The following is a 230,686-nucleotide window of genomic DNA, read 5'->3' on the forward strand; positions in this document are numbered from 1 at the left end:
GCTGGTCGCCCAGCGCGCCGAGAACGCCTTCGTCGGTGTGCCGTGCGGAGTCATGGACCAGCTGGCGTCGGCCTGTTGCACCGAGGGCCATGCCCTCTTCCTCGACACCTGGAACCTCGTCCGTCGTCAGGTGCCTTTCGATCCGGCCGCACAGGGGCTGTCTTTGCTGGTGGTCGACACCCGGGTGAAACACGCCCTCGGTGACGGCGCGTACGCGAGACGGCGCGCCGGGTGCGAGGTGGGAGCGCGAGCGCTGGGGGTGCGCACGCTGCGTGAGGTCCACACGGCGCAACTGGCCGACGCGCTGGGGCTCCTGAGCGACCACGCGGTGGCCGCAGCGACGGCACCGCAGGGGATGACGCCGACCGTGGACATCCCGGCCGAGGACGTCCGGCGGTACGTCCACCACGTCGTCACCGACAACGCCCGTGTGAAGAGAATCGTTGCCCTCCTCGACGCCGGCGACCTCCCGGCCATCGGTCCGGTCCTCACCGAGGGCCACGCCTCGTTGCGGGACGGTCTGCGCGTCTCCTGCGAGGAGTTGGACCTGGCGGTCTCCACAGCGAACGCGGCCGGCGCGTTGGGCGCCCGGATGACCGGGGGCGGCTTCGGCGGCTCGGCCGTCGTCCTGGTCGAGCAGGCAGCGGCCGACACGGTCGGGACGGCGGTCACGGAGGCGTTCGCCGCGGCCGGACACACCGCGCCGAGGATCTTCCCCGCAGTCCCGTCGGAAGGGGCTCGGCGCATCGGGTGAACGGTGCTCTTGCCGTGGGCGGCGCCGTGGTGTCCCGCGAGGTCGCCTCGAGCCCTTCCCGAACCCGTTGACTAATGGTGAATTTTGTTTGATTCTGTGGGAAGTGAATCCTGGACGGAGTTGAGGACGTGAAGAAGACGACGACGAAGCTGGCGGACGGCCGCGAGCTGATCTATTACGACGCCGACGAGTCGGCTGTGCGTGAGGCCGTGGACCGCAGGGCGCTGGATCCCACGGTCAGCCGTTCGGAGCTCCGTTACGATCCGGTGCTCGAGGAGTGGGTCGTCGTCGCCGCCCACCGCCAGGGCCGCATCTACCACCCCCCGGCCGACGAGTGCCCCCTGTGCCCCTCTCTCGACGGGCGCGACAGTGAGATCCCCGCCGCCGACTACCAGGTCGTCGTCTTCGAGAACCGATTCCCCGCCCTGACAGCCTCCGCTGCCGTGCCACACCCGGTGGGAAAAGCAGGCGGCAGCGACCACACCGGCCTGGTGTCCTACCTGGAACGCCCCGGCACCGGCCGCTGTGAGGTCGTCTGCTTCACCCCTCACCACGACAGTTCATTCGCCGACCTCACAGAGACCGAAGCTCGCCTGGTCCTGGAGGTCTGGGCGGAGCGAACCGCGGAGCTTTCCTCGATACCGGGCGTGGAGCAGGTCTTCTGCTTCGAGAACCGGGGTGCGGAGATCGGCGTCACCCTCGCCCACCCGCACGGCCAGATCTACGGTTACCCCTTCACCACTCCGCGCACCGAGCGGATGCTGCTGTCCGCCGCCGCTCACCGCCGCCGCACCGGCCGCAATCTCTTCGATGACCTGCTCGCCACCGAGTTGGCCCTTCACGAGGAAGCCCGCACCAGGGGCGACGACTCCACGGACCGGGTGGTGATTGCGGGCAGGCACTGGACGGCCTTCGTCCCCTACGCCGCCCGCTGGCCGTTTGAGGTGCACCTCTACCCCAACCGACGGGTCGCCGACCTCACGGCGCTCACCGGGGACGAACGAGCCGAGTTCCCGCGGATCTACCTCGACCTGCTACGGCGCTTCGACCGTCTGTTCGTCGAGGACGGCTACACCGGGCCCATCCCACCCACGCCGTACGTCGCGGCATGGCACCAGGCGCCCGTTCGGCACGCGGAAGCCGGCGAACTTGCCCTGCACCTCGAGTTGTTCACCATCCGGCGCACGGCGGGGAAGCTCAAGTTCCTGGCCGGCAGCGAGTCGGGCATGAACGTATTCGTCAACGACATATCGCCCGAAAAGGCCGCACGGCGTCTGCGAGAGCCGGCGCCGTGACGCACGGCCACTGACCGCCGCACATCACCGGCCCACGTCATCACATCCACCGGACGTGGGCCGGTCTGCTCATCTCCTCGGCTGCCACCGGCCAGGCCCAGCATGCGCCTCGCCTTCACCGACCCGGCTTCCTGCGGACCTCACCGCAATGACAGCCTTCGCATTGACTGGCGCTCGGTGAGTTTTACGTATAACCTCACCCGCTAACCACTGCCACCGGAAGGCTCCATGAGACGCGTCGCCCTGGTCACCCTCGTCGTGGACGAATACGACGAGGCGATCCGCTTCTACACCGAGGCCCTCGGCTTCCGCCTGGCCGTGGACGAGCCCCGCCCCGACGGCTCCCGCTGGGTCGTCGTCGAACCGGGCCCGGACGCGGCCGGCACCGGACTGCTGCTCGCCCGCGCCAAGCACGGGGACCAGCGGGCCCGGGTCGGTGACCAGACCGGCGGACGCGTCGGGTTCTTCCTGCACACCGACGACTTCGCCCGCGACCACGCCCGGATGACCGCCGCCGGCGTGACCTTCCTGGAAGAGCCGCGCCACGAGCCGTACGGCAGCGTCGCCGTCTTCCAGGATCTCTACGGCAACCGCTGGGACCTGCTCCAGCCCACCGGCTGAGCCACCTGCCGCCGCACCTTCGTACCGCCGCCTCGACACCTCCCGCTCAAGGAAAGACCAGCCATGACCGCTACGCGCGTAGACGCCGATGTGATCCGCCGCCTCCCCAAGGCCGTCCTGCACGACCACCTCGATGGCGGCCTGCGCCCCGCCACCGTCGTCGAGCTTGCGGCCGCCGTCGGCCACACGCTGCCCACCACCGACCCCGACGAGCTCGCCGCCTGGTACTACGAGGCCGCCAACTCCGGCGACCTGGTGCGCTACATCGCCACCTTCGAGCACACCCTCGCCGTGATGCAGAACCGCGAGGGCCTGCTGCGCGTCGCCGAGGAGTACGTCCTCGACCTCGCCGCCGACGGCGTCGTCTATGCCGAGGTGCGCTACGCCCCGGAGCTGAACACCCGCGGCGGGCTCACGCTGAGCGAGGTCGTGGAGACGGTCCAGGAGGGTCTCGCCGCCGGTATGGCCAAGGCGTCCGCCGCCGGCACCCCTGTCCGGGTCGGCACGCTGCTCTGCGGCATGCGGATGTTCGACCGCGTCGGCGAGGCCGCCGACCTCGCCGTCGTCTACCGGGACGCCGGCGTCGTGGGCTTCGACATCGCCGGAGCCGAGGACGGCTTCCCGCCCGCCGACCACCTCGCCGCCTTCGAGCACCTGCGCCGCGAGAGCGTGCCGTTCACCATCCACGCCGGTGAGGCCCACGGCCTGCCCAGCATCCACCAGGCCCTCCAGGTGTGCGGCGCCCAGCGCATCGGCCACGGCGTCCGCATCACCGAGGACATCGTGGACGGCAAGCTCGGCCGCCTCGCCGGCTGGATCCGCGACCGCCGCATCGCCCTGGAGATGTGCCCGACCTCCAACCTCCAGACCGGCTGCGCCACCTCGATCGCCGAGCACCCCATCACCGCCCTGAAGGACCTGGGCTTCCGGGTCACCCTCAACACCGACAACCGGCTGGTGTCCGGCACGACCATGACCCGCGAGATGTCCTTGCTGGTCGAGGAGGCCGACTGGACCGTGGAGGACCTGCGCACGGTCACCGTGAACGCGCTCAAGAGCGCGTTCATCCCGTTCGACGAGCGGAACGCCCTGATCCAGGACGTGATCCTGCCGGGGTACGCGGCCGCGCTCTGAAGCAGCCCCCGCAAGCAGGCGTCCTGTCCGACGTGCCGGAGATCGTCGGACAGGACGCTGACCAGCCGCTGACATGGTCGTCCCGGACCCGGGTCAGAGGCCGGACGAGCCAGGCGACGGAGTTGGCTCCGGGAGCCGGGTGGGCGGGCAGCTCGGCCGGTCCGAGGCCGCCGGGGGCGGCGCGGACTTCTTCGCGGACACGGCCGAAGCCGTCGACGGGGGCGTCCCGTCCGTGCGTACATCCGCCATCGCGCAGTCCTGGGCGTCGAGCAGCGTGATCAGCGCGCGGGCCGCCGGACTGACGGCGGTCTCCGGTGGCAGCAGCACGACCGTCTCGTACGCCGCCTCGCCTGTGCCGCTCAGCGGCAGGGCCGCCAGCTTGGGCCGCTTGTGCCGGAAGTGGCGGGGTACGACGGCGATCCCGAGGTCCTCCTCGACCAGGTCCAGCAGGCTGTGCACGTCGTTCACCTCCAGCGCGACCGTGCGGCGCACCCCGGCCGCGGCGAAGGCGGCGTCGGTGCTGCGGCGCGTGCCCCAGTCGGGGTGGAAGTCGACGAAGACCTCGCCGGCGAGGTCGGCGAGCGCGAACGCGGCCCCCGGTGCGGCGAGGGGGTGCCGCGGATGGCACAGCAGGGTCATCGGCTCGCTCGTCAGCGGCGCCGGGCGCAGCCGGTCCGGGTCGTCCTGGGTCCGGTAGGCGAACGCCAGGTCCAGCCGTCCGGCCGCGACCTCCTCGGCCAGCGCGGCCGTACCGGCCTGTCGCAGCCGGATCTCCACGTCCGGGTGCCGTCGCCGGAACGCGGCCAAGATCCCGGCCACATGCACTCCGGCGACGCACTGCTCGGTGCCCAGCGCCAGCGTCCCGCGCAGCACTCCCTGCACCTCGGCCACCGCCTCGTGCGCCGCTCTGACCTGCGCGAGGATCCGCTCCGCCGCGGCGAGAAGCGCCCGCCCCGCCTCGGTCAGCGTCACCCGCCGGGTGGTGCGCACGAACAGCGGCGCGCGCAGTTCCCGCTCGAGGGCGCGGATCGAGGCCGACAGGCCGGACTGGGACACCATCAGACGCTCGGCGGCCCGGGTGAAGTGCTGGTCCTCGGCGACCGCGACGAAGTGCTGGAGGTGGCGCAGTTCCATGACTGAGAAGCATAGGCACTGAATCCCATCGGATTCTCCTGTTGGACCACTGCACCGGGCCCGGGGAAAAGTAGGAGCCGTAGATCCGACAGCCCGTGTGCCAACCCCCAGGAGTCGTGTTGTACACCGCACATCCCGACCGCTACGCCGACATGCCCTACCGGCGGGCCGGTCGCAGCGGACTGAAGCTCCCCGCGCTGTCGCTCGGGCTGTGGCACAACTTCGGTCCCGACCGGCCGGCCGCGACCCAGCGCGCCATCCTGCGACGCGCCTTCGACCTCGGCGTCACCCACTTCGACCTGGCCAACAACTACGGCCCGCCGCCCGGCGCCGCCGAGTCCGCGCTCGGCGAGGCGCTGCGGGCGGATTTCGCGCCGTACCGCGACGAGCTGGTGATCTCCACCAAGGCCGGGTATCTGATGTGGCCGGGTCCGTACGGCGAGTGGGGCTCCCGGAAGTGCCTGCTGTCGTCGCTCGACCAGAGCCTGAAGCGCATGGGCCTGGAGTACGTCGACGTCTTCTACTCCCACCGCCCCGACCCGGAGACTCCCCTGGAGGAGACGATGGGCGCCCTGCACTCCGCGGTCCAGCAGGGCAAGGCGCTCTACGTCGGCATCTCCAACTACTCGGCGCAGCAGACCCGTGACGCCGCCCGCATCCTTTCCGAGCTGGGCACTCCGCTCCTCATCCACCAGCCCCGCTACTCGATGCTCGACCGCCGCCCCGAGGACGAGGGCCTGCTCGACGCGCTCGACGAACTCCAGGTCGGCTCCATCGCCTACTCGCCACTGGAACAGGGCCTGCTCACCACCCGCTACCTGGACGGCATCCCGGAGGACTCACGGGCGGCGGGCGACAGCCCGTTCCTCGGCTCCGACGCCGTCACCGGCGAACTCGTCGCCAGACTGCGCGCCCTCGACGCCATCGCCAAGTCCCGCGGCCAGAGCCTCGCTCAGCTGGCCCTGGCCTGGGTCCTGCGCGCCGGCCGGGTGACGTCGGCTCTGGTCGGCGCGAGCAGCCCGCAGCAGCTGGAGGACAGCGTCGCGGCCACCCGCGACCTGGACTTCGACCCCGAGGAACTGGCCCGGATCGACGCCGTCGTCAGGGGTTGAGCCTGAGCCTTCTCCCGGAACCAGTGGCTGGAGGAGCTCTCGCCCCTGGGCGATCATGGTGCCTGCGGGGCCAGTTCGCGCAGGACGGCCGAGGCGAGTGCCGCGTCGAGTGCGCCGACGCCGGTCAGGTCCGCGACGGTGATCGCGTCGTCCGGCCGCTCGACGGGCTTTTCGAGCAGGAGGCCGGCAGGTACGTCGCTGGTATCGGCGGTGGCTCCGGCGCGCACGGCGTGGCCGAAGTCCCCGTGGTCCAGGCACTGCTGGTGGTCGTCCGTGGAGATCAGCGCCGCGCGGGCGAAGAGCGCCGGCGGTAGTTCGTTCTTGTGCGGCATGTCGGTGCCGATGCCCGTCACATGCGCGCCCTGGCGGACGTGACCGGCGTGCAGGACCGGGGCCGTGGCCGGTGTGGTGGTGATGACCATGTCGGCTGCGGCTGCTTCGTCTGCAGGGGCGGGCCGGGCGTGATGGCCGAGCGCGCGGAACTCCTCGCACAGCGACCGGGTCCTGTCCTGGTTCCGGCCGTGGACGAGCACGGTGTCGATGGGGCGGAGCCCGGCCAGCCATGCGACCTGGAGACGTGCCTGTTCTCCGGTGCCGAACACGGCCAGGGTGGCGGCGTCGGGTCGGGACATCGCGTGGGTGACCAGCGCACCGGCCGCGGCGGTGCGCCAGGCGGTGAGAAGGCCCTGGTCGTCGAGTATCGCGCGGATCTGACCGGTGCCGGCGCTGACGACGCAGACCAGGCCGTGGTTGGTGGGCAAGCCGGCGGCGGGGTTGCGGTAGAAGCCGGTGGCGATCTTGACGGTGAAGTCGGGTGTGCCGGTGACCCAGCCGGCCTTGACGTGGCAGTCGCCGTCGTCGTCGGGGAACTCCAGGTGCACGGGTGGCGGGACCCTGGTGCGGCCGTGGGCGTGGGCGATGAGCGCGTCGCGGACGGCGGTGAGGACCAGCTCCGGGGTGGCGACGCGGGTGATCTCGGCGGTGGTGAGGACCGGCGGAGTCATCGTCCTGCTCGCAGCCACTGGGCGAAGGCGGCGAGGCCGGCTTCGGCGTCGGCGCGGCCGATGCCGACACGGAACCGGTCGGTGGGGGTGGGGGTGAGGTCGGAGTGATAGGTGCTGGCGGGCAGCAGCAGGACGCCGGCGTCCTCGACCAGACGGGCGCAGAACTCCTCCACTCCTTCTGGACCGAGGTAGCGGGGGTAGGCGACGCAGCCGCCGTCCGGGGCCCGCCATTCGAACGTGTCAGCGAATTCGGCGAAGAACTCCTCGAAGAGCGGAAGATTCCGTGCGATGAGCGACCGGTTGCGGTCCAGGATGGTGCCGCGGGCCTTGAGTGCGATGCGAGCCAGGACCTCGCTGGGGGCAGAGTTGCAGATGGTGGTGTAGTGCTTGGCGCGCTCCAGCCTGGACAGCAGGGCGCGGTCGCGGCAGGTGATCCAGCCGATCCGCAGGCCCGGCAGGCCGAGCGACTTGGAGGTGACGTTCAGCGACAGTGCGCGCTCGGACAGGTCGGCGGCCTGCGGCAGGATCCTTGCCGGATCGCGCTCCAGGCCGCGGTAGACCTCGTCGCTGAACAGGTGGATGCCGCGCTCGTCGCACAGCCTCGCCAGCTCGGCGAAGTCGGCGACGCTGATGACCTTGCCGGTGGGGTTGTTGGGGAAGTTCACCGACACGAGGCGGGTGTTGGGGCGGATCGCCGCCTTCACCTGGTCGAGGTCCAGCGCCCAGTCCCGGCCGGGGTCGAGGGCGACGCCGGTCACCTCGCACAGCGCCAGCGGAACGGTCTCGGCCGCCTGGTAGTTCGGGGTCACCACCACCGCGTGGTCCCCGGCGTCCAGCAGGACGTTCATCGCCAGGTACAACGCTTCCTCGGCGCCGGCGAAGCAGATGACGTCGTCCGCGTCCACCCGCTCGTACATCCCGGCGATCACCTCGCGCAGGGCCGGGTCACCGAAGGTCTTGGTGTAGCCCAGGGAGAGGTTCTCAAAGGCGGCGCGGTCCCGGTCGTCGGCCAGCGCGAGCAGTTCACCGAGGGTCATGGTCTGGACGTCGGAGGCGGTCAAGTGGTGGCGGGCGGTGAACTCCCATCGGGAGAAGTAGGTTTCCAGGCGGAAGTCGGGTAGCCGGGTCATGGATTCCTTGCCTTCGATGTGGCGGCTTGCCGTGTGGTGGTTTTTCATCTGCCGGCGGTCGCGGGATAGCAGCGCAGATGGACGGCGCTCATGTCCGGTGACGATGCCGCCGGAGCTCCGGCGGCGCCGACCGATCGGGACGGGCGGACGACTGTCGCCAGACGGTCGGCGGGCGCGGCAAGCTCGGGAGGATCACGGCGCATGCTCCTTACTGCTGGGCGCTGCGCGCGATGTTCTGCGTTCGGCCAGCAGGCCGTAGAGGGTCGAGCGGGAGATCTGCAGGGCGCGCGCGACGACCGGCGTGGCCCGGCGCACCGCGAAGACTCCGGCGTCTTCCAGTCGCGCGAGCACGGCCAGGCGGTCGGCCCGGGTCAGCCGCTCGACCGGCCGACCGCACTCGCGGACGTAGGCGCCGACGATGTGCTGGATCTGCTCGTTCCAGTCCTGCTCGAAGAGCGGCTCGGGGCGGGCGACGGCCGGGGCGCCGAACGCGGTGAGTACGGCCGCGGCCTGTTCCAGAGGCGTCCGGTCGAGGTTGACGCACAGCACCGCGGTAGCGCGGCCGTCCGCCTCACGCAGTACCGCACTGACCGACGACAGGCGCCTGCCGTCGGCGAGCTGCTTCTCGTAGGGCCCGAACACGTCCTGGACCGAGGGGTCCAGCGCGCCGAGTTCGCCGAGCAGGGACGGGTCGCCCGGAGCGCGGGCGCTCATCGGATTCCAGATCGCCAGGACCCGGTCGGTGTCCGGGTCGTGCAGTACCACCTCGGCGTACGGGCCGAGCAGCAGCGCCACGGCCTGCCCCACTGGGGCCCACATCCGCACCCGAGGATCCATGCTCTTTTCCACAGCCTCCATGACTGGACCATACGTCCAGACTGGACAAGACGTCCAGGGCCGAGTCGGGGCAGCTCTGAGTGTCGTTACCGAAGCGCAGGGTGCTGATCATGTCCGTACCTCCACTCCGCACGGATCCGCCGCAGGGCGCCACCGGCAGCAAGGTCGCCTTCCGATGTGCGCCTGGGCCGATGACAACACCGCCGTCTCCGTGGGCCAGGTCGAGGTGACGCTGACGCCGAGAAGCCCCGAGTCGGTCGACCTCGACGCGGTCGGCGATGTGCGAAGCCAAGGGCGACCGGGTCACCACCATCACAAGGTCGTGGCCTCGGGCCAGGCACCACGGGCGGCCAGGTCGAGGATCAGTGCGGCAATGTTCCATGCATCGTCCTCGCCGCAGTGGTGACGCCCTTCCAGCGGCAGTCCGGCAATGCCCAGCGCCCGGGCCATTCCAGGGCGTTTCCGCAAGCCATGGGCCTGGGTGAAGACTGCCTTGGCGTTTACGTGGCGGCGTCCAAATGGATATGCGGTATTGGCGACCTGGCACTGCCGGGTGAACTGGTGACGATCGTAATCACCCCAACTCGCCCACGGACGTGCCCCCGCCCGGTGCTCCGCGGCCAGCACGCGGCATGCATCGGCAAAGCCCATGCCCTCATCAACCTCGGCCTGAGTCAGACCGGTCAGCTCAGTACAAAAGGGGCTCACGACAGACCGCACGGGCCGCACGAGAATGCGATGCCGTCCGAGGCGCTCACGTCTGCCGAGGTCGACGACCGTCAGCCCGATCTCGATGATCTCGCTTACCGCACCACGCGGTGGCTCGCCCTCCCAGCACGTTGCCTCAACATCAATGACATTCAGTAGTACGTCAGCGTTTTCCATGCCGGGAGAGTAAGAACGCGAGCACCTGCCCGCCACCCAGTTTCCTGGGCCGACTTGGCGCATGCAGTCGCAGGGCTCCAATCCGGCTATTCACCCTTCAATACACCGGGGATGACGAGTACCACCGGGACTCACGCTCTGCCTGAGGTCGCCATTGGGGAAACAGCCGACGCTCAGCGGCCCCAGCGAACACTCCCCGCACGTCGAACCCGCAGGACGCAGCCCGGCAGAATGACGGCCATGAACGAGAACCGGAACACCAGTGCGACAGTCGCCGAGTCCAGGCCGCCGCTGACGGCCGACCTCACCGGTGCCGAGCTGCTGCGCTGGTACTGGACGCTCAACGAGCTCACGGGTCTCGCCCGCACCATGGGCGTCGCGCGGAACGGCGGCAAGGCGGCGCTCACGGCCCGGCTCGCCGCGGCGCTGGACGGTCTGCCGCTGCCGGCTGCCCCGGCCCGCCGCCGCCCGGCGACCGCGCAGTTGGCCGAGCCCGTCAACGGCGACACCGTGATCCCGGCCGGCCAGCGGTGCAGCCAGGTCCTGCGGAGGTACTTCGCCGAGGCGATCGGCCCCGGCTTCCACTTCGACGCCTTCATGCGCGACTTCATCGCTCAGAATCCCGGCCGGACCCTGGCGGACGCGGTTGCCCACTGGCACGCCACACGCCCGGACGCGGCCCGGCCCCGAGAGATCGAGGCGCAGTTCGAGTTCAACCGCTTCACCAGCGCCTGGCACCGCCAGAACCCGGCCGGCACCCGCGCCCAGGCTCTCGAAGCCTGGTACGCCCACCGCGCACTCCCCAAACCCACCAGCGGCGGCTGACGGCACGCGCTCGGCCAGGACGACCCGCCAACACCCCGCGCACCGCCGGAAGGTGTACGCCCCCCCGCATGCCCTGCGCCCGGATGCGCCGGCGCACTCCACATCGTCCGCCTACCGGTGTAACCGTGACCCGGCCGGACCGTTGAGCCGGTTATGGATGCCTCTCGTTCGCGCGGGCGAGCCATCGTCCGCGCTCTCACGTCACTCTTGCTCCTCACCATGACCGTGCTGGCCGGTCCTCCGGCCGCCGCCGACGGCCATCCGGCGCCGGCGGCGGATCCCGCGGCGATCCGCGACTGGAACGCCATCGCCACCGACACCATCAGCACCAACCTCGGAGCCACCCGCCCGTCAGGGCAAGCCGTCATCTGGCACGGGTTCGTCTCGGCTGCCGTCTACAACGCCGTGGTCGGCATCCAAGGCCGCTACGCCCCGTACCTATGGCATGCGCGCGGACCCTCCACCGCGTCACCCGAGGCGGCAGCGGTGACCGCCGCACACCACGTACTGGTCGACTTCTTCCCCGACTCCCGAGCCCCGCTCGACGCCGCGTACGCCGATTCACTCGCCAAGATCCCCGACGGCAGGGCGAAGAGACAGGGCGTGGCCTTCGGGGCACGGGCCGCGGCCCACCTCATCGAGCTGCGCGAAGGAGACGGCCGCTTCGCGCCGGTGGAGTTCACCGCGACACCGGCGCCGGGCGTCTGGCGGCCCACCCCGCCCGCCCACCTCCCCTTCATCGACACCTGGCTCGGCGAGCTCCGCCCCATGGTGCTCACATCCCCGCACCAGTTCCGCCCCGGCACTCCGCCCGCCCTTTCCTCGACCCGCTACGCCGACGACGTCAACGAGGTGAAGGCCATGGGGGCGAGGAGCGGATCGCCCCGCACCGCGCTGCAGACCGAGACCGCGCTGTTCTTCGGCGGCAGTCTCGTGGTGCAGCTCCAGGAGGCGTTCCGTGACCACACCGCGCGTCACCGCCTCGGCATCGCGGAGACGGCACGGCTGTTCGCCGCGGCGAACGCGTCCGCGACCGACGCCGTGGTCACCGCCTGGGACTCCAAACTCCGCTACGGAACCTGGCGTCCCATCAGTGCCGTTCGACTGGCCGACACCGACGGCAACCCGGCGACCGAGGCCGACCCCCTCTGGCAGCCACTGCTCGTCACACCGCCGCACCCTGACTATGTCAGCGGCCATGCCGCCGTCGCCGGAGCCGTGGCCCAGACCCTGACCGGACTCCTCGGGACCCCGCGCATCGACCTCACCCTCTCCTCCGAGGCCACCGGCACATCACGGCACTACGCGTACGCCGACCGGTTCAACGAGGACATGATCAACGCACGGGTGTGGGCCGGGATCCACACACGCACTGCCGACACCGCCGGATGCCAGGCCGGCGATCGCATCGGCCACTGGACGGTCACCCACCACTTCCGACCGCTGCGCCCGCAACACCCGCGTGTCCCCCCGCCGTTCCAGCCGACCTGCCCACCCGGCGACGGGCACTGACCAGGCCGGAACGACCTACTCGGTGCGGGCGGTCACCCGGTCCGCGAGACCGACACCCATGCCCGTACCAGCGGGCGCGGCCGGTACACCCAGGCCGTCCGTGCCCGCTCCCGTCTCCCCTGCCCCGGTGGTTCACGCGGATGGGCGGAGGGGCAGCACACCAACGATCTGTCCTTGGATAAGGTGCCGCTCGTATGGGCTACCAGGCGGGGGACGAAAGTGATGAGTGGTCAGCAACCAGACCAGGGCGGCAGTATCTTCCAGCCGCTCGCGGGCGACGACCCGACCGCGCTCGCCGGATACCGGCTGGCTGCCAAGCTCGGAGCGGGCGGCATGGGCAAGGTGTACCTGTCGTACACGCCTGGCGGACGCCCCGTGGCCATCAAGGTGATCCGCCCCGAGTTCGCGGAGGATGCCGAGTTCCGCCGCCGGTTCGCCCAGGAGGTGAGGTCGGCCTACCGCGTACAGGGCCTGTTCACCGCGCCCGTCATCGACGCCGACACCGACGGCGCGCAGCCCTGGCTGGCCACCGCGTACGTGCCGGGCCCGTCCCTCGCCGATGCGGTGGCCATGCACGGCGCGCTGCCGGTCGAGACCGTGCTGCTGCTGATCGCCGGCATGGCGGAGGCTCTGCATGTCATCCACGGTGCGGGCATCGTGCACCGCGACCTCAAGCCGTCCAATGTGCTGCTCGCCTCCGACGGGCCGCGCGTCATCGACTTCGGTATCGCCCGCGCCGCTGACGCGACCTCACTCACCGGCAGCGGGGTCACCGTCGGCACTCCGTCGTTCATGGCCCCAGAGCAAGCTGCTGGGCGCCGGGTGACCCCGGCCACCGACATCTTCGCGCTCGGACAGGTCGCGGCGTACGCGGCGACGGGATCCCCTGCCTTCGGCGAGGGCACCTCGCACGGTGTGCTCTACCGGATCGTCCACGAGGAGCCTGACCTCACCGGAGTACCGGAGCGGCTGAAGGAGCTGGTCACCCGCTGCCTCGCCAAAGACCCCGAGGCCAGGCCGTCGCTCGGTGAAATCATCGCGATCTGCCAGGCCGCGAACGCGGAGACGGTGCTGCGCCGCGCAGAGGACTGGCTCCCGGGACCGATCACCGCCGACATCACGGTGCGGGCAGCAGCCCCCGTCCCGGTCCAGCCCCCTTCGCCTCCTGTGACGACGCAGCCTTCGGCGACGCCTCCTTCCGCGGCCTACTCCCCCACCATGCCCGCCGGCCCGACCAGCCCGCCCCCGGGGTACGGCCCGCCTGGTACGCACCAGCCGCCCCAGCCTCAGCCCCCTCGGGGACCTGCCCCGGCGCACGTCCACGCTCAGCCCTATGCCCCAACGCAGGGCCCGGGCCGCGCGCCGATGTTCCCGGGTCAGCAGCCCGGGCCCCCCGTGCCACAGCCCGTCAGGAGTGCGAGCGGGCGAAGACTGGTCATCACCCTTGCCGCCGCGTTGGTCTTCGGTATCGCGGCTGCGGGCACGACATACGCGCTGCTCAAAAGCGATGACGGGCAGCAGGCCCGCGGGAGCGGCACGTCGCATGGAACGCAGCCGAGCGGCAGCACGAACGGGGCCGTCCCGAAGCCCGGCACCAAAGCCAAGGCCAAACCTGTCACTTACCAGGGCATCAATCTCACCGCCGGCTACCACCTCACCCTCGGGGACGACGTCGTCCGGCCCCAGGATGGCGAGGACGGCGGGTATGAACTGTCCTACGACACCGGCGGGTACCTCGACGCGGAGAGTTCGGGAGGCAGTCTGGTGCTGCTGGACCCGGGCCAGGAGGGATCGCTCGAGGCCTGTCGTGCGGACACGCGGTTCACGCAGAACGTCTATGTGGACAAGCTCGCGAAGGGGCGGCAGGTCTGCGTCACCACGGGGACGGGACACATGGGTCTCGTGACGGTCAAGGGCTTCTCGGCCGAGAATTCGCCGAGCACCTACATGACGGTGGACCTGACCGTCTGGCGTAACGCCGTGGCCTCCGGCTCGGGGAGCTGAGTCTTCGCACAAGCGACCTCGTCGCGGTGTTCGGGCGGCCCGGACGGTGCGAGCCACGGCGGGTGCCGCTGCGCGCTCCGACGCATCTCGGTGAAGGACCCGAGCGGCGGTGTTGCACGGGCTCCGCGAGAGGTTCATAGTCCGAGACATGGACGCGCGTGAGGCGGCGCTCCAGCGGGCGCACGATCATGCCATCCGCTGGCTGGCGAGTCTGGCCGATCGGCGGGTCCCGCCCCGCGCCCAGGTCGACGAGGTCGTGCGCGCGCTCGGCGCCGAACTGCCGGAAGGCCCGAGTCCGCCCGCGGACGTCGTCGAGTTGCTGGCCACCGCCTGCGAGCCCGGCCTCACCGCCTCGCCCGGCGGTCGTTTCTACGGCTTCGTGATCGGGGGGAGCGAGCCGGCCGCGCTGGCCGTCGACTGGCTGGTGAGCGCGTGGGACCAGAACTGCGTCATGCGGGCGGTCACGCCGGCGCACACCGCGGTGGAGGATATCGCCGGTGCATGGCTCCTGGAGCTGCTCGGACTGCCTCCGGGCAGCGCCGTCGGCTTCACCACGGGCGCCACCATGGCGAACTTCACCTGTCTCGCCGCCGCACGCGACACCGTACTGCGGCGCGCGGGCTGGAACGTCGCCCGCGATGGGCTCACGGGTGGCCCCGGGGTACGGGTGCTGGCCGGTGCGTCCCGCCATATGTCCGTCGACCTCGCCCTTCGCTACCTGGGGCTGGGCCAACCGCAACTGGTGGAGACCGACGACCAAGGGCGCATCGTCCCGAGCGCCTTGGCGCATGCCCTGCGCAACGGCACGCCACGGCCGACCATCGTCGCCCTGCAGGCCGGGGAGATCCACACCGGGGCCTTCGATTCTTTCGGGGAAACGATCGGGGCCGCTCACGCCGCGGACGCATGGGTGCATATCGACGGCGCCTTCGGCCTGTGGGCCGCCGCGTCTCCCGCGTACGCCCGTCTGACAGCAGACTGCGGGCAGGCCGATTCCTGGGCCACGGACGCCCACAAGACCCTCAATGTGCCCTACGACTGCGGTATCGCGGTCGTACGGGACGCCGCGGCCCTGCGCGCGGCGATGGGGCAGCACGGCGACTACCTCATCCACCACGAAGAGGGCGACTCCTTCGACAAGGTGCCCGAACTCTCCCGCCGGGGCCGGGCCTTCACCGTCTGGGCGGTGCTCCGTTCACTCGGGAGATCCGGAGTCGCCGCTCTCGTCGAGCGCCTGTGCCACCACGCCTCCGCGTTCGCCGCGGGCATCGCGGAGATCGACGGCGCGCACGTACTCAACGACGTGGTCTACACCCAGGTCTGCGCCACCTTCGGCGACGACGCGCGGACGGACCGGGTGCTCGAGCGGCTGCTCGCGGACGGCACGGTCTGGATCAGCGGCTCCACCTGGCACGATCGCCGCGTAATGCGCATCTCCGTGAGCAACTGGTGCACGACGGATGACGACGTGGCCCGGGCGCTCGACGCGATCCGCAGAGCGGCCGGGGCCTTGTGACGAGCGGCTGATCCCGGACGCCGGTGCCGGACCGAAGTGCGTCCCGCACGTCAAGCGCGGTCGAGGCCGTCACCTCGTGCGCACCGCGGTGATGGTGAACCGTTCGACCTCGGCGATGTGTCCTCCGGTGGAGGCGACGACCGTGAGCACCGGGTCCCGGGCGCCGGAGAAGGGCAGCGTCACGTGCCAGGGCTGCTTGTCGCCGCCCGCCGACGTGCAGCACGGTGAGGTGCCCAGCGGCGCGGCCGACGACGGCTGGCGCACCTGAACGCGGATGCTCTCGTCCACTCCGGAGATCCGTCCGCCTGTCTCCAACGGCGAGCGCACGCGCGATCCGTACGCGGGAGTGGTGAGAGAGAACGTCGTGTCGTCGGTGCCCACGACCTCCCACGGGGCATTCCGGCCGTCGCCGTACCGCACGAGGTGGATCACCGCGGCGGTACCGCCTTCGGACCCCGTCCGTGCGACGCCGACGCGGGCGTGCCGACCGCTTACGGTGCGCGAGGTGATCCGGTCGATCTCCTTGAAGTCGAGGTACTCACGCGTGAAGGACAGCGCGGTCCGGGCCGGGTCGAGGTGCCAGGGCTGGTGGCCGCCGGAGCTGTAGGCACGCTCCCACGCCTGAGCTTGGGCGAGCGTGGTGAACGGCCACACGGGCTGGAGGCTCCAGGAGCCCAGCGGTGGTGTGCCGCTGGGAGTGGAAGCGGTCGGGGCCCGCGTGGCCGACGAGGGGGCAGGCGACGACGGCGAGGGGGTGGACGAGGTGCCCCTCGGCTCGACCGTTGCCGACGCTGCGGGAGGCGAGCTCGATGTACGCGCGGACCCGCCGGAACCGCTGCAGGCGGTGAGTATCAGGCCGGCCACGGTGGCTGCGGCGAGGAGTCGGAATGGGAGCCGGATGTTCATGGGTGCCCCAGGGGAGGTGAAACCGACCGCCGATCGGCGTGTCCGGCCATCGTCCCACCAGTCCGGCCCTCGTCACAGAGGCAGCGACGTGGTTCGCCGGATCAGTTGCACAACCGATCGGGCGTACGATCACGTGGCCTCCTCGTCATCTCCGGAAGTGACTGACGGGTTCGCGGACCCGGTGCCGGGCTCGAGCAGTCGGGTACGGAAGAGGTCGAGCACCTGGTCCAGCGCCGTGCGAGTCGGCTGGCCCGGTTCATCGATGAGGTGCTCGGTGAGAACGGAATGCGGCGGCATGACGGCGCCGGGATTCGCCGCGGTGTCGTCGAGTTCGACGACCGTGAAGGCTTCGCCGAGTTCACGGCGCAGAAAGGCGAACCGGTCGCGGGGTACGAGTCTGTCTCCGCGGAACCGCAGCCCCATCACCTCGAGGCCGTCGCGCTCGCAACGCCCTCGGACGGTGGCGAGGTCCTGGGCGGAAATGTCGATGCCGCAGGCTCGGCTCCCGGTGATGGCCAGCGGCAGCGACGGCTGGGCCAGGACGGGGGCGAGAAGGCGGTCGTCGACGGCCATGGCCAGGGCGAATCCTCCGGTGAGGCACATTCCCACGGCCCCGACCCCGGGGCCGCCGCAGCGCTGGTGCTCCTGTGCCGCCAGCGCACGCAGCCACGTCACGATGCGTGAGCTCCTCCCCGTGGCGAGCAGGGTGAACTCACGGCTCACGCACACCCGCCAGAACGTCCTGGCCGTATAGGTGCCGGCCTTCAGCGGCCCGTGGGCGTCGGGATGGGGGTCGCGTCCGGGTGTACCGAACAGCACCGGGAGCACGGCGGTGCAGCCGATCGCGGCCACTCGTTCGGCGAACTCCAGCACTTTGGGGGTGATGCCGGGGACTTCCGCCATCACGATCACGGCGGGCCCTTCGCCTCGCCGCAGGATCTGGCGGGTGACGCCCTCGTAGGTGAACGTGCAGCGGTCGAAGCCGTTCAGGTCGTGGTCGGCCATGGTCATCCCCGCCCTGACCGGGTGCTGCTCGCCGGTGTCATCGCTGCTCCTGGGTGTCGAAGTGGTGCGGTGGGATGTGGCGTTCGTGGCTGCCGGTCCGCGGCACCGGCATGTTCTCACCCTCCTTCTGCCGCCGTGTGCCGGTCACCGCGATGTTCCCCGCCCTCCGTCGCGCCCTCACCTCCTCGCAGATCGGATGCCAGGCGGTCCCTGCAGGACTCCGGTGGTGATCGCCTTCGTACGGCCCCACGTACACCGGTCCGTTCCGGTGAGGCAAAATCTCGGGAGATGGAAGGCCTGACGGCAGGTGACAGTCCGGGCAGGGCCATGGAGCGCAGGGGGACCGAGAATGGCCGAACCGGTGGTGCGGGGGTTGGCGGCAGGCCGTTATCAGCTGAGCGAGCTGATCGGGCGCGGGGCCATGGGCGCGGTCTGGGCGGCACAGGACGTGAAGTTGGGACGCGCGGTCGCGGTCAAGGAGATCCGGGCGCGCGTCGACCTCGATCCCGAGGAGTGGCGGCGGCGGGCGGAGCGGGCACTGCGGGAGGCCAGGGCCGCGGCACTGGTCCAGCACCGGAACGTCATCGAGGTTCATGATGTCGTGATGGACGAGGACCGGCCATGGATCATCATGGAACTGGTCTCGGGGCGTTCCCTGGCCGAGGAGCTGGCCAGCGGCTGTATGGCGGTCGGCGATGCGGCTCGGATCGCGCGCGAGGCGCTGGACGGGCTGATCGCGGCCCATGCGACCGGTGTGGTGCACCGGGATGTGAAACCGTCCAATCTTCTGCTGGCCCGGCCGGACGGCCGTACCGTTCTGACCGATTTCGGCATCGCCTCGATGGCCGGCGCCGGAACCCTGACCGTGCCGGGTGGGGTCGTCGGCACACTCGACTACCTGTCGCCGGAACGCGCCCAGGGTCTGAGAGCCGTACCGGCATGTGACCTGTGGTCCCTGGGGGCAACCCTCTATGAAATGGTCGAGGGACGCTCTCCGTTCCACCGCAACAACGAGTTCGCAACCCTTCGGGCCGTGCTCGACGGCACCTACGACCCGCCGCGGAACGCCGGTCCTCTCGGCGAAGTCATCGACGGCCTGCTCACCAAGGACCCGTCACAGCGGATGACCGCATCGACAGCCCGGTCCCTGCTGATTGCCGTCGAGCGCCCCGACGTGCCACACCCGCACGGATTCATGCCCCACCCAGAGGGGCAGACCCACGCCGCCGAATCCGCTCCTGGGCCGAACGACCGGCAGCGATCCCCGTTCGGAACCAGATCCGCCTCGGAGGAACGCCACCGCACCGCTCATCCGGTGGGCGGGCATGGACCCGTCCGGCCCGAGGAGGCGGGCCCGGCGCAGGTTTCCGGTCGCTCCACCCGCCGCTGGCTCACGCGTTCCCTGATCGTCACGACGGTTGCCGCTCTGGCGGCCGTGGGCCTCTACGCCGTACCTCCTCTGCTGGCCCACCAGTCCCCGAGCACCGGGGCCTCACCGGCGGCACCGGGGCCGGAATCACCGACGGCCGCCCGCCCCGGATTCCGCGCGATCAGCGATCCTGCCGGATTCACCCTGGAGATCGGCAAGGACTGGACCGGACCGTACGCAGACAACCGCCGCATCTACTACTACTCGGCGGACCGAACGTTCCGGATCGGCGTCCACATGGATCCGCCCGACGGTAACGGTGACCCCTATGCAGAACTCCTGGCACAGGACAACCATGGCACCGGCACCTCCGCGGCCGGCGCCTATCCGAAGTACCGGCCCGTTCGCCTGGAGCGGACCGAGCACAACGGCGCAACTGCCGCCATCTGGGAGTTCACCTGGTACGACGCCGGCTCCGGCATCCGCCATCGCTCGATCGACCTGCGGTACACCAAGAGCGGGCGGACCTACGACTTCTGGGTCGCCGGCCCCGACAGCGCAGTCCCCACCATCCGAAAGACCTTCGAGGCGGCAAGGGACAGTTTCTCCCCCACGCGGACGAAGCAGGGATAGCCGAGCGGGCCGTTCACGGGCACGTGAACCACGGCGCGCGGCCGGGCCATGCCCGCCCCCGAAGCCGGTGCCGGCGAAAGGCGGTGGACGCGGCCTCACCCCATGGCGGCCGACGGCGGTCGACGTCCCGTTGTCGGGCGGGGTCAGGAACGCCCCGGATGCGCGGACCGGTCGGGCGAGTGCTGTGGCCGGATAGGTTTGCCGGGAAGCTCGCGACGTCCTGCGCGGTGTATCGCAAGGCGGAGAATCGGCCTTGTACTGGATGTACTCGGGTGAGTCGACAACGCAGCGAGACGCCGTGCAGGGCGCCGCGAGCCGGTGAACCTATCCGGCCACAGCGCTAGGCTTCGCTCAGCATGGACACGGCGGGGGCGGAGCACATGACGGCTGAGACGACACAGCGGTGGGAGTCGGCCCTCGATTCGGTCGTGGTGTACGCGCAAGGCGCGGTCTGCCGCCGGCTGGCCCGGGGCAGCGTGCCGCCGGATGGCCGGGTGCGGGTGACGGGGCTGCCCCGGTCGCTGGATCCGAGCTCGTTGCGGGCCCGGGTCCTGGGTATCCCCCGTGCGCGCGTGACCGAGGCCCGGGTGGAGGTCGAGGCCGAGCCGCTCGGCACCGGCACGTCCGACGAGTTGCAGGGCGAGGTCGAGAGGCTGCGCGACGAGCACGCGGCGGCGCAGGAGCGACGGGACCGCCAGCTGGGCCTCATCGAGGAGGTCAGGGCGTTGCACCCGGTCCCCCCGGCCCGCAGGCGCGAGGACCCGCACCGCCGCACTCCCGTGGACGCGTGGCTGGAGCTCGGCGCCTTCGTCGAGGAACGGCTGGCGGGACTACACACCCGCCTCGTCGAGCTGGAGGAGACGCTGCGCCGTGTCGAGCACGAGCTCGCCCTCGCCGCGGACCGGCTCGCCCGCGCCTCCACCGACGCACCATCAGCGCATGTGCAGACCATGGTCTCTGCGGTCCTGACCCTCGACGGCGCCGGTGACGCGGAGGCCGAGCTGGAGCTGGAGTACGGGGTGCCGGGCGCCGTATGGGTGCCGGCCTACCGTCTCACCCACCGTCAGGGCGACGGCAGCGGTCGTTTGGTGCTGCGCGCTTCGGTCGCCCAGCGCACGGGCGAGGACTGGACCGCCGTGCGCCTCGCCCTGGCCACCGCGGACCTGCGGCGCCGCACCGATCTGCCAAGACTCCGCTCGCTTCGGATCGGACGTCGTCAGCCGGTCCCCGCGCCTTCCGGGTGGCGCGAGCCCCCGGCCGGGCTCGCCGATCTCTTCGCCGGGTACGACGCGGCAGGCCCTCGCCCTGACATGACCGCCGCACCCGCGGCTGCCGGTGCCGCGTCCGTGACTGCCGTGGGCGGCAGCGCGCCAGGTCCCGTTCCGCCACCGCCACCGCCACCGGCGCCGCAGGGCTACGGCGTGCCGGCCGCTCCGCTCCCGGTGCCCGGCGGCGCGGAGGGCGCCTCCCCGGAGGTCTTCTTCGGCGCTGTGCCCGACCTCGCGCAACCGGTCCGGTCGCGACCGGGCGACAGGGGCCGTCCCGGCAGCCGGTCCTTCGCGGTGCCCGCCGCCATGGCACACCCGGCTCCTGCGCCGGCTGCGCCCCCACCTCCTCCGGCACCGGCGGCAGGTCCACCGAAGCCGACCGGGGCCGAACTCGACTACGCCGCCCTCGTCCTGCGGGGCCCCGACGAGCCGGGCGGTCGCAGGGGCCTGCTGTTTCCCGACTCCTCCTTCGACCCGGTGGCGGACGAGTACCGCCGCCGCGCCGAAGCCGTGGCCGCGCTGCCGCTTCCCGGCCACGCCGTGCGGCCCCGCGAGTCGGCGGGTTCCTTCGACCACCGCTTCGATGCCGCCGCCCGCGCCGATATTCCGTCGGACGGTACCTGGCACACCGTCACCGTCGCCGAGATCCCGGTCGGTCTGCGCACCGAGTATCTCTGCGTGCCGTCCGTGGAGCAGACCGTGTACGCGACGCTGCTGGTCTCCAACGCCACCGACCAGGCTCTGCTGGCCGGCCCGGTGGAGGTCACCGTCGACGACGAGTTCCTGCTGACCGCCGCACTGCCCACGCTCGCCCCCGGCGGTGTGTGCCGGGTGGGGCTCGGGCAGGCCGAGGGCATCCGGGTCACCCGCCGTACGAACCTGCACGAGTCGACCGCGGGGCTGCGCAACCACACCACCGTGCTCGACCACAGTGTCCACGTGGAGCTGGCCAACCGGCTCACGAGGCCTGTCACCGTCGAGGTCCGCGAGCGGGTGCCGGTCTCCTCCGAACCGGACGTCCGGATCGAGGAGCGGGGCGACTGGACGACACCGGAGGACGGCGCGGGCCCTGAACACCATGCCCTGGGCACCCGCGTTTGGCGGGTGGACCTGCCCGCCGGTGGCACCGCCGCTCTCCACGGCGGCTACGAGATCCGCATACCGGCCGGCAAGGCCCTGGTCGGCGGCAACCGGAGGAGCTGACACGCCATGTCCACAGCGCCCACAGCCGCTGAGCCGATCCCCCTCCCCGTCACCGCCGTCACCTGTCTGGAGGACCGCGCCCACATCGAGCGGGCCACCGTGCTCGACCTGAAGGCCGGTGTCCAGCGGCTGCGTCTCGGGCCGGTCGGTGCGCTGGCCGTCGACCGCACGCTCCATGCCGAGCTGACCGCCGATCACCCGGCCACCGTGCTCGACGTGCGGATCGTCCGAAGTTGGAAGCCGCGCGGGCCTCAGCCGCCCACCGACGAAGACCCCGCGCTGCGCCACCGCGTGCACACCCTCGAAGAGGAGCGGCTCGCCCTGGAGCAGCGGCGCGACCGTCTACGGGCCCGCCTTGGCCTGCTCGGTCTCGTCGCTGCAGATCTGCTGCGGGAGATCGGCGAAGGCGCCGGCTCCGGGGAGACCGATGGGCCCCGCTGGGCCCGCGAACTGGACCGGGTGGACGGCGAGCGCGATGCGTACGGCGAGGAGCTCCGCACCGTGAACGCCCGGCTGGCCGCTGTCGCGGTCGAGCTCGGCGAGGCCCGACGGGCCCTGGACTTCTCCGGGACGGAACCCGCCGAGCTGGTCGGCCACATCGAACTGACCGTGGAGGCCGCGGTCGCCGGACCGGTCGGGCTGCGCCTGGTCCACCTCACCCCGTGTGCGCTGTGGCGGCCAAGCTACCGGGCCGTGCTCGACGGGGACTCGCTGACGCTGGAGACCGACGCGATGGTCTGGCAGCGCACCGGAGAGGACTGGTCGGACGTACGGCTTACGTTGTCGACCGCACGGTCCACGCTGGCCACCGATCCACCGCGGCTGAGCGAGGACCGGCTGACGCTCAAGGACCGCTCCGCCGCAGAGCGCCGGACGGTCGACGTCGAGCTGCGCGAGGAGGAGATCGGGGACCTCGGCCCGGCCCCGGTGCTCGGTCTGCCAGGGGTGGACGACGGCGGTGAGGCGCGGGTGCTGAACTCGCCGGCGCCGGTGTCCGTGGCCGGAGACGGACGCGCCCACCGCGTGCCGCTCTCCGCTTTCACCACGGCGGCGAGGAACGAGTACGCCTGCTCACCCGAGCTGTCCCCGCTGGTCACCCAGGTGGTGCGGTTCGACAACCAGTCCGGCCACGCGCTGCTCGCCGGGCCCGTCGACCTGGTCCGCGGCAGCGGATTCAGCGGCCGCGGCGCGCTGGACTTCACCGCCCCGGGCGCCCCCGTGGAGCTCGCCTTCGGCAGCTGCGACGACTACCGCGTGGTCCGGGATGCCGAGGAGTCCCGCGACTCCGCCGGAATCACCCAGCGGACCACGGTCACCCGCTCGGTCCGGCTGCACGTGTCCAGGTTCTCTGCCCCCGGTGACCACGGCGAACAGGTGGTCGTCCTCCGGGAGCGGATCCCGGTCTCCGAGGTCTCGGCCGTGGAGATACGCCTGCGTGGGGAAGCCTGCTCCCCCGCGCCCGACATGGTCGACGACGAAGGCATCGCCCGCTGGGACGTCACCCTGCCGCCCGGCGGCCGCCGCACGGTCGCCCTGGTCTACGAGTTGTCGGCGAGCGCCAAGGTGACCGGGCTCTGAACTCGGTTCACCGCACGCTTACTTCGATGGCCCGGCTTCGGTGCCCGGCTCCGCGAGGTCGCCGAAGCAGCCGAAGCCGTGGAGCCGGGCTCGACACCATGACCGTGTCGAACCCAGCTCAGCCGAAAGAACCCGGTGTGAGCGATCAGACGGGACAGCCGGTCCCGGTCGCGGGGTTGAGGCAGGTGTTGGTGCCGGGGCCACCGTCGTTCACGTTGGTGCCGGGACCGCCATCGAGCCTGTCGTCGCCTTCGCCGCCGGAGAGGTCGTCGTTGGCTTCGCCTCCGAAGAGGTCGTCGTCGCCGGCCTCGCCGGAGATATTGTCGTTGCCGGTGTTACCGAAGAGGTCGTCGTTGCCACTGCCGCCGACCAGGGTGTCGTCGCCTTCACCGCCGAACATGTCGTCGTTTCCGGCGCGGCCGAAGAGGGTGTCGTCGTCGTCACCGCCGTTGAGGCTGTCGTGGCCGTAGCCACCGTCGAGGTCGTCGTCACCGGCCCCGCCGTTGAGGCTGTCGTGGCCGCTGTCGCCGTTGAGGTCATCACGGCCGAGACCGCCGTCGAGACTGTCACAACCTTCACCGCCGGAGAGGGTGTCGACGCCATCGCCGCCGGAGAGGGCGTCGTCGCCCCTCTCACCGGAGAGGCTGTCGTTACCGGTGCCGCCGTCCAGGGTGTCGCGGCCGTAGCCGCCGAAGACGGAGTCGCTGCCGGCACTGCCGGAGAGGGTGTCGTTGCCGCGGTCGCCGCAGATGATGTCGTTGCCACCGATGCCGTCGACACGGTCGTTCCCGGCCAGCGCCACGATGACGTCATTGCCGGGAGTGCCCACGATGATGTCGTCGTGCTTCGTACCGACGATCGTCGCGGGGACGCCCGCGCAGGTGGGGGTGCCCGCCGTGGCGGCCGGGTGGGCGGCGGGGACACCGGCGGATGCCGGGCCGGCGGTGGTGATGAACCCCGCAGTCGCGAAGACGAGCAAAGGCAGCACGCCGCAGACACGGCGGGCCCTGCAACGCGCAGCGGCGGCGGTCGGCTCGGAGCCCCCACCGTGAGCATCCCGACCGGCGCGAGCATCCCGGTTGGGCCGGCGAACAAACGGATCCAGTTCCATCGACGTGCACCTTCCGAAGCTGAACAACACTCAACCCGTACAGCAAGCCACGTCCCGCTCCCTCCCGCCCGGCCCACGACCCCGGCCTCGCACCCTCACCTGCGCCTCTCCGCAGGTCAGGCCCGGGCACATCATGAGAGAACCACTCCCACGGCCGTCGCCCACTCAGTCCGCGCCACCCCTGCCCCCTCGGGGCGAGCCGCGGCCGGCCGCCGTTGTACCCGCACGGCGCCGGACACATCGAAGGTGGTATCTCCCGTGCCGCCGAGACCGGAAACGGTGTCGGCGGTGCCGCTCCCCTGTCCGCGACCGCCGGAGCGGCGGTCGCGGCTTCGGCCTGGCCGTCACACACCGACCAGGGCACTCGGCGGCAGGGGCTCGATGACCGTGACCAGCACTTCCGGCCCCGGATCGGTGTTCACCGTGCCCATGCCGTGCCGGTGACGGCCTGACACTGCTCACACTCAAGTAGCTGTGAACGCAGGCGAATTAGCGCGCACTGAAGAACTTCCGTTCACGAACTTGTTCAGGGATCCGTCAGTTGTCTTCACCTGGTGGTCGCCCAAGCGTTTGACGCTCACCCAGGCGATCCGCTGCGAATCGCCCCCATCGCAGGGACACTTCCTTGGAGTTGGAAAGCACGTGCGTGCATCACCCCCCGCGGCCCAGCCCGGAACAGGCACACCCACCGCGAACAACCTCGATCCCAGCGATGACGTCGGCAACCTCGACGTACTGGCCGCTGTGGAGGCCCAAGCCCGCCGAACCCCCGGCGCACCGGCCGTAGTCGATGCCCATGGCACAACCTCCTACGGCGAACTCCTCTCATCCGTGACAACGTTGGCTCACTCACTCGCCGCACAAGGCGTCCGCCCGGGAGACCTCGTGGGTCTGTGTCTGCCGCGGGGCCGGGAGGCGGTGACGGCGATGCTGGCGACACTGCGCACCGGTGCCGGATACGTCCCCCTCGACCCCGGATACCCGGCCGCCCGGCTCGCGATGATGGCCGAAGAGACCCGGCCCCGGCTCGTCTTGGTCCCCGCCACCGGATCGGACAGCCCCGCACCGGCTCTGCCATCGGGCACTCCCGTACTCGCCATGGACACGGTGAGCACCACCGACAGCCAACACCGTCACACCGAAGCCCCACTGCCGGACGCCGCCGCCGTGCCGGACGACCCGGCGTACGTCATCTTCACCTCCGGGTCCACGGGAAGGCCGAAGGGCGTCGTCGTGCCACACCGGGCCCTTGCGCACTTCTGCCGGGTGTCGCGCGAGCACTACGGCTTCACCGCCGCCGACAGGGTCCTGCAGTTCGCCTCGATCGGCTTCGACACGAGCGTCGAGGAGATCTTCCCCGCGCTGACCTCAGGGGCCGCGGTCGTCGTCCGTGACGACGACATGATCAGCACGCCGGACGGCTTCCTGGACCGCTGCGCCGCTCTGGGCATCACCGTGCTCGACCTGCCGACCGCCTACTGGCACGAGGTCGTCACGGCGATCGCGCGCGGCGAGGCGGCCGTTCCGGCGACGGTGCACACGGTGATCATCGGTGGTGAAGGGGCCCACGCGAGTGCGGTCGCCGTGTGGCAGGAGCACGTCGGCAGCACGGTACGGCTGCTCAACACCTACGGCCCGACCGAAACCACCGTCGTCGCCACAACGGCGGATCTGACCACGTGGCAGGGCGGCGGTGCGGTCCCGATCGGCGTGCCCCTGCCGGGCGTCGTCGTCCGGGTCGCGACGCAGGACGGCCGCGACGCGGCGCCCGGCGAGCCCGGCGAGCTGCGCATCGCCGGGCCGGGAGTGGCCACGGGCTATCTCCGGCGATCGGACCTGACCGAGGAGAGGTTCCCCGAGGGCCCGGGCGGACGGCGCGAGTACCGCACCGGCGACCGGGTGCGACAACTGCCCGACGGAACCTTGGAGTTCCTGGGCCGACTGGACCAGCAGGTGAAGATCCGCGGCTTCCGGGTGGAACCGGGCGAGGTCGAGACCGCACTGCGGGCACTGCCCGGCGTCATCGACGCCGTCGTCCTGGTCGGCACCGAAGCGGGAGCGCCCCGTCTCACAGCGCACCTCGTGACCGCCGACGAGGCCCCCGGCACCGATGCCATACGGCGCGACCTGGCCGCACGGCTCCCGCACTACCTTGTGCCGGCCGTCTTCCGCGTCCACACCGCCTTCCCGTTGACACCGCAGGGCAAGGTCGACCGAACGGCACTCGCGGCCACGCAGCCGGCCTTCGCGCGCCGCACCGCCGCGGCACCACGGGATGTCGCGCGCCGCACCGCCGCCGCACCACAGGACGCCTCTCCCGAGTCTCGCGTGGCCGGGATATGGCAGGAGGTACTCGGAACCGCCGACGTCGGCCCCGAGGACGACTTCTTCGCCCTCGGTGGGGACTCCCTCAGCGCCGTCCGCATGCTCGGCCGGCTGCGGCAGGCCTACGGAGCCGACCTCAGCCTGAGCGCGCTGTACGCGGCGCCGACCCTCACCGATGTGACCGAAGCCGTACGCACGTGCGTGGCCGGTCCGCCACGCGACACCGACGTGAGTGCGGGTGTACCGGCCGAGGAGGGCCTGCGGGAGCTGCCGCTCACCGCGCTGCAGCGCGACTTCTGGATGGCGGAGCTGGTCAGCACCGACCTGCCGGTGCACACGCTCGGCATCCGCTACCGGTGGTCGGTCCCCGTCCGCACCGAGTTGCTGACGGCGTGCCTGGCCGAACTCGCCCGGCGGCACCCCGCGCTCACCGCCCGCTTCCCGTACGCCGGCGACGAGCCGGTGATGGTCGTGGACGCGTCCGGCGCCGTCCCGCTCCACGAGGTCGACCTGCGGGACGCGACCGACGAGTCGGGCGCTGCGCGCGCGGCGCAGGAGCGCCGCAGGATCGTCTGCGAGCGCATCGACCTGGCCCGCGGGCCGCTGGCCCGTGCGGTACTGCTGCGGACGGCCGACGGTGACGAACTGTTTCTCGCCGTCCACCACCTGGTGTTCGACGGCTGGTCCGCGGGGGTGGTCGGAAACGAACTGGCCGAGATCTACCGGGACTTGTCCCGCGGGCTCCAGCCGCGCCAACCGGCCCCCGACCGGCTCGCGCGCATCGCCCGGGACCGGACCGCGGCGGCCGGTGACCCGGCGCTCGCCGCCTACTGGCAGGGCCGCTTCGGCGACGCGGAACTGGATCCGGAGCTCCCCGCGGACCGGCCACGCTCCGCGATCGCGAACCATCGCGCGGGCCGGGTGACCCGCCGGCTCGACCCGGCGACACTCACACTGCTCGAGACCTGCGCGCGGGAGCAGCGGGCCAGCCTCTTCGCAGTCCTCCTGACCGGGGTCCAGGTGGTCCTGGGACGGTACACGGGGCAACGCGATGTGACCGTCCTCGCCCCGGTGGCGGGGCGCTCCGATCCTGCGCTGGACTCCGTCGTCGCCTCCGTACTGGACATCCTGCCGCTGCGCGGGGACCTGACCGGTGCTCCCACCTTCGGCGCGCTGCTGAGCCGCACACGGGACGCGGTCCTGCGCGACCTCGAACACCAAGGGCTCGCGCCGGCCGACATCGCCTCTGCCGTCAGAGGCTCCGGCGCGGGACGTCCGGCCCCGCTCAGCCGGGTGAGCGTCACCGTCCACAACACCATGGCACCGCGCGACCCCCTGGTGCGGTACGCAGGTGACGAGGCACCGGCCGCGATCATGGCCGACCTGGCTCTGGGGCTCGACTTCCCCGTGGACGGTCCGGTGCTGAACGCCGACTACGCGGCCGAACTGTTCGACGCCGAACGCGTCGAAGCCCTGGTGGACCATCTGTTGCACCTGCTGCGCGCCGCCGCCGCGGATCCGGACACCGAGGTGGACCGGCTGCCCCTGCTCGGACCCGCCGAACGCCGCACCATCCTGCACACCTGGAACGACAGCGCGGCCGGTATCACCCCCGCCCTCAGCGTCCAGGAGCTGTTCGAACGGTGTGTGGCGGAGCGGCCGGACGCCCCCGCCCTCACCTCGGGTACCCGTACGGTCACCTACGACTGGCTCAATCGCAGGGCGAACCGGCTCGCCCATCTGCTGCGTCAGCGGGGAGTGCGGCCGGGTGAGCGTGTGGCGATCTGTCTCGACCGGGAGATCGACCTGTTCGCAGCCATGTGGGGCGTGCTCAAGGCGGGCGGCGCCTATGTGCCGCTCGACCCGGCCTATCCGCAGGAGCGGCTGCGCTACATGCTCGACGACAGCCGCCCCGTTGCCCTGGTCACCCGGCTCGACCTGTCCTGCGCCGCCGACCTCTCACGGCACACACCGGTGCTCGCGCTCGACCGGGACGCCGCCCTCCTCGACTGCGCCGCGGACGACGATCCGGTACCGGCGGGAAGTCCGGACGACGCGGCGTACGTGATCTACACCTCGGGTTCCACCGGACGCCCCAAAGGCGTGGTGGTCACCCATCGCAATCTCGTGCACGCCGTGAGCATGTGGCAGCGCTCCTACAGCCTCGATGCGGACTGGACGTACCAGCAGGCCGCCAGTTTCTCCTTCGACATGTTCGTCGGCGAGACGCTGCGCGCGCTGTGCACCGGCGGCCGGCTCGTCGTCGTCCCCCGCGAGAGGCTCCTCGACCCGGCAGGCCTGTACAGGCTGATGTGCGAGGAGAAGGTCCAGTGCACCGAACTGGTGCCGGCTGTACTGCGCGCTCTGCTGGCTCATGTGGAACAGACCGGGCAGCGGCTGGAGTTCGTCCGGCTGCTGATCGGCGGTGGTGAGAAGTGGCAGGTGCACGAGTACCAGCGGGCACGACGACTGGTCGGTGCCGAAAACCGTGTCGTCAACGCGTACGGTGTCACCGAAGTCACCGTTGACAACGTGTACTTCGACGGCGACGTCGACGACCTGCCCGCCGACGCCCCGCTGCCCATCGGGCGGCCGTTCCCCAACAACCGCGTGTACGTGCTCGACGCCCATGGCAATCCCGTGCCACCGGGTGTGGTGGGCGAACTGTACCTGGGCGGTGCCGGTGTCTCGCCGGGCTACCACGAGCGGCCGGAGCTGACCGCGAAGCGGTTTGTCCCCGACCCGTACGCCGACGACGGCACCGGCACCGGCACCGGGGCGCGTATGTACCGGACCGGGGACAGCGCACGCTTCCGCCGCGACGGCACGGTGGACTTCCTCGGCCGCCTCGACGACCAGGTCAAGGTGAACGGTTACCGGGTGGAGCTCGGCGAGGTGGAGGCGGCGCTCGGCGCGCTGCCGGGGGCGGCGGGGTGCGCGGCCGCGGTGCACACCCTGCCGTCCGGTGCGGCGCAGCTCGTGGGATACCTCGTCCACGGCCCGGAGGCGGCGCTCACCGAGACGGATGTCCGTGACGCCCTGGCGGCGACCCTGCCCACGCACATGGTCCCGGCGCGGGTGGTGTTCCTGCCCCGGCTGCCGCTCACCCCCAACGGCAAGCTCGACCGGCGTGCCCTGCCCGCCCCGCCCGACGCCGGCGACGCTCCGTCGCGCACGGCACCGCGCAGCGCGGCAGAACGGCGCATCGCCGCCATCTGGGCGGCGGCTCTCGGGCTCGGGGAATCCGCGATCGGGATCGACGACAGCTTCTTCTCCCTCGGTGGCGACTCGTTCGCCGCGCTGCGTGTCGCCCGGCGGATCGACCCCGGCCTCGCACTGGTGGAGCTGTACCGCGCCCCGACGGTTCGCGCCCTCGCCGCGCTTGTCACGGAGCGGGCCGAGGGCAGGGAGGAGGAACCGCCGCACCTGCTGCACCGGCTGAGCCGTGGCGAGGCCAACCCGCAGGCGGGCGGTGTCACGGTCGTCGCGGTGCCCTTCTCCGGCGGCAGCGCCGTCGCGTACCAGCCGCTTGCGGACCGGCTTCCGGCGCACTGGGGCCTGTACGCGGTCGAGTTGCCGGGACACGACATGGGCAGGCCGGACGATCCGCTGGTGCCGGGCGTGGAGGTGGCGGCCCGGGTCGTCGGTGAACTCGGCTCGGTGCGGGGGCCCGTACTGCTGTACGGGCACTGTCTGGGAACGGCCGTCACACTGGAGATCGCACGCCAGGCGGAGGCCGCCGGGATCGAACTGGCCGGGGTCGGCCTGGGCGCCGGTTTCCCCACGGCACGGCTGCCCGGACGGTTCTTCGACTGGCTGCACCGGCTGCTGCCGACCGACCGGCTCACTTCCGACCGGGAGTACCTGGCGTATCTGCGCGCGAGGGGAGGCTTCACCGACCTGGAGAGCGCGGAACAGGAGCAGTTCGTGCTGCGGAACGTGCGGCACGACGCCCGCGACGCCGAGGAGTACTACACGGCGGCCTACCAGGACTCCGGGGCCGGCAGGCTGCGGGCCCCCGTCCTGAGTGTGGTGGGTTCCCGGGACCGGGTCACCGAGCTGTACCAGGAGCGCTACCGCGAGTGGGAGCACTTCGCGGACGACGTCTCGTTGGCGGTACTCCCCAGGGCGGGCCACTTCTTCGTCAAGTCGCACGCCGGCCCCCTGGCCCAGGCGCTGGTGGAGCACGCCGAACGGTGGCAGGCGCCTCCATCCGGTCCGGCGAGCGTCACGGTCGAAGCGGGCGGTACGCCGGCAGACGGTGTGCCCGTGCAGGCCCCGCCCGTCGACGAGCCCCGAGCGGCCGGGGCAGTGGCCGGCACCGGCCCGAACGCGGCCCCGAAGCCGGTGTCGCGCGCACCGGGCACCGCGCCGAGCCTGTCCCGGTTCGCGATGGTGGCTCTCGGCCAGTTCCTGTCGATGTTCGGAAGCAGCCTGAGCACGCTCGTCCTGAGTATCTGGGTCTATCAACGCACCGGTTCCGTCACCGACTTCGCCGTCGTCAACGCGGTGGGCATGCTTCCCGGCATTCTCGCCGGACCGCTGGCCGGTGCCGTGGCGGACCGCTGGAACCGCCGGGCCGTCATGCTGACGAGCGATGCGGTGGCGGGTGCGGCGATGGGTCTGCTCGCGCTGCTGGCCCTCGTCCGCGGACTGGAGATGTGGCAGGTGTATCTGGCCGTGTCGGTCACCTCGGTCGCCGGCGCGTTCCAACGGCCCGCGTATCTCGCCGCGGTGGCCCAGTTGGTGCCCAAGCCTTACCTCGGGCACGCCGGCGGCATCAGCCAACTCGGCGTCGGAGTGGGCACGGTGTTCGCGCCCATGCTGGGCGCTGGCCTGATCGGTGTGATCGGCATCTCCGGTGTGATCGTGATCGATGTGTGCAGCTTCGCGGCGGGCGTCGCGACGCTGCTGGCCGTCCGCTTCCCCGACACCCTCTTCCGCCGCCGCGACGAGTCGTTCGGCAAGGAGATCACCGGCGGCTGGCGCTACATCACGCGCCGGCCCGGCCTCCGCGCGGCACTGCGTTACTTCGTCATCGACCATGCCTTCTACACACTCGGCTTCGCCGTCATCACCCCGATGCTGCTCATCGAGCAGTCACCGGCCGTACTGGGCGGCGCGCTCGGCGCGGCCGGGATCGGCGGTCTGTGCGGCAGCCTGGTGATGGGCCTGTGGGGCGGCACACCCCGCCGGGCACACGGCATGATCGTCTCCATGGCCGTGGCCAGCCTCGCGATGGCGATGGTCGGCCTTGCCAGCCCGCCGCTGATCGTGGCCGGGATGTTCCTGCTGGCCTTCGGTGAGTCACTGGCGGACGGCCACTGGATCGCCCTGGTCCAGACGAAGGTAGGCCTCGAGCTCCAGGGCCGGGTCCTGGCCATCTTCATGACACTGATGATGCTGACGATGCCCCTCGGCTATCTGGTCGTCGGCCCGCTCGCCGAGCACTACGTCCAGCCGCTGCTGGAAGCCGACGGGGCCCTCGCGGACACGGTGGGCCGGGTACTCGGCACGGGTCCCGGACGGGGTCTCGCCCTGCTCGTCGTCGTCAGCGGGCTGCTCCAGCTGGGCTGGGCGGCCCGCGGCTGGGCCGACCACCGCCTGCGTCACCTGGAGGACGGCCTGCCCGACGCCGTCCCGCCTGCCGAGATCGGTGACCTCGACGACCTGCAGGGGCACGCCGACGCCCAGCTGGTGACGACCGCCCGCGCCACCTGACCGCTCCCACGCGGCCCCCTGACGCCCCCCACTCACCACCCGACACACCCCCACGCACCGCCTGACCACTCCTACACGACCATCCGGCACCTCACGCGCCGGCCGGCCCGGCACCGACCCTGCCGGGTCGACCGGCCGAGCCCTCCTCTCACCTGAAGGAACCGCCATGCTCACCCCCGCCCAGCCGACCGCCGAGGCGCCGTCCGACGCCTTCGGCACACCCCTCATCGACATCTCCGCCCTGGTACCCGGCGCCCGGGTGCTGGTCAAGGACGAAACGCGCTACGCCTCAGGAAGCCACAAGGAACCCGCCGCCCGCGCCGTCGTGGCACGCGCGGTCGCCGACGGCCATCGTCACATCACCATCGCGACGTGCGGCAACTACGGCCGGGCCATGGCCACGGCCTGCCAGGTCGCAGACGTGGAGTGCACCGTGGTACTGCCCACCGGCTGGAGCGACGGCGGCTCGGCGATGCGCGCCTCCGGAGCGAAGGTCCATCTCGTGGACGGGGCGTACGAGGACGCCGTGGACGAGTCCCGGCGGCTCGCCGCCACCGGGGAATGCGTCGACGGCAACGTCGACGGACCGTACGCCGAAGCCGTCTTCGAAGGACACGGGGTGGTCGTCGCCGCTCTCCGGGAGGCACTGACCGAGCCCCCCGCCGTGCTGTGGCTGCCCGTCGGCAATGGCACCACAGCCATCGCCGTCCGGCGCCGGCTGGAACAGCACGGCTGGAGCACGGTGATCAACGGCGTCGGCTCCGCCGGCAACAACCCCATGGTGACCTGCTGGCCGGGCCCGTACCGTCCCCTGGCCCCGGAAGCCGTCTCCACCACCGACCACAACCAGCCCCTGGTCAACTGGCATGCCCTGCAAGGCGACGAGGCCTTGACGGCGATCGCGGCCACCGGCGGCACCGTCATCGGCGTGGACGACCAGGAACTCTGCCGCGCCCGTGACGCACTCGCCGCGTACGGTGCCACGCCCACCGCCGCAGGCGCCGTCGCCCTGGCCGGGCTGCTGCGGACCGCCGGCGCAGAAGGCCTGGCCCCCGGTGTCCACGTGGTGGTGCTCAGTGGCCGCTGAAGGACTCATCCCCCCGCACACATCGCGGGCAGTCCCTGCCCCAACTCCTCGCCCGTCGCCGCCGTCCCCCCAGGACACCACGACCACCGGCCAGGAGAGCCGGCTCTTCACCCGGCTCAGAGTCACACGCGCCGACGAACTGGTCTTCATCGCCAAACTGGCCGTGCTGGGGGCCCTCACCGCCGCCGGCGCGACCCTCGCCCTGCAGCCGTCACCGTGGGCGGCAGGCGCCGGAATCGTGCTGCTCGCCGCCATGTACACCCACGCCGTGGAACTGCAGCACCAGTGCCTGCACCACTCCGCCTTCCGGCGCACCCTGCCGCACCGGCTTGTCGGCGTACCCCTGGGGATGCCGCTGCTCGTCGTCTACAGCCACTACCGGGTCCGCCACCTGCAACACCACCGCTACCTGGGCACCCCGCAGGACAGCGAGTTCTTCGGCTTCGACACACGCAAACCCCTGACCTTCGCCGTGCTGCTCCGCGGGCTGCTCGACTACCCTCGGCTCGGCTCGGTCGTCCTGGACACCATCCGCGCCGCCGCAGGACGCTGGTCGTACGCGTACGGCCACCTGGCGCCCGCGATGCGACGGCGCATCGTCACCGAACACATCCTCCTGGGCACCTTCGTCGCCACCGCGGCCGCCCTGACAGTCCTCGGCCACGGCACGTACGTGCTCCGGCTCTGGCTCCTGCCCCTGGCCCTCGCCGTCCCTCTCCACTTCCTCGTCGAACTACCCGAGCACCTTCTGTGCGACACCGAAACGACCGACGTCCTCCGCAACACAAGGTCGATCACCGGCAGTTGGCTGACCACATGGTTCACCAACGGAAACAACCTGCACGTCGAACACCACGCCGCCATGACCGTCCCTCTCAACCGTCTCGGGGAACGCCACACCGCGACACGCGCCCACGCCAAACACATCGAGCACAGCTACGCGGACTTCTACCGCCTCCTGTGGCAGACCCTCAGAGTCCCGCCCGCAACCCGCCCCGAGCACACACCATGACAACGGACCGGGCGAGAAACCGGCACGAGAACCAGCAACCGCACCACGCCACTGTGCTGTGTCGGGCCTGTCCGGGCGATCTTTGAGGACCGGCCCGGGGGCGAATGCCGAGCCCTCGGGTCTCCGCGCCCGGAGACCCGAGGGCCAACGACGCATTCCCGCACCCGGGCCGACGGGGCCGTGGCATGGCCGAGGTCCCGGACCTGATCGGCTCGGCCATGGCGCCGATCACTCTCCCGACCGGGCCTGCCAGGTGTCCACGGCCGGATGCCGACGTCCGTCGTAGGCTGGATCCCGCGCGTGAGGAAGAGGAGGCTGAGGTGGCCGAGACGACACTGGCCGAGGTGATGGCAGAGCTGGCCGGGCTCGAGGATCCGAAGGCACGCAAGGTGAACGAGAAGCACGGTGACAATCACGGTGTGAACCTCGGCAAGCTGCGCGCGCTCGCGAAGCGGCTGAAGACGCAGCAGGAACTCGCGTGCCGGCTCTGGGAGACGGATGACACCGCGGCGAGACTGCTGGCGATCCTGATCTGCCGGCCGAAGGCGTTCGAGCGTGACGAGTTGGACGTCATGTTGCGCGGGGCCCGCAAACCCAAGGTGCACGACTGGCTCGTGAACTACGTGGTGAAGAAGAACCCGCACTCCGAAGAACTGCGGGTCGCCTGGTCTGCCGATCCGGATCCGGTGGTCGCGAGTGCCGGCTGGGCGCTGACCACCGAACGCGTGGCGAAGAAGCCCGGAGGCCTCGACCTCTCAGGACTGCTGGATGTCATCGAGGCGCAGATGCAGGAGGCCCCGGATCGCCTGCAGTGGGCGATGAACCACTGCCTGGCCCAGATCGGGATCGAGCACGCCGGGCATCGCACCCGTGCGATCGACATCGGCGAGCGCCTGGAGGTGCTCAAGGACTACCCGACTTCCCCGGGCTGTACATCTCCGTTCGCCCCCATCTGGATCACCGAGATGGTGCGCCGGCAGCACGACAAGACGGTGGGTTGAGGCGGTGGCCCGGTCGCGGGCATGGCGATGGCCGAGCGGTTGGTGCCGGTCCCAGGGCTGTTCGGCGTCTCAGGTCGCGTTCAGTCGGCGAGAAGAGCGGACAGCTGCGGTGAGTACGCCGAGTGGAGCACGAGGGCGGCACCGCCCACCACGGCGGCGTCCGTGCCGAGGGGGGACGCCTTGACCTCGACCAGCCGGATGCTGCGGGACAGTGGTCTGGTTGCCAGCGCCGAGGCGACGACGTCGACGTAGCGCGACTCCACGTGCTGGATGCCGTGACCGCCGAGCACGATGAGGTCCACGTCGATGAAATTGGCGATGCTGACCGCGACCGAGGCGACGTGTTCCGCGGCCTCGTCGACGACAGCCGCGGCGATCGGGTCGCCGGCCGCTGCGGCCAGCCGGATCGCCGCATGGTCGACCGAAGCCGGATCCCGGTCGAACGCTTGCGACAGCTCACTCTCGCCCGGGGACCCGTCGGCGAGCCGGCGATGCACCTCGGCCACGATCGCCGTGGGATTGACCAACCGCTCCAGGCAGCCCCGGTTGCCGCAATAGCATTCCGGCCCGTCGGGCAGCACCGACGCGTGGCCGAACTCTCCCGCGTTCAGCGAACCACCTCTGTACACCTGGTGGTTGAGGATCAGACCGCCGCCGATGCCGGTGCCGAAGAAGACGTACGCGAAGTTCGCCACGCCCTTGCCCGCGCCGGACCAGCGTTCGCCGACCGCGGCGGCCGTGGCGTCGTTGTCCAGCGTCACCGGCAGCTGGGTGGCCTCGCTCAGCATTCTCTGCAGGGGCACCCTGGTCCAGTGCGCGAGCTGGGGCGGAGCGACGATGATGCCGAGCTCCTGGTCGATCGGCCCCGGGGTGGCGAGGCCCAGGCCGAGAACCTTGTCGCGCGGGACATCCGCTTCGTCCAGCACTTCGGCGACCAGCTCGGCCATGGCCGTCACCACATGTGACGGGTCGATGCCGGCCGGGGTGGGGCGTTTCCTGACGACCAGAGGGCGTCCGCTCAGGTCGACCACGGAGCAGGTCAGCTCGACCGGGTCGAAGTGCAGTCCGACCGCACTGCCCGCCTCCGCGTTGAGCCGCAGCGTGGTGCGGGGCTTTCCGCCGCTGGCGATCCGGGTCGCCCCGTCCTCGCGGACGATGCCCTCGTCCAGCAGACGGCGCACGATGCCGGAGACCGTCTGTGGGGTGAGGCCGGTCAGCTGGGCGATCTCCACCCGGCTGATGCCCTCTGCCAGCTGGATCTGGTCGAGGACCACCGCTCGGTTGTACCGCCCCACCTTGGGGAGGTTCGTTCCTGCCTGCCGCACGTACCGGTCCTCTCGTTGGCCCCGGACAAACATAGTGCCAGACCCATTGACTTAGTAAAACAAATGGATTTAATCTCCCGGTCACAAGTCGTAACCCCCCGGACACCAGGCACCGCGCAGTGCCATCGGAGGCAAGCTGATGTCCACGAAACCCCGCATCCCCGAACGCTCGGTCTCGAGCGCCGGGCGAGGCCTGAGCAGTGCGGAGGCCTGCCCATGACCGAGGCCCCGACCCTGCTGGAGATGCGGTCGATCACCAAGACCTTCCCCGGCGTCACCGCACTCGCCGACGTCAACCTGGCCGTCCGCGAGGGCGAGATCCACGCGATCTGCGGGGAGAACGGCGCCGGCAAGTCCACCCTGATGAAGGTGCTGAGCGGCGTTCACCCGCACGGCAGCTACTCGGGCGAGATCGTCTACCGCGGCGAGCAGATGCGGTTCCATGACATCCGGGCCAGCGAACAGGCCGGGATCGTCATCATCCACCAGGAGCTCGCGCTGGTGCCGGGCATGTCGATCGCGGAGAACATCTTCCTCGGCAATGAACCCCGCAGACGGGGCGGGATCGACTGGAAGGCCTCCCGGCGCCGGACGCTGGAGCTGATGGCGCAGGTCGGGCTCCGGGAGGATCCCGACACGCTGATCAAGGACATCGGCGTCGGCAAGCAGCAACTCGTGGAAGTCGCCAAGGCGTTCGCGAAGGACGTGAAGCTGCTCATCCTCGACGAGCCGACCGCGGCCCTCAACGAGGACGACTCCCGGCATCTGCTCGACCTGCTGCGCGGCTTCCGGGAGCGAGGCGTGACCTCGATCATCATCTCGCACAAGCTGGGCGAGATCGAGGCGGTCGCCGACAGCATCACGATCCTGCGCGACGGCCGCACCATCGAGACTCTCGACGTCAAGGCGGACGGCGTCAACGAGGACCGCATCGTGCGTGGCATGGTCGGCCGAGAGCTCAGCAGTCGGTTCCCGGACCACACACCCGACATCGGCGAAGTCTTCTTCGAGGTCCGTGACTGGACGGTGCGGCACCCGAGTTCCGACGAACGGCTCGTGTGCAAGGGGTCGACCTTCCATGTCCGGCGCGGCGAGATCGTCGGTTTCGCCGGGCTCATGGGCGCCGGGCGCACCGAACTCGCGATGAGTCTGTTCGGGCGTTCCTACGGCACCTACCTGTCCGGCCGAGTCTTCAAGGACGGCGAGGAGATCGAGCTGACATCGGTGGCGGACGCCATCCGCCACGGCCTCGCCTACGTCAGCGAGGACCGCAAGTCGATCGGCCTCAACCTGCTGGACGACATCAAGACCTCGATGGTGGCCGCCAAACTGTCGAAGATCGCCAAGCGCGGTGTCATCGATCCGGTGCGTGAGCACCGCGTCGCCGAGGAATACCGAGCGAGCCTGAGGATCAAGACACCCAGCGTCGACGAGGGGGTCGTCAAGCTCTCCGGCGGCAACCAGCAGAAGGTCGTCCTGGCGAAGTGGATGTTCACCGACCCGGACCTGCTGATCCTCGACGAGCCGACCCGCGGCATCGACGTGGGTGCCAAGTACGAGATCTACGGGATCATCCAGCGGCTCGTGAGCCAGGGCAAGGGCGTCATCGTCATCTCCTCGGAGCTGCCCGAACTCATCGGCCTGTGCGACCGCATCTACACGACGTTCGAAGGCGCCATCACCGGCGAGGTCCCGCGCCGCGACGCCGACCCCGAAGCACTGATGAAGCAGATGACCGCGATGAAGAAGAGCCCGACCTCATGAGCCGAATCAAAGACCTGCAAAAGAACCTCTTCGGAGGCACGACCTCCAACGCCCGCCAGTTCGGCATGATCTTCACCCTCGTGGCGATCGTCCTGCTGTTCCAGATCTGGACCGGGGGGCTGACCCTGACCTCCGGCAACCTCATCGCGGTCGTCAGCCAGTACTCCTACATCCTGATTCTCGCGATCGGCATGCTCATGGTGATCGTCGCCGGGCACATCGATCTCTCGGTCGGCTCGGTCGCGGCATTCACCGGCATCGTGGTCGCCAAGGCGATGGAGGCGTACTCGCTCCCCTGGCCCCTCGGCATCGCACTCGGTCTCGTCGTCGGCGCGTTGATCGGCGCCTGGCAGGGCTTCTGGGTCGCCTATGTGGGAGTGCCCGCGTTCATCGTCACCCTGGCCGGGATGATGCTGTTCCGCGGCGGCAACCAGTACATCGGCAACGCCGACACGGTGCCGGTCCCCGAGAACTTCCGCGAGATCGGGGCGGGCTTCCTGCCCGAGGTCGGGCCGAGCACCGGATACAACAACCTGACCCTGCTGCTCGGACTGGCGGCCTGCGCGGGCATGGTGTGGCGCGAGTGGAAGGCGCAGCAGACCCGCCGCGAGATGCACGCCGACGTGGCTCCCCTGTGGGTCACGGGCATCCGTCTCGCGGTGATGCTGGGAGTGATCGTCTTCGCGACGCTGCGCTTCGCGGGCGGCCGCATCGGCACCAGCCTGCCGATCTCCGGCATCATCCTGATCGTCCTGGTGCTCGCGTACTCGTACTACACCCGCAACACCATCGGCGGCCGGCACATCTACGCCGTCGGCGGCAACGCCCGCGCGGCCGAACTGTCCGGTGTGAAGCTGAGGCGGGTCAACTTCGTCGTCATGATGAACATGTCCGTACTGGCCGCCCTGGCCGGCATGATCTTCGTGGCGCGGTCCGCGGCTTCCGGCCCGCAGGATGGTCTGAGCTGGGAGCTCGATGCCATCGCGGCCGTCTTCATCGGCGGCGCGGCGGTTTCCGGCGGCCTCGGCACCATCAGCGGCTCGATCGTCGGTGGCCTGGTCATGGCCCTGCTCAACAACGGCCTGCAGTTGGAGGGCGTCGGCTCCGACATGGTCCAGATCATCAAGGGTCTGGTCCTCCTCGCCGCCGTCGCTTTCGACGTCTACAACAAGCGCCAGGGCCGCTTCTCGATCATCGGGTCGCTCATGCGTCCCTTCCGTCGGGAGGAACCGCCCGGCCCGGCCGGCCCGGCTTCCGACCCCGACAAAACGCTGGTCGCACGCTGACCGCACCACCTACTCGCGGGTCCGCGCCCGCGGAACGCCACACCTGGCAACAGCAACCTGCACGAAGGGCTCACATCACCATGCGCACAATCATCACCAGAGGCATCGCCGCGGTCGGCGCCGCCGCACTGCTCATCATGGGCACGGCTTGCTCCAACGAACGCGAAGGCGCCGCCGGTAAGGGCGGCGACGGCAAGGGCTTCGCGCAGGACTCCCTCATCGGTGTCGCGCTGCCGGCGAAGACCTCGGAGAACTGGGTGCTCGCCGGCGCCCTCTTCCGGGACGGACTGAAGGACTCCGGTTTCAAGGCCGACGTGCAGTACGCGGGCCCCTCGACCACCGTCGCGGACCAGCAGGCGCAGATCTCCGCCATGGTCACCAAGGGCGCCAAGGTGATCGTCGTCGGCGCCACCGACGCCTCGCAGCTCGCGACGCAGGTGGCACAGGCCAAGCAGGCCGGCGCGGTGGTCATCGCCTACGACCGCCTCATCACCAACACGGCCGACGTCGACTACTACATCGCCTTCGACAACTTCAAGGTCGGCCAGTTGCAGGGGCAGGCTCTCATCGACGGCATGAAGGCCAAGAAGCCGAAGGGCCCGTGGACGGTCGAGCTGTTCTCCGGCTCGCCGGACGACAACAACTCGAAGGTCTTCTTCGACGGCGCGATGACTGTCCTCAAGCCTCTGATCGACAAGGGCGACATCGTTGTCGGCTCGGGTCAGAAGGACATCAAGCAGACGGCGATCCAGGGCTGGAAGGCCGAGAACGCCCAGCAGCGCATGGACTCCCTGCTGACCTCCACCTACAACGGCGCCAAGACGCTCGACGGTGTCCTGTCACCCAACGACACCCTCGCCCGCGCGATCCTCACCTCCGTGAAGGGCGCCGGCAAGCCGCTCCCGGTCGTCACCGGTCAGGACTCCGAAGTCGAGTCGGTGAAGTCGATCATGCAGGGGGAGCAGTACTCCACCATCAACAAGGACACCCGGAAGCTCGTCGCCGAGACCATCAACATGGTCAAGTCCCTGCAGAAGGGCGACAAGCCGCAGATCAACGACACCAAGTCGTACAACAACGGCTCCAAGGTCGTCCCGGCCTACCTCCTCCCGCCGGTCATCGTGACCAAGCAGAACGCGGCCGAGGCCTACGCCAACGACCCCAAGCTGTCCCTGCTCACCAAGTAACACACCGAACCCCAGCGTCGCGCGCCCCTGGCGGTGTCCCGGGGCGCGCGACGACACGGAACGCCACGTGTTCGGGCAGGAGACGACGTTGCCGACTCGGGGTGCGGTGACGCCTGCCGGCAAGAAGTCCGGAGAGAAGAAATGGATGGCCTCGTGTACGGAGCACTCGACATCGGTGGTACCAAGATCGCCGGAGGGCTCGTCGACGCCGACGGCCGCCTGGTGGCCCGGTCGCAGTGCGCCACACCGGCCCACGGCACAGCCGAGGAGATGATGGCCGCGGTCTCCGCGGTCCTGGACGACCTGGCCGTACACCCGGGGTGGAAGTCGCTCTCCTGCCTGGGCATCGGCAGCGCGGGCCCGGTCGACACCGCGGCCGGGACGGTCAGCCCGGTCAATATCCCGGCCTGGCGCCATGCCTTCCCCCTGGTCGACCGGGTACGCGCGCATCCCCGCGTCCCACGCGGCATCGAGCCCGTTGTGGTGGGGGACGCCGTCGCGATGGCCGCCGGCGAACACTGGACGGGCGCCGCCAGAGGAGTGGACAACGCCCTGGGCATGGTGGTCTCCACCGGCATCGGCGGCGGCTTGATCCTGGGCGGGGCGCTGTATGCCGGCCCGTCGGGCAACGCCGGGCACATCGGCCATCTCACGGTCGACCATGCCGGGGGGCCCGAGTGCCCGTGCGGGGCGCGTGGCTGTGTGGAGCGGTTCGCCAGCGGCACCGCCATCGCCGCCCATGCGGTGGAATCCGGCTGGGTGCCGCCCGCCGGCGTCGAACCGACGGCCGCAGCGGTTGCGGACGCCGCCCGCGCCGGTGATCCGCGAGCCGCTGCGGCGTACGACCGTGCCGGACAGGCCCTGGCTGCCGCGATCGCCGCCACGGCGGCCCTCGTCGAACTCGACCTGGTCGTCGTCGGCGGTGGTGTCGCCCAGGCCGGCGCGACACTGCTCGCGCCCCTCCGGCGCCACCTTGCCGATTACGCCGTCCTCGACTTCACCCGCAACCTGCCCGTCGTGCCCGCCAAGCTCGCGACGGACGCGGGACTCATCGGGGCGGCCGCCGTAGCCGGGCTGTCGCACTCGGGGCGCGGAACGCTCCGGATGCCCGCTGCCCACCCGTAACCCGACCGGAGCCAAGACCCCGTGGACCTCCTCACCACCACCATCCAGCCCTACGCCTGGGGCTCCACCACCGCCCTCGCGGAGCTGATGGGCACACCGCCCACCGGTGAACCCCAGGCCGAACTGTGGCTGGGAGCCCACCCCGCCGCCCCGTCCTACGTCGACCGGGGACAAGGGCCACTCGCACTGGACAAGCTGCTCGCCGCCAGCCCGATGACGGAACTGGGACCCGCCCTCGCGCGCCGGTTCGGTCCGCGGCTGCCATTCCTGCTGAAGGTGCTGGCCGTCGACGCCCCCCTGTCGGTCCAGGTCCATCCCGACCTCGCCCAGGCCGCCGCCGGCTTCGCGCGGGAGAACACCCTGGGGATCCCGCGCGACGCTCCGCATCGCACGTACCGCGACGACCAGCACAAGCCCGAGATGATCGTGGCTCTGACCAGGTTCCGGGCCCTGTGCGGCTTCCGGTCTTCCGAGCGGTGCGCGGACCTTCTGGAACTGCTCGATGTCCCCGACCTGATGCCGTATGCCGCGGTGCTTCACGCCCCCCCGGGAGAGGCCGCCGTCCGAGAGGTCTTCACCGCGTTCCTGACACCGCCGGCCGGTCTTCTCACCGCCGTCACCGAGGCCGTCCGGCGCGCGTCCGCGAGCGGCGGACCGTACGGGGCGGACCTCGCCGCGTACACAGCCATCACCTACGCCCACCCGGACGATCCCGGCCTGCTGCCCGCCCTGATGCTGAATCATGTGGAGCTGGAACCCGGGCAGGCGCTGTTCCTCGGCGCCGGCGTCGCGCACGCCTATCTGTCCGGCCTCGGCGTGGAGATCATGGCGAGTTCGGACAACGTCCTGCGCTGCGGGCTGACATCGAAGCATGTGGATGCGGCCGAGCTGCTGAAGATCGTCCGTTTCACCTCGCCCCCGGTACGGGCCATCGCCGCGCAGTGGGACGCGGCGACCGGGGAGCACGTGTACCCGGCCCCTGTCGACGACTTCAGGCTCTCGCGGTTCGACCTCGCACGAGGCGACGCACCGCGCGCGCTCACGGCCGACGCGCCCCAGATCGTGTTGTGCATCCGCGGTGCGGCGACCGTCGCCTCTCAAGAGCGCTCAGTGGGACTCGGTCCCGGCCGCGCCGTGTACGCTCCCGCAGGCGACACGCTCCGGCTCAGCGGAGAAGGAACGGTGTTCCGCGCTACGGCCGGACTCGCTCACACAACCCTTTGAGGACCCGGCTCACCCCCGCTGCGTCGCCGAGCGAACAACGGCCACGGAGCGGGGCTTTGCTCATCGCACACTCGATTGGGTGTCCGGTTCGAGCGCACCTTCGCCCGCACGCGGTGCAGTCCGGGAGCACGGTCCGCGCACAGCGACTGCCGGCACCGGTCTGAAGCGCTCGCTTTCGCGAGCTGAACGGCCTCGCCGGCGGCAGTAGCAGCGTGGGCGGCGGTGAGCCGCTGTCGTCGGCCGTACACGAATACCTTCGGGCACGCGACCGCGCCTGCGCGTGCGGGAATCTACGCGCCCAGGTACGTGTCTTTGGGCGCATGCCGGCCGCCGAGCCGCGTAGATGTGACCCTGAGCTGGGAGAACACAGTGTGTTCAGGTCGCTGACGGCCGCCGCCGAGACGGGCGGAACCCAGCTGCCGCGTCATCACACAACGGCTGCGGAGTATTCCGGCAAACTCCGGCTGCCGAGTCATTGACACCCGTTCGCCCCACCCGGACACTCATGCCACCCTTACCAGTGAATATCAGTTCACCAGGCGAACATCTCTCATCTCTTCTCTCTCCAGGGATCGACATGACTTCCTCCGGTGCACCACCTCGCTCTTTCCGCACGGTCTTCCCGGTGCTCGCTCTGTGCTGGCTTGCCGTGTTCTTCGATGGCATGGATGTGAACATCTACGGTGCGGTGATGCCGCACATCCTCAACGACCGCGGCTTCGGCATGACTCCGGCCGCCGCGGGGTCGATCGGCAGTTGGACCACGTTCGGCATGCTGATCGGCGCGCTGACGGCGGGGAATCTGACCGACTGGCTCGGGCGCAGGCCGCTGCTGGCCGGAAGCGTGCTGGTGTTCTCGCTGGGTTCTGCGTTGTGTGCGCTGGCGCAGGATCCGACGATGCTCGGCGCGGGGCGGTTCGTGGCGGGTCTGGGTCTGGGCGGGCTGATGCCGTTGTGCCTGGCCATGGTGATGGAGTTCGCCCCTCGCGGGCGGGCCGCTCTGGCCACGGGGCTGCTGATGACCTCCTACCACGCCGGCGGTATGGCGGCGACGGCGCTGGGGCTGACCGTGGCTCCCGCGGCGGGCTGGCGCTGGGTGTTCTGGGCGGGCGTACTGCCTGCCATGATCGCCGTCCCCCTGCTGCTGAAGCTTCTGCCGGAGTCGCCCGGTGTGCTGTTCGCGCGGGGTGAGCCCGATCGGGCCCTTGCCGTTGCGAACCGTTACGGACTGCCCCAGCCCACCGTGTCCGCAGCTCCGGCGGCGGGTGCGAAGGGACGGCTGGCCGCGGTGAAGGGGCTGTTCAGCCCCGGGACTCGGGGAGCGACGCCGCTGTTGTGGCTGGCCAGCTTCTGCGGACTGCTGCTGGTGTACGGGATGAGCACCTGGCTGCCGCAGATGATGCGCACGGCCGGCTACGGCCTGACCTCCTCCATCAGCTTCCTGCTCGTGATCAACGCGGGCGGCATCGTCGGCATGCTGATCGCCGGCCGCACCGCCGACCGGTTCGGCCCGGTACGGGTCTCGGCGATCTGGTTCGTGCTCACCGCCATCGGCGCCCTGCTGCTCGGCTCGCACCTGCCGCTGGCCGTGACGTACGCGGTGGTCGCGGTCACCGGAGTATGGCTGTTCAGCGCCCAGGTCATGGTCTACGCCGCCACCAACACCATCTACCCGGACAGTGAACGCGCCACCGGGCTGGGCTGGGTCACCGGCATCGGCCGCACCGGCGCCGTCGTCGGCCCCTGGCTCGGCGGAATCCTCGCCACCAGCGGCAACCAGGACTGGGGCTTCACCGCCTTCGCCCTCGCCGGACTCCTCGGCGCCACCGCCATCGCCCTCGTCCCGCTCACCACCCGCCGGAGCGCCCTCACTCCCGCCGAAGCCCAAGCCTGACCCATCCACAACCCACCCACCGGCCGGACACTGTGTCATCCGGCACCTGCGGAAGGCGAGTTCAGGAGCCAGTGGCGATTTTCAGGTAACGCCCGGCGATGTGAAGGTCGTTCTCGATGCGGGCGGCGGCCGTGCGCAGTGCGGGGAGCAGGTCCTCCCGGCACTGCGCGAGGCTGCGTCGGCTGGTGTGCGTGGAGATGTTGACGGCTGCGACCACCCGTCCGTTGCGGTCGCGGACCGGGACGGCGATCGAGCGCAGCCCCTCCTCGAGCTCCTCGTCGACCAGGGCGTATCCGTCGTCCGCGATGGCTTCGAGGAGTTGGAGCAGGTGGGTCGGGTCCGTGATGGTGCGGCTGGTCAGGGGGGTTCGGTCGGCCCGTTCCAGTGCGGCGGCGCGTTCGGCGGGCGGCAGGTCACCGAGGAGGACGCGTCCCATGGAGGTGGCGAAGGCGGGGAACCTGCTGCCGATGGTGATGTTGACGCTCATGATGCGGCGGGTGGCGACCCGGGCGGTGTACTGGATGTCGTCGCCCGTGAGCACGGCGAGGGAGGCGGAGTCGTCCACTTCGACGGCCAGGTCGGCCAGGTGGGGTTCGGCGATCCACGACAGGGGGGAGCACGACAGCGGCGCGAAGCCGAGGTCGAGCACACGGGGTGTGAGGCTGAAGCTGCGCCCGTGCGTGGCGACATAGCCCAGGTGCTCCAGGGTGAGCAGGGCCCGCCGGGCAGTGGCCCGGGCCAGGCCGGTCGTTTCGGCGATGGCGGTCAGCGGCAGCTCGGCGCGCCCGGGGCCGAAGGCGGTCAGGACGGTCAGTCCCCGTGCCAGCGCCTCCACGAACTCTCTTCCGAGCTCCTGTTTGGATGCCGCCGTCCATGCCGCCAGCCCGGCGGCGCCCGGGAGTGCCTCTTCCTGTTCCACAGACGGGGCGTGGCGCAGGTCGTGCTCCATGAGGGCCACGGTCTCGCGCAGCAGGGGCAGTGCGGTCTCGCGCAGCGAGGTGGCAGTGTGGCGGCTGGTGTGGCTGACCACGCTGACGCCGCAGATCTGTCGCCCTTCGGTGTCGCGGACCGGCATGACGAGGGCGATCAGGCCTGGCTCGATCATCTGGTCGTCGACCGCCCATCCCTGCGCGCGGGCGGCGGCGGAGGACTCGACGAGAGAGTCGGCGGGGCGGCCCGGCGGCACGGCCGGGAAGAGGAGGTTCTCGGGGTCCTTGGCCCACCGTGTGCGCCAGTGGGCCCAATCGTCGTCGGTCCAGTCGGCGGCGAACATCCGGCCGTGGGCGGTCCGTTCGGCGGGGAGCAGGTCGCCGATGCGGAAGGTGAGGGACATCGCGCGGCGGCGGGTTGCCTGGTGGACGAACCGGATGCCGTCGCGGTCGGGTACGGCGATGGACACCGACTCGTCAAGAGTGCCGGCGAGCCGGTCGGCATGCGGGCCGAGCAGTTCGGGCAGCCGGATGGCGCCGAGGTAGGCATTGCCGAGCTCCATCAGGCGGGGTGTGAGTGCGATGTCGCGGCCGATGGGGCGGACGTATCCCCTGCGTATCAGCGTGGCGGCGACCCGGTCCACGGTGGAGCGGGCGAGGCCCGTGTGGCGGGAGAGAACGCCGAGACTCTGACGGCCGTCGGCTTCGGTGAGTTCGCGCAGCACGGTGATGCCGCGGATCAGCGGCCCCACGGCTTCCGCAGGGGCGGGGTGGTCGGTGGTGGACATGGCAGCTCAGCTCTCGGTGGCAGGTCTCGGGCAAACCGTACTGGCCGATCGGGCGGAGTGGGCGTTGACAGACGCCGCGCACAGGCGCACACTCTCGGCACTTCAGATTATGAACAATAATTCGCTGTGCGAACAAGCGTAGAGGGTTGTCATGGACAAAGTCCGGCAGACCGCCGCCGACGCCATCGGCGACATCACCGACGGATCATCACTGGCCGTAGGCGGATTCGGCCTCAGCGGCGTGCCGAACGTGCTGATCCAGGCGCTGCACGAGCGCGGATCCGGCCGGCTGAGTGTGGTGTCGAACAACTGCGGGACCGACGGGAGCGGACTCGGCGTCCTGCTGGCCGCCGGGCGGATCGCGCGAGTCACCGGCTCGTACATCGGGGACAACCGGGAGTTCGCCCGGCAGTACCTGGGCGGCGAGCTGGAGGTGGAGCTGATCCCGCAGGGCACACTCGCCGAGCGGTTGCGCGCCGGAGGCACGGGCATTCCCGCGTTCTTCGCCCTCGCCGGCGTCGGCACCCCGGTTGCCGACGGCGGCCTGCCCTGGCGCCATGACCCGGACGGCAGCGTGACCGTGGCCTCCGCCCCGAAGGAAGTCCGCGACTTCAACGGCCGCAGCTACATCCTGGAGCACGCCATCACCACCGACTTCGCACTCGTCCACGCGGCGAAAGGCGACCGGCACGGCAACCTCGTCTTCAACAAGGCCGCCCGCAACTTCAATCCACTGGCCGCGATGGCCGGCCGGGTCACCGTCGCCGAGGTGGAGGAACTGGTCGAGCCGGGCGCACTGGGTCCCGATGAGATCCACCTGCCGGGCATCTTCGTCCAGCGGGTCGTTGCCCTCTCCCCCGCCGAGGCAGCCGACAAGCACATCGAGAAACGAACGGTGTCCGTCCCCGCGGCCCGAGAGGAGGCACGAGCCTGATGGCCTGGACCCGCACCGAGATGGCGGCCCGCGCGGCGGCCGAGCTCACCGACGGCTCCTACGTCAACCTCGGCATCGGACTGCCCACCCTGATCCCCGGCTTCCTGCCCGAAGGCGTGGACGTCGTGCTGCATTCGGAGAACGGGCTGCTGGGCGTGGGCCCCTACCCGTACGAGAGCGACGTCGATCCCGACCTGATCAATGCCGGCAAGGAGACCGTGACGGTGATGCCCGGGGCGTCGTTCTTCGACTCCTCGCTGTCCTTCGGCATGATCCGCGGAGGCCACATCGACACGGCGGTCCTCGGCGCCATGCAGGTCTCCGCCCGAGGTGACCTGGCCAACTGGATGGTCCCCGGAAAGCTCGTCAAGGGCATGGGCGGCGCGATGGACCTCGTCCACGGTGCCCGCAGGGTCATCGTCCTGATGGAGCACACCGCCAGGGACGGCTCACCGAAGCTGGTCGCCGAGTGCAGTCTGCCGCTCACCGGCACCGCGTGCGTCCACCGCGTCATCACCGACCTCGGCGTTCTCGACATCACGCCCGGCGGGCTCGCCCTGATCGAGACCGCCCCCGGCGTCAGCCCCGACGAGGTGCGGGCCAGAACGGCCGCCCCCGTCCGCACCGCACTGCCCACCGCCCGCCGAGCAGCCGCGCAGTCGGCGGGTGGGCGCGCGGAATCCGACGCGTCCCGAAGCCCGGCCCATCTACAGGAGCAACTCCCATGACCGAGCGCCTCAGCGACGTCTATGTCGTCGACTCCGTCCGCACGCCCGTCGGCAAGTACGGCGGAGCCCTGTCCGCCGTCCGGCCCGACGACCTCGCCGCCGGTGTCCTGCGGGCGCTGCTCGACCGCACGCCGCAGCTCGACCCGGCCCGGATCGACGACGTGTTCCTCGGCAATGCCAACGGCGCGGGCGAGGAGAACCGCAATGTGGCCCGTATGGCCGGGCTGCTCGCCGGAATGCCGGTCACGGTCCCCGGCGTGACGGTCAACCGGCTCTGCGGCTCCGGGATGGAGGCCGTCATCCAGGCGTACCGGGCGATCGCCGTCGGGGACGCCACCATCGCCATCGCAGGCGGCGTGGAGTCGATGAGCCGTGCCCCCTGGGTGCTGCCCAAGCCCGCACGGGCCTTTCCCACCGGCCATCAGGAGCTCCATTCCACGACCCTGGGCTGGCGGATGGTCAACCCGAAGATGCCCGGGAAGTGGACGGTCACTCTCGGCGAAGGCGCGGAACTGGTCGCCTGCCGCCACGGCATCACCCGCGAGGCCCAGGACGCCTTCGCGCTAGGCAGCCATCGCAAGGCCTCGCGCGCCTGGCAGGACGGACTGTTCGACAGCGAGATCGTCCCCGTCGACGGCGTGGACCTGACCCGCGACGAACCCATCCGCGACACCACCTCCCTTGCGGCCCTCGCCACACTGCCCCCGGTCTTCCGGCAGGCGGGTTCGGTGACTGCCGGCAACTCCTCGCCGCTCAGCGACGGCGCGGCCGCTCTGCTGCTCACCGACGCCGCCGGTCTGGCGGCCACCGGCCGTGAACCGCTCGCCCGCATCAGCGCCTGCGCCGTCACCGGCGTCGAACCGCAGTACTTCGGGACCGGACCCGTCGAGGCCGTCCGCCGGGCCCTGGCCAAGGCCGGCCGGGGCTTCGCTTCCCTGACCGGGGTCGAACTGAACGAGGCCTTCGCCGCCCAGGCCCTGGCCTGCTTGCGCGCGTGGCCCGGCCTCGACCCGGATGTGGTCAACCCGCGCGGCGGCGCGATCGCCATGGGGCACCCGCTCGGTGCGTCCGGCGCCCGCATCACCGGCGGTATCGCCCACCAACTCGCCGCAGCGGGCTCCGGTACCGCTGTCGCCTCCCTGTGCATCGGCGTCGGCCAGGGCCTGGCGATCGTCCTCGAAAGGTAGGCCCACATGCCTCTCACCCAGCACGACATCTCCGCAGAGATCGACCAACGGGCCAGGGCCCACGCCGACGACGGCCGGACCGCCCACCATCCGGCCCGCGGCTACGCCCCCTACCGCAGCAGCCTGCTGCGCCACCCCCACCAGCCGCTCGTCACCGTCCCCGATCCGGAAGCGGCAGAGCTCTGCGGTCCCGCCTTCGGCGTCACCGATGTCACCGAGCTGGACGCGGATCTGACCCGTCAGCACACCGGCGAGCCGCTCGGCGAGCGGATCACCGTCACCGGCCGGATCCTCGACAGAGGCGGACGTCCCGTACGCGGACAGCTGGTCGAGATCTGGCAGGCCAACGCCTCCGGCCGATACGCGCACCAGCGCGATGCCCATCCCGCCCCGCTCGACCCCCACTTCACCGGCGTGGGCCGCTGCCTCACCGGCGACCAGGGCGGTTACGCCTTCACCACCGTCAAGCCGGGCGCCTACCCCTGGCGCAACCACCACAACGCCTGGCGGCCCGCCCACATCCACTTCTCACTCTTCGGCACCGCCTTCACCCAGCGGCTGATCACCCAGATGTACTTCCCGGGCGATCCGCTCTTCCCCTACGACCCCATCCTGCAGTCCGTCACCGACCCCGCCGCACGTGCCCGCCTGGTCGCCGCCTACGACCACGACCTCTCCGTCCCGGAGTGGTCGCTCGGCTACCACTGGGACATCGTCCTCGACGGTCCCACCGCCACCTGGACGGAGGAGGGACGCTGATGCACCCGACACCTTCACAGACCATAGGGCCGTTCTACGGCTACGCTCTTCCCTTCCCCGGCGGCGGCGAGATCGCCCCGGCCAACGGTCCCGGGGCGATCACCGTTCACGGATATGTGTACGACGGCGCGGGTGCGCCGGTCCCCGATGCCCTGCTCGAGTTCTGGCAGCCAGGACAGGCACGGACCGGCAGGGCCGGCTCGATGCGCCGTGATCCGGTCACCGGCGGGTTCGCCGGCCGTGACGGGGTCACGTTCACCGGCTTCGGCCGCGTCCCCACCGATGCCGACGGGCACTGGGTGATCCGTACGCTCAGGCCCGACGGCGTGCCCTACCTGTCCGTCTGCGTGTTCGCCCGCGGGCTGCTGCACCACCTCTACACCCGCGCCTACCTCGACGCTGCCGGCAGCGACCCGATGCTCGCCGGCCTCGCCCCCGACCGGCGTGCGACGCTCCTCGCGGCCCAGGAGGCCCCGGCCACCTACCGCTTCGACATCCGGCTGCAGGGCCCGAAGGAGACGGTCTTCCTTGATTTCCCCTGACACTCCCGCGACGTCCCCTGACGCTCCCGCCCGTACGGCTCACACGTACCCCGACCATGCCGTCGCCGACGTCGGCCTGCTCGCACCGGTCCGGGTCGCATCCGAGGCCGAAGCAGCCACCGGCGACCGCGCCTTCCTGCAGGCCATGCTGGACGCGGAGGCCGCCCTGACCCGGGCCCACGCCAGGCTCGGCGACACACCCGCATGGGCGGCCACGGCCGTGACGGCCGCAGCGGACGCCCGCCACTTCGACGTGCGGGACATCGCCGTCCGCGCCCGCTCCGGCGGCAACCCGGTCATTCCCCTCATCGCCGACCTGAGAGCCGCTGTGCCCGCCGACGCGGCGCCGTACGTGCACCGCGGTGCGACCAGCCAGGACATCATGGACACCGCCACCATGCTGGTGGTGGCCCGTACCCTGCCGCTGCTGACCACCGACCTGCGGCGCACGGCCGACACACTCGGGCACCTCGCCGACCGCCACCGGACCACCCCCATGCCGGGGCGCACCCTCACCCAGCACGCCGTGCCGACCACCTTCGGGCTCAAAGCGGCCGGCTGGCGCCATCTGGTCCTGGACGCCGTCGATCGGCTCTGCAGTCTGCGGCCGCCCGCCCAGCTCGGCGGAGCAGCCGGCACCCTGGCGGCCTTCGAGGCACCGGCCGGGATGCGCGGGATCGGGCCCGAACTGATGGTTTCCTACGCCTGGGAACTCGGCCTGGCCGAGCCCGCACTGCCCTGGCACACCCTGCGCACCCCGGTCGCCGACCTGGCGAGTGCGCTCGCCTTCACCACCGGCGCCGTGGGAAAGCTGGCGGCGGACGTCCTGGTGCTTGCCCGTACGGAGATCGGCGAACTGGCCGAGGGCAGCACAGGAGAGTCCTCGGCCATGCCGCACAAGAGCAACCCCGTGCGGGCCGCGCTGATCGCCGCCGCCGCGCGGCAGGCGCCTGCTCTCGCTTCCGTGCTCCAGGCATCGCTGACCGCCGAGGACGAGCGGCCGGCCGGTGCCTGGCACGCCGAATGGCAGATCCTTCGCGACCTGCTGCGCATCGCCGGAGGGGCGGCCCGCGAGACATTCGAACTCGTCGACGGCCTCACGGTCTTCGCCGACCGGATGCTCGCCAATCTGCACCTCACGAAGGGCCTGGTCGTCAGCGAACGCCTCGCCGCCGAACTCGGCACACTGCTCGGTCGCGGACCTGCCTCTCAACTCCTCACCCGTGCCTCCCACCGGGCCGCCGACGAGGGACGGAGCCTTCAGGCCGTGCTGGAGGAGGAACCCGCTCTGGCCGGCCACCTCGACCGGATACGCCAACTCACCGACCCCACCACCTACCTGGGCGCGGCAGCCGCTCTGGTCGACCGCGCCCTGGAACGCACACCCGGGTCAACACACTAGGAACCGCCCATGAACGACCACCTGCTGCAGCACCGCATCGACGGCAGCCCCGACAGCCCGGTGCTGATCCTCGGGCCGTCCCTCGGCACCTCGCTCGCCATCTGGGACGCTCAACTTCCCGCTCTCGCACGGGACTTCCGCGTGATCCGCTGGGACCTGCCCGGGCACGGGGGCTCAACCGCCGAGCTCGTACGGCCGGGCGCAACCGTCGGCGATCTGGCAGACCTGGTGTGTGCCCTGGCCGATCACCTCGGCGCGGAGCGGTTCGCCTACGCAGGCGTGTCGCTCGGCGGGGCGGTCGGCACCCATCTCGCCGTCCACCGCCCCGAACGGGTCACCACCCTGGCACTGGTCTGCTCCTCGGCCCACTTCGGCGAGCCCGCCACCTGGAGGGAGCGCGCCGCAGTCGTGCGTGACAGGGGCACCGAAGCCCTCGCCCGAACGGCGCCCGGTCGCTGGTTCACCCCCTCGTTCACCGGTACGGCCATCGCTGCCGCTCTGGTCGCCGATCTCCGCACCACCGACCCCGCCGGCTACGCGGCGTGCTGCGACGCACTCGCGGGATACGACCTGCGTGCCGCGCTGCCCCGGATCACCACCCCGACACTGGTGATCGCGGGGCGCGACGACCCGGCCACCCCGCCCGCCCACGCACGCGCGCTGACCGACGGCATCCCCGGCTCCACCCTGCTGGAACTGGCCGCCGCCTCCCACCTCGCTCTCGTCGAGCAGGCGCAAGCCGTCCTCACCGCCCTGCAAGAGCACTTCGCCGCTCCCACACCATGTGACGGCGACCGCCGCGCAGCGGGTACGAGCGTGCGACGCGCGGTCTTCGGCGACGACCATGTCGACCGCGCCCTCGCGCGCACCAACCGCTTCACTGCCGTCTTCCAGGACTTCATCACGCGCTACGCCTGGGGCGAGATCTGGACCCGACCAGGACTGGACCGCCGCACCCGCAGCTGCATCACCCTCACCGCCCTGGTCGCAGGCGGCCACCACGAGAAACTCGCCCTGCACATACGGGCGGCACTACGCAACGGCCTCACACCCGAGGAGATTCAGGAGGTGCTCCTGCAGAGCGCGGTCTACTGCGGAGTCCCCGCCGCCAATGCCGCGTTCGCCATCGCGGACCCTCTCATCGACAAGGGCCCGTGATACTCAGCGCCGCAGCGAGCTCGTCGCTGCCGACGACAGGAATGGCCGCCCCGCCGAGTACGGCGCGCTTCCCTGTCACCACCGCGGTTGAGGACGTGGTCGCCGAAACAAGGGGAGCGGCACGAAGAGTCCGAGGATGATGCGGCCACAAGCGTGTCTTTCGCGCGTCGATATTGCTCGGCAATCAAGGCTGCCTAAACGAGGCCGATAAGGAATCACGGAATCACCGTGATATTTTCCCTTCTGCCATCCGGCACGCAGCCGGACGCATCCGCTCGCATACCGCGCCCATCCTTCCCAAAATGATTGAAAAACCAGGGTGGTGACAGTAATTCAGCTGAGCTTGGGGTGCGCGGTAGTCATTTCGTGCTGCTACGGTTGCAGCGTCGGCAAACCCGCCCGGTCCCTGGCGTACACGTGCTGCGCCAAGGACTGTCCCGTGGCTATTTGACGTCACGCCGGCCGCCGTTGCTCTCCCAATTCGAGGACGCTGAATGGCATCACGGAAGCATCGTTCACGTCGGCGCAGATCTCTGTTGACCTCGCTGCTCACACTGGCCCTGGTTCCCAGCACGGCATTGATTCTGCTGTGGGCCGCCAATGCGTACCGATCACTCACCGAGGGTTTGGATCTGCGTAGCCAAGCAGAGTTGGGGCGTTCGCTGGACCCCAAGTTGGACACTCTGCGGTGGAATCTTGAGAGGGAGTTGCGTATGAGCGTTGCCTGGGTGGCCGATCCGGCTGCCTCGGACGGTGCTCTCAAGAATCAGCGGAGCATGACCGACGGATCCCTCACGGCAGTCGGTGATCTGGAGCAGCAACTCGCCGAAGCTCCGGAGAACGTACGAGCCGCGAAAATGCCGCTGGCTGCCGTGCTCAGGGAGTTCCCGCTGCAGCAGCTTCGTACGCAGATCGATCAGCGGTCCGTCGACGCGTCCCAGGTCGTGGCTGGTTTCACCACGGTCACCAACACACAGGTCACTGCCGCGTTCAAGGCCCGTCAGGTGCCTCAGGGGTCACTGGTCTCCAAGGCTCAGCCGCTGTCGATGCTCACCGTCGCCTCGCAGGCACTGCATCTCGAGGACACCGTGATGTCCCAGGCCCTGCCGACCGGCACCATGACCGAGCAGCAGCGAGTGGCGTTCATGACGCCGTTGGGCCTGCAGCGGTCCATGCTCGCCGATCTTGCCCGTATCCAGTCGCCCGCGGAACAGTCCACGCTGGCACGGATCACCGGCGGTGCCGCGTGGAACAGGCTGGCGGCTCTGGAGAACGCCGTCATCACCGCTCCCTCGGATACGCGAGACGGCATGAGGCTGCCCCGGTCCGCGGCCGACCAGTGGCGACGGGACCTTGATCAGCTGGAGGGGGACCTGGAGGACCTCATCCGTGTCAGGACCCAGACGCTCCTCGCGGCGCAGGAAGACACCGCTGCCTCCATGCTGTACCGCGACGGACTGCTGACCCTCGCCGGGCTGGTCGCTGTGATCACCTCGGTAACGCTCTCCTGGCGTGTGGCGCAATCCCTGTTGCGCCGTATGGCAGGGCTTCACGCTGCAACCCTGGAGCTGGCACACACGCGGCTGCCGGCCATCGTCGAGCGGCTCAACCGCGGTGAGACCGTCGACGTCGAGGCGGAAGCACTCGATCTGGACTACGGCACCGATCAGGTCGGCGAAGTCGCCAAGGCGTTCAATGCCGTTCAGCGCAGCGGAATCCGCACCGCGGTGGCACTCGCCGACACCCGCCGCGGCCTGCAGCAAGCGATTCTGGTCAGCGCCCGCCGCAGTCAGAACCTGGTCAACAGCCAGCTCGCTCTCCTGGACGAGCTCGAGCGCAAGTACTCCGATCCGGAGATCCTCACCGACCTGTACCAGGTTGATTCCCAGACCAGTCAGCTCCGCCGGTACGAGACGAACCTGCTGATCATCGGCGGTGGCTGGCCGGGGCGCCGGGAGAATGAGCCCGTATCCCTCGTCGACGTGCTGCGCAGTGCCGCGGGTGACGTGCCCCAATACCAGCGGATCACCATCAGCGCCGACGACAGCGTCAGCCTGATCGGCCCGGCCGTCGGCGGCGTCGTGCATCTGCTGACCGAGCTGATGGCGAATGCCACGACCTTCTCGCCACTCGACTGCCCGGTGCACGTCAGAGTCGGCACGGTGGTCAAGGGCGTGGCCGTCGAAGTGGAGGACCGCGGGCTCGGCATGACCGAGACGGAATGCGCGGTCGCCAACCTCACACTGACCCAGCCGCCGCTGTTCGATGTCCTTGCCCTCGGGGACGACGCCCGGCTGGGTCTGCTCGTCGTCGCCCGCCTCGCAGGACGTCTGGGCATCACGGTCACCCTGCGGCCGTCCGCCTTCGGCGGGGTCTCCGCCGTGGTCCTGATTCCCGAGGCGTTGCTGATGCGTGACACGCCGGTCCACGGCTCGGGGCAGGGTGAGCAGCCCAGGGACCCTGCTGCCGCAGACCCTCCCGGGATCCCGTCAGAGCAGGCCGCCGCTGTGGGTGGGCGGCACACCACCGCTCCTGCCGCGGCCTTCTCGCCGCCGCCGGCCGGGCATATGAGCGGCAGGGACGGTGGGGGCGGAGGACTGCCGCCTCTGCCGGAACGCACTCCCCAGGCCAGCTTGGCCCAGGAGCTACGTCACGAGTCGAAGGTCCCGCCGAGGCCGGCCCCCGGCCCCACCGCGGCGAAGCACGCCGCGCACACCCTGTCCGCGTTCCAGCGCGGCACCGCACGTGCCCGTTCGGCACACAACCGACGTGACCACCGCTGATCCAGCCCGTCCCCTCACACCGCACGCCCGGAGAACCCTCTGCCATGGCCAAGCACTCCCCCGCCCCTTCCCGCGCCTCCCTGGATCTGCTGCTGGCCGGACTGGTCGATCAGATCTCCGATGCCCGCCATGCCCTCGTCGTTTCCCAGGACGGGCTGGTGGTCAGTAAGTCCACCTCGCTCACCGGTCCGGATGCGGAACGGCTGGCAGCCACTGCATCAGGCCTGATGAGCCTGGCCCGCGGGGTGAGCGCCCATTTCGACGGCGGCGCAGTGGTCCAGACACTGATCGAGATGCAGCAGGGCTACCTTCTGCTCACCTCAGCAGGTCTCGGCGCCTGTCTGGCCGTCCTGTGCACGTCCACAGCGGATGTCGGTGTGGTCGCGTTCGAGATGAATCTGCTCGTCACCAGGATCGGCAAGCACCTCGGCGCGCCACCCCGCCACCCCGTGGCCTCCACGGATCCGTCCGGCGGTGCACACACCGCATGAGGCGTCACCCCACCACGCCGGACCACCATCCGCCCCGGGCAGGCACAGCGCGATCCTCCTCCAGGCCAGCCAGGTCAGCCTGGTGAGCCGGCACGGCCGCCTGGTGCGGCTCTTCGCCCTCACCGGAGGCCGTACCCAGCCCAGCCATGACGCCTTCACGCTGATCGCCCAAGTGACGGCAGTGGAAACACCACCGCCCGCTCCGCATTTCCCACTGCAGCCCGAGCACCTGCGCATCCTTCGTGTGTGCTCCCGGCCCACCCCCGTCGTGGAGATCGCAGCCCGTGTCGATCTTCCCGTCTCCGTCATCTCGGTCATGCTCGGCGACCTGCTGGAGGCCGGAAGGATCACCACACAGCCGCCCGTCCAAGCGGGCCAACAGCAGGACACCAGCCCGGACATCGCACTGCTGAAGAGAGTGAGGGAAGGCCTTGCCAGGCTCTGACGCCGCCCCGGACGTTGTCAAAATCCTCATCTCCGGAGGCCTCGGCACCGGCAAAACCACCACCGTCACCTCGGTCAGCGAGATCGAACCGCTGCGCACCGAGGAAGCGCTCACCTCACCGAGTTCGGATGTGGATGATCTCGCTGGTCTGGACGCCAAGACGACCACCACGGTGGCCCTCGACTTCGGGCGCATCACCCTCACGCCGGACCTGGTCCTGTACCTCTTCGGCACTCCGGGCCAGCAGCGCTTCTGGTTCATGTGGAACGACCTGGCGATCGGAGCCCTCGGTGGCGTTGTCCTCGTCGACACCCGACGGCTGGAAACCAGCTTCGCCGCGATCGACTTCTTCGAGAACCGCGGCATCCCCTTCATCGTCGCCGTCAACTGCTTCCACGGCCACCAGCCCTACCGTGCCGACCAGATCCGCGCCGCTCTGCGCCTGCAGCCCACCACCCACCTGCGCCTGTTCGACGCTCGCGACCCGGCCTCGTGCCGCGACGTCCTCATAGCCCTGGTGGACCAGGCCATCACTTCCGCCGGCGCCACCACCGCGGCGGGCCGGCCCGGGTACACCGCCGGCCATGACTTCTGACCTGCTGCGCCTGCCGGATCACTGCCGAATGTCGGGGAGCTGGACCGCCTTGGGGAATTGACGGCGTCCGGTGATGCCCAGTTTGCGGTACGAGCTGGTGAGATGGTTCTCCACGGTGCGCTGGGTGATGAACAGCGTCTGCGCGATCTCACGGTTGGTCAGGCCCTGTACGGCCAGGGCCGCGACGCGGCGTTCGCTTTCCGTCAGCGCCTGGATGCCGACCGCGTCCCGGGCACGAGGCCGGCCCCCGAACGCGCGCAGCCTGTCCATGATCCGGTTGCTCAGTGCCCTCGCACCGCAGTGCTCGGCGATTTGCAGTGCGCGGCGCGCCAGCTCGCGTGCGAGGCGGGTATGCCCTGTCTCGAACCGCAGGGTGGCCAGATCGACGAGCGATCGCGCCTGCTCCAGGGAGGCACCGGCCTCTTCCAGCAGCCCGACCGACTCTTCCAGCAGATGCTGACCCCGTCCTCCACGCACCGTGAGGCCGACGGCTCGCAGAGCAATGCCCACGACTCCCGGTGCGCCGAAGCCACGAGCCTGGTCGAGCTCTTCCTCGGCGAGGCGTTGCGCGGGGGCGTGGTCGCCCATGGCCAGGTGGACGAGGGCGGCTTGAGAGCGCCAGGCCAGCACCGCGGGATTGTCCAGTCGCCAGGCGATCTGGCGGCGTCCGCACTCGAGGAGATCCGCCAGGGCGTCGTCGAGGTGGCCGTGTACGAGGAAGAGCCTTGCGCGTGCTTCGAGGAGGTGGGTGCCCTGCCAGATTCTGTCCAGGCGGGATTCGTCCGGCAGGGCCAGCAGTGGTGCGGCCTCGTCGGCCTTGCCGCACTCGACCAGGGCTTTGACCAGGGGGGCCGTGACGAGGGCCAGCCGGTTGTCGCCACGCCAGGAGGCCAGAAGATCCAGGCCGGCGCGGCCGGTGTCGACCGCCGTGTGCAGGTCACCGGTGCGCCAGGCGTTCTCGGTGCTGTTCACCGCCGCCCAGATCCGGGCCGACGATTCGCCTTCCTGCCAGGCATGACCGGCCAGGCGCTCGAGGTACGCGTCTGCTTCCTTGGTCTGGCCGCACCAGACCAGCATCTGCACGGCCAGCCCGGCAACCTCGGTCATCACCGGAGGAAGGTCCCCCTCCAGCGCCTGACGGGCCTCGGCCGTGACGTCGGCAGCATCCGCTTCCTGCCCGAATCCGAGGCTCGCGCGAAGAGCAGCTGCCCCACGCCGGACCACGTCGTCATCCCGGTACTGTCCCTCGAACTCGGCGACAGCCCGCGACAGATGAGGCCGCTTCACCCGGTCGTCCGCATCGATCAGCAGTCGCTGCAGATGCAGATACCCAGCCTGACGAGTCGCCCCGGCCGCGACCAGGGCATGCGCTTCCCGCTCCAGGACTTCCACGGCCTGGCATCCGCGGCGACAACGGTTCAGAGCATCGGCAAGAGCAGTCACCATCCGAAACCGCTGCGGGAGGTTCTGCTGGTCGAGGAGGCTGAGGGACTCGATGAGGTGGCGCACCGCGACCGCCGGGTGGGAACCGGTCTCGATCTCGCCCAGTTCCGCCAGAACCGCGGCCCGGTCGTCCCCGGACAGCGGCTCTTGCAAAGCCCGCCGGAGATAGTCGGCCGCCACACCCGACTCCGACCGCCCGGTGGCCGCACGAGCAGCGGCCCGCAGCACACTCACCACCCACGGCTCCCCCGTCGGCTCAGCAGCCAGCAGATGCCGTGACGTCTCCTCCGGTGGAGCATCCGCGTCGTGCAATCCACGCGCGACCCTGTAGTGCGGGCACGAACGCTCACACGGCTCAAGCATGATAAGGACAGGCCCCCGCAATCCGACGGTCATCGTGTCTGTTCCGCGCGTCCCATGCCGGCACTGCACGACACGCACGCTTTCCTGACCGCCCCGTGAACGAACCATTCCTTCGAGAGGCGGACCAGCCAGCCCATCCACCATCACTCCCCGTCCCCGCAACCGAACAGGGGAGAAGTACGTGTGTCACTACCCGAGCCGGACACGAGACGCGACCAGGCACCAACAAGCAGTGACCGCAACACGAACGCGACGCTTCGCGAACAGGGCCATGCGGTTCCCCGAGCAGCGAACGCGGGGTGGCACCGGATCCGCAGCGCTGCCCTGACCGATCGCGCGCAGCGAGATCAGGGCAGCGAGCGAGGCACCTGCCGGTGCGCCCGACTTCACGGCGGTCGGTGCCGTGAGCCGAGCGCACCGGCAGAGCGACGTCAGTCTGCGGCCCTGCGCAGGCCGACTACCTGCAGTGCGGCGAAGACCGCGACGGCGATGCCGATGAAGCCGACATACAAGGCTCCCAAGTCGGTGATGGGAAACCATCCGGCCGTCGCGATCGCCAGGCAGCCCACCGCCCAGATGACGTTGAGCACCACCGCGCTCACGGCGATCCAACGGATCGTCTGAGGCTGGGTGCCGGCATACCACAGGGCGGCAGCGTAGACCGCCAGGAATCCGCCCTGGGCCCAGTGCAGCCACGCCGGCAGGCCCAGCAACTCGTCCATCGGCCGAGCGCCCAGGAGACTGAGCAGCGCGACGGCACCGGACACCGACCCGTCCAGCTTGAGAGCAAACCGCAGCAAGGACTCGTCGGTTTCGTGTGCGGTGCCGGCCGTACCTGTCCGCGTTACATGCATGGGATCGCCTCTCCTGTCGTGTGGGTGTCGTTGCGGCGTGCAGGACGAAGGGCGTATGAGCCCATCCGCATCTGCGCCCCCGTGCCCGTCACGCCGTGCGTGAGGGGGACTGGGCTGCGGAAACGAGCGCCTCGGCAACCCGTTCCGGATGGGACACCAGCACCGCATGGCTCGCCGGGACGCCCGTGGTGGTCGCCTTGATGCGCTCGGCCATCCACCGTTGCGCCGCAGGCAGCAGCGCCCGGTCGTCCTCGGCGATCACGTACCACGAGGGAATACTCGCCCAGGCCGGCTCGCCCGAGCGCGCCTCGAAGCAGGCCGGAGCAGCCGGCTTCTGAACACTGGCCAGCACCGCGGCCCGGGACGGGTCAAGGTCCCCGGCGAACACCGGCCCGTACTGCTCGGCGTCAACCCACAACCGGCCCTGGGCGTCCTCGCGCAGCGCCTCGCCGACGGCGGACGGGAAGCGCGAGAGGATGTCGTTGCCGTTCTCACCCTTGTCCGGGGCGAACGCCGCCACATAAACGAGAGCGGACACATTCGCCGCCCCCTGAGCCGCGTTGGTGATGACCGCGCCACCGTAGGACCACCCGGCCAGAACCACCGGCCCCGGCAAGCGGTCGACCAGCTGGCGGGTGCAGGCCACGTCGTCCTCCACCGACGTCAAAGGCAGCTGCACGGCGTGAACCCGGTGCCCCTCGGCGTGCAGCCTCGGGATCACCTCGCTCCAGCTCGAGCCATCAGCCCACAGGCCGTGAACCAGCACAATATCTGCCACTACTCTCAAACCCCTGTACTCGATGCGGGAGTCCAACCGGCTGTCGATCGCCGGCTGGTGTACGTTCCAGAGCCCAAGCCTCGCCCACCAGAAGTCCTTCCGGATCACGGCAAGCCCGTGAAACTACCCGTCCGCGCATCCCAACTTCGGGGAGCACATCCGAGGTCCGCCCGCGCGGTGCGCAGGTTCCCCGTCACTTGAGGAGCACGAAGACGCAGGCAGTCGTCACACCGAGCGCGGTTCCGCACGTGATCTGGGGAAGGGTGTGGGCTTTCAGGGTGAGCCGGGCCCATCCGACGATGAGGACCAGTACGGACACTGCGGGAAGCAGCGTCCAGCCGTGGGACGCCACAAGGATGACGGCCGTGCTGCCGACGACGGCGCAGTGTGCGGAGATCTGCCACCACACGGTGACCGCGAGGGTACTGATCAGGCCCACGAGCACGGTGATGACCAGTGCGGACATCTCGCGAGGCGCATCCAGAGCGTGGAAGAGCGCAACGGCGGCGACGTCCGGGGCCAGGCCGGCCACAAGCAGGGCGATGCGTTGTCTGCGTACACGCACATGCCGGTCGGTGATCCTTCCGTTGCGCATGCCGATCTGAAGGAGCGTGAGGGGGACGATGCAAAGGAACACGGCGAGCAGGCCCCAGCCAAGTCCGGCAGGACTCTGTGTGCTGTGCCATCCGACGAGGAGCAGCAACGCGATACCGACATGGGCCGGGTCCAGAACGTCCGTGATCAGCAGGGCCGCCTTCAGGCGCGGAGTTGCTCGGTCGTAAGAGGGCGGCGCGGGTGGGGTGAAGGCACTCACGCGGGTCTCCGGCTGCCGCGGCGAACGCGGAATCCCCCGCGGATGGATGCGCACGCGCCGGCAAGCTTCACGCAACTGCCCTCTCACTCAGGCAATTCCCCCTTCTTGGACCCGCAGAAGGCCGGACGCGGCAGTGTTCAGCAGGAGCGTCCGGGCCCTTCGGCGTGCAACGGCATGACCAGCACGGCCAGTAGGTGGGATCGGCCGCTCGCCCACCGTGGAGGAAGGTACGGTGGGCGAGCCGAGGGGGACCGTGTCAATCGCCTTCCTGGCGAGCAGCAAGACTGCCGAATCGGACGCTTTGGCGGATCACGGAATCCCCGTGAGGATTGCCCCATGTCGGGTTCGTGCCGCGGCTCTTCGAGGGCGGTACGACACCAGGGCGTTGAGGGCCGCACTCAGAGGCGCCGAACTGGTCTTCTACGCCCTGCCGGTCGTGCGGGTGGAACTACCCGGCGCCGCGGTCGTGCCGCCGGCTTTCGCTGCGAACCATGCTGCGGCGTCCGGGTGGAGGCGGTGGCGGGGGGCGTTTCCTGCCACCGGATCGTGGTAGGCCGCGTACGCCTCGGCGAACCACTCACCCTGGGCCGAGAACTGGTAGGGCGAGACGAGATGCTCACGGGCCGCTGCCAGGTAGCTGCACCAGTCACCGTATTGGTCGACTTGGTAGATGCGTCCGTCACGCGTGAGGCGGGAGGCTCCGCCGTCAGGCAGCATCCAGGGCTGGGCAGTGGCGAACCAAAGGTCCTTGACCAGTTGCCGCAGGCCGTTTCGGCCGATGCTCTGTGCCACCGCGGGCCAGTCCCGGGTGAAGTCACCGGCCAGGTCGTTCAGCGTCACGCGACCGTCGGGGTCAGGCTCGATACGCCTGGCCAGCCAGTCGCAGACGACCTCCTCGGTGATCCCGTGGGGTGCGAGGAAGGCGCGGGCGACCGCAACGCACCCGTATGGGGCCAGGTGAGTGAGCCAGCCCCCGAACTCGGGCTTGCCGGCCTCGAACAGAAACCATCGGTGGCGCTCGTCGACGCTATGGCCGATCTCGTGACGTAGTGTCCAGCCGAGCAGGCTCCCGTGGGCAAGAGCACCGCCCATCACTTGGCGGCGGCTGTGCGAGTGGCCCACGACCGAGCACCGTTGTCCGGCAGTCAGGCCCTGGAGGCCGCTGGCAGCGCCGAGGTCCATGAGGCGGCGTTGCCAGCCGGAGCCCTTCTGGAGCCGGGTGTACAGCCAGGCGGGGATGCCGGCAGGGTGCTGGACGTGGACCTGGCTGGTGTCGGGGTCGTAGAGACTGACCATGCCGCCTTGCCCTCCACCGCGCACGATGCCCCGCAAGGCACCGCTGTCGTTGTCGAGGTCGTTCTCAGGGAGCCCGCTCAGTACCTTGTCCAGCTTGTTGAGTTCGGAGTGGCTGAAGTGCTCGCCACCGTCGTCGCCGGGACCGAGAGTGATGCCGAACCTGGCGCTCAGTTCGCGCTCCCTGCGCTCGACGCCCCTGTTCCACAGCAGTCCGGGGAGCCCCTGGCCACCGGTACCGAAGCGGTCGGTACGAGGGCGCGATGTCGAGTGCTTCACGGTGGTATTCGGAGAGGAACGTTGCAGGTGTTCGTGTTCCAAGTTCAGGCGCCTTGTCTGTGAGGAGCCGTCGAAGTGACGGCCCCGGCGTTTCAGGATGCGTCCGGCGCCTCCGAGCCTTATGGCTGCCACCGCGTGAGACGGTGAGGCACACCGGATGACTCGGGGCCCCGGCGGGGCGGAACAGCTGACGGCTCGCCCCTGAGCGCACTCCTTACGTCCCCTCCGGCGTGCCGACACCCGAGCCAACGTCCGTCGGCTGCTTCACGAGCGCCGCAGGCAGCGCGTATGTGACAGCAACGCGGAAGATCCTTCCGAATTCCGGGATGTTTTCGACCACACCGTCGGAGTTCCAGCCCCGCTGGTCCAGGACGAGCTCCTTGTCCGCTTGACCTCGGGCCCACTTGGACCACGCGCGTGACTTCTTGCTGTACTTGATCGAGATCTGCAGCTCGGCATCCGTGATGTACTCGGCAGTGCCGGCCGGGTACTTGATGTTGTTGCTGCGACCGAACCCCTTGGTGCTGGAGATGTTCTTCGTTGTTTCATTCTTGTACGCGACAGCAAGGTTGGTGGTCGCACCGGGCATATGGCCTCCCACCAGCCCGGCCGTGTACGTGGGTCCGGTCACCTTGGACCGGCTGTCGGCCAGGCTTCCCGTGCCCTCCCAAGTGCGCTCCATCGATGCATCGGTCGTCGTCTTCAGTTGCGCATCACCAATCGGCGTGATGGCGACACCGACATCGCACGAGTACCGCCAGAAGGTACTACTCCCTTCACATCGGGACACGCGATAGGCGCCCATTCCGATGAAGCTCTTACCCTTGTCCTCAAGCATCTCCGGGGAGAGTTCGTACTGCAGGATGCGTCGGGTGGCCGGCTTTTGAAGCCCCTCCGGCAAGGCGCTCAGGACGACGTCGGCAAGGTTGGGCGTCACATCCACATGGAGCACTTGAGCTCCTGCCGGCAAACCGCCCCTCATACCCTCGGCAGTGATCTGCGCTGTCTTCCTGAGTATGGCGAGGCGTTCTCCGTGATGCTTCTTCCGAATATCGGCCTGGATGCCTCCCTGCCTCGTCCACTTGTCCAGGCCCGCCTCCTGCTGCGTACTGAAGGCGGCGGTGGATTGCGGATTCGGATGGTGGGCGACATCCCTCCTCTTCTTCACCGGACTTCTACCCGGAGCGTTTCGGCGCAGGTACTGAGCCTCGGTCATATGTGATCCTCCACCTCTGTCGAGACCTGTCGCCGCCCCTGTGGGCCCACCGCTTTCATGAGGCGGTCGGCAGGCGAGACGCACTCTGCGTGCAGTACAGGACGTGGACAGCCACAGCCACCTGCAACAGGTTCCGCCGGAAGTCACGGAGCGAGCTGCTGCCCAGGATGTCGCGGGTGTACTCAAGCGCGACGGTTGCCTTCTGCTGGTCCGAGCGGCCGGCGAACTCGCTGTCCGCGCCGCCGCGGAGGCGCAGGAGGACTCCGTCCTTGGCGCTCAGTTCCTTGAATCCGCCGAGCAATGCCGACGCCTGCGGATCGAGGGTGCCGCCGCATCGTTGCAGTACCTCGTCCGCGGCAATGGTCATCCGCCGTATGTACTTGGCGCTCTGGTAGAACGCCTTTCCCGGATCGTTCCCGTAGTGCTGGAGGTCTTTCAGCGTGTCGCCGACCTGTTCGTTGAAGGACTGGACGTAGTCGGAGAGCACGAGGTCCGATCGGCCGAGTATCCCGGCCTGCTGGCGGTACACCACGTCGAAGACGGCCCCTGAAGAGTGGTAGGCCTCCATCGCGTAGAGCAGTGCCTGGGAGTTCAGCTCGCCGATGCTTGCCTGGGAGCGCCAGGTGCCCTGGCTTTGGGGTGACGGTCCGTTTTCGAGGAAGGAGCGTTCGGTGTTCTGGGCGCCGCGGGTGTGCATGGCGTACAGGAGGTTGCGGGCCCGCATCACGGCGTTCTCGTCCCGGTGTTCCATCGCATTGACGAAGTCCTCGTCGGTCCGGGTGCCTCTCGGCGCATGCCCTTCGGAAGTGAGGATCCGTGTCACACTGCGGAGGTAGTTGCCGTACAGGGCGTCGGCGGCATTGAGCGTGGCACGTGCCCGCATGGCCTGCGTGAACCGGATCCCCGGCGTGCGTGCTCCCGCAGGTGATGGGGTCATGATGCGTTCGACGATCTGGGTGACGTGGTTCTGCCACTCCCGGGCGTCCATGAACCTGCGGATCTTCGACAACGATGCTGCCTCCTGGGCGTGTTGCCACTGCCGGTCGCCTTCGGTCGGCGAAGCGTCGGGGGTGTGCCGCCCGGCCGCCGGCGGATCGGTCGCCGCGTACACGTTGGTGTCGAAGACGATCCCGGATTCCTTCCCCCAGCTGTGGCGGAATACGGTGTTGAACTCCTTCATGGCCGCCCATGTCCCGCGTCCGCCGGTCAGGCTGACGTCGTAGTCGGAGGTCTCGTTCTGGCTTCCGACCGCATGCTTGGAGGCGCCTGGATACGCGCTGAGGATGGAGTCCAGGAGCGCGTTGACGAAGGCTTCGCGGAACTGGGTCAGTTTCAGCATGGGGCGTCCCGGCCGGCCGGCATAGGCCTTCTTGGCGGCCACCCAGTCGGAGTCCGCGCGTTGCAGCATGTCCACGGCCTCGCGGTGGGCGCCCTGCTGCTTCCAGTACTCCAACTGTGCGATGTCATGGGGCGACGGAGACCGGCCGGGGGAGGCGGAGACGGTCGGGGGCCGCGGGACGGCGGAGGTGGTGTTCTTCGCCTTCTCGGTGGGCTTGGTGTGAGCCGTTGTCAAAGGAATGGTGTTCCTCCTTCCTGGGGTGAGGCCGTGTGCTCGGGGCGACGTGGTGGTCAGGGGTCGCTGAAGAGCCGGCCCAGCTTGCGGTATTCGACTTCGATTCCCTTGAGCAGGTCCTTCATGGAAAGGTCCCTGTCCTGAGCGGCCGCGGCGAAGGCGGCGGTCTCGACGGCGGACCGGATACTGCCGCCGGCGAGGTTGAAGCGGGCGGCAAGATGGTCGATGTCCCCGGTGTCCGCGTGATCCGGTCCGAGGAACTTCCGCCAGAGCCTGGCACGGACATCCGCTTCCGGGCTGGGGAATTCGATGACCTCGTCGAAACGGCGTGTGAAGGCGCTGTCCATGTTGGAGCGCAGGTTCGTGGTCAGGACCGCGAGGCCGTCGAAGGACTCGAGGCGCTGCAGCAGATAGGCGCTCTGCATGTTCGCGTAGCGGTCGTTGGCGTCGCGTACGGCGCCTCGCTTGGCGAACATCGAGTCGGCTTCGTCGAAGAGGATGACGGCGCTGAGCGACTCGGCGGCGGAGAAGACCTTTTCCAGGTTCTTCTCGGTTTCGCCGATGTATTTCGATACCAGCATCGGCAGGCTGACGATGTAGAGGTCCATGCCCAGTTCGGCGGCGACGGCTTCGGCGGCCATGGTCTTTCCCGTGCCGGACTCGCCCGCGAACAGGGCGGTCGCGCCCCAGCCGCGTCCGCCGCCGCGGCGCAGGTTCCGTTCCCCGAGCACCCGCGACCGGTGCCTGATCCGGAAGGTCAGTGCCTCCAGCCGTTCGCGTACCAGGGGTGCCAGCACGAGGTCGTCCCAGGCGATGTCCGGCCGGATGTGTCGGGCCAGACGCCCCAGGTCCCTGAGGGCGCTGCTGCGGGAGATCTGCCGGGCTTGCTCGAAGGGGAGGGTGCGCGCCTCGAATGCGGCGTGGCGCCGTGCCCGGTCGAGGGCGGCGGCCGCTGTCGTGCAGAGTCGTTCTCGCGCTGGAGGGTGCATGTCGGACCGGTGCGTCTTGGATGGCCTCGGGATGCTTGTGAGATCCAGGCAGGCCACCGGTGTCGCGCCCCAGGCTTCGGCGTCGAAGGTGCCACTGCCGTAGAGGACGGTTGTCAGCGACGCCCGGGTCAGATGTGTGATCAGGGTGCGCAGGGTGACGGCTTCCCGTGCGTCCGGTTCGATGAAGACGGGGACGACGACGGCCGCGTGCAGCAGCCGTGCCTCCCTCACCACCGAGTCGGTGAAGTCGTCCGGAGCATGTTCCAGGCCCTCCGGGTTCAGTATGAGTGACGTGTGGCCTGTTTCTCGGAGGGCAGCGCAGACGGCGGGGAGTGTGAGCCCGCTGATGCCGTCCTGGATGTACACGGTCCTCTCACCCGCGGTGGCCTTCGCGTCGTCGGCGAGGCAGTCCCGGAGCGCGGTGAGGGCGGCAGGCTCGGCCTGGTCCGCCATGGTGCCGAGCACCTGCAGGTGGGGGCTGAAGGCGTGGGCCACCACATGGTCGCGATCTGCGAGGAGGTGGTCCAGGACTCGGTCCGGTACCCGCAGCAGGCGGTCGGGCCAGGTGGCGTCGGGGTTCTCGTACTCCATCAGTCCGCCGGTCAGCAGGGGCGAGTTCACCCGAAGCAGGCCACGCGACGCGCCCGTGGCCAGCGGGATGCCCAGGACGTCCAGGGCCAGGGCGGTGGTGGGCCGTGAGGAGTTGGCGCCGCTCATCATCCGGTACGCGGCGCCGCAGACCGTGTCGAGTTCGGGCAGCACGGCGCAGACGAGCAGATCGGCGTCCACCGGGCTCAGCCTGAACCCCTTGGCCAAGCGGGCCAGCGGGTCCTTGTCGCCGTACGACTGGGGGTCCCAGCTGCCCGTGGGGGCCCCGGCGTACCCCAGGGGATCCGGGGGGCCGTCGTCCTCGCCGGCGGTGCGCTGGGTGTAGAGCGACCGCAGACGGTCCTCGATGACGGCGAGGCGGCTTTCCAGGAGGCCGGTGCGGCCTGGGGTGCCACTGCCGCGGTTCGGGTCGGGGGGAGTCATGTGATTTCCTCGACGCTGCGGCGGCGTGCGGATGATCCGGCCGGTGATTCCCTTGGTGTTGTGTCTGCTGCCGATGCGGCAGGGGCCTCGGCGGTCCCCGTGGTGTCCGTCATCTGCCGTGTCCTCAGGCGCATGCCCTTGACCGGAGGCGGCCCCTTCTCCTTGGCGGGCCCGCCGAGGGCAACCGTGACCATGAGATCGAGTACGGGCCGGGCGGCGATCCCGAGGGTGGACCACAACCGGGACGTTGCCGATTGGTCCGTGTCGCCTGCCTCGCGCAGGGCCAGTGACAGTCGTCTGCCGCCGATGCCTTCTTCGGCGTCGTGCGCAACCAGTTCTTCGGTGCGGACGCACCATTCGAGGAGGCTGCCGAGCAGGCGGTGCTCGTCCTGGACGGAATGCGCCCAGACGCTGACCATGTAGGTGAGCCGGAAGTAGCGTGGCGGGCTGGCGTAGGCGACGACGCTTCCCTGTTCGTCGATGACGCTGACGCCGCCCGACTGGCTCCGGGAGGTGTCCTCCTCGATGCCGTACAGGAAGAGATTGACGCAGGGGCCGGAGCGTCGTGCGGCCCAGTCGGTGTCGGGTGTGTCGAAGGACAGTTGGATGTCGGCGGCCTTCAGCGGGCCGCGTACCAGCTCCGTCTTGAGGGTCTGGTCGACCTGGTGCACAAGGCTCACCGGGCGCCCTCCCGGGGTGTGCCGCCCGCGGAGGGGGCCAGTTCTTCGGGGATGAGCTCGCCGGTCACCAGTGCCGTGGCCGTGCAGGTTCCGGTGTCGGAGGGCGGCAGGGGCGTCGGTGAAGCCGACGTCGGCGAGGGGGATGGCGAAGCCGAGGGGAGAGCTGCGGGCGGGGAGCTGGTGGTGTCCTCACACTGCACGGTGATCCGCACGGTGTGTCCCTGGCGCACGGTGACGGGAATCTTGGGGGTGATGTCTTTGGCCTGGCTCAGGGCGACGCTTCCCAGGGGCTTGTCATCGGCGCTCAGCAACAGCGTGCCGGTGCCCGCGGCCGTGATCTGCACGGTCGTCAGGTTCAACCGGTAGCCCTTGGCCACCGTGTAGGTGCTGTCCTTGCTGCCGCGGTCGGTCTGCACGAACAGGGGGTGCTGGAGCTGCCGCTTCTTCGGCGCCTTGGCCGCCTCGGCTTTCTTCTGCTCGTCCTGCGCCTTCTTCTCCTTTTGCTGCTGGGCCTTGGCCTCGTCGGCCTTGACCTGCTCCAGTTGGCCGGCGCCCTTCGCCGTCTGCATGGGCTGGCCACGGCTCCCGCCCCCGAGCGGGGACATCCACAAGGCCGCACCGGCGACCAGGAGTGCCACCAGCACCATCGCCACCTTCAAGCCTCCCGGCGTCAGGACGGGGCGCCGGCGATGGGTGAAAACCCTCTCGCGGACCTCGTCGCCGTCCCACTCGGCGGTGACCTTGACGTTCCAGTTCTCTGCCTGGCCTACCGCGACCGGCCGTGCGCAGCGCAGCACGACGCCGATGCGCGCTCGCTCGTCGACTCCGAGCACCACGCGGGAACGGCGCATCCGCGAGCGCAGTGGTGCCTTCTCGTCCTGCGCGGCAGAGCGCAGCCTCACGGCGACCACGGTGTTTCCCGTGTTGCGGAGGGTGATGAGGTTGCTGCCGAAGAGCCTCCCGCCCGTCTGCGGCCGGGCCAGTTCCGCTTCCACGTCGCGAAACGGTCCGATGTCGAACGCGGACTCGGGGACGGCGACGAGGGACGGGTCGTGCACGGAGGCGACGCGTACCGCGAAGACCAGGGGCCCGGGCAGAAGGTCGCTGCTGCGGGGCACGGAGAGGGGGATCTTGATCTTCTCGTGCATGCCCGGGTAAACAGGCAGCTGTCCGAGTGCCCGCTCACCCCACTCGCCCGGCGGGCCCAGCAACGTCAGATCGTAGGCGTCCACGACGCGGCCCTCGTTCCAGACGTGGAGATCGACGCTCACCGTGGTGCCGGGCACCACGGTTGCCTCAGGTACGGTCAGCTCGGCTCGCAGCGTCATGTCCCCTGCCTTGTGAAGAACTGCACTTCCGCCAGCGCGACCGGGGTGCCGGGCTGGAGGCCGGTGTGGACCCGGCTGATCTCGAGGCGCACGCTGACGACGTCGTCCACGCCCCACCGGAAGTCCTGCGGACCGGGCCGGTCGGCAATTCCGAGTTGCTTGCGCGCGGACGTGCCGTCGGCCTTGACCGCGATTGCGGTGATCCGGGTGGGCCGCCCCACGGCGAGGTACTGCTTGGGGTTCTTGGCGGCTCCGTTGGTGATGACGAGCCCGGTCAGACGGAACGGCTGCGGGAAGCCGGCCGTCAAAGACACGCCGACCGCGTCCTTTCCCCGCTGCGCCGGGGCCCAGGCACGGTTGTCCACTCCGTCGACCGACTTGCTCGCCTGATAGCCCTTCGCCTCGCTGGTTGCCTTCACCGTGCCCGGCACCACGGCCACTTGGCGGGCGAACCGGTCCTGCACCGCCGGGATCACCGAACGCACCGCTTCGGGCGACCATCCAACGGCAAGGCCGAGGGCGAAGCACAACGGCAGCGACGCGGCTGGGATGAGCAGCCACCGGCGGTCCAGATGCCAGGGCCGGGGGCGCTCGTCCCACTGCCGGCGCAGCCGCTGCCACCCGGTGGGGTGCGGCGGTTGGGGTTCGGGCCGCAGCTCGGCGCCGCAGGACCTGCAGTAGTGACGCGCCTGGTCGTTGTCAGCGCCGCACTCGGGGCAAGGCATCGTCCGCGGTGCTCGTGCGTGCCGCGGTGCGTGGTCCGTCGCCCTTGCGTACGGCGCCGGGGCGAGGTGCGACAGGTCGGACGCCGCGGCACCGGCATGGGTCCCCGCGGCATCCACGTCGGGTGGCTTCGCCTGGTTGCCGGCGGCGGCCGGCCTTGCCGAGCCGAGGGCCTCGGTGGCGGGCAGGGGATGCTCCGGCGACGGCAACGACGCTGCCGGTTGCTGCCACGACGGCTGCGGGGATGCCTCTGCTGCCCCCGCGGCGCCGTAGCCGGAACTGCCGGTGGTGCTTGAGAGCGGCGGCTGTTCGTGGACCACGGCACGCGCGCCGGTGTCGTCCCAACCCAGATAGGCACCGCACGAGACGCAGAACATCTCTCCGCTGCAGGCGGGTGTCCCGCAGGTGGCGCACAGTTCCCGACCGCCGTGCCTGATGTGTCCCGCGCCGCCGTTTCCGTATGCGCTCGTCACTCAGACCACATCCTCGCCGACGGGTGCCACGGACACCCGGACCTGACCGGTGACGTGCGCGGGGAGCCAGTCCCGTACCAGCGCTTCGATGTCCTTGGTACGGCCGGCGCAGCGGGCGGCAGCTGCGGGAGACAGACCCACTCGCACGTCAGCCCACGGCTGGGCCGCGCCGTCGTTCGCCGCCGGACAGTCCTGGGGCCGGGGGCCGCACCACGTACCCCCGGACTCGGTGATCTCCACGGTGGCGTCCAGTACGTCACGGGCCAGGAGTTCAAGACCGGCCGGTGTTCCGCGCAGGCCGTGCAGCCGGCGTCCCAGCAGGAGGGCGTTGCGGCGCCCACCGGTGCCGATGGCATCGGGCAGATCCGTACCGGTCCACCGCAGAATCCATGTCAGGAAGTCCATGGGTGCGGTCCGCGGGCCGAAGTACGCCTCGAGACAGTCCAGGGTCTCCATCAGCGGGCTGAGCGTGTCGTCGAAGCCTGCGAGGAAGCGGTCGGCGAAGTCGCCTGCCCGGTAGCTCTCGGGCAGCAGGGCCCGCAGCGACCGGCCGCCGGGGACCAGTGGCGGCAGCGCAGCGGCGCTCCTGTCCCCGGCTGCCGGCCGGTGGTGGCTGTCACCTGGTGTCCTCATGGCGTTTCCCCCTTTCGTGCTTGGTGGTCATCAGGCTCCAGGTCCTGTCCGCCCGGACAGGACCTAGCGAGGCTTGGTCACGGCCACCTGGTGCTGGTACGGCAGGAAGAGCGTTGTCGGCCCTGCTGTGACCTGCTGGTCGACCTGGGTGCGTGCTCCGGTGGCCAGGTCGGCGGCGTACAGCTCCACTTTGGTCACCGCGTCCACGCCGGCGCAGCGCGCCGCCACGGCGTAGACGTCGCTGGTCCGCAGAGCGCGCCCCATCGGCCAGCCCTCGTGCCGGCCGTCATCGGACGGCAGCGGGCTGAGGAACGTGTACAACGACCGCAGCACGTCGTCGCGTACGGCTGCCCGGTCCGCCCCCGGTGCGGGCTCGACCTCGGCGACCACCGTCACGCCCTCATAGGCGGGGCCGCTGACGGCCACCCGGGTGCCGATCGGCCGCGCCGCATCGAGGGCGCCGGCCACCGCGTCGAGCATGGCCGGGGAGGGCACCCACTCCTGCCAGCTCTCGCCGGCTTGCCGGTCGGGCCGCTGGGGGACGACAAGGACGCGCACCAGTGGTGCGCCGCTCTCCTCGGTCTCCGTGACGCATTCGACACGGCCCGCCTGTCGGCAAGCGGCTCGTGCGATCGCCTCGTAGTCCCGTGCGGTCACGGCTCTCTCCTGGGTGCGCAGCCACTGTGCGGCGCGTTGCCGGACCGCGGTCACCGTCTCGGCGTCGACTCCGCCAACGGCACCGGTGCGGTTCTCCACCCGGCCGATCAGCGCGATGGGGGTGCGCAGGACCGTCAGTGTGTGGGCGGCGACGTTGCCGGCCCGTCCGCCGCCCCTGCGGTAACCGGCGGCGGTGATGCGCGTGCCGATGGCCGGCACGGCGCCGTACTGGCGCACGGTGCCATCCGGTTCCCGTACGGCCGGGCCGAACCGCACCTCACCGGTGACGTCGTCCACCGTCACGTGCCGGTCCGTCGGGCCGGAGTCGGCGAACGCCGCCACCGGGGTCCAGTCCTGGCGGCCGTCGCGTCCCTCGGTGGTCACCTTGCTCAGCGAGCCTGCGACGACAGGGGCGTCTGCCAGGACGAACCGCTGTCCCGGTGTGCCGTCCGAGACGCCCAGTTCCTCGCCCTTGACGATCTCGCCGTGCACGGCGCTGGTCGTGCCGCCCACGGTGAACGCCTCCACCCCGTGGACTTGGGGCGAGGAGAGGTACTCGGGCTGTCCGGGTGCGGGCTCGACAACGCGGCAGCGCAGCCAGGCGGCGCGGCGCCGGCCGATCAGTGACGGCGCGTGGCCCTCCGGAACGAGCAGCACGACTTCTCCGGGCCGGTTCAGACCACCGGTGGAATCCCGGTCGATCTCGCACGGGACCCAGCTTTCGCCGCACCACGCCTCCCACACCAGCGGCGGACGGCGGGGATCGACGCCGATACCCTCCAGGGAGCAGTCGATGCGCAGCGCCAGCGCGCATCGCGGAACGGCCTCGGTGAGCCCGATCAGGAGACTGTCTCCCGGTGTGGGGCGCGGTGAGAAGCAGGTGATGCCCTCCCCGGCCTGGAAGCGCTCGGTGACCAGCACCGTGGCGTGCCCGGCCTCGGCCATGCCGATGTGTTTGAACGCGGTGGGCACGATGTCCAGGGCGCGGTCGACGGTGAAGATCGAGGCGGGCGCGTACCCGGTTCGTGGCGTGGCGACCTGTGCGTCCGCCGGCACACGGACGGTGGCCTCCAGGGCCGCCGAGAGCCAGAAGGTGAGCGTGGTCCGTGCCGCCTGAGCGGGCAGCAGTTTCACACCGAGCAGGTCCAGGAAGTCCAGGTGGATCTTGTCGGGTATCTGGTTGAGGCGGTAGCTGAGCTGGTCGACCATGTGCGCGAACGCCTCGATGAGGGCGACTCCGGGGTCGGAGACGTTGTGGTCCGTCCATTCGGGGCAGCGGCGCTGGATGAACCGTTTGGCGTCGTCGACCAGATCCTGGAAGCGGCGGTCGTCGAGGTTCGGGCTAGGCAGTGGCATCGTGGTGGTCTTCTCGCGGAACGTGGGCCGAGCCGGCAACAACCAGGCCGCCGGGGGGTGATGCGGCCGGGTCGGCCGGTGTCCCGTCCCGGTCGTGGGGAGGGATCACATAGAACGGGTGGACGAGGTTGCGGCGGCTGTTGGAGCTCGCCAGGTGGTAGCGGACATGGATGTGGAGGACGTCCTGCTCGTCCGCGCTCTGGACGACGTCGACGTCGTCCACGACGATCCGCGGTTCCCAGCGGTCCAGCGCCCGTCGCACCTCCCCGGCGATGGCGCCGCTCGCGGAGGCGTCGAAGGAACCGAAGACCTGGTCACGTACGGCGCAGCCGAACTCCGGCCGCATGGGCCGCTCACCGGGCTCGGTGCCCAGGATGAGGCGGATGGACTGCTCGATCTCGGGCCAGCCCTCGGCCATCGCCACTCCCCCGGACGGGCTGGTGCCCATCGGCCATGCCCAGCCCCTGCCGATGAAGAGTTCCGACACCTCAGCCGCCGATGAGCACGGTGGGCGCTCCGCCCACGACGGCCGCCCCGCACGGCAGTTTGTCACCGAGCCGGGCTGCCGGCATGCCGCCGATGAGGACGGTCTTGCCGGGTGCCGGGACGGGGATCAGCGGCATGGGGGGCAGGGGCGGTATGTGTGCGGGGAACTGGCAGGTGGCGAGCGAAGCGGCGACCGCGGCGGGCTGACCGCCGATCAGAACGGTGGGGACCAGAGGCGGCCCCGTGATGGCCCCGGTGCCGACGGGAACCGGGACGGGAGTGGGGTTGGGGATATGCGAGGTGGCGTCGCCGATCCGTGCCGCGCAGGGCATGGTCACCACTGTCCTCTCGTTGTTGTGGCCGGTGCCGCACTCGCTGTCGTGGCGGCTTTCGGACCGCCCTGGCGTCTCGGGCGGCGGGTCGTTGTGGTGGAGCCGGTTCAGTTGATCTTGACCAGTGCTGCGGAGACCTCGGCCAGCGGGCCGCCCTGGACCTTGACCGCAGCGGTTGCGGAGACTTTCACGTCCGTGCCGGACACCTCGACCTGCCGGCCGGAGAGTTTGATCTGGCTTCCGCTGAGTTCGACGGCCCCGGAACCGGCGTCCATCGTGATCCCGTTGCCCTTCACTTCCACGGAGCGTTGCGCCTCGATGACGACCGTGCCGTCGCTGTGGACGGCGACCCGCGTGCCGTGCTGGTCCAGATCGATGCGGAATTTGTCGTCACCGGTGGCCAGCAGCACACCCAGCGGGCCCTGGTCGGCGTCCAGAAGTTCCAGCCGGTGGCCCTTCTTCGACACGAAGGAACGGCGGTTCGTGGTGCCCTTGGTCTTGTCGAGCAGGTCGACCTGGTGCGGGCTCGGTGTGTCCACTCCGTTGTAGAGGCCGCCGATCACATACGGGCGGTCCAGGTTTCCCTGCTCGAAGCCGACCAGCACCTCGTCGCCCACCTCCGGGAGGACGACCCCGCCGCCCTTGCTGCCTCCCAGCTGAACGGTGCGCGCCCAAGTGCCGACGTAGTCGTCCGACAGCCACGGATAGCGCAGTCTGACGCGTCCCTGGTCCTTGGGATCTTTGATGTCGACCACCTCGGCGGACACCAGCCCCGGCATCCGATGAGCGAGCCCGTCCGCGTCTCCGGGCCCGCCGGGCGAGGGGTGTTCCCCGCCCTCGCGCACCGCGACCTCTGTCGTATAGCCACTGTCGGGGTGGTACTCGTGCCGTACCGACATCACGGTGTACCGGCCCGCGTAGCTGTCTCCGAGGCCGCTGAGGGTGACCGCCGAGCGCAGGCGCAGGCGGGGCTCTCCCCGCACCACGGCATGCAGATCGGTCAGGCCGGCCGCGACCTCCTGGGCCATGGCGTCGGCCACCAGCTCGGTCTCGTGCTGGCTGGCCCGCGGTACCGAGACCAGCCGCAGCGGCTCACCTGACACGGCGTCGGCCGGGGCCTTCCAGCGCACGTCCCGGGTCGGGGTGGTCTGCGCCTTCCGCTCGGCGACCAGTTTCTGCTTGCGCTCGGGGTCCCAGCCCCTCACCTCGACACCGGTGACCTGCTCCCGCAGCGACGCACCGGCGCGTACCTGCACCAGGTTCCGGCCGTACTCCAGGACGAACGGGCTCTGGCCGGCCCGCGCCCGGCCCGCGGGGGCCCCGGAGACCGTGGCCGGCTGACAGAAGTGCAGGGCACCCGCGCGCACGAAGACGTCGAAGCCGTTCCGGCGCGCCAGGTGGGTGAGGAAGTCCCAGTCGGAGATACCGGGTTGGGTGAGGAACTCGTACACCAGCTGTGTGCGGTCCACCTGGCCGACCTTCAGCCCGGCCTTGCGCGCCAACGATGCGGCGATCTCCCCGGCGGACATCTGGTGGTAGCCGGCGACCCTGCGCCCCCGCTTGAGCCGGTGCGCCAGATCCTCGGCCTGTACGACGCTGAACGTGCCCGCCTCGCCTGCCCGCACCTCGCAACCGGTGATCTCTCCCTCGAACAGGTCGGTCGTCCCACGTGGGTCCCGGGCCACCAGCTTCAGCGGCGCACCGAGACGGAATCCGGCCGTGGTCGGCAGCTCACATCGCGGGTCGCGGAATCCCAGCTCGGACAAGGCAGAGTTCCGGCCCGACTCCTCCACGACGGCCCAGGCCAGGGCAAGACCCCAGGGACGGGGCAATGACCGCCCGCCGATCCGGACGTCAAGTCCGGCGGTATGCCGCTCCACGACTTCCCTCTTCACTGTGCGAGTCGTTCGGTGTTGTGGCAGCCCCTGCTCGACTGGAGGGGCCGGGTGTCGGGGTGAGCCGGCGTACCCGGTCCACGCCGTCCACCGGGTCAGGCGCCGTCCCGCCCCGGCAGCAGCACCTGCGTGCCGGGGCGCAACCGCCATGGATCGTGTACGTCGTTCAGCTCGGCGATGTCCCGCCAAGCCGCCGCTGTGCCCAGCTCCTGGTAGGCGACGGACTGCAGTGAGTCGCCGGCGACGAGCGTGCGGGCACGCCGCGACGACGGCGATCCGGAGGTGGGATTCTGTCCCTTCGTCACGCCGCCGATCTCCTCCAGTGTGATCTCGCATTCCGCTCGCTGCGGGCTGCCCTGCGAGGAGAACCGGGTGTAGGTCGCCTGTACCTTGCGCAGATACGCGAGGAAGGACACCGAGGCGAAATCACCCCAGCGGAACCTGACCCAGGGCGGCGACGGCCGGTCCGCATCGATGCTGTCCTCCGTGGGCAGACAGCACTCCAGCAGCGTGGAGACCCGTGCGTCGACCGACCGGCCGCGCTGGTCCTCGCCATCCAGCAGCACCGTCATCGCCAGCACGCGTGGCAGACTCCCGGTGAACTCCGGCGCCCCGGCCCGTGGTGCGGAGCGCGCGTTGTGACGCGTCCACGCGGCTCCCTTGGCCAGTGCCAGTTCAGCGGGGTTGAACTGGAGCTGGATCTCATCGACCCGCCCGCCGGGATCGGTGCCCCCGTTCCCCGGTGGTGCATACACCTCCAGCGACGCCCGCACCATCTTGTCCAGACCCTCACCAGCCACACCGTCCTCCTTCCCCGGTCCACCTGCATGGCGGCAGGCTGGGCAGCGGAACCCGACGGTGCCCCGGACCTACCGCACTGCGCCGGCTCATGTCGTCCCCGCCTTGAAGAAGCCGTGGTGGACGATCTCCAGCACCTCCGTGGCGGCCATCGGCGCCGCCACATCGAAACTCGGCCCGCGCCACGAGATGGGCACCACGTTCAGCAGGTCCCACTTGGCCAGCACCGTGCCGGTCGCCGACAGCGACGCGATCTGCCCCGTGCGCTGCCGGAAATCCCTGACCACGTCCATGACCCACTGGCTCGTCTTCTCCGCATCGGCGGTCAGCGGACGGCTCAGCACCAGGGGCGGGAACACCACGCGCTTGGGCAGATACCACGTCGAATCGTTGCGGCCCCCTTCGGCGTACTGCTCCACCTCGACCGTGCACGACAGGCCCGTGCACCCGGTGAACACCCCCAACTCGACGCCGTCGATGGCCAGCCGGAACCGATGGGTCGTCCCCGGGTCGACCGTGCTAGCCGGCATGCGTGCCCCCTTCTTCGCGCTGTGCCACTTCCTGGTGGGGAAACGCGTGAGAATCCCCCGGCAACCTGCGCAGCCGCGGCTCGGGCCAACTGCCCCACCGGCCCTGCGGGCCCCGTACCGGAAGGCGGTTTTCTCCCGGCTGCGGCTCCTTCGGCACAAGCCCGACGACGCTGCCGAACCACCCCGCGGACATCGGTACCTGGGCGCAGGCGGCCTGAACGTCGACACTGATACGAGGCGCACGCGCCGCGATGGTCGTGACTCCGCCCGCATGTCCCGCTCGTGCACCACCATCAGCGTCATGCTGCCGTTGGAGGTGTGCAGCAGGCTGCGGCGATGCGGCAGGCGACGTCGCCTCCACACGCACCGGATCCGCGCGCAGGTCCGGCTCCACACCGGCCGTCCGGGCAGCCGATGCCACCGCGGGGGGAAGCAGGCCGGCCGACCACGCGAGGCTCGGGCCGATGGGCTGCAGTGCCGGAAGCACGCTCGGCAGGGCGGGAGCCGTACGCGACCCGCTCCGAACCGTGGGCCCGTGCCACCTGGGCACGTCGGCGACATCCGGACGTCGCACTGGCGTCGGGTGCCGGCCCTGGACCGGCCCGGTGCGCAGCACGTCATGCCGCGCGACCGGTACGTTCGCGGCCCGATGCCTCACAGCCGTCTCGCCCCCTGCAGCATCAGGAGCGGTGGGGTCGACGCGTATCGCAGCCTTCGCTGCCTGCTCAGAGGGCGGCACGGCATCGGCTGGGAAAGCAAGTCCTCCCTCGTCACCGGCCGGTACCACCGCCGCTTTTCCCCTGCCCGTGTCACCACCCCAAGACTCGGCGCTCTGGACCGGCCGTTCGCCCGTCCTTGGCTGCCGCACGGGGTCAGCCTGCCCGACGTGCTGCACGGGTAGTGCCGGGGGTGCCGGTGGCGCCGACCGGGCGGGCCGGTCGGGCGTCGAGCTCGTTTCCCGGACCGTCCGGGACCGTGACGAGGCGCTTGTGTGCGCCGTGTCGCCCGCTGTCGTCCGCCCGTCGAGGTGGTCCCGCCCTTGGGGCTGCGCAGGCTTCGCCGGGCCGGATACGCCCGGCTGCCTGTCTGCGTCAGGGGTGTGATGGACGGCGGAGAGCGGCGGCTCATGCCGGGTGGCCGGTGCGTGGCCGGCACGCAGAGGTGTCTGTGCTTGGGCAGCAGGACCAGGGGGCTTCTGACGGATCTCCGTGGAGGAAGGAGCGGCGTCCGGTGCGTGCTCTCGGCATTCCGGCTGGAAGCCCTCGTACTGGACGTACTTGGGCTTTCGGCCGGAACGGCGAGAGTGCGTGCCGGGCGTCGCGACGCCGCGGAAGTCCGTCAGAAGCCCCCTAGTCGCCGTGGCGGCGGCGTCCGGGTGGCCCAGGGGATGGTTCCCTGCGGGTGCACGGCGGACCAGCTGCGCAATCGCCCGACGCCACCGACTGACTCGTGTACGGATGGCACGCACGTCGTCGGCAACGGCCTCGTTGGCCACGGCTCCGTGCCTCGCGCCGAAGACCGTGCCGTCAGACGCGCCAGGCCCCCTCCCTTGGGTGGCCGCACCGGCACGGGCCTCGTGTGCGACCGCTCGCGTCTCCTGCCCGAGTGCCAGGGCATCCGCGGGTGCGGTGTCGCCGGCCCAGACCAGCGGCGCCGCCCGACGGTGCCCGGACTCCCCGGTCCACATGCCGGTCATCGACCGGAACATCAGGGGCATCGTCGGGTTGACCAGCAAACGGTGGCTCCGGCTCAGGCGGCAGTCGCGCCAGGAGGCCAGGGAGGCGGTGGTGCGCTGCGGGTGCGTCACCGTGCGCAGCTGGGTGACGCACACGGTGGCGATGGGCCGGACGACGGTGGGGATCCGCAGCTCGACCTGTGGGAGGTGTGGGTCCTCTTCGCCCACGTGCACGGTCTTCTCCGCAAGCGCGCCGGACACCGCCGTCCCTACGGCGCCGCCCTGCTTCTTGCCTCTGCGGAGCATGCGAGAGCCCACGTTGCTAACCCCTGCCTGACACATGGTGATTGATGGTTCTGATCTGACGGATGAAACGCCCGCGCTCGGCGTGCTCGAGATCGAGGATTTCGCTCAGCGGCCAGTGGAGGTGGTAGGCGATGTACGCGATCTCCGCATACAGATCGTCGATCGCGTACACCGTCATTCCCCCAGGCGGCTGCCCATGTCCACCTCGAACTCGTGGCTGCACTGCGGACATGCCGTCATCGCCAGCGTTGTGCCATCGGTGTTGATCTTCTCGTAGAACCTCTGGAGAAAGGCGAGGTCAGCCGCGAACATCTGCTCGACGATGCCGGCGTGCACATCGGTCAGGGTCCCCAGCCTCACAATGAGCCGGCCCAGCAGCACCACCGAAAGGTAGGCCGCGTTCTCCTGCACCCGCAGGTCCTTCAGCGGGATGAGCTCGTCACGGGCGGTCGCCAGACGCATCACACCCTCGCGGTGGACGTTGCCCTCCTCATCCACATAGCCCCGCGGCAGGGTGAAAGGGAACTCCGTACGATGGGCAGGCGGAGCAGGACCGGGCGAGATCGGTGACGGCGATGTGCCCACTTCCCCGGAGAGCGAGTTCGGCGCCGGCGGGGTGAGCGACTCCGTGACGCGTCCGCGCCTCACGCGTCCTCGACCTTCAGCTCTTCGAACTCGATGGTCACGCTCTCATCCACCGCGTTGGTCTGGCCGGCGACCAGGTCGCCGCTCTGCCAGGAACTCACCCACGCGCGCTCGAGCGTGATACGCCGAACTGTCTGACCGGTGTTGTCCTTCATCTCGATGGTCACGTTCTTACGTGCCTCGCCCACATTCCCCTCGGTGTGGGTCTTCTTGATCCACTCGTTCAGGGCCTTGCTCTTGTCCATTCCGCGCGTGATCGTGACGGTCCCGGGGGACTTCGCCCCCGGCTGCTTGCGCGTGTAGACGACGCCCTTGTCGGTCACATGCTGGCTGGTGATGACGTCTTGCTGCATACCGAGCCCGCTGACGCTCTTCAGCTGCTCCAGCTGCACTCCGTCGATCTGGATACCGAAGGCATGAACGACGAAGTTGTCCTGTGCATCTGCCACTGCTGGTCCTCAATCTGTGTCTGGGCGCGTCACGAGGGAGGCACCCGTTTGGTTGTTGTCCCGTCGCACCATGCGGTGGAGCGCTTGTCCGTGTCCGCGCAGCCGGCTGCCGCAGGCCACCGGACCTCCGCAGGTCCAGGGCCTGTCCGGGCGACAGGACCTAGGCGGCAGCTCCGGCCCCGCCGGGCGACTCCTGAGAGATCCGGAAGACGACGAACTCGGCCGGCTTGACCGGTGCCACACCGATCTCGCAGACGACCTGACCGGAATCGATGACGTCCGGCGGGTTGGTCTCGGCGTCGCACTTCACATAGAACGCCTCGTCCGGAGTGGCCCCGAACAGCGCGCCCTGGCGCCACTCCCCCACGAGGAAGGCCGCCACGTTCCTGCGGATCGTCGCCCACAGCCGTTCGTCGTTGGGCTCGAACACCACCCACTGGGAACCCTGGAAGATCGACTCCTCCAGGTAGTTGAAGAGCCGGCGCACATTCAGGTAGCGCCAGGTGGCATCGCTGGAGAGCGTACGCGCGCCCCAGACCCGGATACCGCGCCCCGGGAAGCTGCGAATGCAGTTGATGCCCACCGGGTTCAGCCTTTCCTGTTCCCCCCGGGTGATCTGCATGCCCAGGTCGAGGGCCCCGCGCAGCACCTCGTTGGCCGGTGCCTTGTGCACCCCTCGGGCCTCGTCGTTGCGTGCCCACAGGCCCGCCACATGCCCCGACGGAGGCATCAGGAGCGTCGAGCCGTCCGACGGGTTGGCCACTTTGATCCACGGGTAGTACAGGGCCCCGAACTTGGAGTCGAACCCGCTCTGGTTCTGTCGCCAGTCATAGACGGCAGCCGGGTCCATGTCGGGCAGCGGATCGATGATGGCCATGCGATTGGCCATGCCCTCACAGTGATTGATCATCGCCAACTGCACGGCCTTGACCTGTTCGCGGGAAAGGTCCCCCCGCGCATAGGCGGTCATCAGGTCGGGCGCGGCCACCATGGTCACCTCGTCGATCGCCTCGAGCCCCGAAAGGCCCGAGCGGCGACCCACATCACCCACATAGCGAGCGACCGTCGCGCCCGCGGCACCCGCTTCGTCGCCGTCGGGCGCACCGTCGGCCGCGGCCGCGGTCAGCACCAGCGCCTGCTTGTCCGGTAGTGCCAGAGCCGTCCCCGCGTGAGGGGCCGCCTCCACGAACAACAGCTTCGAGCGCTCCTTGACCTGCGTCACCACATAGCGGTCCGATGACGGGTCGGTCGAGACGCTGAACGACTCGACCACCGACCCGGCGACCTTCACCGACAGCTTGTAGGAGCCGTCACCGTCCTTGCTGCTCCCGGCATCGCCCTGCCTGGCGGTGTCGCCGTCTTCGGCGTCCCTGGCCGCCTTGGCTCCCTGAGGCCGGCGCACCTTCGATGCCGTGTCACCCGCCGGTGCGGCGGCCCGCTCCACCTCCACCGTCACATCCCGGTCCCCGGCCGAAGGCAGCGCCGCCACATGGAAGCTCCCCAGCTCCTGCCGACGAGCCCCGGCAACAGCCCCCGCGGCTGCCTCGTCACCCGTCCGACCGGCCCCGCCTGCACCTCCCACGCGTACGACGTAACACGTACCGCCGCCGTTCGCGAAGTACCCGTACACGGAATGACCCAGATAGCAGCCATCCGCGAAGTCACCGAAGACGCTCGTGTACTGACTCCAGTTGCTGACCCGCACCGGCTGGTTCAACGGACCCTGGTCCGCGAAGCCGACGAACGCGGCAACCGCCGTACCCACGCCCTCGACAGGACGCGACCCGCTTTCCATCTCCTCCAAGTACACACCTGGGGACAAGTAATTGGGCACCCACCACTCCTTACAACAAGCTCCGTTGCCATGACACAGCCACCCGGCTCAGCCGCGGCCTCCCCCGCCGTCCCGCCGGCGCACGATTCATGGTGGTCGTCCGGAGGCCGCGGCGTTGCCCCCACACTGCCGAACAGAACACACCCGGTGATCACGGAACCTCCGTGAGATCAACGCCCAGGCTCACGCGCGAAGTTGGCTACGAGGTCCTCACGACGACAGCCACCGAAGCCGACCACAAGGCCGGGTGCCGCACTCACCCCGCTTCGGCTCGTGAAGCGGGTCCGTCAGGGGGCCGCTGCCGCCTGGAATGCGGTGCGGCCAGGGCCAGACCGGCCAAAGGCGAGAGCCCGATCAAATTCCGCCATTCACGCGAGACGGATTGTGTACCATCGCACGTCCCGGAAGTCGATGTGCCCGCTCTCGTTCCCTGGGAACGATGCGACCGGAATTTCAGATCCGACGCGATTCGGCCAGACAGACTCGTAACTCCGAGGCCCCTCCCCTGCATTCCGGCGTATTGCCTTCCCGGCGACTCCACGACATCACGCCGTCATGGATGACCTCAATTTTCCGCCATCACATACAGCGACCCCTCATCGACGGCGAGTGGTGATCGTCACAGCCTCGCAGTGCGAGACCACCCGGAGCAGTGCGATAGCCTCGTCACGTAGCGCACCGATCACCCAAGTCCCATGCGGCCGAACCGATTCCAGCCAACCGATCCAGAGTGTTCCGTTGGCTTCATCGCATGAGTAGACGACGCGCATTGACGTCTTCCGATGTCATGCCCGCCTATTGTCGCGGCGGTGCGCCGAGCGATCGAAAGACCATCAGGAGAGGTTTGTGTATAACAGTCGCTTAGAGGCCATCGGGGCATACTTACCCTCGACGGTCATGAGTACCCCGGAGCTCCTCACTCGTATCGAGAAAGCGCCTGAGTTCGACCTCTTCAAAATAACGGGGATGGCCGAGCGTCGTGTCGCGGACGACACCACCGACGCTCCCGAGGACTGTCTTGCCATGGCCGTCGCGGCGGCTGTCGGCTGTCTCGGCCACTCGCGGTACACCGCCGACGAGATCGACGTCGTGATCTCCTGCTCCATCACTCGCACGACCGATGGCCGACGCCACCAGTTCGAGCCGTCGTTCGCTCATCGCATCGCCAAGGAGCTGGGCGCGGGCAGCGCCGTGCACTTCGACGTGTCCAATGCCTGTGCGGGCATGATGACGGGTGTCTATCTGCTGGACCGGATGATCCGCTCGGGTGAGGTGCGCAACGGTCTGGTGGTCAGCGGGGAGCACATCACCCCCATCGCCTTCACCGCCGCGCGCGAGATGGAGGACAGCAGGGGGCCCCAGTTCGCCTCCCTTTCCGTCGGTGACTCCGCCGTCGCCGTGATCGTCGACCGCGCCACCGACGACGCCGACGTCATTCACGACATCGAGTTGATGACCTGCTCGGAGTACTCGCACCTGTGCCTCGGCATGCCCAGCGACGAGACCGGCGATCTGGCCATGTACACCAACAACAAAGAGATGCACGCCGAGGACCGTCTGTCGCTGTGGCCGACGTTCCACCGCGACAAACTGGCCGCCGACGGCCGCCGGTTCGCGGACGAGGGGTACGACTTCGTCATCCAGCACCAGGTCGGCAGCCGCTTCATCGACTTCATGAACCACGTGGGCGAGAGCATCTTCGAAGCGCCGATGCCCCAGTCCCTCTCGGTCGTCGAGAAGTTCGCCAACACTGCGACCACGTCGCACTACCTGGTCCTGCACCAGGCACTGACGGAACGTCGGGTACCCAAGGGATCGAAGATCCTCCTGGTCCCCGCCGCCTCGGGCGTGGTGACCGGCTTCCTGTCCGCGACCGTTTCCTCCCTGGAGGTATGACATGGCCACCGTCATCACTTCCGCCGCGCTGAGCCCGGCCGACGATTCCGGCAGCGCCATCGGGTACGCGGCGTCCGCCGGCACCGCGTGCGTGCGGCAAGCGGGCCTCACGCCATCGGACGTCGACGTTCTGATCAACGTCGGTGTCTACCGTGACTCCAACGTCTCCGAACCGTCCGTCGCCGCGCTCATCCAGAAGCGCATCGGGATCAACCTGGACTACCTGCACGCCACCGACAGGCATGCCGCGTTCTCCTTCGACCTGATGAACGGCTCCTGCGGTGTGCTGAACGCCGTTCAGGCCGCCGGTTCGCTGCTCGCAACCGGCAGCGCCCGCCGGGTGCTGGTGGTCTCGGCCGACACCCACCCCTCGATGGACCCCGCGAGGGCGGGCACCGCCGCATTCCCGTACGCGAGCACGGGCGCGGCCATGCTGCTCGAACACAGTGAAGACGCCCGCGGCTTCGGCCGGGTGCACCACCGGTCACTGCCCGGCACGCACGGCGTCAACGGTTATCTACCGCTGCGCGAAGTCGGTTCCGAGGGCCGGAACACCATCACCGTCGACCGCGACGACCGGGTACTGGAGCGCATGCTCGGCCTCGCCGTCGACTCGGTGACCGGCACCCTGGCAGCCGAGTTCGGCGCGGACGCGGCCGATGTGCCGGTGGTCCTGGAGAAAACGCTGCTGATCACCTCTCAGCCGACGCCCGATTTCGCCCCACGCCTCGCCAAGAGCCTGGGCCTCGCATCCGATGCCGCCGTGACCGTCGAAGGTCTCGACGGCGACCCGCACACCTCGGCACTCACGTACGGCTACCGGCAGGCCCTGGACTCGGGCCGGCTCACGGGCCATGACCGGATCCTCTTCCTCTCCGTCGGCGCGGGCCTCAGCTCGGCAGCCTCGCTCTACCGGCTGAACGGTGAACCCGAGGGAGCGGCCCGCTGATGTCCACCACCACGACCGGACCGCTGCAGGCTGCGTCCCTGCCCGAACTGCTCGCCCGGCACGCCGCCCGCACGCCGGACAAAGCAGCCGTCATCCATCCGGCCGCCCGATCGGCCCCGGAGGGCCCTCCCGGCTACGCCTCGCTCACCTACGCCGAATTCGCCGCCCGGGTCACCGCATGCGCCGCCGGCCTCAGGGCCCGCGGCGTCTGCCGCGGGACTCGTACGGCCCTGCTGGTCACCCCCGGGGCCGAGCTGCTCACCCTGGTCTTCGCGCTGATGCACATCGGCGCGGTACCGGTGGTGGTGGACCCCGGAATGGGGCTGGGCCGCATGCTGGACTGCATCCGCCGGGTGGGTGTCCAGGCCTTCATCGGCGTACCGTCCGCGCACGTCCTGCGGCGACTGCGTCCCGGTGCCTTCGCCGGGGTGAAGACCCTGATCACGGTGCGGCCGAACGGCAAGGGACTCGACGAGCTCACGGCCCTCGACGCGGGCGCTGCCGGGATACCCGCATCGGATTCCCGGCCGGACGACCTCGCGCTGATCGGCTACACCACCGGCAGCACGGGCCCGGCCAAGCCGGTCGAGATCACGGTCGGCATGCTGCGGGGGATGGCGAACGGCGTCGAGGCGGGCCACTTCACCACCGACATCGCCGGCACGCTGGTCACCATGCCGCTCATGGGTGTGTTCGATCTCGCGGCGGGCCGCACCGTGGTGGTGCCGAAGATGAACATGGGCCGGGTCGGCGCGGCCGATCCCGCACTGCTCACCGACGCGATCCGGCGCTTCGACGTGAACGCCATGTTCGCCTCCCCGGCCCTGCTGGGCCCGCTCTCGGTCCATCTGGCGGAGACCGGGGCCGGGGTACCGTCCCTGCGCCTGATCGTCTCGGGCGGCGCTCCGGTGAACCCGGAACTGATGAGTGCCCTGCGTGCCGTATTACCGGACGACGCACGGGTGTTCAGCACCTACGGGGCGACCGAGGCGTTGCCGATGGCACTGGTCGAGAGCAGGGAGGCACTGGCCGGACCCGCCGACGGCGCCGCCGAGGGCCTGGGCGTGTGCGTGGGAAAGCCCGCACCCGGCATATCGGTCCGCACCATCGCGGTCGGGGACGAACCCATTGCCCACTGGCGGCCCGAACTGCCGGTGGCCGACGGCGAGATCGGCGAGATCGTGGTCAGTGGACCGGCGGTCAGCCCGCGCTACTTCCGGTCGCCCCAGGCCGACGCGGAACACAAGATCCAGGATGGCGGGCGTCGCTGGCATCGCACCGGCGACGTCGGGTGGATCGACGGCAAGGGACGTATCTGGTTCTGTGGACGCAAGAGCCACCGCGTCGGTGCGGTGGGCGGCGACTTGCACACGGTCCGCTGCGAAGGCGTCTTCAACGCTCATCCACGGGTGCGACGCACGGCGCTCGTGGGCTTCGGCCCGCGCGGCGAGCAGAGGCCCGTGCTGTGCGTGGAGCTCGCACCGGGCACCACGCCGGGTGACTGGCCCCGGATCGAAGGCGAGCTGCGCACCCTGGGCGCGGGCAGCCCCGTGACCAAGGCCATCGAGGACTTCCTGCCGCACCCCCGTTTCCCCGTGGACATCCGCCACAACGCCAAGATCCGTCGTGAGCTGCTGGCAGGCTGGGCCGAGGGCCGGCTCACCGGCAGTCGGCGACCCACCACCACCGACCTGGCGCTGCGCACCGTGCCCCTGCTGGGGTGGGCGTACCTCGCCGCCTGGCCGCTGCTGCCCTGGGAGCATCCGGCGCTGACCGCCCTGTGGTGGGTGGACGCGTTCCTGAGCATCGTCGTCCATGCGCTTCAGATACCGTCCGCGCTGCGTGCGGAGCAGGAACTCGCCACCGGGCGCGGCGCCTGGGCGACGGCCGCTCTGACGATGCTGTTCGGCGCGACGTGGTGGCGCCGGCGGGCCGGCAAGTCGCGGGAGGCCGCCGCGTGAAGGCACTGGTGACCGGTGCGTCGGGATTCCTGGGAAGCCACATCGTCGACGCCTGTTTACGGGCCGGGGACGACGTGCGGGTCCTCGTCCGCCCGGAGAGCGATCTGACTTACTTGAGCACCGTCCCGGGCATCGAGTTCGCCTACGGGGATCTGCGCGACGGCGCCTCGCTGCGCCGGGCCACGGAGGGCGTCGACGTTGTACACCACAGCGCGGCCCGGGTGACGGACCGCGGTACCCGGGCCCAGTTCCGGGACGAGAACGTCGCGGGCACCGACCGCCTCCTGTCGGCGGCCCGGAGCGCCGGGGTGCGGCGCTTCGTGTTCATCAGCAGCCCGAGCGCGCTGATGGGCGTACGCGGCGGCGACCAACTCGACATCGACGAGAGCGAGCCGTTCCCCGCACGCCACCTCAATCTCTACTCGGAGACCAAGGCCGCCGCGGAACGCATGGTCCTGGCCGCCGACCGCACGGACTTCAGCACCGTCGCACTGCGCCCGCGCGCCGTGTGGGGCCCGCGTGACCACTCCGGTTTCATGCCGCGGCTGATCGCGAAGATGATGACGGGACGTCTGCCCGATCTCTCCGGTGGCAGGCCGGTGTACGCCTCACTGTGCTACTGCGAGAACGCCGCCGATGCCTGTGTGCGGGCGGCGCGTGCCGACGGTGTCGGTGGCCGCGCGTATTTCATCGCCGACGAGAAGCCGGTGGAGATCTGGAGCACACTCGCCCTCCTCGCCGAGCGATTCGGCGGAACACCGCCGACCAGGCAGGTCTCCGGCACCTTGCTGCGGGCGTTCGCCTTCACCGCGGACCTGATCTGGAAACTGCCCCTGCTGGCCGGGAACTCCTCGCCACCGCTCTCCCGGTACACACTCGCGCTGCTGACCCGTTCGGCAACGTACGACACATCGGCGGCCCGGCGGGATCTGACCCCGCCGACGGTCGACCACGACGCGGGCATGGCCCGGCTGGAAGCCTGGGTCGACAGCATCGGCGGCGTCGACGAGTTCATCAGGAAGGTGAAGTAGTCATGGCCGCGCAGCATGTCGCCTCAGGCACGGGCAGCGGACGTCTCGGCGGGAGCACGTTCCGCCGGCCCGTCTCCGCGACCGAGTGGTCCTATCTGGCCGCCACCCGCCTGGGGGAACTTCTGGTGATGCAGCTCGTCGTCGAGGGCACGGGCACGATCGACGCACTGGCCCTGAGCAGGGCCGTTGCCGAGGCCTCGGTGTCCTGCCCCGGCTCGCGGCTGGTGCGCCGCGGCAGGACGTGGGTCGACAGCGGACGTCCCGCGCGGGTCGTGGTCGCCGACGGAAGGGACTTCGACCGCACCGCACTCACGGGTCCGTCCGAGCTCACCGGCCAGCTGGCCGATGCGGAACACCGCCCCAGCTGCGAAGTGCTGCTGCTGACCGGAGAACCGGACACTGTGATCTTCCGGGCCTCCCACGCCGTGATGGACCTCAAGGGCCTGGCGATGTGGGCGACGGACGTGTTCCGCGCCCTGCGCGGTGAACCGCTGCACGGCGCCGCGGACCCGCTGGCCGACTACGCCCTGCTGGACATGGTGGGCCGTACCGGGCAGCGGCCCCGTCTCGGACTTGACCAGCGCTCGCCGCTGGCCGGCCGGCCGGGGAGCGCGTCGGTGTGGCGGCGGCGTACGGTCGCCGGTCGCCACTCTGCGCTGGCGGCCAAGGTGGCGGCAGCGGTCGCCGAGGCCGTACCGGGTCCAGGAGCACGGATCATGGTCCCGGTGGATCTGCGGCGCCATGTCTGCGGTGTGTCGTCGACGGCCAATCTGACCTTGCCGGTCTTCCTCGACGTCCCGGCGGGGCAGCGCGCGGACCACGTCCACCGGCGGTTGCTCGGCGCGCTGGCTTCCAGGCGAGAGCTGGCGGCGGGTGCGGAAGCCGCCCTGGCCCGCCTTCCGTTGCCCGTAGCCGCGGCCCTGGTCGGCGCCTCCCGAGCCGCCACGTCGGCATCACACCGGTACCTGGCATCGGCCATCGTGTCGAACGCCGGCCGACTGGACCCGGCGGAGCTCAGCGCAGGGGACTTCACCGCGACGAGCGTGTACGTGCTGCCGGTGCATGCGCCTCTGGTGCCGGTCGGCATCACACTGCTGGAACTGCCCGAGCACATCGAGCTCGTGGTTTCCGCCCGAGGTACCGCAGACGTCGGTGAGCGCTGCGATGCCTTGCTGGACCGCGTCGAGTCCGCGCTGGACACCACCGCACCGGCCTCCTCGTACGCCCGCTCCGGGGCAACGGCCTCATGCGTCGTGCCCACCGCAACGGCCTCGTCCGGGCCGTCCCCCGCACCACCGCGGGAGCCCGGAGCGGCCGAGCTGCTCCTCGCACCCGGTCCGGGCGGGCTCCCTTCGCTGGACACCACCGTGGTACAGCTCTTCCGGGCGCAGGTGGCCCGCCGCCCGGACGCACCAGCCGTGTTCGGTGACGGCACGCCGTGGTCGTACGCCGATCTCGACCGCCGCTCCGACGCGGTCGCTGCCGCACTGCTCTCCCACAGCGTCCGGCGTGGCGAGGTCGTCGGTGTCCTCGCGGACCGCTCCGCACCGGGCCTCGCCGGAGTGTGGGGCGTCCTGAAGGCGGGGGCGGCCTTCCTGCCCATCGACGTGCGCAATCCCGCACGCCGGGTCAGTGAGGTGCTGCGCGACGCGCAGGCCCGCTTCTGTCTCGTGGACACCGCCTCGCGCGCGTCCGCGGCACAAGGCGGAGCCACGACGATTCTCCTCGAGGACGTCGCAGGCGACGGCGTGTCCGTCGACGCACCGTGCCGGGAGGCTCTCTCCGTCGCCGCTCCCTGCCCGGACGACTTGGCGTACGTCATCTACACATCCGGCTCCACGGGCAAGCCCAAGGGCGTGCAGATCGAGCACCGCAGCCTGGTCAACCTCGTCGGATGGATGTCCCCGTTCATGCGGTGCGACGAGGAAACCCGAGCCGCGTACTCCTTCTCCCCCGGCTTCGACCTCTCGATCATGCAGATCTTCCCGCCCCTGCTGCACGGCGGCGCGGTGGTGCCTGTGCCCGGCGAGCTCGACCACGTCAAACTGCGGGAGATGCTCTCCGGACGGCAGGCCAACACCCTGGGGCTGACGCCGACCCATCTCGCTCTCACCGAGCGCCTCGGCATTCGCGCTGCGGGCATCCGCGCCCTCCAGGTGGGCGGTGAGAACCTCACCGCGGCCGGCAGCCGCCGCGCACGCGCCTCGTTCGGATCCGACTGCCTGATCGTCAATATCTACGGACCCACCGAGGCGACGGTCGCCTGCACCGTCGCCGTCGTCGAGGACGGCATCGAGCGCACGTCCACACCGATCGGAGTGCCGGTGCACCGCACATCGGTAGCCGTGCTGGACGAACGAGGGCACGAGGTTCCGGACGGCGAGCCGGGCGAACTCCATGTGACCGGGGTCCAGCTGGCCCGTGGCTACCTCGGCCGCCCCGATCTCACCGCCGACCGTTTCGTCTACCTCCCGGACGGGCGGCGCGCCTACCGTACGGGCGACCTGGTACTCCGCCTGCCCGACGGGCAGTTGGAGTACACAGGCCGGATCGACTCCCAGGTGAAGATCCGCGGGCACCGGGTCGAGCCGGGCGAGGTCGAAGCGGCGCTCACCGCCCTGCCGGGCATCGCGCAGGCTGCGGTGGTCGCACGCCCCCGGCACGACACCGGCGCGCAGGCGCTGTGCGCCTTCGTGGTGGTGGATACGAAGGAGATGCGGGCATTCGACGAGGCAGCCGTACGCACGGACCTCTCGCGGTCGTTGCCCTCGTACCTGCTGCCCACGGTGGTACGCGCGGTCGCCACTCTGCCGGAGACCACCAGCGGCAAGACCGACCGCAACGCACTGCCCAATCCTTTCGATGAGACGTCAGCTCAGCGGCAGTTCCCGGCCCTTCGGGAGAGCGCGGTCGTCGCGGAGGCGTCAAACGTTCCAGGAGAGCCGGTCACAGGGCCACCGGTTCCCGGGCCCGGGGGCGACCCCGGCCCGGATGTCGTGGAGGTGACAGCCGGGATCTGGGCCCGCATCCTGCGGTGCGACGCCACGGAACTTGACGCTTCGTCCGACTTCCACGCTCTGGGCGGTGATTCACTCGCCGTCCTGGAGATGCTGACCGCATTGGGCGAGCAGCTGCTGGGGCCGGAGTCGGAGCAGGAGTTCCTTTCCCGGCTCGGGTCACTCAGCGACGATCTCACCCTCGGCCGGGTCGTCGCGGCCGTCGAGGCGTGGCGGCGTGCGTCATGATCTTCGTCGGAGAGGGTGCGCTCCTGTGGCGCGCCGTACGGCACACGCTCGACAGCAACCTGCCGGTGGACCTGGTCTGCGGGCCTTCGGCCGGCCGGTCCGGCGTTCCCTTTCTTCAGGCAGCGGACATCAACTCCGTGGCCGCCGAGTTGGTTGCCGCCAGCACCGACGGCATCGTCTGGTCGCTGAACAACCGAATGATCTTTCGCAGCCCCGTGCTCTCCAGCGGGTTGCGCGTCCTGAACGTCCACCACGGCCCTCTCCCTGCCTACCGGGGGCTGCCGGAAGTGGCCCTCATCTACGCGATGCTGCACGGTGAGCGGGAGTTCGCCGCAACACTCCACCAGGTGGACGAGGGTATCGACACCGGTCCCACGCTCGCCGCCGACCACTATCCGATCGGCCCGGACGAGCCGTTCCACGTGGTTCTGCGCCACGGAATGGATGCCTGCAACCGGCTGTTCGAGCGCTGTCTGCCCCTCGTGGCCGCCGACCCCGACTGGGCGGGAGAGCCCACCCGTCCCTCCACCGGCCGCGGCCGGTACTTCGGCCGCAAGGCACTGGCCCACCTGCCTCAGCACCGCGGCCACCCGGACTTCGCCCGGGCCACGAACCTCGGGTTCCTCGCCGACTACCTACCGGAACTCAAGGCGGCCCTGCGATGAAGCGGCCTGTCGCCCCGTACTGCGCGTGGGGACCAACGCTTGTCAAGCTTGTTCATGAGTCGGCCGATACCTGTTTCCTGGGGAACGCTCGGGAGCCCATGGCTTCGACGCAATGGCAAAGGATCCTTCTCGGGGCGGGCCTTTGCCGAGGCCGACGGCTGCGGCTGCGGCTGCGGCTGCTTTCAAACGCAGAGTGTCTGGCGTCGCGTGGTGGTACCGCGTGTGGACGCGCCGCGTGTGGCAGTGGCTTTCTGCGCAGACTTGGCGGTGGCGACGCGATCATAGGCCTGCGTGTCGCTCTCGTCGGTGATCCACTCCACGCTGTTCCACCATGAGGTCCGAAGGGCGTCGTTGACGCGCCCCAAGACGTCCTGGGGACGGTTGACCCGCTCGCCTCTGTCATCGAGGTACTGCCACATGGATCTGAACAACCGGGCAGGACCGGTGAATTCCGAGACGTCACGCAACAGCGCCGACAGCTCGCGATCCCCGGCTTTCGTGCTGATCTGCCGGATCGCCAGATCGAGGACATGATTTCCGGGCGGGGCGATGAGCAACTGGTTGCCGAAGTCGCCTTGACGCGCACAGACGTCCAGCGCCAACGCCATCGCCTGTCCGGAAGAACAACGGAGCGGGTCGATCCCTCCCGCGACGAGTTTCTTCGACACCATCGCGCGATCACGCAGCAGTGGTCCGGGGACCGGCAGATCGTGGACGGACATCGAGGGCGCCTGAGCCGGCAGGGCGACGTCTCCGCCGCCCAGGTCCACGTCGAGGTAGACGCCGCCTTCTCGCAGGAGGATCGAATACCGGGCGATATCGGAGGCCGCGTTGAACTTGCGTGACTGCTCCCGGGTTCCGTCCCAGACCGCTTGGACGCGGGGATCGATTGTCTGCCGAATGTCGGCGAACTCCACGCCCATCTGGGCAAGGAAGGATCCCCGGCTCATAGGCCACGGGGTGTCCGAATCTGTCCACACCTTCATTCGCCATCCAGCATCCTGGGCGACCCTTGCCCAGGTCAGGAGGTTCTGGACAGCGTGCGCCGAGGGGGGATTGCCGATCCATACGAAGTGCAATGTCTTCGGTATGCCTACGGCCTCGTCGCGCGCGCCCTTCGCCGCCGCCGTCGATTCGGCCGGCGTATCCGACACCGCGAAGGTCGTAGCCATCGCTCCGGGAAATATCATATCCGGCACCATTCTGTCTCAGCGGGCTTTGAGGACTGCTGCCACCACCGGCCCGGCGGTGTCCGCGCCGTGTCCGCCGGACTGGACCACCGCACCTGCCGCGAGATCGTCGGCGAAAGCCGCGAACCAGCTGTTGGGAGTCTGCTGCCCGTCCACTTCCGCGGTCCCGGTCTTCGCCCCCTTGTCCCCACCGACACCGGCCATCGCCGCAGCACCCGTGCCCGACGTCGCAGTGACCCGCATCAAGTCCCGCAACTGGCCCCCCACACGATCCGACAACCGCCCCGTCGCGGTAGCCAGATCACGGTCATCCAACCCACGCGGCACGATCACCGGCTGTTTGAAGCTGCCGCTCTTCGCAGTCGCCGCGACCGAAGCAATGTTGAGCGCGTTCATCTGGACCGTGCCCTGACCGATGTACTGAGCCGCCGCGTCACTGCCGCTCGCCGCCGGCACACTCCCATCGGCAGTCGCCACACCCGCCCGCCAGTTCAGACCGATACCGAACGTGTCACGCGCGAACCTCGCCAGTGCCGCGTCATCACCCACCTCGTCGATCTTCTTCACGAACGCGGTGTTGCACGACCTCGCGAAACTCTGCGTAAACGTGCCATCAGGAATCTCAAAGCCGTCCTGATTACGGAAAGTCCGGCCCATATAGACCGCTTCCTTGGGACACTCCGCCCCGCGATCGGCGGCCACCAATCCCTTGTCCAGCAACAACGCCGCCGTCACGATCTTCATCGTCGAACCCGGCGCCTGCTTACCGAGCAACGCCGCATTGAAACCATCCTTACGGTTGTTCGCGACCGCACGAATCTCACCCGTACTCGGCTTGATCGCCACGACCGACGCCTCGCTGTAACGCTTCACCGCCGCCTCGGCAGCAGCCTGAACACGCGCATCCAGCGTGGTCTTCAGCTCAGTCAACTCACCCTCGGAAACAGTCACGAGCGTCTTGTCGGGCGTCCCACCCCCTGAACTCGCCACCAGCTCGACCCCCGGTTTGGCGCCGGTCTTCCCCCCGTATCTCTGACGCAGCTCATCAAGAACCGGCCCCAACGACGGAAACTCCTCCCTCGTCAGCTCACGCCCGTTGCGGTCGACCGCCTTGATCGACGCCGTCACGGCAGGCCCCGTCCTCAGCTGACCACTCTTACCGAGCTGCGGATGAATCACCGACCGCTTCCAGTCCACAAGCGGCCGACCCGTCGTCTTCCCCCGCACCACCGTCAGCTCAGAGCGATACGTCCACGACTTACGCAGCCCCTCATACGACACCACCCCACTGACCGTGAACGGCACCCTCACACCAACCGTCCGCCCCTGCGTCACCTTCACACCCGACACATGCGCACGCGTACGAAACGCCGCAATGACAGGCTCCGCGTCCGCCGCATTGTTCGTCAGCCGCGCCGCCACCGAAGACCGACCCCCCGCCCACGCCGCCAGAAAGCCATCCGCAGTCGCACGAACCTCCTCCGCACTCGGCACCCCAGACCCAACATCATCCGCACCACCAACACCCAGCACGCTGTACGCGCCGTACCCCACACCCGCGACGACTACGGCGAAAACGCCACCAACGACAGCGACCTTCACACCCCCGTGAACACCTCGCCGAGCACGCCGTCGAGTCGGCGGGCCTATGACGGAAACACGACTCATCCGGGATACTCCTCAACGTGTGGGCCTGAACAACCGAACGAATCACCTCAGCCACACGGTCCGGCCTTGGAAAACGGCACGGCATGGCATGGCCCGCCGGCACTGACAACCGTCCAGTTCAATCACCAAGTCTGCGGCCCGCAACGGAAGAACGGATCACGGAAACCCCGTGAATCCCCACCGATTTCCTCGTCCATCATTCGTCAACGTGCATGGCGCCGAAGGACGGCTGACAAATGAGTCACGGCTACAACGTCATCTCCCGTATAGGAGTACCTATACGGGAGATGACTCAAGAGCGGGACCGATTCCCTTTCTCCAGGTCGTACCGCGTCCACGCCAACTACTTGGTGTTGCGGGCCAGTTCGAGGGCGTAGCGTGGGTGCCAGTCTCCGGCTTTGGGTCCGCCTTTGCAGTCGCCGTCTGATTCTCCCGGCGGTTTGATCCAGAGGTAGGCGGTGACGAGGGGGTCGCCGGTTTTGGTGGTGGGTGGTTCGCCGAGTGCGCGGCCTGGGGGGTTGCACCAGTTTTCTTTGGGGTCGCCTTGGGTGTAGGGGCCGTTGCCGTTGCGGCTGGTGTCGATGACGAAGGGTTTGTTTCCGACTTTCGCGGAGAGTTTCCTGCCGAAGTCCTTGCTGGCCGCGGTGGTCTGGAAGTTGGAGACGTTGACGGCGAAGCCGTCGGCTTGGGCGATGCCTGCCCACTGGAGTGGTTCGAACAGGGAGTCCGGGTGTGACCAGCCGGCGTTGCCCGCGTCGAGGTACACCTGGGTGGCGGGTTGCTTCTTGAGGCGGGCGATGGCGCCCTTCAGCAGGTCGTAGCGCTCTTCGTGGTACTGGTCCGGGGTGCAGCCGTCCACGAGGTGCAGCAGTGCGTCGGGTTCCAGGATCACCGTGGCGCGCCGGTCGCCGATGCCTTGGCGACCTTGTCGACCCATGTGCGGTAGGCGTTCCCGTCGGCGGCGCCGCCCTTGGAGTACTGGCCGCAGTCGCGGTGCGGGATGTTGTAGAGCACCAGCAGGGCGTCACGGTCGGCCTTCTGCGCCGCTTCCGTAAGCCCCTTGGCCTCCGCCTCGGGCTTGTCGGGGCCGATCCACTCGCCCACCGGCTGCCCGGCGATCTTCTGGATCAGCGCGGCCTTCTTCTGGTCGCCGCCTTCGCGGTACGCGGCGACCTGCCGCGCCGCCTTGCCGTCGGGATTGACCCAGAACGGGTCCGTGCCCTTGGGCTGCTGGGCAACCGGCGGCCGGTCGTCCCCACCATCGTCGGAGGACGAACACCCCGACAGCAGCAGCGCGACTCCCACGACGGCCGCCCCCCAGCGGACCCGCCCGGCGAAACTGCCGTACATCCACTCCCCCTTGGTGCATGGTGCATAGTGGCCAGACCACACATCCGGCGCCATCAGCCGGCGGTCCTGTTCAAGCCGACGATCTGCAGGATGCCGAAGACAGAGACCGCGAAACCGAAGGCGCAGGTGTACAAGGCCCCGAGATAGGTCAGCGGGACGGATCCCGCCAACAGCAGCGCCAGGCATCCCACGGCCCGGACGCTGCTCACGGCCACGGCGGTGAGCACGAACCGCTCGGCAACCTTCTGCCGGGTCGCCGCGTACCACAAGGCGGCCGAATAGGCTGCGAGGAAGCCGCCCTGCGCCCAGTGCAGCCAGGCCGGCAACCCCAGCATCCCGTCCAGGGTCCGCGCCCACAGCAGACTCCCCAAGGCCATCGCTCCGGATACCGATCCGTCCAGGGTCAGAGCAAACCGCAGCAGAAGCGCCTTCTCATGCGCGGTGCCGGTGGCACCCCTTCGCGTTCCGGGCATGTCACGCTTGTCCGCCTGCACCTATGGCCTTTCGCGTCTGTCCGCGCAGCCATATACGCCTGCAGCATTGCGGCGGACATATCGGTTACTTCGGACCTGAGCCGGACCCGGCAGCGGAAACAATCACCTCGGCAACCCGCTCCGCCTGGGAGAGCAGCACCGCGTGGCTCGCGTGCACCGAGGTGGTGATGGCGCCGATACGCTCGGCCATCCACCGCTGGGCCTCGGGCAGTAGGGCCCGGTCGTCCTCGGCCACCACGTACCAGGACGGGATGGTGGCCCAGGCCGGCTCGCCCGAGCGCGCCTCGAAGCATTCCGGCGCAGCCGGCTTCTGCACACTGCCCAGCACCGCCGCGCGGGAGGGATGCAGATCCGCGGCGAACACGGCACCGTACTGGTCGGGATCGACCCAGAGCCGGCCCTGTCCGTCCTGGCGCAGCGCCTCGCCGACCGCGGACGGGTAGCGGGTGAGGATGTCGTTGCCGCTCTCGCCCTTGTCCGGGGCGAACGCGGCCACATAGACCAGAGCGGAGACGTTCGGCGCGTCCTCGGCCGCGTTGGTGATGACCGCACCGCCGTAGGACCACCCGGCCAGCACCACCTGCCCGGGCAGCCGGTGCACCAGCTGGCGGACCAGGGTGACGTCATCCTGCACCGACGTCAACGGCAGCTGCACCGCGTGCACCCGGTGCCCGGAGGACTGGAGCCGGGGGATCACCTCGCTCCAGCTCGAACCGTCCGCCCACAGCCCGTGAACCAGCACAATATCCGTCACGCTCATCCAATCCCTGAACTCGTCGCGGCCCGGCCGACCACCCAGGCCGGCCGGTGCGGACTTTCCGGAAACCAAGACTGGCCAACGGAGACACCCCGGCGGATCACGGCAACACCGTGAACATCTCCCGTGATCCGTGCCGTCAGCGGCTGCGCGGTCGGCCCTCGCGGGCTTCGGGACGTGGCTGCGGGACACACAGGGCGTGACCGCGGCAGGCAGGCCGTTCAGCAGAGGGTCCGGCCCGGCGCCGTTGATCGTTCCGGGAACGACACACGCCCGATACGCGTCGCGTCGTGTGACGGCCCGGCCGGACGGGCCGTCAACACGAAGACGCACCCTTCGTGCCCTCGTTTCTTAGCGGCACGTTAGATCTGGCGGCCCGGTCTTGCCTGGGCGGGGTGGTCCTTCCGATCCTCAAGGCCACGTCACTGCCTCTCCTACCAGGGACTTGTCCAAGGGAGCCGTTATGCCATCGTCAGCTGTCCTGTCGCAGACGCCACCGGGCGACGAGCGCGCGAAGCGCCGCCTGGCTCTGGTCGGCGGGTCGCTCGGCAACCTCGTCGAGTGGTACGACTGGTTCGTCTACGCCACCTTCTCGATCTATTTCGCCGACTCGTTCTTCCCCGGCAGCAATCCGACGACGCAGCTGATGAACACCGCCGGGATCTTCGCCGTCGGATTCCTGATGCGTCCGGTCGGCGGCTGGATCCTCGGACGTGCCGCGGACCGGCACGGACGCAAGAGCGCCCTCACGCTGACCGTCGCGATGATGTCGTTGGCTGCCCTGCTGATCGCCGTGGCCCCGACCTACGGCCAGGCAGGCTATGCCGGCGCGCTGGTGCTGGTGGTGGCGCGGCTGCTGCAGGGGATGAGTATCGGCGGTGAGTACGCGGCGAGCGCCACGTATCTGACCGAGGCCTCGGCCCCCGGTCGGCGGGGCCTCGGGTCGTCGATGCAGTACGTGTCGATGACGTGTGGCCAGCTGCTGGGTCTGGGCGCTCTCATCACGCTGCAGCACACCCTGACCACCGCCCAGCTGGAGAGCTGGGGCTGGCGGGTCCCGTTCGTGCTGGGGGCCTTGTTCGCGGTGGTGGTGTTCTGGCTGCGGCGTCGTCTCCAGGAGACCGAGGCGTTCACCGAGGAATCCTCCGGCAGCGGCCAGGACGACCAGGGCCGCGGAACGCTGAAGGTGCTGTGGCAGCACCGCCGTCAGGCCGGGCTGGTCATGGCGCTCACGCTGGGCGGCACGGTCGCCTATTACACCTACACCACCTACCTGACCAAGTACCTGATCGGCAGTGCCGGCATGGAGAAGACCACGGCGACCCTGGTCAGCTTCACCTCTCTGACCGTCTTCGCCGTGCTGCAGCCCTTCGCGGGGGCGCTGTCGGACCGGATCGGCCGCCGTCCACTGCTGATCACGTTCGCGGTCGGCTGCACCGTGGGCACCTATCCCCTGATGACCGCGCTGCGGTCGGCGTCGTCGTTCTGGCCGGCTCTCGGGCTGTCGCTGATCGCGCTGGTGATCGTCACCGGGTACACATCGATCAACGCGGCGGTGAAGGCGGAGCTGTTCCCCACCCGGGTCCGCGCCCTGGGCGTGGCGCTGCCGTACGCGATCGCCAATGCGCTCTTCGGCGGCACCGCGGAGTATGTGGCCCTGTGGTTCAAGGACGGCGGCCACGAGACGATGTTCTTCTGGTACGTGTCCGGCTGCGCCCTGATCTCCCTGGTCACCTACATTCTCATGCCGGACACCCGCAATGCAGCCCTCAGCAAGGCCGAGATGGACCGGACCGGGGAGGCGGCGGACACCGCGGCACCCGCGGCGGTGCGCTGAGCGGCATCAGCCCCCCAGGGGGGTGACGGGGGGCGGTGCAGCCGTATGCGTCACAGACAGGTATTTTCCCCCTTCCGTACACGGGTGGCGCGGGGTATGCAGAAGGCACCGCCCCGGATGGCAGAAGAGAGGGGGAGGCCGGCATGCATGCGCTTCTGGTCGAGGACGACGACCGTATGGCCCACGCCCTGGGCACCGCCCTCGCCCAGCGGGGACACACCGTCCGCCGGGTCAGCCGCGCCCTCGACGCCCTGCAGCACGCACGGCAGGCCCAGTTCGTCCTGCTCGACCTGGGCCTGCCGGATCTCGACGGGATCGAGCTCCTGCGCCGGATGCGGACCATCTGCTCCGCTCCCCTCATCGTGGTCACCGCCCGCTGCGAGGAGCGCAGCATCGTCCAGGGCCTGCGGGCCGGTGCCGACGACTACGTGGTCAAGCCGTTCCGGATGAGCGAGCTGATGGCCCGCATCGACGCCGTACGCCGCCGCACCGCCCCCGTGTCCGGTGTGCACCCGTCCACCGCTGGGCGGGTGCACACCGGTGACGTCGACATCGACACGGTCAGCCGCACCGTCACCGTGGCGGGAGCCGAGGTACGGCTCACCCGCCGGGAGTTCGACGTGCTGGCCCACCTGGCCGCACGGCCCGGCGAGGTGCACTCCCGCGAGGTGATCCTCGATCGCCTCTGGGGGGACGTGCTGCTGGCCGCTTCCCGCTCCCTGGACGTGCATGTGGCGGGCATCAGGGCCAAGACGGGGAGGCCCCAGCTGATCCGCACCGTTCGCGGATTCGGCTACCAGCTCGGCACCGCGAGCCTGGACGGCTCGCAGTGAGGCGACGACTACTCGCCGTCCTGATGGTCCTCATGGCAGCGGCGGTACTCCTGCTGTCCGTTCCTCTGGCCGAGGCATACGCCAGGGGCCGGACCGAGCATCTGCTGCTGCAGCGGCGCTCCGACGCGAGCCGCTTCGCCGACCTGGCCGACCGGGCCCGCAGCGCTGCCGACCGGCGGGAGCTGTCCGCCGAGATCAGCCGTTACGCAGCCCTCTACGGTGCTCAGGTGCTGATCGTGGACACGAGGGGGCACACCGTCGCGCACGCCGGGACGGGCGCAAAGCCGGTGGCGGCTTCCATCGGGAAGGCCGCTTCCCTCGAGGCGGAAGCCGCAGGCCAGGCCCTGACCGGCCGGCCCACCGCGACGCTGCCGACGATCCGGCCGTGGGGACCGCCCCTCGTCGTGCTGGCCGAACCGGTAGGACGGGACGAGCGAGTCAGCGGGGCGGTCCTGCTCACGGTCCCCACCACCGCCGCGCGGCAGGACATCACGGTCCGCTGGACGCTCATCAGCGCCGGCGCCTTCACCGCATTCACCACGGCCGCCCTCGTCGCCGCCGGGGTCACCCGCTGGCTGATGCGCCCCGTACGCGACCTGGACCAGGCCGTGGAATCACTGGCCGCAGGACATCTGAAAGCGCGAGCCGGCGCGGAGACCGGACCGCCGGAACTACGTCGCCTCAGACAGCACTTCAACCACATGGCCGAAGCGGTCACCGACTCCCTCGACCGCCAGCGGGCCTTCGTCGCCGACGCCTCCCACCAACTGCGCAACCCGCTGGCCACCCTGGTGCTCCAGCTGGAGAACATCGAACCCCACCTCCACCCGGGGCCCGGCCGGGCCGAGCACTCCCGCGCCCTTGACGAAGCCGAACGCCTGGGAGACCTCCTCGACGGTCTGCTCACACTGGCCCGGGTGGAGCGGGCCGCCCCTCCCCTGACCCACCAGGACGTCTCGGTGGTGGTACGTGAACGGATGGCCGCCTGGGAGCCGGTGCTGCGTACCAAGGGCCTGGACCTGGAAGGCGACGTCGTCGACCACCTGCACGCCGGCGCACTGCCCGACGCCGCGGGCCGGATCCTGGACGCCCTGCTCGACAACGCCGCCAAATTCGTGCCGTCCGGCGGCCGCATCGTGATCCATGCATACGGTGACGGCGAAAGTGTGATCGTGCGGGTCGCCGACAACGGCCCCGGCCCACCCGAGGACCAGTTGCCCACCCTGCTGCGGCGTTTCGTCCGCGGCACCGAGCACCAGAACATTCCCGGCAGCGGACTGGGACTGGCCATCGCCGACGAGATCGCACGCCTCAGCGGAGGCCGGCTCACCGTCGGCCTCAACGCACCGCACGGACTGACCGTGGAACTGCGTCTGCCCGCCGCGCAGACGCCCGCGTAGCCGCTGCCGACGGGCAGCGCTCCTCCCCCTCAGCCGTACACGGACCGGTAGTACGCGACCGCGCCCGGATGAAGCGGCACGCCCTGCGTGAAGATCGCGAACCGGGGCTCCAGCCGCGCTCCCGCCGTCACCCCCCGCAATACGGTGCGCCACCGGTCGAACACCACCTGCAGCAGGTCACGCACCACGTCCTGCGGCACATCCGGCCGTGCCGTCAGATAGTTGCCGACACCGATGGAACCCACCGGCTCCCGCAGCCCGTACACCCCGGCAGGCAGTGTGACCGCCGTGTACACGGAGCCGTACTGCTCACGCAGCGCGGCCACCAGGCCGTCCAGCGGCAGAAGCCGCAACGGCATACTCCGCGCGAGCTCCGACAGTGCAGGCGTCGGCACACCTCCCGACCACAGGAGCGCGTCGATCGTGCCGGCGCGCAGGGCCTGAACCGACTCGGTGAGGTCGAGCCGGAGCTCGCGCACCGACTTCCCGCCCGTCAGCCCAGCCGCCCGCAGCAGCCGCCCCGCCAGCACCTGCACCCCAGACCCGGCCCCACCTGCGGCCACCCTCCGCCCGGCGAGCCCGGCGAGCGACCGCACCGGACCGTGCGCCGGAACCACCAGATGCGTGTAGTTCACATAGACCCGGGCGAGTGCCGTCACGGCAACCGGGCGGGAGAACTCTCCCCGTCCGTGTGCTGCGTCCTCGGCCACATCGGCCATCGACAACGCCAGCTCCACCGACCCGTCCCCGAGCCGGGACAGATTGTCCACACTCGCCGACGTGCCCACGGCGACGACGTCCAGCCCGCGGCCGCTCCCCGTGGCGGCCTCGGACAGCGCCTTGCCGAAGGCGCGGTACGGCCCGCCCTGCGGCCCGGTCGCCAACCGCAGCCGCCGCACGGGCCCGGGATCCTCGGAGCATCCGGCCAGAGCGGCCGCGGCCCCGCCAAGCCCCCACGCCAGCACGTCCCGGCGGCACAGACGGAACGGCTCCTGCCCGGCCCGGGCGGCCAGTGCCCGCGCGCCGGAAGAGCGAGGCTGCTTCCCGCCCGCCTCGCAGCTTCCCCAAGCGGGCACATCTGCGCTGGTCACAGCCGTAGTGTAACGACTCGCTTCCGAGCACCCCCGCGGTCCTGAGCGGCCGCCCGCCATCAGCCGCGGGGGCTGAGCGTCGCAGGCGTACTCAGGGCGCAGCGAAGAAGGCGCTCATGCCGTCGACGTCCGACAGGTAGCTGTCGATGGCGGTGATCCGACCGTGACGCGTGGTCAGCACGGTGGCGAGGTGTTCGTCGAGCTTGCGTCCGTCGGGGGCGGTCGCCGTGTTGCGAAGTGAGAGGGCGGCGCCGTGTGCGCCGACGAGCACGTGCAGCAACTCGGTGTTCAGTCCCTGGCCCGCGATGTGCCGGGCTCGGTGCACGACCGCGTCCGCACCGTGGAGGGTGCCCGAGATGGTGCCGTTCCCGGGCATGGTCCAGGTGATGTCGTCGGCCAGAACACCGCGGAGCATGTCCCAGTCCCGGGCCTTGAATGCGGCGAGGAAGCGTTCGGCGATGGCGGGTTCGGCACTGTTCATGGACACGGGTCCCTCGTCTCGACGGCTGTGGTGATTTCACATCGAGCGTATGTGGTCAGCCACGGCAGCACACGCTGTCAGCCTGGTGCTCTCACTACCCCGCAGTGGCGAACGCGGCGAAGGAACAGCACAACACGCGACCGGTTCGCTCCCGCATGCGCCGGACGACAGCTCGTCAAGTGGGTTGGATTTGCCTTCATCTGGCGCTGAGGACCGTCACGGGCCCAAGGGAGGGTTGGTCGCCCTTCTCCCGGCTCAGCCGGTTGCTCTTAGGTCCATCCACCAGGGGCTTCAGCGCGCTGTGTGGCCTCCGACGGCCGGACCAGCGGAGTGGTTGGACATTTTTCTGACACGATCCACATATTTGTTCTCTAGCGTTCCCCACCATGACTCGCGTGACGAAGAGTTTCCCTGTTTTCCCTCGCATACGTTCCCGACTCGGCGCCGCCGGGCTCGCGCTCGCCGCTGCTGTCGCCCTGATGACGGTCAGCCCTGCCGGACAGGCCGAGGCCGCCGACACGATCGGCGTCGTCGAGTACAACCTGGGTGACACCGCATTCACCGACGCGCCGGAGTGGGAGGGCTCGGCCGAGATCCGGGCTGTGATCCACTACCCGCGCACGATCAACCGCAAGCTGCCCGTGATCGTGCTGCTGCACGGTCAGCAACTCTCCTGCCACTCCGCCGACGAAAAGGACTGGGAGAGCTGGCCGTGCCCGGGCGGCGTCGCCCCCTACCCCAGCAACCGGGGCTACGACTACCTCGCCAACGCGCTGGCCCGGGACGGCTTCGTGGTGGTGTCGCCAAGCGCGAACGGCATCAACCATTACATGGGCGTTGCCCCGCAGCGCGCCCGCCTGGTCAACCGGCACCTGGAGCTGCTGAAGCAGTTCACCACGACCGGTGGCGGACCGCTCGCCGGTCACTTCACCGACGCGCGGACCGGTCGACCGACGACCGTCGACCTGAAGAACCGTCTCGATCTGAGTCGCGTCGGAACGATGGGCCATTCCGTGGGCGGGGAAGGCGTCATGTACCAGGCTGCCGATGCCAACCGAAAGGAGCTGCCGGCCGGCGTACGGATCCGCGGCGTGCTCTCACTCGCGTCACCCGGACCGAGTGGCTTCTACGACACGCTGGTGACGAAGACACCCCTCGCGGTGATCTCCGCCGGATGCTGGAAGCTGGGTGGCGAGAAGTACTTCGAGGACGCCCGCAAACACTCGGGGACAAAGGGCTTTCGGCTGCGCGTGGTGAAGGGGAACCACAACTACTACAACACCGAGTGGACCGTTGGGCCGGGACCGGCAGACGGTGACGACACCACATGCCCGAACACGGCCGGCCGGCCGAGCGCGAAGCAGCAACAGGGCCTTGCGGTCACCTATCTGCGCGCGTTCTACGCCTACACGCTGAAGAACGACCAGTCTGCCCTTCCGGTTCTGACTGGCGCCAAGAAGTTCCAGGGCATCGATACGGAAGCGAAGAGTTTCTAGTCCTGTGACCGGATAGGTTCACCGGCTCGTTGACCACCGGGGGAAGAAGAGCCGGCTTGTAGACCGTTACAGCAATACCGCCGACACGCACGACGGCCCTCGGGTTGTTGTCCGGGGTGTTGCGAAGCAGTGCCGGCCCGCGAGGATCTCGCGGGCCGGCTGCGGTGGACGTGTGCGAGCGGCTCCAGGGCCGTTCGACCGTTTCCGTTGGGGAATCGCGGACCGATCAGGCCGCCATGCCGTCCTGGGGGGTGTCGGGGATCCACGAGCCGTGGACGCCGGCGGTCACCCGTCGGGGCAGGTGGACGGTGGCGACCTGGTTCAGGCCAGAGGCGTCCAGGACCAGCAGCCGTGAAGCGTCCTGCTTGAGGTCGGAGACGACGGTCAGGAGGTAGCCGTCGTCCTCGCTGGTGGCCCCGTCCGCCGGGACGAACACCGCCTCGCTGGGCAGACGGGCGTCACCGACCTGATGGATACGCCGGGCGCCGGTGGTGCGGTCGTACTTGACGACACCGTAACCGCCGAAACCCTTCTCGTCGGGGAAGGAGATGGCGTACTGGTAGCGGTTCTCGGCACCCAGATAGTCCTCGTTGAGCGTCGGGAACTCCACCGCGAGATCATCGATGATCTGCTCGTCCACGCAGCCGGCAGCCATGTCGATGACCCAGCGGCGGGTGTAGGAGCGGGTGTTGGGCTCGGTACCGCGCCCGGGGGCGCCGACCCACCAGTTCCACGAGAGGCGGAAGCCTTCACGGTCCACGGTGGGGCCTTCCAGGACGATGCGGCCCTGGCCGTCCTCGTAGGCGTTGGACACGTGCAGCATGTTGCCCGGCTCGATGGAGAACCAGCGGACCTGGCCCGCACCGTCCTCCCCTCGCGGCATGACACCGATACGGGCGGGCTGTTCATCGCTCCAGCCGTAGGGGATGCCGGAGTGCTCGGTCGGGTCGAACGTGACATTGCCCTCGATGAAGACCACGTGGCGGCGGGTGAGAGCGAAGTCGTGCTTGAGGGAAGCGGACGCGTCCGGGACCTCGGCACTGTGGACGATCTCGCCCTTGGCATCGGCGACGTAGTACGTCAGGAACGGCGGGAACGGCGAGGAGCTGAAGAAGTGCAGCTCCCCCGTCACCGGGTCCTCCTTGGGATGCGCGGTCATCGCGTTGCGCATCTTGCCGCCGAAGTCGTACGCGCCGACCGTCTCCAGCTCAGGAGTGAGCTCGAAGGGAAGATTCGCCTCACACAGAGCCAGCAGACGCCCCGCGTGCTCGATGATGTGGGTGCCGGCGACGCTGGCCGTCAGGTCCGGACCCCTCTCGGTCATGTACGGGGCACCCTCGAGTGCCGGGGTGTGCACCCAGCGGTTGCGGTACCACTCCGCCCGCCCCTCACGCAGCCGGATCCCGTGCACCATCCCACTGCCCTTGAACCAGTGCGTCGGAGTGACACCAGGCTTCGGATTGTGGCCATTGCGAAGCAGTCGACCGGTCAGCTCCGGAGGCAGCGTGCCCTCCACCGTGAGCTCGGTTGCCGTGATCTCATCCGCGACAGGGGTGTAGTGACCGGTCAGGTACGGCTTGTCGGCAGTCATTACAGAAAACTCCTTCGGTAGATGTGACGGTAGATCAGGCAGCCTTTTCGGCATGGTTCTTGAGTTGGGTGAGCCAGCTCTCCAGTGAGTCGTGGAGGGCCGTGCCGAGCTGGTCGGTCGCGGCGTCGACCGGGGCACCGCTCCAGGACTCCTCGGTGCTGACGGTGACTTGGTCACCGTTCTGCTCGAAGGTCCAAACGTGGATCCCGATGATGCCGTCGACCGTGCCACCCCACACGATCCGCTCGCCGGGGACGAGTTCGTCCACGGTGGAGGTGATCTCAAGGCCATGGGTCCGCCAGCTGAAGGAGCTGCCGGGCACCAGCGGCCCGTCGAGCTCGGTCCGGTCGATGTCCGTGTTCCAGGCGGGCCAGGCCGCGACGTCGGTGTGCAGGTCCCACACTGTCGTGAGCGGGGCGTCGATCACGGTGCTCAGGCGGACGATGACAGGGGCGGTCTCGTCGATGGTGCCCATTGTTGTGTTCCCTCTCATGAAGGCGTTGTAGGTGGTGCGGCTGATTCGGTTCAGCCGGATCAGGAGGCTTGGGACGTTTGCAGGTCTGCAGTGGAGCGGATGGAGGTGGTTTTCGGGCCGGCGGAGCGGGCGAGGAAGAGCGCGAGGAGCGCGGTGGCACCCATGACCGCGGCGGACACCGTGAAGGCGGTGCGGTAGCCGGCGGTGAGCGCTTCCAGGTGCGGCTGGTGGGCTGCGGCGTGTGTGGTGACGGAACCGGCCAGGGTCGCAAGGGCGGCGAGGCCGATGGCGCCTCCGACCTGGCGGGTGGTGTTCACCAGGCCGCCGGCCAGACCCGCGTCCTGCGGCGGGACGCCGTCCACGGCGAGTGCGGTGAGTTGGACGAAGGCGGAACTCAGGCCGAGGCCGATCAGGATGCTCGGGCCGAGGACGTGGCCGAGGAAGCTTCCGTCGGTGCTGATGCGTGACAACCACAGCATGCCGGCGGCGGTGGTGAACAGGGCCGTGGTCACGGTGGCGGTGGCGCCGATACGCCGGGCGAGACGCGGTGCCACCGAGGCGCCGAGCATATTGGCCGCCGCCAGCGGAAGCTGACTGACTCCGGTGGCCAACGGGCCCATTCCGAGGACTTGTTGCTGGTAGAGGGGCAGGAAGAAGAACAGGGCGATCCACACGGAACCCAGCAGCGCCATCAGCACGTTGCCCGCCGCGACCCGGCCGGTGGTGAACAGCCTCGGTGGCATCAGCGCGTTGGGCCGGCGACGCTCGATCACGACGAAGGCTCCGAGCAGTACGACGGCTCCCAAGAGGGCGCCGAGTACCCCGGCATCCGTCCATCCGGTGCCGCGCGCGGTGGTCAGTCCCCACACCAGGCAGGTCAGAGCGAGGGTGACGGTAACGGTGCCCAGCAGGTCGAACCGCCCGGCATCGCGGCCGCTCGCACGTGGCACGAGAGCCACCACGGCCACGAGGACCAGCACCGTCCCGATCGCGACGGAGTGGAAGATCCAGGGCCAGCCCCACGCCTGGGTGAGAACACCGCCCAGCAGGACGCCGCCCGCTCCTCCCGCGCCGGAGACCGCACCCCACACCCCGAGCGCTCTGCCGCGCCCGGGACCGGACGGGAACAGGCCCATCGCCAGGGCGAGCGCGGCCGGGGCTATGGCGGCGGCGCCGAGGCCCTGGGCGGCGCGGGCGGCGATCAGGACGTTCGAGGAGACGGCCAGTCCGGCTGCCAGCGAGGACACCGCGAACAGCGAGAGTCCGGCGATCAGCACCCGGCGGCGACCGAGCAGGTCGGCCGCCCGCCCGCCGGTCAGCAGCAGCGCGCCGAACGCCAGGCCGTAGGAGTTGACCACCCAGGTGGTTCCGCCGTCCGAGAGCCCGACGCCGGCACGGATCTGCGGCAGCGCCACGTTCACTATCGAGGTGGCGAGCATGACGGTGAACTGGGCCGCGGCAAGCGCCGCGAGGACAACTCCCGGCCGGGGGGCGGGCGACGCCATGTCCGTCCGCGTGCGGTGGAGGTTCATGGCGCACAGCCTCATGCGGGGCGGTGTCCACTATCCAGGCCCCACGGGGGCGAGGGCTGTCCAGTCCTGTCCGCACCTGTCCACCCGGACCGGCCGGAGCCGCCGTCGCGGTGTTACCGCGGGCCGTGCACCTCCTGCTGCCACAGGGCCTCGCACAGCAGGTCCAGGCCCTGACGCAGGTGGCGGCGGTAGGTGCCGTACGGAAGGCCGAGGCGGCGGGCGGCGGCTTCCTGGGTGGGCGCACCTGAGAAGTGGCCCGCGTTCAGGGCATCGCGGGCCCGCACCCCGCGCGGGTCCTGGGCGAGAGCGTCGACGGTCTGGCGCAGCAGGGTACGCAACTCATCGACGGGGTCACCGAAGTCGGCCGCGAGACGGGCGCGCATCAGGGCACAGGCGGCAAAGGCGTCGGCATCGCGCCAATGCGTCAGCGCTTCACGCACCGCCTGGTCGAACGCGGTGCGCGAGATGGGCGACGGCCCGGCCTCGGCAGGCACGTCGTTCGCCGACAGGAAACGGCGAAGCCAGGACTCGAAGGGAACCTGTCGCCAGTCGACGCAGAACAGTCCGTAGCCATGCTCACCGACTCGCGGTCGCGCACCCGTGTCGGTGAGCGTGCCCCGGACGCGCTCGGCCCAGGTCTCGGCGTCCTGGAACACGGCGAACCCGTAGGCCCGGCCACGGGCACGGACCGACTCCGCATGGGCCCGGGAACTGCTCAGGTCGATGACCCGGGAAGGGACCTGGTACCGCCCGGGGTAGACCGAGAAGCGGCTGATGCCGATGTGTTCGCCGGGGCTCACCGGCGCGGTGGCGTTGGTGTGCTCCCATGCTGCGGCGACGATGGGATCGGTGGCCAGGTCCTCGGGGTCGGGAGGGGCCTGCAGAGCGAGCCGGGCCGTGAACGCCACGATCCGGCCCGTGCTCACGAGCCGGTAGACGCTGAAGGCCTGCGGCTGGCGCTGCGCCCAGTAGCGGACCAGTTCCGCGGAGGCCGCCCCCTCGGTCTCCTCTGCCATGCGCAGCACGACATCGATGTCGTCCGGGTGCAGAGGACGGTCGTGCACCTCGTCTTCGCGGGACCAGGTGCGTAGCCGAGCGAGGGTCTTTCCTTCGCGGTACAGATAGAAGAGTTCGTCGGTGACGGTCCACATCCGCTCCTCGGGTGCCTCGCGCAGTAGGCGGAGGTACTCCTCCGACAGGCGCTGGCGCATCGTCTCGAAGGCGTTGGGTGCTCGCCAGCGCAGGTCGGCGGCCAGTGTCTCGCGTGCCGCGTCGTGCGGGTGCAGCCCCCGGTGCGTGGACTCCATGAAGGGCAGGTCCCTCAGCCAGGAGAAGAGCAGATGGGTGTCCTCATCGGGCAGCACCGCGGTGAGCAGTTCCTCGGACGTCGAGTGGGCCTGTGCCGCCACCTCGAGGGCGCGGCGGTGGGCCGCCGTGGGCACCTCACCGATCAGCCCCGCGAGCAGGGTCCGAAGGACGTCCGCCGAAGGGGCCCAGATCTCCTCCCTACTGCAGCCCGTCGATCCCGCCGCGGCGGCGAGGGACAGGGCGAGCGGATTGCCTCCGGCGAAGCCGAGTACCCGGTCCCGTAGTTCGGGCCGGATCCGCGCCGCGACCAGCAGGCTCCTGGCCTGTTCGTCGGAGAACGGTTCCAGTTCGGTCACATGCAGGAGCCCCGACCAGGCGGGGTCGGCGGACCACTGCGGCTGCGGCGCCCGCCGGCCGGCCAGGACGACCAGGGTGTCGTCCGCGGCGCGGGGCAGGAAGTGGTGCCACAGCCAGCTCTCCAGCCACTGGCAGTGCTCGAACGAGTCCACGAACAGGACCGTGCCGGGAACGTCCAGGAACGGACCGGCCGCGTGCTCGAAGTCGGCCGGGTCCCGGCTGACGAACCTGCCGTCGAGCTCGACGAGCAGCCGACCCGCCGCACGGGCCTGGTCCGCCAGGCACCGCAGCAGCGTCGACTTCCCTATGCCGCCAGGACCGAACACGTAGAACGCGAAAGGCGCCTGCGGATCACCGGCCAACGCCTCCCCGAAGCGCCCGAGCTCCTCGTCGCGGCCGATGAAGGCCCGCACTCTCGCACTGCTCAGTCTCTCCCCTACAGACGCCATGGCGTCTCCCCTGCCCCTTGTTCCAGCACCGGACGGTTGTGCCCGGCGACTCCCACCGGGCCTCGCTGTGGCAGACACCGGCGCGAGACACGTGTGGCAATGGTCCAGCCCCCTCGTACGCTGCCCCGCTCCGTCCCGGATCGAGGCCGTGCACCCGCACCAGTGTGAAGTGTTGTTGCATCCGGTACCTACGGCCATTCGCCTGGATAGGTTCACCGGCTCGCGGCGCACTGCACGGCACTCCCCCGGCTTCCGCTGGGAGGTAACCCCACGGCCGCCGGCCTGCCCTGTGGAGGCCGGCGGCGAGGGACGAACGTCAGCCCTGGCCGGTGCCGCCTTCGTGAGCGCCTTCGTGGACGGGGGTGAAGTCCAGCGACAGGGAGACGGGGCCACGGGTGTACAGGCCCGCCTCCCGGTAGCGGAAGCCGGGGCTGTAACGGACCCGGTCGAGCAGAGGGAAGAGCATCGCGGCGACGGTCTCGAGCTCGGTGCGTGCGAAGGCCGCACCGACACACTGGTGGAGTCCGGTACCGAAGGACAGGTGCTGGGCGGCGGCGGTGAAGGAACGGGCGGTGCCCAGGTCCGGGCGGTGGATGTCGAAGGTGTCCGGGGCGGTGAAGGCGTCGGGGTCGCGGTTGGCCGCGCCGATCATGCAGAAAACGATGGCGCCTGCCGGGACCCTGGTGCCGGCGAACACGGCGTTCTCGTGCGTCTGACGAGGGATGAGCTGGACCGGCGGGGTGTAGCGCAGGGTCTCCGCGATCGCGGCGGGCAGCAGGCTCGGGTCCTGGCGCACCTGCGCCATCTGCTCGGGGTGGTCGATCAGGTGCTTGAAGAGCAGGGCGAGAGTCTTGTCCGCGGGCTCGGTGGCTGCGGCCAGAACATTGATGATCAGTGCGGTGACATCGCGGTTGCTCATGGCGATGCCGTCGAACTCGGCGGTGCACAGCTTCGATATCAGGTCCTCGCCCGGGTGGCTGCGCCGCTGCTCGATGATGGGGACGAGGTAGGCCTCCAACTGCTCGGCGCAGTCAAGGCAGTGCTGCCGGCGTTCGGGGGTAAGGGTGATGGCGGTGATGAACTCGGCGACCCCGCTGTGCCAGGCGGCCACCTGCTGCCAGTCCTTTCTGTCCAGGCCGAGGACATCCAGCGCCACATACACGGCGAGCGGTTTGCCGAAGTCGTTGACGAGATCCACCCTGCCCTGGGGGAGGAACGGCGCCATCAGCTCGGCGGCATTGGTGTGGATGGCTCTTATCTGGTCCTGCAGGGCCTGCCCGGTGAAGCTCCGGACAACGATCTTCCGCTTGGCGGTGTGCTCGGCCCCGGTCATCTGGGCCAGCACTCGCCCGCGCATCACCGGCTCGGCGCGCGCCTGCAGCATCTCGGTGGTGAACGCCTCATGGTCGGTCAGTACCCGCTTCACATCCTGATAGCGGGAGATGAAGTAGCTGTCGATCGCCGGCTCGTAGTGCACCGGAGCCTGCTCCCTCAGCTGTGGGAAACAGCGGTAGGGGGCAGCGGCGAAGTCCTCGGACAGGATGCTGAAGTTGTCCATGGGCATGGCTGGGACCTCTCAAGGCATGGGGAAAGAGCAAGGGCGGGGGCAGGGCGGAACGGAGCGTCCGCGCCTCGGCGAAAATGCGGCAGTCCTGATCGGAACCAGTCGCCTGGGAGAACCGGTCGGCGACGATCTGCTCGCGGGTTCAGAGGCTGCCTGCGGGCAAGGATCGACTCGGCGACGTCCGGGAACGCCGGTACCGCAGGGAACAGGGGCAGCTCGGGCGGTAACTAGGGCCTGTGCGAGCAGCCGAGAGGTACGGCCGGAAGCGCCCGTAATCCGGACTGGGCGGCGCACGTCACGCCGTGTGACACGCCTCGTTGGCATCCCATGTCCGACTGTCCTCTCAGAACCATGGTCAACATTGTGACAGCGGCAGTGTGTACCGGGCGTAGGTGGTGGGAGGCACCAGCCTCCGAGACCCGTTGGGACCTCCCGGCGGCGCGAAGTGTCAACGCCGCCCCGCACAGGAAGCGTCTCCGGGTCGACCGCTCCGTCACACCTTCCGCAAGGAAGACCTGACGGGGTCCATCATGCCGTGCGGATCCGATGAACCATGCCGGAGGGAGCCTCCGTAGTCACCGGAGAGCCGGCGTAACGCGCCCGGCTTTCTAGCGTCCGGCGGCCGCGGCACCCCAGCGGACGTGCGGGCGATGCGAGACCGGAGCGATTCGCTCCAGACAACGAGGAAACCCCATATGTTGCATGCCATGGAGGGCTCCGCCGAGAAGCGGATTGCCGTCACAGTCCACGCGCCGGACCCGATCTCACTGACGGGCTTAACAACCCAGCTCGCCCAGTACCGGGAGGTGTCGCTCGTCGAGGACCGAGAGGAGCACCGCGGAGCCGTGGTCGTCTTCGTCGCCGAGACGATAGAAGAGTCGACGATCACGACGTTGCGCCGTCTCGTCCGGATCGACGAGGCACGGGTCGTGCTCGTGGCGAGCCTGATCCGCGAGGCCGACCTGCTCGATATCGTCGGATGCGGCGTCGGAACCATCCTCTGGCGGCGAGATGCCACCCCTCACCGGTTATTCCGGGCCGTCGTCGCGGCCTCGCGGCACGAGGGGGATCTGCCGCCCGATCTGCTCTCCCGGCTGCTCAGCCAGGTCGGGCAGTTACAGCGCAGCGTCGGTGACGGGCAGCCCGGCACGCTGGCGGGACTGGCGCCACGCGAGGTGGCCGTCATCCGTCTGATCGCCGAGGGACTGGACACCGGGGAGATCGCCGACAAACTCTCGTATTCCGAACGCACGGTCAAGAACGTGCTGCACGGGATGACCACCCGGCTCCATCTGCGCAACCGTGCCCACGCCGTTGCGTATGCGATGCGCGAGGGACACATCTGACGCGAGCTGTCGCCGTGCCTCCGGCTCCCCGGAGCCTGAGGCACGGCGGGTGCGGACCGGGGCGCGGCGCCGCGACATCCGGTCTCAGCTGCGGATCCGGGTACGTACCGGCAGGTGGGTCCAGCCGGCGACGAAATTCGATGCAAGCCGCCGGGGGAGCCCTGCGGGCTCGAACTCCTCCACAAGCGACAGGACTTCCTCGAAGAAGACCCGCAGGGTGAGACGGGCTACGGTGGCGCCCAGGCAATAGTGGTGGCCGAGTCCGAAGGCCAGATGACGGTTGTCGGTCCGTTCGATGTCAAAACGGTACGGCTCGGAGAACACCCTCTCGTCCCGGTTCGCCGAGCCGACCCAGACGGCCACCGCGTCGCCCTTGCGCACCCGGCCTCCGCTCAGTTCGACATCCCGTACCGCGTGCCTCAGAAAGCTGCCGGCCGAGCTGGCCCAGCGCAGCCCTTCCTCGACCAGGCCCGGGATCAGCCGGGGGTTGTCGGCGGCGGCGCGGTACTGGTCCGGGTTCTCCATCAGGGCGAGGACGGTCCCGGCTGCGGTGTGCGGGGTGGTGGCGTTGGCCCCGAGGAGCACGCTGTAGCAGTTGACCACGACCTCCTCGCGGCTGAGCGGGGACTCCCCCGCGGTCATGGTCATGAGATGCCTGATGACGTCCTCACCCGGAGTGCCGGAGCGCGTGCGGACCTCCCGGGCGAAGTATTCGAAGAGCCCGTGATGGCCCGTGAGCAACGCTTCCCTGCCGTGCAGCGGGGCCCAGCACGGGTCTTCGGGCGCGGCCGCCATACCGGTCAGGCGCACGAGCCGCGGCCAGTCCTGCTCCGGTATGTCCATGAGGGCGCCGGCGGCCGCCATGGGCAGTGTCATCACCTGCTGGGCGAGGTCCCAGACGGCTCCTTCCCGGGCAGGGGTGAGCGCCGTACGCACCGCGTGCCGGATCCGTTCCTCGGTCCGGGCGACGGCTCCCTTCGCGAACAGGCGGTTCAGGGGGCGCCGCAGTTCGTCGTGGCGCGGTGGATCGGTGGCGACCAGCATCCTGCCGGCCGCCGCGTCCCCCTGTCCGAGCTGGGCGAGGAGACTACCCCGCTCGGAGGTGAAGTCGCGGTGGTCGCCGAGCACTCGGCAGGCGTCCTGGTAGCGGGTGACGGACCGGAACGACCGCCCGTCGGGCAGCACCTGGCGGTGCAGTGGGGCGCGGGCGCGCAGGGCGGCCCAGACCAGGTGCGGATCGCCGGTCGCGTGGAAGGCCGGATCGAAGAGGTCCAGTTGGTCCAGATCGACGTGTTCGAGGTCCGCGGTCGCCGGCGCTGCGGTGGTGGTCACGGGGGCATCGCTCCTTTCCCGGACGGTCAGTGGGGAGCATCCGGCCGGGAGGGGGCCGCTCCCCGGCCCTTGGGCAGCCAGGGCGGACGGCGCTCCTCGTAGGCGCTGATCGCGGCGTCGAGTCGCAGGGTGAGGTCGAGCAGGTCGTAACCGCCCACGAGCCTGTCGTGGGCGGCGTCGTCCAGGAAGAACGGCTCCGTGGTGATTCCCGCAGCGGCGCAGTGCACCGTGCGCTCGACCACGTTCACCGTGATCTCGGCCTCGGCGTCCTCGGTCGTCGCGCGCATCAGTGCCTCCGCGACGTCCGGAGCCACCTCGGCCGGGACCAGCCCGGCGTTGGGCATGTTGTTGCGGAAGATGTCGGCGAACCGGGAGGAGATGACGGCACCGAAGCCGTACTCGGCGAGGGCCCAGGGGGCGTGCTCACGTGACGAGCCGCAGCCGAAGTTCGGGCCGCCGACGAGAATGGTGGCGCCCCGCCGTTCGGGCTGGTTCAGGACGAACGCCGGGTCCTTGCGCCACTCCTCGAACAGCCCGTCCGCGTAACCGGTGCGGCTGGTCTGCTTCAGCCATATGGCGGGGATGATCTGGTCCGTGTCCACGTCGGCCCGGGGCAGCGGTACGGCCCGGCCGGTCAGTGTGCTCAGCGGTCGCATGCGGACCTCACCCTTGTGACGAGTCGGAGTAGGAAGCGGAGGCGGCCAGGTCGCCGGCGCCGGCGAGGTGGCCGAGCACCGCGGTGGCGGCGGCGGTCTCCGGGGAGACGAGGTGAGTTCGCGCGCCCGCGCCCTGGCGCCCCTCGAAGTTCCGGTTGGAGGTGGAGGCACTGCGCATCCCCGCGGGCACGGTGTCACCGTTGATGCCCACACACATGGAGCAGCCCGGGGATCGCCATTCGAAGCCGGCGTCGGTGAACACCCGGTCCAGGCCTTCCTCCTCGGCCTGCCGTTTGATCTGTGCCGAACCCGGTACGACCAGGGCCCGCACCGACGGTGCGACCTTGCGCCCGCGCAGTACGCGGGCCGCCGCCCGCAGATCCTCCAACCGGCTGTTGGTGCAGGAGCCGATGAACACGATGTCGATGCCGATGTCCCTGAGGGCGGTACCGGGTGTCAGATCCATGTAGCGCAGCGATCGTTCCGTCGAGTGGCGCTCGGCCTCGTCGTGGAAGTCGCACGGATCGGGGACGCGCCCGTCGATCGAGACGGTCTGGCCGGGGTTGGTGCCCCAGCTCACCTGGGGACCGATGTCCGATGCGTCGATCACCGCCTCGCGGTCGAAGGCGGCCCCGTCGTCGCTGCGCAGGGTCCGCCAGTCGTCGAGCGCGTGCTCCCACAGAGCGCCGCGCGGGGAGCGTTCCCGTCCTTCGAGATAGCGGTACGTGGTGTCGTCCGGGGCGATCAGTCCCGTGCGGGCTCCGGCCTCGACGGCCATGTTGCACACCGTCATCCGTCCCTCCATGGTGAGGGAGCGGACGGCCTCGCCGCGGAACTCGATGATGCTGCCGGTTCCCGCCCGGGTGCCGATCCGCGCGATGACCGCGAGTACGAGGTCCTTCGCGGTGACACCGGTACGCAGGGTCCCGTGGACCGTCACCGCCATGTTCCGCGGCTTGGCCGCGCGCAGCGTCTGGGTGGCCAGCACGTGCTCGACCTCGCTGGTGCCGATACCGAAGGCGATGGCTCCGAACGCACCGTGGGTGGCGGTGTGGCTGTCGCCGCAGACGATGGTCATCCCGGGCTGGGTGAGCCCCATCTGTGGACCGATGACGTGCACGATGCCCTGTCCCGGGGAGTTCATCGGGTGCAGTTCGATGCCGGCTTCACGGCAGTTGTCCATCTGGACCTGGAGTTGGCGTGCGCCCCGCAGGTCCCCGGCCGGCAGGTTGCCACCGGTGGTCGGGACGTCGTGGTCGGCGGTGGCGACCGCGAGGTCGGGGCGGCGGACGGAGCGCCCGGCCATTCGCAGCCCCTCGAACGCCTGGGGTGAGCTCACCTCGTGCAGCAGGTGCATGTCGATGTAGATGAGGTCGGACTCCCCGCGGTCGACGACATGCCGTTCCCAGATCTTGTCGGCCAGCGTGGTGGGGTGGTTCATGAGGGTTCCTCGGGGGTCTCGGGCGGGCCGGCTGTCTCGGGCGGCCGGGGGATCCGGGCGGTGCCGGTGTACGGGGCTGTCGCCGGGCTGCCGGGCAAGACGGGGGCGTCGGCCGCCATCGGTGCCGGGCCGGGTGTCCGGTCCAGCCCCAGTCGGGACACGAGGCCCTTGCGGTCGAGTTTCCCGTTGGGACCGAGGGGCAACGCGGTCACATGCACATACCGGTCGGGCAGCATGTGCTCGGGCAGCGCGCGCCGCGCGGTGGCCACCAGCTCTTTCCGGCGAAGCCTCAGGCCCGTGTAGGCGACCACCAGTTCCCGCTCGCCGTCCTCGGCGGCCAGGGCGAACGCCGCGGCGTCGTGCACACCGGAGTGCCGGCGCAGCACCGCCTCGACCTCCCCCGGTTCGATGCGGTGTCCACGGATCTTGACCTGGTCGTCGATCCTGCCGAGGTGCACCAGATCGGGGCCACGCCGACCGACCAAGTCGCCTGTGCGGTACCAGAGTTCGTCAGTGATGGGGCCGCTTGCGGGGACGCTGCGCATGCCGTGCTCGTCGACGGCGGCGAACTTGTCCCGGTTGTCCCGGGAGTCCAGGTAGCCGTGGAAGCGCTGCGGTCCCCGTACGAGGAGTTCACCCTCGTCCGACTCCCGTCCGTGCTCGTCGACCACCAGCGCCTCGAGACCCGGATTCGCTGCCCCGATGGGCACCGTTCCGTTCGCCGTCCCCGGCCACTGCTCCACCTCGGTCGGCAACTGATGGCTCAGGGAGGTGACCGTCAGCTCGGTGGGTCCGTAGAGATTGCCGACGACGCCGTTCGGTGCGGCGGCCCGCCATGCTCGGGCCTGATCGAGCGTCAGCTGTTCACCGGCGAAGAGACTGTGGCGCAGCGTGGGCATCGAGCCGGGTCGCAGCCGTCCGAGCCGCCGGGCGAAGCCGATCACCGACGGTACGGAGAACCAGTGGGTGAGCGCGTTCCGGGAGACGAACGCAGCCGGGTCGAGCAGGTCCTCCTTGCGTGGGACCACGAGGGTGGCACCGGACCCCCAGGCGACGAAGAGGTCGAAGACCGAGGGGTCGAAGGTGAGGTCGAAGGTCTGCGAGAGGCGGCTGCCGGGCCCGGCGCCGTACCGCTCGATGCACTGCGTCACATACGGGACGACATTGCCGTGGCGGATCGGCACTCCCTTGGGGCGGCCCGTGGATCCGGAGGTGAACAGGATGTAGGCCTGCGTGTGCGGGTCCGCGGGCGGTTCCGCGGGTTGCGGTACGGGCCCTTCGAGGACTCCGCGGGCAGCCGTTCCCGAGAGGTCGAGGACTTGCGGCGGGGTGTCTTCCGGACCGGCCTCCTCCTGGAGTGCGGCGGCGACGGGAGCCCCTGCGTCGTCCACCACGACCACGCCGGCACCGGCGGACGCGCACACCGATGCCGCACGCGACGCCGACTGGTGGCAGCTCAGCGGCAGAACGGTCACACCGAGCTGCTGGGCCGCCAGATAGACGGCGTAGGCGACGGGGCTGCGGGATGCGATCAGGGCGACCCTGCCGGGCGACCCGCCGCCCGCCGCGGTCAGCAGAGCCGAGCCGGCACGGCGGGCCGCCCGGTCGAGTTCGCGGTACGTGAGCCGGAGCCCCGCCACCTCGAGCGCGATGTGATCGGGATACCGCGCGACGGTGGCGGCGAACAACTGGGCGAGGGTTCGTGTCGGTGTCATCTCACGATCCGTCCGTTCCGGCCCCGGTCCGCACACTGGTCTCCCCGTCGGGCGCTTCGGCGGCAGCCGCCCGCTCGCGGTCGAGGGACGCCTGGATGCCCGAGAGCGGAAGCGCGGCGGACATGGACAGCACCGCGGCTCCCGCGATGACCGCCTGGACGGATCCCAGAGCGCCGAGCGAGTCGGTGAGCGCGGCGACAGCGGCGCCCCCGGTGAAGGCGCCGATGGGCACGATCCCCCACGCCAGGGTCCGGTACGCCGCGTGCATGGCGCTCTGTTCCTCGTCCCGCACACGCACCTGTCGTACGGACATAGAGTTGACGTTGTAGAGCGCCTGGAAGAATCCGGCGAAGGCACCCGATGCCGAGAGAACGAGCATCGCGGGCAGCGTCGGAGCCAGCAGCACACCGATGACACAGACCGGCTCGGCGACGGCGGTCCACGTCCTGACCCGGCCGGCTCCGACGCGGTCCGTGACGCGCGAGGCGATGAGGGCGCCGGCGACCGCCCCGAAGGCGGCCACCGACTGGGCGGCGCCGAAGGCGGCGACCGACATGTGCAGGCCCTGGTAGGCGAGGAGCGGATAGACGGTGAAGTAGATGGAACCGCCGGCATTCGCCATCAGGGTGCCCAGGGCACACCGGACCAGCACAGGGTCCTTGCGGATCACCCGCACCCCGAGCCCCAGCCGGGGCCACAGACGTTCCCCTCTGCTCGTACGGCCTCCGAAGGGCCGCATCGCGGTGAGTGTGCCCGCGGAGAACAGGAAGGTGCACGCGTCGATCAGCAGCGACCAGCTGCCCAGTGCGTGGTAGATGCCGCCCGCCAGGGCCGGTCCCGAGACCTCGCTGACGGTTCGGCTGGTCTCCAGCCGGGAGTTGGCGCGAACGACATCGCGCGTTTCGACCACGGCCGGGAGCGCCGCCGAACTCGCGATGTTGAAGAAGACCGTCGCCGCGCTGGCGATGACGACGCACACCATGAGCACCGCGAGCGACAGCCGGCCGAACCACACGGCGAACGGGATGGCGGCCAGGGCCACGACGCGTACGAGGTCGCAGAAGATGAGCAGTCTGCGCCGGTCCCAGCGGTCGGTCAGCGCCCCGGCGAGCAGGCCGAGCACGGGGGTCGCCGCGTACTGCGCGGTGGTGATCAGGCCGACCTCGAAAGCGGAGGCGCCGAGGGTGTAGACGGCGAGGGTGGGCAGGGCGACGACGGTGACACGGTCGCCGAGCAGACTGACCGAGGAACCCGCCCAGAGCAGTTGGAACTGCCGTCCCAGCGGTCGCCGGGCTGTGGGCTCCCTCGTCCTGGTGAGGAGATTCACGTCGCGGCAGCCTCGCGGATCACGGGCGGGATCTTGTTGGTGCGTTCGATTCTGGTCAGCTCCGGGACGTTCTCGACGCGGACGACCGAGGGATCCTGGCGCGCGATGACACCCAGGTCGTAGTTGTCCCGCAGGACGCGGTCGAGGACCGGGGCGGGGTCGGCGTCGCCGGTGTACCGGACGACAACGGTGCGCAGCGCACCGGCCTCCTCCTCGGAGGGGACGAGCACCAGCTGGGCATGGTCCACCCCGGTCTGCCGGGTGGTGGTCTCCAGCAGGTCACCCACCGAGAACAGGGCTCCGGCGAGCTTGAACGTGTCGTCGGCGCGGGAGGCGACACGCAGTCCGCGGGGCGCTCCGCAGCGACAGTCGGCGGCTACCAGACGGTCACCGAGGCGGTAGCGGACGGTGGGCACGGTCCAGCCTTCGCCGACGCGCGTCAGCACCGCTCCCTTGTCGTCGAGTTCGAGGACCTGATCGGGCAGCAGGTGGAGGACGGGGAGGTCGCACCCGGGACCGTTGGTGGCGATGATGTAGGTCTCCACCGATCCGTAGTTGCCCCAGAACTCGGCGTCGGGGAAGGCGGTGCGCACCGTCTTCGCCTTGTTCTCCGTCCAGCTCTCGGCAAGCCAGATGATCTTCTTGACCGGCAGGGTGAGCCCGGCGTCGAGCGCTCCGCTCGCGAAGTCGGCGAGGGCCGTGGGCGTGCCGGTGATGGCGTCGACGCCGATGTCGGCGAAGGTGTCGATCCAGTCGGGGGCCTCGTCGCGCGCGACGGGGCCGAAGGGGACGACCGAAGCGCCGCTGCGCTCGGCGAGACCTTCGATGTAGTAGTGCGATCCCCACATACGCCCGGGGGTGAACAGGTTGAGCAGGACGGATCCGGGGGCCAGCGGTCGCCACTGTGTGAGGACGTCGTCCAGACCCTGGTGGTGGGGCACAAAGGTGATCTTCGGCTTGCCCGTGGTGCCACCGCTGGACAGCACGATCCCGCCGCCTTCGGTGCGCGCCTGGTGTCTGCTGGCCGCGAGGATGTCCGCGGGTCCCGAGACGGCGAGCGACTCCAGGCCGTCCGCCGTGGGGGGCACCGCGGGGCCGCCCCGCTCCGCCCATCGCTCGGCGGACTTCAGCACGGCGTCCCAGGCAACGTTTCCGATGTTCATGGTGTGAGCTCTTTCTCGCCGGACGGGGGGTTCTTCCGGATCCGGTCGAGCAGAATCCGGTCGTGCCGTTCGGCGTAGTGGGAGTACCGCTTGCCCACGAACTCGAACACGTCCTCGTCGAGTCCGTCCTTGCGGCCGATGGCGCCGTCGATCTCCAGCTCCGAGAGCCACAGACCTCCGCCGGCCGTCTCCAGCAGGTCCACGCAGAAATAGCTGAGGCCGAGCTTCCCGTGGACGGCGTCCACGATGGCCTGAGCGCCCTCGGGCGGGGACTCCCGGCGTGCGAGCCGGCCGCCGCGGGAGACGTTGCACGCGTGCGCATCCTGTTGCGGCAGACGGTCGAGGACGTACTCGATGACGCCGTCGAGCGCGTACACCCGGACGTCGGAGACGACGTCGGGTATGGCCGGCTGGATGAGCAGCGCGGTTCTGCTGCCGGACGCGAGGCTGAGCACCGAGTCGAGGGTGGGCCGGTCCGTGCAGCGCACACAGCCCAGTCCGCAGCCCCAGGACAGGGGTTTGACGAAGACCGGGAACCAGTCGTCGGGCACCAGGCTGTGGTAGTCGAGGTGGCCCAGATCCCGGTCGGCGGTGAGCCGCACCGAGGGGATCACGGGCACATCGAGGCCGGAGAAGACCCGCTGGGTCGCGAACTTGTCGTTGAGGAGGATGCCGGCGTCGTGCGGGATGGCGGACCAGAAGCCCAGGGCCTCCAGCGAACGGACCGTCGACAGGCACGGCCACAGGTCGAGTTCGTGATGCGGCATGGTCGTGACGTCGCAGAGCACGATGTCCCGCTCGGGCTCCATACGCTCGCCGTCGAGGAAGGCGTCGTCGTCCCGCATCACGATGCGTTCGGGTGCCACGACGACGAAGTCCATGCCGACGCGCCGCGCGGCTTCCTGGTAGTCGCCCCAGTAGACGGTCTCGTGCCGGACGCCGAGCTGCGAGCTGCGATCGGGGAAGATGTTGACCAGGCGCTTCATACGGCGACCTGCTTTCCGGAGACGAAACGGGTCACCACGGCGCTGAACCTCTCGGGCTCCTCGACGAACGGCAGGTGTCCGCTGTTCTCGAAGACCTCGAGCTCCGATCCCGGCGGCGCCGTGTCGGCCAGCCAGTTGCCGACGAGTGTGGGCTGGACCTGGCTCCGGGCGCCGTGGATGAAGAGTGCGGGTACGGGCAGTTCGGCGATCTGGGACCGCCAGTCCTGGCCGAGGACGGACACCAGCAGCGATTGAAGGGCCCCCGTGGAGCACCCCGCCGACTCGTCGACGAGATCCGCCAGCAGTTCGGGCCTCGGCTGCGAGCCGGAGGCGAAACAACTGCGGACGAGGTAATCGCTGAAGGCGTGCGGATCGGCCCACAGGTCGCGCTGCATCTGCAGGGCGCCTTCGGTGTCGAGTGCTCCGAAGGCCGCGTGCTCCCAGTCCGGGGCGAGCAGCAGACGGGGGCTCATCTCGACGGAGACCAGTGCTTTGACCGCCTTCGCGCCGTACTGGTGCAGATAGGCGTAGGCGACAGCGGCGCCGAGTGACCAGCCGACGAGCGTGACCTCGCGCAGTTCCAGGTGCTCGATCAGCTCGTGGACGTCCTTGGCCGCGGTCGCGACCGAGGCTCCCTGAGGGGCTTGTCTCGACCGCCCGTGGCCCCGCAGGTCGAAGGTGACCACCTGGTGGTCGCGGGCGAGGGCGGGCACGACGTCGTCGAAGAAGCGGGAGGTGGCGGCCCATCCGTGGACCATCAGCAGCGCCGGGCCCGTTCCGGTGGTCCGGTAGTGGATACGTGCCCCGTCCTCGGTGCACAGCTCGGGCATCTCAGTCCTCCTGTGGGTGTGTCCCCGCCAGGGCGGGTGCGGTTCGGCCCGAAGGCTGCGGCGACGGCGCCCACCGCCGTCTGATCAGGGGTTTGTCGGCTTTGCCGACCACGGTGCGGGGGATGTCGTCGACGGCGATGACGGTGCCGGTGAGGGCGTCCTCGCGCAGCAGCGCCTCCACCTCGGCCGCCGCTCGCGCCGGGGAGGTGCCGGGCCGGGGCCGCAGCACGACGAGGACGTCCGCCCGGTAGTCGCCGGGGTGCAGCGCAAGGCTGACGGACTCGGCGACCGGGCAGCTCTCGGCGATGCGCGCGTCGAGGGTGGGTGCGGCGACGGGTCCCGAGGAGCCGGCCAGCATGTCGGTGACCCGGCCGAGGATGCGGTACGAGCCGTCGGTGCAGCGCAGCGCGACGTCACCGGTCCAGAACTCACCGCCCCTGAACGTGCTCGCGTTGGCCTCGTCGTCGTCGAGGTAGCCCTCGCTGGTGCAGTCGGATTCCAGTACCAGCGTTCCCAGACCGGCCGGCGCGTCGGCCGTCAGTGGGGCGAGCCGGGTCCCGACGCCCTCGACCGGGTACATGCCGTGGTCGCTCTGCACGACGTCGCGCATATTGCCGAGGCCCAGGCCGAACTCCGTGGATCCGTAGATCTGGCGGATGTGGACGCCCAGCACCTCCGCACTGTCCCTGAGGAGGGCCGGGCTTACGTACGCTCCCCCGCACAGGGGGCGGCGCAGCACGGAGAGGTCGGTGCCCGGTGCCGTGCGGGCTGCCTCGACGAGCTGTTCGTAGTGGCTGGGAAGAGCGCTCATCACGGTGGCACGGTGCCGCTCCAGCTGCCTGATGAGTACGCCGGCGGGAGCGGCCGGGTCGGCCAGCACCAGCTTCGCCCCGCTGATCAGCGCGGCGAACACATGCAGGTCGGTCGCGTGCGCCACGTCGAGGGTGTGGCGGCAGAAGAAGACGTCGCTGTCGGCGATCCCGATGTCGGCGACCCAGCGCCGGCGCTCCCGTACGAACGGCTGCTGCCGCCAGCTCACCAGCTTGGGCAGTTTGGTGGAACCCGAGGTCCACAGCATCCGGAAGGCGTGCGCCGGCGGGCCGTTCCGCTCGGCCTCCGCCCGCTCGAGCGCTCCGGGGTCGCCGCTCTCCAGTTCGGCGAGTTCGGCGTGCGGCAGGCTTCCGGTGTCGCCGTTCGGGTGGCGTGGACCGACCCAGAGCACGGGTCCGGCCATGGTCAGGGCTCGCTTCACCGCCGCGGCGTCGAAGCCGGCCATGACGGGCACGTAGCACGCGTCGAGGGCGGCGACGGCGAGGATGAAGGCGACATGGCCGGTGCCGTTGGGCAGTCCGGAACAGGCCACCACGTCTCCTGGCCGGACACCGCGCTCGTACAGCCCGCCCGCGATGCGCCGGCACTGCTCGACCAGCTCCCGGTAGGTGCGCCGCTCACCCGCGGTGGTCTCGACCGCGCAGGCATCGGGCCGCTCGGCCGCGACGGACCGGATCGCTTCGTACAGCGCCATCGGTCAGGCGGTCCAGCCGGCGTACGTGGCGAAGCGCCAGTCCTTGGCCAGGCAGTCGACCCGGGGGAATCCGGCGGCCTCCAGCCAGCCCAACTGGCTCTGCAGGTCGGCGCAGATGTCGAACTTCATCCGCTCCCGGCCGGCGGCCCACTCCTCCTCTGGCGCCTTCTCCCGGTGGACGTGCGCCTCGTGCTGCTGGTCGTACATCTCCTCCAGCGGCGTGTCGGCGCCCAGCACCTGCTCGACGTTGACGAAGATGCCACCCGGCCGCAGCACGTCGCGGATGCGGGCGAACAGCCGCTGCTTCTCCTCGTGTTCGAGGTGGTGGATGGCCAGGCCCGACACGACCGCGTCGAAGGGGCCTTCCGGCAACGGATCCACGAGGTCGCCGACCTGCACCGTCAGGTGCTGCTCCGAGGCGAACCTGCTGCGCGCCTGGGAGAGCATGAGCTCCGATCGGTCCACCAACGTCAGTTCGGCGTCCGGGAGTTCACTCAGAATGCGCGCGCTGAGAAGTCCGGTGCCCGCGCCGAGGTCGAGCACCCGGGGCCGCGGACCGGTGCTCATCGCGACCGCTCGCACCGCGGAGTCGTACAGCAGGTCGAACGAGGGGATCAGCTGCCGCCTGAGGGAGTCGAACGTCGTCGGATCCCAGAGGTCGTTGCCCTCGATGACGAATTTCTGGCTCATGGCTTCTCTTCTTCCATTCGGCGGCGGGCCGTTGAGCGGCCGGCCGGGTCCGCGGCCGGGCGGATCGTGACCGCGGGACTGACGGCGCCCTCCACCATCACGGGGGCAGGCGCCTTCGCGTAGGCCCAAGGGGTCCCGGCCGCGGGCACGTCTGGGCATCCGGATGGGCATCCGTGGCTGCCCCTTCGGGGCGGGGCGCCGCCCGGGAACCGGTCCGGTCGCCGCCGGTGGCGGCCACCCGGGGACGTCGTCACGGTCACGGCGTGGGCGTCCGATCGGGCACCGACTCGGGTGCGGGGGGTGCCCCACCGGCTCCTGACCGGGTCCGGCCGCGTGCCTAGCGTTCCCCCGTGAGAGCCGGATCCGGCTTTGCCAGGGCAGTGCAGGCCACGGTCGGAGTCCGGCGATGTCTCATACAGCGGCAATTCGCGTTCCACACAGGCGAGGAGCACACGTGACCCATCAGCAGAACGCGCCGGTCGTCGGCCGAGCCGAGCGTCCGAAGCCCCCTGGCGCGGCGCACTGGAACACGCAGCGCCCCAGCCCCATGCCCTTCCACCGCTACCGCCCCTTCTTCGAGCAGGTCGAGCGGATCGAACTGCCCGACCGCACCTGGCCGCAGACGGTGGTCGAGCGGGCTCCCCTGTGGTGCCCGGTCGACCTGAGGGACGGCAACCAGGCCCTGTCCGAGCCGATGTCCCCCGAGCGCAAACGCCGTATGTTCGATCTGCTGGTGCGTATGGGCTACAAGGAGATCGAAGTCGGTTTCCCCACGGCCAGCCAGGCGGACCTGGACTTCATCCGCTCCATCATCGAAGAGGACGCGATACCCGACGACGTACGCATCCAGGTCCTCTCGCCCTGCCGTCCCGAGCTCATCGACCGTACGTTCCAGTCGGTCGTCGGGGCGTCGAAGGTGACGATGCACATCTACAACCCGACCTCCGAGCTGCAGCGCCGGGTCGTGTTCCGGCAGAGTCGCGAAGAGGTCAGGAAACTCGCCACGTCCTCGGCCGAGCGGGTCGCCCTGCGGGCCGCGGAGTTACCCGACGTCGACTTCCGGCTGCAGTACTCGCCCGAGTCCTACACCGGCACCGAACTGTCCTTCGCGGCCGAGGTGTGCAACGCGGTCATGGACGTCTGGCAGCCCACCACGGACCGGCCGGCCACCGTGTGCCTGCCCGCCACCGTGGAGATGGCCACTCCCGGTGTGTATGCCGACTCCATCGAGTGGATGAGCCGGAATCTCTCCCGCCGCGAGGCGGTGATCCTCTCCCTGCACCCGCACAACGACCGGGGCACCGCGGTGGCCGCCGCCGAGCTCGGCCTCCAGGCCGGTGCCGACCGTGTCGAAGGCTGCCTGTTCGGCAACGGGGAGCGCACCGGGAACGTCTGCCTGGTGACGCTGGGGATGAACCTGTTCAGCAGCGGTGTGGATCCGCAGATCGACTTCTCCGACATCGACGAGGTACGCAGGACCCACGAGGCGTGCACCGGCCTGTCCGTCCACGAGCGGCACCCCTACGCGGGCGACCTGGTCTTCACCGCCTTCTCCGGCGGTCACCAGGACGCCATCAACAAGGGCCTGGACGCCCTGGCCACGGACGCGGAGCGGTCCGGTACCGCCGTGCGCGACACGCGGTGGCAGGTGCCGTATCTGCCCATCGACCCGCGCGACGTGGGCCGCACGTACCAGGCGATCGTGCGGCTGAACTCCCAGTCGGGCAAGGGCGGTGTGGCCTATGTGATGCGGGCCGAGCACTCCCTGGCCCTCCCGCCCGGCCTGCAGCGTGACTTCTCGCAGCTGGTGCAGGCGTACACGGACGCCGACGGCGGCGAGGTGGAACCGGGGCAGTTGCTGCGGCTCTTCACCGAGGCGTACCTGTCTGCGTCCGGCCCCCTGGAACTGCTCGGCCACGCACGCACCACGGACAGCGGCACGGGCGCCGCGTACCACTTCACCACGCGCGTCGACGGCAACGACAAGGATCTCACCGGGCAGGGCGCCACCCGTCTGGACGCGTTCGCCGATGCCCTAACGGACATAGGTGTGCGGCTGCGGGTCGTGAACCCGGCCGAGCACCCCCTGCCGCATCCCGGCGGTGTCAGGACCGCCGTCTATCTGGAGGCGGATGTCACCACCGAAACGGACGGGCGGGAACGCACCGTCCGCGTCTGGGGCGCCGGCATCGCCCGCGACGAAGCCACGGCCACCCTCGAAGCAGCGGTCTCGGCGGTCAACCGCGCCCACCGCCGCTGAAAGGAAGCCCGTGCACAGCAGCATCACCGCCGCGTACCTCGCGGGGTACGAGGAGGCCTCGCGTGATACCGGCGGCGCCGGTGTCCTTCCTCTCACCGGTGCCCAGCGCCGCTTCCTCCTCGTCCAGCGGCTCGACCCGCGGGGGCGGCCCGATGTGGTGCCCCTGTTCTACGCGTTCCCCCGCGGGGTGGTCGACGTGACGCGGCTGCGCGGCGCGGCCGAGTACGTCAGTGCCGCCCACCCGGTGCTGCGCAGCGGACCGCTCACCGTGCGGGGCGTCCCCGTACGGGCCCTTCGGGATCCCGGGGCGACCGTACGACGCATCGTCCCGGATCCCGGTGAGGACGCCGCCGCGGCGCTGAGCCGCACTCTGTTCGGCTGGGAGGCCGAAGGCCCGCCGCTGCGGCTGTTCCTCGTCGCGGACGGCGAGAGGGACGTCCTCGCGCTGGCCCTGGAACACGCGGCGTGCGACGAGCAGTCACTGGGCAGCGTCGTCCACGACCTCACCGTGGCCTACCGCGAGCGCCTCGGCGCGAACGACGTCGGTGAGCGGCGGCGCACACAGGACACCGAGGCGTACCGTGAGTCCGTTCACGCCCAGCTGGTCGCGGAGGTCAGGGCCTCCTCACCGGCCATGCTGGCGCACTGGGCCGGACGGCTGCGCGGGATACGTCCCCGGCTCCCGGCCGACCGCGCACCGGCCCGCGCCGGAGGCTACGGCGTCCTGCGGAGCGAGGTGCCGGTGGGCACCGGCGCCCGGAGCGGAGCCTTCCCCGCACTGCTCTCGGCGGTCTCCGACGCCGCGGGCCTCCTGTACGGCGGCACGGGAACGGACCCTGTACTCGGCTACCCCTGGGGCGGACGGCCCGCGGCGGCGTCCTCCGTCGTCGGCTCGTTCCTGAACACCGTCGTATTCCCCGTGCCGGCCACCGGCGGGCCCGACCAGGTGACCGAGACCTGGTGGGACGACCTCGACCACGCCGACACGCCGTTCGACGAGGTCGTACGCCAGGCCCGTACGGTCGGCACGCCCTGGTCGGGGGAGCTCGACGGCACGCTGGTTCTCGAGGATCTGAGCCGGCGCCCGCCGCTCGAGCTGGGCGGAGCCGCCGGGCACGAGGTGCATGTGGACGGCCGTCCCCCGCGCGCGCCCTTCGCGGTCTCCGCCTCCTACGGCACCGGGCTTCTGCTGGTCCGTCTGGTCTGGGACCGCTCGGTCTTCGACGGCGCGGCAGCGGAGCCGGCCTTCGACCGTCTGGTCGCGGTGCTCGGGGAGCGGCTGGCCGGCGCGCCGGCCGCCGCCGGGACTCCCGCCTCCTCCCCCACTCGCTGAACGCGCCGGGGACACCGGTCCCCGCACCGCGCCCCGCCCCACTCACCGCACGTCTGCCCCTGGTGAAAGGAACCCGATGTTCGACCTCTCCGCGTCCCAGGAGATCGTCTGGCTGCATGAGGAGGTACAACCCGGCAGCCGGGCCTACAACTTCACCGCTTACGCCGACCTGCGCGGAGCCCTGGACACCCGGGCGCTGCACGACAGTCTCGAGGACGTGCTGGCCCGCCACCCCGGCCTGCGCCTGGAACTCGTCCCCGTGGAGGGCGGGATCCCGCGTCAGCGCGTGCGCGAGGACTGCGCACTGCGCTGGCGCGAGGCCGATCTGTCAGAGGATGCCGACCCGGACGGTTCCTTCCGTGAGCTGCTGCGCGCGGAGGCCGAGGAACCCCTGGACACCCAGCGGGCACCGCTGCTCAGATTCACGCTGGTCCGCTTCTCCGACCGGCACCATCGGCTGATCCACGTCGAACACCACCTCGTCCACGACGGCCGCTCGTTCTCCGTCTTCCTCACCGACCTGTTCGACTCGTACATCGCGAGGACGCGCGGGGAGGTGCCGCCCCGTACCCAGGCGAGATCGTACGAGGAGCACGCGCGTTCCCTGGCCGGCCGGGAAGGCGCCGCCGGTGGTACGAGCGGGCTCGACCACTGGCAGCGCACCTTGCGGGGGGCGTCGTTCGACCTGCCCCTGCCGGGTCTGGCCCGTGCGGGCGGGGTCCGCCGGCACCACGGGAACCAGCTGCGCCAGGCCATCGATCCCGAGCTCGCCGAGCGGATACGCCAGTGCGCCCGTCGTCACGGCCACACGGTCTTCTCCACTCTCCTCGGTCTCTTCGCGGAACTGCTGCGCCGTCACAGCGGGCGCACGGACATGGTCATCGGCACCGCGGTCGGCAATCGTCCCGCAGGCTTCGAGAAGACCGTCGGCATGTTCGTCAACACCCTCCCGCTGCGGATCCGGCTCGCGCCCGAGGACAGTGCGCGCGAGGCGGTCGACGAGGTGACGGACATGCTCCTCCGCGCGCTCCCCCACCAGCACGTCCCGGTCCAGACGATCACGCGTTCCCTGGGGCTGCACACCGACGGCGCGGAGAATCCCCTGTTCGACGTGATGTTCAGCGCACACGACGCGCCGGTCCCCGACATCGACGTGCCGGACCTGGAAGTGGCACTGCACGAGGGATACAACAGCGGTACCACGCGCTTCGACCTCGACCTGGTGCTGCTCCCGGACGACCGGCGGGTGGTCGGGCACCGCGAGGGCCCGGCCGGCATGATCCTGCTGTGGGACTACGACACCGACCTCTTCTCCCGCGAAACCGCCGAGCTGCTCTCGGAGAGATACCTCGCCCTGGTACGGGCCTACGTGGACACACCCGGCACTCCGCTGGCCGCGCTGGCGTCCGCGGCCGCACCGCCCGCCCGGCATGAGCCGACCGCACCGGAGGAGGCTCTCGGGCCGGATCCTTCGCGCGTACTGGATCCCTTGTCCTGGCAGCAGTCCGGCCGTCCCGCCCTCGTCGCCCCGGACGCAACGCTCACCCACGGGGACCTCGACCAGCGGGTGACGGAGCTGTGCGGGCGGCTGCGTGACGCCGGTGTCAGGCCCGGCCAACCGGTCGCGGTGGTGCTGCCCCGCGGCACGGACAACGTCGTCGCCCTGCTGGCCTGTCTGCGCGCCGGTGCGGTGTACTGCCCGCTGTCGCCGGACGACCCAGCCGGCCGGCTGGAGCTCCTGCTGCGCAACCTGGCCCCGGCGCTGGTCCTCACCAGTCGCACGAGCGCTCCCTCCGTGCCGGTCCAGGGGCTTCCGCTCGCCCTGCTGGACGGGCCCGGCTTCCCCCCGGCAGCGCCGTCGCCGAGCGTCCCGGAAGCCGCGTACGTCATCCACACCTCCGGCTCCACCGGCGTGCCCAAGCCGGTCGTGGTGAGCCGGTCCGCGCTGGCCCACCATGTCACCGCGGTGGCCGCACGGTACGAACTGGCCCCGCACGACCGGGTGCTGCTCTTCGCCCAGCCGTCCTTCGACGTCGCGCTGGAGGAGGTGCTCCCGTCCCTGTACGCCGGCGCCTGCCTGGTGGTCCCGAACCGGAGGGTTCCCACCGGCACCGAACTCGCCGCGGTGCTCAGCGCCCGCCGCGTCACCGTTGTCAACCTGCCCACCAGCTATGTCCTCGGCTGCCGGGAGGATCTCGCCGAAGCCGTCGGGGACGGCCGCTGGCAGCCACGGCTCATCGTGCTCGGCGGTGAACGCCTCCCGGCCAGGGCGCTGCGTGAGTTGTGCTCCGCCGCGGACGTCACGCTCCTCAACGCCTACGGCGTCACCGAAGCCGCCATCACCTCGGTCGTGCACCGTGTGAGCCCCGACGACACGGTGGACGAGAACGCCGAGATCCCGCTGGGCGTCGAACTGCCCGGTGTACGCGTCCACGTCCTCGACACGGGGCTGCGGCCGCTGCCCGCCGGCGCGGTCGGGGAGCTGGCGATCGCGGGCTCCGGGCTCGCGGAGGGCTATCTCGGTGCCGCGGAGGCCACCACCGCCCGCTTCGTCACCGCGCCCACCGGCCCGGATGCGGCGGATGCCGGTGGTGAACGGGTCTACCTCACCGGTGACATGGGATACCGGGACCGGGCAGGTCGCCTGTGGTTCCTCGGACGCCGCGACAACCAGGTCAAGCTGCGCGGATACCGGATCGAACTGGAGGAGATCGAGGCCGCGGCCTCCGCCGAACTGGACGGCCGCCCGTGCGCGGTCGTACGGGACGACACCGCGGCGGGCGGGCCGCGACTGGTCGGCTTCGTGGAAGCTCCTCGCGTGGACCAGGCGGCACTGCACGAGGCGCTGGCACGGCGGCTGCCCGCCGCCCTCAATCCGGGCCTGTGGGCCGCGGTCGACACCATGCCCGTGCTCCAGGGCGGCAAACCGGACCGCAGGGAACTCGGCAGGCGGGCCGCGGAGCTCTCCCAGGTCCCCGGGAACGACCACGTCGACGAGGCCGCCGTGGCCGACCCGGCCGTGGCGCTGCTGGCCGAAGGCTGGCGCACGGTCCTCGGCCACGACGGCTTCTCTTCCCGGTCCCACTTCTTCCAGGTGGGCGGCCACTCGCTGCTCGCCGCGCAGCTCGCCGCCTGGCTGGAGCCGCACCTGGGCGCGCGTCCCCCGCTGCGCACCCTGCTGCGGCACCCGGTCCTCGCGGACCAGGCCCGCGCGCTGGCGGAGGCCGCCGTATGACCGCGCCCTCCACCGTCCTCGAGGACGACCACAGGGAACTGGTGTCCGCCTTCAGGGACTTCGTCCGCAGGGAGCTCGTCCCCCTCGCCGGAGAGCTCCCGGACGAGGCCGGCGCCGTCCCGGACGACCTGCGGACCTATGTCCGCCGCCGCTCGGCCGGACTCGGCTTCTACGCGGGGGACTACCCCGAGAGCGCGGGCGGCTCCGGGGTGCCGCTGAGCGCCGTCGTCCAGCTGCACCACGCCGCCGGGCGCAGCGGGTGCCCGCTCGCCCCGTACGCCCTCGCGGGCTCCGACGGCCCGAGTCCGATCCTGCTGCACGGCACCGGCGCCCAGATCGAGTCGTATCTGGCGCCCCTGGTACGCGGTGAGGCGTTGCGCTGTCTGGCGATGACCGAACCCCACGCGGGTTCGGACGCCTTCGACCTGCGGACCGTTGCCGAGCGCAGCGCCGACGGCTGGGAGCTCACCGGGCGCAAGACCTTCGTCAGCAACGCCGACCGGGCGGACTTCGCGCTCGTCGTCGCGGAGGTCCACGACCCGGACGGCGCGGGCGGGCCGGCGGGTGGAGGGGCGACCGGGGATGGGGCGACCGTTTTCGTGGTGCCCATGGACACGGTCGGGCTGTCCATCGGCCAGCGCTACGAAGGCATGTCGGGCGAGCCGCTGTTCGAACTCGTCCTGGACCGGGCGCGGTTGCCGGCCGACGCGGTGGTGGGCGGCCCGGACGGCATCGGCATGGCCATGGAACTGGCGTTGCGGAGCCTGTCCCGCGGCCGGCTGATCGTCGCCGCCCAGTGCAACGGCATCGCCGAGTACGCGTTGGAGGAGGCCGTCGCGTACGCACGGGAGCGGCGCGCCTTCGGCGGGCCGATCGGCTCCCGCCAGCACATCCAGGAGCACCTGGTGAGCAGCCGCGCGGAGGTGGAGGCGTCCAAGCTGGTCACGCTGGCCTGCGCCCGGCTCCTGGATTCGGGTACGGATGCCCCCGAGAACGCCGCGATGGCGAAACTGACCGCCTCCGAGACGGCCGTGCGGGTCGTGGACCGCGCGCTGCGGGTGCACGGCGCGAGCGGCTGGGTGCGCGGGCACCCACTGGAGCATCTGTACCGGTACGTCCGGATGATGACGATCATCGAGGGGACGTCGGAGATCCAGAAGGTGACGATGGCCCAGGCCATGGGTCTGGGGCGGGTCCAGTCATGACGGAAAGCGGAGTGACCATGATCGAGAGCACAGCCCACGGCAGCCCTACGGCCGTGAAGCCTGCGGAGCCGGCCGGGAGCGGCGGAACACCGGCCGGGGGGCTCAGTGTCATCCGCGGCGTCGTCCCCGGCGCCCGACCGGACGACGTCCTCAGCCGGTTCGAGTGCTGGGTGCGTGAGCAGCCGGATGCCGTCGCCGTCGACGACCGCGGACGGAAGTGGACCTACGCCCAACTCGACGCCTCGGCGGCGGAGATCGCCGGGACACTGGCGGGGAAGGTGGGTCCCGGCGACCTCGTGGGCGTCTGCCTGGACCGGTCGGCCGAGGCCGTCGCCACCGCCGTCGCGGCCGCGCGGATCGGTGCCGTCCATCTGCCGCTGGGGCCACGGCCGGGAGCCGGGCGGCTGGCCGTCGCCATGCGTGACGCACACATCGCCTGCCTGGTCGCACGGCGGGAGGATCCGAACCTTCCCGCCGAGCTCCCGACGGGCATGCCGGTGGGGCTGTCCGGGGAGATGGTGGCCCACTTCACCGACCGTGCGCCGGGCGCCCGGCGCGCCCCCGACGGCAGCTTCTACGCCGTCCTCACTTCGGGGTCGACAGGCACACCCAAGGCCGTCGCGGTCGGCCGGGACTCCCTGGGCAACCTCGTCGACTGGTACGGCGCGCTGATGGAACTGGGACCCGGCGCACGTCAGAGCCTTCTGGTGGGCGTCGGCTTCGACCCCCACGTCATGGAGATCTGGTCGGCGCTCGCGTCCGGCGCGGCCCTGTGCGTCGCCCCCGAGTCCGCGCGCCGCGACCCGGCCGCGCTGGCCTCCTGGTGGTGCGATGCGGGCGTCACCGCCATCACCCTGCCCACTCCCCTGGCCGAACTGCTCTTCGCCCGCCCGTGGCCCGAGGCGTCCCCGCTGCGTCATCTCCTCGTGGGCGGAGACCGGTTGCGCCGCCGGCCGTCCTCGGACGTCAGTGCCCGTGTGCACAACGCGTACGGCCCGGCCGAAGCCACCGTCATCACCACCACACACCTCATGCCCCGCCCCGCGCCCGGCGGGCAGGCACCGTCACAGCCGCCTCCCATCGGGGGGCCGGTGAACGGCGCGGTCCTGTGCGTGGCGGACGAGGAGGGACGGCTCCTGCCACGCGGTGAAGCGGGAGAACTCCTGATCGGCGGGCGTGGCCTCGCCATCGGCTATCTCGACGAAGCGCTCACCCGTGCGCGGTTCGTGGACCCGCCGCAGGGTGTGGAGGGGGTGGATCGCGTCTACCGCAGCGGGGACCGCGTGGTGATGCGCGACGACGGTGTGCTGGAGTTCGTCGGCCGCATCGACGACCAGGTCAAGCTCGGCGGGGTGCGAATCGAACCCGCCGAGGTCGAGGGGGCGTTGGAGCGGCATCCCGACGTGGAGCGTGCCGTGGTCGTCCTCCACCGGACCGCGGCGGGCCTGGACCGGCTGGTCGCCTTCGTCCGGCCGGCACCGGGACGGTCACCCGACGGCGATGCGCTGCTGGAGTCCGTGCGGGACCGGTTGCCGGAAGGCACCACGCCCGCGGCGGTCCGCGTCATCGGCGAATTCCCTCTGGACGGCAACGACAAGGTCGACCGGCGTGCCCTGCTGGCGGCCGAGACGGCCCGCTCGCAGTGGCTGCCCGACCGGACCGGGTCCGGCGCGGTCGACGGCCCCGACGGTGCGGGGTACTCCGACACCGAAGTCACACTGCTGGAGCTGTGCCGGGAAATCCTCGGCGAGCCCGAACTCGGCCTCGCCGACACCTTCGTGGCATCCGGCGGCAACTCCCTCGCGGCGGCCCGGCTGCTGGCCCGGATCGAGGACGCGTACGGCATCCGGCTGCAGGCCGCGGATGTCCTCGTGGAACGCGACCTGCGCGGCCTCGCCGCCATCGTGGACGCCCGCCGCACGACCCTGAGCAAGGACGTCTGACATGAATGTCTCTCTTTCCTCCGTGGCAATCCCCGAGGCAGAGCCGGTGGACGTCCCATCGGGCGGTGTCCTCCAGCTGGTGCTGGGACACGCCGCCCGTACCCCGGAGGCGCTCGCCCTCCGCGCGGGCGCGACGTCGTGGACGTACGGGCAGCTGGTGGCCTCGGCCGGTGCGCTGGCTGACCGGCTGCGCGCCCGCGGTTGCCGGCCCGGAGACGCCGTCGGCCTCCTGCTCCCCCGGTCGGCCTGGACCGTCGTCGCGCAGCTGGCCGTCTGGTGGGCCGGGTGTCACTACGTCCCCGTCGATCCCGACCAGCCGGCTGCCCGCACGGCCTCCGTACTCGCCGACGCGGGGACCGTGCTCACGGTCGGCGACCGGGAGTCGCTGGCCTCGGCCGGTCTGACGGAGCGGTCCGTCGTCGTCGAGGGCACCGGCCCCTGCACCGCCGCACCCGATCCGTGTGCCGCGCCGGTGCAGTCGCCCGCTGGGCCGGACGTCCCCGACGCCCTGGCGTGCGTGATGTACACCTCGGGTTCCAGTGGCCGTCCCAAGGGCGTGATGGTGCCCCACCAGGCGATCGCGGGGCTCGTGGCCGCACCGGAGTACGCCACCGTCGAACCGCGTGACCGGGTGCTCTTCCAGTCGGCTCCCCATTTCGACGCCGCCACCTTCGAGGTCTGGGCGCCGCTGGCCCGCGGCGCCGCCGTGGTCGTCACCGAGGAAATCCGGCCTTCCCTCGAAGATCTGGCGAGGGTCGTGGAACGCCACGGGGTGACCGTGGCCTACTTCACCGCCGGGCTCTTCCATCAGCTCGCCGCGCTGGGCTCACGCGTGTTCGATGTGCTGCGGACCGTCGTCGTCGGCGGTGACGTCCTCTCGCCGGGGCACGCGGAAAGCGTGCTGCGCCAGGCGCCCTGGCTGGAACTGGTCAACGGGTACGGCCCCACGGAAACCACTACCTTCGCCACCGCGCACCGGGTGATCCCGGCCGACTGCCGTGGCCCCCTGCCGATCGGTCTGCCGGTCAACGGTGCCACCACCCAGGTGCTGGACGAGCTCGGCCGGCCGGTCCCGCCCGGTACACGGGGAGAGCTGTGGGTCGGCGGACCGCGGCTCGCGCTCGGATATCTCGGCCTGCCCGCCCTCACCTCGGAGCGGTTCACCGTGTGTCCGCCGTACGGCCGGATGTACCGGACGGGTGACGTGGTGTCGGCCGGCCCGGACGGCGCGCTGGCCTTCCACGGCCGTGCCGACGACCAGGTCAAGGTGAGGGGTTTCCGCGTCGAGCCGCGCGAGGTGGAGGAGAACCTCTGCGGGCATCCGGCGGTGGGCACTGCGGCCGTCGTCGCCCGGCGGGTCCGGGACGGGGAACCCCGGCTGGTGGCATATGTGACAGCGGCGGAAGGCGCTCAGCGGGTGGACGAGGCGGAACTCCGCGCCCATCTGGAGGCGAGGCTCCCCGCGTATATGCTGCCCGACGCCTGGGAACTGCTGGACGAACTCCCGCTCGGCAGCACCGGCAAGGTCGACCGGCAGGCCCTGGCCACCCGGAGCGTGCCGGCGGAAGACGGTCACGAACCGGGGCCGGACGGTGGGAACGCCCGCGAGGACGGTCCCTGCTCCCGGGCCGCTGCCCTCGGCGCGGCAGCGGATTGCGGCCTCGGCACCCCCGGACTCACACCCGTGGAGTCGGTCGTCGCCCAGCTGTGGAGCACCGCTCTGGGAGTGGAAGTGACCAGCCCCGATGACCACTTCCTCGCCTGCGGAGGGCATTCCCTCCTGGCCCTGGGAATCGTCGAGAACCTGCGGGAGGACCTCGATGTCGAGATCGGTCTCATCGACTTCTTCCGGAATCCGACCGTCGCGGGACAGGCCGCCCTCGTCGAACGCGCCCTGCGCCGGGCCGAAGAGGGTCCCGCCGGCACGACGGTGACGGGCGGCAGCCGATGAACGCACCACACGACGACGCGGCCGGATCCGGCCAGGAGGCCCTGCTGCGCCGCGCCCGGCACCGTGCGTCCACCCGGCGCACCGAAGCGTCCACGCGCTCCGGGGCACCCTCACTCGCCCCGCCGCCGCACGGCGGGGAATGCTTGCCGGTGTCCGAGGCGCAGCGCCGGATGTGGATGATGGACCGTCTCAGGCCGGGCGGTGCGGAGTACGCCGTGCCGTTCGCCACCAGGCTGTGGGGGGCTCTCGACGAACGGGCGCTGCGCCAGGCGCTCACCGCCGTCGTCAACCGTCATGACGTGCTGCGGACCAGTTATCCGGACCGGGACGGGGAGCCTTACCAGGTGGTGGGTCCGCACATCGACGAACTGCCCCTGCGCACGGTCGATCTCACGGACGCAGCGGACGGCGAGGACATGGCGAAGTGGGTGATGACGGCGGAGGCGGCGGCCCCGTTCGACCTCGCCTCGGGGCCGGTACTGAGGGCCCTGCTCATACGCCACACACCGGGCGACACCACCGTCGTCCTGACGTTTCATCACATCGTGGTCGACGGTGCTTCATGGTCCGTACTCGCAGCGGAACTGAGCACGCTCTACAACGCCTTCCGTGCCGGTGAGCCCTCCCCACTCCAACCGCCCGCACAGTACGCCGACTTCGTCCGCCGAGAGCAGGCCGCCCGTGAGAGCTGGAGGGCGAGTCTGGCTTACTGGTCGAAGCGGCTGGCCGGCGCCCGGCCGTTGGCGCTGCCCGCGGCGCCAACGAGCCGGGCCGCCGGCAGCGGGCGTGCTCCCAGGACCCTCTCCGCCGTGCTCGCGGCGCAGACGGTGACCGGTCTCAAGGAGGTCGGCCTGCGTCACGACAGCACTTTGTTCACGGTGGTTCTCGCCGGCGCCTTCGCGGCGCTCCACGAGGTCACCGGCGAGTCGGACCTGATGATCGGTTGTGCCAGCGCGCAGCACGACCTCGGCCGCGGCCGTTCCCTGGTGGGCCTGCGTATGAACACACTGCCGGTACGTGCCGAGGTGGTGGCCCACCGTTCCTTCCCGGCACTGCTGGAGCAGGTACGCGCGTCCCTGCTCGAGGCCCAGGAACACCGCGACGTCCCGTTCAACCTGATCGTCGACGCACTGGGCGCGAAGGGGCGCGGAACGGGCGGTACGGCGCTGGTGACGACGTTGGTGGACCTCGTACGGCCACCCGGCGTCCTGCGGCTCGCGGGCACCGCTTCACAGGCCGTGGAGGTGAGCTCCGGCGGGGCGAAGTTCCCCTGCGTGCTTGCCGTGGAGGAGGGCCCCCGGGCCCGGTGCCAAGTCCGGTACGACACCTCACTGGTGGACGGGCGGGTCGCCCGGCTCCTGCTGGACGCGTTCGTCCGCGTCCTGGTCACGGTCTCGTCCGGAGAGCCCGGCGGGCCGCTCGTCCCGGCGCAGCTCCCGCACGGCACTCTGCCGGATCCTCCACCGCCGTCGGCACACGCGGCCGTGCCCGTCGCCGCCGCGGCCGCGACCGGACGCACGCGGGGAACGGGAACCCTTCCCGTTGTCCTCGCCGCGTTCGACCACCTGCTGGACGAAGCCACGGACCCGGACGACGACTTCTTCGAACTCGGCGGCGGCTCCCTTCTCGCGGTACGGATCACCGAGCGGCTTCGCGACCGGCTCAAGGTGCCGCTCACCGGCTTCGAGGTGATGGAGCGGCGCACGCCCCGTGGGCTCGCCGCGCTGCTCGACGAGCGCGGGGAGACGGCCCGTTCGGCCGGACCCCGTCCGTACCGGTCCCGAGAAGCCGCCCCCGGCACCGTGCTGGTGACCGGCGGCACCGGGGCGGTCGGCAGTTTCGTGGTGACGGAGCTGCTCGCTCGCGGCCGCGCCGTGCGCCTCCTCGTGCGTCCCGAGTCCGCTCATCTCGTCGGACACGACGGTGTGGACGTCGTCGAGGGCGACCTCCGCGACCCGGGCAGCCTGCGCGAGGCGGTCCAGGGGGTGCACAGTGTGATCCACTCGGCCTGTACCTTCACCGACCACCGGACGGATGTCTCGGCGATGCGCGCCCTGCTCGCGCACCCGCTGCCCGGGGCGTTCGTCTTCGTCAGCAGCACCGACGCTTACGGACGCCCCGCGACGGCGGAGATACCGGAAGGAGCCGCGTCCGCCGGGCCGCTGACAGCGTACGGGCGGGCGAAGGCCGAGTGTGAGGAGCTCCTCCTCTCCGGGCGGGGCCATGGACGAGCCGCCGGTGGTTCGAGTGTCATCCGCTCCCCGTTCGTATGGGGCGGGCACCCCCGGCTGTACGAACAGCTGCGCTGGGGAACCGTGGGGAGCCTCTACCAGGCTGCCCTCGCCAACGCGCCGATCGTGCTCCCTGCGGACGCCACCGCGGAGAAGCGCTGGTACGGCACGCCATGGGTACACGGCGCGACGCTGGCCCGCACCTTGGCCGACTGCGCCGAGAAACCCACCGGGACGGTGCACAACGCGGTCGACGGGCACGTCGGCTGGCCCGAGCTCGCAGCCGAACTGATCCGTCTGACGGGCAGCACGAGCGAGCTCCGCTCCTCCTCGGCCGCGCCCGCGGACCTGCTACGGCCCTGGCGCTACCCATCCGGGCCCACGAGCCCCCACAGGGGACGCCAGGGGAACGGTGACTGGCGCACGGCACTCGCCGCCACCGTCGCACAGGGCACGGACACCTGACGTACGACCGATGGGACCGGCCTCGGGCGTGCCCGGGCAGCCCTCAGGCATGACGAGCGGGCCGGCCGGCGGTGTGACCGCCGGCCGGCCCCATGGGTCGGATCCTGACGCGCGTTGCCCGCGGCTCGTCCTGTCGGTCGGGGATGCAGGTGATTGCGGCGTGTCTGCGACGGTCGGGCATCCGTGCGGTGTCACGGTGGGACGAAAAGGGCATCGCGAGGACTCGCTGCCCTGCGCGCACCGGGAGGTCCTTCGTGAAGAGCTTGGTCTCGGCCGTGTCTGCGGCTCTGTCAGCTGCCGTCCTGTTCGGGGCAACCGTCCCCGCTCAAGCGCTGGACGCCCCCTTGCCTGCCCCGGCGAACAGCGAGGGACTGCGACAGTCGTACTACCCGAACGTCGACTGGATCGTGTGCGAGATCAACAAGGAACGCGCCGCCCACGGCCTGTCCAGCCTCCGGGTCTCCGACCGGGCCAGCGCGGTCGGACGTGCGCATGCCAGGGACATGGCGGCGATGGGGCGGCTGACCTCGGTCGGCAGCGACGGCCGCGACCTTCGGACACGGATGTCCCAGGCGGGCCTGTTCTCCGGCCTCATCGCCGAGTTCATGGCGTCCGGCTACGACCACGATGGCTACTTCGCGGACAGGGTGACGGACCCCGACCCCAAGAACGCGCTCTACAAAGTCCTGATGAAGAAGGACATCGTGGCCATCGGCATCGGATACGACCGCCGCTACTGGGACGTCGATCTGCTTGGTTCCCACCGCAAGCTGCTGACCAGGACGCCCACCGGTTGCCACCTCAACGCACCCGCGGCACGGGTGGCGTCCCCGCGGGCCGTCTCACAGCAGCCGGCGCAGTGGAGCGGTCCGGTGCTCGCACGGGACGCTCAGTAGCGACTGAGGGACGACTGACGCGACGCGCCCTTCGGGGATGGCATCCCTGACAAGGCATCCCTGACAAAGACATGGCGTCGCGTTCGTGCCACAGCCCGCTCCGGCGGTGGTGGCGCCCCTCGGAGCTTCTGCACACATCGCCGACGCACTGCCCGGACCACCGGAGTGGCAGTGCGTCGGCGCGTCCCGTGTAGGGCGTGGAGGAATCCGACCACCCGTCCAACTGCCCCGGTTTCCCACTGTGTAAGGTCGTCGCCCGGCCGACTCACTCCGGCCGTCCTGCATCCATGGCCGGTCCCCGCTGACCGCGCCGAGGTCACGGAGGTGGCGAGGCTCTGATGCCTGACTGGACCTATCACCCACTACGCGGTGCGGCGGCTTCGCTGCTGGGAACGCGACGATCTCAGCGAGCCGCGCTGCGGACGCTGGCCCTCATCGGCTCCCTTCCCGGCGGCAGACATGTGATCGCCAAGATGATCGGTCCCGGCCACCCATTGCCCGGACCCACCGGCTCCCACACCGCCGCTTCCGTGACCGCACGGCTGGGCGTGGTCGTGCCACCGGCGGTGGCGTGGGACGCGGTGCGTGCCTTGCCTCCGCTGGGGGCGGGTCTGATCGAAGTAGGGCCCGTCTCCCTGGCCGACGTGCCCAGGGTGCGCCAGGCGGCCGCCGGCCGGCGGGTACCGGTGACGGTGCGCGCCGAGGGGCCGGACGCCCCGGCGGTTGTGGAGGCACTGTCGCCGCACGTCGACTCCATATGTACCGGGCCGGATCCCACCGTGGTGCGGGCGACTTCGGTGGCCGGCGCCGTCGACGCGCTCGCGGATCCGGAGTCCGTGGTCCTGGCCACGCCCGCGGTGCTGGTGCGGGAGGGCCCTGGATGGTTCACGCGGGTGACCGAGGCGGCGGCCCCACCGCATCCTCCGGCGGGTGGACTGGGCGAGGTCGGGCTCGATCCACGGCGCTGGCCGTCGTGGTGGTGGGGGGTGCTGGTCGGTGTGGGAATGATCTGCGCGGGTCTGGGTGCCGCTGCGATCACACTCGGGCCGGTGCTGCTGTGGTACGACCGTGACTACCTCGGGATGTCGGTGCACGAGTTGCATGCCACCAATCACCACTTGGTGCACTTCCTGCAACACGACAGGATCACCATGGCCGGCACCATGCTGACCATGGGCATTCTCTACATCGGTCTCGCAGTGGGCGGGATCCGTCGCGGGTGGCCCTGGGCCCGGGTGGCCTTCCTGGCCTCCGGATGGATCGGCTTCCCCACACTTCTCTACTTCCTGGGCTTCGGCTTCCTCGAGCCCCTGCACACGGCTGTCACCCTCGCTCTCTTCCCGATGTTCCTGGTCGCCACCCGGCGTGCGGGCGTCACCCCACCCCGCTGGACCGTGCTCCCCCAAGGGGCCGAGCGCGAACGCCGCCGGGCCCTCGTCGGCCAACTGCTCATGATCGTCACCGGAGCCGGCATCTTCGTCGGCGGAGCGGTGGTGTCGGCGGTCGGCCTCACGAGTGTCTTCGTACCCACCGACCTGGACTTCCTGAACACGGTGCCGGACGCCGTCCGGTCGGCCAACCCACGGCTGATGCCGTTCGTCGCGCACGACCGGGCAGGCTTCGGCGGTGCCCTCATGGCCGCGGCGGCTGCGATCGTTCTGCTCGCCGCGTGGGGCTGGCGCCGGGGTGAGTCCTGGATCTGGTGGACACTGGCCGCTTGTGCGACCACCGGCTTCCTGCCGGCCATCGTCGTCCACGGCATCATCGGCTACACCGACTTCGGCCATCTGGCACCCGTGTACTTCGGCGTTCTCTGCACCGCCGTGTCCCTGGCACTTTCCCGGTCGTACCTGTGCACACGGCCGGAGCGGCAGCATCAGCCGGCGGGCCCTGTCCGGCCGGACAGGGCCCGCGTCGAGGCGTAGCGCGGCCTTCCCGGTCCGGGCTTGGGTACGCCGTACTCCCGGTGGTGAGTAGGCGTACTCAGGCCTGAGGGTGCTCCCTGGCAGACGATGAAGATCGCACTCGTCGAGACCGGAGACACACCATGCTCAGCCGCCTCGCCAGCGTCCTGGTACCCGCCGTCGGGAGCCTCACGGTGACCACCGACGCGGACACCGACGTCGCACCCGGCAGTATCATCGCCGCCAATCACACCTCGCTCGCAGACCCCGCGGTCGTCCTGGCCGCACTGCACCGCCTCGGCATCCGGCCGGCCGTAATGGCGACCGCCGGCCTGTGGCGCATTCCTGTGCTCGGCCGCTCACTCTCGCGTACGGGCTGCATCCCCGTGCACCGAGGAGACCGGCGCGCGGCCCAGGCGCTCGACCTGGCCCAGGAGGCCCTGGCCGGTGGCCGGATCGTCCTCATCTACGCCGAGGGCGGTGTCCCCGACCGTCGTGACGCTGCGGAACACGCGCCCGGCCCGTTCCGCAGCGGCTTGTCCCGGCTGGCCGAGCGGACGGGGGCCGCGGTGATTCCACTCGGACAGGCGGGCGCGCGGCGGATCACCTCCGGCAATCCGGGCAAGCAAATCGCCGGGCTGGCCACGGCACCGCTCCGCCGTCCCCGCCTGCACGTTCATGTGGGGACTCCGCTGACGCTGACCGGTGACCGCGCCGCACGGACCCTGCAGGCCCGCACCGCGGTCACGGCCGCGTGGCGGACAGCTGCCGCCCACCTGGACGAGCCCGCCGCGCACGCTGCCTGAAGGTGATGCGTGCGGCCGATGACGGTGCCCCCGTGACCCGCGTTCGATCCGGACGGTGCAGAAGTCACCCGCCATCAGGACGATCGCGCCTGCCCAGGTGAGCGCGCAGCGCCTCGACGAGTGCTCCGAGGCAGAACGCCTGAGCCACCGCGCAGACGATCAGCCCGCCGACGATGAGCCAGGCCGGGGCCCCTTCCGTCCCCCACACCGCATCCTCGGCCGCCACCGCGATCAAGGAGGCGGGGAGAGTGAGGAAGAAGGGCCACACCCAGATGAACCCGGGATCGGAGTCGAAGACCGTGACGGCTGCGGCCACCACCACGGAAACGCCGACGAGCCCGAGGTAGATCGCCGAAGCGGGGTTGGTGAAGCCGAGACGGGCAATGGTACGCGCGTTCATTGGTTCTCCGCTGAAGACGTGGCATGCAGGGTCTGCGTGCGCCCTGTTGTCAGCGGTGCGGCGGGAATGCCGCGGCCGTGTTGCCGCACCGCAGGCCGTTCGCCGTGACGGGAGCGCCCTCTGCGACGTTGCGGTCGTACGTGACGTGCTTGACCACGGCGGACTCGGAGCCGACCGCGATGCCGAAGACGGCATCGGTCCGCGGGTCGGCCTGCAGGCGCGCGCCGGGCAGCGCAGCGGCCAGGGTGGCGGCGTCCGCTTCTCGCCCCGCCGGGTAGGTGACGACAGGAGTACCTGCGGGCCGGGAGACCGGCGCCGTCGCGGACGTGTCCGTCACAACGAATCCGTTGCGCCGAAGCGCCCCGGCCACGGTCGCGTCGTCGACGCGTACGTGAATTCCGGCCGGGTTGGTTTCGGCACGTGTTTCGGGGACGGGGAGGATACGCGTGTCGCCCATGAGGGGACGGTCGGCGCTCAGCGCCTCCCACAGTGCCCGGGAGCGGGCTCCGTGCCAGACGAGCGTGGAGCCGACGCCGGGCACCCGGTGGTCGAACAGGGAGATCGGGACGGTGGTGAATTCCGTCTGTTCAGGTGACAACCGGCCCAGCGCCCAACCGATCCGCACGAGGTCGACGAGACCCGTGTGTTCGTCCGTGCGTACGGACTTGAGCAGTTCTCGGGCCGTGCCCGCGGCACTCACGGGATCGGCCAGAGCCCCCCGGACCGTCAGGTCGTGCAGCATGTCGGCGAGCAGCCGCTGCTGGCGGCGGACGCGGCCGAGGTCTCCTGGACGGTTGATGTGCCGGGCCCGGGCGTAACGCAGTGCTCCGTTCCCGTCGGCGCGATGGGTTCCCACGGGGAGATCGAGACCCGAATTCTCGTCCTTGAGCAGCTTGTCGGTGCATACCGTCGCGCCGCCCAGGTTGTTGACCGCCTGCTCGAAGCCGGTGAAACCGGTCTCGAGGTAGTGGTCGATACGCAGCCCGGTGACCTTCTCCACGGTGCGCACGGTGAGAGGCCCCCTGCCGATCTTGAACGCGCCGTTGATCTTGCCCTTGGGAGCCGGGGCGGTCGACCCTGCCGGCGCGGCGTACTGCACATAGCTGTCCCGGGGGATGGACACGATGCCGGCACGACGCTGGTCCTCGGAGAGGTGCACGAGCATCATCACGTCCGTGCATTCGCATCCTTTGCCACCGACGTGAAGGCGCCGCTTCTCCGCAGCCGACAGACCGGAACGGCTGTCGATGCCCACGATCAGGATGTTCGTGCCGCGACCGGCCGGCCGGGCCGCGGGTTTCACCGCGGAGTCCGCATCTGCGGCGAGCCAGGGCCAGGCAGCCAGGGAGGACACAAGGGCCAGGCCGGCGGTGAGTCGGCGCATCGCACACCCCCGGAAGAAGGGACGGGGAACACATGTGACCGTAATGGGGAGCGCAGTCCTGGCGGTGTTACGGAGCGTTTGGCACGCCGTCCTGACCGTAGTACTCACCCACGTTGTCCAACGCCGGCCGGGTCAGGCCGGCGGGCCCTTGTGCGAACGCTCGAAGGACGTTCGCCGTCACGATGCGAGTGAAGTCACCGGCACGACCGTCCAGTCCGTGGTTCACGCCAGGCCGTGCCGGCCCGGTCGCCTTCAGCGCTTCGACCCAGCGCAGGGTGCCGGTGGCGAAGAGACCCGCACCGCTTCTCAGCGTGCAGTAGGTCATGTCGGCATGCGAGGGCCGCCCTTTGCACACAACAGGTGAGTGCGCCAGGATCTCGAGCGGCCGAGGTGTCGGTTGTGCCGGATTCACCCGGTCGAACTCGACACCGACCAGGTGCGGGAAGGAATCGCCCGGCTTCGCACCGGTGCCCTCCAGAAGCCAGTGGTCGGGGTGGGAGACCACGAGTGGCGCATCCACCGGGTAGCCGTCGTACAGCACCCCGAGCAGGGAACTCTCCGGATCGGGCATGGGCTTGCGGCGGTAGTCGTTGGTCGGCGGCAGCCCTCGCTTGAAACCGGGATCACTCGCGTAGTCCTCTTTGTGGCAGACCACGATCCGGTCGGCGCCCACGTCGGACGAATCGAACCGAATGCGGCGGTAACAGCAGTTGGCACCGAGGACAGCCAGATTCATCCCGTCGTCCCGTGCCGACGTCACGTGCTCTCTCTGCTCAGGAGACCAGTACTCGTCATGGCCCAGAGACAGCATGGCCACGGCGCCGTCGAGGAGGTGCGGCTCCCGGGCGACGTCCACTCCGGTGGTATAGGCGAGCGGTAGGCCCAGACGTTCTGCCAGTGCGACGAGCGGCGCCTCGAAGACGGGATACTGACCGGCGCCGTACCCGTTGGCGTAGGGCCGGTCGAAGGACACCGCGAGCGAGCGGGACCTCTTCTTGCCGTCGGTGCCCTTGTAGAGGTCGAGGCCACCCCACCGGTTGTACGCCTGCCAGGTGGCGACCGAACCGACCACCACCATCCTGCCTGCCGCCGCAGGAGACCGGACGGTCAACGGCACATAGCGCTGCCCTGCCCCTTCTCCGGCGTCGAGGCGCAGCAGATAACAGCCCTCCGGCCACCCCGAAGTGTCCACCTCGGCGGTCCGCTGCCAGTCGCAGTACACCGTCCTCGTCCCGGTTGTGGTGGCCGGAGCAGACTGGGCTCGGCCCGGAAGCCTCCCCGAGCGCCACACCAGACGACCCATCGCTCCGCCGTACCAGCCCATCCTGTAGGCCGAGACGGTGTAGAACGCAGCGGTCGTCGAGACGCGCAGAGCCAAGGATTCCCCCGCGCGCACACTGACACGATCGGCGAATCCCTCGATGGCACGAGTGGGGCCCGGATGGACGATACGCCAGTCGGAATCTCCCGGCCGAAGGTTCTCGGCCCGCACATCGAACGCGCACTGCCGCGGTGCGTCGTCGGAAAGCCCGGACGAGATCCCGCAGTCCCCAACGGTTCGCGCCGCAGCCGAAACGTGCCCCGGCCAATGGCCTTTCGAGACGAAGGCGGCAGCAGCAAGCCCCAATACCCACCGGCGCTCCGGGTACTGCGGGCCTGCCGCCCCGGACCTCCCACCACCCCGAGCCATCGCGCTCCTCCGCCTCTAGGGGCCTTCTGACGGATCTCCGCGGCGTCGCGACGCCCGGCCCTCACTCTCGCCGCACCTTCCTCCACGGAGATCCATCAGAAATCCCCTGGCCGTGCACGCTCCTTTCTAATCCAGCAGCCCCCTCATGCCCGGCACACCGCCCGCCTCGGCGCGCCACTCACCTCCCCGGCCCCCAGCTGTCGCCCGCCCGGTCGGTGTGCTCCGTGGGCTCCGCCCAGGCGCATGCCAGTGAGCCGCCGATCAGACCGGCGAACAAACCGAGGAAGAGCCCCCCGAAATTGGCCAGGGGGAAGGACACGAGCGACAGAAGCAGCGCGGCGATTCCTGCGAATCCACGCGTCTGCGGGCGCACCCACATGCTGACGCCCAGGGTCAGGAGGAGGACCCCGGTGATCAGGGCGCCCGCGCCCGCCGTCGTGGACAGCGCCAGGGGGATACCCGAAAGGCTCAGCCTCACATAGGGGAAGTACATGATGGGCAGGCCGGCCGCGATGGTGAACAAGCCGGCCCAGAACGGGCGGTGGCCCCGCCAGGCCCTGAAGCGGTGCCTGGCGCTCGCGACATCGGGCAGCCTGCGAAGGCCCCGGCCCCGGACGTACCCCGGGGCCGGCGCCGCCGGGAAGCGGGACGAACGGGAGGCGTCGTCTTCGTGTCCGGCGTTTCCCGATCCGGAGGTCAGAAGCATTCGTGGCTGCCTTGCTCGAGCCGCAGGCTCAGATCGGGGACGCTCAGCGTGGCTGCGGTCACCGCGACGGCGGTCGCGCGTACATCGGTCAGCTGGGCGGTCTCGGCCTGCTGGGCAATACCGTCGGGGTCGAAGAACCGTGATCGTCTGTCGCCCGGGTTGATCGGTCCCTTGCTCACCGCGCCCGCGGCCACGCCGATGTCGATGCCCTTGAAGTTCGCCTGTCCGACGTCCAGGGCCTTCGCGTCGATGTACATGTCCTTCGCTTCGACCCGGCGCCGCTCGCCGCCTGTCAGCCTGAGTGTGTACGGGCCGAGGACGGGGATGGGCACCACCACGGACTGGCACAGTCCGCTGATCTCGGCGTGCCGGAATCCGGTGACCGTCACCGGCACAGCGGTGCCCTCCCTGGTCACGTCGACCATGCCGTAGATGCTCAGCCCTCGGACCTCCAGTGTGTCCGCGCGTACCTGGAACGTTCTGCCAGAAATCAGGAACGAGGCGGCCAGCGCTCCTTGTGCCATCCCGACGCCCAGCGCCGCGGCGGCGGTCACGGAGGAGAGGAGCACCAAGGCGAAGCGCTTCCAGCGGGTCCTGCCGATGCCGTACGACATGACCTCTCCTCGGGCCGTGGAACAGCGCTGCCGGTGGCGGACGGGAAGAAAACGTGTCCCTCTCCGGTACTGGATCCCAGGCTTCCCGATCTTGCGGGCTACAGCACGTTCGCAGGGCAGACGGGTGAAGGGCGACGCCGGTCGCCCGGGCGTACCTCGAGGCAGGGTTACGCCCCCGGCCTCTGCCCGCCCCGGATCGGGACGCCGAGTCCGACGGGCTCACCCGAACGGACGGCGCGGCGCCTCCTTCGGCATGCAGCGCGTCGGTTACCGGCCGAACGCGTCCGCGGGGGAGCAAACCGACGGCCCGCACGCTACCCTCCGCGCATGATTGACATGAGCATGTTGCACCTTGGGTTCGTAGGCCGCTCGAGGTCGCGGGGCCGCACACGCAGTCTTCACCCGTCCGGCTCGCGGACCGCTCGCGCCACGCTCCTGCGAAGAGCCGGCCGACACGCCCTCGTATGCCTCCTTCTGCTGGTACTCCTGAACACGGCGACCACTTCGACCGCCTCGGCCGCGGACGGGACCGCCCCCACCGTCTCCACGAACACGCCCTCGTCCGGCGCCGCAGCTGCCCGCTGGGGCGATCGCCGGCTCGACGAGGTGTCCTTCCTGACCACCCACAACGCCTTCACCAACTATGAGGACGCGCGCTGGAGTTCGGTGAACCAGGCCGAGTCGGTGCGCGCCCAGCTCGACAACGCTGTTCGCGGCCTCAGCCTGGACACACACTGGTACGAACGCAGCACCTGGCTGTGCATCATCAGCTTCGGCAGCGACTGCTACCCGAGCGACGTGTACCTGTGCCACGGCGACTGCAAGACTTTCGCCGGTGCCACGTACGCCCTGCCGCGACAGTCCTTCCACGGCACGATGCAGACCGTGGTGGACTTCCTGGCCTCCCATCCCCAGGAAGTCGTGACCGTCTTCCTGGAGGACTACGTCAGCGCAGAGCAGCTGCGACAGTCGCTCGCCCGCGTCGGAGGACTGTCCCAGCTGCTGTTCCGGCCGGACCAGTGGGAGGTACGCCGGCACGGATGGCCGAAGGTGGCCGATCTCGTCACCGCCGGCAAGCGCCTGGTGATCTTCTCCGACCGGTCCGACCGCGAGCACCTCGGCGTCATGTACGACAAGTCCTGGACGGTGAGCAACTACTGGAGCCTCGGAGACCTTGGCAACGACCTCGCATGCGTCAGCCGCTGGTCCGACGTGCCCTTGGACCGGCAGGAACCCGGGTTCCGGCGTCTGTTCACCATGAGCCACCACCGCAACGTACCCACCGTCCTCACGGCGGCCCTGGACAACGGCACCAAGCTGAGGAACCGCATCGCCGACCAGTGCCGGAGCGCGTCCGGGGGCCGCAGTCCGAACTTCGTCTCCGTCGACTTCCACCGTCTGTCGGACGGCAGCGGCCACACCCCTGCCTCGATCGTCGCGGAGCTCAACACCGGCCCCGTGCTGCGCCCGGATACCAAGGGCGCGCCGGCGGCCAGGACGGCAACCGGGGGCGCTCGTTAGGAACGACGGGAACCGCCGACGATGACCGACACCCTGGCTGCGGTGTCGGCGACGGCGCGCAGAACGGTCGTGCCGGCGAGTACCAGCACGGAGAGCGGCGGACCCACCCATCGCGTCAGCCCCGACTGCAGGTCGGGGTTCACTTCGATCGTCACGCTGATGTACCTGCTGTGCAGCGTGGTGCCCTTCGGCGCCCGGGCCGTGCTGTCCTCTCCGCGCTGCAGTGCCGCGCGGTATCTGTCCTTGCGCTCCTTCATACCGCTTCCTGACGCTTGATGAGTTCTTCGGCGAGGTCCATGTACGCCGAGCCTTTCGCACGGACCGGGCTTCCGAACGACTGGGCGTACAGATCGAGGCGTGCGATCTGGGTGTCCAGCACCACGAAGCCCCACTCGGTGAGCGCCTCACGAGCGTCGGCATCGGGACCGGTACGGGTGGCATCAGGACGATTGGTGCGATTCAGCACGACGACGGCCCGGGCCCGCTCGGCGCGCAGGGACTGCACATCGTCCATCTCGGACCTGATGGGCGCCATCCGGTCCAGTTCGATGGGCGCGGGGGTCACGGGGATGATCCACTCGCTCGCGTATCTCATGATGCTGCGGGCGATGCGGGGATGGTCCTCCAGCTGCGGAGCGTCGAGCACCACGGCCTGCCTGCTGCCGAGGAAGTCGTTCACACGACGGTGCACATCTCCGACCGGAAGGGCGATGACGGGAAACGGAAAGCCGCCCGCCAGCTCGCTCCAGCGCAGCGCGGAAGAGGCTGGATCGCCGTCTACCAGGAGTGGCGAGTAGCCCGACTCATGAAGGGCATGCGCCAGCCACACAGCGCTGGTCGTCTTGCCGACTCCGGGCTTGAGGTTCACAAAAGCACAGCTCAGCGGCACGGCAGCACCTTAACCAGGCGGATCTCCTGCCGCGGTCCGACGCGAGCACGAAGCTGCTGCCGTTCACCCGCAAGCAGTCAGAAGCGTCATACGGGAGGCGGCGAGCGCCCGCCGGCCCCTTCGGGGCCCTTCCGCCGTCCCTCATGCCCCGCGGCCGGTTGAACCGTTCTCGCGCGACTCCGCGAGATAGGCGCGCGCGAGCGTTCCGGCGCGGTCGAACCAGTCGGCGATGACGGCGACCTCGTCCGGCGTGTAACCGGCGAACAGCTCTACGAGCCGCACGTAGTACGGCTCGTAGAGGGCCCGCACGCGCTCGGCGGCAGCCGGTACGGCGACCACGCGCACCCGGCGCCGGTCGGCGGGGTCCGGGCGCCGTGTCACGAACCCGCCGCGCTCCAGACGGTTGAGGATGCCGGTCACCGCCCCCGAGGTGACATGAGCCCGGTCGGCCAGGTCGCCGGCGGTCACGGGAGCATCACCGGCCTCGAGCACGTACGCGAAGCAGACGAGGTCCGTGGCGCTCAGGCCGAGACTCCGGGCGAACTCCTGCTGGCCGACCATGCTCGTCGCGATGAGGTGGTCCATCGCGCTGATGGCGTCCGCCGGTGTGGCGGCGGGTCGGGGCCTACCCTCCATTGAATTTCCCTTAGTGCGTAAGATAAATTCCTTACTTGCTAAGACACCATATCCGGCCACGGTCGGGTGGCCACAGGACGCCCAGGCCAGGCCGGGGCGAAAGGGGGCAGGCACATGAGCGGACACCAGTACGACGAGGGCCACACCATCGCGGGATGGACGGGATGCCTCATCGCCACGGCGGGCGCCGCCGTCGCAGGCGTGGGTATCTGCGGCTGGCGCCCCGGGATCGGGCTGGGCCTCGGCGTGATGGCATCGGCGCTGCTGGTCACGTGGGCCCTGCATCTCGCGGGATGGGGCAAGCGGCCCGGGCCGCGCCCCGCGGACCAGTGGGGGATGCGAGTGCGGGACCGGGCGGCACGCGCCGGGCACACGAACTGCGTCGGGTGCCGGCTTGCGGGACGTCAGGGCGTTGCCCCGAGCCCGGAAGCGACGCCGGAGCGCGTGGCCCCCGCACGGCGTACCGGCACTCCGGCCGATCTGTCGTCCTGACGGTCGACTGCCGGGGGCCGGGCGTGCATCTTCGGTCCTCCGGGCTTCCGGGCTTCCGGGCCTTCGCCTGGTGGAACGGTCCTCTCACGGGGCTCGTCCCGTCGCCGTACCCTGCGGCCCCTGGGCCCGGGGTACGCGTCGGGCGCGATGTCGGCGTTTCGGCCAACCCGGGCCACCAGGCCCCCTGTTGTGGAGCAAGGGTCGGTGCTGTGACCGAGGATCGTAGTTGGCGGGTGATGCTCCCTGCGGCGCAGGTCGTCAGCAGCGAGAGGGAGCTGGTTGGCGGATCTTGAGGGCGATAGTTGGCGGCCCAGGGTGTGCGTTGATCACGGTGTGTGAGTGACGGTTGTGATCAGCTGCCTGGCGTGGTCTTCGAGGGCCCTGCAAAGGCCGGCGGAGGGGATGGGTTGTTCTTGCGATTCCCAGCGCCGGAGAAGGGTCAAGTGCGGCAAATCGTCGGTTCGTGTTCGGTCGTCGGGCCGCATTGGCGGCTGGAAGACTGGTGCGAGGGTGAACTCGCTGCCGGTGACGTAGCTCCAGACGAAGGCGGATGCGCACTCTCGGGTGCGTTCTGTCGGCTTGGGACCTCTGCCTCGACGGTGAAGGCGGCAGGGCTCGTCCCAGGTCCTGTCGTCGATGGACCAGCGGGAGAACTGCATGCGGCGGGCCCGGTAGTCGATGCTCTCCTCGCCGCTGACGTGCTCGGCCAGGCGTTTCAGCGTGGCCGGTAGGTCCCGGTCCTTGAGGTCTTGATAGGGGTTCAGTGGTTTGACCCGCAGTCGGCCCCGGGTGGTCCAGGACGTTGGGATTCCGAGGAAGGCTGCCGCTTCCAGGAAGTTCATGTCGCTGATCGCTTGGACCAGGTGGACCGGGAGAATGCGGCGGAGTCGTCGGCGGCTGGTGAGGGCCTGCTCGGAGTCCTCCAGGGTGGCGGCAAGCAACCAGGAGCTGGGAAGGGACTGCGGAATGTGCTCGGGAGCGATCCCGAAGTCTGTGAGGGGGTGGGTCGGGGCGAAGAGTTTCTGGGTGGTGTTCGCCTTGGAGGCCCGCGGTGTCGGGGCTCCCTGACGGATCCAGTCGGCAGAGAGTCTGTGCCGGTAGACCTGGTCGATCCGGCGCCGGAGCGAGGGAGAAACCTCGTGAGCGAGCATGGGCCAGGTCCTGCCCCAGCGGAGATCGTCGCGGGTGGGAAGATTCCGTAGCAGCTGGGGCAGGGCGCTGCGCGGTCCGGAAGAATCCTGCGCGAGCAGGTGATCGACGCGCTGACCAGCGAGAAGGTGATGACCTTTGCCGACAAGGGGTACCAAGGCGCCCGCGGAAGCGTCCGCACGCTGACCCGCCTCGGCACCGTCCACCTCGGCCCCCGTTCAAACGACGTCGCTTCAGGCCCAAGCTGTCCCGGCGGCAGAAGGCCGTCAACCGCGCCCACGCGAAGATCCACGCTCGCGGCGAACGGGCCATCGCTACCCTCAAAACCTGGAGAATCCTGGTCAAGCTGCGCTGCTGCCCGCGCCGAGCCACCGCAATCGTGCAGGCCATCCTCGTCCTGCACCACGTCGAGTCACCGCGTTACGAAGGATGAAACGGCTCACTGGATGCCGGCTCGTCTGCGATCGATGCGCCGGCGCGGTCGCCGGTGCCCGGCAGGTCCTTGGCGAGCCGGCCTGCGAGTGCGCTCACCGGGCATCGACCGGGTGAGGACGCCGAGTGTGAGCAGAGCGAGCGCCGGCAGCACGGCGACGATGATTCCCATCGGCAAGGCGTCGGTGGCGCCACCCGCGCCGGCCAGCGGAGCAAGTGCCCCGCCGATCATGAACTGGCTGAAGCCGAGCAGCGCGGCGGCCGACCCGGCGTGTCCGCCGTGGTCGGCCAGGGCCTGAGCCGCGGCGTTCGGCATGACGAGGCCCACGCTGGAGACCAGGACGAACAGGCCGATCAGGAGCGCGGGCAGGGGTGCCCGTGTCAGCACCGCGGCCAGAACCGTGGTGCCACCGGCTGTCGCGCCCAGCAGACCGGCGAGCAGCAGCACGCGGGCGCCGGCCCGGGCCACCAGCCGGCCGCTGATCTGGGCGGCCGCAATGAGTCCGGCGGCGTTGACGGCGAACACGGCGCTGTACTGCTGCGGTGACAGGCCGTGGATTTCCTGCAGGACGAACGGCGAGCCGGAGATGTAGGCGAACATCGCCGCGAAGACCAGGCCGTTGGCCAGGACGTACCCGGTGAAGACCCGGTCGCTGAGCAGCTGCCCGACGACAGCCAGCAGCGGCTGGCGTGACGCGGAGGGCCGGGTCTCCGGCAGTCCTGCGGCGGAGGCCGCCAGCATCACGGCGCCGAGTACGGCCAGGCCCACGAAGATTCCAGGCCAGGCCGTGACGCGCAGTAGCTGGCCGCCGAGGACCGGCGCGAACACCGGCGCCAGGCCGGTGATCAAGGTCAGTGCGGAGAAGAGACGTGCGGTGCGGGTTCCGGAGGTGCGGTCGCGGACCATGGCGTTGGCGATGACGATGCCGAACGCCCCGCCGATGCCCTGGACCAGGCGTAGGCCGACGAAGGTCCGGACGTCGGGCGCCACCGCGCAGAGCGCGCTGGCGATCGTGTAGAGGGCGAGGCCCGCCAGCAACGGACGCCGCCGGCCGTAGGTGTCGCTCAGCGGCCCGGCGATCAGCTGCCCGATGGCCAGCCCGGCCAGGCAGGCGGTGATGGTGAGCTGGGTGGCCGCGGCGCTGGCGCGCAGGTCGCCGGCGAGGTCCGGCAGTCCGGGCAGGTAGCCGTCGATGGACAGTGGTCCCAGGGCCACGAGCGCTGCGAGCAGGACGATGAATCGGGTTTGCCGGCCGGCGGCGTCGTTGCTCATGGCTCAGTACGCCACGGTGATGCGGCGGCGGATCGCGGTGCCGTTCTCGATCGTGTCGGCCAAGGCGATCGCGTAGTCGGCGTACGAGATGCGGCTGTTGCCGTCGTCGTCGGTGAGCAGGGTGTCCCCGGCGCTGCGGTAGGCACCGGTCCGCTCGCCCGCTCTGATGACTGCGGCGGGCGACACGTACGTCCAGTCGAGGTCGTGCACGCCGCGGTAGAGGTCGAGCGCTTCGGACTGGGCCTCGGCGTTGGCCTTCCACAGCGCGGGGAAGTCCGGGTCGTCCATGACCCGGGCGCCGGTCGGCGTGCGTAGGCTACCGGCACCGCCGATGGTGACCAGGCGGGTGACACCGGCTCGGCGGAGTCCGTCGATCAGCGCACGGGCGGCACCGACGATCGTGGCGCGGTCGTTCTCCTGGCCGATCCGGGGGCCGACGGCCGACAGTACGGCGTCGTGGGAGGCGGCGAGGCCGGCGACCGCGGCGGCGTCTGTGACGTCACCGGTGGTCACGGTCAGGGCCTTGTGCTCGAGTCCGTCGATGTGGCCGGCTCGGGTGACCGCGGTGACGGTGTGGCCGCGACGCAGTAGTTCCTCGGTGGCGGGCCGGCCGATGTTACCGCTGGCACCGAACAGGACGATCTTCATGTGTTGCTCCTTGTTTCTGATGGTCAGAGGACGGGCTGGCCGTCGGCGATGATGGCCGCGGTGATGCCGCGCTCGTCGGCGGCGTGCTGGAAGCGCTGCTCGATGTCGGGTTGTTCGGTGTAGAACGGCGGGTTGTGGAACAGGCCGTAGTGCATGGCGCAGACGGTGCCGGCGCCGAGTGCGACGGCGGCCTCGACGCCCTGCTCGGGGGTCATGGTCGCCGGGACGTTGGCCGCGTAGCCCTCGAAGTGGGCGATGACACCGTTGACCGGGACGAACGCGACGTCGAACGGGCCGTGGTCGCGGGCGATCTGCCACCAGCTGCCGTGCCACTGGGTGTCGCCGCAGTGGATGACCCGCCGGCCGGCGCCTTCGACGACCCAGGCGACCTGGTCACAGTCGTTGCCGCGCCAGTCCAGCGAGGTCACCGGGGTGACGGTCAGCTCTCCGATGCGGCGTGACTGGCCCAGGTCCTGGGCGACGGGGGTGATGCCCACCTCGTGCAGCGCCGCCGCGCTCGGGGTGTGGCAGCCGATCGTGCCGGTGGCCGCGATCCGGGCGATCAGGTCGTGGTCGTAGTGGTCGGGGTGCAGGTGGGTGATGAGGGCGTGGGTGCCGGGCGGGGTATCGACCGGGTCGACCGGCCGGTGCGGCGGCCCCATCACCGGCGCCAGCGGAGCGACGTTCTCGAGCGGGTCGATCAGCAGGCGGGTGTCGCCGAGACGGATCTCGACGCCGGCCCAGGCCAGCCGACGCACGGAAAGGGTGGGGGTCATGGGCAGCGACGCTAGACCGACGTTGTTGAGAAAGTCAACAAGAGAGTTTTGAATCTCAACCCACGATGTAGGGTGGTGGCATGCGCACCTACGGGCAGTACTGCGGCATCGCGAAAGCACTGGACACCATCGGCGACCGATGGACCCTGCTGATCGTCCGCGAACTGCTCGCCCTGGGTCCTTGCCGACACACCGACCTGCGCAACGGGCTGCCCGGGATCGCCAGCAACCTGCTGGTCGACCGGCTCCGCGAACTCGAGGAAGCCGGCCTGATCCACCGCGAGGCCGCCCCGCCGCCGGTGGCCACCACCCTGTTCTCCCTCACCGAGCGTGGCCGCGCGCTGGAGCCGGTGCTGCAGGAACTGAGCCGGTGGGGCGTGCCGCTGTTGCGTGAGCCGGGCGGCAACGACACCTTCCGCACCCACTGGCTGGACATGCCCGCCCGGGCACTGACCGACCACCGCCCCGACCAGCCGGCAATCGCCCTGCAACTGCACGCCGACGGCAACGAAGACCTGGTCATCGAAGTCAAGGACGGCTCGGTGCACACACACGCCGGCCGGGTCGACCACCCCACCGCGTCACTGACCGGACCGCCGCACCTGCTGGCTGCGACCCTGCTCGGCGACCTCGATCTGAGCGCCGCAGCACAGCAAGGCCTGCGGCTCAGCGGCGAACACGAGGCAGTAATGCGCATCCTGCCCCGCTGAACGACCGACCGCTCGCGGGCCTGCGACCTCAAGCCCTACCGAGTCTGCGCCGGTCTCAAAAACGGTCCATTCTGAGAAGAAGTCCGGCTCGCGGCCCGAAGCCGCCGATCCGGAGCGGTTTCGTTCTCAAAACCCGTTCTCACGCAAGCGTGTCGCGTCGGGGTTCTGAGAAATGTTTGTGCGAGCACACGGACGCCCTCGCTGTCCTCAACGCGCTCGCCCACGCCAGTCGGCGTCCACCGCGGCGACGGGAGCCCTCGAGCCGAAGGTGCAGAGGGTGGCGACGGAGCGGTATCTGTCTCTGGTCGCCCGGGTGGAGCTGTCGGCGATCGAGGACGACGAGTTCCACCGGCTGCTGGACTCCGCGGGTTACGGAGCCGACTCCGCACGGCGGATGGTGAAGTACTGCACCGCGGTTCTCAATTCCCTGATCTCGCTGGTCGCCGCGGCGGGTGTGCTCACTGTGCTGCACCCGGCCCTGCTGCCACTGCTGGTGGCGATGACGCTGCCGAGCGCGTGGAGTTCGCTGACGATCGCGAAGATGCGGTACATCAGCTTCCATCAGTTCGTGCAGCATGCCCGTGCCGGTCAGCTCCTGGGCCGGCTGCTCATCGACCAGCAGGCCGCCGGCGAGGTCCGCGTGCACGATGTCGGTCCGTTCCTCCTCACGCATTTCCGCGGCATGGCCGAGACCAGCGAGCGGGAGGCCACGCGCCTCGCGCGCGAGGCGGCGCGCAAGGGGTTGATCGCGGACGGCGCGACCGGACTCGCCACTGTGGTCACCTACGGGGTCCTGGGCTTGCTGCTCTGGAGCGGGAACATGGAACTGGCGGTGGCCGGCACGGCGGTGCTCGCCATCCGCACCGGCACCTCGAGTCTCAACCAGCTCGTGCTGCAGATCACCGATCTGCACCAGGAGGCGCTCTTCGTCTCCGACTTCGAGAAGCTGTGCGACGAAGCCTCCGCCCGCGCGATGCCCGTCACCGGCCTCGACCTGCCCGGGAACGTCGAGGAGATCCGTTTGGAGAACGTCACCTTCACCTACCCCGGCAGCGACTGCGAGCCGTCGCTGTGCGAAGTCGATGTCACCGTTCCGACCGGCAAGATCGTCGCCCTGGTCGGGAGTGACGGCAGCGGCAAGAGCACACTGGTGAAACTGCTGTGCGGGCTCTACCGACCGGACGACGGCCGGGTGCTGTGGGGCGGCGTCGACACCAGGGACGCGGACCGGGCGCAGCTCTTCTCCAGAGTCGCGATGGTGGCCCAGGACTTCTACCGTTGGCCGTTCACCGCACGCGTCAACATCGGCATCGGCCGTACGGACCGGCCGATGAACGACACCGCGATCGAGGCGGCCGCCGCCTACGCGGGTGCCGACGAGGTCCTGGCCAAACTCCCGAGGGGCCTGTCGACCCTGCCGGCCCGCGGGTACAAGGGCGGGCACCAGATCTCAGGCGGTCAGTGGCAGAGGATCGGGATCGCCCGGGCCCGCTTCCGCGGCGCGGAAGTGCTGATCGTGGACGAACCCACCAGCGCCCTGGACGCGGTCGCGGAGCAGCGCGTGTTCGACCAGATCCGCCGGCTCGCCGGCCAAGGGCAGACGATCATCCTGATCACCCATCGGCTGCACTCCGTCCGGCACGCCGACCTGATCTACGTGCTGGACCAGGGCCGTGTCGCCGAGTCCGGCACCTTCGACGAGCTCATGGACCCGGTCACCGGAACCGGCGCCTTCCGAGACGCCTACCTCCTGCAGTCCCGCGCCTACGAGCACTCCATCCCGACTCAGGCTCAGAGGCGGCAGCCTCGTGCGGCCACCGCATCCCAGGACCTGGCCCCGTGACGTGGACCCGTGACGTGGACCCGTGACCGGCGAGGCGTCACCGGCTGCTGCCGCCGGTTACGCCGACGCCCGACCTCTGCAGAGCACGAGGTGCTGACATGCCGACCTCACCTTCCCCATACACGACAGGGTCACCGCCCAAGGGCAAGGGATCACTGCTCCTGCAAGCTGACGGAGCAGGACACGGCGCCCTTGTCGTTCGGCTTGTTCTGGCTGTCCTTGAGCTCACCGTCGACGTAGATGCGGCATTCGGTACCGGGCTTTGCGTGCTGGACCGCGACTTCGCTGAAGCCGAATCCGACGTTCTGCGAGATCGTCCAGGGCAACTCCGCACCCGTGGCCGTCTGTCCGTCGTTGTCACCGGAGAAGCTGTACCCGACGTCGGCTTGCCCCGTCCCGGTCACCTCCAACTTGACGTCCCAGTGCTGGCCGAAGATGCCGCAGCCGGTGAGAGTTGTAGCGGCGAGCAGCGACATGCCGCTCGCCAGCAGTGCCGGGCGGGACACGCGGCGCAGGAAGGGGAGGTGGGAAGCAGCGGAATTCACGAGGGCTCCAGAGGATCAGTGTGCTTGCGCCGACCATTCTGGACGGCCGGCCCTGCCCGGCTCAGCCGTCGAAAGGCGGAATTCCCGCAGACGGCCTCCACCGAAAGTACGCACTGCTTTCCCTGCTCCGCTCCTCCTGATCAACGACATCTATCCTCTTCGCCATGCCGCACCCGCTCCTGTCCCTCACTTCCCCCAAGCTCGCCGTCGGCCTGATCGCTGCCCTGCTCATAGTGATCGATGCAGGCGTGGTCAGCACCACTGGTCTCGGACTCGCCATCGTGACCTGCGAGGTGCTGGTCTGCTGCGCGGCCGCCGCAGCACTGCGCGCTCTTCGCACCGGTCGCCATTGGACGGCCTGTGGCCTGGCCGTGGGTGTATCCGCCTGCTCGTTGCTGGTGACCTCGATGGTGGAAGAGTCCGTACTGCAGCGGACCCCCGGCTGGGCCGAGGTGGCAGGACTACTGCTGTTGCTGTGTGTGACCTGCCGGTATTCCCGCCGGCTGCCGCTGCTGCTCGCCGCGGCTGCGCTGTTCGCCGCGACGGTGCGGCTCGCCGCGCGGGCACCCGGGCTCTCGGACGTGCCACTGCTCAGCCCACTGGACGGTCTCTTCACGCTGCTGCCCTGCGCTTTCGCCCTGCTGGGCATCTATCTGCGTGGCGAAGACCACCGCCGGCATTCCACAGCCGATCAGGTGCGACAGGCCGAACGGCTGGACCTGGCACGCGACCTGCACGACGACGTCGCCCACCACGTCACGGCCATCATCGTGCACGCCCAGGCAGGCGAATGCATCGCGGAGCGCAATGCCGTCACCGCCCGGCAGCTGTTCTCCGACATCGAACGGACCGGCCAGGAAGGGCTCGTGGCCATGAGCCGCATGGTGCGGCTGCTGCGCGACTCGGGCGCCCGTGAACAGGCCGCCCCTGTCACACCGGTCCTGACCAAGATCGACGACTTGGTACAACGTGCCGACACACCGGAGCAGCGGACGTGGCTGACCGTCTCCGAGGAGGTGGACAGCACCACCTGGTCCCCGCAACTGGCCAAATCGGTCGAAAGGCTGGTGCAGGAGGGGCTGACCAACGTCCGCAAGCACGCCCGCGGGGCCACCTCCGTGCATGTCCTGCTGGAGAGCAGAACGGACCGCGTTGTCGTACGCGTACGGAACAACGCCAACGCCGGCCAACGGGCACGCCCCCGCTTCCGGCCCAGTGGCTTCGGCCTGGTCGGGCTGACCGAACGGCTCACCGAACTGGGTGGTGAGCTCAGCTGCGGCCCCATGCCCGAGGGCGGATGGGAACTGTCCGCCTCAATACCCCTCACATAGCCTGGCGGCAGTCGCCGTCACGTACGGGACGTGCCTGTGCCAACCTTGAGCCCCGGCACCCGCCTGTCGCCCGGACGCGTACATCGACCCAAGGAGCAACCACCCGTGACTGTCACCGTCGTGATCGCCGACGACCAGGAGATGGTACGGACCGGATTCCGGCTGATCCTGGAGAGCCATGAAGGCATATCCGTGGTCGGTGAGGCGTCCAACGGTGTCGAAGCCGTCGAGACGGTGCGGCGACTCGCCCCCGACGTGTGCCTCATGGACATCCGCATGCCAGGCCTCGACGGTCTCGAGGCGACGAGACTGCTACGGACCGGCCCCGGCGCCGCGGCGTCCGCCACGAAGATCGTCATCGTCACGACGTTCGACCTGGACGAGTACGCCTACCAGGCGCTGCGCGCCGGGGCCAATGGCTTCATCGTCAAGAACTCCGGCCCCCAGCTGCTGCTGGAAGCCGTGCACGCGGCCGCGCAGGGAGAATCGCTCATCTCACCGTCCACCACGGTACGGCTCATGAAACATCTCAACCGGCTCCCGGCTCGGCGGAACACGGAACAGATCCAGCGCCTCACACCGCAGGAGTTGAAAGTCACCACCCTGGTCGCACGCGGGCGCACCAACCACGAGATCGCCTCCGAGCTGACCCTCGCGGTGAGTACCGTCAAGAGCCACCTGAGCCGGATCCAGGAGAAGCTCCCGGCACGCAACCGTGTGGAGATCGCGGCCTGGGCCTGGGAGCACGGCGTCGTCTCCTGAACCCAGCGACCTGCGCCTGCCGGTGCTTTGTCACCGGGCTTTCAGGCTGGTGTCGGCGGGGTGGGGTCGTCACCTGCGCGCGGCGTGTGGTCATCGCGAACGGATCCCTGAGGGCTGTCCGGTAGGCACTCAAAGCCGTAACGTCTCGATCGCCGAACTGGCAGAGAACGTAAGGATCGTGCTCCGAAATCAGGCGAGGTGCCGTCGAGTGTTCGGTGCCGGTGCGGTCTGCGCACTTCGATCCGGTCAGTTTGGGGCAATTGCCCTTCGCGCATGCCCGTCCTACGGCATCCTCGGACCCGTGAACGCGCATCAGCGCGCGCCCGCCGTGGGCATCCGACGGCGACGACCGTGACGGCAACCGATGAGCCGACCGCGTTCTTCCCGGGACAAGGGCGAAGGAGAGACAGTGGGGTGGAGGGTCGAGGAGTACGGGGACTCCCACGAGGGCATCGTGGGAGCCGTCCTGGCCGACGGCAGCGAGCCCAAGGCCGTGTACCTGGACATCGGCAGCGGCGGTGGCGGGCACAGGACGAGCGAGTGGTGGGCGTACGACGGTCTGCTGCAGCGGCCGAAAGCTACCGCCTGCCGCGCAGCGTGTGCCTGTGGGTGGCGTGGCCAGAGCTACCCGATCGACTGGGACCAGTTGTCCGGTTCCGGTGACGAACCGGACGACCTCGACATCTCAGGTCCGTACGAGGACTGGAGCGACCACATCCGTACCGTGGAGCACCGGACCGTGCCGCTGCCCCCGGAACTGACCGAGACGATGGAGCGACTTGAGGACCAGCTGTCCGTGCTCGTCGACCAGGCCCCGGTGGCCGCGCTGAAAGCCGCGGCCGCGCTGGAACGCCTCTCCCATCACATCGGCCGTGATGCCGCACACGCCGTACACGTCGACGAGCCGTCGTGGGAGACGGTCGGGAAGGCGCTCGGGCTCAGTCCGGACAAGGCCCGCTCACTGCTGACCGGCTACCTCCTGCGCGGTTGACCGGTCCACACCCCGAGGCAAGGCAATCCGGGATGCCACGCTCCCGCGTACGGGGGCAACTCGATGCCGCTCGCGGGGACAGACCGGTGGTGGCGGTGACTCCGCTCCACCGGTCCCGGCACAGTGGCCTCCGCACAGTGGTCTCCGCGGAGGCGGGTGTGCGGGAGCGCGCGAACGATGGCCGGGAAGCCCCCGAGAGACACCGCCGAGTCACATGTGGAGAGGCGCCTGTGGCTTAAGATGATCCGCCTGCCGCAACGCGGGCGCGGGGGGTGGGGACAGGGGGACGAGTTGGTGGACGCTCTTCGGCCTGGGGACCCGGCGGAGATCGGGGGGTACCGTCTGCTGGCACGGCTGGGGGCGGGCGGCATGGGCGAGGTGTTCCTGGCCCGTACGGCTTCGGGCCGGCCGCTGGCGGTGAAGACCGTGCATCCCGAAGTGAGCTGCGTACCGGGGTTCGCCGACCGGTTCGCACGGGAGATCCGCACCAGTGACCGGGTCCGCTCCCCGTGGACGGTCTCGGTCGTGGACTTCAGCCGGCCCGGTCACTCGCCACAGTGGTTCGCGACCGAGTACATCGCCGCGCCGTCGCTCGGCGACTGGGTGCAACGTCACGGGCCGCTGCCGGAAGCGGCCTTGCGCTGCCTGGCCCGGGAGCTGGCGACGGCGCTGGTCGCCGTGGGCGAGGCAGGCGTAGTCCATCGTGACCTCAAGCCCGGCAACATCCTGCTGGGCCTCGAACGGCCTTTCCTCATCGACTTCGGCATCGCCCGCGCCGTCCACGACCCGCGCCACACGCAGACGGGGGCGGTCATCGGCACTCCCGGCTATCTTGCTCCCGAGCAGGCGACGGGTTCCGTGGCCGCAGCGCCCGCGGACGTGTTCGCGCTGGGGGCGGTCCTGGTGTACGCGGCCACCGGACGCAACCCTTTCACCGCACCCGGCGAGGAGCTCCAACTGCCGACGATCCTCTACCGGATCGTCCACGACGAGCCCGTACTCGACGGCATGCCGGAATCGCTCGCGCCCTTGGTCAGGGAGTGCTTGGCCAAGGCTCCGGACCGGCGCCCCACCGCCGACGACGTGCGTGCGGCCATCGGTGACTTCGACGGGGAGAAGTGGGAAGCGACGGTGCCCTCGGCTCTGGTGGCCGACATCGGCAGCCGGGAGGCCGAGCTGCGTCAACTGCTCGCCGTACCTCTGCCATCGGCCGCCCTGCCGTGGAACGCGGCAGGGCCTGACCCGACTGCCCCGCTCCGGTCGCCGGCCGTGTCTGCTCCGGGTGGGACGCCGGCGCCGCCTCCTGCCGGCGCGACGCCCTTCGCGCCGTCGGCGCCGCCGCGCAGATGGTGGAGGGCCAGTGGCCCCCTCGTGATCGCCGCGGTGGCCGGTGCGGCCGTCCTCACCACGGCGGCTGTCGCTGCGCTGGTCCGCCTCCCCTGGGGCGACGGCGGGGATACCACCGAACGGTCCACCCCTTCGTCGACGACCTCGTCTTCCTCGACGTCGCTGCCCGCTGCCTGGGTCGGCACATGGACGGGCGTGGGCCCGGGAACGCCGGACGCGGACGGCATCAGCCAGGCGAGGACCCGGGAGTTCTCCGTCACGGTCACCCTTCACGCCGGGGTTGTGGGCGACCTCGTCGGACGGCAGGTCAGCGAGCTCAGGGACATCGACACCGGTCGGGATCTCGGCTGCACCGAGGCCCTGGAGCTACGGCAGGTCCGCGGGGACACCATGATCTTCGCCGCGGTCACCAGTCGCCCCACCGACCGCTCGTCCCCCCTCAGCTGTCGTCAGGGCAACGTCTACATGGTCACGAAGACGCAGGCGGACCGGCTTGCCCTCGAGTCGGAGGGAGCACAGTCGGCCGGTGCTCCTTCGTTTCTGACCCGCCGCCGGTGAACCGCACTGACGGGTCGCCCGCAGATGGGAAAACACTGCTCCGGCCCTCACCGGCCCGGTGTGGGAAAACGCGGTCAGAGCGGCGGCAGCATCTCCATGAGGGAGGAGATCTCCTGCTCGGTCCACACTGTCTTGCCCTCGCGTGCGTGCCGTGTGCCCCACCGTGCCGTGAGCTGGGCGACGAGCAGCAGTCCCCGGCCGCCCTCGTCGGTGCTGCGGGCACGACGCAGGTGCGGGGAGGTGCTGCTGGGGTCGGAGACCTCGCAGATGAGCCGGGGGTGGAGATGGATGAGCCGCAGGATCACGGGGCCACCGGCATAGCGGTAGGCGTTGGTGACGAGTTCGCTGACGATCAGTTCCGTCGTGAAGGCCATCTCGTCCAGGCCCCACTCGATGAGCTGCCGTTCGGTCAGACCGCGGGCACGGGAGGCCGCGGTGGGCTCCGCCGGCAGTGTCCAGGTGGCGACGTTTTCCGCTGCCAGCGTGCGCGTCCGGGCCAGGAGGAGGGCCACATCGTCGGCGGGCCGCTCGGGAAGCAGGGCATCGACGACGTTCTGGGAGACTTCCTCCAGCGGGCGGGGCGGACCGCCGAGTGCGGCGCACAGCCCTGACAGGCCGACGTCCACGTCACGCTCGGGGCCTTCGATCAGCCCGTTCGTGTACAGGGCCATCGTGGTGTTCTCGGGGAGCTGCAGATCGACCGACTCGAACGGCAGCCCTCCCAGTCCCAGCGGCGGACCGGCGGGGATTTCGGGAAGGGATGTGTTCCCCTCCGGTGTGACCAGCACCGGCGGGGGGTGGCCGGCGCGGGCCAGCGTGCAGAGCCGGGACACCGGGTTGTAGACGGCGTAGAGGCAGGTGGCGCCGACGATCTGTTCGCCCGGGGAGCTCTCGTCGCCTGACGACTCCTGTTCACCGGCCAGCCGGGTCACGAGATCGTCGAGATGGGAGAGCACCTCGTCGGGCTCGAGGTCGAGATCGGCCAGTGTGTGGACGGCCGTACGCAGTCGCCCCATCGTGGCCGCGGCGTTGATGCCGTGGCCGACCACGTCGCCCACAACGAGGGCTACCCGCGCGCCGGAGAGCGGGATCACGTCGAACCAGTCTCCCCCGACCCCTGCCGCGCCTCCCGCGGGCAGATACCGGTAGGCGACGGCGACCGCGGGGTGCTGCGGGAACTCGCGGGGCAGCAGTCGGCGTTGCAGCGCCAGCGCCGTGCGCCGCTGCTGTGTGTAGCGGCGGGCGTTGTCGATGGAGAGGGCGGCGCGTGCGGCGAACTCGCTGGCCAGTGTGAGGTCGTCTTCCTCGAACGGCTCCGGAACCGCGTACCGCCACAGACACAGCAGCCCCAGGACCAGGCCGCGGGCGGTCAGCGGGACGACCATCAGGGAGTGGACACCCAGCTTGCAGGCGTGGTCTGCCTGTTCCTCGGTCAGGCCGGACCCGGGTGCCTCGGGATCGAAGTCGGTCACCAGGACGGGGCGCTGGGTGTTCAGGCTCCTGGCCTGCGGCGCGTCCGGCGCGAAGATCCTGCGCGTACCGACCGGGTACAGCACCAGATGGGGGGACGGTGCGATCGACTTGAGCGCCGCTCTGACCAGGGGCCCCTCTCTCTCGGGGAGCAGTTCTTCGCCCAGGCCGACGGCCTGGAGGAGGTCGACGGTCACGCAGTCGGCCAGCCCGGGGACCGCCACGTCCACCAACTCCTGTGCCGTGGTCTCCACGTCGAGGGTGGTTCCGATCTTCGTTCCGGCCTCGTTGAGCATCGACAGTCTGCGCCGGGCGCGGTGCCGGTCGGTGACGTCCTCGACGAGCAGTGCCGCCCCCAGCGTCCGCCCCGTGGTGTTGTCCAGGCGGAACGCGGACGCGGCGACATAGCGCTCCCGCGGGTCGCCCTGTACCCGGCAGGACTGCTCCGTGAAGATCAGCGGGTTGCCGGTCTTCAGCACTTCCCGCAGCCGCGCGTCGATCGTCTCCGCGTCGTCACGTACCAGGAAGTCCCCGATGCGGTGCCCGCGGGCCTGCTCGGTCCCGATGCCGCCGGTGTGGGAGAGAGCCCGGTTGATCCTGAGGATCACCAGCGAGGGGTCGTGGATGGACAGGCCGATCGGTGAACGCTCGAAGAGCCCGTCCATGACCGCCCGGTCGATCTCCCACTGGGCGACCTCCTCTGCCGGAGCGCCGACCACGAGCCACTCGTGGCGCTCGCCGGGCCGGATGATGCGACCGGCTCGCAGACCGCAGCGGCGCCTGGTGCCGCTGCGGTCGCGCAGGGGCAGATAGCCGGACCAGCCGTCGTCCTCGACGCACGCGGCCACGGCCTTCCGTACGGCCCCGCTGTCGCGCGGATCCACCAGCAGTTCCTGTGCGGTCCGGCCGAGGACCTCCGGGGCCGTGTATCCCAGCAGGTCACGGGCACCGTCGCTCCAGCCGGTCACCGCCCCCCGGTCGTCCAGGACCACGGAGGCAGCGCGCCCCGACGAGAAGGGGTCCTCCGGGCTCTCACTGATCAGTGGTGCGGATCCGGTCATCCCTTTCATGATCTGTCGGGTCCGCTGGATGTGCATACGGTGCGGCGGACGCCGGCCGGCTCCTGAGCGGCGGTCCACCGGGAAGCGGCTTCTCAGCCGGTCACCGGCAGACCGCCCGGCTCCTTGATGCGCTTCATGATGATCTGCGAATTGACCTCGGTGACGCCCGACAGCGCGGTCAGCTTCTCGATCCACAGACGCTCGTACGCACGCAGGTCCTCGACGGCGATACGCAGCAGGCAGCCGGGGCTGCCGAAGAGCCGGTACGCCTCCACGACGTCGGGGATCTCGTCGAGCGCCGCCTCGAACGCCTCGACCGCTTCCCGGTCGCGCTTCACCTCGATGGACACGAGTACCTCGAAGCTCCGGCCCACCGCCTCGGGGTCGATGATCGCCCGGTAGCCCCGGATCACCCCGTCCTGTTCCAGTTGCCGGACACGACGCATGCAGGGCGAGGCGGTCAGGCCGACCCGCTGGGCCAGTTCCTGGTTGCTCAGGCGGCCGTCGCTCTGGAGCTCACGCAAGATTGCACGGTCAATATCGTCCATCACGCGATTATCCACTACGAGACCATGGAAGGTGGGCTCAAAGTAGCAATCATTTTGCGCACCTATCCTCCTATCATTGCGTCACGCCGCTCCTTTATCCATGGAGCAGCCAGGGCGCTGCCGGGAAGGCCGTGAGCCGATCCGGGCGCGGTATGCGTCCGGATCAGCCGCCCGGCCCGAGGCACGAGCAAGGAGTACGCACAGTGCGCAGGATCGTCGTCATCAGCACCGGCGGGACGATAGCCAGCCGCTGGCAGGGCCAGGGGTTCGCCGCCGACGCCCGGGGCCAGGAGGTCATGGCGACCGCCGGGGTACCGGAGGGCGTCAGTGTCGAGGTGGTGGATCTGCTCCGGGTGAACAGCCCTCGTCTGACCACCGCCCACCAGCTCACACTGCTGCGCACCGTGCACGAGGTGCTCGCCGACCCCGGCGTGGACGGCATCGTCGTCACCCACGGCACCGACACTCTGGAGGAGTCGGCCTTCCTGGTCGATCTCCACCACGACGACGCACGCCCCGTGGTCTTCACCGGCGCCCAGCTTCCCCTCGGCGCGTCCGGCGGTGACGGCCCCGGCAACCTGCACGATGCCCTGCTGACCGCAGCGACGACGCGTGATCTGGGTGTGCTCGTCGTCTTCGACGGCAAGGTCCACGCCGCTCGCGGCACCGTCAAGACCCGGACGCTGGCACCCGACGCCTTCGCCGACCCGTCCGGCGAGCCCGTGGGAACCATGGGCTTCGGGCAGGTCTCCGTGCTGCGGCGCCCCGAGCGACCCGCCGCACTCGCGCTGCCCGCGGTGCCCGGCACACCGCCCCGCGTCGACATGGTCATGCACCACGCCGGTGCCGACGCCTTTCTCCTCGACGCGGCCGTGAACGCGGGGGCCCAGGGAATCGTCCTGGTGGCCACCGGAGCGGGCAACGCCACTCCCGAGATCGTCGACGCGGTCGCGTCCGCCTCGTCCCGCGGCGTGCTCGTGGCCCTCACCACGCGGGTTCCGTCCGGTCCGGTCGCCGAGCTCTACACCCACGGTGGCGCGGTCGACCTCGTCGCCGCCGGGGCCGTACCCACCGGCACCCTCCGGGCCGGGCAGGCACGTATCGCCGTACTGGCCGCGCTCCTGGCCGCCGACGACACTGCGGAACGCCACCGGGTACTGCGCCAGGCACTCACCGGGCCGGGGACCGGGGCGGCGCCCGTGGATCCCGCCGAGATCCTGCCCGCCGCCGGTCCCTCGGCGGGGCTCGCCCGGACGTAACCGGCACCGCGGGCCTCTTCGCAGACCGCTTCCGGCCGACCGAGCCTGTCCTGGGCTCCCGGGCCGCCACCGGGCGCCGCCCGTACCGGGGCCGCACCTCGTCCCCCTTCCGCACCACCCCCTCAGGAGTCCGCATCCTCATGGCCGCCCCCACCAGCCCCCAGTTCCGCACCGAGCACGACCTCCTGGGTGACCGGGACGTTCCCGCCGGCGCCTACTACGGCGTCCACACCCTGCGGGCCGTGGAGAACTTCCCGATCACGGGCACGCAGATCTCGACCTACCCCGATCTCGTCACCGCCCTGGCCTGTGTCAAGCAGGCCGCGGCCCTGGCCAACCGCGAACTCGGCCTGCTGACGGCGCAGCAGGCGGACGCGATCATCGCCGCCTGCGAGGAGATCAGGGGCGGGAAACTCCACGACCAGTTCGTGGTCGACGTGATCCAGGGGGGCGCGGGCACCTCGACGAACATGAACGCCAACGAGGTCATCGCCAACCGCGCCCTGGAGCTCCTCGGCCACCGCAAGGGCGACTACGCCGTCGTCCACCCGCTGGAGGACGTCAACGCGGGCCAGAGCACCAACGACGTCTATCCCACCGCCGTGAAGATCGCCCTCGACTTCGCCGCCCAGCGGCTGCTGGATGCGATGCAGACGCTCCGGTCCGCCTTCGCGGCGAAGGCGGAGGAGTTCGCGGACGTCCTGAAGATGGGCCGCACACAGCTCCAGGACGCGGTTCCCATGACCCTGGGTCAGGAGTTCGCCACGTACGCCGTCATGCTCGACGAGGACCACAAGCGCCTCACGGAGGCACGTGCCCTGATCCGGGAGATCAATCTCGGTGGCACCGCCATCGGCACCGGACTCAACGCCCACCCCCGGTACGCGGCGCTGGCCTGCGGTCATCTGCGCTCCCTGACCGGGCTGCCGCTGGCCGTCGCCGACGACCTCGTCGAGGCCACCCAGGACGCAGGTGCGTTCGTGCAGCTGTCGGGTGTACTGAAGAGGATCGCCGTCAAGCTCTCCAAGACCTGCAACGACCTGCGGCTGCTGTCCTGCGGGCCGCGCGCCGGCTTCGCCGAGATCAACCTGCCGCCCGTGCAGGCGGGTTCCAGCATCATGCCCGGCAAGGTGAACCCGGTCGTGCCCGAGGTGGTCAACCAGATCGCCTTCGAGGTCATCGGCAACGACATGGCGGTCACCATGGCCGCCGAGGCGGGCCAGCTCCAGCTGAACGCCTTCGAGCCGCTCATCGCCCACAGTCTGCTGAAGAGCCTGACGCATCTGAGGGCGGGCTGCCTCTCACTCGCCGAGCGCTGTGTCACGGGCATCACCGCCAATCGCGAGCACCTCGCGGACCTCGTCGGCCGTTCCATCGGTCTCGCGACCGCGCTGAACCCGCACATCGGTTACGAGCAGGCCACCGCCGTCGCCCAGGAAGCCCTCGCCACGGGCCGGAGCGTCCAGGAGCTCGTCCTCGACAAGGGCCTGCTGACCAGGGAAGAGCTCCAGCTCATCCTGCAACCGGACAACCTCGCCCGCCCGCACGGCCGCCCCGCCGCGGTCGCCGCCTCCTGACCACCGGCCGGGCCCTGACCACCGGGACGTGATGCCCCGACGGTCCCGTGCCTCTTCGTATGGTCACGCCCGTCCGCCGCGCGGATGCGGGGCGAGTCGCTCGGCCCCCCGGTGCCGTGCTTGTCGGCACCGGGCGGTTCAACTCTCCGGCGCCCAGCCGTCCTCACGCACCCGCACCGCCAGGTCGATCTTGGTGTAGGCCGGGCGGCCGGCCTGCTGGTACTTGTCCTTGACCCGGTCGAGGTAGTACTTGGCGGTGTGCGGGCTGACCCCCACGCGCCGGGCCGTGGCCTTGAGGGTGAGCCCGGAGGCGTACTCCAGCAGTACCTGGAGTTCCTTCGGGGCGAGCCGGGGACGTGCGGGACCGTCGTCGTGGGCCAAGGCGAACGCCAGCTCCGCCGAGTGCACCGTGCCGCCCGCGGCGACCTCCTCGACCGCCTTCACCAGGGTGGGCAGATCGTGGTCCTTCGTCAGATAGCCGTCCGCACCGGCGGTGATCGCGGATACGATCCGCCGGCGGTCGGCGACGGTGCTGATGACGAGTACGCGTGGCCCTGCGGCCCGCAGCCGCCGGATGTTCTCCGCCGGCTGCGAGCCGTCGCCCAGCACCAGGTCGAGCAGGACCACGTCGAAGGGCAGCGACGGCCGGAGCCCGCCGGTGGCGGCGCAGGTCCCGGTGACGAGTTCGTCCACGGTGCGTGCCGTCGCCGCCAGCCGTACCTGCGGGACGCCGTCCAGCCAGACCCGCAACCCGTCGAGCAGCATGCGGTCGTCGTCCACGACGGCCACCGTGATCATGCTGATCATGCGGGCCAGCGCAGCTCGATGCGGGTGCCCTCGCCCGGAGCACTGTCCACGTCGGCCACGCCGCCGCTCTCGCGCATCCTGGCGCCCACCGAGAAACGCAGCCCGAGGCCCTTGTCGACGGTGCACGGGTCGAAGCCGATGCCTCGGTCGACCACGGTCACCACCACCCGGCTGCCTTCGCCCGTGACGGTGACGTACGCATGGCCGGTGCCGGCGTGGCGCGCCACGTTGTTCAGCGCCTCGGTGGCCGCGTCGGCGAGCGCGGCGGCGGCATGGGCCGGCAGCTGGGCCAGGCCGTCGAACTGGGTGCTCACACGCAGGCCCAGGCTCTCGGCCGAACACACGGCGCGTTCGATCACCGCCGCCGTTCCCGGAGCGCTGTCCTCCTTCGTCTGCTGCTGGATGAGGCGGCGCAGATAGGCCGCTTCCTTGGCGCAGCGCTCCCGCACCTCGGGTGTGTCGGCGTCGGCCCGGCCACTCGCGATCGCGGTCAGCGTCGCCAGCACGGTGTCGTGCAGGGCCCGGTGATGCGCGATCCGCTCCGCGTACCGGGCCCGGCCGGCTTCCGCTTCGAGCGCCTGCGCCGTCGCCGCGTCCAGCAGACTGCCCTGGCGGCGCAGATACCACCAGAAGACGCGGGCGAGCACGGCGGAGCAGACAACCGCGTTGAGGTGTGCGGCGATCACGGCGACGCCCGCACCGGCCGGCCAGTACGCCACCGTGTGCGTCACGACCAGAGCCACGACCGCGCCGGTCACGGCAGCCGGCCTCCGGAACGCGACGGCGGCCAGCGCGCTCGCCGACCCGCCGAGCAGCATCACCCAGGCGAGGTCGGCCGGATCGCGCATACCGCCCGCGTACACCGCGAACGGCAGCAGGCATCCCACGAGCACCACGTCCGCCAGCGCCGGCCAGGTGCCGAACCAGCCCCGTGCACGGGCGCTGCCGTAGGCCAGCAGGCTCACCGCCACTGCGACGGCGAGTCCCGCCCAGGCCGCAGGCCTCGCCCCCTGGTGCTGAACCACGACGAGCACGGCGGCCGTCAGATGGCTGGCCCGGTACAGACCGGTGGCCAGGATCATGAACCCCTGGGCTCGCTGGAGCCCCGAACCCAGGCTCACGGCATGCCTCTCCCTGTCACGCAACCCCCCTGAACCGGCGGTACAGCCCGATGGCCGGGGCCCGTTAGTTTCAGGGCACGGCACCGGACACGACGAGCAATCAGACCACTGCGTCAGGTCACGGCGCCTCTCGGATTCCGGGCAAAGAAGGAGGCATGGTGGCTCGAAGTGTGCACCGCGGGGGCATACTCGCGGTCCTGGCATCGCTGCTCGTCGTACTGCTCCCCGGCACGGCCGGCGCGGCCGACCCGCCCATCCGCTACACGTCGTGGATCAACAACGCCGCCATCTACGAGATGCGGGCCTCGTACTCGTGGCAGTGCATGGACGTACGCGGCGAGTCGCAGAGCCCGGGCGCGGTCATCCAGCGCTTCGACTGCAAGGGCCGTCTCCACCAGCGCTTCTACTTCACGCAGTCCGGCACACCGGGTCTGTTCATGATCGGCGTCTACGGGAAGTACTGCATCGGCGCCCAGAACGCGTCCACCGCCGACGGCACCCCGATCGTGCTGGGCTACTGCCAGGGACCCGGCCAGCACTTCCGCTGGGTCGACCGCGGCAACAACCACTGGGAGATCGTCGAGGCCTCGAGCGGCAAGTGCCTCCACGACACCGGCCGCCGCAGCGCGATCCAACTGCGTGCGTGCGGCAACATCAGCGAGCCGTACCCGAGTCTGTGGACCCCCCTCTACGACCGCCAGTACAACTACACCAGCGTCTGGGGCTGAACCACCGGACGCGCCGACCCCTGACGGCAGGGCGCTCTCGGCAATCGCTTCGGCATCCTGAAGGCCGCGGTCCCGGCGAGGGGAGGACCGCGGCCTTCCGGCGACCCCGTGCGAGAAGTCCCACCGGAGCGCGGCAGCGGCCCATCCCGTCCCGCAGCGGCTGCTGTACGTGCGCGGCTCGGCACAGCACCGGGAGGCACAGCACCGTAAGGGCGGAGAACGCGCGCACCAAGCGAATCCACCCATACCCGGCACAAGCCTCCTATCGTGGACCGCTGTGGTGGCCCCCGCGTACGGGATGGAGCTGAGGACGTGCCGTTGGCGGAGGTGACCGGCGGAGGCCGGGCCGGGCGGGCCGGCCCCGGAGCCGGGCCGGTGGTCCTGGATGCCGCTCCTGGCCGTGGGTTCCGGGTACTTCATGGTGATCCTGGATGTGACGATCATCAACGTCGCCGTGCCCGTGGTGGGCCGGGAGCTGTCGGCGTCGCTGACCGCGATCCAGTGGATCACCGACGGGTACACGCTGGTCTTCGCCGGGCTGCTGCTGACCGGTGGCGCGCTCGGCGACCGGCTGGGAAACCGCCGGGTGTTCTGCGCGGGCGTGGCGGTGTTCACGGTGTCGTCGGCCATGTGTGCGCTCGCCCGGTCCGCCCCGTTCCTGGTGGGCGCCCGGTTGCTGGAGGGACTTGGCGCGGCACTGATCGTGCCGGGCTCACTGGCGTTGCTCCAGCAGGCCTACCCGACCGCCGCGGGGCGCTCGCGGGCCTTCGGGCTGTGGGGTTCGCTCGCCGGCATCGCCGCGTCGGCCGGGCCGCTGCTCGGCGGCCTGCTCGTCTCCACAGTGGGATGGCGGTGGGTGTTCCTGATCAACCTGCCCGTCGGCATCGCCTGCGTGGTGCTGACGTCGCGGCACGTGGCAGCCTCGCCCCGGCATGCCTCCAGGTCCCTGGACTGGCCGGCGCAGTGTGCCGTCGTGGCGGCCGTGGCGCTGCTGACGGCCGCGCTCAACGAGGCGGGGCGCCGCGGCTGGTCGGACCCGGCGGTCCTCGCCGGACTGGGTCTGGCCGTGCTGTCCGCCGTGGCGTTCGGGGTGCGCGAGCGGCTGGCGAAGGCCCCGGTCGTGCCGCCGCGTCTGTTGCGTTCGCGTGCGCTGAGCGGCGGAGCGGCCATCGGCCTGCTCTTCAATTTCGGTTTCTACGGCATGGTCTTCACCGCGAGCCTGTACTTCCAGCACCAGCGGGGCTACAGCGCCCTCGGTGCCGGGGCCGCGCTGTTCCCCGCCGTGGCGATGACGATGTTCGCCTCCGCCCTCTCCGGGCGGCTGGCCCGCACCACCGGTGATCGTCCCCTGGTGATCACCGGCATGCTCCTGGCCGCCCTGGGGCTGGCCGGCTGGGCCGCGGCAGGAGACGACCCCGCGTACGCGCTGCTCGTGGCCCCGATGATGGCCGCGGGATTCGGGACCTCCTTCGCGCTCACGGGCTCGACCGCGACCGTCATGGGGGCCGCGCCGCAGGAGTACGGGGGAACCGCCTCCGCCGTGTTCAACACCACCCGTCAGATCGGCAGTGCCACGGGGGTGGCGCTCGGCGGCACCCTGCTCGCGACGGCCACCGACTACACCGCGGGGCTGCGCACCAGCATGACCGTCGGGGCACTCGCCTATCTGATCGCCGCCGGACTCGCGTGGCGGTGTGTGCCATCGAAGCCCAAGGCCAGGTGAGTCGCGGCGGTCGAGTCGAGGGGTGCTGCGCCCCCGAGGGCAACGCGACCGGTCGTGCGCGCACCGGCGGACCGCGGGTGGTCTGCACACACCGGTGGACACCGGGGGGACGTCCCCCGCCGCCGGGCCGGACTCTCGTACGCCGGCATGTCCCGGGTGCGAGCGGGTGACGTTGTACAACGCGCCCGCGTCGGCGGGGCGCAAGCGGCACGTGCGGCCGGTCCCGGCGGATAGCGTCGGCTGTCTCGCCGTACTCCCTGCCGACCGCACGGCCATCGGGCCGCGGCCTGTGTCTCACGACTTCGAGGAATCCCGGTGGACCTGCGCATCGACGACCGTGTGTACCTCATCACCGGCGCTTCGTCGGGGATCGGGGCGGCTGTTGCCTCCCTGCTGGCCGCCGAGGGAGCCACGGTCGTCGGTGTCGCACGCCGGCCGTGGGCGATCGAGGCGCCCGGCGGACGCGTCAGCGCCGTCACCGCCGATCTGTCCGAGCCGGAGGCCGCCGACTACGTGGTCGACTCGGTGGTCACCCGTCACGGGCGGCTGGACGGCCTGGTCAACAACGTGGGGGCGGTGGTGTCCCGCAACGGCTTCCTCGATGTGTCCGACGAGGCGTGGAAAGCGACGTTCGAAACCAACTTCCACTCGGCGGTGCGGATGACCCGCGCCGCACTGCCGCTGTTGCTGAAGTCCGGCGCCGCGTCCGTGGTGCACGTCGCGAGCGAGGCGGCCCGTATGCCGGAGGCCGCCATCGTCGACTACGCGGCCGCGAAGACCGCGCTGCTGTCGGTGTCGAAGACCCTCGCAGCCGAGTTCGGCGCCCAGGGCCTGCGGTCGAACGTGGTACTTCCGGGCCCCACCCGGACGGCTCTGTTCGACGCACCGGGCGGCTTCGCCGAGCAGTTGGGCGAGCGCTTCGGCCTGCCGGCCGACGAGGCGGTCGAGCACTTCATCCGGGAGGTGCGCCGGCTGCCCAGCGGCCGGATCGGACACCCCGACGACGTGGCTCCCGTCGTGGCGTATCTGCTCTCCCCACTGGCCGGACAGGTCACAGGAGCGGAGTGGAGCGTCGACGGCGGCGCTCTGCGGCAGATCTGAGGGCCGCACCGCGCGCTGACCCCCAAGAACCGGCCGTACGACGACGCGTGACCATCCACCCCGCCTCGGCCCCCCTACCACCCCGCCGCCACCGCGCCGGGGAACGGCAGACGGAGGGCGCGGCCCGGGGAGAGGGGGCCGCGCCTCCGTCAGGAGGGTTGGGGAGTGGCGGTCAGCGGTTGGCCAGGGCCGCCGCCCAGTAGGCGGAACCGCCGGTGATCCTCTGCTCCTTGACCACCTGCTTGCCGAAGGAGGCGTAGTTCGGCTTCGCGGTCCACCTGGTGGCGGCGAGGTAGCCGCCGGTGACCTTGCGCGCCTCGACCTTGCCGGCGATGACCGCGATCGCCGCGTTGACGTCTTCTCCTTCTGAAGCGGGGCCTTCGTTGCACAACGACCCTACGAATGCTCGGAGTTGACTGGTATTGACCCTTGGGGAGCCGTCCTGACGGGCATCACCGCGGCCGGTTTCGCGTGGCGCGGCAGCCTACGGCAGCGGCGTCGCGGACCCAACGCGGCACCACTCAAATAATACTGACAAGTAGTCAGAGAGCATCGGATATCGGACAGACGGGCGCTCCATTCGGACAAGAGCTGGTCAAAATGTTGTGAGGTATTTGTCGGCGTCCCGTCAATTCTCTGGGTTCGGTGGGACGCTCGTCCACGGTCAACCCCCCACAGGACAAGCGATGGAGATCGCATGACCCCCCACAGGAACACTCGGCGCACCGCCGCCCTCGCGGCCGTTGCCGCCATGCTCGTCGCCGGAATCGAGACCGGCTCGGCGACCGCGGCGCCCGGCGGCGCCGACCGTGCCCAGCCCGCACCGCAGGCGACGGGGCACGTCGCAGAGCTGCGCAGCACCCAGGCCCAGGCCACGGCGGTGGCCGCTCGACTCGGTCTCGGCACACAGGAGAAGCTCCTCGTCCGCGATGTCATCAAGGACACCGACGGGACCGTGCACACCCGCTACGAGCGCACCTACGCCGGACTGCCGGTGCTCGGCGGCGACCTGGTCACCCACACCGCGGGCAACGGCACGCTCAAGGGCGTGGACAAGGCGAACGACGCCCGTATACAGGTGCCCACCACCACCCCATCACGCAAGGCCGCCGCCGGTGCCCGCAAGGTGATCTGGGCAGGCAAGGGCACGCCCGTGCTCGCCTTCGAGACCGTGACGTCCGGTGTCCAGAAGGACGGAACGCCCAGCAGACTGCACACCATCACCGACGCCACCACCGGCAAAAGGATCCTGCAGTTCGAGGCGGTCGAGACGGGCAGCGGCACCAGCCAGTACAGCGGCGAAGTCACCCTCTCCACCACCAAGAACGGCTCGGCCTTCGAGCTGACCGACGGCGAGCGCGGCGGCCACAAGACCTACGACCTGAAGCAGGGCCAGAGCGGCACCGGCACTCTGCTGACCGACGACGACGACAAGTGGGGTGACGGCACCGGCGCCAACCGGCAGACGGCCGCCGTCGACGCCCACTACGGCGCAGCCGTGACCTGGGACTTCTACAAGGCCGAACTGGAGCGCAACGGCATCGCCGGCGACGGCAAGGCCGCGTACTCCCGGGTCCACTACGGCGAGAACTACGTCAACGCCTTCTGGGACGACAGCTGCTTCTGCATGACGTACGGCGACGGGGAGGGCAACAGCAAGGCTCTCACCGCGATCGACGTGGCAGGCCACGAGATGAGCCACGGACTGACCTCGCACACCGCCAACCTGCAGTACTCCGGCGAGTCCGGCGGTCTCAACGAGGCGACCAGCGACATCCTCGGCACCTCGGTGGAGTTCTTCGCGGACAACCCGAAGGACGTCGGCGACTATCTCATCGGCGAGAAGATCGACATCCGTGGTGACGGCACCCCGCTGCGCTACATGGACAAGCCCAGCAAGGACGGCAGCTCGCTGGACGCCTGGAAGGAGGGTGCCGGCGACACCGACGTCCACTACTCCTCCGGCATCGCCAACCACTTCTTCTTCCTGCTCTCCGAGGGCAGCGGCAAGAAGACGATCAACGGTGTCGAGTACGACTCCCCCACCTCCGACGGATCCACCATCACGGGCATCGGCCGGCAGAAGGCCTACAAGATCTGGTACAAGGCCCTCTCCGCGTACATGACCTCGACGACCGACTACAAGGACGCCCGTGCGGCGACCCTGAAGGCGGTCGCGGATCTGTACGGCGCCGACGGGACCGAGGCGAAGACCGTCGCCGCCGCATGGAGCGCGGTCAACGTCGCCTGACCCCCCGCCCCACCTGTCCGTCGCCCCGCACGAGGTACCGGCTCGTGCGGGGCGACGCGTCGTTTGCGAGGCATGCTCAGGCGAGCGCGGCACGACCCGCCACGAGCACCCGTGCGGTCTCGGCGACACGGTGGCCCAGGTGCTCTGCGGTGGCGACGTCGGCCTTGTGGACGGCCTCGGGACCCTCGTCCGAGTTGGTCTGCGCGCCGGCTCCGAGGAAGATCCCGAGGCGGTTGAGGTCGTTCTCCGAACCGGTGGTGGAGTTCCAGCCCGGCTTGAGGCCGAGACCCACCCAGTGCATGCCGTGCTGGGCGGCAAGGACCTGGAAGAACTGCAGGGTGTGCAGCTTGTCGCCGCTCTTGGAAGCGGAGTTGGTGAATCCGGCGGCAAGCTTGCCGTGCCAGGCGTCGGAGAACCAGCGCTTCGAGGTGGCCTCGGCGAAGACATGGAAGGCACCCGAGGCGGTGCCCATGTAGGTGGGCGAGCCGAAGACGATCGCGTCGGAGCGGTCGAGCAGCTCCCATCCGGCATCGGTGATCTCGTCGACCTTGATCAGGTGGACCTCGGCGCCACCGCGGGCCGCACCGGCGGCGACAGCCTCGGCGACGACGGCGGTGTGGCCGTATCCGGAGTGATAGGCGATCGAGACGACAGGCGTGGTCACGTGGTGCTCCTCGTCGGCCGCGGATGCATGCGGCGAATGCGGCGCCGCCCGGGTGGCGGCGCCGAACAACAGAGAAGCACTAACTTTTAGAAAGCGCAAGCGCAGGGTTAGCGCTGTGTGCAGGTTGCGGGCGTGCGGCGACGGAGGCATGCCGCCCCACCGGTGCGCCACCGCTCGACCCCGCCGCTGATCACCTGGTGTCGATGAGGGTGGCGAGGTCGGTGAGGACGGGGTGGGCGGTGATGTCTTTGAGGGTGATGGTGCGGTCGAGGGCGATGGCGAGTTTGACGGCGGTGAGGGAGGTGCCGCCGCGGTCGAAGAAGTGGTCGTGGCGGGTGATGTGGTGGGTGGGGAGGCCGAGGGTTGCGGCGTAGGCGGTGGCGAGGCGTTGTTCGGTGGGGGTGGTGGGGGGTTCGGTGGTGGTGGTCGTGGTGGTCGTGGTGGGGGTGGTTTGGGTGGCTTGTTTGGTGAGGGTTTTCTTGTCGATTTTGCTGTTGGGGGTGAGGGGGAGGTGGTCGCGGTGGTGGTAGGTGGTGGGGACCATGTAGGGGGGGAGGGTGGTGGTGAGGTGGTCGGTGAGTTGGTCGGTGGGGAGGGGGGTGTGGGAGGTGTAGAAGGCGGTGAGTTGGGGGCCGGTGGTGGGGTGTTCGGTGACGATGACGGCGGCGTCGCGGATGCCGGGGAGTTTGAGGAGGGTGTTTTCGATCTCGCCGATTTCGATGCGGAATCCGCGGATTTTGACTTGGGTGTCTTTGCGGCCGAGGAATTCGAGTTTGCCGTTGGGGTGCCAGCGGCCGCGGTCGCCGCTGCGGTAGAGGCGGGCGCCGGGGCGGTGGGGGTCGGTGCCGAAGGCGGCGCGGGTGCGTTCGGGGTCGTTGATGTAGCCGCGTCCGACGCAGGTTCCGGAGAAGGCGATTTCGCCGGGGGCGCCGAGGGGGACGGGGGTGAGGTGTTCGTCGACGACGTAGACGTGGACGTTGGGGATGGGGGAGCCGAGCAGGACGCGCTCGGGTGGGGTGTGCATGAGTTCGTGGTTGGTGTCGTCGCTGGTTTCGGTGAGTCCGTAGGCGTTGAGGAGGCCGATGGCGGGTTGGGTGGTGAACCAGCGTTGGGCGAGTTCGGGTTTGAGGGCTTCGCCGGTGACGGAGACGTAGTGCAGGTCGGGTAGGGGGTGGGGGTGGCGTTCGAGGTGGGTGAGGACGGCTTCGAGGTAGGAGGGGACGAGTTGGGCGACGTTGACGCGGTGGTGGGCGAGGGTGTCGACGAAGCGGGGGACGTCCAGGATGGTTTCCTGGTCGATGAGTTGGGTTTTTCCGCCGGTCAGGAGGGCGGCGAGGAGTTGCCACAGGGAGATGTCGAAGCACTGGGGTGCGGTCTGGGCGACGGTGGTGGCGTTGTCGATGTGGAGGTCGTCGATTTTGGCGTGGAGGTGGTTGAGCATGCCGGCGTGTTCGCACATGGCGCCCTTGGGTTCGCCGGTGGAGCCGGAGGTGAAGTAGATGTAGGCGAGCTGGTTGGGTGCCACCGTGGTGCCCGGGTTGTCACTGGGGTGGTGCTCGGCCAGGGCATCGTCGATCAGCAGCCGCTCAACAGCAGAAGCAGAAGCAGCAGCAGTAGTGCCGGTGTCGGTGGTGGTGAGGGCGTGGTCGAGGTGGGTGGTGGCGCCCGGTTCGGTCAGTACCAGGCGGCAGCCGGCCCGGTTGAGGGTGGTGCGGATCCGTTCGGGCGGGAAGTGCGGTTCGATGGGCAGATACACCCCGCCGGCCTTGAAGATCGCCAGTACCGCCGCCGGCCAGTTCAGGCTGCGTTCGGTGACCACCGCGACGACCTGCTCGGGCCGAAGGCCCCGTTCCAGCAACGCCCCGGCCAGCCGGTTCGCCCGCGCGTTCAGCTCCCCGTAGGTCAGCGACCGTGTGCCACAGGCCACCGCCACCGCGTCCGGGTGCTCACGCACCCGCTCCTCGAACAACTCGTGTGCGCGTACCTGCGGCAACGCCCGCTCGGGCCCGGCCAGCCCCTCCAGCTGGAACCGCAGCTCCCGCTGCGACAGCAACCCCTGACCGGTGTGCCCGGCATCCACATCCGCACACAACAACCCCAGCGCCGCCACGTGATACCCCGCGACCCGCCCCGCCGCCTCACCATCCATCACCTCGGTGCGATACGCCACCCGCACCACCAACCCCCCACCACGACGGAACACGAAGGCGATCCGCAGCACGCTGGTGCCCCCGAGCCTCTCCCCTGCCTCCGGGTACTGCGTCCCGGCACGGGAGTCCCTGTCCGCCTCGGTGCCCACGACGTCGATCTCGGTCTCGAACAGCGGCCCTGACAGGTCCAGTTCGCGCTGGATCGTGTCGAAGGGGACGTCCCGGTGTTCCCGCACCTGCGCGACGGCCCGGTCGGCGCCGTGCACCAGCGCCCGCCAGGACGCCGGCCCCACGTCCAGCCGGCACGGCAGCGGCCCGCCGTCGGAGGTGACGTATCCGGTGGTCACCTCCTGCTCACCGGACAACGCGGCCAGCACCTTCCCGTGCGCCGCCAGCAGCAGCGACTCCACCGGAACCGCCAGCTCCCGCGCCAGACCCGGCAGCACCGCCGCGACATCGTCGGGGACCACGGCCTCGCACTCACCCACGCCCGGCACCGGATCCGGCGCCCACCGCGGGACTGTGGTGACGCTGCCGACTACCGGTGCACCGTGGCGGAACGCATGGCCGTTGGAGGTGTGCAGATTCATGATCGTGTCCTTTGCTTGCTCTCTGCTGGGGTGATGAAGCTGGGGTGATGAAGGGGTGTCACTTCCGGCTGCCCACGGCACACCCGATGGCGTCCGTGCCGCCGGGGTCTTCCCCGCCGTCGGTACGGTCGGTGCGGTGCGGTCGGTCCGTGGGCCGGGAATGCCGGGTGTGGTCGGATCGGCGGGAGCTGCCCTCGGTCGCGGGCATGGGACGGGCGGGATTGCCGCCCCACCGCGCATGAGGAGGAATCTCTTCGCCCTTCATGAGGAAGGAATCCGCGGCGAGCTCCACGCCGTCGCCCATCGTCACGCCGTAGTGGACGAAGGCGCCGACGCCCAGCGTGCAGCCGTTGCCGAGAGTGCTGCGGTCGGACTTGAAGGTGCCGTCCTCCTGGGAGTGGCACTGGATCACGGTGCCCGCGTTCAGCGTGCAGTCATCGCCGATGGTCACCAGCGTGCGCTCGGGGAAGAAGCAGCCGTCGTCGAATACGCGCTTGCCCATCCTGACCCCGAGCAGTCGCCAGATCACGTTCTTGAACGGGGTGCCGTCGAAGGCCTGCACATAGTCGACCGACGCCATCTTCCAGAAGCGTTCGTGACGCCAGAAGGAGCGCTGGTAGATCGAGCAGTAGAGCGGCTTCAGGGCCCCGAACCTGGTCGCGGCCCGTTCGATCAGGGCGAAGTAGACGACGGTGATCCCGAGGACCGCGGGGGTGGACAGCGCGATCGCCGGCACTCCGAGCACGGGGTAGAGACCGAGTGCGGCAAGAACGACGAGAACGGTCAGGAAGATGTGGATCCAGCGGGCCAGCAGATACAGCACCGCCGTCAGGGCGTTGTGCCGGTTCTTGGCGGCCAGTCGGCGGCGCAGTTCCTCGCCGCTTCCGAGATGGTCGAAGCGCCGGTCGCGCTCGACCGTGCGCGGGATCTCGAAGCTGGGCGAGCCCAGCAGGCCCACGCCCTCACGCACCGGCCCGTCGACGGGGACCATGACCTTGGTCGCGAGCAGGCAGTTGTCGCCGGTCCGGCCCTGCGAGGGGTAGGCGACGCGGTTGCCGAGGAAGTTGTGCGGCCCGATCACCGTGCGCGAGAGCCGGAAGGAGGTGGCGGAGAAGTCGGCATTGATGACCGACAGTCCGTCGGCGACCATCGTTCCGCTGCCGACCGAGGTCAGATAGGGGTTGTCGTGCTTGACCTCCGTACCGAAGTTCGAGCCGGTCTGGTCGATGCGGCACAGGTCGTAGCCGAGGCGGCGCAGATAGTGGACGATCGCGGAGCTGTCACCGAACAGGGTGGTGAAGAACTTCCGGTTGGTCATCAGAACGATCACCCGGTGCACGGCGTAGTGGAATCCGTACAGCGGATAGATCTTCCCGGGCTTGAGCAACGAGTTCAGCAGGCGCGGCACGGTGGAGACCATCACGAGGCCGGCGAGCGTCGCGCCGAAGAACAGCACGAACGAGACGGCCAGCGCTGTGAGGTAGAACGTGGCGCTCGTCCACTCCCCCGGTCCCGGCGTCCGCAGCACGTGCCCGGGGAACGCCGCGAGCACGATCCGTACGGCGAGCATCGACAGCGGAAGGCAGATCGCCAGCAGCACCAGCAGATGCGCCGCGGTGTAGAGGCTCTTGCGCAGGCCGGTGCACCGGGAAGGGGCCGGGGCGCCGCTGAAGGCAGAGGCGGGCTGGGCGGGAGAGCCGTGCCAGGTCTCGCCTGAGGGCACCGTCTGCCCGCAGTGCAGGCTGGAGGCGTGGGCGAGCCGCGCTCCGTCGCCCATGGAGGTGTGGATGTCCAGAACGGTCTGCTCGCTGACGAGCACGTCCTTGCCGAGAGTGACCGGGCCGGTTTCGATCCAGCCGGCGTGAGCCCGGTAGCCGGGGAGAAGCACGTCCTTGCGGATCACCGTGCCCTCACCGATCGTGAGCAGATCGGCACAGACCGGGAGGGTGCGGGAAAGGATCGTCACGTTCCTGCCGATCCGCGCACCCAGTGCCCGCAGGAACAGCACGTACAGCGGGGAACCCGCGAACAGCCGCACCGGACTGGTTCGGATCAGGGTCTTCACCAGCCACAGTCGTACATATCCCTGGCCCCACACGGGGAATCGTCCGGGGGTGAACCGGCCGACGAGCAGCCACTTCGCAGCGATGGGCAGGATGCAGGCGGCGCAGAACACGGCGCCGGCGAACAGGACGGCCCGCAGGTAGACGCCGGTCCAGCCGGCCCCGGCCAGCACCCACCGGTACCCCCACACGCCGACCATCGCGCTCAGACCGGAGTAGCCGACGAAGCACAACAGCTGCAGCAGCCCGCACACCACATACCGGCGTGTGGCGGGCCCGGCCGCACCGGCCGTGTCCACCGTGGTGGCCGTGCTCAGGGTGGTCGACGCGGTCGACTTGGTCGGCGTGTTCACCGTGTTTACCGGGCCCGATGGAGCCTGCGCCTTGTCGGCCCAGGTGTGCGTCGCGTCCGGGCCGCCGGAAGCGGAACGGCCTTGCGGAACGGCCGGGTACGCTGCGGGTCCTTGCCCCGCGGCGCCGCCGGATCCTGTCCGGCCGGACGCCGTGACGACGGATGTCGGCCGGGCAGGCACGGCGTCGGCGAAGGCGGCTGCCAGGCTCCGGACCGTGGGCTGCTGGTAGATGTCGCGCATCGAGACCGACGGCAGGTCCTCACGCTTCCTGACCCGGGCACAGAAGCGGGCCATCACCAGCGAGTCGGCTCCCAGGTCGTGGAAGAAGTGGCTGTCGACCGAGACCTCGGCGACACCCACGACATCGGCCAGCACTCCGGCGAAGCTCTCCCGCAGACCGGACCGCAGATCATCGGACTGCGGATCACCAGACTGCGGAGCGGCATTCCGCTCTTCCGGTACGGCTGTCGCTGCTTCCGGCGCGGTCACGGCAATCTCGACGGCTTTGGCACTCACGTGAACTCCTCGAGGACGACCCGGCCGGCACTGGTCACGGCACCCACGAGGCCGCAAGGGGGCCCGTCACACGGCGCGACCGGGACAGTACGGATCGTCCCTTCGCTGGTCGGTGCGGAGCCGTGATTCCTTCGTCCGGCACACGGCGCCTGCACGGTGGAAAGGACTCGGACCGGACCGTCCCCGAAAACTCGGTTCAGGAGCGGATTTCCCCCGGCCCGCCTCTCCAGTAGGCGGGAAAATCCAGACCTTGTCCCGCCACTGAATATCGGGACTTGACACGAATGAACCGCGCCGGTAGAAGCTCGCCTTCAATCGGCCGCCGCCCGGGATATCGCCGGACGACTTCGCCGACCCGCCTGCCGGCCTGCAGTGATGACCCTGGAGGCATTCCGGACGCATACACGGCACGCCCCGTATCCGAAATGCAGACGCATGTCAAGCCCCGAATTTCTGTGGCATGACAAGTCCGCGCCCGCCCAGGCGTACTGGAGATGTTCCCGGCACGTCTGCCTCTCGCCGGAGACATCGCCCGAGAGCCGCACCGGAACGGATGACGGCCGAGAAGACAGAGTCACCGAAATGGAGACGATCATGCCCGTCATATCCGCTCCGCAGGACTTCAACGAGGAAGACCTCTATGTCGACCTCGAGGGGATCTTCGGCCGCTCACTGTTCCTCAAATGCGAGGGATTCAATTTCGCCGGCTCGATCAAAATAAAGGCCGCCCTCGAAATGGTCGAGGCCGCCGAGCGCGACGGACTGCTCACTCCGGACTCCGTGCTGGTCGAGTCCTCCTCCGGAAACCTCGGCGTGGCGCTGAGCATGATCGCGGCGAACAAGGGCTACCGGTTCGTGTGCGTGACCGACTCGCGCTGCAACCTGTCCACGCGGCTGCTCATGGAAGCCCTCGGCAGCGAGGTCCACGTCATCGCCGAACCCACCCCGGACGGCGGCTTCCTCGGTGCGCGCATCGACCACGTCCGGGCCCTGTGCGCCGGTGACGACCGCTACGTATGGCTCAACCAGTACAGCAACCCTCACAACGGCATGGCCCACTACGGCAAGACCGCCCCCGCCATCGCCCGGAGCTTCCCGGACCTGGACGTCCTGTTCGTCGGCGCGGGCACCACGGGAACCCTCATGGGCTGCGCGCGCTACTTCCGCCAGTGGCACCGGCCCGTCCGCATCGTTGGCGTCGACACCGTCGGCTCGGTGACCTTCGGCGGCCCTCCCGGCAGGCGGATGATCCCCGGTCTCGGCACCAGCGTGCGGCCGCCCCTGCTCGACGAGTCCCTGGTGGACGACATCGTCCGCGTCGAGGAATCCGACACCATCCGCGCCTGTCACCGAATGGCCCACCGCGGATTCCTCTTCGGCGGATCCACCGGCACGGTGGTCAGCGGCGCCCTCACCTGGCTCGAACAGCGCGGCCGGCAGGACCTGACCGCCGTGGCCATCGCCCCCGACCTGGGCGAGCGCTATCTGGAGACCGTCTACCAGACCAACTGGGTCCAGGACCTCTACGGCGACGACGTACTGCGTCCCCGGGCCCTGGCCACCGCTCCGCGAGCGGCCTGACCCGGAACCGCACACTCCCCGACCGGTTGTGCAGGCCCTGCCACGCCAGCACTGGTGCTCCCCGCGCCCCAGGATCATGCTTGTCAGTAGTGCCCTGGCCTGCGCAGGACCTCCACCCACCAAGCGCACAGCAACCCAGCGAGGGCGAGATGAGCGGCGAGCACCCCACACCTCCCCCGGAACAGCCGCACGAAATGTACCCCCAGGCTCATTCCTCCTGTACCGCGACAGCCACGATCAACGAGCACGGCGTCGTCACCACATGGGACGAGGGCGCCCGGCTGCTGCTCGGCTACGCATCGGCAAACGTCGTCGGTCTCCCCGCCGCTCGCCTCCTCGCCGACGGCATCACCGGCGCTGCCGCCGAGGCCACCACGACCGGGGACGTCACGGCAGAGGAGCACAGCACCACCACCGGGAACAACGCCGCCTGCACGTCTCCGTGGGAGAAAGCGGGACGCGGACGCTACAGGGCCACACTGGCTCTGCGGCACCACGACGGCCACCGGTTCAGGCAGACGCTCCTGGCCCACCGCCGTACCACCACCGACCGGGCCACCGAATGGCTCGTGGTGGCCGCTGTGCCCGGCACGGCCCTGCCGGGCGCCGGCGCGCCCTCGCCCGAGCACCAGCACGGGCACGGGCACGGGCACCACAACGAGGACCACCGCGAGCAGAGCTATGACCGGCTGCCGGAATGGACATTCGCCCAGTCCCCCTGCGCCCTCGCCGTCTTCGACACGGATCTGCGCCTGATCCAGGCCAACACCGGCATGGAAGCCGTACTGGGTCTCCCGCAGGCCCACATGCGCGGACTGCGCCTGAGGGACATGGTCCCCGGAACACCGAGCGAGACCGCCGAAACCGCCATGCGCCGCACGCTGGGTACGGGCGAGCCGCAGAACACGCGCGTGCCCGTCCAGCCCGTCCCTTCCCCGGCCACCGCCGACAGCGGTGCGGCAGCACCGGCCGGTGGTCAGGCGCCGGAGTCCCGGCCCGCCGGAGTGACCTCACTGCGCGACGACTCCGGCCGTATCCGCGCGGTGTGTCTGACCGTCCACGACATACCCGCTCCGGAACCCGCCCGACAGCCGACTCCGCTCTTCGACGCCGCAACCCGGATCGGTACCACCCTGGACATCACTCACACCGCCCAGGAGCTCGCGGACGCCACCGTCCCCCGCCTCGCGGACCATACGGTCGTCGATCTGTTCGCACTCCCCCCGCACACCGACACCCGGCCCCCGCTCGCGTTCGATACTCCTCTCACCCTGCACCGCACCGCCGTCTGCCCCGTCGGTGGTTCCGCGCCGAGCCCGCTGTCCGGCCCCGGGGAATCCCTCTCGTACCCTCCCCAGTCACCCGTGGCCGAGGCCCTCATCGAGCAACGCCCCGCTCTCCACCAGGCCGACGACGACGCCATCACCCGATGGATCGCCCACGACCCGGGGGCCGTCTGGATCCCCGCCACCCAGACCCACTCCCTCATGATCGTCCCCCTGATCGCCCGTGGCGCCCCCCTCGGCATCGCCCTCTTCGCTCGCAGCCGCCACCCCGAGCCGTACACCCCCGACGACCTCCAACTCGCCCAGCAGCTCACCGCGCACGCCGCCAACAGCATCGCCAACGCGCGCCGCTACACACGCGAGCGCACCACGACCATGACCCTCCAGCGCAGCCTGCTCCCGCACACGCTCCCCCACCAGGCCGCGCTCGATCTCACCACCCGCTACCTCCCTGCCGGCACGCACACCGGCATCGGCGGCGACTGGTTCGACGTCATCCCCCTCTCCGGCGCGCGCGTCGCCCTCGTCGTCGGCGACGTCCCCGGCCACGGCATCCGTGCCTCCGCCACCATGGGCCGCCTCCGCACCGCCGTCCGCACCCTCGCCGACGTCGACCTGCCCCCGGACGAACTCCTCACCCACCTCGACGACCTCATCAACCACCTCTCCAACGACACCAACCCCGACGGGCACACCTCCGAAACCGAGACGGGCATCGGCACCACCTGTCTCTACGCCATCTACGACCCCACCACCCGCCACTGCACCCTCGCCCGCGCCGGCCATCCACCGCCCGCCATCGTCACCCCCGACAGCAACGTCTATTTCCTCGACATCCCGCCGGGCCCGCCCCTCGGCCTCGGTGGCCTTCCCTTCGAGACCACCGACATCGAGCTGCCCGAGGACACTCTCATCACCCTCTACACCAACGGCCTGCTCCAACCCCACCACGAGGACCTCGACCTCACCCTCGACACTCTGTTCACCACCCTCGCCCACCCCACCCCCAACCTGGACACGCTCGCCGACCGCATCCTCACCACCCTCATCACCCAGCCCCCCGACGACGACATCGCCCTTCTCCTCGCCCGCACGCACAGCCTCGGCACCCAGCAGATCGCCACCTGGACGCTCCCCAGCACCCCCACCACCGTCAGGCAGGCCCGCCACCACACCACCGACCAACTGGCCTCCTGGAATCTGGCCCACACCACGTTCACGACCGAGCTCATCGTCAGCGAGCTCGTCACCAATGCCATCCGCTACGGCGCCCCGCCCATCCAGCTTCGTCTCATCCACCACGACAACACGCTCACCACCGAGGTCTCCGACACCAGCAACACCACCCCGCACCTGCGTCGCGCCCACACATACGACGAAGGCGGACGCGGCCTTCTCCTCATCGCTCAGCTCACACACCGCTGGGGTACCCGGCACACCCCCACCGGCAAGACCATCTGGACGGAACAGAACCTCCAGACCGTCCAGCCGCCACCGTGAACCCGGGGCAGCAAGAGGGACAGGTGTGGTCGACGCGGCAGGCGGCACAGCCTGGGCGGGTACGGCCGGGAGGGCGGCCAACCGGACAACGGGCCCGTCGCGGGTCGCGGGTGCACGGTCTCCTGACGGGGTCCGCCGTAAGACCTGGTCCTCCGGGGAACCGCGTCCCGTGTCACACGTACGCGTTGACGCGTCAACGCTCCGCAGTGCGTTCATCCACATGAACTACGGCCGGGGTGCGGGCTTCCTCCCACGCCGCCCACGGGCATGAGCGGTGCCGGCCTCGGTGTGAGCACCCGCGAAGGAGACAACCGACCTGCGATCAGGGGCGCGGACTCGCGTCGGAACGAAACGGCTCCCGCACGACATCTCCCAACGCGCCTGCTGCCGGCGGTACGTTGCAGAGGCCGGAGTCCGGCTCCTCGGTGCCACCGTTGCACCGGCAATGGTACCGTGGCGCACTCGTCGAGACGGTCGACGGCGACACAACTGTGCGGCAACTTGCGACAGGCCTTGTGTGCATGTGCCGTTCACCTGGATACGGCACAGGCACAGCAGTCACGACAGGCAGGTCTCAGGTGCCCACCCTCACTTCCTGGAGTGCACCAATGACAGCGGGAGCCACAGCAACGGGCAGCGTGGAAACCACAACGACGCTGCTGCAAGCAGAGCTTCCTCAACTGGAGGAACATCAGAAGGCGTTGCAGGAGGAACTTGCCGCGGTCTCCGAGCGGCTGGAATCCGTACGCGCCGCTCTGACGGCGCTGAGCGCCCTGTCCACAGCCGTGCTTCCGCGGCCCCGTGCCACGGACGACACTCACGGCGCCACCGGAGCAGAGCCCTCGGGTGCGCCGGCCGCCGGCACCGAAATGGTGCAGAAGGACACGGGTTCGGTCCCGGCTCCGGCCGCCGAAACCACTGCGGCACCGGAGGAGGCGGCAGCGTCTCGTCCGTCCGGCAAGCCCGGCACCGGTGCGGCGAAGAAGGCCGCGCCCAAGGCGTCCCGGAAGCCGGCCGGCAAGCGGGTACCGGCGAAGAAGTCCGCGACCGCGAAGGCGGTCAAGGGAGCCAAGGCGTCGAAGGCCGGCGCGCCGTCCCGCCAGGAGCCGGCGGTCCGGGACGGGGACGGACTCACCGAGCAGGTGATCGCCGTCATCGCCGGCAAGGCCGGCACCGCGCTGCGCGCCCGCGATGTGGCCGAGGTGATCGGCCGGGACGGCTCCGCCGGTGACATCAACACGGTCCGCAGCACGCTCGACCGTCTCGTGGCCACGTCCCGGGTCCACCGCGCGGGCCGCGGCCTGTACGAGGCTGTCGGTAGCTGATCACAGGGAGCCGGGCCGCCACCGCCCGTCGGTGGCGGCCCGGCTCGCTGCCCGTCGGCTCTCTGACCGTCGGTGGCGGGACGGCCCGCTGCCCGGCTTCGAGCCGTCCCCGGCGGACGGTCGCTGCCGTGCCCGGTGTGACGAGGCGGATGTCAGCCCTCGACGACCTCGGTGTCGTAGAAGCAGAAATGGCCCCTGATCGCCGCGACATCGGGTTTGGGGTCGAGATAGGCCCAGACCACGTCGGTGGCATCGGCATGTGACCAGTAGCTCGCGTCTCCCTTGAACGGGCAGTGCGTCCGGGTGTCCGACGGTGTCAGCAGCCCGGCCCTCACGTCCCGCGGCGGAATGTAGTAGCGGACGGGCAGACCCGTTTCGTGCAGCAGCAGGGGGCTGCGGCTGTCGGCCAGGATCTCACCCTCGCGCACGACGCGGACGTGCTGTGTGCTCTCCTCGATGCTGATGCGGTGACCCGACGGCATGCTGTCTCCTCTCGTGGCGGCAGTGGGAAGAACGCCTCACCCCTCCGGGCTGTTCCCGTCCCACGGCACCCACACGCATCCGTCCGGCCGGACGGACCCTGCAGACCGGCTTTATCGGGTCCATCGCTCATCCGGCCGTCACAGGGTCGAGCAGCACACCGGGGTTGAGGATCCCGGCGGGGTCGAGTGCGTGCTTCGCTGCGCGCAGGGCGTGGGCGAAAGGGTCCGGGCGCTGGCGGTCGTACCCGGGCCGGTGGTCGCGGCCGACGGCGTGGTGGTGGGTGACGGTCGCACCGTGGTCGCCGAGGATCTCCATGGCCGCGGCCTTGATCTCGTCCCACATCGCGACCTCGGCACCGCGCCGGGCGGGGGCGATGACGGTGAAGTAGGGCGCGGGACCGTCCGGATAAATGTGAGTGAAGCGGCAGTTGATCATTGCTTCGGCGCCGGTCACCCTGCGTACGGCAGCGCCCAGGTCCCGGCGTACCGCCTCGTGGAGCTCCTGCGTACGGTCCCAGGTGCAGGCCGTTTCGAACGTCTCGGAGATCACGCTCATCCGGGCGAGGGCGTCCCTGAGGTACGGCATGCGCAGGAAGGCGGAGCGCCAGGTGTCGGCGGCGGAGTCCTTGCCGCCGGGCGCACTGTGTGCGGGCGTGCCGCCGTGGTCGCGCGCGAGGGCCACGAGTTCGGCCAGACGGCCGTCGACGGGTGCGTGAGCGGACTCCACGCCGAGGACGAGCACGCTCTCGCCGTCGCGGGAGACACCGGCGAGGGCCGCCTCCGAGGGGTCGAGCAGCCGGCAGTTGGCGGGATGCAGACCGGACTGGGCAATGGCGCGCACGGCCTCGACCGCCGAGGGGAACGCGGTGAAGCGCACCGTGGCCGAGGCCTTGTGGCGGGGGCGGTCCTGCAGCCGCATCCATGCCTCGGTGATCACTCCGAGTGTGCCTTCGGAGCCCAGGAACAGCCGGTCGGGCGAGGGCCCGGCGCCGGAACCCGGCAGTCTCAGGGACTCGTTGACCCCGGCGGGGGTCACCACACGGAGCGATTCCACCAGATCGTCGATGTGTGTGGCGAGGGTGGCGTAGTGTCCGCCGGCCCGGGTGGCCAGCCAGCCGCCGAGGGTGGAGTATTCGAAACTCTGGGGGAAATGGCGCAGGGTCAGCCCGTGCGGCCGCAGTTGTGCCTCGAGGTGCGGGCCCAGGGCGCCGGCCTGGATCCGGGCGGCGCGGCTGACCCGGTCGATCTCCAGCACCCGGTCCAGGTGGGACAGGTCGAGTGAGACCACCGCACGGTGCAGGTCCGCGCGGTATTCGACGCCGCCGACGACGGAGCTCCCGGCGCCGTACGGGACCACTGCCACGCCGGCGCCGGCGGCCCAGTCGAGGATGTCGACGACGTCCTGTTCCGTGCGGGGGAAGGCGACCTGGTCGGGAGCCGGGGTGAGGTCCCCGTGCAGGGCACGGACGACATCGCGGTACGCCTTGCCGTAGGTGTGGCCGGCCCGGTCGCCCGGGGCGTCCGACATCAGGCCGCCGAGCGCCGCGGGCGGCTGGACGCGCACCTTCGGGAGATCGAGGTCGCCGATCGCGGGCACCGGCAGCGGCTCGGCGGCGGCTCCCGGTACGAGGGCGCCGAGGGCGGTGCACTCGCTGTCGGGGAGCGCCTTGTCCGCGGCGCCCCAGCCCCACCAGGAGCGGTGTGCCGGGGCGAAGGCCCCTGGGGTCGCCGAGGAGCCGGCGGCGGATGCGGGCTGGGTACGGCCGATCATGCGATATGACCTCTCGGTAATTTACCACTTGGTAAGTTACTTGAACGTATAGTCCTTCCATGACCGCTGCAAGAGCTTCGACGGCACAGGATCCGGGCCGCCGCGCTTCCCCGGCCGACGGCACCGCCCCCGCGGGCCCCCGCCCGGGCCGGGGTGCGGGCACGAAAGGCGTCCCGCGTGCGCGCCGCGAGGAGCAGATCGTCGCCGCGGCGATGGAGGAGTTCGCCCGGCGCGGCCACGCCTCGGCGTCGATGGCCGAGATCGCCCGCAGCGTCGGCGTCACAAAGCCGATGCTCTACAGCTACTTCGGCTCGAAGGACGGGCTCTCCACGGTGTGTGTGGAGCGCATCGGCTCGCGCCTCGTCGAGGCGGTCACCGCGGCCATGTCCGGTGGCGCGACGGAAGACCGGCTGGCCCACGCGGTGCTCACCGCGGTCTTCGAAACGCTGCAGGACCAGCGGCAGGCATGGTTCGTGCTGTACGACAGGACGCTGCCGCCGGATTCCGAGCCATGGCTCACGGCCCGGCGCCATCGCGATGCCATCGACCGGCTCGCGATGTCCGGCACCGCCGCGCTGCTGCGGGCGCACGGCAACGACGACGCCCTCGACGCCGATGCGCTCAAGCATGTCTGGACGGGCGTCGTCGGCGCCCTCGTCGGCTGGTGGGTGTCCCACCCCGACGAGTCCGCGCAGGATATGAGCGCTCGTTGCGCCCGGCTCCTGGCCGCGGTCCAGGGCGACGTCTGAACCCCGGTGCCGCTCGCGGTGAACACCGGCGCTCCTCGGCACGTATAGACGGTCGGACCACGGCTTCCGTGGTCCGCACGGATGGTGACATCACGTCAGTACGACCACGGAGGCTGCGGATGAGGCACGCACGACGGAACCTCCAGCGGGCAGTCCGGCTGGCGGCCGTCGGCGGGCTGGTCTGGGGCTCCCTGATGGTCTCCGACGCGCTGGCGGGCGAACCGTCCGGCGCGGCAACGACCAGAGCCGGCATCGAGCAGGCCGCGGATCCGGCGGCGCGTGTGATGTCCCGTCTGGGCACATCCCGTACCGCGGGCACCTGGATGGGATCCGGCGGCCGGAGGGTCGTGGCCGTGACCGACGCGGACGCGGCGGCGGAGGTGCGGCGCGCCGGGGCGGACGCCAAGATGGTGCGGCACAGCATGGACCGGCTCCGTACGGCCACCGAGCAACTGCGGCAGGCGCCCCGGGTGCCGGGCACGGCCTGGTCGGTGGACTACGCGTCCAACGAGGTCGTCGTCCAGGGCGACAGCACCGTCTCGGCGGACGACTGGGGGCGGATGTCCGGTGTCGCCGAACGGATCGGCGGATTCGTACGGATGGAACGGAAGGCGGGTTCCTTCACGACCCGGGTGAACGGTGCGGCCCCGATCTTCGCGAACACCAACCGGTGCTCCGCGGGCTTCAACGTGACGGACGGGCAGGACGCGTTCATCCTCACGGCCGGGCACTGCGGCCCCGTGGGTACGACCTGGTTCGGGGACCGCCAGGGCGCACAGGCCCTCGGCTCCACCACGGCCTCCAATTTCCCCGGCGACGACTTCGCCCTGGTGCGGTACGAGAACGGCGCGCCCGTCGGCCAGCCGGACATCGTGCAGATCGGTGGCGGACAAGGGGTGCGGATCACGGGCGCCGCCGACCCCGTCGTGGGGCAGCAGGTGTTCCGCAGCGGAAGCACGACGGGGCTGCGCACCGGGCGCGTGACCGCGTTGAACGCGACGGTCAACTACCCCGAGGGCACGGTCACCGGTCTCATCCAGACCACGGTGTGTGCGGAACCCGGGGACAGCGGCGGCCCGCTGCTCGCGCAGGGACTGGCGCTCGGTGTCACCTCCGGGGGCAACGGGGACTGCACCAGTGGAGGCGTCACCTACTTCCAGCCCGTGACCGAGGCGATGGCGACCCTCGGGGTGAGCCTGGCGGGCCAGGCCGACCGCAGTGGTGCGGGTGCCGCCGCTCCGAGCCAGCAGGCGCCCGCGGAGCCCGCGCCCACGGAGCCCGGTGCGGTGGCCCCGGCGGTGCCGGGTCCCCCGGCGTCGGAGGGCGCGGTCGGATCCGGCATCGTCACCGGGATCGCCTCCGGTCTCGGGCCGCTCGGCCCCGTCGGGCCGGGGCTCGGGGTGGTGGCAGCGAGTCTGCTCCTGCTCGTGGCCAGCCGGTGGATCCAGACCGCCCAGGGGCGCAGGAACTACCGCGACTACTACTCGCAGACCTGGGCCTGACCCCACCGGAACCCCGCGCGGGCTCCGCCCCGTCGTCTGAGAGCCCGCGCGGCCCCGTCCCGTCGTGCGAAGGAAACGGGAAGCACGGCTGACCTCTGAGCCGGTGCACTTCGGCGTGCGGGGCGGGGCGGCTGCCAGGCACGCGGACACCGCGGTGTCAGCCTGGTGCGGACATACGGAACGCACCGCTGCCGGTGACGCCCGCGGACCGCGCCGCCACCACCGATGTGGCCCACGCACGGCACCGGCAGCGCGTGTTCACGTTCGTACGGGCCCAGCGGCGCCACCTCGTACGCGACGTCGGCAGGCGGGCGGCGCCCCTGGGGTGTGATGTCTGTGACCCGGAGCGGCAACGTGGGGAGAACCGGCGGTGTCCGGCGTCCGGGCTATCCGGCGGCGGCCGTGGTGTTCGCCATCGGAATGGCAGGCACGACCCTGCCCACACCTCTGTACGGGCTCTACCAGGAGCAGATCGGCTTCTCGGAGCTGATGGTGACCGTGGTGTTCGCCGTGTACGCCATCGCGGTCATCACCACCTTGCTCGTAGCGGGAAACTATTCCGACGAAGCCGGACGCAGACCGGTCATCCTGTGCGCCATGGCCCTCTCGGCCGCGAGTGCCGTCTGCTTCCTGTTCGAGAGCGGCCTGCCGCTGCTCTTCGCGGGACGGCTGCTGTCCGGTTTCGCCGCCGGTCTTTTGAGCGGAGCGGCCACCGCGGCCGTGATCGAGCTGGCCGGTCCGGGGCAGCGGGCGCGGGCCGCCTTCGCCGCCACCGCCGCCAACATGGGTGGCCTTGGCTGCGGTCCGCTGCTGTCCGGGCTGCTCGCACAGTACGCGCCCTGGCCGCTGAAGCTGCCGTTCCTGGTGCATCTGGGGCTGGTGGCCATGGCCGGGACGATCACCTGGCTGCTGCCCGAGACGGTTCGGGACCCGAAGCGCCTGCCGCCGCTGAAGCCCCAGGGAGTCGCCGTGCCGCCCGAGGTGAAGGGGGTGTTCGCGCCCTCGGCGGTGGCGGCCTTCGCAGGGTTCGCACTCCTCGGGCTGTTCACGGCCGTCGCGCCGAGCTTCGCCGCGCAGACACTGGGCGTGCACAATCTGGCGGTCGCGGGCGCCGTTGCGTTCTCCGTGTTCCTCGCCTCCACCCTTGGACAGTCCCTGACCGGGAAGTTCGGCGCACCGCGCGCCCTTCCCGTGGGCTGCGGGGTCCTCGTCGTGGGACTGCTCCTGGTGGCCTCGTCACTGCTCGCCGCCTCGCTGCCACTGCTCGTGCTGGGCGCGCTGTGCGGTGGCATGGGTCAGGGGCTGGCCTTTCGCGGGGCGCTGACACTGGTCGGCGGTGCCGCACCGGCGGATCAGCGCGGTGGGACCATCTCGGCGTTCTTCGTCGTCGCCTATGCGGGGATCTCCGTGCCGGTGGTGGGTGTCGGGGCCCTGGCGATGTGGCTCGGCCTGCGTGACGCGGGGCTGGTCTTCACCGTCTGTGTGATGCTGCTGGCCGCCTGCGCCGGTACGTACGCGGCCTTGCGGCCACCGGCCGAGGTCTGAGTGCCCGGGTCGCGTCAGGCGAGTCGGAGGCCGGCGCGATGACGAGTGAACCGTTTCGGCGAATCACCCGTAAGCCCCGAATGCCGGGCCGTGAGTCCCCCGCCACTGTCCGGCACCCCCTGCCCGACTACCTGACCACAGGCATCGCGCGGCCGTCAGCTCGAGGCCCGTGAACCAAAAACAGCATCCATGCGTAGCCGCGTATGCAGCCCCGATGTGGTTGCGAGTGATCAACCCTCACCCCTGATCTCGGCTGTCGGTGCGTCCATCCAGGAGGACGCATCGAGGGCCGACGAGGGCGGCGGCGGACAAGACCGAGTCCGCCGTCGTCCTCACACCCTGCCGCCGGACATCACCCGGTGCCCAGCGGCAGGTTTCTCCGTAGGAAGACAAGCGAACGGACTGGGTGGGTATCGCGCATCGCGGTGCCGTGCGGATGCTCCGCACGGCACCGCAACCCGGTACCGTTCGCACCGGTGTCCGCCGGTCTGAGTCCCGTGTGTACGGACTTCCCATTTCCGCATAACTGCCCATGTGAGCGCTTGCCTGCTGCACCATGTCAGGCATCCGCGGTGCGCATACGCGGACTTGGGGGTGGGCGATGGAGCCGCTGACGCCGCTGGAGGCGCAGGATCCGCGCGAGGTGGGCCCGTACCGGCTGGTGGCACGGCTCGGGGCGGGCGGTATGGGCCGGGTGTATCTGGGGAGTTCCCGGGGCGGTCGGGCGGTTGCCGTCAAGGTGGTGCGCCCTGAACTGGCCGAGGACGCCGAGTTCCGCCGGCGTTTCGCGCGCGAGGTGGCGGCGGCCCGCAGGGTCAACGGGGTGTTCACCGCCGGGGTCGTGGACGCCGATCCGGGAGCCCGTCCACCGTGGCTGGCCACCGCGTACGTGCCCGGCATGTCCCTGGAAGCGGCGGTGGCACGGTCGGGCGCGTGGCCCGAAGGACCCCTGATGCTGCTGGCCGCGGGACTGGCGGAGGCACTCGAGGCGATCCATGCCGCAGGTCTGGTGCACCGTGATCTCAAGCCGTCCAACGTGCTGCTGGCTCCGGACGGCCCGCGGGTGATCGACTTCGGGATCTCGGTGGCGAGCGAGGTGAGCGCCATCACGCGGACGGGCGCCGTCATCGGCACTCCGGGATTCATGTCGCCCGAGCAACTGACGGGAGGCCACACGGGCCCGGCGTGCGATGTGTTCGCCCTCGGGGCCGTGCTCGCCTTCGCCGCGTCGGGTACGGGACCCTTCGGTACGGGTTCGGCGCAGGGTCTGATGTTCAGGATCGTGTACACCGAGCCCGAACTGGACGCCGTACCGGCGCGGCTGCGCCCACTGGTGGCTCGCTGTCTGGCGAAGGCTCCCGAGGCTCGTCCGTCGGTCGGTGAGGTGCTGTCGGAGGTGGCCTGCGGCGCGGGTTCCGCGCAGGCCACGCTGGTGTTCACCGACGCCGCATGGCTGCCGGAACCCGTCGCCCGGACCGTCCGGGAGCGCGCGCGGACGGCTGTCGCGGCGGCGGGCGCGGTGCCGGAAGCGCCGGAGACGTCGTCCGGCGCGGGTGGGACGACACAGGGCGGCTTCGCGCCTTTCGCGGTGCCGGGGACGTCGCCCCGGCCGTCGACGGGTGCACGGCGCCTCGCGCTTGCGGCCTCCGCCGTCGCGGTGGCTCTGGTGGGGGGTTTCGCCTGGCAGGCGGGGGCCATCTTCGGAACGGGGAGCACGTCCTCCGGGAGCGGCGGGGCTTCGCCGTACGCGTCCCCGTACACCTCCCCGTATGCGTCAGGGCCGCCGGCAACCTCTTCGTTGACGCCTCCGCCGATCGGTTCGACGGCAGTGGTGTCCACCCCGGCCGTCGCCCCGTCCGCGGCACCCTCGGTGGGCACGGAAGGCGGCAGCGACGATCCACCGGACGCGGGCGGAACCGGGCAGGTGACCGGGAGGTGGCTCGGCAGCTATGTCTGCAACCAGGGCATTACGGGACTGTCGCTGACCATCGCGGACGAGGGCGGCGGCGATGTCTCCGCCGTCTTCAGCTTCTTCCCGGCCCCGTCCAATCCGCTGGTACCACGCGGCGCCTTCGCAATGAGCGGGACGTACGTAAACGGCGCGCTCTCCCTGCGCGGCGCGTACTGGATCTCGCAGCCGCCGGGGTTCGTGATGGTCGATTTGGCGGCGCGCTACGACCCGGGGACGCCGGGACGTCTGGACGGTGTGGTGTACGGCGCGAACTGCAGCGGCTTCTCGGTGGCGCGGCCCTGACGGTGCCCGCCGCCGGGCAGTAGGGCCGTTGACATGGTCGATCGAGCCGTAGCATTTGGCAGTGCAATTGCATGCCGTCGCAAGCCTGCAATGGAATTGCCGACACCCCCAGGACATGCCGCCGACGTGGCACATCCGAAATGCCGGATCGTATGCCCGAGGTCGTTCACGAGGGAAATGGAATTTCCATCGAAGAATTCACCACATCCGAATAGGGATGGTCTACGACACGTGCCGGTTTCTGCGATTACCACCACAAGAGCCGGAAATAGCGAGAAGTGAAGTCCATGTCTTCGGCCTTTGTGCCGGACCGTCTCGGCCGGGCCCCAGGGCTCGGCCTCGCTGGTCGGGTCGGGCAGGGAGTGGGACGCTTGGGGTAGGGAAGCGGGCCGAGGAGACTCGGGAGGGCCGATGGGACGAGATGTCCCGGCGCTGGTGTTCACCCGTGATGACCGCCGCCGATACCGGAACAAGATGCAGCAATGCCTGGACGCGTTCGCGCAGATGCTGCGCGAAGAGCGCTTCGAGGCCGAGCGGCCCCAGGTGGGACTCGAGATCGAGCTGAACCTGGTGGACGGGGCCGCCGAGCCGACGATGCGGAATACCGACGTGCTCGGGGCGATCGCGGATCCCGCCTGGTCGAGCGAGCTGGGGCGGTTCAACCTGGAGATCAACATTCCTCCGCGGGAGCTGACCGCGGGTGGCCCGGACTCCTGGGAGAAGGAGATCAGGGACGCCCTGAACCATGCCGAGGAACGGGCCGCGGCCGTGGGCGCCCATCTGGTCATGGTGGGGATACTGCCGACGCTGCGGCAGGGGGACGTGGGTGAGGCAGCACTGTCGGAGAATCCGCGCTACCACCTCCTCAACGAGCAGGTGTTCGCGGCGCGGGGTGAGGATCTGCGGATCTCCGTCGACGGCGTGGACCGGCTGCGGACGTACGCCGACACGATCACGCCCGAGGCGGCCTGCACCAGCACCCAGTTCCATCTCCAGGTGGCCCCCGACGAGTTCGCGGGCTACTGGAACGCGGCGCAGGCGATCGCGGGAGTACAGGTGGCACTGGCGGCGAACTCCCCCTTCCTGTTCGGCAAGGAGCTGTGGCGTGAGACCCGCATCCCCCTGTTCGAGCAGGCCACCGACACCCGACCCGAGGAGATCAAGGTCCAGGGAGTGCGCCCCAGGGTGTGGTTCGGCGAGCGGTGGATCACCAGTGTCTTCGACCTCTTCGAGGAGAACGTGCGCTACTTCCCCGCGCTGCTGCCGCTGTGCGAGGACGAGGACCCGCTGGAGACACTGGACCGGGGAGACACCCCCGAGCTGGGCGAGCTCACGCTGCACAACGGCACGATCTACCGCTGGAACCGTCCGGTCTACGCCGTCGCCCGCGGCCGACCCCATCTGCGGGTGGAGAACCGGGTGCTGCCCGCCGGTCCCACCGTCGCCGACGTACTGGCGAACGGAGCCTTCTACTACGGGCTGACCCGCGCACTCGTCGAGGAGGAGCGGCCGGTGTGGTCGAGGATGTCCTTCTCGGCGGCCGAGGACAATCTGCACGCCGCCGCGCGGCACGGGATCGACGCACGGCTGTACTGGCCAGGGACGGGAGAAGTGCCGGTGGCCGAGCTCGTGCTGCGGCGGCTCCTGCCGTTGGCGCACCGGGGCCTGGAGCTCTCGGGTATGGACACGGCATGGCGGGAGCCGCTGCTCGGTGTCATCGAGCAGCGGTGTGTGAACGCCCGCAACGGTGCCGTGTGGCAGGCCGAGATGTTCCATCACATCGCCGACACCAGCCATGTCGACCACCATGAGGCGCTCCGGCTGATGACCCAGCAGTACATCGACTACATGCACCTCAACGCCCCGGCGCACACCTGGCCGGTGGATTAGGTCGAGGGATTCCCGGTAGCGCACCGGACACGGCTCAGGCTGCGGAAGGGATCACCCGGGGAAGAGCGATGTCCCCGTCCACACCACCACGAGCCATCCGCCGACGAACGCGAGGGCGGCCGCGAGCGCGAGGCCGACCGCGCCGAGCGGCAACCTCTCCGGCTGCGCCGACGCCGGCGGTTCGACCGGGCAGCACTTCGAGCAGTGTGATTCAGCCATGTGCCCGAGGATGCAGGGGGCCGCGAGGTCGCCGGTACGCACGAACCGGACAACTTCCGAAGGCCGCGTCGAACGGCCCCGGCGTCACCCGCCGGTGGCCTACGATCACCGCTTGGCGGCAGCTCGTCCCACCGCCCCGCGCCCAGGGAGGCCACCATGTCCAGGTCCGACCGCTGCCATCGCACCCGGCGCGTGCCGCGCTTACTTCCGGCGGGTGCCGCCATGGCCGGGCTGCTGCTCTCGGGCTGTTCGTCCGGGGGCGAGGGTCCGGGACAGGCGGCCGGCGGTGTGCCGGTGGTGGAGAAGGGGAAGCTGACCACCTGCACCCATCTGCCGTATCCGCCCTTCCAGTTCGAGCAGAACGGCAAGGTCGTCGGCTTCGATGTGGCCCTCGTCGACCTGGTGGCGAAACATCTGAAGGTCGAGCAGAAGATCCTCGACACACCGTTCGAGAACTTCAAGACGGGCGCCTTCCTCAATTCGGGAGAGTGCGACCTCGCGGCGGCCGGCATGACGATCACCGACGAGCGCAAGAAGAACGTGGACTTCTCCGTCCCGTACTTCGACGCCACGCAGGCGCTGCTGGCGACGAGGAAGAGCGGCGTGGCCTCGCTCGCCGATGTGAAGGCGAAGAAGGCGAAGCTCGGCGCGCAGGCGGAGACGACCGGCGAGAGCCACGCCGCCTCACAGGGCTTCGACCCGGTGGCGTTCGAGAGCTCCGACGCGGTACTGAACGGGCTGCGCACCGGCCAGGTCGACGCCGTCGTGATCGACTACCCCGTCGTTCAGGGCTGGCTGAAGGACAAGGCCAACGCCGAGGCATTCGTGCTCGGCCAGAACATCCAGACGGGTGAGCAGTACGGGATCTCCGTGAAGAAGGGCAACTCCAAGCTGTTGGCAGCGGTCAACGAGGCGATCGGGAAGGCCAGGGCGGACGGCACGTACGACGCGTTGTACAAGCAGTGGATCGGGCCGCTGCCCACGGGCCGGCCATGACGTCCCGGCTGACCAGGCGGCAGCGCCGCCGGGTCTCGCACGCGTCGCAGTACGCGCTCTTCGTCGCCGCGGTCGTGGCCGTCGCGGTGACCGCCGACTGGGAACGGCTGCGAAACCAGTTCGCACAGCAGGATCTCGCGGGCGAGCTCTTCCCTGACATCATCACCATCGCCCTGCGCAACACGGTCGTGTACACCGTGTCCGGGTTCCTGTTCGGCTTGCTGCTCGGAATGGTCATCGCCCTGATGCGGCTTTCGTCGGTGGCGCCGTACCGCTGGGTGGCGAGCGTCTACATCGAGCTCTTCCGGGGGCTGCCGGCCCTGCTGATCTTCATCTTCGTGGGCGTGGCGGTTCCGCTTGCGTTTCCCGGCACGGAGATCCCCGGAGGGGTGTACGGGAAGGTCGCACTGGGCCTGGGGCTGGTCGCGGCCGCGTACATGGCGGAGACCATCAGGGCGGGGATCCAGGCCGTGCCGAAGGGGCAGATGGAGGCGGCACGCTCGCTCGGGTTCTCGTACCCGCGTGCCATGGCATCGGTGGTCGTTCCGCAGGCCTTGCGGATCGTGATCCCGCCGCTGACCAATGAACTGGTCCTGCTGTTCAAGGACTCGTCGCTGGTGCTGTTCCTCGGGGTGACACTGAACGAGCGGGAGCTGACCAAATTCGGCAGGGATCTGGCCAGCCAGTCCGCCAACTCCACTCCGATCCTGGTCGCCGGGCTCTGCTATCTCCTGGTCACGATTCCGCTGAGCCTGGTCGTACGCCGGCTGGAGGCCCGGGCGGGGAAGGCAGGGTGACGGCGGTATGAGGCGCAAGGCACAGCAGGTGCGGGACCGGGCGGGCTCCGGTGGTCCGGAGATCGGGATCCGGGGGCTGCACAAGTCGTTCGGCGGTGACGAGGTACTCAGGGGCATCGACCTGGATGTCGGCCGGGGTGAGGTGGTCTGCGTCATCGGGCCGTCGGGTTCGGGCAAGTCCACACTGCTGCGGTGTGTGAACCTGCTGGAGGAGCCCACACGGGGTCAGGTCTTCGTGGGCGGCACCGAGGTCACCGACCCCGATGTCGACATCGACGCCGTACGCAGGCGCATCGGCATGGTGTTCCAGCAGTTCAATCTCTTCCCGCATGTGACGGTGGCCGAGAACCTGACGCTGCCGCAGCGGCGCGTGCTGAAGCGGGACAGGGCCCGGGCTCTGGCGGTGGCCCGGGAAAACCTCGAGCGGGTGGGGCTCGCCGACAAGGCAGACGCCTATCCCGCACAGTTGTCGGGCGGACAGCAGCAGCGGGTCGCGATCGCGCGGGCGCTGGTGATGGATCCTGAGGTGATGCTCTTCGACGAGCCGACCTCGGCGCTCGACCCCGAGCTGGTGGGCGAGGTGCTGGCGGTGATGCGGGGACTCGCGGCAGAGGGCATGACGATGATGGTCGTCACCCATGAGATGGGCTTCGCCCGCGAGGTCGCGGACCGGGTGGTGTTCATGGACGACGGGATGATCGTCGAGCAGGGGCCGGCCGGGCAGGTCGTGGGCCGTCCCCAGCATGAACGCACGCGGAACTTCCTGACCCGGATCCTCGATCCGGCGGCTGCCGGTGAGCCCGATGGTGCACCCGGCCACGGAAAGGGCGAGGACCTCGGCGGGAAGGCGCACGGGTCCTGACGGGCGCCGTCGCTCCCGAGTGCCGCCCCGCTCCCCCGGACCACGTGGCGCCGTCCCGTGCCGTTCGTGCCCGGTGTACGGCCCCTCGCGGGCCGGGCTCCGTCCGACGGTCCAGGACCGCCGAGGATGCCGGTCGCTGCCCGGCGGGGGCAGCGACCGGCGCCTTCACGCGAACACCTGGGTGAGCCGGTCGCGCCAGGCGCTCTCGGTCTCGTCCGCGACGGCGTCGGGGGCGAAGTCGTGGACGCTCACACCGACGGGCGCGCCGAAGTGGTTGCGGCCGAAGACCCGGTGGAGCGCCTGGTCGGTGCGCAGACCGATGTCGGGGCTTGCATCGACCTCGAACTCGCGGGCGATCTCGAATTCCTTTGACATGGGGGCTCCTCAGGCGTGCTCGGGCGAGCGGTCGGGGGGTCCGGGGTTCCCGGACCGGCCGGAATCGTCCTTGACAGTGGGGTGGAGTGCGACGACGACGCGGTGCTCACGGCCGCCCGGGGCATGCTCGTCGTGGTATTTGGCGACGAGCGCGCTGACGCCTCGGGTCAGCTCCTCCACGAACGCGGCGCGGTCGGCCGCGGAGGCGAAGCGCACCTCGCCGTCGAGCGCGTACGTCGCGAGGCGCTTGCGGGCCTTCGCTGCACCGGTGATCAGCGTGCCGACGTCGCGGACCAGACGGGCCGCGACGGCGAGCAGCCAGCGGGCGGAGAGCTGGTCACGGAAGCGCGCCGGGTCCGGCTGGACGGCGGCCAGGGCGAGTGGCGAGATGACGTACGAGGCGGCGGTGGCGCGCATCAGCCGCTCGGTGACATTGCCCTTGCGGCGCTCGCCGGCAAGCTCGACGAGCCCGTGCCGCTCCAGGGCCTTCAGGTGGTAGTTCACCTTCTGGCGGGGCAGTCCGACGCGCGCGGCCAGCATCGCCGCCGACGCGGGGCCGGCCGCGAGCTCGGCGAGCAGCCGAGCCCGCATCGGGTCCAGCGAAACCGCCGCGGCCGACGGGTCCTCGATCACGGTCACATCCAGCATGCCTCCCACCCTCTCACCGACAATTTTTTTTGTCCAGACTCATTTCCCTGTCGGTTGACGGGGGGCGATCCTTCGCACCGACGGCTCGAGCACGGGCCCTGCGGACCGACGGCTGAGGTGCCCCACAGTTCGACGACGTGGACGTGCGAGGACGGCCCCACTGGCTGGATGACGTGCGTAGGGCATGACCGCTCGCAGACGAACGGGCACGATCCGGGCGTGAGGACGGTCCGGATCGGGCAACTTCGGGCACAACCGCTCCGCCGGACCGGTCCCTACCTGCGGTTACACCGCCACAAGCGGGCACGAACGGGCGCAGCGGAGGCTGCAAAGAGCCTGGTGAGACAGATGTGGTGCTTGTAAAAAATGACGCATCGGCCCGAACGGGCACAGTGCATCAGAGCATGCGAACAGCAGGGATGAGTGCAGTGGACACCGAGCAGCGTCGCCGGGGCATTCTCGAAGCCGCCCGAAAGGAAGGGGCGGTCGACGTCAATGGGCTGGCGGCCCTGTTCAACGTGGCCAAGGAGACCATCCGACGAGATCTCCACGCGCTCGAGGAGCACGGTCTCGTGCGGCGCACCCACGGCGGTGCGTATCCGGTGGAGAGTGCCGGGTTCGAGACCACACTCGCGTACCGCACCACCCGGCACGTGCCGCAGAAGGCCCGGATAGCGGCGGCGGCGGCCGAACTGGTCGGTGACGCGGAGACCATCTTCATCGACGAGGGCTTCACTCCCCAGCTGGTGGCGGAGGCACTGCCGCGCGACCGGCGCCTGACGGTCGTGACCGCGTCCCTCGCCGTCGCGTCAGGGCTGGCGAGCGCCGAGCAGGCCTCGGTCCTGCTCCTGGGCGGCCGGGTTCGCGGCGGCACCATGGCGACCGTGGACCACTGGGCCACGCGGATGCTCGCGGGGCTCGTCATCGACCTGGCCTTCGTGGGCGCGAACGGCATCTCCCGGGAGTACGGCCTGACCACCCCCGATCCGGCCGTCGGCGAGGTCAAGGCGCAGGCGATACGCAGCGCGCGGCGACGGGTGTTCCTCGGCGTCCACACCAAGTTCGGAGCGGTCAGCTTCTGCAGATTCGCCGAGGTGGGCGATTTTGAAGCGATCGTCACCGACGCCGGGCTGACCTCCTCGGAGGCACAGCGCTACTCGCTCCTCGGCCCGCAGGTCGTCCGCGCCTGACCCGTCGGCACGGCCACCCCCGCCACGCGTACAGTCCACTGTCCGGATTGGTCAGCCAAACCAACCGGCTCGGCACCGGCGCCGGCACACACAGCAGACAGGTTCGTCCGATTTATCCGTTCGTGCCTGGAATAGATCTCCCCCAACAACAGAAACCAAGGAGAGACTCATGGCTCTGACCAGACGGAATTCCGCCATACCCGTCCGGCTCGGCGCTCTCGCCGTCGCAGGGGCGCTCCTCGCCGGCTGCTCCGGTGCCGGTGGCAGCGGTGGCTCCGCGGAGGACAAGGACACCGTCAATGTGCTGATGGTGAACAACCCGCCCATGGTGCAGCTGCAGAAACTGGCCGCCGAGCACTTCACGAAGAAGACCGGGATCAAGGTCAACTTCACGGTGCTTCCGGAGAACGAGGTCCGCGACAAGATCAGCCAGGACTTCTCCAACCAGGCCGGTCAGTACGACATCGCCACCATCAGCAACTACGAGGTGCCGTTCTACGCCAAGAACGGCTGGCTGCACCCGCTGGACGAGTACGTCGGCAAGGACAAGGCCTTCAACCAGGACGACGTCCTCAAGCCGCTCTCCGACTCGCTCAGGGCCGCCGACGGCAAGCTCTACGCCGAGCCGTTCTACGGCGAGTCGTCCTTCCTCATGTACCGCAAGGACGTGTTCGAGGCCAAGGGCCTGACGATGCCGGCGAAGCCGACCTGGCAGCAGGTCGCCGACCTCGCGGCCAAGGCCGACGGGGCGCAGCCGGGCATGAAGGGCATCTGTCTGCGCGGGCTGCCCGGCTGGGGCGAGGTGATGGCACCGCTGACGACCGTCGTCAACACCATGGGCGGCACGTGGTTCACGAAGGACTGGAAGGCCCAGCTCGACTCGCCGGAGTTCACGAAGGCCACCGAGTTCTACGTCAAGCTCCTGCGCGAGCACGGCCAGGCGGGCGCGGCGCAGTCCGGCTACGCCGAGTGCCTCAACAACATGACGCAGGGCAAGACGGCGATGTGGTACGACGCCACGGCGGGTGCCGGTTCGCTCGAGGCCAAGAACTCCCCGGTCAAGGGCAAGATGGGATACGTGCCGGCGCCGGTGGAGAAGACCCAGAGCTCCGGCTGGCTCTACACCTGGGCGTTCGGCATGCAGAAGGCGTCCAAGAAGAGCGACAGCGCGTGGAAGTTCATCTCCTGGGCGTCGAGCAAGGAGTACGAGGAGCTGGTCGGCAAGCAGATCGGCTGGGCCGACGTGCCGGCGGGCAAGCGCAGCTCGACGTACGCCAACCCGGAGTACAAGAAGGAGGCCGCGGCGTTCGCCGAGGTCACCAAGGCGGCCATCGGCGCGGCCAACCCGGTCAACCCCGGGGTGCAGCCGCGTCCCGCCGCCGGTATCCAGTTCGTCGGCATTCCCGAGTTCACCGATCTGGGGACCAAGGTGTCGCAGGAGATCAGCGGCGCGATCGCGGGCCGCAAGTCGGTGGCTGAAGCGCTGAAGGCATCGCAGGCCCTCGCCGAGAAGGTCGCAGAGGAGTACAGGTGACGACCACGTCCGCCGGGGCTGCGCGGAAGGTGACGTCCGCGCGCCCCACGGCCGCAAAGGGCAACGGGGGTGGCCTGCGTGCCTGGGCCACCCGCGCGCCCCTGCTGCCCGCCCTGATCTTTCTGATCGCGGTCACCCAGCTGCCGTTCGTGGCGACCCTGGCGATCTCGCTGTTCGACTGGAACTCGTACAATCCGGACGCCCGTCGCTTCGCCGGACTGTCCAACTACATGACGGTGGTCACGGACTCGGCACTGCAGGAGTCCCTGCTCACGACGGTGCTGCTCACCGCCAGCGTGGTGATCGTGAGCGTGCTGCTCGGGCTGGGGTTCGCGCTGCTGCTGGACCGGGCGTTCGTCGGCCGTGGCGTCGTACGCACCCTGCTGATCACGCCGTTCCTGCTGGTGCCGGTCTCTGCCGCGCTGCTGTGGAAGCACGTGCTCTACAACCCGGAGTACGGTCTGCTCAACGGCGGCTGGGCCTGGCTGGCGGGACTGTTCGGTGACACGGATCCGGCGCAGCCGGACTGGATCTCGGGCATGCCGCTGATCGCGGTCGAGGCAGCGCTGGTGTGGCAGTGGACGCCGTTCATGATGCTGATCCTGCTCGCCGGGCTGCAGAGCCGGCCCGGCGAGCAGATCGAGGCAGCGCGTCTGGACGGCGCGAACGCCTGGCAGATATTCAGGTATCTGACGCTGCCGCATCTGCGCCGGTACCTCGAGCTCGGCACACTGCTCGGCTCGATCTACATCGTGCAGAACTTCGACGCCGTGTTCACGATCACCTCCGGGGGCCTCGGCACCGCCAACCTCCCGTACACGATCTACCAGACCTTCTACAAGGCCCATGAGTACGGGCTCGCGTCCGCGGCGGGCGTGGTCGTCGTGATCGGCACGATGGTGCTGGCGACGTTCGCACTGCGCGTGGTCTCGTCCCTGTTCCGAGAGGAGGCGAGCCGCGCATGACGACCGCCATCGACACCTCGGTGCCCGCCAGGGGCACCGATGCGATCGCCCGGCGTGAACGGCGTCGCTCCGCCGCGCTGGGGCTGCTGGCCTGGATCGTGGCACTCGGGTTCTGTCTGCCGGCCGCGTGGATGCTGCTGACGTCCTTCCACGCGGAGCAGGACGCGGCCTCGAATCCGCCCGCGCTCGCCGCGTCGCTCACCCTGGAGAGCTATCAGGCGTTCTTCGACCGCGGAGGCGACGGCCCGTGGCCACCGCTGATCAACTCGGCGATGGCGGCGGTGCTCTCCACGCTGCTGGTGCTGGTGCTCGCACTGCCCGCCGCATACGCGCTGTCGATCCGGCGGGTGCGCAAGTGGACGGACGTGATGTTCTTCTTCCTGTCCACGAAGATGCTGCCGGTCGTCGCCGGACTGCTGCCGATCTATCTGTTCGCGAAGAACGTGGGGATGCTGGACAACATCTGGCTCCTGATCCTGCTCTACACGTCGATGAATCTGCCGATCGCCGTCTGGATGATGCAGTCGTTCCTCGCCGATGTGCCGGTCTCCATCATCGAGGCGGCGCGCGTGGACGGCGCACGGCTGCCGACGGTGCTGCTGCGGGTGGTGGCGCCGATCGCGGGTCCCGGGATCGCCGCGACCGCGCTGATCTGCTTCATCTTCAGCTGGAACGAGCTGCTGTTCGCCGGGGTGCTCACCGGCGTCGTCGCCCAGACCGCACCCGTGTTCCTCACCGGATTCGTCACCAGCGAGGGGCTGTTCCTGGCCCAGCTGTGTGCCGCGTCCATCGTCGTGTCCCTGCCGGTTCTGGCCGCCGGCTACGCCGCCCAGGACAAACTGGTCCAGGGCCTGTCCCTTGGAGCTGTCAAATGAGGGCCGCGATCGTCGAAGCCCCGGGCAAGGTGTCCGTCACGACCGTCCCCGACCCCACTCCCGGGCGCCGGGAGGTCGTGGTGGAGGTGGCCTCGTGCGGGCTCTGCGGCACCGATCTGCACATCCTCCAGGGCGAGTTCGCCCCGACCCTGCCCATCGTCCCGGGCCATGAGTTCGCCGGCACGGTCGTCGCGGTGGGACAGGACGTGACGGAGCTGCGCACGGGCGACCGGGTCGCGGTCGACCCGTCGCTGCCCTGTCACGAGTGCCGGTACTGCCGCGCAGGCCGCGAGAACCTGTGCGACCACTACGCGGCCATCGGGGTCACGGTGTCCGGTGGCGCCGCCGAGTTCGCGGTGGCGCCGGTGTCGAACTGCGTACCGCTGCCCGAGCACATCGATGTGCGGGACGCGGCGCTGATCGAGCCCCTGTCCTGTGCGGTCCGGGGGTACGACGTGCTCAGCGGCACCCTCGGCGCGCAGGTGCTGATCTACGGGTCCGGCACGATGGGGCTCATGATGCTGGAGCTCGCCAAGCGCACCGGAGCCGTGGGCGTCGACGTCCTGGACGTCAACCCCGAGCGCCTCGCCACGGCGAAGCTGCTGGGCTGCTCGGACACCGCCGCGTCGGCGGACGCCCTCGACCGGGCGGGCGAAGGCTGGGACGTCGTGATCGACGCGACCGGGAACGCGGCCGCGATCCAGGACGGTCTGGGACGGGTCGCCAAGGGCGGGACGTTCCTGCAGTTCGGGGTGAGCGACTACGCGACGAGGGCGGTCATCGAGCCGTACCGCATCTACAACCAGGAGATCACCATCACCGGTTCGATGGCGGTGCTGCACAGCTTCGAAAGGGCCGCTGCGTTGTTCGCGTCAGGGGTGCTCGACCCGCAGGTGTTCATCAGCGACCGGCTGCCGCTGGAGCGGTATCCGGAGGCGATCGCCCAGTTCCAGGCGGGGAAGGGCCGCAAGATCGTGGTGCAGCCGTGAACGGAGGTCGGGTCCTGGTCCTCGGCGAGGCGCTGATCGATCTGGTGCCGGCCGGCGAGGGCCGTGCGCAGGAGGCGGAGCTGAGGCGTGCCCAGCCGGGCGGCGGACCGGCCAATGTCGCCGTGGACTTGGCACGGCTGGGGACGCCTACGGCCTTCGCGGGCGGACTCGGCGACGACGGCTTCGCCCGGACCGTGGAGGTCTGGCTGCGCTCGGCGGGCGTCGACACCGGGCCGTGCTCGCGCTCGGCCCTGCCCACGGCGCTGGCCGTTGCCGATCCGGGTCCGGAGGGCAACAGCTACCACTTCCATCTCAGGGACACCGCCACCTTCGCGCTCCCCCAGGTGACGGCTGACGACGTGGCCCGCTTCGGCGCCGTCTACGCCGGTGGACTGGCCGCTGTGACGGACCCGTCGGCCGGGGCCGTCGCGGCGGCTGCCGGGGAGGCTGCGGCGCACGGGCTGCTCGTGGTCGACCCCAATGTGCGGGGCGGGGCCCCCGACACCCTGGAGCTGCTGCGCCGGCTGTGCTCCCAGGCCCATGTGGTGAAGGCGAGCGACGAGGACCTGGGCCTGCTGTGGCCGGGGGACGAGCCGGAAGTGACGGCCCGGTCCCTGGCGGACGGCGGACGGCTCACCGTCATGACGCGCGGGGCGCACGGCGCTTCGGCTTTCCTGCCGTCGGGCGAGACCGTGTCGGCGCCCGCCGTCGCGGTGGACGTGGTCAACACGATCGGCGCCGGCGATGCCTTCATGGCCGGCACCCTCGCCTGGCTGGGCGCCGCCGGACTGCTGCACCGCGGCGGTCCCCAAGGGATCGGCGTACAGCAGGCCCTGGCGATGCTGGAGTGCGCCGCCGAAGTGGCCGCGGCGGTGTGCGCGCACAGCGGCGGCTCCGTACCCGACGGCCTGCGCCCGCCGGTCGCTCTGGAGCCGCCCACCGGGTGACAGCACGGGCGCACGTGCGGCCGGGCCCGACCCGGGCACAGGACGGAACCGACGCGCGCCCCGGCCCCTACGGCCGGGGCGCGCGTCGGCGCGCCTGTCGTCCACGGGACCGGCCGCGCGTCGCCGCCGGTGACGGCGGCCCCCGTCGCCCCTCCGGCTCCACGTCGTGCAGAGTGGTCGTGCACATGCTGGGCTGGGAGCAACACCGCCGGGGAGACCGGTGGTTGACACTTCGGGGAGGCACACCATGACCGCTGGATCCGCTGTTCCCGGACGGGACACGGTCGATCGGGACGGCCCGGTCCCGTCCGCCGCACCAGGCACGGCCGCGACCGTCGTACCCGGGCCGCGACGCCTGCCGGGGCTGGGGAACCTACCGGCGTTCGCACGCGATCCGCTGGGTTTCTTCGTCAGGCTCCGGGGCTGCGGGGATCTCGTGGAGTGGCGGCTCGGGCCGCAACGCGCGTTATTCGTGTCGCGTCCGGAGCACATCGGTGAGTTGCTGACCGGCATCGAGACGGTCTTCCGCCATCCGGAACTGGGCTGGGCGTTCACCCTGGTCCTCGGGGACGGCGTGGTCACATCGGAGGGCGCTGCCTGGCGACGCAAGCGTGCGCTGGTCCAGCCCGCGGTCCGGCCGCGCCAGGTCCGTACGTACGCGGCCACGATGGCGGCGTGCGCGGCCGAGGTGGCCGCGGGATGGCGGCCGGGGCAGGAGATCGACGTACGCCGGGAGATGCTGGCGCTCACCCAGCGCATCGCCGTACGGACGCTGTTCGGCGCCGACACCGCCGGGCGGGAGGACGTGATCGGAGCCGCCATGGACGTGGCGCAGCAGGCGATCGGCGACGAGTTCCGCGGCCTTACCCTGTTCCTGCCGCCATGGGTCCCGACGCCCGGCCGGCGCAGACTGCGCCGGGCGGTCGAGGTGATCGACGCCGAGGTGAGCCGGGTGACCGGGGAGCGGCGGCGCAGCGGCGAGGAGCGGGACGACCTGCTGAGCCGGCTGCTGGCCGCGCGGGACGAGCAGGGTCTGCCGCTGTCCGACAAAGAGGTCCGCGACGAGGCGGTGACCCTTTACATCGGCGGGCACGAGACGACGGGAACGACACTGACCTGGGCCTGGTATCTGCTGTCGCGCAATCCCCGCGCCCGGGCACGGCTCGGTGAGGAACTGGAGCGGGTCCTCGGCGGCCGCACTCCGGAGTACGACGATCTGCGGCGGCTCCCGTACACCGAGCAGGTGGTGAAGGAGACCCTGCGGTTGTACCCCCCGGTGTGGCTGATGACGGGCATCGCGAAAGAGGGTTCGACGCTCGGCGGCCTACCGGTCCCGGAAGGGACCGTGGTGTGGTCCAGCCAGTGGAGTGCCCACCGCGATCCGCGCTGGTTCCCCGAGCCGGAGGCCTTCCTGCCGGAGCGGTGGGAGCCGGACGGCGGGCCCATGGCCCCGGATCACGCCTGGTTCCCGTTCGGCGGGGGCGCACGGGCGTGTCTGGGGGCGCGTTTCGCCATGGTGGAAGCGGTCCTGGTACTGGCCGCGCTGGCGCAGCGGTTCCACGTCGACACGGGGCAGGCCAAGGTGGCGCCGAAGACGGGCCTGACGCTGCAGCCGGGCGGTGCGGTGCGCGCTGTCCTCCGGTGCGCCGGCCCGGAGGGGACTACGGTGGAGCAATGACCGAACGCGAAGCGGAACGCCGGGCGGGACATGGCGAGGGGCGCGGTCCGGACGAGGTGGACGTCAGCCCCACCGACTGGGTGGCCAAACAGGCCCGGTTGTACGAGGAGTCGGACGGCACGAGGGGAACGACCATCCACGGTGCGCCCTGTCTGCTCCTCGACTACAGGGGCCGGAAGTCGGGCGTCTGGCGCCGTACCGTCCTCATCTACGGGCGCGACGGGAACGACTTTCTGGTGGTGGGTTCCAACGGAGGTTCCCCGAGGCATCCGCTCTGGTACCTGAACCTGCGGGACGAGCCGCAGGTATGGCTGCGCGTCGGCGCGGAGCGGTTCGCGGCGCGGGCCGAGACGCTGTCGGCGCCGGAGAAAGCGCGCGTATGGCCGGACCTGGTCAGGGTGTTCGGTCCGTACGCGGGCTACCAGCAGCGCACGGACCGGGATATTCCGGTGGTGCGGCTGACACGGACCGAGACGTAGGGCGGGCTGTTCACGCTACGGCAGCGGCTCACCGCTGGCCGTAGACATATGCCAGAAGCACCACCGTATCGAGTGTTGCCAAATCCCTTACGCGCCCTTGCTCCCTGTGCAACAGTCGTAACCGGTGCTTCTCTCAGACCTGGCCGTGACGCGCCCGTATCGGAGTACGACATGCCGTCCCATCTGTTCGCGGACCGTTCCGCCCAGCCACCCGGGCGCGACACGGTGGACGCCTTGATCTCGCAGACCCGTCGGTTGCGCGGTGATGTGGACGCGGTGCGCAGGGATGCCATGGTGGATGACGACGATCTCCAGGGACGCTGGCAGCGGGCGCTGTGCGATCTGGCGGTCCACCAACTCGACGACCTCGGTACCCACTTGGACCAGCTGAAGGAAGGGTTACCGGAGACGCATCCGGCCACGGCCGGCCCCGTACAGCCGGAGGCCGGTCTTCCCTCCTTCGATGCCGTCGGGTACGGGGGGCTTCCGCCGGGCGCCGGGTCGCTGCTCAGCAGGGTCGGCAGCGCGGAGTGGAATCTGCTGACGGACGAGGTCAGTTGGTCGGAAGAGCTCTATCAGATCTTCGGACGGCCGGTGGAGAGCGGCCCGATGTCCCTGGACGAGCTGCCGTCGATGGTGTTCGCCGAGGACCAGGCGCTGCTCACCGCGATGGTGACGGACTGTCTGATCGACGGGAAGCCCATGGACGGGGAGTTCCGGATCGTCAGGCCCGACGGCCGGGTCCGTACGCTGCACATGATGGGCGAGCCGGTCCTCGACGTGGACGGCTGTACGGCATCCATGTGGGCGGTCTTACGGGATGTCAGCGAGCTGCGCAGGACCCAGCGCGCGGTGCGCGAGTCCCGTGACTCGCTGGCACGGAAACAGCATGTGGACCACACGGAGCGCCGGATCGCCGCGGAGCTGCAGGAGGCCGTCCTGCCGTCCTGGCAGGGTTCTCCCCGCTCTCTTCCCGGTGAGGGTCTCGCCGGCCTCGATGTGGCGGGGTGCTGTCTCACGGCGGGAAGCGGTGCCCTGATCGGCGCCAACTGGTTCGACGCGACCGAACTCGGCCGCGGCAGTGTGGTGTTCAGCGTCGGCGATGTCACGGGCAGCGGTGTGACCACCACATCGACGATGGCGATGCTGCTCGGGGCGCTGCGCGGCATGGCCGTGGCGGGAGTTCGTCCCGGTGCACTCCTGGGACATCTCAACCAGCTGCTGGACTCCTCCGCCCAGCCGGCGCTGTGCGGTGCGCTGTGCTGCCACTACGACGCGGTGACGAGGACGCTTCAATGGGCGCAGGCGGGACACCCCGCCCCACTGCTGTTCCGTGACGGGACGGGGCGTGCGCTGACACCGCCGGAGGGAATGCTGCTCGGGGCGACGCCCGGTGCGGTGTACGAGCAGGCCGAAATGCAGCTGCTCCCCGGTGATCTGCTGGTGTTCCACACGGACGGACTGACCCGGAGCGCCGACGCGCGCGATGAGTCGGGACGGGACCGCCTCTTCGCTCTCGCCCCGCGCTTCGCCTTGGCCGCCGACGCCCAGGAGTGCCTGCGGACGATCGTCGAGGAGTTCGGCGAGAGCGAGCGTGAGGACGACGCCTGTGTGATGGTCGCCAGGTTCCACCAGCGCGACACACAGGCGGGTTGACCGGTCGGCGGGACGGATCGCACGTCCGTCGATCGGGCGTCGGAGATTCGTCGGATGGTCGTGTCGATGGGTTTCCAGGTCTCGGTGGGGAGCCGGCTCGTCGGGCCGGGGCCGCTCAAGGGTCGTGGTGAAGCGGCGGCTCGTGCTCAACAGGGCGTGGCCGCAACGCTTGATGCTCCATACGCAGCCAGGCACGTGGTACGCGGCCGAAGCACAATGTCATCGAGCGGGTGTCATGCGACGGGGGATGCCACACCCACGCGTCGGTCGCCGCTCAGATCTTCGCAGCTCGTGTGCGCCTTGACGGGCTGTTGGGCAGAGCGAGCTGGATCTCCTCACGGAGATCCTCGATCTTGGCGTATCCGGCGTACTGCCCGGTGAGCCGGTACATCTCACGCAGCCGGTCCCAGGTGCGGTGCGAAGAGGTCTCCCCCATCGACACCAGTGCGAGCCGGGCGTAGCGGTCGGCCTGCTCGGGGTCGTCGGCGATGAAACAGGCCGATGCCAGGGAGATGTAGTCGAAGATCTTGGAGCGCTGGCGCCCGCCCTCCCTCAGCTCGAGTGCCTGCCTGGCGTGGCGCTGTGCGGTGCCTGCGGCCGCGGGTTCGTGCTCGGCGAGGGTGCGGTAGGCGAGGGCCTGCATACCGTGCAGGTCGGCCTCGTCGAAAAGCTGCATCCAGCTGGGCGGTGGCACATCCCCCTTGTCGGCCACGAAGAGCTCCTCGGCCTCTCCGAGGGTGCGGCGCATGGCCTGCCCGCGTCCCATGGAGGCCTGGGCCCATGCCTCGATGGTGAGCAGCATCGCGTGGGTCCGAGGGAGGATCTCCTCGCCCGAGCCGGACTTGGCGAGTTTCATGAGGTCCAGGGCGTCGTCCGGGCGGCCCAGATGCACCATCTGGCGGGCGGCACGGGACAGGGCCTCTCCCGCGCGGGGGCGGTCACCGCCCTCGCGGGCCGCGTGCGCGGCGATGACGAAGTACTTCTGCGCGGTGGGTTCGAGGCCGACGTCGTGGGACATCCAACCCGCGAGTACGGCGAGGTTGGCGGCGACGCCCCACAGGCGCCGCTGGAGATGGTCGGGGTGGTGGTAGGCGAGCATGCCGCCCACCTCGTTGAGCTGGCCCACGACGGCCTTGCGCTGGAGACCGCCGCCGCGCGCGGCGTCCCAGGCGCGGAACACTTCGACGGAGCGCTCCAGTGCCTCGATCTCCTGCGACCCGATGGGGGCGGCCTCGTAACGGTCGAACCCAGCGGGGTCGGCGTGCAGGGGACGGGCGGAGGAGCCGGCCCCCGAAGGGGAGCCGGTGCGGGCGCTTGCGGGGTCGGTGTGGAGCCAGTCGTGCATGGCGGTGCTGATTGCGGAGCCTGCGGCGAGCGCGGCACCCGCGCCTACCAAGCCGCGTCGGTTGAGCATGAGGTCCATTCCCGTGAATTCGGTGAGGACCGCCGCCGTACGTTCGGGTGCCCAGGGCATGCCGTCGGGGTTCTGCGTGGTGCTTGCGTCCCGCCGTTTGCCCGTGCGCTTTTGCCGTACGAAACCGAGGTCCTCGATGGTCACGACACGGCCGAGTCGCTCGGTGAACAGAGCCGCCAGCACTCTGGGCACGGGATCGCGCGGGGTCTCCCCCATGTCGATCCAACGCCGCACCCGCGAGGTGTCGGTCGCCAGCTGCGGATGGCCGATGGCCGCCGCGTGCCGGTTCACGAGCCGCGCGAGTTCGCCCTTGGACCAGCCGGCGAGGCCGAACAGGTCGGACAGGCGGGTGTTGGGTTCTCCGGTCACGTCAAGCCCCCAGGTTCTCGGCTGAGTTGACAGTAACCCCCTGTCAGATGCGCCGCGACTATTCGCCAGGGTTCGCCAGGGTGCGCCAGATGGTGTGCCACCCGCGCCCGGGTGTCAGGTAGGAACGCGCCACCCCGCCCCGGCAGCCCTCGCGCATTCCCCAGGGTGCCGAAGGCTTCCGGGGCAGGGCCGCGCACGCGACTTGTCGGCACACGAAGGGATCTGTCTCGCCCATGTACACAGCATCGTCCTCCGTGTCCGCCCCGCCCCGGCCGCAGACGTCCGTCCCGGCCGGAGGCAGGCCGTTCCTCGACTCCTCCCCCGCCGTACGGACCCGGCGCTGGCCGGCAGCCGTCGGCCAACCGCTCAGCGGGAGAATCGACTTGTCGGGCCCCCAGGGCGCGCAGCTGCGCATGGCCATCGCGTCGGTGCACCGCATCTGCCCGGAGTTCAATCCGGTGCAGGTGCTGCGGAGGAGCGGGCGTTCGGTCCTCCTCGTCGGCAGCACCGGGCGGGCCACGGCGGTCGCCAAGTGTTTACTCGACCAGTCCCCGGTGTGGGCGGAGCGGTTCCGTCACGAAATAGGTGCATACCGTGCGTTCGTCCGGCACCGCCCGCCGGTGCGGGTGCCGCGCCTCATCGCCGCGGATCCGGACAACTGCACGCTTGTGATCGAGCGCATGGCGGGCCGCCCCGCCGCGCTCGTACGCCACCCGTCGGAGGCGCCGCCACGCGCGGACGTCCGTGCGGTGCTCGGTGCGATCGCACGGCTCAACTCCTGGCGGCCGCCGGCCGGTCTGTTCGACGCGCCGCTCGACTACGCCTCCCGTATCGCCCACTATCACGAGCTCGGGCTGTTCACCGACCGTGATCTGGGCGATCTGCAGAAGCTGCTGCACGGTCTCGCCCATGCGAGCGGGCGCCACGGCGTGGGCCAGTTCTGTCACGGCGACGCGTTGCTGTCGAACATCCTGGTGGCACCGACCGGCCCGGTGCTCGTCGACTGGGAGCACGCGGGCTGGTATCTGCCCGGGTACGACCTGGCGACGCTGTGGGCGGTCATGGGCGATGCCCCGCTGGCCCGGCGGCAGATCAGCCAGTTGGCTCAGCAGTCAGGACCCGCGGCGCGCGACGCCTTCCTGGTGAATCTGATGCTGGTGCTGACCCGTGAGATCCGCACCTACGAGACGGCTGTGCAGCGGACGATGCGGGAGTCGGATCCGGCCAGGACCGTGCCGATGCAGCCCGGGGGAATGACGGCCGGGGAGGAGCAGCGGCTGCTGTTGCGGCGGCTGCACGACGACTGCGCGCTGGCACGGCGGGCCGTGCGCGCTGCGGTCGGCACTCGCTGACCGTCGACGAGGGGGAAGAGCGCTGCGTGTCCGGTGCCGACACACGGGACGCGCAGCGCTCTGTTGGCTGTGGCCGCATGCCCGCGCGGTGTGGTCCCGGGGGCGCACCTTTAGCCGTTAGCCGTCGGCCGTTGCGGCGGCCAACTCCTGGAGCGCTTCCAGGCGTTCCCGGGACTGCTGATCGGCGGGGACGTAGGTCAGCATGCGAGCGCCTCTCTCCGGACCGAGCCACAGATCCGTGTGGTCGAGCGTGAGCAGCCCCACGTAGGGGTTGTTGATCTGGTTGCGCCTGCTGTGCGAGTTCACCACCTCATGGCGCTCCCATGCCTCACAGAACTCCGGTGACTCCGCTTGCAGTCGCTTCAGCAGCACCTTCCAGGTCGGCTCCGCGAGATGCTCTGCCATCGCGGCACGGAACTTGGCCGCCATGGTCCGCGCGGTCTCCTCCAGGAGCACGACGGATGAACGCCACTGCTCGTTGATGTGGATCAGGAGCAGGCAGTTCCGGTCCTCCGGAGGCAACGCGTCCAGGTCGCAGAGCAGCCGCCCATAGGTGCGGTTGTACGCGAGGATGTCGTAGCGGCCGTTCTGGATACAGGCCGGGATCGGCTCGAGTTGGTGCAGCAGATCGCGCAGCGCCGGGGTGACGGACGGGCACAGCGTACGGGGCGCGGGGTCGATCGCACCCGCGAGCTGGAACAGATGAGCGCGCTCCGTGGTGTCCAGCAGCAGGGTACGCGCCAGTGAGTCGAGCACCTGTGCCGAGACCTGGATGTCCCGGGCCTGCTCCAGCCAGGTGTACCAGGTGATGCCCACGGCGGACAGCTGCGCGACCTCCTCGCGGCGCAGCCCCGGCGTGCGCCTGCGACGGCCCCGCTCCAAGCCCACCCGCTCGGGACTGATCCTCTCGCGCCGACTGCGCAGAAACGCGCCGAGCTCCTGCCGCCGGATCTCCGACGCCTTCGCGGGGTCCACGGCCCGGGCGCCGGTCCGTCGTCCGGGCGGCGCTTCCACCGGTTCCGGCGCCTTCGTGCGATGTGCCATCGAGCTCATGCTCCCAGCGTGCCGGACCCCCAAGCCTGTTTCCAGATGCTCCCGCTACCAGGATCAACAGGTCCTGATACCAGGCTGAGTCGAAGCGCAGGCTCGTCCCCGTAACATGCCGGGTCGGCACGGGCTGCTCGCGTCAGCCTGGGCCCGAGCCGGATCCATCGGCGCCGTCACGATGGGGATCGGGCGATGTCAGCGGCCCAGTGCGCGCCGCAGTTCGTCCTTGTTCATCGACGAGCGTCCCTCGATGTTCTTCTTCTTGGCCTCTGCGTAGAGCTGGTCCTTCGTCGGGCCCTGTGCGCCCCGGTGGGAGCGTTCGCCGCCGCGCTCGTAGGCGGACTTGGGGTCCCGGAGGGAGGTCTTGCTCGCCGTGTCCGCCTCACCCGAGCGTGCCCGCTGCTTGTTCACCGTGCGCGCGGCGATCTCCTTGGCACGGGATGCGGAGGCTCCGCGCTCCTGAGCGCTCTCCTTGATGTGCTCGTACTGGCGTTCCCGTTTGCGACTCGATCCTGCAGGCATGGCGTGCTCCTTCGAGCAACGGTTCTGTGCTCTCCTGGGGCTCCGAGCTCTCCGGGATTACTGAGCTCCCAAGGGTTCCGAGCCCCTCTTGGGGAGGGGTACCCCATGTACCCGTTTCCATCCTCCGGGGCCGCCTTGCCTCCTCCGGAAAATAGATCGCCGCGGCGGCTGCCGGGCTCGCTGAGCTGGTGCGGGGTGAGACGGCTGCCATCCTCGGGGAGCGCCTCGCCGTCCGGCTCCCGGATCTCCTCGATCTGCGTGGGGCGCGCCGGGCACTGCGGGGCACGCGAAGGCCCCGTCGGGTCAGACCGTCCTGTGGACGAGCGTCGCCAGGCGGTCGCCACGCCCGCGCCGGTCAACTCGATCCCGTCCACGCCCCAATGGTCCACTCCGGTGAAGCACACCAGGCCATCGCGCCACCAGGGCCGCTTCGTTGACGACACCCTCGCCATCCGCTACCCCTGTGGGCGACCCGACTTGCTTTCCCGTGCCCGTCGTCATCTCTGGAGGCCGCCTTGCGAGGACGCGGATCCGCCCATGTACGGCCGAGAGGTTTCCTCATCCGCATGTTCGTCGCAGCGGGACTGCTGCTGCCCGGGGTCTCGGCCGGTCCACCGGCCGTCGCCCGGCAGTCCGGTGCCGGGCCCGGGCCCGGCACCCTGCAGCGTGAATTCGCCGCCGCTGCCGCCGAGTACGGCGTACCGGAGCCGGTACTGCTCGCCGTTTCCTACCTCCAGTCGCGGTGGGACGGGCACAACGGCGCGCCGAGCGTCACCGGCGGGTACGGACCGATGCACCTCACGGATGCCCGGACGGCGCTGGCCGGGGCGCCCCACCATGCCTCCGGGCCGGAAGACCCTCGGGGCGACGACTCGCGCCCGGCGAGAAGCGAGGCAGCACGTGCCGCCGAGCCGCCTCGCTCAGCGCTGCCACCACGGCTGCGGACACTGGAGCGGGCCGCCTCACTGACGGGCATCCCCGCGCGGATCCTTCGTACCAGCCCTGCCGCGAACATCCGAGGGGGCGCCGCCCTGCTCGCCGACGCCCAGCGAAGGCTCGGCCGGACGAGTGCGGACCCCGCCGACTGGTACGGGGCGGTCGCCCGCTTCTCGGGCGCGGAGGACACGGCGACGGCGACGGTCTACGCCGACGAGGTCTACGCCGTCATCCGGTCCGGGCAGCACCGCACGACCGACAGCGGGGAACTCGTCTCGCTGCCCGCCTCCCCCGCCGTCACGCCCGACACCGAGCCGGTCGCGGAACTCGGACTGCGCCCCGCCGCCCCGGGGCCCACGGAATGTCCCCCGACGGTGGCCTGCGAGTGGATCCCCGCACCGTACGAGGAGTTCGGTGAGGGCGACTACGGCAACCATGACAAGGCGAACCGGCCGCTGTCGCAGTCCATCCGGTTCATCGTCGTCCATGACACCGAGGCGAGCTGGGAGACCACGCTCCGGCTGGTGCAGGACCCGACGTATGTGTCCTGGCAGTACACCCTGCGCTCCTCCGACGGGCACATCGCACAGCACCTGCGGCTCAAGGACGTCGGCTGGCACGCCGGGAACTGGTTCGTCAACACCAGGTCCGTTGGCCTGGAGCACGAGGGCTTCCTCACCGCCCCGGACGCCTGGTACACGGAGGCGATGTACCGTGCGTCGGCCCGTCTGGTGCGGTACCTGGCGCGGCGCTACGGCATTCCGCTGGACCGGCAGCACATCATCGGCCACGACAACGTTCCGGGCACGGTGCCGTCGAGCATCCCCGGGATGCACACCGATCCCGGCCCGTACTGGGACTGGGCGCACTACTTCACCCTGCTCGGGCGGCCGTTCGTGCCGACCGGCGGCCCTGGCGCGGCCGTGGTGACGATCCGTCCGGACTATCCATGGCACCGGCCGCTCTACACGGGCTGTGTGAAGCCCGGTGAGCCGTGTGCGGCGCACGGTTCCGGCGCGGTCCGGCTGCACACGGCGCCGGACGCCGCCGCCCCGCTGGTGAAGGACATCGGGCTGCGGCCGGACGGCGGGGATTCCACGACCGGGGTGAACGACACCGGTGCGAGGGCCTCGACGGGACAGCAGTACGCCGTCGCCGGTCGGCACGGCGACTGGACGGCGGTCTGGTATCTGGGGCAGAAGGCGTGGTTCCACAATCCGCGCGTCCGGCCGGCGGCGGTGGGCGCGCGGGCTGCGGTGGTCACCGCCCGGGACGGCTTGGCCCAGGTGCCGGTGTACGGGCGGGCCTATCCGGAGGCGTCCGCGTATCCGGCGGGAGTGCCGGTGCAGGCCGTGACACCGCTGCCGTACACGCTGCCCGCGGGCCAGAGGTATGTGCTCGGCGAGCGGACACCCGGCGAGTACTACTACGCGCCCACCTTCGACACGCGTGGGCACACCGTCGTACGCGGCAAGGAGATGTACTACGAGATCCAGTTCGGACACCGTGTGGCGTTCGTGAAGGCGTCGGATGTGCGGGTGCTGACGGTGTAGCAGTGTTCGCGGGCTGTGCTGCGGTTTCATCCGGACGGGTGATCATCGCCGTCGCGTGGGCCGGATGGGCGACGGGTAGGCCTGGCCCGTACGCGACCGGTCCGCGCGGCGCATGCGCGGACGCTCACCGAAAGGCCGGGCACGCATGGCACAGCCCTTCGTACTGCCGGATTTCTACGTTCCGTATCCGGCCCGACTCAATCCCCATGTCGACGCGGCGCGGGAGCACACCCGGGCATGGGCGCGCCGGATGGGCATGCTGGAGGGGTCGGGGGTCTGGGAGCAGGAAGATCTCGACGCGCACGACTATGCGCTGCTGTGCGGCTATACCCACCCGGACTGCTCGGCCGAGGCATTGTCGCTGGTGACGGACTGGTACGTGTGGGTGTTCTTCTTCGACGACCACTTCCTCGAGGTGTTCAAACGCACCGGCGACCTGGCGGGCGGCAAGGCCTATCTGGACCGGCTGCCGGCGTTCATGCCGCTCGACCCGGCGCAGGCCACGCCCGAGCCCACGAACCAGGTGGAGGCGGGTCTCGCCGATCTGTGGGCGCGTACGGTGCCGAGCATGTCGCCCTCCTGGCGAGCCCGGTTCGCGCTGGCGACCGAGCATCTGCTCAACGAGTCGATCTGGGAGCTCGACAACATCAACGAGGGGCGGGTCGCGAACCCGGTCGAGTACGTCGAGATGCGCCGCAAGGTGGGCGGCGCACCGTGGTCGGCGGGACTGGTCGAGTACGCGGCGGGCGCCGAGGTGCCCGCGCAGGTGGCGGGTTCCAGGCCGCTGCGGGTGCTGACCGAGACGTTCGCCGATGCCGTCCATCTGCGCAACGACCTGTTCTCCTACCAGCGTGAGGTGGAGGACGAGGGCGAGCTCAGCAACGGTGTGCTGGTGCTGGAGACGTTCCTGGGGTGCACGACGCAGGAGGCGGCCGAAGCCGTCAACGACCTGCTGACGTCACGGCTGCAACAGTTCGAGAACACGGCACTGACCGAAATCCCCGCGCTCTGCGTCGAGTTCGGTCTCGATCCCGCCGAATGCGCGGCGATCGCGGCGTACACGAAGGGCCTGCAGGACTGGCAGTCCGGCGGTCATGAGTGGCACATGCGCTCGAGCCGCTATATGAACAAGGGTGCGCGGACCGGCCCGTCGTTGTTCGACGGAGTGCTCGGCACCTCGGCCCTCGACATCGGCACGCTGTTCGGACGCCCGGCGGCGGCCCGGCTGCGCAGCCTCACCCATGCGCCTCACCGGCGGACCGGACCGTCGCTGCTTCCCGATTTCGATCTTCCGTTCCCGCTGACGCTCAGTCCGCACCTGGACGACGCCCGTGCGAAGTCCCTCGCGTGGGCGGGGCGGATGGGTCTGCTGGACGACATCTGGGACGAGCCGATGCTCGCCGGATTCGACTTCGCTCTCTGCTCGGCCGGGCTCGATCCGGACGCCACGCCCGAGGAGCTGGAGCTCAGCGCGGAGTGGCTGGCCTGGGGGACATACGCCGACGACTACTACCCGCTGGTGTTCGGGCGTTCACGCAGGCTCGTCGACGCGAAGGCCTGCAATGAGGGGCTGATGGCCTGCATGCCCCTCGACGATCCGGCGGCGGGGGCGTCCGTGGCGGTGAGTCCGATGGAGCGGGGGCTCGCGGATCTGTGGGCGCGGACCGCGGGGCCGGTCGGCGCCGAGGCGCGGGCCGTACTGCGCCGGGCGATCGACGTGATGCTCGAGAGCTGGCTGTGGGAGCTCCACAACCAGGCGCAGCACCGGGTGCCCGATCCCGTCGACTACATCGAGATGCGCCGGCTGACGTTCGGCACCGATCTGACGATGCTGCTGTGCCGGCTGCGGCACGAGGACGAGCTGCCGCCTGAGGTGTACCGGAGCGGGACGGTGCGCGCTCTGGAGAACTCGGCGACGGACTACGCCACGCTGCTGAACGATCTGTTCTCCTACCAGAAGGAGGTCGAGGTCGAGGGCGAGGTGCACAACGCCGTCCTGGTGGTGCAGTCCTTCTTCGGCTGCGACTACCCGGCGGCCGTGCACATCACGGACGATCTGATGCGTTCCCGGCTGCGGCAGTTCCTGCATCTGAAGGAGCATGAACTCCCTCTGCTGTGCGAGGAGTTCGGGCTGGACGAGCGGGGCAGGACTGCGCTGGACGCCTATGTGCGTGAGCTCGAGGACTGGCTGGCCGGGATTCTGCACTGGCACCGCAATGTACGGCGGTACGCGGAGGAGGACCTGCCGCACGGCGCGGGCTCACCCCTGCGTACAGGCGGGCCGACGGCGGTCGGCATGTCCGCGGCCAGGGTCGTCGAGGGGCTGCGGCAGCAGGGCGGCGGGGTGCCGAGGGCAGCGGCCCACAGGGGACGGGCCCGGGTGTAGCCGGTACGGGTATGTCACGGACCGGCCGGTCCGACGGTCGCGGCCCGCCATGACGTGGTCACGGCGGGCCGCGGTGCGACTCCGGGGGATCGGGCGCGTGGGTCTGCGCTCCGTCAGCCCTGCTGGAAGAGCTCCGCGGGCAGCGGCTTGAGCAGCGCGTAGAGGTCGTCGGTGATCGGCCGGTCCCAGCTGGCGATGGTGACGAGGATGTTGTCGCTGCGGTCGAACTGGACGCAGGAGATACGGCTCTCGGAGAGCTTGATCCGCCGGACGATCAGGAGGTTGTCGCCCTGCATGACGGGCACGTCCTCGGTGCCGGTGACGGTGACCTCCTCGTCGTTCTCCAGGGCGACGAGCAGCTGGGCGACCTCGAAGGGGACCTGGTCCTCGGCGAGCTCCCGGGCGGGCGAGCCCTCGGGCAGATTGCCGATGATCATCGCCGGGCCGCGGCCGCCGAACAGGTCGTAGCGGAGGAAGACGCCCTGGCAGCTGCCGTCGGGCGCGGGCAGCAGGCCGGCACCCAGATTGCCGGGCCAGTCACCCGGGTCCATGGCGAGGACGTCGAAGTCCGGGCCGGCTGGATGGGCGGCGCTGCGGCGGCGGAGGAAGGACATGCCGCCATGGTACGGGCCCGGGGGCCGCGTACGGCGATCCGGGTACGGCGCAGTGGCGATCCCCGCGACGAGGCTCCGGCCCGAGGGCGCGACCGGGCCCGCGCCGCGCTGGTGACGGGGCGGGGGCCGGGACGGTAGTCGTGCGTGTTCGCGTTGACCGGGGTACAGGACCTGGTCGGGAGGCAGAGGGACAGGGGGTGCCGGAATCGTCGTCCGCAGCCGCGGGCGGCCGGGTCTCCGGCCGTTCAGGTGAGGTCGAACTCCCCCTCACGGGCGTTGAGGACGAAGGCGTGCCACTCCGCCGGAGTGAAGATCAGCGAGGGGCTTTCCGCGCGGCCGCCGTTGCGCATCGCGATGAAGCCTTCGACGAAGGCGATCTGTACGTCTCCCACGCCCTGGCTGCCGGATTGCCAGTCGGCCCTGCTCAGATCGAGGTTCGGCTTGTTCCAGCCCGAAAGCGGCTGCTCCGTGGTGATCGTCTCGGCCACGTGCGTACTCCTCCCGGTTCGTCGTCCGCGCTCAGCCTAGCGACGGAGGCCGGTCACGGACAGGCCGCGGGCCGCAGCGGAGCGTGATGGTCCCGCCGCGGCGCCCGGTGGGTCCTGGGCGGGTGGCGGTCAGTGCTCCGGGGGCTCCGCGCCGACCAGCCACATCGCGAAGAACTGCGAGCCGCCGCCGTAGGCGTGGCCGAGTGCCTTGCGGGCGCCGTCGATCTGGTGTTCGCCCGCCTGGCCGCGCACCTGAAGCGCTGCCTCCGCGAAGCGGATCATTCCCGACGCTCCGATGGGATTGGTGGACAGCACCCCGCCGGACGGGTTGACGGGCAGGTCCCCGTCGATCTCGGTGACCCCGGCCTCGGTGAGCTTCCAGCCCTCCCCCTCGGCCGCGAAGCCCAGGTTCTCCAGCCACATCGGCTCGTACCAGGAGAACGGCACATACATCTCGACGGCGTCGATCTCGCGGCGCGGATCGGCGATCCTGGCCTGCCGGTAGACATCGTCGGCGCAGTCCTTGCCCGCCTGCGGGGAGACGAAGTCCTTCCCGGCGAACAAGGTGGGCTCGCTACGCATGGCACCGCCGTGCACCCAGGCGGGCGGGCGGGGTGAACGAGCCGCTCCCGTACGGTCGGTGAGGACCATGGCGCAGGCGCCGTCGGACGAGGGGCAGGTCTCCGAGTAGCGGATCGGGTCCCACAGCATCGGCGAGGACTGCACCTTCTCGAGCGTGATGCCGTGCTCGTGCAGATGGGCGTACGGGTTCTTGAGGGCGTTGCGGCGGTCCTTGTACGCGACGAGTGAGCCGACCGTGTCGGGCGCCCCGCTGCGCCGCATGTAGGCGCGCACATGCGGCGCGAAGAAGCCGCCGGCGCCGGCGAGCAGCGGCTGCTGGAAGGGGATGGGCAGCGACAGGCCCCACATGGCGTTGGACTCGGACTGCTTCTCGAAGGCGAGGGTGAGCACGGTGCGATGGACACGGGCCGCGACGAGGTTCGACGCGACGAGTGCGGTGGAGCCGCCCACCGAGCCGGCCGTGTGGACCCGCAGCATGGGCTTGCCCACGGCCCCGAGCGCATCGGCGAGGTAGAGCTCCGGCATCATCACGCCCTCGAAGAAGTCGGGGGCTTTTCCGATGACGACCGCGTCGATGTCCGACCAGCCCAGTTCGGCGTCGTCCAGGGCGCGCCGGGCTGCCTCGCGGACGAGGCCCGCGAGGGAGACGTCATGGCGGGCCGCGACGTGCTTGGTCTGGCCGACGCCGACGACGGCCACGGGCTCCTTAGCGGACATGCGGCTCTCCTTCGAGGACGGCGACCAGGTTCTGCTGGAGGCAGGGGCCGGAGGTGGCGTGGCCGAGAGCGCGGTCGGAGTCGCCGCGGTGGATCGCGGCGGCGGCCTCACCGATCCTGATGAGGCCCGCTGCCATGACGGGGTTGGCGGCGAGCGCGCCACCGGACGGATTGACCCGCACCCCGTCGTCGAGACGCAGGGCCTCACGCAGCACGACCTCCTGAGAGGTGAAGGGTGCGTGCAGTTCGGCGGTGTCGACGGGCCTCTCGAAGGCTCCGGCGCGCTCGGCGGCGAGCCGGGTGGACGGGGAGTCGGTGAGGTCGCGGACGCCGAGGCCATGGGCCTCGATGCGATGGTCCATGCCCCGGATCCAGGCGGGACGTGCACACAGCTCGCGGGCCCTGTCCCCGGCGGCCAGGATCACGGCCGCCGCCCCGTCGCCGATGGGCGGGCAGTCTCCGGTGCGCAGCGGCTGGGCGAGGTAGTCGCCCTGGTCGTGCCGGCCGCGCAGCTGCGCGTGCGGGTTGGCCGCGGCGTCGGTGCGGCTGCGGGCGGCGATGCCGGCGAGTTCCCGTTCGGTGGTGGCGCCCCCGTCGATGAGCGCCTGGGCCTGGAGCGCGGCGAGCGCCACCGAGTCGGGCCACAGCGGGGCGAGGTAGTAGGGGTCGAGCTGACGGGTCAGGACGTCCCGGAGCGAGCCGGGCGAGGACTTCCCGTACGAGTAGACGAGTGCGGTGTCGGCTTCGCCGGTGAGGAGTTTCACCCACGCCTCGTACAGGGCCCAGGCGCCGTCCATCTCGACATGGGACTCGGATATGGGCGGCCAGGCCCCGACTCCGTCGAGCGCCAGGGTGAAGGAGAAGGCCCGGCCGGCGAGGTAGTCGCAGGAGCCGGAGCAGGTGAAATCGATGTCGCCGGTGCGCAGGCCGGTCCGCTCGAGGACCTCGTGCAGCACCGGCATCAGCATCTCGACCTCGGAGAGCTCCTCACTGCTGCGCCGGGTCTCGGACTGGGAGAAGGCGACGATCGCGACGTCTCGCATGGCTACAGCAGCTCCTTGTAGGTGTCGTAGTCCGCGTCGGGTTCGCCGGTGGGCCGGTAGTGGTCGGGGTGGCGGCCGCCTTCGGTCCACACCGGTTCGACGCGCAGACCCATACGCACCTGGTCGTAGGGGATGCCGCCGATGCGTGCGTGCAGGGCGAGGTCCGCACCGTCGAGTGCGATGTGCGCGTAGACGTAGGGCACCTCGATGTCGAGATTCTTTGCCTTGATGTTGACGATGCAGAACGTGGTGACGGTGCCGCGCGGACCGACCTCGACCTGTTTCGCCGTGGCCACGCCGCAGGTGGGGCAGGCGCCGCGGGGCGGGACGTACACCTTGCGGCAGGACGGGCAGCGTTCGCCGGTGGTGCGCTGCTCGGCGAGTGCGTGGATGTAGCGGGACTGCGCGCGGCCGGGGCTGTAGGTGTAGTCGAGCCGGGCGGGGGCGACGATTCCGGTGACGGGGTTCTCGAACGCGCCGGTGTGCGGCTGTGCCGCGGTCGGCTGGGCGCTTCCCTCGTACGGCTCGAAGCAGGCGATGTCCGTGATCGCTCCGCCGCGCTCGGCGGCCCAGCGGACACGGACCCGCATTCCGGTGTGCACGGCGTCGGGGCCGGGCACGTCGAGGGCGTGCAGCAGCGCGGTGTCCGCGCCGTCGAGCCTCACCAGCACCCAGGCGAAGGGGGTTCCGAGGGGCTGGCCACGGCGCGGGGCCGGGTTCCACGACCAGGTGGTGACGGTGCCGGTGGGGGCGACTTCGACGAGGTCGCGTATCTCTTCGGCGGTGTCCGGGTCGTACTCGACGGGTGGGACGAGCACCCGGCCGCCGGCGGTCCGCACGCCGAGCACGGTGCGCTCACGCAGTCCGGTGAGGAAGGCCGACTGGACGGGACCGAGGGAGCGGGTGAAGGGGAACTCGACGACCAGGGGTGCGCGCAGCACCTCCGGTGCGGGGCCGGCTGACATGGGACTCCTTGGGTGGGTGCGGGGCGGGGCCCGGCCGGCGCTCGGCTCTGCCCGCCGAAGGGGGCGGCCGCGGCGCGCGAACGGGATCGCCGGGACCGGTGGTGGCCGCCGGTGCGGACGGCCGGGCCGGATGCTCAGGCCCGGACGCTCAGGCCCGGACGCTTATGCCCGGCGGTAGACGGGGGCGCGTTTCTCCGCGAAGGCGCGGGCGCCTTCTTTCGCGTCGGCGGTGTCGAACACCGGCCAGCCGCGCTTGAGTTCGGCCGCGAGACCCTCGGTCTCGGTCATCTCCGCCGTCTCGTAGACGGACGCCTTCACCGCTTCGACGGCGAGCGGGCCGCAGGCGTTGATGCGTTCGGCGATGGAGAGGGCCTTGTCCAGAGCCGTGCCGTCCGGGACGACATGGCCGATGAGCCCGATGCGCTCGGCTTCCGTGGCGGTGTACGGGCGGCCGGTCAGCAGCATCTCCAGTGCGTGAGTGCGGGGGATCTGGCGCTGGAGACGGACCGTGGAACCGCCGATGGGGAAGAGTCCGCGCCTGACTTCGAACAGCCCGAAGGTGGCACCCTCACCGGCGACGCGGATGTCGGTGCCCTGCAGTATCTCGGTACCGCCGGCCACGCAGTGGCCCTCGACGGCCGCGATGACGGGTTTGCGGGGGCGGTGATGGCGCAGCATCGCCTTCCAGTGGAGATCGGGGTCGGCCTTCAGACGGCCCCGGTAGCGCTCCCCTTCCATCCCCTTCCCGGCGAGGGCCTTGAGGTCCATGCCGGCGCAGAACGAGCCGCCCTCGCCGGTGAGGACGACGGAGCGTACGCCGTCGTCCTCGTCGGCCTCCAGCCAGCCGTCGTGGAGACCGACGAGCATCGGCAGCGACAACGCGTTCTTCGCCTCGGGCCTGTTGAGCGTGAGCACCAGTGTGGCGCCTTCGCGCCGCACGGTGAGGTGTTCCGTACCGGCCATGACCGTCCTCCCGACTCAGACCTGGTGCTGTGACCGGACGGGTGCACCGGCTCGCGGCAAGCCCACCCGGTCACAGCACTAGAACAGGTTGCAGTAGCCCGTGGTGCACTTCAAGAGTTTCCTGACAGTCAGTCAGATTT

181 protein-coding genes and 1 pseudogene (1 of these 182 cut by a window edge) are annotated in these 230,686 nt (G+C 70.2%); 92 read left to right on the forward strand and 90 right to left on the reverse strand.

Features of this window, described 5'->3' with window-relative positions; translation table 11 throughout:
* From galK to ACTWOL_RS00730, 4 genes are all read left to right on the forward strand, one after another.
* Positions 1-754 carry the 3' portion of a galactokinase gene (gene galK / locus ACTWOL_RS00715; RefSeq protein ID WP_474293157.1) on the forward strand. The gene continues 506 nt to the left of window position 1, outside the view, so the window shows 754 of its 1,260 coding nt (coding positions 507-1,260); its start codon lies beyond the left edge, outside the window; it ends in the stop codon at positions 752-754.
* Between the two features lie 128 nt (positions 755-882).
* Positions 883-2,049 (forward strand): galactose-1-phosphate uridylyltransferase, encoded by a 1,167-nt coding sequence (gene galT, locus ACTWOL_RS00720; protein ID WP_474293159.1) that lies wholly within the window; start codon positions 883-885, stop codon positions 2,047-2,049.
* 228 nt (positions 2,050-2,277) lie between these two features.
* Entirely contained in the window at positions 2,278-2,670 is a 393-nt protein-coding gene (locus tag ACTWOL_RS00725; protein WP_474293161.1) for a VOC family protein, read from the forward strand.
* A 63-nt stretch (positions 2,671-2,733) separates the two neighbouring features.
* On the forward strand, positions 2,734-3,804 hold the full coding sequence (locus ACTWOL_RS00730) for an adenosine deaminase (protein WP_474293163.1): 1,071 nt from the start codon (positions 2,734-2,736) through the stop codon (positions 3,802-3,804).
* Between the two features lie 93 nt (positions 3,805-3,897).
* Here the strand turns inward: ACTWOL_RS00730 and ACTWOL_RS00735 are convergent, their stop codons facing one another.
* Positions 3,898-4,938 (reverse strand): LysR family transcriptional regulator, encoded by a 1,041-nt coding sequence (locus ACTWOL_RS00735; RefSeq protein WP_474293165.1) that lies wholly within the window; start codon positions 4,936-4,938, stop codon positions 3,898-3,900.
* A gap of 116 nt (positions 4,939-5,054) precedes the next feature.
* On the opposite strand from ACTWOL_RS00735, the gene mgrA reads away from it, so the two are divergent.
* Entirely contained in the window at positions 5,055-6,050 is a 996-nt protein-coding gene (gene mgrA, locus ACTWOL_RS00740) for an L-glyceraldehyde 3-phosphate reductase (RefSeq protein ID WP_474293168.1), read from the forward strand.
* A 53-nt stretch (positions 6,051-6,103) separates the two neighbouring features.
* Here mgrA and ACTWOL_RS00745 read toward each other — a convergent pair whose 3' ends face one another.
* The 4 genes from ACTWOL_RS00745 to ACTWOL_RS00760 all read right to left on the reverse strand — a co-directional run bounded on the left by ACTWOL_RS00745 (position 6,104) and on the right by ACTWOL_RS00760 (position 9,906).
* A complete protein-coding gene (locus ACTWOL_RS00745; protein WP_474293169.1) occupies positions 6,104-7,054 on the reverse strand; it encodes an ornithine cyclodeaminase family protein in 951 nt (316 codons plus the stop codon).
* Entirely contained in the window at positions 7,051-8,184 is a 1,134-nt protein-coding gene (locus ACTWOL_RS00750; protein ID WP_474293171.1) for an aminotransferase class I/II-fold pyridoxal phosphate-dependent enzyme, read from the reverse strand. The genes ACTWOL_RS00745 and ACTWOL_RS00750 overlap by 4 nt, the downstream gene beginning before the upstream one ends.
* Positions 8,185-8,376: 192 nt before the next feature.
* The gene (locus ACTWOL_RS00755; RefSeq protein ID WP_474293173.1) at positions 8,377-9,042 is read right to left on the reverse strand and encodes a helix-turn-helix transcriptional regulator; all 666 of its coding nucleotides are present in this window, start codon (positions 9,040-9,042) and stop codon (positions 8,377-8,379) included.
* 291 nt (positions 9,043-9,333) lie between these two features.
* The gene (locus tag ACTWOL_RS00760; RefSeq protein ID WP_474293175.1) at positions 9,334-9,906 is read right to left on the reverse strand and encodes a 3'-5' exonuclease; all 573 of its coding nucleotides are present in this window, start codon (positions 9,904-9,906) and stop codon (positions 9,334-9,336) included.
* 240 nt (positions 9,907-10,146) lie between these two features.
* On the opposite strand from ACTWOL_RS00760, the gene ACTWOL_RS00765 reads away from it, so the two are divergent.
* The 4 genes from ACTWOL_RS00765 (at position 10,147) to ACTWOL_RS00780 (ending at position 15,763) form a co-directional block, all read left to right on the forward strand.
* The gene (locus ACTWOL_RS00765) at positions 10,147-10,731 is read left to right on the forward strand and encodes a DUF6434 domain-containing protein (protein ID WP_474293177.1); all 585 of its coding nucleotides are present in this window, start codon (positions 10,147-10,149) and stop codon (positions 10,729-10,731) included.
* A 219-nt stretch (positions 10,732-10,950) separates the two neighbouring features.
* The gene (locus tag ACTWOL_RS00770; RefSeq protein WP_474293180.1) at positions 10,951-12,243 is read left to right on the forward strand and encodes a vanadium-dependent haloperoxidase; all 1,293 of its coding nucleotides are present in this window, start codon (positions 10,951-10,953) and stop codon (positions 12,241-12,243) included.
* Positions 12,244-12,465: 222 nt separating this feature from the next.
* Positions 12,466-14,247 (forward strand): serine/threonine-protein kinase, encoded by a 1,782-nt coding sequence (locus ACTWOL_RS00775; protein WP_474293182.1) that lies wholly within the window; start codon positions 12,466-12,468, stop codon positions 14,245-14,247.
* Between the two features lie 148 nt (positions 14,248-14,395).
* Positions 14,396-15,763, forward strand: coding sequence for a pyridoxal phosphate-dependent decarboxylase family protein (locus ACTWOL_RS00780; protein ID WP_474293184.1), 1,368 nt, complete (start codon positions 14,396-14,398; stop codon positions 15,761-15,763).
* A 69-nt stretch (positions 15,764-15,832) separates the two neighbouring features.
* Here the strand turns inward: ACTWOL_RS00780 and ACTWOL_RS00785 are convergent, their stop codons facing one another.
* Together ACTWOL_RS00785 and ACTWOL_RS00790 are read right to left on the reverse strand one after the other, a co-directional pair.
* A complete protein-coding gene (locus ACTWOL_RS00785) occupies positions 15,833-16,417 on the reverse strand; it encodes a hypothetical protein (RefSeq protein ID WP_474293186.1) in 585 nt (194 codons plus the stop codon).
* Positions 16,418-16,798: 381 nt separating this feature from the next.
* Positions 16,799-17,674, reverse strand: coding sequence for a dienelactone hydrolase family protein (locus ACTWOL_RS00790; protein WP_474293189.1), 876 nt, complete (start codon positions 17,672-17,674; stop codon positions 16,799-16,801).
* A 349-nt stretch (positions 17,675-18,023) separates the two neighbouring features.
* Between ACTWOL_RS00790 and ACTWOL_RS00795 the strand changes: the two genes are divergently transcribed.
* The 3 genes from ACTWOL_RS00795 to ACTWOL_RS00805 all read left to right on the forward strand — a co-directional run bounded on the left by ACTWOL_RS00795 (position 18,024) and on the right by ACTWOL_RS00805 (position 23,725).
* On the forward strand, positions 18,024-19,676 hold the full coding sequence (locus ACTWOL_RS00795) for a serine/threonine-protein kinase (protein ID WP_474293191.1): 1,653 nt from the start codon (positions 18,024-18,026) through the stop codon (positions 19,674-19,676).
* A gap of 380 nt (positions 19,677-20,056) precedes the next feature.
* The gene (locus ACTWOL_RS00800; RefSeq protein WP_474293193.1) at positions 20,057-22,147 is read left to right on the forward strand and encodes a DUF4139 domain-containing protein; all 2,091 of its coding nucleotides are present in this window, start codon (positions 20,057-20,059) and stop codon (positions 22,145-22,147) included.
* Positions 22,148-22,153: 6 nt separating this feature from the next.
* On the forward strand, positions 22,154-23,725 hold the full coding sequence (locus ACTWOL_RS00805; RefSeq protein ID WP_474293195.1) for a DUF4139 domain-containing protein: 1,572 nt from the start codon (positions 22,154-22,156) through the stop codon (positions 23,723-23,725).
* Between the two features lie 145 nt (positions 23,726-23,870).
* On the opposite strand, the gene ACTWOL_RS00810 is transcribed toward ACTWOL_RS00805, so the two are convergent.
* Positions 23,871-24,713 (reverse strand): calcium-binding protein, encoded by an 843-nt coding sequence (locus ACTWOL_RS00810; RefSeq protein ID WP_474293197.1) that lies wholly within the window; start codon positions 24,711-24,713, stop codon positions 23,871-23,873.
* A 765-nt stretch (positions 24,714-25,478) separates the two neighbouring features.
* Between ACTWOL_RS00810 and ACTWOL_RS00815 the strand changes: the two genes are divergently transcribed.
* From ACTWOL_RS00815 to ACTWOL_RS00830, 4 genes are all read left to right on the forward strand, one after another.
* Positions 25,479-32,882, forward strand: coding sequence for a non-ribosomal peptide synthetase/MFS transporter (locus ACTWOL_RS00815; protein ID WP_474293199.1), 7,404 nt, complete (start codon positions 25,479-25,481; stop codon positions 32,880-32,882).
* A 166-nt stretch (positions 32,883-33,048) separates the two neighbouring features.
* Complete coding sequence (locus ACTWOL_RS00820) at positions 33,049-33,969, forward strand: pyridoxal-phosphate dependent enzyme (protein WP_474293201.1); 921 nt, start codon at positions 33,049-33,051, stop codon at positions 33,967-33,969.
* The gene (locus ACTWOL_RS00825; protein ID WP_474293203.1) at positions 33,959-34,981 is read left to right on the forward strand and encodes a fatty acid desaturase family protein; all 1,023 of its coding nucleotides are present in this window, start codon (positions 33,959-33,961) and stop codon (positions 34,979-34,981) included. Before ACTWOL_RS00820 ends, ACTWOL_RS00825 begins: the two co-directional genes overlap by 11 nt.
* Positions 34,982-35,301: 320 nt before the next feature.
* Positions 35,302-35,982 (forward strand): DNA alkylation repair protein, encoded by a 681-nt coding sequence (locus ACTWOL_RS00830; RefSeq protein ID WP_474301070.1) that lies wholly within the window; start codon positions 35,302-35,304, stop codon positions 35,980-35,982.
* 80 nt (positions 35,983-36,062) lie between these two features.
* On the opposite strand, the gene ACTWOL_RS00835 is transcribed toward ACTWOL_RS00830, so the two are convergent.
* Positions 36,063-37,307, reverse strand: a complete 1,245-nt coding sequence (locus ACTWOL_RS00835; RefSeq protein ID WP_474293205.1) for an ROK family transcriptional regulator — start codon at positions 37,305-37,307, stop codon at positions 36,063-36,065.
* Positions 37,308-37,523: 216 nt separating this feature from the next.
* Here ACTWOL_RS00835 and mmsA point away from each other — a divergent pair, with 216 nt between their 5' ends.
* From mmsA to ACTWOL_RS00865, 6 genes are all read left to right on the forward strand, one after another.
* Positions 37,524-39,071, forward strand: a complete 1,548-nt coding sequence (mmsA, locus tag ACTWOL_RS00840; RefSeq protein ID WP_474293207.1) for a multiple monosaccharide ABC transporter ATP-binding protein — start codon at positions 37,524-37,526, stop codon at positions 39,069-39,071.
* Complete coding sequence (mmsB, locus tag ACTWOL_RS00845) at positions 39,068-40,357, forward strand: multiple monosaccharide ABC transporter permease (RefSeq protein ID WP_474293209.1); 1,290 nt, start codon at positions 39,068-39,070, stop codon at positions 40,355-40,357. Before mmsA ends, mmsB begins: the two co-directional genes overlap by 4 nt.
* 80 nt (positions 40,358-40,437) lie before the next feature.
* The gene (locus ACTWOL_RS00850; protein ID WP_474293211.1) at positions 40,438-41,544 is read left to right on the forward strand and encodes a substrate-binding domain-containing protein; all 1,107 of its coding nucleotides are present in this window, start codon (positions 40,438-40,440) and stop codon (positions 41,542-41,544) included.
* 141 nt (positions 41,545-41,685) lie between these two features.
* Positions 41,686-42,669: an ROK family protein gene (locus ACTWOL_RS00855; protein WP_474293213.1), complete on the forward strand. Its 984-nt coding sequence runs from the start codon at positions 41,686-41,688 to the stop codon at positions 42,667-42,669.
* 21 nt (positions 42,670-42,690) lie between these two features.
* Complete coding sequence (gene manA / locus ACTWOL_RS00860; protein WP_474293215.1) at positions 42,691-43,893, forward strand: mannose-6-phosphate isomerase, class I; 1,203 nt, start codon at positions 42,691-42,693, stop codon at positions 43,891-43,893.
* 577 nt (positions 43,894-44,470) lie between these two features.
* On the forward strand, positions 44,471-45,787 hold the full coding sequence (locus tag ACTWOL_RS00865) for an MFS transporter (RefSeq protein WP_474293217.1): 1,317 nt from the start codon (positions 44,471-44,473) through the stop codon (positions 45,785-45,787).
* Positions 45,788-45,848: 61 nt separating this feature from the next.
* On the opposite strand, the gene ACTWOL_RS00870 is transcribed toward ACTWOL_RS00865, so the two are convergent.
* A complete protein-coding gene (locus tag ACTWOL_RS00870; protein ID WP_474293219.1) occupies positions 45,849-47,504 on the reverse strand; it encodes an IclR family transcriptional regulator domain-containing protein in 1,656 nt (551 codons plus the stop codon).
* Positions 47,505-47,655: 151 nt separating this feature from the next.
* On the opposite strand from ACTWOL_RS00870, the gene ACTWOL_RS00875 reads away from it, so the two are divergent.
* From ACTWOL_RS00875 to ACTWOL_RS00925, 11 genes are all read left to right on the forward strand, one after another.
* Complete coding sequence (locus tag ACTWOL_RS00875) at positions 47,656-48,438, forward strand: CoA transferase subunit A (protein ID WP_474293221.1); 783 nt, start codon at positions 47,656-47,658, stop codon at positions 48,436-48,438.
* Positions 48,438-49,166 carry a CoA transferase subunit B gene (locus ACTWOL_RS00880; RefSeq protein ID WP_474293222.1) on the forward strand — a complete coding sequence of 243 codons (729 nt, stop codon included), beginning with the start codon at positions 48,438-48,440 and terminating at the stop codon, positions 49,164-49,166. Before ACTWOL_RS00875 ends, ACTWOL_RS00880 begins: the two co-directional genes overlap by 1 nt.
* The gene (locus ACTWOL_RS00885; RefSeq protein WP_474293224.1) at positions 49,163-50,353 is read left to right on the forward strand and encodes a thiolase family protein; all 1,191 of its coding nucleotides are present in this window, start codon (positions 49,163-49,165) and stop codon (positions 50,351-50,353) included. Before ACTWOL_RS00880 ends, ACTWOL_RS00885 begins: the two co-directional genes overlap by 4 nt.
* A gap of 6 nt (positions 50,354-50,359) precedes the next feature.
* Positions 50,360-51,112, forward strand: coding sequence for a protocatechuate 3,4-dioxygenase subunit beta (gene pcaH / locus ACTWOL_RS00890; RefSeq protein WP_474293226.1), 753 nt, complete (start codon positions 50,360-50,362; stop codon positions 51,110-51,112).
* A complete protein-coding gene (pcaG, locus tag ACTWOL_RS00895; RefSeq protein WP_474293228.1) occupies positions 51,112-51,654 on the forward strand; it encodes a protocatechuate 3,4-dioxygenase subunit alpha in 543 nt (180 codons plus the stop codon). Before pcaH ends, pcaG begins: the two co-directional genes overlap by 1 nt.
* Positions 51,641-53,056 (forward strand): 3-carboxy-cis,cis-muconate cycloisomerase, encoded by a 1,416-nt coding sequence (gene pcaB / locus ACTWOL_RS00900; RefSeq protein ID WP_474293230.1) that lies wholly within the window; start codon positions 51,641-51,643, stop codon positions 53,054-53,056. Before pcaG ends, pcaB begins: the two co-directional genes overlap by 14 nt.
* Before the next feature lie 9 nt (positions 53,057-53,065).
* Positions 53,066-54,214, forward strand: a complete 1,149-nt coding sequence (gene pcaDC / locus ACTWOL_RS00905) for a bifunctional 3-oxoadipate enol-lactonase/4-carboxymuconolactone decarboxylase PcaDC (protein ID WP_474293232.1) — start codon at positions 53,066-53,068, stop codon at positions 54,212-54,214.
* 494 nt (positions 54,215-54,708) lie between these two features.
* A complete protein-coding gene (locus ACTWOL_RS00910) occupies positions 54,709-56,997 on the forward strand; it encodes a sensor histidine kinase (protein WP_474293234.1) in 2,289 nt (762 codons plus the stop codon).
* A 44-nt stretch (positions 56,998-57,041) separates the two neighbouring features.
* Entirely contained in the window at positions 57,042-57,488 is a 447-nt protein-coding gene (locus tag ACTWOL_RS00915) for a roadblock/LC7 domain-containing protein (RefSeq protein ID WP_474293236.1), read from the forward strand.
* The gene (locus ACTWOL_RS00920; RefSeq protein WP_474293238.1) at positions 57,472-57,933 is read left to right on the forward strand and encodes a DUF742 domain-containing protein; all 462 of its coding nucleotides are present in this window, start codon (positions 57,472-57,474) and stop codon (positions 57,931-57,933) included. Before ACTWOL_RS00915 ends, ACTWOL_RS00920 begins: the two co-directional genes overlap by 17 nt.
* Positions 57,920-58,528, forward strand: a complete 609-nt coding sequence (locus ACTWOL_RS00925) for a GTP-binding protein (RefSeq protein ID WP_474293240.1) — start codon at positions 57,920-57,922, stop codon at positions 58,526-58,528. Before ACTWOL_RS00920 ends, ACTWOL_RS00925 begins: the two co-directional genes overlap by 14 nt.
* An 18-nt stretch (positions 58,529-58,546) precedes the next feature.
* Here ACTWOL_RS00925 and ACTWOL_RS00930 read toward each other — a convergent pair whose 3' ends face one another.
* The 22 genes from ACTWOL_RS00930 to ACTWOL_RS01035 form a co-directional block, all read right to left on the reverse strand.
* Positions 58,547-60,208: a LuxR C-terminal-related transcriptional regulator gene (locus ACTWOL_RS00930; protein ID WP_474293242.1), complete on the reverse strand. Its 1,662-nt coding sequence runs from the start codon at positions 60,206-60,208 to the stop codon at positions 58,547-58,549.
* A gap of 557 nt (positions 60,209-60,765) precedes the next feature.
* Positions 60,766-61,188 (reverse strand): hypothetical protein, encoded by a 423-nt coding sequence (locus ACTWOL_RS00935; protein ID WP_474293243.1) that lies wholly within the window; start codon positions 61,186-61,188, stop codon positions 60,766-60,768.
* A gap of 88 nt (positions 61,189-61,276) precedes the next feature.
* On the reverse strand, positions 61,277-62,074 hold the full coding sequence (locus ACTWOL_RS00940; protein WP_474293245.1) for an alpha/beta fold hydrolase: 798 nt from the start codon (positions 62,072-62,074) through the stop codon (positions 61,277-61,279).
* Positions 62,075-62,159: 85 nt separating this feature from the next.
* Positions 62,160-62,780, reverse strand: coding sequence for a phosphoesterase PA-phosphatase (locus ACTWOL_RS00945; protein ID WP_474293247.1), 621 nt, complete (start codon positions 62,778-62,780; stop codon positions 62,160-62,162).
* 420 nt (positions 62,781-63,200) lie between these two features.
* Positions 63,201-64,352: a hypothetical protein gene (locus ACTWOL_RS00950; RefSeq protein ID WP_474293249.1), complete on the reverse strand. Its 1,152-nt coding sequence runs from the start codon at positions 64,350-64,352 to the stop codon at positions 63,201-63,203.
* A 214-nt stretch (positions 64,353-64,566) separates the two neighbouring features.
* Complete coding sequence (locus tag ACTWOL_RS00955; RefSeq protein ID WP_474293251.1) at positions 64,567-65,568, reverse strand: hypothetical protein; 1,002 nt, start codon at positions 65,566-65,568, stop codon at positions 64,567-64,569.
* A 55-nt stretch (positions 65,569-65,623) separates the two neighbouring features.
* Entirely contained in the window at positions 65,624-67,141 is a 1,518-nt protein-coding gene (locus tag ACTWOL_RS00960) for a hypothetical protein (protein ID WP_474293253.1), read from the reverse strand.
* A gap of 56 nt (positions 67,142-67,197) precedes the next feature.
* The gene (locus ACTWOL_RS00965; protein WP_474293255.1) at positions 67,198-69,162 is read right to left on the reverse strand and encodes an ATP-binding protein; all 1,965 of its coding nucleotides are present in this window, start codon (positions 69,160-69,162) and stop codon (positions 67,198-67,200) included.
* Entirely contained in the window at positions 69,159-69,842 is a 684-nt protein-coding gene (locus ACTWOL_RS00970) for a Pvc16 family protein (RefSeq protein WP_474293257.1), read from the reverse strand. Before ACTWOL_RS00970 ends, ACTWOL_RS00965 begins: the two co-directional genes overlap by 4 nt.
* Complete coding sequence (locus tag ACTWOL_RS00975; RefSeq protein WP_474293258.1) at positions 69,839-71,170, reverse strand: COG1470 family protein; 1,332 nt, start codon at positions 71,168-71,170, stop codon at positions 69,839-69,841. The genes ACTWOL_RS00970 and ACTWOL_RS00975 overlap by 4 nt, the downstream gene beginning before the upstream one ends.
* The gene (locus ACTWOL_RS00980; RefSeq protein WP_474293261.1) at positions 71,167-72,366 is read right to left on the reverse strand and encodes an NADase-type glycan-binding domain-containing protein; all 1,200 of its coding nucleotides are present in this window, start codon (positions 72,364-72,366) and stop codon (positions 71,167-71,169) included. The genes ACTWOL_RS00975 and ACTWOL_RS00980 overlap by 4 nt, the downstream gene beginning before the upstream one ends.
* Positions 72,367-72,999, reverse strand: a complete 633-nt coding sequence (locus ACTWOL_RS00985; RefSeq protein ID WP_474293263.1) for a hypothetical protein — start codon at positions 72,997-72,999, stop codon at positions 72,367-72,369. It lies immediately after the preceding gene.
* 63 nt (positions 73,000-73,062) lie between these two features.
* Positions 73,063-75,012, reverse strand: a complete 1,950-nt coding sequence (locus ACTWOL_RS00990; protein WP_474293265.1) for a putative baseplate assembly protein — start codon at positions 75,010-75,012, stop codon at positions 73,063-73,065.
* Positions 74,999-75,499 (reverse strand): GPW/gp25 family protein, encoded by a 501-nt coding sequence (locus tag ACTWOL_RS00995; RefSeq protein WP_474293267.1) that lies wholly within the window; start codon positions 75,497-75,499, stop codon positions 74,999-75,001. Before ACTWOL_RS00995 ends, ACTWOL_RS00990 begins: the two co-directional genes overlap by 14 nt.
* A gap of 1 nt (position 75,500) precedes the next feature.
* A complete protein-coding gene (locus ACTWOL_RS01000) occupies positions 75,501-75,830 on the reverse strand; it encodes a PAAR domain-containing protein (RefSeq protein WP_474293269.1) in 330 nt (109 codons plus the stop codon).
* A gap of 107 nt (positions 75,831-75,937) precedes the next feature.
* Positions 75,938-77,710, reverse strand: coding sequence for a VgrG-related protein (locus ACTWOL_RS01005; protein WP_474293272.1), 1,773 nt, complete (start codon positions 77,708-77,710; stop codon positions 75,938-75,940).
* Positions 77,711-77,820: 110 nt separating this feature from the next.
* Positions 77,821-78,525, reverse strand: coding sequence for a CIS tube protein (locus ACTWOL_RS01010; RefSeq protein WP_474293274.1), 705 nt, complete (start codon positions 78,523-78,525; stop codon positions 77,821-77,823).
* A gap of 87 nt (positions 78,526-78,612) precedes the next feature.
* Entirely contained in the window at positions 78,613-79,053 is a 441-nt protein-coding gene (locus tag ACTWOL_RS01015) for a phage tail protein (RefSeq protein WP_474293277.1), read from the reverse strand.
* A 1,997-nt stretch (positions 79,054-81,050) separates the two neighbouring features.
* On the reverse strand, positions 81,051-81,212 hold the full coding sequence (locus ACTWOL_RS01020; RefSeq protein ID WP_474293279.1) for a DUF6760 family protein: 162 nt from the start codon (positions 81,210-81,212) through the stop codon (positions 81,051-81,053).
* Positions 81,209-81,682: a hypothetical protein gene (locus ACTWOL_RS01025; RefSeq protein WP_474293281.1), complete on the reverse strand. Its 474-nt coding sequence runs from the start codon at positions 81,680-81,682 to the stop codon at positions 81,209-81,211. The genes ACTWOL_RS01020 and ACTWOL_RS01025 overlap by 4 nt, the downstream gene beginning before the upstream one ends.
* Positions 81,679-82,128, reverse strand: a complete 450-nt coding sequence (locus ACTWOL_RS01030; RefSeq protein WP_474293283.1) for a phage tail protein — start codon at positions 82,126-82,128, stop codon at positions 81,679-81,681. Before ACTWOL_RS01030 ends, ACTWOL_RS01025 begins: the two co-directional genes overlap by 4 nt.
* Positions 82,129-82,288: 160 nt before the next feature.
* Positions 82,289-83,962, reverse strand: coding sequence for a phage tail sheath family protein (locus ACTWOL_RS01035; protein ID WP_474293284.1), 1,674 nt, complete (start codon positions 83,960-83,962; stop codon positions 82,289-82,291).
* A gap of 897 nt (positions 83,963-84,859) precedes the next feature.
* Between ACTWOL_RS01035 and ACTWOL_RS01040 the strand changes: the two genes are divergently transcribed.
* Genes ACTWOL_RS01040 through ACTWOL_RS01065 form a run of 6 tightly spaced genes read left to right on the forward strand, consistent with a single transcriptional unit; the run spans position 84,860 to position 93,709 of the window.
* Positions 84,860-85,858 (forward strand): 3-oxoacyl-ACP synthase III family protein, encoded by a 999-nt coding sequence (locus tag ACTWOL_RS01040; protein ID WP_474293286.1) that lies wholly within the window; start codon positions 84,860-84,862, stop codon positions 85,856-85,858.
* 1 nt (position 85,859) lies between these two features.
* Entirely contained in the window at positions 85,860-86,807 is a 948-nt protein-coding gene (locus ACTWOL_RS01045; RefSeq protein WP_474293288.1) for a hypothetical protein, read from the forward strand.
* Entirely contained in the window at positions 86,807-88,768 is a 1,962-nt protein-coding gene (locus ACTWOL_RS01050) for a fatty acid CoA ligase family protein (protein WP_474293290.1), read from the forward strand. Before ACTWOL_RS01045 ends, ACTWOL_RS01050 begins: the two co-directional genes overlap by 1 nt.
* A complete protein-coding gene (locus tag ACTWOL_RS01055; RefSeq protein WP_474293293.1) occupies positions 88,765-89,799 on the forward strand; it encodes an NAD-dependent epimerase/dehydratase family protein in 1,035 nt (344 codons plus the stop codon). Before ACTWOL_RS01050 ends, ACTWOL_RS01055 begins: the two co-directional genes overlap by 4 nt.
* A gap of 2 nt (positions 89,800-89,801) precedes the next feature.
* A complete protein-coding gene (locus ACTWOL_RS01060; protein WP_474293294.1) occupies positions 89,802-93,044 on the forward strand; it encodes a non-ribosomal peptide synthetase in 3,243 nt (1,080 codons plus the stop codon).
* Positions 93,041-93,709, forward strand: a complete 669-nt coding sequence (locus tag ACTWOL_RS01065; RefSeq protein ID WP_474293296.1) for a formyltransferase family protein — start codon at positions 93,041-93,043, stop codon at positions 93,707-93,709. The genes ACTWOL_RS01060 and ACTWOL_RS01065 overlap by 4 nt, the downstream gene beginning before the upstream one ends.
* A gap of 182 nt (positions 93,710-93,891) precedes the next feature.
* Here ACTWOL_RS01065 and ACTWOL_RS01070 read toward each other — a convergent pair whose 3' ends face one another.
* From ACTWOL_RS01070 to ACTWOL_RS01095, 6 genes are all read right to left on the reverse strand, one after another.
* Positions 93,892-94,881 carry a glycosyltransferase gene (locus ACTWOL_RS01070; protein ID WP_474293298.1) on the reverse strand — a complete coding sequence of 330 codons (990 nt, stop codon included), beginning with the start codon at positions 94,879-94,881 and terminating at the stop codon, positions 93,892-93,894.
* Positions 94,882-94,917: 36 nt separating this feature from the next.
* Positions 94,918-96,501 (reverse strand): penicillin-binding transpeptidase domain-containing protein, encoded by a 1,584-nt coding sequence (locus ACTWOL_RS01075; protein WP_474293300.1) that lies wholly within the window; start codon positions 96,499-96,501, stop codon positions 94,918-94,920.
* 409 nt (positions 96,502-96,910) lie between these two features.
* Entirely contained in the window at positions 96,911-97,504 is a 594-nt protein-coding gene (locus ACTWOL_RS01080) for a glycoside hydrolase family 6 protein (protein ID WP_474293302.1), read from the reverse strand.
* Positions 97,456-97,917, reverse strand: coding sequence for a glycoside hydrolase family 6 protein (locus ACTWOL_RS01085; protein WP_474293304.1), 462 nt, complete (start codon positions 97,915-97,917; stop codon positions 97,456-97,458). The genes ACTWOL_RS01080 and ACTWOL_RS01085 overlap by 49 nt, the downstream gene beginning before the upstream one ends.
* A gap of 53 nt (positions 97,918-97,970) precedes the next feature.
* Positions 97,971-98,390 (reverse strand): hypothetical protein, encoded by a 420-nt coding sequence (locus tag ACTWOL_RS01090; RefSeq protein WP_474293306.1) that lies wholly within the window; start codon positions 98,388-98,390, stop codon positions 97,971-97,973.
* An 85-nt stretch (positions 98,391-98,475) separates the two neighbouring features.
* Complete coding sequence (locus ACTWOL_RS01095; RefSeq protein WP_474293308.1) at positions 98,476-99,165, reverse strand: alpha/beta fold hydrolase; 690 nt, start codon at positions 99,163-99,165, stop codon at positions 98,476-98,478.
* 466 nt (positions 99,166-99,631) lie between these two features.
* Here ACTWOL_RS01095 and ACTWOL_RS01100 point away from each other — a divergent pair, with 466 nt between their 5' ends.
* The 3 genes from ACTWOL_RS01100 (at position 99,632) to ACTWOL_RS01110 (ending at position 103,238) form a co-directional block, all read left to right on the forward strand.
* On the forward strand, positions 99,632-101,005 hold the full coding sequence (locus ACTWOL_RS01100; protein WP_474293310.1) for an MFS transporter: 1,374 nt from the start codon (positions 99,632-99,634) through the stop codon (positions 101,003-101,005).
* Positions 101,006-101,148: 143 nt separating this feature from the next.
* On the forward strand, positions 101,149-101,838 hold the full coding sequence (locus ACTWOL_RS01105) for a response regulator transcription factor (RefSeq protein ID WP_474293312.1): 690 nt from the start codon (positions 101,149-101,151) through the stop codon (positions 101,836-101,838).
* Positions 101,835-103,238: a HAMP domain-containing sensor histidine kinase gene (locus tag ACTWOL_RS01110; protein ID WP_474293314.1), complete on the forward strand. Its 1,404-nt coding sequence runs from the start codon at positions 101,835-101,837 to the stop codon at positions 103,236-103,238. The genes ACTWOL_RS01105 and ACTWOL_RS01110 overlap by 4 nt, the downstream gene beginning before the upstream one ends.
* 29 nt (positions 103,239-103,267) lie before the next feature.
* Here ACTWOL_RS01110 and ACTWOL_RS01115 read toward each other — a convergent pair whose 3' ends face one another.
* Together ACTWOL_RS01115 and ACTWOL_RS01120 are read right to left on the reverse strand one after the other, a co-directional pair.
* The gene (locus ACTWOL_RS01115; protein ID WP_474293317.1) at positions 103,268-104,329 is read right to left on the reverse strand and encodes a TAXI family TRAP transporter solute-binding subunit; all 1,062 of its coding nucleotides are present in this window, start codon (positions 104,327-104,329) and stop codon (positions 103,268-103,270) included.
* A 91-nt stretch (positions 104,330-104,420) separates the two neighbouring features.
* A complete protein-coding gene (locus tag ACTWOL_RS01120) occupies positions 104,421-104,810 on the reverse strand; it encodes a nuclear transport factor 2 family protein (RefSeq protein ID WP_474293320.1) in 390 nt (129 codons plus the stop codon).
* 395 nt (positions 104,811-105,205) lie between these two features.
* Here ACTWOL_RS01120 and ACTWOL_RS01125 point away from each other — a divergent pair, with 395 nt between their 5' ends.
* A complete protein-coding gene (locus ACTWOL_RS01125; protein WP_474293322.1) occupies positions 105,206-106,306 on the forward strand; it encodes an alpha/beta hydrolase in 1,101 nt (366 codons plus the stop codon).
* Positions 106,307-106,532: 226 nt separating this feature from the next.
* On the opposite strand, the gene ACTWOL_RS01130 is transcribed toward ACTWOL_RS01125, so the two are convergent.
* The 5 genes from ACTWOL_RS01130 to ACTWOL_RS01150 form a co-directional block, all read right to left on the reverse strand.
* Positions 106,533-107,897 (reverse strand): carotenoid oxygenase family protein, encoded by a 1,365-nt coding sequence (locus ACTWOL_RS01130; RefSeq protein WP_474293324.1) that lies wholly within the window; start codon positions 107,895-107,897, stop codon positions 106,533-106,535.
* 34 nt (positions 107,898-107,931) lie between these two features.
* Complete coding sequence (locus ACTWOL_RS01135) at positions 107,932-108,372, reverse strand: SRPBCC family protein (RefSeq protein ID WP_474293325.1); 441 nt, start codon at positions 108,370-108,372, stop codon at positions 107,932-107,934.
* A gap of 59 nt (positions 108,373-108,431) precedes the next feature.
* Entirely contained in the window at positions 108,432-109,904 is a 1,473-nt protein-coding gene (locus tag ACTWOL_RS01140) for an MFS transporter (protein WP_474293328.1), read from the reverse strand.
* Positions 109,905-110,017: 113 nt separating this feature from the next.
* On the reverse strand, positions 110,018-112,018 hold the full coding sequence (locus tag ACTWOL_RS01145) for an ATP-binding protein (RefSeq protein ID WP_474293331.1): 2,001 nt from the start codon (positions 112,016-112,018) through the stop codon (positions 110,018-110,020).
* 316 nt (positions 112,019-112,334) lie between these two features.
* Positions 112,335-113,582 carry a cytochrome P450, cyclodipeptide synthase-associated gene (locus ACTWOL_RS01150; RefSeq protein WP_474293333.1) on the reverse strand — a complete coding sequence of 416 codons (1,248 nt, stop codon included), beginning with the start codon at positions 113,580-113,582 and terminating at the stop codon, positions 112,335-112,337.
* Between the two features lie 695 nt (positions 113,583-114,277).
* Here ACTWOL_RS01150 and ACTWOL_RS01155 point away from each other — a divergent pair.
* Positions 114,278-114,928, forward strand: a complete 651-nt coding sequence (locus ACTWOL_RS01155) for a helix-turn-helix transcriptional regulator (RefSeq protein ID WP_474293335.1) — start codon at positions 114,278-114,280, stop codon at positions 114,926-114,928.
* An 84-nt stretch (positions 114,929-115,012) separates the two neighbouring features.
* Here ACTWOL_RS01155 and ACTWOL_RS01160 read toward each other — a convergent pair whose 3' ends face one another.
* Genes ACTWOL_RS01160 through ACTWOL_RS01205 form a run of 10 tightly spaced genes read right to left on the reverse strand, consistent with a single transcriptional unit; the run spans position 115,013 to position 126,593 of the window.
* Complete coding sequence (locus ACTWOL_RS01160) at positions 115,013-116,260, reverse strand: cytochrome P450 (RefSeq protein WP_474293338.1); 1,248 nt, start codon at positions 116,258-116,260, stop codon at positions 115,013-115,015.
* A 26-nt stretch (positions 116,261-116,286) separates the two neighbouring features.
* Positions 116,287-116,916, reverse strand: a complete 630-nt coding sequence (leuD, locus tag ACTWOL_RS01165; protein WP_474293340.1) for a 3-isopropylmalate dehydratase small subunit — start codon at positions 116,914-116,916, stop codon at positions 116,287-116,289.
* 7 nt (positions 116,917-116,923) lie between these two features.
* Entirely contained in the window at positions 116,924-118,357 is a 1,434-nt protein-coding gene (gene leuC / locus ACTWOL_RS01170; RefSeq protein WP_474293342.1) for a 3-isopropylmalate dehydratase large subunit, read from the reverse strand.
* Positions 118,354-120,072 (reverse strand): AMP-binding protein, encoded by a 1,719-nt coding sequence (locus ACTWOL_RS01175; protein WP_474293344.1) that lies wholly within the window; start codon positions 120,070-120,072, stop codon positions 118,354-118,356. Before ACTWOL_RS01175 ends, leuC begins: the two co-directional genes overlap by 4 nt.
* Before the next feature lies 1 nt (position 120,073).
* Entirely contained in the window at positions 120,074-121,399 is a 1,326-nt protein-coding gene (locus tag ACTWOL_RS01180) for an MFS transporter (protein ID WP_474293346.1), read from the reverse strand.
* Positions 121,396-122,562, reverse strand: a complete 1,167-nt coding sequence (locus tag ACTWOL_RS01185) for an AMP-binding protein (RefSeq protein WP_474293349.1) — start codon at positions 122,560-122,562, stop codon at positions 121,396-121,398. The genes ACTWOL_RS01180 and ACTWOL_RS01185 overlap by 4 nt, the downstream gene beginning before the upstream one ends.
* Positions 122,559-123,548: an ATP-grasp domain-containing protein gene (locus ACTWOL_RS01190; protein WP_474293351.1), complete on the reverse strand. Its 990-nt coding sequence runs from the start codon at positions 123,546-123,548 to the stop codon at positions 122,559-122,561. The genes ACTWOL_RS01185 and ACTWOL_RS01190 overlap by 4 nt, the downstream gene beginning before the upstream one ends.
* Positions 123,545-124,378, reverse strand: coding sequence for an alpha/beta fold hydrolase (locus ACTWOL_RS01195; RefSeq protein ID WP_474293353.1), 834 nt, complete (start codon positions 124,376-124,378; stop codon positions 123,545-123,547). The genes ACTWOL_RS01190 and ACTWOL_RS01195 overlap by 4 nt, the downstream gene beginning before the upstream one ends.
* A gap of 1 nt (position 124,379) precedes the next feature.
* A complete protein-coding gene (locus tag ACTWOL_RS01200; protein ID WP_474293354.1) occupies positions 124,380-125,903 on the reverse strand; it encodes a class I adenylate-forming enzyme family protein in 1,524 nt (507 codons plus the stop codon).
* A gap of 3 nt (positions 125,904-125,906) precedes the next feature.
* A complete protein-coding gene (locus ACTWOL_RS01205) occupies positions 125,907-126,593 on the reverse strand; it encodes a class I SAM-dependent methyltransferase (protein ID WP_474293356.1) in 687 nt (228 codons plus the stop codon).
* 547 nt (positions 126,594-127,140) lie between these two features.
* Here ACTWOL_RS01205 and leuA point away from each other — a divergent pair.
* From leuA to ACTWOL_RS01255, 10 genes are all read left to right on the forward strand, one after another.
* Positions 127,141-128,853 carry a 2-isopropylmalate synthase gene (gene leuA / locus ACTWOL_RS01210; protein ID WP_474301071.1) on the forward strand — a complete coding sequence of 571 codons (1,713 nt, stop codon included), beginning with the start codon at positions 127,141-127,143 and terminating at the stop codon, positions 128,851-128,853.
* Between the two features lie 10 nt (positions 128,854-128,863).
* Positions 128,864-130,186, forward strand: a complete 1,323-nt coding sequence (locus tag ACTWOL_RS01215) for a condensation domain-containing protein (protein WP_474293358.1) — start codon at positions 128,864-128,866, stop codon at positions 130,184-130,186.
* Positions 130,187-130,262: 76 nt separating this feature from the next.
* Positions 130,263-133,421, forward strand: a complete 3,159-nt coding sequence (locus tag ACTWOL_RS01220) for a non-ribosomal peptide synthetase (protein WP_474293360.1) — start codon at positions 130,263-130,265, stop codon at positions 133,419-133,421.
* On the forward strand, positions 133,418-134,626 hold the full coding sequence (locus ACTWOL_RS01225; RefSeq protein ID WP_474293362.1) for an acyl-CoA dehydrogenase family protein: 1,209 nt from the start codon (positions 133,418-133,420) through the stop codon (positions 134,624-134,626). The genes ACTWOL_RS01220 and ACTWOL_RS01225 overlap by 4 nt, the downstream gene beginning before the upstream one ends.
* Before the next feature lie 17 nt (positions 134,627-134,643).
* Complete coding sequence (locus ACTWOL_RS01230) at positions 134,644-136,569, forward strand: non-ribosomal peptide synthetase (protein WP_474293363.1); 1,926 nt, start codon at positions 134,644-134,646, stop codon at positions 136,567-136,569.
* Position 136,570: 1 nt separating this feature from the next.
* Positions 136,571-138,520: an amino acid adenylation domain-containing protein gene (locus ACTWOL_RS01235; RefSeq protein ID WP_474293366.1), complete on the forward strand. Its 1,950-nt coding sequence runs from the start codon at positions 136,571-136,573 to the stop codon at positions 138,518-138,520.
* Positions 138,517-141,216 carry a condensation domain-containing protein gene (locus tag ACTWOL_RS01240; RefSeq protein ID WP_474293368.1) on the forward strand — a complete coding sequence of 900 codons (2,700 nt, stop codon included), beginning with the start codon at positions 138,517-138,519 and terminating at the stop codon, positions 141,214-141,216. Before ACTWOL_RS01235 ends, ACTWOL_RS01240 begins: the two co-directional genes overlap by 4 nt.
* A gap of 254 nt (positions 141,217-141,470) precedes the next feature.
* The gene (locus tag ACTWOL_RS01245) at positions 141,471-142,112 is read left to right on the forward strand and encodes a CAP domain-containing protein (RefSeq protein ID WP_474293370.1); all 642 of its coding nucleotides are present in this window, start codon (positions 141,471-141,473) and stop codon (positions 142,110-142,112) included.
* 338 nt (positions 142,113-142,450) lie between these two features.
* Positions 142,451-144,037, forward strand: a complete 1,587-nt coding sequence (locus ACTWOL_RS01250) for a hypothetical protein (protein ID WP_474293372.1) — start codon at positions 142,451-142,453, stop codon at positions 144,035-144,037.
* Positions 144,038-144,159: 122 nt separating this feature from the next.
* Entirely contained in the window at positions 144,160-144,822 is a 663-nt protein-coding gene (locus ACTWOL_RS01255) for a lysophospholipid acyltransferase family protein (RefSeq protein ID WP_474293373.1), read from the forward strand.
* 64 nt (positions 144,823-144,886) lie between these two features.
* Here ACTWOL_RS01255 and ACTWOL_RS01260 read toward each other — a convergent pair whose 3' ends face one another.
* The 5 genes from ACTWOL_RS01260 to ACTWOL_RS01280 form a co-directional block, all read right to left on the reverse strand.
* Entirely contained in the window at positions 144,887-145,222 is a 336-nt protein-coding gene (locus ACTWOL_RS01260) for an SCO4225 family membrane protein (protein WP_474293375.1), read from the reverse strand.
* 49 nt (positions 145,223-145,271) lie between these two features.
* Positions 145,272-146,606: an LCP family protein gene (locus tag ACTWOL_RS01265; protein WP_474293377.1), complete on the reverse strand. Its 1,335-nt coding sequence runs from the start codon at positions 146,604-146,606 to the stop codon at positions 145,272-145,274.
* A 67-nt stretch (positions 146,607-146,673) separates the two neighbouring features.
* On the reverse strand, positions 146,674-147,984 hold the full coding sequence (locus tag ACTWOL_RS01270) for a N,N-dimethylformamidase beta subunit family domain-containing protein (RefSeq protein WP_474293379.1): 1,311 nt from the start codon (positions 147,982-147,984) through the stop codon (positions 146,674-146,676).
* A gap of 490 nt (positions 147,985-148,474) precedes the next feature.
* Entirely contained in the window at positions 148,475-149,002 is a 528-nt protein-coding gene (locus tag ACTWOL_RS01275) for a DUF6114 domain-containing protein (RefSeq protein ID WP_474293381.1), read from the reverse strand.
* Positions 148,993-149,616, reverse strand: coding sequence for a DUF6230 family protein (locus tag ACTWOL_RS01280; protein WP_474293383.1), 624 nt, complete (start codon positions 149,614-149,616; stop codon positions 148,993-148,995). The genes ACTWOL_RS01275 and ACTWOL_RS01280 overlap by 10 nt, the downstream gene beginning before the upstream one ends.
* A 342-nt stretch (positions 149,617-149,958) precedes the next feature.
* Here ACTWOL_RS01280 and ACTWOL_RS01285 point away from each other — a divergent pair, with 342 nt between their 5' ends.
* On the forward strand, positions 149,959-151,137 hold the full coding sequence (locus ACTWOL_RS01285; RefSeq protein ID WP_474301072.1) for a PI-PLC domain-containing protein: 1,179 nt from the start codon (positions 149,959-149,961) through the stop codon (positions 151,135-151,137).
* Here the strand turns inward: ACTWOL_RS01285 and ACTWOL_RS01290 are convergent.
* The 3 genes from ACTWOL_RS01290 to ACTWOL_RS01300 form a co-directional block, all read right to left on the reverse strand.
* Entirely contained in the window at positions 151,134-151,394 is a 261-nt protein-coding gene (locus tag ACTWOL_RS01290) for a hypothetical protein (protein ID WP_474293385.1), read from the reverse strand. The genes ACTWOL_RS01285 and ACTWOL_RS01290 overlap by 4 nt on opposite strands.
* Complete coding sequence (locus ACTWOL_RS01295; RefSeq protein ID WP_474293387.1) at positions 151,391-152,026, reverse strand: nucleotide-binding protein; 636 nt, start codon at positions 152,024-152,026, stop codon at positions 151,391-151,393. Before ACTWOL_RS01295 ends, ACTWOL_RS01290 begins: the two co-directional genes overlap by 4 nt.
* 141 nt (positions 152,027-152,167) lie before the next feature.
* Positions 152,168-152,662 carry a MarR family transcriptional regulator gene (locus ACTWOL_RS01300; RefSeq protein ID WP_474293389.1) on the reverse strand — a complete coding sequence of 165 codons (495 nt, stop codon included), beginning with the start codon at positions 152,660-152,662 and terminating at the stop codon, positions 152,168-152,170.
* Between the two features lie 114 nt (positions 152,663-152,776).
* Between ACTWOL_RS01300 and ACTWOL_RS01305 the strand changes: the two genes are divergently transcribed.
* Entirely contained in the window at positions 152,777-153,154 is a 378-nt protein-coding gene (locus ACTWOL_RS01305) for an HGxxPAAW family protein (RefSeq protein ID WP_474293390.1), read from the forward strand.
* 326 nt (positions 153,155-153,480) lie between these two features.
* On the opposite strand, the gene ACTWOL_RS01310 is transcribed toward ACTWOL_RS01305, so the two are convergent.
* Positions 153,481-154,509 carry a hypothetical protein gene (locus ACTWOL_RS01310; protein ID WP_474301329.1) on the reverse strand — a complete coding sequence of 343 codons (1,029 nt, stop codon included), beginning with the start codon at positions 154,507-154,509 and terminating at the stop codon, positions 153,481-153,483.
* Here ACTWOL_RS01310 and ACTWOL_RS01315 point away from each other — a divergent pair.
* Positions 154,405-154,736, forward strand: a pseudogene (locus ACTWOL_RS01315) (transposase family protein); the annotation flags it as partial. The gene ACTWOL_RS01310 and the pseudogene ACTWOL_RS01315 overlap by 105 nt on opposite strands.
* A 6-nt stretch (positions 154,737-154,742) precedes the next feature.
* Here the strand turns inward: ACTWOL_RS01315 and ACTWOL_RS01320 are convergent.
* From ACTWOL_RS01320 to ACTWOL_RS01330, 3 genes are read right to left on the reverse strand one after another with little or no spacing between them, the layout of a single operon-like run.
* On the reverse strand, positions 154,743-156,008 hold the full coding sequence (locus tag ACTWOL_RS01320) for a multidrug effflux MFS transporter (protein ID WP_474293392.1): 1,266 nt from the start codon (positions 156,006-156,008) through the stop codon (positions 154,743-154,745).
* Between the two features lie 3 nt (positions 156,009-156,011).
* Positions 156,012-156,656 carry an NAD(P)-dependent oxidoreductase gene (locus tag ACTWOL_RS01325; RefSeq protein WP_474293394.1) on the reverse strand — a complete coding sequence of 215 codons (645 nt, stop codon included), beginning with the start codon at positions 156,654-156,656 and terminating at the stop codon, positions 156,012-156,014.
* A gap of 23 nt (positions 156,657-156,679) precedes the next feature.
* Positions 156,680-157,432 carry an MBL fold metallo-hydrolase gene (locus ACTWOL_RS01330; RefSeq protein WP_327387315.1) on the reverse strand — a complete coding sequence of 251 codons (753 nt, stop codon included), beginning with the start codon at positions 157,430-157,432 and terminating at the stop codon, positions 156,680-156,682.
* Between the two features lie 80 nt (positions 157,433-157,512).
* Between ACTWOL_RS01330 and ACTWOL_RS01335 the strand changes: the two genes are divergently transcribed.
* Positions 157,513-158,142: a winged helix-turn-helix transcriptional regulator gene (locus ACTWOL_RS01335; RefSeq protein WP_474293396.1), complete on the forward strand. Its 630-nt coding sequence runs from the start codon at positions 157,513-157,515 to the stop codon at positions 158,140-158,142.
* 277 nt (positions 158,143-158,419) lie between these two features.
* On the forward strand, positions 158,420-159,985 hold the full coding sequence (locus ACTWOL_RS01340) for an ABC transporter ATP-binding protein (protein WP_474293398.1): 1,566 nt from the start codon (positions 158,420-158,422) through the stop codon (positions 159,983-159,985).
* Positions 159,986-160,137: 152 nt separating this feature from the next.
* On the opposite strand, the gene ACTWOL_RS01345 is transcribed toward ACTWOL_RS01340, so the two are convergent.
* On the reverse strand, positions 160,138-160,530 hold the full coding sequence (locus tag ACTWOL_RS01345) for an MmpS family transport accessory protein (RefSeq protein ID WP_474293400.1): 393 nt from the start codon (positions 160,528-160,530) through the stop codon (positions 160,138-160,140).
* A 164-nt stretch (positions 160,531-160,694) separates the two neighbouring features.
* Here ACTWOL_RS01345 and ACTWOL_RS01350 point away from each other — a divergent pair, with 164 nt between their 5' ends.
* The 4 genes from ACTWOL_RS01350 (at position 160,695) to ACTWOL_RS01365 (ending at position 165,519) form a co-directional block, all read left to right on the forward strand.
* Positions 160,695-161,861, forward strand: a complete 1,167-nt coding sequence (locus ACTWOL_RS01350) for a sensor histidine kinase (RefSeq protein WP_474293402.1) — start codon at positions 160,695-160,697, stop codon at positions 161,859-161,861.
* A gap of 105 nt (positions 161,862-161,966) precedes the next feature.
* The gene (locus tag ACTWOL_RS01355; RefSeq protein WP_474293403.1) at positions 161,967-162,623 is read left to right on the forward strand and encodes a response regulator; all 657 of its coding nucleotides are present in this window, start codon (positions 161,967-161,969) and stop codon (positions 162,621-162,623) included.
* A 409-nt stretch (positions 162,624-163,032) separates the two neighbouring features.
* Positions 163,033-163,614 (forward strand): hypothetical protein, encoded by a 582-nt coding sequence (locus tag ACTWOL_RS01360; RefSeq protein WP_474293405.1) that lies wholly within the window; start codon positions 163,033-163,035, stop codon positions 163,612-163,614.
* 294 nt (positions 163,615-163,908) lie between these two features.
* Positions 163,909-165,519, forward strand: a complete 1,611-nt coding sequence (locus tag ACTWOL_RS01365; protein WP_474293407.1) for a serine/threonine-protein kinase — start codon at positions 163,909-163,911, stop codon at positions 165,517-165,519.
* A 74-nt stretch (positions 165,520-165,593) separates the two neighbouring features.
* On the opposite strand, the gene ACTWOL_RS01370 is transcribed toward ACTWOL_RS01365, so the two are convergent.
* On the reverse strand, positions 165,594-168,050 hold the full coding sequence (locus tag ACTWOL_RS01370; protein WP_474293409.1) for a SpoIIE family protein phosphatase: 2,457 nt from the start codon (positions 168,048-168,050) through the stop codon (positions 165,594-165,596).
* A gap of 92 nt (positions 168,051-168,142) precedes the next feature.
* A complete protein-coding gene (locus tag ACTWOL_RS01375) occupies positions 168,143-168,574 on the reverse strand; it encodes an Lrp/AsnC family transcriptional regulator (RefSeq protein ID WP_474293411.1) in 432 nt (143 codons plus the stop codon).
* Between the two features lie 227 nt (positions 168,575-168,801).
* Between ACTWOL_RS01375 and ACTWOL_RS01380 the strand changes: the two genes are divergently transcribed.
* The gene (locus tag ACTWOL_RS01380) at positions 168,802-169,857 is read left to right on the forward strand and encodes an asparaginase (RefSeq protein WP_474293413.1); all 1,056 of its coding nucleotides are present in this window, start codon (positions 168,802-168,804) and stop codon (positions 169,855-169,857) included.
* Between the two features lie 140 nt (positions 169,858-169,997).
* Positions 169,998-171,434 (forward strand): aspartate ammonia-lyase, encoded by a 1,437-nt coding sequence (gene aspA / locus ACTWOL_RS01385; protein WP_474293415.1) that lies wholly within the window; start codon positions 169,998-170,000, stop codon positions 171,432-171,434.
* Between the two features lie 138 nt (positions 171,435-171,572).
* Here aspA and ACTWOL_RS01390 read toward each other — a convergent pair whose 3' ends face one another.
* Both ACTWOL_RS01390 and ACTWOL_RS01395 read right to left on the reverse strand, forming a co-directional pair.
* Positions 171,573-172,241: a response regulator gene (locus ACTWOL_RS01390; protein WP_474293416.1), complete on the reverse strand. Its 669-nt coding sequence runs from the start codon at positions 172,239-172,241 to the stop codon at positions 171,573-171,575.
* The gene (locus ACTWOL_RS01395) at positions 172,238-173,362 is read right to left on the reverse strand and encodes a sensor histidine kinase (RefSeq protein ID WP_474293418.1); all 1,125 of its coding nucleotides are present in this window, start codon (positions 173,360-173,362) and stop codon (positions 172,238-172,240) included. Before ACTWOL_RS01395 ends, ACTWOL_RS01390 begins: the two co-directional genes overlap by 4 nt.
* A 155-nt stretch (positions 173,363-173,517) precedes the next feature.
* Between ACTWOL_RS01395 and ACTWOL_RS01400 the strand changes: the two genes are divergently transcribed.
* From ACTWOL_RS01400 to ACTWOL_RS01410, 3 genes are all read left to right on the forward strand, one after another.
* Positions 173,518-174,090, forward strand: a complete 573-nt coding sequence (locus ACTWOL_RS01400; RefSeq protein ID WP_474293420.1) for an RICIN domain-containing protein — start codon at positions 173,518-173,520, stop codon at positions 174,088-174,090.
* Between the two features lie 385 nt (positions 174,091-174,475).
* The gene (locus ACTWOL_RS01405) at positions 174,476-175,813 is read left to right on the forward strand and encodes an MFS transporter (protein WP_474293422.1); all 1,338 of its coding nucleotides are present in this window, start codon (positions 174,476-174,478) and stop codon (positions 175,811-175,813) included.
* A gap of 315 nt (positions 175,814-176,128) precedes the next feature.
* Positions 176,129-176,914: an SDR family NAD(P)-dependent oxidoreductase gene (locus ACTWOL_RS01410; protein ID WP_474293424.1), complete on the forward strand. Its 786-nt coding sequence runs from the start codon at positions 176,129-176,131 to the stop codon at positions 176,912-176,914.
* Positions 176,915-177,086: 172 nt separating this feature from the next.
* Here the strand turns inward: ACTWOL_RS01410 and ACTWOL_RS01415 are convergent, their stop codons facing one another.
* A complete protein-coding gene (locus ACTWOL_RS01415) occupies positions 177,087-177,305 on the reverse strand; it encodes a hypothetical protein (RefSeq protein ID WP_474293426.1) in 219 nt (72 codons plus the stop codon).
* 306 nt (positions 177,306-177,611) lie between these two features.
* Between ACTWOL_RS01415 and ACTWOL_RS01420 the strand changes: the two genes are divergently transcribed.
* A complete protein-coding gene (locus ACTWOL_RS01420) occupies positions 177,612-179,165 on the forward strand; it encodes a M4 family metallopeptidase (protein WP_474293428.1) in 1,554 nt (517 codons plus the stop codon).
* Between the two features lie 76 nt (positions 179,166-179,241).
* Here ACTWOL_RS01420 and ACTWOL_RS01425 read toward each other — a convergent pair whose 3' ends face one another.
* The 3 genes from ACTWOL_RS01425 to ACTWOL_RS01435 all read right to left on the reverse strand — a co-directional run bounded on the left by ACTWOL_RS01425 (position 179,242) and on the right by ACTWOL_RS01435 (position 185,501).
* Positions 179,242-179,829 (reverse strand): flavodoxin family protein, encoded by a 588-nt coding sequence (locus ACTWOL_RS01425; RefSeq protein WP_474293430.1) that lies wholly within the window; start codon positions 179,827-179,829, stop codon positions 179,242-179,244.
* Positions 179,830-180,019: 190 nt separating this feature from the next.
* Positions 180,020-182,569: a non-ribosomal peptide synthetase gene (locus tag ACTWOL_RS01430; RefSeq protein ID WP_474293432.1), complete on the reverse strand. Its 2,550-nt coding sequence runs from the start codon at positions 182,567-182,569 to the stop codon at positions 180,020-180,022.
* Positions 182,570-182,627: 58 nt separating this feature from the next.
* Positions 182,628-185,501, reverse strand: coding sequence for a Pls/PosA family non-ribosomal peptide synthetase (locus ACTWOL_RS01435; RefSeq protein ID WP_474293433.1), 2,874 nt, complete (start codon positions 185,499-185,501; stop codon positions 182,628-182,630).
* A gap of 594 nt (positions 185,502-186,095) precedes the next feature.
* On the opposite strand from ACTWOL_RS01435, the gene sbnA reads away from it, so the two are divergent.
* The 3 genes from sbnA to ACTWOL_RS01450 all read left to right on the forward strand — a co-directional run bounded on the left by sbnA (position 186,096) and on the right by ACTWOL_RS01450 (position 191,193).
* A complete protein-coding gene (gene sbnA, locus ACTWOL_RS01440; RefSeq protein WP_474293434.1) occupies positions 186,096-187,082 on the forward strand; it encodes a 2,3-diaminopropionate biosynthesis protein SbnA in 987 nt (328 codons plus the stop codon).
* 194 nt (positions 187,083-187,276) lie between these two features.
* On the forward strand, positions 187,277-189,868 hold the full coding sequence (locus ACTWOL_RS01445) for a SpoIIE family protein phosphatase (protein WP_474293436.1): 2,592 nt from the start codon (positions 187,277-187,279) through the stop codon (positions 189,866-189,868).
* 638 nt (positions 189,869-190,506) lie between these two features.
* Positions 190,507-191,193: a hypothetical protein gene (locus tag ACTWOL_RS01450; RefSeq protein ID WP_474293438.1), complete on the forward strand. Its 687-nt coding sequence runs from the start codon at positions 190,507-190,509 to the stop codon at positions 191,191-191,193.
* Between the two features lie 152 nt (positions 191,194-191,345).
* On the opposite strand, the gene ACTWOL_RS01455 is transcribed toward ACTWOL_RS01450, so the two are convergent.
* The gene (locus tag ACTWOL_RS01455; protein WP_474293440.1) at positions 191,346-191,675 is read right to left on the reverse strand and encodes a DUF427 domain-containing protein; all 330 of its coding nucleotides are present in this window, start codon (positions 191,673-191,675) and stop codon (positions 191,346-191,348) included.
* Between the two features lie 127 nt (positions 191,676-191,802).
* Positions 191,803-193,446, reverse strand: a complete 1,644-nt coding sequence (locus ACTWOL_RS01460; RefSeq protein WP_474293442.1) for an FAD-binding oxidoreductase — start codon at positions 193,444-193,446, stop codon at positions 191,803-191,805.
* A gap of 59 nt (positions 193,447-193,505) precedes the next feature.
* Here ACTWOL_RS01460 and ACTWOL_RS01465 point away from each other — a divergent pair, with 59 nt between their 5' ends.
* The 5 genes from ACTWOL_RS01465 to ACTWOL_RS01485 all read left to right on the forward strand — a co-directional run bounded on the left by ACTWOL_RS01465 (position 193,506) and on the right by ACTWOL_RS01485 (position 201,386).
* Positions 193,506-194,195 carry a TetR/AcrR family transcriptional regulator gene (locus ACTWOL_RS01465; RefSeq protein WP_474293444.1) on the forward strand — a complete coding sequence of 230 codons (690 nt, stop codon included), beginning with the start codon at positions 193,506-193,508 and terminating at the stop codon, positions 194,193-194,195.
* Between the two features lie 119 nt (positions 194,196-194,314).
* Positions 194,315-195,697 (forward strand): S1 family peptidase, encoded by a 1,383-nt coding sequence (locus ACTWOL_RS01470; protein WP_474293446.1) that lies wholly within the window; start codon positions 194,315-194,317, stop codon positions 195,695-195,697.
* Between the two features lie 330 nt (positions 195,698-196,027).
* Positions 196,028-197,242, forward strand: coding sequence for an MFS transporter (locus ACTWOL_RS01475; RefSeq protein ID WP_474293448.1), 1,215 nt, complete (start codon positions 196,028-196,030; stop codon positions 197,240-197,242).
* Between the two features lie 601 nt (positions 197,243-197,843).
* Complete coding sequence (locus tag ACTWOL_RS01480; RefSeq protein WP_474293450.1) at positions 197,844-199,496, forward strand: serine/threonine-protein kinase; 1,653 nt, start codon at positions 197,844-197,846, stop codon at positions 199,494-199,496.
* 411 nt (positions 199,497-199,907) lie between these two features.
* The gene (locus ACTWOL_RS01485) at positions 199,908-201,386 is read left to right on the forward strand and encodes a glutamate-cysteine ligase family protein (protein ID WP_474293452.1); all 1,479 of its coding nucleotides are present in this window, start codon (positions 199,908-199,910) and stop codon (positions 201,384-201,386) included.
* A gap of 51 nt (positions 201,387-201,437) precedes the next feature.
* On the opposite strand, the gene ACTWOL_RS01490 is transcribed toward ACTWOL_RS01485, so the two are convergent.
* On the reverse strand, positions 201,438-201,605 hold the full coding sequence (locus tag ACTWOL_RS01490) for a hypothetical protein (protein ID WP_474293454.1): 168 nt from the start codon (positions 201,603-201,605) through the stop codon (positions 201,438-201,440).
* Positions 201,606-201,761: 156 nt separating this feature from the next.
* On the opposite strand from ACTWOL_RS01490, the gene ACTWOL_RS01495 reads away from it, so the two are divergent.
* The 3 genes from ACTWOL_RS01495 to ACTWOL_RS01505 are packed head-to-tail and all read left to right on the forward strand — an operon-like array spanning position 201,762 to position 204,260.
* Entirely contained in the window at positions 201,762-202,601 is an 840-nt protein-coding gene (locus tag ACTWOL_RS01495) for an ABC transporter substrate-binding protein (RefSeq protein WP_474293456.1), read from the forward strand.
* Positions 202,598-203,398 carry an amino acid ABC transporter permease gene (locus tag ACTWOL_RS01500; protein WP_474293458.1) on the forward strand — a complete coding sequence of 267 codons (801 nt, stop codon included), beginning with the start codon at positions 202,598-202,600 and terminating at the stop codon, positions 203,396-203,398. The genes ACTWOL_RS01495 and ACTWOL_RS01500 overlap by 4 nt, the downstream gene beginning before the upstream one ends.
* Positions 203,399-203,405: 7 nt before the next feature.
* Positions 203,406-204,260, forward strand: a complete 855-nt coding sequence (locus tag ACTWOL_RS01505) for an amino acid ABC transporter ATP-binding protein (RefSeq protein WP_474293460.1) — start codon at positions 203,406-203,408, stop codon at positions 204,258-204,260.
* A 165-nt stretch (positions 204,261-204,425) separates the two neighbouring features.
* On the opposite strand, the gene ACTWOL_RS01510 is transcribed toward ACTWOL_RS01505, so the two are convergent.
* Both ACTWOL_RS01510 and ACTWOL_RS01515 read right to left on the reverse strand, forming a co-directional pair.
* A complete protein-coding gene (locus tag ACTWOL_RS01510) occupies positions 204,426-204,635 on the reverse strand; it encodes a hypothetical protein (protein WP_474293462.1) in 210 nt (69 codons plus the stop codon).
* A 9-nt stretch (positions 204,636-204,644) separates the two neighbouring features.
* Positions 204,645-205,283: an ArsR/SmtB family transcription factor gene (locus ACTWOL_RS01515; protein WP_474293464.1), complete on the reverse strand. Its 639-nt coding sequence runs from the start codon at positions 205,281-205,283 to the stop codon at positions 204,645-204,647.
* Positions 205,284-205,711: 428 nt separating this feature from the next.
* On the opposite strand from ACTWOL_RS01515, the gene ACTWOL_RS01520 reads away from it, so the two are divergent.
* The 9 genes from ACTWOL_RS01520 (at position 205,712) to ACTWOL_RS01560 (ending at position 215,596) form a co-directional block, all read left to right on the forward strand.
* A complete protein-coding gene (locus ACTWOL_RS01520; protein WP_474293467.1) occupies positions 205,712-206,473 on the forward strand; it encodes a DeoR/GlpR family DNA-binding transcription regulator in 762 nt (253 codons plus the stop codon).
* Between the two features lie 169 nt (positions 206,474-206,642).
* Entirely contained in the window at positions 206,643-208,007 is a 1,365-nt protein-coding gene (locus ACTWOL_RS01525; protein WP_474293469.1) for an ABC transporter substrate-binding protein, read from the forward strand.
* A complete protein-coding gene (locus tag ACTWOL_RS01530) occupies positions 208,004-208,972 on the forward strand; it encodes a carbohydrate ABC transporter permease (RefSeq protein ID WP_474293471.1) in 969 nt (322 codons plus the stop codon). The genes ACTWOL_RS01525 and ACTWOL_RS01530 overlap by 4 nt, the downstream gene beginning before the upstream one ends.
* Positions 208,969-209,847, forward strand: a complete 879-nt coding sequence (locus ACTWOL_RS01535; protein ID WP_474293473.1) for a carbohydrate ABC transporter permease — start codon at positions 208,969-208,971, stop codon at positions 209,845-209,847. Before ACTWOL_RS01530 ends, ACTWOL_RS01535 begins: the two co-directional genes overlap by 4 nt.
* Positions 209,844-210,836 (forward strand): zinc-dependent alcohol dehydrogenase family protein, encoded by a 993-nt coding sequence (locus tag ACTWOL_RS01540; RefSeq protein ID WP_474293475.1) that lies wholly within the window; start codon positions 209,844-209,846, stop codon positions 210,834-210,836. Before ACTWOL_RS01535 ends, ACTWOL_RS01540 begins: the two co-directional genes overlap by 4 nt.
* Complete coding sequence (locus ACTWOL_RS01545; RefSeq protein WP_474293477.1) at positions 210,833-211,783, forward strand: PfkB family carbohydrate kinase; 951 nt, start codon at positions 210,833-210,835, stop codon at positions 211,781-211,783. The genes ACTWOL_RS01540 and ACTWOL_RS01545 overlap by 4 nt, the downstream gene beginning before the upstream one ends.
* A gap of 247 nt (positions 211,784-212,030) precedes the next feature.
* Entirely contained in the window at positions 212,031-213,461 is a 1,431-nt protein-coding gene (locus tag ACTWOL_RS01550; RefSeq protein WP_474293479.1) for a cytochrome P450, read from the forward strand.
* On the forward strand, positions 213,458-213,940 hold the full coding sequence (locus tag ACTWOL_RS01555; RefSeq protein WP_474293480.1) for a nitroreductase family deazaflavin-dependent oxidoreductase: 483 nt from the start codon (positions 213,458-213,460) through the stop codon (positions 213,938-213,940). Before ACTWOL_RS01550 ends, ACTWOL_RS01555 begins: the two co-directional genes overlap by 4 nt.
* 171 nt (positions 213,941-214,111) lie before the next feature.
* Positions 214,112-215,596, forward strand: coding sequence for a PP2C family protein-serine/threonine phosphatase (locus ACTWOL_RS01560; protein ID WP_474293482.1), 1,485 nt, complete (start codon positions 214,112-214,114; stop codon positions 215,594-215,596).
* Between the two features lie 274 nt (positions 215,597-215,870).
* Here the strand turns inward: ACTWOL_RS01560 and ACTWOL_RS01565 are convergent, their stop codons facing one another.
* Positions 215,871-217,379: a DNA-binding protein NsdB gene (locus ACTWOL_RS01565; protein WP_474293484.1), complete on the reverse strand. Its 1,509-nt coding sequence runs from the start codon at positions 217,377-217,379 to the stop codon at positions 215,871-215,873.
* Between the two features lie 233 nt (positions 217,380-217,612).
* Here ACTWOL_RS01565 and ACTWOL_RS01570 point away from each other — a divergent pair, with 233 nt between their 5' ends.
* Positions 217,613-218,731 carry an aminoglycoside phosphotransferase family protein gene (locus ACTWOL_RS01570; protein WP_474293486.1) on the forward strand — a complete coding sequence of 373 codons (1,119 nt, stop codon included), beginning with the start codon at positions 217,613-217,615 and terminating at the stop codon, positions 218,729-218,731.
* 117 nt (positions 218,732-218,848) lie between these two features.
* Here ACTWOL_RS01570 and ACTWOL_RS01575 read toward each other — a convergent pair whose 3' ends face one another.
* Together ACTWOL_RS01575 and ACTWOL_RS01580 are read right to left on the reverse strand one after the other, a co-directional pair.
* The gene (locus ACTWOL_RS01575) at positions 218,849-219,784 is read right to left on the reverse strand and encodes a helix-turn-helix transcriptional regulator (protein WP_474293488.1); all 936 of its coding nucleotides are present in this window, start codon (positions 219,782-219,784) and stop codon (positions 218,849-218,851) included.
* 189 nt (positions 219,785-219,973) lie between these two features.
* Positions 219,974-220,300, reverse strand: a complete 327-nt coding sequence (locus tag ACTWOL_RS01580; RefSeq protein ID WP_474293490.1) for a plasmid stabilization protein — start codon at positions 220,298-220,300, stop codon at positions 219,974-219,976.
* 566 nt (positions 220,301-220,866) lie between these two features.
* Between ACTWOL_RS01580 and ACTWOL_RS01585 the strand changes: the two genes are divergently transcribed.
* Positions 220,867-222,789: an N-acetylmuramoyl-L-alanine amidase gene (locus ACTWOL_RS01585; RefSeq protein WP_474293492.1), complete on the forward strand. Its 1,923-nt coding sequence runs from the start codon at positions 220,867-220,869 to the stop codon at positions 222,787-222,789.
* 145 nt (positions 222,790-222,934) lie between these two features.
* Complete coding sequence (locus tag ACTWOL_RS01590; protein WP_474293494.1) at positions 222,935-225,175, forward strand: terpene synthase family protein; 2,241 nt, start codon at positions 222,935-222,937, stop codon at positions 225,173-225,175.
* Between the two features lie 113 nt (positions 225,176-225,288).
* Here ACTWOL_RS01590 and ACTWOL_RS01595 read toward each other — a convergent pair whose 3' ends face one another.
* From ACTWOL_RS01595 to ACTWOL_RS01620, 6 genes are all read right to left on the reverse strand, one after another.
* The gene (locus ACTWOL_RS01595; RefSeq protein WP_474293496.1) at positions 225,289-225,789 is read right to left on the reverse strand and encodes a hypothetical protein; all 501 of its coding nucleotides are present in this window, start codon (positions 225,787-225,789) and stop codon (positions 225,289-225,291) included.
* Positions 225,790-226,034: 245 nt separating this feature from the next.
* Complete coding sequence (locus tag ACTWOL_RS01600; protein WP_474293497.1) at positions 226,035-226,277, reverse strand: DUF397 domain-containing protein; 243 nt, start codon at positions 226,275-226,277, stop codon at positions 226,035-226,037.
* 129 nt (positions 226,278-226,406) lie between these two features.
* Positions 226,407-227,576 (reverse strand): thiolase domain-containing protein, encoded by a 1,170-nt coding sequence (locus ACTWOL_RS01605; RefSeq protein WP_474293499.1) that lies wholly within the window; start codon positions 227,574-227,576, stop codon positions 226,407-226,409.
* Positions 227,566-228,618 (reverse strand): thiolase domain-containing protein, encoded by a 1,053-nt coding sequence (locus ACTWOL_RS01610; protein WP_474293501.1) that lies wholly within the window; start codon positions 228,616-228,618, stop codon positions 227,566-227,568. Before ACTWOL_RS01610 ends, ACTWOL_RS01605 begins: the two co-directional genes overlap by 11 nt.
* Positions 228,619-228,620: 2 nt before the next feature.
* On the reverse strand, positions 228,621-229,583 hold the full coding sequence (locus ACTWOL_RS01615) for a Zn-ribbon domain-containing OB-fold protein (protein WP_474293503.1): 963 nt from the start codon (positions 229,581-229,583) through the stop codon (positions 228,621-228,623).
* A gap of 162 nt (positions 229,584-229,745) precedes the next feature.
* Entirely contained in the window at positions 229,746-230,546 is an 801-nt protein-coding gene (locus tag ACTWOL_RS01620; RefSeq protein ID WP_474293505.1) for a crotonase/enoyl-CoA hydratase family protein, read from the reverse strand.
* Positions 230,547-230,686 lie beyond the last annotated feature (140 nt).

This window comes from Micromonospora sp. IBHARD003 (genome assembly GCF_056106285.1).

Coding starts and splice junctions, on each gene's coding strand:
- ACTWOL_RS00725 (WP_474293161.1), top strand. CDS start 2,278: ATGAGACGCGTCGCCCTGGTCACCCTCGTCGTGGACGAATACGACGAG.
- ACTWOL_RS00730 (WP_474293163.1), top strand. CDS start 2,734: ATGACCGCTACGCGCGTAGACGCCGATGTGATCCGCCGCCTCCCCAAG.
- ACTWOL_RS00735 (WP_474293165.1), bottom strand. CDS start 4,938: ATGGAACTGCGCCACCTCCAGCACTTCGTCGCGGTCGCCGAGGACCAG.
- ACTWOL_RS00745 (WP_474293169.1), bottom strand. CDS start 7,054: ATGACTCCGCCGGTCCTCACCACCGCCGAGATCACCCGCGTCGCCACC.
- ACTWOL_RS00750 (WP_474293171.1), bottom strand. CDS start 8,184: ATGACCCGGCTACCCGACTTCCGCCTGGAAACCTACTTCTCCCGATGG.
- ACTWOL_RS00755 (WP_474293173.1), bottom strand. CDS start 9,042: ATGGAGGCTGTGGAAAAGAGCATGGATCCTCGGGTGCGGATGTGGGCC.
- ACTWOL_RS00760 (WP_474293175.1), bottom strand. CDS start 9,906: ATGGAAAACGCTGACGTACTACTGAATGTCATTGATGTTGAGGCAACG.
- ACTWOL_RS00765 (WP_474293177.1), top strand. CDS start 10,147: ATGAACGAGAACCGGAACACCAGTGCGACAGTCGCCGAGTCCAGGCCG.
- ACTWOL_RS00770 (WP_474293180.1), top strand. CDS start 10,951: ATGACCGTGCTGGCCGGTCCTCCGGCCGCCGCCGACGGCCATCCGGCG.
- ACTWOL_RS00775 (WP_474293182.1), top strand. CDS start 12,466: ATGAGTGGTCAGCAACCAGACCAGGGCGGCAGTATCTTCCAGCCGCTC.
- ACTWOL_RS00780 (WP_474293184.1), top strand. CDS start 14,396: ATGGACGCGCGTGAGGCGGCGCTCCAGCGGGCGCACGATCATGCCATC.
- ACTWOL_RS00790 (WP_474293189.1), bottom strand. CDS start 17,674: ATGGCCGACCACGACCTGAACGGCTTCGACCGCTGCACGTTCACCTAC.
- ACTWOL_RS00795 (WP_474293191.1), top strand. CDS start 18,024: ATGGCCGAACCGGTGGTGCGGGGGTTGGCGGCAGGCCGTTATCAGCTG.
- ACTWOL_RS00800 (WP_474293193.1), top strand. CDS start 20,057: ATGACGGCTGAGACGACACAGCGGTGGGAGTCGGCCCTCGATTCGGTC.
- ACTWOL_RS00805 (WP_474293195.1), top strand. CDS start 22,154: ATGTCCACAGCGCCCACAGCCGCTGAGCCGATCCCCCTCCCCGTCACC.
- ACTWOL_RS00820 (WP_474293201.1), top strand. CDS start 33,049: ATGCTCACCCCCGCCCAGCCGACCGCCGAGGCGCCGTCCGACGCCTTC.
- mmsA (WP_474293207.1), top strand. CDS start 37,524: ATGACCGAGGCCCCGACCCTGCTGGAGATGCGGTCGATCACCAAGACC.
- mmsB (WP_474293209.1), top strand. CDS start 39,068: ATGAGCCGAATCAAAGACCTGCAAAAGAACCTCTTCGGAGGCACGACC.
- ACTWOL_RS00850 (WP_474293211.1), top strand. CDS start 40,438: ATGCGCACAATCATCACCAGAGGCATCGCCGCGGTCGGCGCCGCCGCA.
- ACTWOL_RS00855 (WP_474293213.1), top strand. CDS start 41,686: ATGGATGGCCTCGTGTACGGAGCACTCGACATCGGTGGTACCAAGATC.
- ACTWOL_RS00865 (WP_474293217.1), top strand. CDS start 44,471: ATGACTTCCTCCGGTGCACCACCTCGCTCTTTCCGCACGGTCTTCCCG.
- ACTWOL_RS00870 (WP_474293219.1), bottom strand. CDS start 47,504: ATGTCCACCACCGACCACCCCGCCCCTGCGGAAGCCGTGGGGCCGCTG.
- ACTWOL_RS00875 (WP_474293221.1), top strand. CDS start 47,656: ATGGACAAAGTCCGGCAGACCGCCGCCGACGCCATCGGCGACATCACC.
- ACTWOL_RS00880 (WP_474293222.1), top strand. CDS start 48,438: ATGGCCTGGACCCGCACCGAGATGGCGGCCCGCGCGGCGGCCGAGCTC.
- ACTWOL_RS00885 (WP_474293224.1), top strand. CDS start 49,163: ATGACCGAGCGCCTCAGCGACGTCTATGTCGTCGACTCCGTCCGCACG.
- pcaH (WP_474293226.1), top strand. CDS start 50,360: ATGCCTCTCACCCAGCACGACATCTCCGCAGAGATCGACCAACGGGCC.
- pcaG (WP_474293228.1), top strand. CDS start 51,112: ATGCACCCGACACCTTCACAGACCATAGGGCCGTTCTACGGCTACGCT.
- pcaDC (WP_474293232.1), top strand. CDS start 53,066: ATGAACGACCACCTGCTGCAGCACCGCATCGACGGCAGCCCCGACAGC.
- ACTWOL_RS00910 (WP_474293234.1), top strand. CDS start 54,709: ATGGCATCACGGAAGCATCGTTCACGTCGGCGCAGATCTCTGTTGACC.
- ACTWOL_RS00915 (WP_474293236.1), top strand. CDS start 57,042: ATGGCCAAGCACTCCCCCGCCCCTTCCCGCGCCTCCCTGGATCTGCTG.
- ACTWOL_RS00935 (WP_474293243.1), bottom strand. CDS start 61,188: ATGCATGTAACGCGGACAGGTACGGCCGGCACCGCACACGAAACCGAC.
- ACTWOL_RS00955 (WP_474293251.1), bottom strand. CDS start 65,568: ATGACCGAGGCTCAGTACCTGCGCCGAAACGCTCCGGGTAGAAGTCCG.
- ACTWOL_RS00965 (WP_474293255.1), bottom strand. CDS start 69,162: ATGACTCCCCCCGACCCGAACCGCGGCAGTGGCACCCCAGGCCGCACC.
- ACTWOL_RS00975 (WP_474293258.1), bottom strand. CDS start 71,170: ATGACGCTGCGAGCCGAGCTGACCGTACCTGAGGCAACCGTGGTGCCC.
- ACTWOL_RS00985 (WP_474293263.1), bottom strand. CDS start 72,999: ATGAGGACACCAGGTGACAGCCACCACCGGCCGGCAGCCGGGGACAGG.
- ACTWOL_RS00990 (WP_474293265.1), bottom strand. CDS start 75,012: ATGCCACTGCCTAGCCCGAACCTCGACGACCGCCGCTTCCAGGATCTG.
- ACTWOL_RS01000 (WP_474293269.1), bottom strand. CDS start 75,830: ATGCCCTGCGCGGCACGGATCGGCGACGCCACCTCGCATATCCCCAAC.
- ACTWOL_RS01015 (WP_474293277.1), bottom strand. CDS start 79,053: ATGCCGGCTAGCACGGTCGACCCGGGGACGACCCATCGGTTCCGGCTG.
- ACTWOL_RS01020 (WP_474293279.1), bottom strand. CDS start 81,212: ATGACGGTGTACGCGATCGACGATCTGTATGCGGAGATCGCGTACATC.
- ACTWOL_RS01040 (WP_474293286.1), top strand. CDS start 84,860: ATGAGTACCCCGGAGCTCCTCACTCGTATCGAGAAAGCGCCTGAGTTC.
- ACTWOL_RS01045 (WP_474293288.1), top strand. CDS start 85,860: ATGGCCACCGTCATCACTTCCGCCGCGCTGAGCCCGGCCGACGATTCC.
- ACTWOL_RS01050 (WP_474293290.1), top strand. CDS start 86,807: ATGTCCACCACCACGACCGGACCGCTGCAGGCTGCGTCCCTGCCCGAA.
- ACTWOL_RS01060 (WP_474293294.1), top strand. CDS start 89,802: ATGGCCGCGCAGCATGTCGCCTCAGGCACGGGCAGCGGACGTCTCGGC.
- ACTWOL_RS01065 (WP_474293296.1), top strand. CDS start 93,041: ATGATCTTCGTCGGAGAGGGTGCGCTCCTGTGGCGCGCCGTACGGCAC.
- ACTWOL_RS01070 (WP_474293298.1), bottom strand. CDS start 94,881: ATGGCTACGACCTTCGCGGTGTCGGATACGCCGGCCGAATCGACGGCG.
- ACTWOL_RS01080 (WP_474293302.1), bottom strand. CDS start 97,504: ATGGGTCGACAAGGTCGCCAAGGCATCGGCGACCGGCGCGCCACGGTG.
- ACTWOL_RS01085 (WP_474293304.1), bottom strand. CDS start 97,917: ATGTACGGCAGTTTCGCCGGGCGGGTCCGCTGGGGGGCGGCCGTCGTG.
- ACTWOL_RS01090 (WP_474293306.1), bottom strand. CDS start 98,390: ATGCCCGGAACGCGAAGGGGTGCCACCGGCACCGCGCATGAGAAGGCG.
- ACTWOL_RS01100 (WP_474293310.1), top strand. CDS start 99,632: ATGCCATCGTCAGCTGTCCTGTCGCAGACGCCACCGGGCGACGAGCGC.
- ACTWOL_RS01105 (WP_474293312.1), top strand. CDS start 101,149: ATGCATGCGCTTCTGGTCGAGGACGACGACCGTATGGCCCACGCCCTG.
- ACTWOL_RS01120 (WP_474293320.1), bottom strand. CDS start 104,810: ATGAACAGTGCCGAACCCGCCATCGCCGAACGCTTCCTCGCCGCATTC.
- ACTWOL_RS01130 (WP_474293324.1), bottom strand. CDS start 107,897: ATGACTGCCGACAAGCCGTACCTGACCGGTCACTACACCCCTGTCGCG.
- ACTWOL_RS01135 (WP_474293325.1), bottom strand. CDS start 108,372: ATGGGCACCATCGACGAGACCGCCCCTGTCATCGTCCGCCTGAGCACC.
- ACTWOL_RS01140 (WP_474293328.1), bottom strand. CDS start 109,904: ATGAACCTCCACCGCACGCGGACGGACATGGCGTCGCCCGCCCCCCGG.
- ACTWOL_RS01145 (WP_474293331.1), bottom strand. CDS start 112,018: ATGGCGTCTGTAGGGGAGAGACTGAGCAGTGCGAGAGTGCGGGCCTTC.
- ACTWOL_RS01150 (WP_474293333.1), bottom strand. CDS start 113,582: ATGCCCATGGACAACTTCAGCATCCTGTCCGAGGACTTCGCCGCTGCC.
- ACTWOL_RS01155 (WP_474293335.1), top strand. CDS start 114,278: ATGTTGCATGCCATGGAGGGCTCCGCCGAGAAGCGGATTGCCGTCACA.
- leuD (WP_474293340.1), bottom strand. CDS start 116,916: ATGCGACCGCTGAGCACACTGACCGGCCGGGCCGTACCGCTGCCCCGG.
- leuC (WP_474293342.1), bottom strand. CDS start 118,357: ATGAACCACCCCACCACGCTGGCCGACAAGATCTGGGAACGGCATGTC.
- ACTWOL_RS01175 (WP_474293344.1), bottom strand. CDS start 120,072: ATGACACCGACACGAACCCTCGCCCAGTTGTTCGCCGCCACCGTCGCG.
- ACTWOL_RS01185 (WP_474293349.1), bottom strand. CDS start 122,562: ATGAACATCGGAAACGTTGCCTGGGACGCCGTGCTGAAGTCCGCCGAG.
- ACTWOL_RS01190 (WP_474293351.1), bottom strand. CDS start 123,548: ATGAAGCGCCTGGTCAACATCTTCCCCGATCGCAGCTCGCAGCTCGGC.
- ACTWOL_RS01195 (WP_474293353.1), bottom strand. CDS start 124,378: ATGCCCGAGCTGTGCACCGAGGACGGGGCACGTATCCACTACCGGACC.
- ACTWOL_RS01200 (WP_474293354.1), bottom strand. CDS start 125,903: ATGGCGCTGTACGAAGCGATCCGGTCCGTCGCGGCCGAGCGGCCCGAT.
- ACTWOL_RS01205 (WP_474293356.1), bottom strand. CDS start 126,593: ATGAGCCAGAAATTCGTCATCGAGGGCAACGACCTCTGGGATCCGACG.
- leuA (WP_474301071.1), top strand. CDS start 127,141: ATGCCCTTCCACCGCTACCGCCCCTTCTTCGAGCAGGTCGAGCGGATC.
- ACTWOL_RS01220 (WP_474293360.1), top strand. CDS start 130,263: ATGTTCGACCTCTCCGCGTCCCAGGAGATCGTCTGGCTGCATGAGGAG.
- ACTWOL_RS01225 (WP_474293362.1), top strand. CDS start 133,418: ATGACCGCGCCCTCCACCGTCCTCGAGGACGACCACAGGGAACTGGTG.
- ACTWOL_RS01230 (WP_474293363.1), top strand. CDS start 134,644: ATGATCGAGAGCACAGCCCACGGCAGCCCTACGGCCGTGAAGCCTGCG.
- ACTWOL_RS01235 (WP_474293366.1), top strand. CDS start 136,571: ATGAATGTCTCTCTTTCCTCCGTGGCAATCCCCGAGGCAGAGCCGGTG.
- ACTWOL_RS01240 (WP_474293368.1), top strand. CDS start 138,517: ATGAACGCACCACACGACGACGCGGCCGGATCCGGCCAGGAGGCCCTG.
- ACTWOL_RS01250 (WP_474293372.1), top strand. CDS start 142,451: ATGCCTGACTGGACCTATCACCCACTACGCGGTGCGGCGGCTTCGCTG.
- ACTWOL_RS01255 (WP_474293373.1), top strand. CDS start 144,160: ATGCTCAGCCGCCTCGCCAGCGTCCTGGTACCCGCCGTCGGGAGCCTC.
- ACTWOL_RS01260 (WP_474293375.1), bottom strand. CDS start 145,222: ATGAACGCGCGTACCATTGCCCGTCTCGGCTTCACCAACCCCGCTTCG.
- ACTWOL_RS01265 (WP_474293377.1), bottom strand. CDS start 146,606: ATGCGCCGACTCACCGCCGGCCTGGCCCTTGTGTCCTCCCTGGCTGCC.
- ACTWOL_RS01275 (WP_474293381.1), bottom strand. CDS start 149,002: ATGCTTCTGACCTCCGGATCGGGAAACGCCGGACACGAAGACGACGCC.
- ACTWOL_RS01280 (WP_474293383.1), bottom strand. CDS start 149,616: ATGTCGTACGGCATCGGCAGGACCCGCTGGAAGCGCTTCGCCTTGGTG.
- ACTWOL_RS01285 (WP_474301072.1), top strand. CDS start 149,959: ATGTTGCACCTTGGGTTCGTAGGCCGCTCGAGGTCGCGGGGCCGCACA.
- ACTWOL_RS01290 (WP_474293385.1), bottom strand. CDS start 151,394: ATGAAGGAGCGCAAGGACAGATACCGCGCGGCACTGCAGCGCGGAGAG.
- ACTWOL_RS01300 (WP_474293389.1), bottom strand. CDS start 152,662: ATGGAGGGTAGGCCCCGACCCGCCGCCACACCGGCGGACGCCATCAGC.
- ACTWOL_RS01305 (WP_474293390.1), top strand. CDS start 152,777: ATGAGCGGACACCAGTACGACGAGGGCCACACCATCGCGGGATGGACG.
- ACTWOL_RS01320 (WP_474293392.1), bottom strand. CDS start 156,008: ATGAGCAACGACGCCGCCGGCCGGCAAACCCGATTCATCGTCCTGCTC.
- ACTWOL_RS01325 (WP_474293394.1), bottom strand. CDS start 156,656: ATGAAGATCGTCCTGTTCGGTGCCAGCGGTAACATCGGCCGGCCCGCC.
- ACTWOL_RS01330 (WP_327387315.1), bottom strand. CDS start 157,432: ATGACCCCCACCCTTTCCGTGCGTCGGCTGGCCTGGGCCGGCGTCGAG.
- ACTWOL_RS01335 (WP_474293396.1), top strand. CDS start 157,513: ATGCGCACCTACGGGCAGTACTGCGGCATCGCGAAAGCACTGGACACC.
- ACTWOL_RS01350 (WP_474293402.1), top strand. CDS start 160,695: ATGCCGCACCCGCTCCTGTCCCTCACTTCCCCCAAGCTCGCCGTCGGC.
- ACTWOL_RS01370 (WP_474293409.1), bottom strand. CDS start 168,050: ATGACCGGATCCGCACCACTGATCAGTGAGAGCCCGGAGGACCCCTTC.
- aspA (WP_474293415.1), top strand. CDS start 169,998: ATGGCCGCCCCCACCAGCCCCCAGTTCCGCACCGAGCACGACCTCCTG.
- ACTWOL_RS01390 (WP_474293416.1), bottom strand. CDS start 172,241: ATGATCAGCATGATCACGGTGGCCGTCGTGGACGACGACCGCATGCTG.
- ACTWOL_RS01400 (WP_474293420.1), top strand. CDS start 173,518: ATGGTGGCTCGAAGTGTGCACCGCGGGGGCATACTCGCGGTCCTGGCA.
- ACTWOL_RS01405 (WP_474293422.1), top strand. CDS start 174,476: ATGCCGCTCCTGGCCGTGGGTTCCGGGTACTTCATGGTGATCCTGGAT.
- ACTWOL_RS01420 (WP_474293428.1), top strand. CDS start 177,612: ATGACCCCCCACAGGAACACTCGGCGCACCGCCGCCCTCGCGGCCGTT.
- ACTWOL_RS01430 (WP_474293432.1), bottom strand. CDS start 182,569: ATGAATCTGCACACCTCCAACGGCCATGCGTTCCGCCACGGTGCACCG.
- sbnA (WP_474293434.1), top strand. CDS start 186,096: ATGCCCGTCATATCCGCTCCGCAGGACTTCAACGAGGAAGACCTCTAT.
- ACTWOL_RS01445 (WP_474293436.1), top strand. CDS start 187,277: ATGTACCCCCAGGCTCATTCCTCCTGTACCGCGACAGCCACGATCAAC.
- ACTWOL_RS01455 (WP_474293440.1), bottom strand. CDS start 191,675: ATGCCGTCGGGTCACCGCATCAGCATCGAGGAGAGCACACAGCACGTC.
- ACTWOL_RS01460 (WP_474293442.1), bottom strand. CDS start 193,446: ATGATCGGCCGTACCCAGCCCGCATCCGCCGCCGGCTCCTCGGCGACC.
- ACTWOL_RS01465 (WP_474293444.1), top strand. CDS start 193,506: ATGACCGCTGCAAGAGCTTCGACGGCACAGGATCCGGGCCGCCGCGCT.
- ACTWOL_RS01470 (WP_474293446.1), top strand. CDS start 194,315: ATGAGGCACGCACGACGGAACCTCCAGCGGGCAGTCCGGCTGGCGGCC.
- ACTWOL_RS01475 (WP_474293448.1), top strand. CDS start 196,028: ATGTCTGTGACCCGGAGCGGCAACGTGGGGAGAACCGGCGGTGTCCGG.
- ACTWOL_RS01480 (WP_474293450.1), top strand. CDS start 197,844: ATGGAGCCGCTGACGCCGCTGGAGGCGCAGGATCCGCGCGAGGTGGGC.
- ACTWOL_RS01485 (WP_474293452.1), top strand. CDS start 199,908: ATGGGACGAGATGTCCCGGCGCTGGTGTTCACCCGTGATGACCGCCGC.
- ACTWOL_RS01490 (WP_474293454.1), bottom strand. CDS start 201,605: ATGGCTGAATCACACTGCTCGAAGTGCTGCCCGGTCGAACCGCCGGCG.
- ACTWOL_RS01495 (WP_474293456.1), top strand. CDS start 201,762: ATGTCCAGGTCCGACCGCTGCCATCGCACCCGGCGCGTGCCGCGCTTA.
- ACTWOL_RS01500 (WP_474293458.1), top strand. CDS start 202,598: ATGACGTCCCGGCTGACCAGGCGGCAGCGCCGCCGGGTCTCGCACGCG.
- ACTWOL_RS01505 (WP_474293460.1), top strand. CDS start 203,406: ATGAGGCGCAAGGCACAGCAGGTGCGGGACCGGGCGGGCTCCGGTGGT.
- ACTWOL_RS01510 (WP_474293462.1), bottom strand. CDS start 204,635: ATGTCAAAGGAATTCGAGATCGCCCGCGAGTTCGAGGTCGATGCAAGC.
- ACTWOL_RS01515 (WP_474293464.1), bottom strand. CDS start 205,283: ATGCTGGATGTGACCGTGATCGAGGACCCGTCGGCCGCGGCGGTTTCG.
- ACTWOL_RS01525 (WP_474293469.1), top strand. CDS start 206,643: ATGGCTCTGACCAGACGGAATTCCGCCATACCCGTCCGGCTCGGCGCT.
- ACTWOL_RS01535 (WP_474293473.1), top strand. CDS start 208,969: ATGACGACCGCCATCGACACCTCGGTGCCCGCCAGGGGCACCGATGCG.
- ACTWOL_RS01540 (WP_474293475.1), top strand. CDS start 209,844: ATGAGGGCCGCGATCGTCGAAGCCCCGGGCAAGGTGTCCGTCACGACC.
- ACTWOL_RS01550 (WP_474293479.1), top strand. CDS start 212,031: ATGACCGCTGGATCCGCTGTTCCCGGACGGGACACGGTCGATCGGGAC.
- ACTWOL_RS01555 (WP_474293480.1), top strand. CDS start 213,458: ATGACCGAACGCGAAGCGGAACGCCGGGCGGGACATGGCGAGGGGCGC.
- ACTWOL_RS01560 (WP_474293482.1), top strand. CDS start 214,112: ATGCCGTCCCATCTGTTCGCGGACCGTTCCGCCCAGCCACCCGGGCGC.
- ACTWOL_RS01570 (WP_474293486.1), top strand. CDS start 217,613: ATGTACACAGCATCGTCCTCCGTGTCCGCCCCGCCCCGGCCGCAGACG.
- ACTWOL_RS01575 (WP_474293488.1), bottom strand. CDS start 219,784: ATGAGCTCGATGGCACATCGCACGAAGGCGCCGGAACCGGTGGAAGCG.
- ACTWOL_RS01580 (WP_474293490.1), bottom strand. CDS start 220,300: ATGCCTGCAGGATCGAGTCGCAAACGGGAACGCCAGTACGAGCACATC.
- ACTWOL_RS01585 (WP_474293492.1), top strand. CDS start 220,867: ATGTTCGTCGCAGCGGGACTGCTGCTGCCCGGGGTCTCGGCCGGTCCA.
- ACTWOL_RS01590 (WP_474293494.1), top strand. CDS start 222,935: ATGGCACAGCCCTTCGTACTGCCGGATTTCTACGTTCCGTATCCGGCC.
- ACTWOL_RS01595 (WP_474293496.1), bottom strand. CDS start 225,789: ATGTCCTTCCTCCGCCGCCGCAGCGCCGCCCATCCAGCCGGCCCGGAC.
- ACTWOL_RS01605 (WP_474293499.1), bottom strand. CDS start 227,576: ATGTCCGCTAAGGAGCCCGTGGCCGTCGTCGGCGTCGGCCAGACCAAG.
- ACTWOL_RS01610 (WP_474293501.1), bottom strand. CDS start 228,618: ATGCGAGACGTCGCGATCGTCGCCTTCTCCCAGTCCGAGACCCGGCGC.
- ACTWOL_RS01615 (WP_474293503.1), bottom strand. CDS start 229,583: ATGTCAGCCGGCCCCGCACCGGAGGTGCTGCGCGCACCCCTGGTCGTC.
- ACTWOL_RS01620 (WP_474293505.1), bottom strand. CDS start 230,546: ATGGCCGGTACGGAACACCTCACCGTGCGGCGCGAAGGCGCCACACTG.